The organism is Actinomadura rugatobispora, assembly GCF_055379765.1.
In genome coordinates this window covers 6530076-6760761 of sequence record NZ_AP029191.1, presented here as the reverse complement: position 1 = coordinate 6760761, position 230686 = coordinate 6530076, and the positions used below count along the sequence as shown (strand labels likewise).

The 230686-nt window shown below is 72.8% G+C and carries 189 protein-coding genes, 4 tRNA genes and 1 pseudogene (1 of these 194 running past the window's edge); 70 read left to right on the top strand and 124 right to left on the bottom strand.

Annotated elements, in window-relative coordinates:
* The 3 genes in view from ACZ466_RS30190 to ACZ466_RS30180 are tightly spaced (at most 38 nt apart) and all read left to right on the top strand, a layout consistent with a single transcriptional unit that may run on beyond the window.
* A protein-coding gene (locus ACZ466_RS30190) for a magnesium chelatase (protein ID WP_378287932.1) crosses the window boundary here: on the top strand, window positions 1-61 show its 3' portion. 1358 nt of this gene lie to the left of the window's left edge; 61 of the gene's 1419 nt are visible here — the last part of the coding sequence; the start codon falls outside the window, past its left edge; it ends in the stop codon at window positions 59-61.
* 37 nt (window positions 62-98) lie between these two features.
* Entirely contained in the window at window positions 99-2096 is a 1998-nt protein-coding gene (locus ACZ466_RS30185) for a vWA domain-containing protein (RefSeq protein ID WP_378287931.1), read from the top strand.
* 38 nt (window positions 2097-2134) lie between these two features.
* Window positions 2135-2629, top strand: coding sequence for a hypothetical protein (locus ACZ466_RS30180; protein ID WP_378287930.1), 495 nt, complete (start codon window positions 2135-2137; stop codon window positions 2627-2629).
* 92 nt (window positions 2630-2721) lie between these two features.
* Here the strand turns inward: ACZ466_RS30180 and ACZ466_RS30175 are convergent, their stop codons facing one another.
* Both ACZ466_RS30175 and ACZ466_RS30170 read right to left on the bottom strand, forming a co-directional pair.
* Window positions 2722-3828 carry an alpha/beta hydrolase gene (locus ACZ466_RS30175; RefSeq protein WP_378287929.1) on the bottom strand — a complete coding sequence of 369 codons (1107 nt, stop codon included), beginning with the start codon at window positions 3826-3828 and terminating at the stop codon, window positions 2722-2724.
* A gap of 338 nt (window positions 3829-4166) precedes the next feature.
* A complete protein-coding gene (locus ACZ466_RS30170) occupies window positions 4167-5321 on the bottom strand; it encodes a cystathionine gamma-synthase (protein ID WP_464041750.1) in 1155 nt (384 codons plus the stop codon).
* A 161-nt stretch (window positions 5322-5482) separates the two neighbouring features.
* On the opposite strand from ACZ466_RS30170, the gene ACZ466_RS30165 reads away from it, so the two are divergent.
* The gene (locus ACZ466_RS30165) at window positions 5483-7657 is read left to right on the top strand and encodes an MMPL family transporter (protein WP_378287927.1); all 2175 of its coding nucleotides are present in this window, start codon (window positions 5483-5485) and stop codon (window positions 7655-7657) included.
* A 216-nt stretch (window positions 7658-7873) separates the two neighbouring features.
* Here ACZ466_RS30165 and ACZ466_RS30160 read toward each other — a convergent pair whose 3' ends face one another.
* Window positions 7874-9265 carry a cystathionine beta-synthase gene (locus tag ACZ466_RS30160; protein ID WP_378287926.1) on the bottom strand — a complete coding sequence of 464 codons (1392 nt, stop codon included), beginning with the start codon at window positions 9263-9265 and terminating at the stop codon, window positions 7874-7876.
* A gap of 215 nt (window positions 9266-9480) precedes the next feature.
* Here ACZ466_RS30160 and ACZ466_RS30155 point away from each other — a divergent pair, with 215 nt between their 5' ends.
* The 4 genes from ACZ466_RS30155 (at window position 9481) to ACZ466_RS30140 (ending at window position 14043) form a co-directional block, all read left to right on the top strand.
* Entirely contained in the window at window positions 9481-10530 is a 1050-nt protein-coding gene (locus tag ACZ466_RS30155) for an SGNH/GDSL hydrolase family protein (protein WP_378287925.1), read from the top strand.
* A 144-nt stretch (window positions 10531-10674) separates the two neighbouring features.
* Window positions 10675-12036 carry an outer membrane protein assembly factor BamB family protein gene (locus ACZ466_RS30150; RefSeq protein ID WP_378287924.1) on the top strand — a complete coding sequence of 454 codons (1362 nt, stop codon included), beginning with the start codon at window positions 10675-10677 and terminating at the stop codon, window positions 12034-12036.
* Window positions 12037-12319: 283 nt separating this feature from the next.
* Window positions 12320-13540, top strand: coding sequence for an acetyl-CoA C-acetyltransferase (locus tag ACZ466_RS30145; protein ID WP_378287923.1), 1221 nt, complete (start codon window positions 12320-12322; stop codon window positions 13538-13540).
* Window positions 13541-13815: 275 nt separating this feature from the next.
* Window positions 13816-14043, top strand: coding sequence for a DUF4287 domain-containing protein (locus ACZ466_RS30140; RefSeq protein ID WP_378287922.1), 228 nt, complete (start codon window positions 13816-13818; stop codon window positions 14041-14043).
* Between the two features lie 274 nt (window positions 14044-14317).
* Here ACZ466_RS30140 and ACZ466_RS30135 read toward each other — a convergent pair whose 3' ends face one another.
* The 5 genes from ACZ466_RS30135 to ACZ466_RS30115 all read right to left on the bottom strand — a co-directional run bounded on the left by ACZ466_RS30135 (window position 14318) and on the right by ACZ466_RS30115 (window position 19411).
* Window positions 14318-15118 carry a Bax inhibitor-1/YccA family protein gene (locus ACZ466_RS30135; protein ID WP_378287921.1) on the bottom strand — a complete coding sequence of 267 codons (801 nt, stop codon included), beginning with the start codon at window positions 15116-15118 and terminating at the stop codon, window positions 14318-14320.
* A 172-nt stretch (window positions 15119-15290) separates the two neighbouring features.
* Window positions 15291-15366: transfer RNA gene (locus ACZ466_RS30130), tRNA-Leu, on the bottom strand.
* A gap of 214 nt (window positions 15367-15580) precedes the next feature.
* A complete protein-coding gene (locus ACZ466_RS30125) occupies window positions 15581-16858 on the bottom strand; it encodes a class I SAM-dependent methyltransferase (protein WP_378287920.1) in 1278 nt (425 codons plus the stop codon).
* A 38-nt stretch (window positions 16859-16896) separates the two neighbouring features.
* Entirely contained in the window at window positions 16897-18291 is a 1395-nt protein-coding gene (locus ACZ466_RS30120; RefSeq protein ID WP_378287919.1) for an NAD(P)/FAD-dependent oxidoreductase, read from the bottom strand.
* Window positions 18292-18565: 274 nt separating this feature from the next.
* On the bottom strand, window positions 18566-19411 hold the full coding sequence (locus tag ACZ466_RS30115) for a uracil-DNA glycosylase (protein WP_378287918.1): 846 nt from the start codon (window positions 19409-19411) through the stop codon (window positions 18566-18568).
* 137 nt (window positions 19412-19548) lie between these two features.
* Between ACZ466_RS30115 and ACZ466_RS30110 the strand changes: the two genes are divergently transcribed.
* A complete protein-coding gene (locus tag ACZ466_RS30110; RefSeq protein WP_378287917.1) occupies window positions 19549-20283 on the top strand; it encodes a DUF2510 domain-containing protein in 735 nt (244 codons plus the stop codon).
* A 3-nt stretch (window positions 20284-20286) separates the two neighbouring features.
* Here ACZ466_RS30110 and ACZ466_RS30105 read toward each other — a convergent pair whose 3' ends face one another.
* The 4 genes from ACZ466_RS30105 to eno form a co-directional block, all read right to left on the bottom strand.
* Window positions 20287-21219, bottom strand: coding sequence for a Ppx/GppA phosphatase family protein (locus ACZ466_RS30105; protein ID WP_378287916.1), 933 nt, complete (start codon window positions 21217-21219; stop codon window positions 20287-20289).
* The gene (locus ACZ466_RS30100; RefSeq protein WP_378287915.1) at window positions 21216-21752 is read right to left on the bottom strand and encodes a DUF501 domain-containing protein; all 537 of its coding nucleotides are present in this window, start codon (window positions 21750-21752) and stop codon (window positions 21216-21218) included. The genes ACZ466_RS30105 and ACZ466_RS30100 overlap by 4 nt, the downstream gene beginning before the upstream one ends.
* 67 nt (window positions 21753-21819) lie before the next feature.
* Window positions 21820-22263 carry an FtsB family cell division protein gene (locus ACZ466_RS30095; protein WP_378287914.1) on the bottom strand — a complete coding sequence of 148 codons (444 nt, stop codon included), beginning with the start codon at window positions 22261-22263 and terminating at the stop codon, window positions 21820-21822.
* A gap of 6 nt (window positions 22264-22269) precedes the next feature.
* On the bottom strand, window positions 22270-23553 hold the full coding sequence (gene eno, locus ACZ466_RS30090; protein WP_378287913.1) for a phosphopyruvate hydratase: 1284 nt from the start codon (window positions 23551-23553) through the stop codon (window positions 22270-22272).
* Window positions 23554-23885: 332 nt separating this feature from the next.
* On the opposite strand from eno, the gene ACZ466_RS30085 reads away from it, so the two are divergent.
* Both ACZ466_RS30085 and ACZ466_RS30080 read left to right on the top strand, forming a co-directional pair.
* The gene (locus ACZ466_RS30085; protein ID WP_378287912.1) at window positions 23886-24836 is read left to right on the top strand and encodes a sulfite exporter TauE/SafE family protein; all 951 of its coding nucleotides are present in this window, start codon (window positions 23886-23888) and stop codon (window positions 24834-24836) included.
* Between the two features lie 136 nt (window positions 24837-24972).
* Window positions 24973-26391: a sensor histidine kinase gene (locus ACZ466_RS30080; protein WP_378287911.1), complete on the top strand. Its 1419-nt coding sequence runs from the start codon at window positions 24973-24975 to the stop codon at window positions 26389-26391.
* Window positions 26392-26394: 3 nt separating this feature from the next.
* On the opposite strand, the gene ACZ466_RS30075 is transcribed toward ACZ466_RS30080, so the two are convergent.
* The 6 genes from ACZ466_RS30075 to mfd all read right to left on the bottom strand — a co-directional run bounded on the left by ACZ466_RS30075 (window position 26395) and on the right by mfd (window position 35454).
* Complete coding sequence (locus ACZ466_RS30075) at window positions 26395-26598, bottom strand: hypothetical protein (protein ID WP_378287910.1); 204 nt, start codon at window positions 26596-26598, stop codon at window positions 26395-26397.
* 15 nt (window positions 26599-26613) lie between these two features.
* Window positions 26614-27555 carry an NADP-dependent oxidoreductase gene (locus tag ACZ466_RS30070; RefSeq protein ID WP_378287909.1) on the bottom strand — a complete coding sequence of 314 codons (942 nt, stop codon included), beginning with the start codon at window positions 27553-27555 and terminating at the stop codon, window positions 26614-26616.
* 94 nt (window positions 27556-27649) lie between these two features.
* Window positions 27650-30091 (bottom strand): penicillin-binding protein, encoded by a 2442-nt coding sequence (locus ACZ466_RS30065; protein WP_378287908.1) that lies wholly within the window; start codon window positions 30089-30091, stop codon window positions 27650-27652.
* Between the two features lie 67 nt (window positions 30092-30158).
* On the bottom strand, window positions 30159-31142 hold the full coding sequence (locus ACZ466_RS30060; protein WP_378287907.1) for a nucleoside triphosphate pyrophosphohydrolase: 984 nt from the start codon (window positions 31140-31142) through the stop codon (window positions 30159-30161).
* Window positions 31143-31145: 3 nt separating this feature from the next.
* Entirely contained in the window at window positions 31146-31811 is a 666-nt protein-coding gene (locus tag ACZ466_RS30055) for a hypothetical protein (protein ID WP_464041749.1), read from the bottom strand.
* 64 nt (window positions 31812-31875) lie between these two features.
* Window positions 31876-35454, bottom strand: coding sequence for a transcription-repair coupling factor (mfd, locus tag ACZ466_RS30050; RefSeq protein ID WP_378287905.1), 3579 nt, complete (start codon window positions 35452-35454; stop codon window positions 31876-31878).
* A 217-nt stretch (window positions 35455-35671) separates the two neighbouring features.
* On the opposite strand from mfd, the gene ACZ466_RS30045 reads away from it, so the two are divergent.
* Complete coding sequence (locus ACZ466_RS30045; protein ID WP_378287904.1) at window positions 35672-36274, top strand: TetR/AcrR family transcriptional regulator; 603 nt, start codon at window positions 35672-35674, stop codon at window positions 36272-36274.
* On the top strand, window positions 36271-37884 hold the full coding sequence (locus tag ACZ466_RS30040; protein ID WP_378287903.1) for an MFS transporter: 1614 nt from the start codon (window positions 36271-36273) through the stop codon (window positions 37882-37884). The genes ACZ466_RS30045 and ACZ466_RS30040 overlap by 4 nt, the downstream gene beginning before the upstream one ends.
* Window positions 37885-37906: 22 nt before the next feature.
* Here ACZ466_RS30040 and ACZ466_RS30035 read toward each other — a convergent pair whose 3' ends face one another.
* From ACZ466_RS30035 to ACZ466_RS30025, 3 genes are read right to left on the bottom strand one after another with little or no spacing between them, the layout of a single operon-like run.
* Window positions 37907-38338, bottom strand: a complete 432-nt coding sequence (locus ACZ466_RS30035) for an FAD synthase family protein (RefSeq protein WP_378287902.1) — start codon at window positions 38336-38338, stop codon at window positions 37907-37909.
* Window positions 38335-39174, bottom strand: a complete 840-nt coding sequence (locus tag ACZ466_RS30030; RefSeq protein ID WP_378287901.1) for a CDP-alcohol phosphatidyltransferase family protein — start codon at window positions 39172-39174, stop codon at window positions 38335-38337. Before ACZ466_RS30030 ends, ACZ466_RS30035 begins: the two co-directional genes overlap by 4 nt.
* Window positions 39171-39614 carry an FAD synthase family protein gene (locus tag ACZ466_RS30025; RefSeq protein ID WP_378287900.1) on the bottom strand — a complete coding sequence of 148 codons (444 nt, stop codon included), beginning with the start codon at window positions 39612-39614 and terminating at the stop codon, window positions 39171-39173. The genes ACZ466_RS30030 and ACZ466_RS30025 overlap by 4 nt, the downstream gene beginning before the upstream one ends.
* Window positions 39615-39900: 286 nt before the next feature.
* Between ACZ466_RS30025 and ACZ466_RS30020 the strand changes: the two genes are divergently transcribed.
* From ACZ466_RS30020 to ACZ466_RS30010, 3 genes are all read left to right on the top strand, one after another.
* Window positions 39901-40725, top strand: coding sequence for a class I SAM-dependent methyltransferase (locus ACZ466_RS30020; protein ID WP_464041748.1), 825 nt, complete (start codon window positions 39901-39903; stop codon window positions 40723-40725).
* Between the two features lie 148 nt (window positions 40726-40873).
* The gene (gene cysC, locus ACZ466_RS30015) at window positions 40874-42358 is read left to right on the top strand and encodes an adenylyl-sulfate kinase (RefSeq protein WP_378293451.1); all 1485 of its coding nucleotides are present in this window, start codon (window positions 40874-40876) and stop codon (window positions 42356-42358) included.
* 99 nt (window positions 42359-42457) lie between these two features.
* Window positions 42458-43480, top strand: a complete 1023-nt coding sequence (locus ACZ466_RS30010) for a sulfite exporter TauE/SafE family protein (protein ID WP_378293453.1) — start codon at window positions 42458-42460, stop codon at window positions 43478-43480.
* Here ACZ466_RS30010 and ACZ466_RS30005 read toward each other — a convergent pair.
* The 3 genes from ACZ466_RS30005 to ACZ466_RS29995 are packed head-to-tail and all read right to left on the bottom strand — an operon-like array spanning window position 43366 to window position 47512.
* Window positions 43366-44739 (bottom strand): lipopolysaccharide biosynthesis protein, encoded by a 1374-nt coding sequence (locus ACZ466_RS30005; RefSeq protein ID WP_378293455.1) that lies wholly within the window; start codon window positions 44737-44739, stop codon window positions 43366-43368. The two genes, ACZ466_RS30010 and ACZ466_RS30005, sit on opposite strands and share 115 nt — an antisense overlap.
* A complete protein-coding gene (locus ACZ466_RS30000; protein ID WP_464041747.1) occupies window positions 44736-46346 on the bottom strand; it encodes a hypothetical protein in 1611 nt (536 codons plus the stop codon). Before ACZ466_RS30000 ends, ACZ466_RS30005 begins: the two co-directional genes overlap by 4 nt.
* Window positions 46343-47512 carry a glycosyltransferase family 4 protein gene (locus ACZ466_RS29995; protein ID WP_378278752.1) on the bottom strand — a complete coding sequence of 390 codons (1170 nt, stop codon included), beginning with the start codon at window positions 47510-47512 and terminating at the stop codon, window positions 46343-46345. Before ACZ466_RS29995 ends, ACZ466_RS30000 begins: the two co-directional genes overlap by 4 nt.
* 171 nt (window positions 47513-47683) lie before the next feature.
* On the opposite strand from ACZ466_RS29995, the gene ACZ466_RS29990 reads away from it, so the two are divergent.
* On the top strand, window positions 47684-48817 hold the full coding sequence (locus ACZ466_RS29990) for a DUF1972 domain-containing protein (protein ID WP_378278754.1): 1134 nt from the start codon (window positions 47684-47686) through the stop codon (window positions 48815-48817).
* 68 nt (window positions 48818-48885) lie between these two features.
* Here the strand turns inward: ACZ466_RS29990 and ACZ466_RS29985 are convergent, their stop codons facing one another.
* Window positions 48886-50514 (bottom strand): PQQ-binding-like beta-propeller repeat protein, encoded by a 1629-nt coding sequence (locus ACZ466_RS29985; RefSeq protein WP_378278756.1) that lies wholly within the window; start codon window positions 50512-50514, stop codon window positions 48886-48888.
* A gap of 216 nt (window positions 50515-50730) precedes the next feature.
* Window positions 50731-53991, bottom strand: coding sequence for a LamG-like jellyroll fold domain-containing protein (locus tag ACZ466_RS29980; RefSeq protein WP_378278758.1), 3261 nt, complete (start codon window positions 53989-53991; stop codon window positions 50731-50733).
* 168 nt (window positions 53992-54159) lie between these two features.
* On the opposite strand from ACZ466_RS29980, the gene ACZ466_RS29975 reads away from it, so the two are divergent.
* The 4 genes from ACZ466_RS29975 to ACZ466_RS29960 all read left to right on the top strand — a co-directional run bounded on the left by ACZ466_RS29975 (window position 54160) and on the right by ACZ466_RS29960 (window position 58692).
* Window positions 54160-54750, top strand: a complete 591-nt coding sequence (locus ACZ466_RS29975; RefSeq protein ID WP_378278760.1) for a hypothetical protein — start codon at window positions 54160-54162, stop codon at window positions 54748-54750.
* Between the two features lie 34 nt (window positions 54751-54784).
* Window positions 54785-56599, top strand: coding sequence for a right-handed parallel beta-helix repeat-containing protein (locus ACZ466_RS29970; RefSeq protein ID WP_378278762.1), 1815 nt, complete (start codon window positions 54785-54787; stop codon window positions 56597-56599).
* Between the two features lie 147 nt (window positions 56600-56746).
* On the top strand, window positions 56747-58099 hold the full coding sequence (locus ACZ466_RS29965) for an O-antigen ligase family protein (protein WP_378278764.1): 1353 nt from the start codon (window positions 56747-56749) through the stop codon (window positions 58097-58099).
* 5 nt (window positions 58100-58104) lie between these two features.
* The gene (locus tag ACZ466_RS29960) at window positions 58105-58692 is read left to right on the top strand and encodes a dTDP-4-dehydrorhamnose 3,5-epimerase family protein (RefSeq protein WP_378278765.1); all 588 of its coding nucleotides are present in this window, start codon (window positions 58105-58107) and stop codon (window positions 58690-58692) included.
* Here the strand turns inward: ACZ466_RS29960 and ACZ466_RS29955 are convergent.
* A complete protein-coding gene (locus ACZ466_RS29955; RefSeq protein WP_378278767.1) occupies window positions 58674-59303 on the bottom strand; it encodes a TetR/AcrR family transcriptional regulator in 630 nt (209 codons plus the stop codon). The genes ACZ466_RS29960 and ACZ466_RS29955 overlap by 19 nt on opposite strands.
* Window positions 59304-59381: 78 nt before the next feature.
* Here ACZ466_RS29955 and ACZ466_RS29950 point away from each other — a divergent pair, with 78 nt between their 5' ends.
* On the top strand, window positions 59382-60149 hold the full coding sequence (locus ACZ466_RS29950) for an SDR family oxidoreductase (protein ID WP_378278769.1): 768 nt from the start codon (window positions 59382-59384) through the stop codon (window positions 60147-60149).
* On the opposite strand, the gene rfbD is transcribed toward ACZ466_RS29950, so the two are convergent.
* From rfbD to ACZ466_RS29885, 13 genes and pseudogenes are all read right to left on the bottom strand, one after another.
* Window positions 60150-60992 (bottom strand): dTDP-4-dehydrorhamnose reductase, encoded by an 843-nt coding sequence (gene rfbD / locus ACZ466_RS29945; protein WP_378278771.1) that lies wholly within the window; start codon window positions 60990-60992, stop codon window positions 60150-60152.
* Window positions 60989-61969, bottom strand: a complete 981-nt coding sequence (gene rfbB / locus ACZ466_RS29940; protein ID WP_378278773.1) for a dTDP-glucose 4,6-dehydratase — start codon at window positions 61967-61969, stop codon at window positions 60989-60991. The genes rfbD and rfbB overlap by 4 nt, the downstream gene beginning before the upstream one ends.
* Window positions 61966-63033 carry a glucose-1-phosphate thymidylyltransferase gene (locus ACZ466_RS29935; protein WP_378278775.1) on the bottom strand — a complete coding sequence of 356 codons (1068 nt, stop codon included), beginning with the start codon at window positions 63031-63033 and terminating at the stop codon, window positions 61966-61968. The genes rfbB and ACZ466_RS29935 overlap by 4 nt, the downstream gene beginning before the upstream one ends.
* Before the next feature lie 241 nt (window positions 63034-63274).
* Window positions 63275-64537: a sulfate adenylyltransferase subunit 1 gene (locus tag ACZ466_RS29930; RefSeq protein ID WP_378279224.1), complete on the bottom strand. Its 1263-nt coding sequence runs from the start codon at window positions 64535-64537 to the stop codon at window positions 63275-63277.
* A 17-nt stretch (window positions 64538-64554) separates the two neighbouring features.
* Window positions 64555-65469 carry a sulfate adenylyltransferase subunit CysD gene (cysD, locus tag ACZ466_RS29925; RefSeq protein WP_378278777.1) on the bottom strand — a complete coding sequence of 305 codons (915 nt, stop codon included), beginning with the start codon at window positions 65467-65469 and terminating at the stop codon, window positions 64555-64557.
* Between the two features lie 135 nt (window positions 65470-65604).
* Entirely contained in the window at window positions 65605-65859 is a 255-nt protein-coding gene (locus ACZ466_RS29920) for an inositol monophosphatase family protein (RefSeq protein WP_464041746.1), read from the bottom strand.
* 262 nt (window positions 65860-66121) lie between these two features.
* A pseudogene (locus ACZ466_RS29915) lies at window positions 66122-66358 on the bottom strand (inositol monophosphatase family protein); the annotation flags it as partial.
* 298 nt (window positions 66359-66656) lie between these two features.
* Window positions 66657-68141, bottom strand: coding sequence for a sugar transferase (locus ACZ466_RS29910; protein ID WP_378278781.1), 1485 nt, complete (start codon window positions 68139-68141; stop codon window positions 66657-66659).
* A 236-nt stretch (window positions 68142-68377) separates the two neighbouring features.
* Entirely contained in the window at window positions 68378-68950 is a 573-nt protein-coding gene (gene pth, locus ACZ466_RS29905) for an aminoacyl-tRNA hydrolase (protein WP_378278783.1), read from the bottom strand.
* A 259-nt stretch (window positions 68951-69209) separates the two neighbouring features.
* A complete protein-coding gene (locus tag ACZ466_RS29900; RefSeq protein WP_378278785.1) occupies window positions 69210-69830 on the bottom strand; it encodes a 50S ribosomal protein L25/general stress protein Ctc in 621 nt (206 codons plus the stop codon).
* 318 nt (window positions 69831-70148) lie between these two features.
* On the bottom strand, window positions 70149-71129 hold the full coding sequence (locus ACZ466_RS29895; RefSeq protein WP_378278787.1) for a ribose-phosphate diphosphokinase: 981 nt from the start codon (window positions 71127-71129) through the stop codon (window positions 70149-70151).
* 61 nt (window positions 71130-71190) lie between these two features.
* Window positions 71191-72636 (bottom strand): bifunctional UDP-N-acetylglucosamine diphosphorylase/glucosamine-1-phosphate N-acetyltransferase GlmU, encoded by a 1446-nt coding sequence (gene glmU / locus ACZ466_RS29890; RefSeq protein WP_378278788.1) that lies wholly within the window; start codon window positions 72634-72636, stop codon window positions 71191-71193.
* A 178-nt stretch (window positions 72637-72814) separates the two neighbouring features.
* Window positions 72815-72885, bottom strand: a tRNA-Gln gene (locus ACZ466_RS29885).
* A gap of 557 nt (window positions 72886-73442) precedes the next feature.
* Here ACZ466_RS29885 and ACZ466_RS29880 point away from each other — a divergent pair.
* Together ACZ466_RS29880 and ACZ466_RS29875 are read left to right on the top strand one after the other, a co-directional pair.
* Window positions 73443-74396 carry an acyl-CoA desaturase gene (locus ACZ466_RS29880; RefSeq protein WP_378278790.1) on the top strand — a complete coding sequence of 318 codons (954 nt, stop codon included), beginning with the start codon at window positions 73443-73445 and terminating at the stop codon, window positions 74394-74396.
* A 16-nt stretch (window positions 74397-74412) separates the two neighbouring features.
* Entirely contained in the window at window positions 74413-75258 is an 846-nt protein-coding gene (locus ACZ466_RS29875; RefSeq protein ID WP_378278792.1) for a TetR/AcrR family transcriptional regulator, read from the top strand.
* A 229-nt stretch (window positions 75259-75487) separates the two neighbouring features.
* Here ACZ466_RS29875 and ACZ466_RS29870 read toward each other — a convergent pair whose 3' ends face one another.
* Entirely contained in the window at window positions 75488-76303 is an 816-nt protein-coding gene (locus ACZ466_RS29870) for a trans-aconitate 2-methyltransferase (protein WP_378278794.1), read from the bottom strand.
* 75 nt (window positions 76304-76378) lie between these two features.
* On the opposite strand from ACZ466_RS29870, the gene ACZ466_RS29865 reads away from it, so the two are divergent.
* Window positions 76379-76891: a MarR family winged helix-turn-helix transcriptional regulator gene (locus ACZ466_RS29865; RefSeq protein WP_378278796.1), complete on the top strand. Its 513-nt coding sequence runs from the start codon at window positions 76379-76381 to the stop codon at window positions 76889-76891.
* Window positions 76892-76933: 42 nt separating this feature from the next.
* Here ACZ466_RS29865 and ACZ466_RS29860 read toward each other — a convergent pair whose 3' ends face one another.
* The 9 genes from ACZ466_RS29860 to metG all read right to left on the bottom strand — a co-directional run bounded on the left by ACZ466_RS29860 (window position 76934) and on the right by metG (window position 86454).
* Window positions 76934-78763: an ABC-F family ATP-binding cassette domain-containing protein gene (locus ACZ466_RS29860; protein ID WP_378278798.1), complete on the bottom strand. Its 1830-nt coding sequence runs from the start codon at window positions 78761-78763 to the stop codon at window positions 76934-76936.
* Window positions 78764-78837: 74 nt separating this feature from the next.
* Window positions 78838-79086 carry a hypothetical protein gene (locus ACZ466_RS29855; RefSeq protein ID WP_378278800.1) on the bottom strand — a complete coding sequence of 83 codons (249 nt, stop codon included), beginning with the start codon at window positions 79084-79086 and terminating at the stop codon, window positions 78838-78840.
* A gap of 13 nt (window positions 79087-79099) precedes the next feature.
* On the bottom strand, window positions 79100-79531 hold the full coding sequence (locus tag ACZ466_RS29850) for a hypothetical protein (protein ID WP_378278802.1): 432 nt from the start codon (window positions 79529-79531) through the stop codon (window positions 79100-79102).
* 75 nt (window positions 79532-79606) lie between these two features.
* Window positions 79607-80527, bottom strand: coding sequence for a 4-(cytidine 5'-diphospho)-2-C-methyl-D-erythritol kinase (locus tag ACZ466_RS29845; protein WP_378279226.1), 921 nt, complete (start codon window positions 80525-80527; stop codon window positions 79607-79609).
* A 122-nt stretch (window positions 80528-80649) separates the two neighbouring features.
* A complete protein-coding gene (locus ACZ466_RS29840) occupies window positions 80650-81705 on the bottom strand; it encodes a glycoside hydrolase family 26 protein (RefSeq protein WP_378278804.1) in 1056 nt (351 codons plus the stop codon).
* Window positions 81662-82642, bottom strand: a complete 981-nt coding sequence (gene rsmA / locus ACZ466_RS29835) for a 16S rRNA (adenine(1518)-N(6)/adenine(1519)-N(6))-dimethyltransferase RsmA (RefSeq protein ID WP_378278806.1) — start codon at window positions 82640-82642, stop codon at window positions 81662-81664. Before rsmA ends, ACZ466_RS29840 begins: the two co-directional genes overlap by 44 nt.
* Window positions 82643-82698: 56 nt before the next feature.
* Window positions 82699-83448, bottom strand: a complete 750-nt coding sequence (locus tag ACZ466_RS29830) for a transglycosylase family protein (protein ID WP_378278807.1) — start codon at window positions 83446-83448, stop codon at window positions 82699-82701.
* A 302-nt stretch (window positions 83449-83750) separates the two neighbouring features.
* On the bottom strand, window positions 83751-84575 hold the full coding sequence (locus ACZ466_RS29825) for a TatD family hydrolase (RefSeq protein WP_378278810.1): 825 nt from the start codon (window positions 84573-84575) through the stop codon (window positions 83751-83753).
* A 37-nt stretch (window positions 84576-84612) separates the two neighbouring features.
* Entirely contained in the window at window positions 84613-86454 is a 1842-nt protein-coding gene (metG, locus tag ACZ466_RS29820) for a methionine--tRNA ligase (RefSeq protein ID WP_378278812.1), read from the bottom strand.
* 124 nt (window positions 86455-86578) lie between these two features.
* On the opposite strand from metG, the gene ACZ466_RS29815 reads away from it, so the two are divergent.
* Window positions 86579-88213 (top strand): ArnT family glycosyltransferase, encoded by a 1635-nt coding sequence (locus tag ACZ466_RS29815; protein WP_378278814.1) that lies wholly within the window; start codon window positions 86579-86581, stop codon window positions 88211-88213.
* 152 nt (window positions 88214-88365) lie between these two features.
* Here ACZ466_RS29815 and ACZ466_RS29810 read toward each other — a convergent pair whose 3' ends face one another.
* Window positions 88366-90219: a hypothetical protein gene (locus ACZ466_RS29810; RefSeq protein WP_378278816.1), complete on the bottom strand. Its 1854-nt coding sequence runs from the start codon at window positions 90217-90219 to the stop codon at window positions 88366-88368.
* 272 nt (window positions 90220-90491) lie between these two features.
* A complete protein-coding gene (locus tag ACZ466_RS29805; protein WP_378278818.1) occupies window positions 90492-91997 on the bottom strand; it encodes a glycosyltransferase family 2 protein in 1506 nt (501 codons plus the stop codon).
* A gap of 245 nt (window positions 91998-92242) precedes the next feature.
* Between ACZ466_RS29805 and ACZ466_RS29800 the strand changes: the two genes are divergently transcribed.
* A complete protein-coding gene (locus tag ACZ466_RS29800; protein ID WP_378278820.1) occupies window positions 92243-94252 on the top strand; it encodes a hypothetical protein in 2010 nt (669 codons plus the stop codon).
* A gap of 30 nt (window positions 94253-94282) precedes the next feature.
* On the opposite strand, the gene ACZ466_RS29795 is transcribed toward ACZ466_RS29800, so the two are convergent.
* Window positions 94283-94585 (bottom strand): hypothetical protein, encoded by a 303-nt coding sequence (locus tag ACZ466_RS29795; RefSeq protein ID WP_378278821.1) that lies wholly within the window; start codon window positions 94583-94585, stop codon window positions 94283-94285.
* A 173-nt stretch (window positions 94586-94758) separates the two neighbouring features.
* The gene (gene rsmI / locus ACZ466_RS29790; RefSeq protein ID WP_378278823.1) at window positions 94759-95634 is read right to left on the bottom strand and encodes a 16S rRNA (cytidine(1402)-2'-O)-methyltransferase; all 876 of its coding nucleotides are present in this window, start codon (window positions 95632-95634) and stop codon (window positions 94759-94761) included.
* A gap of 124 nt (window positions 95635-95758) precedes the next feature.
* On the opposite strand from rsmI, the gene ACZ466_RS29785 reads away from it, so the two are divergent.
* On the top strand, window positions 95759-97468 hold the full coding sequence (locus ACZ466_RS29785) for a dolichyl-phosphate-mannose--protein mannosyltransferase (RefSeq protein ID WP_378278825.1): 1710 nt from the start codon (window positions 95759-95761) through the stop codon (window positions 97466-97468).
* Between the two features lie 72 nt (window positions 97469-97540).
* On the opposite strand, the gene ACZ466_RS29780 is transcribed toward ACZ466_RS29785, so the two are convergent.
* The 3 genes from ACZ466_RS29780 to ACZ466_RS29770 form a co-directional block, all read right to left on the bottom strand.
* A complete protein-coding gene (locus ACZ466_RS29780; protein ID WP_378278827.1) occupies window positions 97541-98149 on the bottom strand; it encodes a DUF305 domain-containing protein in 609 nt (202 codons plus the stop codon).
* Between the two features lie 96 nt (window positions 98150-98245).
* Complete coding sequence (locus ACZ466_RS29775; RefSeq protein ID WP_378278828.1) at window positions 98246-98689, bottom strand: DUF6153 family protein; 444 nt, start codon at window positions 98687-98689, stop codon at window positions 98246-98248.
* 11 nt (window positions 98690-98700) lie between these two features.
* A complete protein-coding gene (locus ACZ466_RS29770) occupies window positions 98701-99930 on the bottom strand; it encodes an MFS transporter (RefSeq protein WP_378278830.1) in 1230 nt (409 codons plus the stop codon).
* A gap of 113 nt (window positions 99931-100043) precedes the next feature.
* Here ACZ466_RS29770 and ACZ466_RS29765 point away from each other — a divergent pair, with 113 nt between their 5' ends.
* Together ACZ466_RS29765 and ACZ466_RS29760 are read left to right on the top strand one after the other, a co-directional pair.
* Window positions 100044-101075 (top strand): LacI family DNA-binding transcriptional regulator, encoded by a 1032-nt coding sequence (locus ACZ466_RS29765; RefSeq protein WP_378278832.1) that lies wholly within the window; start codon window positions 100044-100046, stop codon window positions 101073-101075.
* A gap of 48 nt (window positions 101076-101123) precedes the next feature.
* Window positions 101124-102140 (top strand): magnesium transporter CorA family protein, encoded by a 1017-nt coding sequence (locus ACZ466_RS29760; RefSeq protein ID WP_378278834.1) that lies wholly within the window; start codon window positions 101124-101126, stop codon window positions 102138-102140.
* Here ACZ466_RS29760 and ACZ466_RS29755 read toward each other — a convergent pair.
* On the bottom strand, window positions 102124-105102 hold the full coding sequence (locus ACZ466_RS29755; RefSeq protein WP_464041745.1) for an AfsR/SARP family transcriptional regulator: 2979 nt from the start codon (window positions 105100-105102) through the stop codon (window positions 102124-102126). The two genes, ACZ466_RS29760 and ACZ466_RS29755, sit on opposite strands and share 17 nt — an antisense overlap.
* Window positions 105103-105216: 114 nt before the next feature.
* Here ACZ466_RS29755 and ACZ466_RS29750 point away from each other — a divergent pair, with 114 nt between their 5' ends.
* The 7 genes from ACZ466_RS29750 (at window position 105217) to ACZ466_RS29720 (ending at window position 115443) form a co-directional block, all read left to right on the top strand.
* Complete coding sequence (locus tag ACZ466_RS29750) at window positions 105217-108219, top strand: AfsR/SARP family transcriptional regulator (RefSeq protein WP_378278838.1); 3003 nt, start codon at window positions 105217-105219, stop codon at window positions 108217-108219.
* Window positions 108220-108350: 131 nt separating this feature from the next.
* Entirely contained in the window at window positions 108351-109616 is a 1266-nt protein-coding gene (locus ACZ466_RS29745; protein WP_378278840.1) for an MFS transporter, read from the top strand.
* Window positions 109613-110566, top strand: coding sequence for a LysR family transcriptional regulator (locus ACZ466_RS29740; RefSeq protein WP_378278842.1), 954 nt, complete (start codon window positions 109613-109615; stop codon window positions 110564-110566). Before ACZ466_RS29745 ends, ACZ466_RS29740 begins: the two co-directional genes overlap by 4 nt.
* Window positions 110563-111468 carry a serine hydrolase gene (locus ACZ466_RS29735; protein ID WP_378278844.1) on the top strand — a complete coding sequence of 302 codons (906 nt, stop codon included), beginning with the start codon at window positions 110563-110565 and terminating at the stop codon, window positions 111466-111468. Before ACZ466_RS29740 ends, ACZ466_RS29735 begins: the two co-directional genes overlap by 4 nt.
* Window positions 111469-111582: 114 nt before the next feature.
* On the top strand, window positions 111583-112386 hold the full coding sequence (locus tag ACZ466_RS29730; RefSeq protein ID WP_378278846.1) for a hypothetical protein: 804 nt from the start codon (window positions 111583-111585) through the stop codon (window positions 112384-112386).
* A 53-nt stretch (window positions 112387-112439) separates the two neighbouring features.
* Complete coding sequence (locus ACZ466_RS29725; protein WP_464041744.1) at window positions 112440-113972, top strand: serine/threonine-protein kinase; 1533 nt, start codon at window positions 112440-112442, stop codon at window positions 113970-113972.
* A gap of 1 nt (window position 113973) precedes the next feature.
* The gene (locus ACZ466_RS29720; RefSeq protein ID WP_378278850.1) at window positions 113974-115443 is read left to right on the top strand and encodes a serine/threonine-protein kinase; all 1470 of its coding nucleotides are present in this window, start codon (window positions 113974-113976) and stop codon (window positions 115441-115443) included.
* Window positions 115444-115625: 182 nt separating this feature from the next.
* Here ACZ466_RS29720 and ACZ466_RS29715 read toward each other — a convergent pair whose 3' ends face one another.
* Window positions 115626-115985, bottom strand: coding sequence for a hypothetical protein (locus ACZ466_RS29715; protein WP_378278852.1), 360 nt, complete (start codon window positions 115983-115985; stop codon window positions 115626-115628).
* Between the two features lie 909 nt (window positions 115986-116894).
* On the opposite strand from ACZ466_RS29715, the gene ACZ466_RS29710 reads away from it, so the two are divergent.
* Complete coding sequence (locus tag ACZ466_RS29710) at window positions 116895-119633, top strand: AAA family ATPase (protein WP_378278854.1); 2739 nt, start codon at window positions 116895-116897, stop codon at window positions 119631-119633.
* 58 nt (window positions 119634-119691) lie between these two features.
* The gene (locus tag ACZ466_RS29705) at window positions 119692-121404 is read left to right on the top strand and encodes a toprim domain-containing protein (protein ID WP_378278856.1); all 1713 of its coding nucleotides are present in this window, start codon (window positions 119692-119694) and stop codon (window positions 121402-121404) included.
* 278 nt (window positions 121405-121682) lie between these two features.
* Here ACZ466_RS29705 and ACZ466_RS29700 read toward each other — a convergent pair whose 3' ends face one another.
* Window positions 121683-123068, bottom strand: coding sequence for a sensor histidine kinase (locus ACZ466_RS29700; RefSeq protein ID WP_378278858.1), 1386 nt, complete (start codon window positions 123066-123068; stop codon window positions 121683-121685).
* 164 nt (window positions 123069-123232) lie between these two features.
* On the opposite strand from ACZ466_RS29700, the gene ACZ466_RS29695 reads away from it, so the two are divergent.
* A complete protein-coding gene (locus ACZ466_RS29695) occupies window positions 123233-124138 on the top strand; it encodes a hypothetical protein (RefSeq protein WP_378278860.1) in 906 nt (301 codons plus the stop codon).
* Between the two features lie 10 nt (window positions 124139-124148).
* On the opposite strand, the gene ACZ466_RS29690 is transcribed toward ACZ466_RS29695, so the two are convergent.
* Window positions 124149-131324, bottom strand: a complete 7176-nt coding sequence (locus tag ACZ466_RS29690) for a tetratricopeptide repeat protein (protein WP_464041743.1) — start codon at window positions 131322-131324, stop codon at window positions 124149-124151.
* Between the two features lie 167 nt (window positions 131325-131491).
* Between ACZ466_RS29690 and ACZ466_RS29685 the strand changes: the two genes are divergently transcribed.
* A complete protein-coding gene (locus ACZ466_RS29685) occupies window positions 131492-132403 on the top strand; it encodes an AraC family transcriptional regulator (RefSeq protein ID WP_378278864.1) in 912 nt (303 codons plus the stop codon).
* Here the strand turns inward: ACZ466_RS29685 and ACZ466_RS29680 are convergent.
* Window positions 132376-133953: an ABC-F family ATP-binding cassette domain-containing protein gene (locus tag ACZ466_RS29680; protein WP_378278867.1), complete on the bottom strand. Its 1578-nt coding sequence runs from the start codon at window positions 133951-133953 to the stop codon at window positions 132376-132378. The two genes, ACZ466_RS29685 and ACZ466_RS29680, sit on opposite strands and share 28 nt — an antisense overlap.
* 135 nt (window positions 133954-134088) lie before the next feature.
* Between ACZ466_RS29680 and ACZ466_RS29675 the strand changes: the two genes are divergently transcribed.
* Window positions 134089-135036, top strand: coding sequence for an ankyrin repeat domain-containing protein (locus ACZ466_RS29675; protein WP_378278869.1), 948 nt, complete (start codon window positions 134089-134091; stop codon window positions 135034-135036).
* Here the strand turns inward: ACZ466_RS29675 and ACZ466_RS29670 are convergent.
* The gene (locus tag ACZ466_RS29670; RefSeq protein ID WP_378279228.1) at window positions 135020-135583 is read right to left on the bottom strand and encodes an HD domain-containing protein; all 564 of its coding nucleotides are present in this window, start codon (window positions 135581-135583) and stop codon (window positions 135020-135022) included. The two genes, ACZ466_RS29675 and ACZ466_RS29670, sit on opposite strands and share 17 nt — an antisense overlap.
* Window positions 135584-135776: 193 nt before the next feature.
* Here ACZ466_RS29670 and ACZ466_RS29665 point away from each other — a divergent pair, with 193 nt between their 5' ends.
* A complete protein-coding gene (locus ACZ466_RS29665) occupies window positions 135777-137576 on the top strand; it encodes an FtsX-like permease family protein (RefSeq protein ID WP_378278872.1) in 1800 nt (599 codons plus the stop codon).
* Window positions 137577-137588: 12 nt separating this feature from the next.
* Here ACZ466_RS29665 and ACZ466_RS29660 read toward each other — a convergent pair whose 3' ends face one another.
* The 3 genes from ACZ466_RS29660 to ACZ466_RS29650 form a co-directional block, all read right to left on the bottom strand.
* Window positions 137589-138254 carry a response regulator gene (locus tag ACZ466_RS29660; RefSeq protein ID WP_378278874.1) on the bottom strand — a complete coding sequence of 222 codons (666 nt, stop codon included), beginning with the start codon at window positions 138252-138254 and terminating at the stop codon, window positions 137589-137591.
* The gene (locus ACZ466_RS29655; protein WP_378278876.1) at window positions 138251-139384 is read right to left on the bottom strand and encodes a sensor histidine kinase; all 1134 of its coding nucleotides are present in this window, start codon (window positions 139382-139384) and stop codon (window positions 138251-138253) included. The genes ACZ466_RS29660 and ACZ466_RS29655 overlap by 4 nt, the downstream gene beginning before the upstream one ends.
* An 88-nt stretch (window positions 139385-139472) precedes the next feature.
* Window positions 139473-139607 (bottom strand): hypothetical protein, encoded by a 135-nt coding sequence (locus tag ACZ466_RS29650; protein WP_378279240.1) that lies wholly within the window; start codon window positions 139605-139607, stop codon window positions 139473-139475.
* On the opposite strand from ACZ466_RS29650, the gene ACZ466_RS29645 reads away from it, so the two are divergent.
* Window positions 139549-140139 carry a multicopper oxidase domain-containing protein gene (locus ACZ466_RS29645; RefSeq protein WP_378278878.1) on the top strand — a complete coding sequence of 197 codons (591 nt, stop codon included), beginning with the start codon at window positions 139549-139551 and terminating at the stop codon, window positions 140137-140139. The two genes, ACZ466_RS29650 and ACZ466_RS29645, sit on opposite strands and share 59 nt — an antisense overlap.
* Here the strand turns inward: ACZ466_RS29645 and ACZ466_RS29640 are convergent.
* The 7 genes from ACZ466_RS29640 to ACZ466_RS29610 form a co-directional block, all read right to left on the bottom strand.
* Window positions 140121-140194 (bottom strand) — tRNA-Ala (locus ACZ466_RS29640). The genes ACZ466_RS29645 and ACZ466_RS29640 overlap by 19 nt on opposite strands.
* 47 nt (window positions 140195-140241) lie before the next feature.
* Window positions 140242-140763, bottom strand: coding sequence for a divisome protein SepX/GlpR (gene sepX, locus ACZ466_RS29635; protein ID WP_378278880.1), 522 nt, complete (start codon window positions 140761-140763; stop codon window positions 140242-140244).
* Window positions 140764-140967: 204 nt separating this feature from the next.
* Window positions 140968-141591, bottom strand: coding sequence for a GNAT family N-acetyltransferase (locus ACZ466_RS29630; RefSeq protein WP_378279229.1), 624 nt, complete (start codon window positions 141589-141591; stop codon window positions 140968-140970).
* Window positions 141592-141680: 89 nt separating this feature from the next.
* Complete coding sequence (locus tag ACZ466_RS29625) at window positions 141681-143423, bottom strand: DEAD/DEAH box helicase (protein WP_378279231.1); 1743 nt, start codon at window positions 143421-143423, stop codon at window positions 141681-141683.
* A gap of 36 nt (window positions 143424-143459) precedes the next feature.
* Window positions 143460-144419 (bottom strand): zinc metalloprotease, encoded by a 960-nt coding sequence (locus ACZ466_RS29620; RefSeq protein ID WP_378278882.1) that lies wholly within the window; start codon window positions 144417-144419, stop codon window positions 143460-143462.
* Window positions 144420-144685: 266 nt separating this feature from the next.
* The gene (locus ACZ466_RS29615; RefSeq protein ID WP_378278884.1) at window positions 144686-144934 is read right to left on the bottom strand and encodes a DUF3039 domain-containing protein; all 249 of its coding nucleotides are present in this window, start codon (window positions 144932-144934) and stop codon (window positions 144686-144688) included.
* 134 nt (window positions 144935-145068) lie between these two features.
* Entirely contained in the window at window positions 145069-145644 is a 576-nt protein-coding gene (locus ACZ466_RS29610) for a YqgE/AlgH family protein (protein ID WP_378278886.1), read from the bottom strand.
* A gap of 178 nt (window positions 145645-145822) precedes the next feature.
* On the opposite strand from ACZ466_RS29610, the gene ACZ466_RS29605 reads away from it, so the two are divergent.
* A complete protein-coding gene (locus ACZ466_RS29605; protein WP_378278888.1) occupies window positions 145823-146527 on the top strand; it encodes a hypothetical protein in 705 nt (234 codons plus the stop codon).
* Between the two features lie 54 nt (window positions 146528-146581).
* On the opposite strand, the gene ACZ466_RS29600 is transcribed toward ACZ466_RS29605, so the two are convergent.
* The 3 genes from ACZ466_RS29600 to ACZ466_RS29590 form a co-directional block, all read right to left on the bottom strand.
* Complete coding sequence (locus tag ACZ466_RS29600) at window positions 146582-147985, bottom strand: NAD-dependent malic enzyme (protein WP_378278890.1); 1404 nt, start codon at window positions 147983-147985, stop codon at window positions 146582-146584.
* A 96-nt stretch (window positions 147986-148081) separates the two neighbouring features.
* The gene (locus ACZ466_RS29595) at window positions 148082-148723 is read right to left on the bottom strand and encodes a cytidylate kinase-like family protein (protein ID WP_378278891.1); all 642 of its coding nucleotides are present in this window, start codon (window positions 148721-148723) and stop codon (window positions 148082-148084) included.
* A 127-nt stretch (window positions 148724-148850) separates the two neighbouring features.
* Window positions 148851-149783, bottom strand: a complete 933-nt coding sequence (locus ACZ466_RS29590; RefSeq protein WP_378278892.1) for a tetratricopeptide repeat protein — start codon at window positions 149781-149783, stop codon at window positions 148851-148853.
* Window positions 149784-150196: 413 nt separating this feature from the next.
* Here ACZ466_RS29590 and ACZ466_RS29585 point away from each other — a divergent pair, with 413 nt between their 5' ends.
* Both ACZ466_RS29585 and ACZ466_RS29580 read left to right on the top strand, forming a co-directional pair.
* Window positions 150197-151879 (top strand): ATP-binding cassette domain-containing protein, encoded by a 1683-nt coding sequence (locus ACZ466_RS29585; protein ID WP_464041740.1) that lies wholly within the window; start codon window positions 150197-150199, stop codon window positions 151877-151879.
* Window positions 151872-153257, top strand: a complete 1386-nt coding sequence (locus ACZ466_RS29580) for a hypothetical protein (protein ID WP_378278897.1) — start codon at window positions 151872-151874, stop codon at window positions 153255-153257. The genes ACZ466_RS29585 and ACZ466_RS29580 overlap by 8 nt, the downstream gene beginning before the upstream one ends.
* A 67-nt stretch (window positions 153258-153324) precedes the next feature.
* Here ACZ466_RS29580 and ACZ466_RS29575 read toward each other — a convergent pair whose 3' ends face one another.
* Window positions 153325-153633 carry a DUF3817 domain-containing protein gene (locus ACZ466_RS29575; RefSeq protein ID WP_378278899.1) on the bottom strand — a complete coding sequence of 103 codons (309 nt, stop codon included), beginning with the start codon at window positions 153631-153633 and terminating at the stop codon, window positions 153325-153327.
* A 193-nt stretch (window positions 153634-153826) separates the two neighbouring features.
* Between ACZ466_RS29575 and ACZ466_RS29570 the strand changes: the two genes are divergently transcribed.
* The gene (locus tag ACZ466_RS29570) at window positions 153827-154546 is read left to right on the top strand and encodes a DUF4230 domain-containing protein (protein WP_378278901.1); all 720 of its coding nucleotides are present in this window, start codon (window positions 153827-153829) and stop codon (window positions 154544-154546) included.
* Between the two features lie 224 nt (window positions 154547-154770).
* Here ACZ466_RS29570 and ACZ466_RS29565 read toward each other — a convergent pair whose 3' ends face one another.
* Entirely contained in the window at window positions 154771-155958 is a 1188-nt protein-coding gene (locus ACZ466_RS29565) for an acetyl-CoA C-acetyltransferase (protein WP_378278902.1), read from the bottom strand.
* 130 nt (window positions 155959-156088) lie between these two features.
* On the opposite strand from ACZ466_RS29565, the gene mce reads away from it, so the two are divergent.
* From mce to ACZ466_RS29550, 3 genes are all read left to right on the top strand, one after another.
* On the top strand, window positions 156089-156517 hold the full coding sequence (gene mce, locus ACZ466_RS29560; RefSeq protein ID WP_378278903.1) for a methylmalonyl-CoA epimerase: 429 nt from the start codon (window positions 156089-156091) through the stop codon (window positions 156515-156517).
* A 484-nt stretch (window positions 156518-157001) separates the two neighbouring features.
* Window positions 157002-158330, top strand: a complete 1329-nt coding sequence (locus ACZ466_RS29555; RefSeq protein ID WP_378278905.1) for a DivIVA domain-containing protein — start codon at window positions 157002-157004, stop codon at window positions 158328-158330.
* 141 nt (window positions 158331-158471) lie between these two features.
* A complete protein-coding gene (locus ACZ466_RS29550; RefSeq protein WP_378278907.1) occupies window positions 158472-159986 on the top strand; it encodes an AI-2E family transporter in 1515 nt (504 codons plus the stop codon).
* A gap of 15 nt (window positions 159987-160001) precedes the next feature.
* Here ACZ466_RS29550 and ACZ466_RS29545 read toward each other — a convergent pair whose 3' ends face one another.
* The 3 genes from ACZ466_RS29545 to ACZ466_RS29535 all read right to left on the bottom strand — a co-directional run bounded on the left by ACZ466_RS29545 (window position 160002) and on the right by ACZ466_RS29535 (window position 163764).
* The gene (locus ACZ466_RS29545) at window positions 160002-160790 is read right to left on the bottom strand and encodes an alpha/beta fold hydrolase (RefSeq protein ID WP_378278909.1); all 789 of its coding nucleotides are present in this window, start codon (window positions 160788-160790) and stop codon (window positions 160002-160004) included.
* A gap of 118 nt (window positions 160791-160908) precedes the next feature.
* Window positions 160909-161652, bottom strand: a complete 744-nt coding sequence (locus ACZ466_RS29540) for an alpha/beta hydrolase (protein WP_378278911.1) — start codon at window positions 161650-161652, stop codon at window positions 160909-160911.
* A gap of 456 nt (window positions 161653-162108) precedes the next feature.
* Window positions 162109-163764 (bottom strand): 3-hydroxybutyryl-CoA dehydrogenase, encoded by a 1656-nt coding sequence (locus ACZ466_RS29535; protein WP_378278915.1) that lies wholly within the window; start codon window positions 163762-163764, stop codon window positions 162109-162111.
* A 55-nt stretch (window positions 163765-163819) separates the two neighbouring features.
* Here ACZ466_RS29535 and ACZ466_RS29530 point away from each other — a divergent pair, with 55 nt between their 5' ends.
* On the top strand, window positions 163820-164812 hold the full coding sequence (locus ACZ466_RS29530) for an LLM class flavin-dependent oxidoreductase (RefSeq protein ID WP_378278917.1): 993 nt from the start codon (window positions 163820-163822) through the stop codon (window positions 164810-164812).
* 67 nt (window positions 164813-164879) lie between these two features.
* Here ACZ466_RS29530 and ACZ466_RS29525 read toward each other — a convergent pair whose 3' ends face one another.
* Both ACZ466_RS29525 and ACZ466_RS29520 read right to left on the bottom strand, forming a co-directional pair.
* Window positions 164880-165266 carry an SCO5389 family protein gene (locus ACZ466_RS29525; protein WP_378278919.1) on the bottom strand — a complete coding sequence of 129 codons (387 nt, stop codon included), beginning with the start codon at window positions 165264-165266 and terminating at the stop codon, window positions 164880-164882.
* 92 nt (window positions 165267-165358) lie between these two features.
* Window positions 165359-165559 (bottom strand): hypothetical protein, encoded by a 201-nt coding sequence (locus tag ACZ466_RS29520; RefSeq protein ID WP_378278921.1) that lies wholly within the window; start codon window positions 165557-165559, stop codon window positions 165359-165361.
* 218 nt (window positions 165560-165777) lie between these two features.
* Between ACZ466_RS29520 and nucS the strand changes: the two genes are divergently transcribed.
* The 6 genes from nucS to ACZ466_RS29490 all read left to right on the top strand — a co-directional run bounded on the left by nucS (window position 165778) and on the right by ACZ466_RS29490 (window position 172462).
* Window positions 165778-166458, top strand: coding sequence for an endonuclease NucS (gene nucS / locus ACZ466_RS29515; RefSeq protein ID WP_378278922.1), 681 nt, complete (start codon window positions 165778-165780; stop codon window positions 166456-166458).
* A gap of 93 nt (window positions 166459-166551) precedes the next feature.
* Window positions 166552-167760 carry an outer membrane protein assembly factor BamB family protein gene (locus tag ACZ466_RS29510; RefSeq protein ID WP_378278924.1) on the top strand — a complete coding sequence of 403 codons (1209 nt, stop codon included), beginning with the start codon at window positions 166552-166554 and terminating at the stop codon, window positions 167758-167760.
* 10 nt (window positions 167761-167770) lie between these two features.
* Complete coding sequence (locus ACZ466_RS29505; RefSeq protein WP_378278926.1) at window positions 167771-168355, top strand: TetR/AcrR family transcriptional regulator; 585 nt, start codon at window positions 167771-167773, stop codon at window positions 168353-168355.
* Window positions 168356-168479: 124 nt separating this feature from the next.
* Window positions 168480-169298, top strand: coding sequence for a site-2 protease family protein (locus tag ACZ466_RS29500; RefSeq protein ID WP_378278928.1), 819 nt, complete (start codon window positions 168480-168482; stop codon window positions 169296-169298).
* A gap of 163 nt (window positions 169299-169461) precedes the next feature.
* A complete protein-coding gene (locus ACZ466_RS29495) occupies window positions 169462-170820 on the top strand; it encodes a carotenoid oxygenase family protein (RefSeq protein ID WP_378278930.1) in 1359 nt (452 codons plus the stop codon).
* Window positions 170821-170959: 139 nt separating this feature from the next.
* On the top strand, window positions 170960-172462 hold the full coding sequence (locus ACZ466_RS29490; protein ID WP_378278932.1) for an aldehyde dehydrogenase family protein: 1503 nt from the start codon (window positions 170960-170962) through the stop codon (window positions 172460-172462).
* 27 nt (window positions 172463-172489) lie between these two features.
* Here ACZ466_RS29490 and ACZ466_RS29485 read toward each other — a convergent pair whose 3' ends face one another.
* From ACZ466_RS29485 to ACZ466_RS29475, 3 genes are all read right to left on the bottom strand, one after another.
* The gene (locus ACZ466_RS29485; protein ID WP_378278934.1) at window positions 172490-172804 is read right to left on the bottom strand and encodes a hypothetical protein; all 315 of its coding nucleotides are present in this window, start codon (window positions 172802-172804) and stop codon (window positions 172490-172492) included.
* Between the two features lie 83 nt (window positions 172805-172887).
* Window positions 172888-173682 carry a protein kinase gene (locus tag ACZ466_RS29480; protein ID WP_378278936.1) on the bottom strand — a complete coding sequence of 265 codons (795 nt, stop codon included), beginning with the start codon at window positions 173680-173682 and terminating at the stop codon, window positions 172888-172890.
* Window positions 173683-173689: 7 nt separating this feature from the next.
* Complete coding sequence (locus tag ACZ466_RS29475; RefSeq protein ID WP_378278938.1) at window positions 173690-174556, bottom strand: radical SAM/SPASM domain-containing protein; 867 nt, start codon at window positions 174554-174556, stop codon at window positions 173690-173692.
* On the opposite strand from ACZ466_RS29475, the gene ACZ466_RS29470 reads away from it, so the two are divergent.
* Window positions 174555-174728: a hypothetical protein gene (locus ACZ466_RS29470; RefSeq protein ID WP_378278940.1), complete on the top strand. Its 174-nt coding sequence runs from the start codon at window positions 174555-174557 to the stop codon at window positions 174726-174728. The two genes, ACZ466_RS29475 and ACZ466_RS29470, sit on opposite strands and share 2 nt — an antisense overlap.
* Window positions 174729-174875: 147 nt before the next feature.
* Here ACZ466_RS29470 and ACZ466_RS29465 read toward each other — a convergent pair whose 3' ends face one another.
* From ACZ466_RS29465 to ACZ466_RS29455, 3 genes are all read right to left on the bottom strand, one after another.
* On the bottom strand, window positions 174876-175064 hold the full coding sequence (locus ACZ466_RS29465) for a hypothetical protein (RefSeq protein WP_378278942.1): 189 nt from the start codon (window positions 175062-175064) through the stop codon (window positions 174876-174878).
* Complete coding sequence (locus ACZ466_RS29460) at window positions 175061-175531, bottom strand: hypothetical protein (RefSeq protein ID WP_378278944.1); 471 nt, start codon at window positions 175529-175531, stop codon at window positions 175061-175063. The genes ACZ466_RS29465 and ACZ466_RS29460 overlap by 4 nt, the downstream gene beginning before the upstream one ends.
* 78 nt (window positions 175532-175609) lie before the next feature.
* On the bottom strand, window positions 175610-176812 hold the full coding sequence (locus ACZ466_RS29455) for a helix-turn-helix domain-containing protein (RefSeq protein ID WP_378278945.1): 1203 nt from the start codon (window positions 176810-176812) through the stop codon (window positions 175610-175612).
* 974 nt (window positions 176813-177786) lie between these two features.
* On the opposite strand from ACZ466_RS29455, the gene ACZ466_RS29450 reads away from it, so the two are divergent.
* Window positions 177787-178452 carry a ComEA family DNA-binding protein gene (locus ACZ466_RS29450; protein ID WP_378278947.1) on the top strand — a complete coding sequence of 222 codons (666 nt, stop codon included), beginning with the start codon at window positions 177787-177789 and terminating at the stop codon, window positions 178450-178452.
* A 12-nt stretch (window positions 178453-178464) separates the two neighbouring features.
* Here the strand turns inward: ACZ466_RS29450 and ACZ466_RS29445 are convergent, their stop codons facing one another.
* The 5 genes from ACZ466_RS29445 to ACZ466_RS29425 form a co-directional block, all read right to left on the bottom strand.
* Entirely contained in the window at window positions 178465-180729 is a 2265-nt protein-coding gene (locus tag ACZ466_RS29445; RefSeq protein ID WP_378278949.1) for a cell envelope integrity TolA family protein, read from the bottom strand.
* The gene (locus ACZ466_RS29440; RefSeq protein ID WP_378278951.1) at window positions 180719-181114 is read right to left on the bottom strand and encodes a hypothetical protein; all 396 of its coding nucleotides are present in this window, start codon (window positions 181112-181114) and stop codon (window positions 180719-180721) included. Before ACZ466_RS29440 ends, ACZ466_RS29445 begins: the two co-directional genes overlap by 11 nt.
* Window positions 181111-182649: a PrsW family glutamic-type intramembrane protease gene (locus tag ACZ466_RS29435; RefSeq protein WP_378278953.1), complete on the bottom strand. Its 1539-nt coding sequence runs from the start codon at window positions 182647-182649 to the stop codon at window positions 181111-181113. Before ACZ466_RS29435 ends, ACZ466_RS29440 begins: the two co-directional genes overlap by 4 nt.
* Complete coding sequence (locus ACZ466_RS29430; RefSeq protein ID WP_378278954.1) at window positions 182646-183035, bottom strand: hypothetical protein; 390 nt, start codon at window positions 183033-183035, stop codon at window positions 182646-182648. Before ACZ466_RS29430 ends, ACZ466_RS29435 begins: the two co-directional genes overlap by 4 nt.
* Window positions 183036-183212: 177 nt before the next feature.
* On the bottom strand, window positions 183213-184814 hold the full coding sequence (locus tag ACZ466_RS29425; protein ID WP_378278956.1) for a GMC family oxidoreductase: 1602 nt from the start codon (window positions 184812-184814) through the stop codon (window positions 183213-183215).
* Between the two features lie 151 nt (window positions 184815-184965).
* Between ACZ466_RS29425 and ACZ466_RS29420 the strand changes: the two genes are divergently transcribed.
* Together ACZ466_RS29420 and ACZ466_RS29415 are read left to right on the top strand one after the other, a co-directional pair.
* Window positions 184966-185583 (top strand): cob(I)yrinic acid a,c-diamide adenosyltransferase, encoded by a 618-nt coding sequence (locus tag ACZ466_RS29420; protein WP_378278958.1) that lies wholly within the window; start codon window positions 184966-184968, stop codon window positions 185581-185583.
* Between the two features lie 126 nt (window positions 185584-185709).
* On the top strand, window positions 185710-186540 hold the full coding sequence (locus tag ACZ466_RS29415; protein WP_378278960.1) for a DUF4097 family beta strand repeat-containing protein: 831 nt from the start codon (window positions 185710-185712) through the stop codon (window positions 186538-186540).
* A 108-nt stretch (window positions 186541-186648) separates the two neighbouring features.
* Here ACZ466_RS29415 and ACZ466_RS29410 read toward each other — a convergent pair whose 3' ends face one another.
* The 14 genes from ACZ466_RS29410 to ACZ466_RS29345 all read right to left on the bottom strand — a co-directional run bounded on the left by ACZ466_RS29410 (window position 186649) and on the right by ACZ466_RS29345 (window position 200085).
* Window positions 186649-188184, bottom strand: a complete 1536-nt coding sequence (locus ACZ466_RS29410) for a M28 family peptidase (RefSeq protein ID WP_378278962.1) — start codon at window positions 188182-188184, stop codon at window positions 186649-186651.
* A gap of 132 nt (window positions 188185-188316) precedes the next feature.
* A complete protein-coding gene (locus ACZ466_RS29405; RefSeq protein ID WP_378278964.1) occupies window positions 188317-188778 on the bottom strand; it encodes a DUF2550 domain-containing protein in 462 nt (153 codons plus the stop codon).
* 487 nt (window positions 188779-189265) lie between these two features.
* Window positions 189266-189652, bottom strand: coding sequence for a F0F1 ATP synthase subunit epsilon (locus tag ACZ466_RS29400; RefSeq protein WP_378278966.1), 387 nt, complete (start codon window positions 189650-189652; stop codon window positions 189266-189268).
* A 72-nt stretch (window positions 189653-189724) separates the two neighbouring features.
* Window positions 189725-191155 (bottom strand): F0F1 ATP synthase subunit beta, encoded by a 1431-nt coding sequence (gene atpD / locus ACZ466_RS29395; protein WP_378278968.1) that lies wholly within the window; start codon window positions 191153-191155, stop codon window positions 189725-189727.
* 3 nt (window positions 191156-191158) lie between these two features.
* Window positions 191159-192064 (bottom strand): F0F1 ATP synthase subunit gamma, encoded by a 906-nt coding sequence (locus ACZ466_RS29390; RefSeq protein WP_378278970.1) that lies wholly within the window; start codon window positions 192062-192064, stop codon window positions 191159-191161.
* Between the two features lie 6 nt (window positions 192065-192070).
* Complete coding sequence (gene atpA, locus ACZ466_RS29385) at window positions 192071-193708, bottom strand: F0F1 ATP synthase subunit alpha (RefSeq protein WP_378278972.1); 1638 nt, start codon at window positions 193706-193708, stop codon at window positions 192071-192073.
* A 40-nt stretch (window positions 193709-193748) separates the two neighbouring features.
* Window positions 193749-194567, bottom strand: a complete 819-nt coding sequence (locus ACZ466_RS29380; RefSeq protein ID WP_378278974.1) for a F0F1 ATP synthase subunit delta — start codon at window positions 194565-194567, stop codon at window positions 193749-193751.
* A 64-nt stretch (window positions 194568-194631) separates the two neighbouring features.
* A complete protein-coding gene (locus ACZ466_RS29375) occupies window positions 194632-195204 on the bottom strand; it encodes a F0F1 ATP synthase subunit B (protein ID WP_378278976.1) in 573 nt (190 codons plus the stop codon).
* A gap of 37 nt (window positions 195205-195241) precedes the next feature.
* Window positions 195242-195466 (bottom strand): ATP synthase F0 subunit C, encoded by a 225-nt coding sequence (gene atpE / locus ACZ466_RS29370; protein WP_378278978.1) that lies wholly within the window; start codon window positions 195464-195466, stop codon window positions 195242-195244.
* Between the two features lie 74 nt (window positions 195467-195540).
* Entirely contained in the window at window positions 195541-196341 is an 801-nt protein-coding gene (atpB, locus tag ACZ466_RS29365) for a F0F1 ATP synthase subunit A (protein ID WP_378278979.1), read from the bottom strand.
* Window positions 196342-196457: 116 nt separating this feature from the next.
* A complete protein-coding gene (locus tag ACZ466_RS29360) occupies window positions 196458-196691 on the bottom strand; it encodes an AtpZ/AtpI family protein (protein ID WP_378278981.1) in 234 nt (77 codons plus the stop codon).
* Window positions 196692-196772: 81 nt separating this feature from the next.
* Entirely contained in the window at window positions 196773-197255 is a 483-nt protein-coding gene (locus ACZ466_RS29355; protein WP_378278983.1) for a hypothetical protein, read from the bottom strand.
* 447 nt (window positions 197256-197702) lie between these two features.
* Window positions 197703-198863, bottom strand: coding sequence for a glycosyltransferase family 4 protein (locus ACZ466_RS29350; protein WP_378278985.1), 1161 nt, complete (start codon window positions 198861-198863; stop codon window positions 197703-197705).
* Window positions 198864-199011: 148 nt separating this feature from the next.
* Window positions 199012-200085, bottom strand: coding sequence for a DUF2207 domain-containing protein (locus ACZ466_RS29345; protein WP_378278987.1), 1074 nt, complete (start codon window positions 200083-200085; stop codon window positions 199012-199014).
* An 88-nt stretch (window positions 200086-200173) separates the two neighbouring features.
* Between ACZ466_RS29345 and ACZ466_RS29340 the strand changes: the two genes are divergently transcribed.
* Window positions 200174-202132, top strand: a complete 1959-nt coding sequence (locus ACZ466_RS29340) for a sensor histidine kinase (RefSeq protein WP_378278989.1) — start codon at window positions 200174-200176, stop codon at window positions 202130-202132.
* 79 nt (window positions 202133-202211) lie between these two features.
* Here ACZ466_RS29340 and ACZ466_RS29335 read toward each other — a convergent pair whose 3' ends face one another.
* From ACZ466_RS29335 to ACZ466_RS29275, 13 genes are all read right to left on the bottom strand, one after another.
* The gene (locus tag ACZ466_RS29335) at window positions 202212-203039 is read right to left on the bottom strand and encodes an L-threonylcarbamoyladenylate synthase (protein WP_378278991.1); all 828 of its coding nucleotides are present in this window, start codon (window positions 203037-203039) and stop codon (window positions 202212-202214) included.
* 256 nt (window positions 203040-203295) lie between these two features.
* The gene (gene prmC / locus ACZ466_RS29330; protein ID WP_378278994.1) at window positions 203296-204156 is read right to left on the bottom strand and encodes a peptide chain release factor N(5)-glutamine methyltransferase; all 861 of its coding nucleotides are present in this window, start codon (window positions 204154-204156) and stop codon (window positions 203296-203298) included.
* Complete coding sequence (prfA, locus tag ACZ466_RS29325; RefSeq protein ID WP_378278996.1) at window positions 204153-205235, bottom strand: peptide chain release factor 1; 1083 nt, start codon at window positions 205233-205235, stop codon at window positions 204153-204155. Before prfA ends, prmC begins: the two co-directional genes overlap by 4 nt.
* Before the next feature lie 160 nt (window positions 205236-205395).
* On the bottom strand, window positions 205396-205617 hold the full coding sequence (rpmE, locus tag ACZ466_RS29320; RefSeq protein WP_378278998.1) for a 50S ribosomal protein L31: 222 nt from the start codon (window positions 205615-205617) through the stop codon (window positions 205396-205398).
* Between the two features lie 348 nt (window positions 205618-205965).
* A complete protein-coding gene (locus ACZ466_RS29315) occupies window positions 205966-206619 on the bottom strand; it encodes a response regulator transcription factor (protein WP_378278999.1) in 654 nt (217 codons plus the stop codon).
* 92 nt (window positions 206620-206711) lie between these two features.
* On the bottom strand, window positions 206712-208040 hold the full coding sequence (locus ACZ466_RS29310) for a sensor histidine kinase (protein ID WP_378279001.1): 1329 nt from the start codon (window positions 208038-208040) through the stop codon (window positions 206712-206714).
* 470 nt (window positions 208041-208510) lie between these two features.
* Window positions 208511-210562 carry a transcription termination factor Rho gene (gene rho / locus ACZ466_RS29305; RefSeq protein WP_378279002.1) on the bottom strand — a complete coding sequence of 684 codons (2052 nt, stop codon included), beginning with the start codon at window positions 210560-210562 and terminating at the stop codon, window positions 208511-208513.
* A 446-nt stretch (window positions 210563-211008) separates the two neighbouring features.
* Window positions 211009-211956, bottom strand: coding sequence for a homoserine kinase (gene thrB / locus ACZ466_RS29300; protein WP_378279004.1), 948 nt, complete (start codon window positions 211954-211956; stop codon window positions 211009-211011).
* Window positions 211953-213020 carry a threonine synthase gene (thrC, locus tag ACZ466_RS29295; RefSeq protein ID WP_378279006.1) on the bottom strand — a complete coding sequence of 356 codons (1068 nt, stop codon included), beginning with the start codon at window positions 213018-213020 and terminating at the stop codon, window positions 211953-211955. The genes thrB and thrC overlap by 4 nt, the downstream gene beginning before the upstream one ends.
* A 423-nt stretch (window positions 213021-213443) precedes the next feature.
* Window positions 213444-214733, bottom strand: coding sequence for a homoserine dehydrogenase (locus ACZ466_RS29290; protein ID WP_378279233.1), 1290 nt, complete (start codon window positions 214731-214733; stop codon window positions 213444-213446).
* A 23-nt stretch (window positions 214734-214756) separates the two neighbouring features.
* Complete coding sequence (gene lysA, locus ACZ466_RS29285; RefSeq protein WP_378279007.1) at window positions 214757-216148, bottom strand: diaminopimelate decarboxylase; 1392 nt, start codon at window positions 216146-216148, stop codon at window positions 214757-214759.
* Window positions 216145-216825 carry a DALR anticodon-binding domain-containing protein gene (locus ACZ466_RS29280; RefSeq protein WP_378279009.1) on the bottom strand — a complete coding sequence of 227 codons (681 nt, stop codon included), beginning with the start codon at window positions 216823-216825 and terminating at the stop codon, window positions 216145-216147. Before ACZ466_RS29280 ends, lysA begins: the two co-directional genes overlap by 4 nt.
* Window positions 216826-216846: 21 nt before the next feature.
* Window positions 216847-217209: a response regulator transcription factor gene (locus ACZ466_RS29275; RefSeq protein WP_378279235.1), complete on the bottom strand. Its 363-nt coding sequence runs from the start codon at window positions 217207-217209 to the stop codon at window positions 216847-216849.
* Between the two features lie 131 nt (window positions 217210-217340).
* On the opposite strand from ACZ466_RS29275, the gene ACZ466_RS29270 reads away from it, so the two are divergent.
* Window positions 217341-217412: transfer RNA gene (locus ACZ466_RS29270), tRNA-Arg, on the top strand.
* A 705-nt stretch (window positions 217413-218117) separates the two neighbouring features.
* On the opposite strand, the gene ACZ466_RS29265 is transcribed toward ACZ466_RS29270, so the two are convergent.
* Window positions 218118-218585, bottom strand: coding sequence for a DUF4265 domain-containing protein (locus tag ACZ466_RS29265; RefSeq protein ID WP_378279011.1), 468 nt, complete (start codon window positions 218583-218585; stop codon window positions 218118-218120).
* Between the two features lie 1220 nt (window positions 218586-219805).
* On the opposite strand from ACZ466_RS29265, the gene ACZ466_RS29260 reads away from it, so the two are divergent.
* The 6 genes from ACZ466_RS29260 (at window position 219806) to ACZ466_RS29235 (ending at window position 227297) form a co-directional block, all read left to right on the top strand.
* On the top strand, window positions 219806-221410 hold the full coding sequence (locus ACZ466_RS29260; RefSeq protein ID WP_378279013.1) for a protein kinase domain-containing protein: 1605 nt from the start codon (window positions 219806-219808) through the stop codon (window positions 221408-221410).
* Window positions 221411-222194: 784 nt separating this feature from the next.
* Window positions 222195-223136, top strand: a complete 942-nt coding sequence (locus ACZ466_RS29255) for a DUF4232 domain-containing protein (protein ID WP_464041738.1) — start codon at window positions 222195-222197, stop codon at window positions 223134-223136.
* 368 nt (window positions 223137-223504) lie between these two features.
* A complete protein-coding gene (locus ACZ466_RS29250; RefSeq protein WP_378279014.1) occupies window positions 223505-224269 on the top strand; it encodes a PIG-L deacetylase family protein in 765 nt (254 codons plus the stop codon).
* A gap of 4 nt (window positions 224270-224273) precedes the next feature.
* Window positions 224274-224687 (top strand): YchJ family protein, encoded by a 414-nt coding sequence (locus ACZ466_RS29245; protein ID WP_378279016.1) that lies wholly within the window; start codon window positions 224274-224276, stop codon window positions 224685-224687.
* Window positions 224688-224882: 195 nt separating this feature from the next.
* Window positions 224883-226313, top strand: coding sequence for a hypothetical protein (locus ACZ466_RS29240; RefSeq protein WP_378279018.1), 1431 nt, complete (start codon window positions 224883-224885; stop codon window positions 226311-226313).
* A 120-nt stretch (window positions 226314-226433) separates the two neighbouring features.
* Window positions 226434-227297 (top strand): class I SAM-dependent methyltransferase, encoded by an 864-nt coding sequence (locus ACZ466_RS29235; RefSeq protein ID WP_378279020.1) that lies wholly within the window; start codon window positions 226434-226436, stop codon window positions 227295-227297.
* A 575-nt stretch (window positions 227298-227872) separates the two neighbouring features.
* On the opposite strand, the gene ACZ466_RS29230 is transcribed toward ACZ466_RS29235, so the two are convergent.
* Window positions 227873-228802 carry an SRPBCC family protein gene (locus ACZ466_RS29230; RefSeq protein ID WP_378279022.1) on the bottom strand — a complete coding sequence of 310 codons (930 nt, stop codon included), beginning with the start codon at window positions 228800-228802 and terminating at the stop codon, window positions 227873-227875.
* Between the two features lie 34 nt (window positions 228803-228836).
* Window positions 228837-229616, bottom strand: coding sequence for an SRPBCC family protein (locus tag ACZ466_RS29225; RefSeq protein ID WP_464041737.1), 780 nt, complete (start codon window positions 229614-229616; stop codon window positions 228837-228839).
* Window positions 229617-230686: the final 1070 nt, after the last annotated feature.

The window sequence follows — 230686 nt, the reverse complement described above, 5'->3', positions numbered from 1 at the left end:
CCGCCGGCTGTCGAAGGACGTCGCGGGCGGGGGCGACGGCACCGCCACGTACCACACGTGAGCAGCAGCCATGTGAGCATGCGCGAGTTGGGAGTGCGATGAGCCGCTACCGGTACGGGGCGTACGAGGACGGCCCCGACCCGCTCGCCCCGCCGTACGACGTCCGCGACGCGCTGGACGCGATGGGCGACTCCGTCCTGGAGGGCACCCGTCCCGACGAGGCGCTGCGCGACCTGCTGCGCCGCGGCCTGCCGAACGCGGAGGGGCGGCGCGGCCTGGACGACCTGCTGCGGCAGGTGCGGGAGCGGCGCCGGGCGCTGCGCGATCGGGGCCGCCTGGACGGGACGCTGGAACAGGCCAGGGCGCTGCTCGACACCGCGATCGGGCAGGAGCGGGCGGAGCTGTTCCCCGATCCGGGTGATGACGCCCGGCTGCGCGAGGCCGAGCTCGACACGCTGCCGCAGGACACCTCGCAGGCGATCCGGCGGCTGTCGGACTACGACTGGAAGTCCGACGCGGCGCGGGCGACGTTCGAGCAGCTGAAGGACCTGCTGCGGCGGGACGTCCTGGACTCCCAGTTCCAGGGCATCAAGCAGGCCCTGGAAGGCCAGGACCCGCGGGCCATGGAGCGGGTCAAGGACATGATGTCCGCGCTCAACCAGATGCTGGAGAAGGACGCCCGCGGCGAGCACACGCAGGAGGACTTCGACCGGTTCATGGAGGAGTACGGGGACATGTTCCCCGACCGGCCGGGCAACCTGGAGGAGCTGGTCGACTCGCTGGCCCGCCGGGCCGCCGCGATGGACCGGCTGCTGGCCTCGCTCAGCCCCGAGCAGCGGGCCGAGCTGGCCGGGCTGATGGACCAGGTCATGCAGGACGCGGGCCTGGCGATGGAGATGGCCCGGCTGAACGACGCCCTCCGCGCCCGCCGTCCCGACCTGGGCTGGGGCACCCCGGAGCGGATGTCGGGCGACCAGCCGCTGGGCATGGCCGACGCCACCTCGGCGCTGGCCGAGCTGGCCGACCTCGCCGAGCTGGAGGCCGCCCTCGGGCAGGACTACCCCGGCGCCCGGCTCGACGACATCGACGAGGAGGCCGTGCGGCGCGCCCTGGGCCGCCGCGCGGTCGACGACCTGGACGCCCTCCGCCGGATCGAGGCCGAGCTCGAGCGGCAGGGCTACCTGCAGCGCAAGAAGGGCAAGCTCGAACTGACGCCCAAGGCCGTCCGACGCCTGGGCGACACCGCGCTCCGCCGGGTGTTCTCCCAGCTCACCGCGGGCCGGCAGGGCGACCACGACCAGCGCGACGCGGGCCAGGCGGGCGAGCTGACCGGGTCCAGCCGCGAGTGGCGGTTCGGCGACGAGCAGCCCCTGGACGTGGTCCGCACGGTGAGCAACGCGATCCGCCGCAACTCCATGGACGCGCCCGCCGCCGGTCTCACGACGGCCCCGTCCAACGGAACGTCCGGCGGCGTGCGGCTCAGCGTGGACGACTTCGAGGTCCAGGAGACCGAGCGGCGCAGCGCGGCCGCGGTGTGCCTGCTGGTCGACCTGTCCTACTCGATGGTGCTGCGCGGCACCTGGGCGGCCGCCAAGCAGACCACCCTGGCGCTGCACGCGCTGGTCACCAGCAAGTTCCCGCAGGACGCCATCCAGATCATCGGCTTCTCCAACTACGCCCGCACCCTGCATCCCACCGAGATGGCCGGGCTCGACTGGGACATGGTCCAGGGCACCAACCTGCACCACGCGCTGATGATCGCGGGCCGCCATCTGGACCGCCACCCCGACTTCGAGCCGATCGTGCTGGTGGTCACCGACGGCGAGCCCACGGCCCACCTGCGGCCCGACGGCCGTTCGCTGTTCGACTACCCGCCGTCCCCCGACACGCTGGTGCTGACCCTGGCCGAGGTCGACAAGATGACCCGGCGCGGGGCGTGCATGAACTTCTTCATGCTGGCCGAGGACCGGCGGCTGGTGTCGTTCGTGGAGGAGGTGGCGCGCCGCAACGGCGGCCGCGTCTTCGCGCCCGACGCCGAGCGGCTGGGCCAGTACGTGGTCAGCGACTACCTGCGGGTTCGCCGCGGCCGCCGCTGAGCGTACGGTTCCGGCCACGGAGCGCTAGGGTCGAAGGCATGGACCGCCTGCTGCTGTTCCTGCACATCGGCTTCGCGATCTTCACGCTGGGCCCGCTGACCGCCGCGACCATGGCCAGCCCGCGCTACATCCGGGCCGGGAACACGGTCGTGGTCGGCCACCTCAACCGGACCACCCGGATCTACGGCTTCGCGACGCTGGGGATCTTCCTGTTCGGCCTGCTCCTGGGCCGGGACCGCCTCGCCGAGATCTGGCTGGTGGTGTCGATGACGCTGTTCGTGGTCGCGCTCGCCCTGCTGTTCCTGGTCGAACGCGACCAGCGCAAGGCCGTCCACCTGCTGCGGCTGGCCGACGCCGAGCCCACCGCCGATTCCTCCGAGAACGGCGAAGAGGCGAAGAGGAAGAAGGCGCCTCCCAAGCCCGCCCGGGACGGCGCGATCGCCCAGGTCGAACGAGGCCGCATCGCCGCCGTCTCGGGCGTGGTCGCCATCCTCTGGCTGGTGATCCTCTTCCTGATGGTCTGGAAGGCCTGACAAGCCCCCTTGCGGTGATGGCGGGGGGTGCAGGGGGGCGGAGCCCTCCCTGCCGGGGGTGCAGGGGGCTCCGGGGGGTGGCCCCCCGGGTATTACCGCGTGCGGGCCTTGAGCCAGTTCAGGATGGCGGGGTAGACGGTGGGGTCGTTGAGGAGTTCGGAGGCGTGGCCGCTTCCCGGGACGACCTTGACGGTGGCCGCGACGCCCGCGCCGCGGAGGGCGGCGGCGAGGCCGTTGCTGTGGGCGGCCGGAACGAGTTCCTCGGCGGCGTGCATGGCCAGCATGGGGGCGTCCCCGGCGGAGACGTGGGTGGTGGAGTCGGAGTCCTCGACGCGCTGCCAGCAGAGGGGGTCGCTCTCGTTGGGGACGCACCCGACGAGCTGGGTGACGGCGCGGCGCAGTCCTCGCTGGCTGGCCGTGGCGGTGGCCTTGAGGCCGTCCTGGTAGGCGAGGTAGGGGGTGTTGACGGGTGAGAGGGCGAGGACGCCGCGGACCCGCTGGGCGCCTTCGCCGTAGGTGCCGAGCTGGCTGGCGAGGAGGCCGCCGGCGGAGGACCCGAACACCGCGACGCGGCCCGGGTCGATGTTCCAGCGGGCGGCGTTCTTCTTGACGAAGTCGAGGGCGGCGACGGCGTCGTCGCGCTGGGCGGGCCAGGCGGCCTGGGTGGCGAGCCGGTAGTTGGCGGCGAAGACGGTGTAGCCCTGGGCGGTGAGGCGGCGGGCGAAGTACTTCCAGGAGGACTTGTCGCCGGAGATCCAGGAGCCGCCGTGGAAGACGAGGACGGCGGGCCCGGGGGTGCGCGCGGGCTGGGCCTGCGCGGTCTCTCCCTGGCGGGCCGGCTGCTGCGCGGGGCGCCAGTAGGCGTCGAGGCGCTGGCGCGGGTGGACGCCGTAGGCGTAGGTGCGCGCGTTGGGCGGCTTGGGCGTCACCATGACGGCGCGGGCGGACACGACGGTGTCGGCGGCGGACGGCTGCCGCGGGGTCCGCGGGGCGGACGGGCTCGCCGAGCCCGGCGCGGAGGGGGTCTGCGAACCCGGGGAGCCGGTGGCGCCGGGCGTGCCGGGGAGGCCCGGCAGCGCGGGCGACGAGGGGGCGGGCGTCGGGGTGGGACCAGGCGTGGCCTGGGCACCACTGGACACGGCTACGGCGGCGATACACGTCGCGGCGAACGCCGCCCCGCACACGAGTACTTTGCGCACTCCGGGCCCTTTCTTGGCGGAACCTGGCGCGCACATCATAAAGCCTTGATCACCTCCAGGGCCCCAACGCCGCGGAAATCCCCCATGGGGCCCGGATCGCGCTGTTTTCGCGCAGGGGCCGCCACGGCGTCCGCACGGCCGGTCCACCTCGGTGGACGCCGTGCTCTCTCATCGCGTGCGCGAGCTGCGCTCCTCGCCTGGCGGCTCGTCGCTTGTCGCGCACGCGGCGATCGCTGCATCGCTCCGAACTCGCCTTGACGGCTCGCTCCGCGATCAGGTTCTCGCTCCGCTCGAACCTGCCTTCGGACGCGATCGCAGCGCTTGAGGTTGCCGCAGGGTCAGGCGGCGGCCAGGGCCCGTTCGAGGTCGCGGAGGAGGTCGTCGGCGTCCTCGATGCCGACCGACAGCCGGACCAGGTCGGCGGGGACCTCCAGCGGCGATCCGGCGGCCGAGGCGTGCGTCATCCGGCCCGGGTGCTCGATCAGCGACTCCACGCCGCCCAGGGACTCCCCGAGGATGAACAGCTTGGTGGCCTCGCAGACGCGGACCGCGGCGTCCTCGGAGCCCGTCCGGAACGACACCATGCCGCCGAAGCCGCGCATCTGCTTGGCGGCGACGCCGTGGCCGGGGTGCTCGGGCAGGCCCGGGTAGAGCACCTGCCGGACGGCCTGGTGCCGGGTGAGCATGTCGACGACGGCGGCGGCGTTGGAGCAGTGCCGGTCCATCCGGACGCCGAGGGTCTTGACGCCGCGGAGGGTGAGCCAGGCGTCGAACGGCCCGGCGACGGCCCCCATGGCGTTCTGGTGGAAGGCCAGCCGCTCCCCCACCTCGGCGTCGGCGGCGACCAGCGCGCCGCCGACGACGTCGGAGTGCCCGCCGATGTACTTGGTGGTGGAGTGCACCACGATGTCGGCGCCCAGCGCCAGGGGGCGCTGCAGGTAGGGGGAGGCGAAGGTGTTGTCGACGACCAGCAGCGCGCCCGCCTCGTGCGCGATCGTGGCGAGGACGGCGATGTCGGCGATGCCGAGCAGCGGGTTGGTGGGCGTCTCCACCCAGATGATCTTCGTGTTCGGGCGGACGGCGGCGCGGACCGCGTCGATCTCGCCCAGCGGCACCGGGTCGTAGGCCAGCCCCCAGGGCTCGGCGACCTTGGCGAACAGCCGGTAGGTGCCGCCGTACGCGTCGCCCGGGATGATCACGTGGTCGCCGGGACGGCACAGGGCGCGCAGCACGGCGTCCTCGGCCGCGAGCCCGGAGGCGAACGCGAGCCCGCGCACCCCGCCCTCGAGTTCGGCCAGGCATACCTCCAGTGAAGTACGCGTCGGATTGGCCGAACGGGAGTACTCGTAGCCCCCGCGGAGGCCGCCGATGCCGTCCTGTTTGTACGTGGAGACCTGGTATATCGGGGGGACGACCGCGCCCGTGGCCGGGTCCGGCTCCTGCCCCGCGTGGATGGCCAGGGTGTCGAACCCCTGGTGAGCGTCCTTGTACATACGCATGAGGCTATCCACCGCCCCGCCCTCCTGGAGGAGGAGGGAATCCCCCGGAGGTATCAGCCGTCATTTCGGCTCGCGGGTTGACCACAACCGGGGAACCGATCTCTACCGTTTTACAGGTATCCGAGTACCCCTGAACCCTTGCTGAAGGACGTCGCATGTTCGCACGGTTGGCGCGCATCGTCGTGGGGCATCCGTGGTGGACGATCGTGGCCTGGCTGGCCGCCGCGATCCTCATCATCGCCGCCGCACCCAAGCTCACCACCGAGTCCGACCAGGGCGACTTCCTGCCCTCGTCGTACGAGTCCGTCCAGGCGATGGAGATCGCCCAGGACGCTTTCCCGCAACAGGAGGACACCTCCTCCCTGATCGTGTTCAAGCGGACCGACGGGGCCGCGCTGTCGGCCCAGGACACCGCCAAGGTCGGGCAGATCGCCCAGAGCCTGAACGCCAAGAAGCCGCCGACGGTCCAGGACTTCATGGCCGGCCCGCAGACGGTGTCGCCGAACAAGCTGGTCCAGGTCGTGATGGTGCCGATGAAGGGCACCAGCATGGCCGACAGCGAGAAGCAGGGCGAGGCGGTCAAGGAGATCCGCAAGCAGCTCGCCGGCCAGCTGTCGGCCCCCGGGAACGCGGGCCTGGAGGCGAAGGTCGGCGGTGACGTCGCCACCTTCGTCGACAACGAGGAATCGTTCACCCAGTCGTTCGAGATCGTCGGCATCGCCACGTTCGTGCTGATCATCGGACTGATCCTGCTGATCTTCCGGGCGCCGATCGCCGCGCTGCTCCCGATCATCGTGATCACGGTGACGATGCAGGTGTCGATGGGGTTGATCGCCTTCGCGGCGGACCTCTTCGGCTTCACCGCCGACGACAGCCTGCAGACCATCATCCTGATCGTGCTGTTCGGCATCGGCGCCGACTACTACCTGTTCCTGATGTTCCGGTTCCGCGAACGGCTGCGGGCGGGCGACGACAAGAAGACCGCGATGATCACCGCGGTGGAGCGGGTGGGCGAGGTCATCTCCTCCGCGGCCGCCGCCATCGCGATCACGTTCCTGGTGCTGCTGCTGGCCACCTTCGGGGTGTTCAGCGCCTGGGGCCCGTCGCTGGCCATCGCGGTCGTGGTCATGGGCATCACGTCGCTGACCCTGTTCCCCGCGATCGTGACGCTGCTGGGCACGGCGGTGTTCTGGCCGTCCAAGGCGTGGAAGAAGCAGCCCAAGGCCACCGTGTCCGCCGGCCTGGGCCGGATGGTGGGCAAGCGTCCCGCGCTGGCCGCGCTGGTCTCCGGCGGCCTGCTGGTCCTGCTGGCGGCGGGCGCGCTCGGGTTCAAGGCCGACTACGACTTCGCGGCCGGCTTCCCGCAGGACACCGAGTCCGCCGAGGCCACCAAGGACATGCAGCGGGGCTTCCCGCCCGGCCTGACCACGCCCGTCCAGGTGTTCCTCAAGAGCGAGAACGGGCAGCCGCTGAACCCGCAGCAGCTGGCCCAGTTCGGCGAGGCGGTCAAGGGCGCGCCGGGCGTGGGCCAGGTGCAGCCGGCGGTGCCGGGCGCCGACAAGGCGATCGCGCGCGTCGACCTGCTCCTCAAGGAGAACCCGATGTCCAACGAGGCGATCAGCCTCGTGAAGGACGAGCTCGCGCCGGCGGTGCACAAGGCCGCGCCGGACGGGGTGCGCGCCTACGTCGGCGGCCAGACGGCGATCTTCGCCGACATCAACACCATCAACAACCGCGACCTGTCGGTGATCCTGCCGGTGGCGGCGGTGCTGATCGCGCTGATCCTGGCGCTGCTGCTGCGGTCGGTGGTCGCGCCGATCTACCTGGTCGTGGCGGTGCTGCTGGGCTTCGCCGCCACGCTCGGCTCCTCGGTGTACGTCTTCCAGGGCGCGATGGGCGAGGCCGGGGTGACGTTCCAGCTGCCGATCATCCTCTACCTGTTCGTGCTGGCCATCGGGACCGACTACAACATCCTGATGACCGCCCGGCTGCGCGAGGAGGCCAAGGAGGGCAACGAGCCGCGCAAGGCCGCCGCGCTGGCGGTGGAGCACGGCGGGCCGACGGTCGCCGCGGCCGGTCTGATCCTGGCCGGGACGTTCGCGGTGATGCTGCTGGCGCCGGTGGCGTTCCTCAAGCAGATGGGCTTCGCGGTCGCCGCCGGGATCAGCCTGTCGGCCTTCGTGATGTCGCTGTTCCTGGTGCCGGGCGTGACCGCCCTGCTGGGCCGCCGGGCCTGGTGGCCGGGGCACGGCGACGAGGCGAAGCCGCTCCCGGCCGGCGGCTCGGCCGACGACCGGGGCCGCAGGGAGCCGTCGGAGATCCGTTCCTGATCGCCTTCCGGGCCCGCCCGCGCGGGCGGGCCCGGGGCGACCGAAGACGTCGGGTTGCGGGGCCGCGGTCGGAAAAGCCGCCCACACGACCGGGAAACCGCAACCCGACTCCCGATAGACGAAGCGCCGGAGGCCCGACGGCCTCCGGCGCTTCGCCTTTCGCCCGGGCCGGATGGAATGCCCGGTGTTACAGCAGTGTCTTAAGGAGGGGAGGTGTCAGAATTGCGCGGCGTTGGCGAGGAAGGCGATGAGGTCCTGCCGGGTGATGAGGCCCTTGGGCTTGCCGTCCACCAGCACGACCGCGGCCCCGGACCGCTCGAGCACGGCCACCGCCTTGCTCACCGGCTCGCCCGACCCGATCATCGGCAGCGGCGCGGACATGTGCGCCTCGATCGGCTCGGACAGCCGTCCCCGGTCCTTCAGGAGCATGTCCAGCAGGTCGCTCTCGACGATGGACCCGACCACCTCGGCCGCCATGACCGGCGGCTCCTCCTTCATGACCGGCAGCTGCGAGACCTCGTACTCGCGCATGATCGAGATCGCGGTCTCCACGCTCTCGTTCGGGTGGACGTGCACGAACTCCGGCAGCGTGCCCCCCTTCCTGGTCAGCACCTCGCCCACCCGGGCCTCCTCGGTGGAGGGGGTGAGGAAGCCGTAGTCGGCCATCCAGTCATCGTTGAAGATCTTGGAGAGGTAGCCGCGGCCGCCGTCGGGCAGCAGCACCACGACCACCGCGTCCGGCGCGTCCGCGGCCGGGAGCCGGGCGGCCAGCCGCAGCGCCGCGACCACCGCCATCCCGCAGGAGCCGCCGACCAGCAGCGCCTCCTCCCGGGCCAGCCGCCGCGTCATCAGGAACGAGTCCTTGTCGGAGACCGCGATCACCTCGTCGCAGATCGTCCGGTCGTAGGTCTCGGGCCAGATGTCCTCGCCGACGCCCTCGGTGAGGTACGGGCGGCCGCTGCCGCCGGAGTACACCGAGCCCTCCGGGTCGGCGCCGACCACCTTGACCCGGCCGCCGGAGACCTCCTTGAGGTAGCGGCCGGCGCCGCTGATCGTGCCCCCGGTGCCGATGCCCGCGACGAAGTGGGTGATCCGGCCCTCGGTCTGCGCCCAGATCTCCGGGCCGGTGGTCTCGTAGTGCGAGCGCGGGTTGTTCTCGTTGCGGTACTGGTCGGGCTTCCACGCCCCCGGGATCTCGGCCGCCAGCCGGTCGGAGACCGAGTAGTAGGAGTCGGGGTGGTCGGGCGAGACCGCGGTCGGGCAGACGACCACCTCGGCGCCGTAGGCCCGCAGCACGTCGATCTTGTCCTTGGCGACCTTGTCGGGGCAGACGAACACGCACTTGTAGCCGCGTTCCTGGGCCACGATGGCCAGCCCCACCCCGGTGTTGCCGGAGGTCGGCTCGACGATCGTGCCGCCCGGGCGCAGCTCGCCCGCGGCCTCCGCGGCGTCGATCATGCGGACCGCGATGCGGTCCTTCACCGACCCCCCGGGGTTGAAGTACTCCACCTTGGCCAGTACGGCCGGGGCCAGGCCCTCGGTCACCTTGCGCAGTCGGACGAGAGGGGTGTCGCCCATCAGCTCGACCAGCGAATCGTGTACGCGCACGCAACGTCCTTGTCGGTTCCGGTGTGTCGGTTCACCGTGGTGCATCCCCGTCCAGCGCGTGTGACCGGCGTGGGACGCGGTGGCAGGTGTCCTGCGAGAACGGAGGATGCGGGTTCGGATGGATTCCCGTTCCCGACGGTAGCCGAGATCGGCGGCCGCGGGCATCCAACCCATGAGCGGGACGGTTCCCAGGTGGTGACGGAGGGTCGGCGGGGATGCTGAGAGCGTTGACCGCGCGGCGGATCGCGACGGCCGCGGCGTACGGGGGCGGCGGCCTCACCGCGGTGGGCGGCCTCACCTACGGGCTGATCAAGCTGGAGGCCTTCCTGGCCCGCAAGATCATCCTCGGTACCCCCAACGGCGATCCCCCCGTCGCGGACGGCCCGTACGGCGCCGCGCTGCCCGGCATGCCGCTCTCGTTCGTCGTGCTGGGCGACTCCACCGCCGCCGGGCTGGGCGTGCACACCGCCGGGGAGACCCCGGCGGCGCTGCTGGCCGCCGGGCTGTCGTCGATCGCCGGGCGGCCGGTGCTGCTGACCAACGTGGCGCGGTCGGGCTCGCAGTCCGGTGCGCTGGCCGGGCAGGTCACCCGGGCGCTGGAGGCCGGCCCGGACGTCGCCGTCATCATGATCGGCGCCAATGACGTGACCAACCGGGTGCCGGCCGCCGAGTCGGTCCGGCACCTGGGCTCGGCGGTCGAGCGGCTGCGCGCGGCCGGCTGCGAGGTGGTGGTCGGCACCTGCCCCGACCTGGGCTCGGTGGAGCCGCTGATGCAGCCGCTGCGGTGGTTCGCGCAGCGCGCCAGCCGCCAGCTCGCCGCGGCCCAGACCATCGCCGCGGTCGAGCGCGGCGCCCGGTCGGTGTCGCTGGGCGACCTGCTGGGCCGGGAGTTCGCCGCCGATCCCCGGGAGATGTTCAGCGCGGATCGTTACCATCCGTCCGCGCGCGGTTACGCCGCGGCGGCCGCGGCGGTGCTACCGTCGATGGCGGCCGCCCTGGAGCTGGAGCCGGAGCTCGACGCGCTCCCCGATCCCGGGCTCGGCACGGGCGTCCTGCCCGTCTACCTCGCGGCCGCCGAGGCCGCCGAGGAGCCCGGCACGGAGGTCGTCGGCGCCCGGCTGGCCGGGCGCGAGCGCGGCCCCCGGGGGCGCTGGGCCAGGCTGCTGCGGCGCCGGAGGGTCGGCGAACCGGCCGGTCCGGACGGGCCCGGCGGGCCCGGCGAACCCGGTGGCGGCCCCGCGGCGGTGGCACCGGGAGCCGCCTGACCGCGGCCCCGCGACACCCTCGTCCCGGCACGTCCACTCACGGATCACGGCGCCTGCCACGGCGCTCCCAGGGGGATACCAATGGCTCAGCCTACCCACAGGCAACTACCCTCCGTCGTCAATCGGACGCACAGCGTCAAAACCGTGCACGTCGCGACGCTCGGGGCGTTCTTCCTCGGATCGGCCGCCGCCGCGGGCTGCTCCGGCGGCCCCGACCCGTCGGCGCTGGCCGGGCAGGGCTGGACCGGCTCCGGGGTCAACTCGGTGAGCCGCCCGGTCGCCGGGGCGGGTGTGACCGCGGTGACCGGGCTGCGTCCCGACGGCTCGCTGGAGACCGCGGTGTTCGACCTGGCCGGGGGCAGGCGGCTGTGGACGCGTCCCGCGACGATGGTCGGGCGGCTGTCGGGCATGGGCGTCCAGTCCCCGGCCGTGACCGGGTCGCCGGGCAAGGGCCTGGTCACCGCGGTGGAGCCGCGCAAGACCGGCCGGTGGAACGCCGCGCTGGTGGCGCGCGACGCCCGTACCGGCGACGAGCGGTGGGCGCGGCCGGTCGACTCCACGTTCGGCCCGGTCCGCTGCGGCCCCAACGTCTGCCTGTCGGAGTTCACCGCCCGCGAGAACGCCCGGTTCGTCGCGCTCGACCCGGCCACCGGCCGGCCGCTGTGGCGGACGCCGGGCATCGCCGAGGTCGAGCATCAGGACGCGTCCAGGGCCGTGCTGTTCCGGATGGCGCGGCAGCCGTCGCTGGAGGCGCGCGACCTGAGGACCGGGCGGACGCTGTGGACGTTCCCGGTCGAGCGCGCCCTCGGCTCCGGCGTGAACCTCTCCGGCGGCTGGGCGTTCGGCGTGACCGCGCCCTCCGGCGGCGGCCCGGCGGGCGAGATGCTCGTCGGCTACATGGCCCCCTACCAGGCGCGCAAGGGCGGGTCGCTGTCGCCGTACGGGTTCTTCGGCCTGCGGCTGGCCGACGGCCGGCCGGTGTGGACGCGCAAGCGGCTGCTGCGCCTGTACCCCAGCGCCAACCCGGCGGTGGCGCTGTTCGCCCGGCAGGTCGGCCCGCGCGGCGGGTTCGGCGGGTTCGAGCGGCTCGATCCGCGCACCGGCCGCACGACCGCGACGCTCGCCGCGGACCGGGCGCCGCGCTCGCTGTGGTGGCTGTCGTTCCCGGCCGACCTGAGCAAGCTCGGGTTCGTGACGCAGGGGCGGCCCGGCGCCGCCTACCAGTTGCGCGACGGCGCCCGGGTCACCGACCGGGCGCTGCGCACCTGGTCGTTCTGCACGATGAACCCGCCCGAGCTGAAGATCACGGGCATGCGCGGGTTCTACCCGGTGGCGGCGCTGTGCGCCTACGACGTGGCCACCGGGCGGAAGGCGGCCTCGCCGGGGGCGCCGCCCGCCTGGTTCACCGGGTCGTCCGACGGCTGGCGGGTGTGGCGGGACGAGCGCGGCGCGGTGCACGGCGTGCGCGACGGCAGGGGCAGCGCACCGGGCATGTACGGGGCCTGACCCGGGTACGGATTCGGCGGGTACGGTTTCGGCGGGTACGGAGTGTGCGCGGCCACAGAGTTCGCGCCGGTGACATTACCGGATCACCAGCGGATACGCCGCGGCCAGCGTAAGGCCGCGCTTATCCCGCGGCCCCGCCGGCGATGCCCAGGCCCCGCGATGTACGCCTCCCGGAGCGGCGGCTACATTGCGATTGACCGGCGAGTAACCCAGCCAGGGCCGGGACGGCACCGGCCGCCGCCCGCACCCGCCGAGACAGGCCGCTGAGACAGGGAGATCCGCTATGCCCGAGGCAGTCATCGTCGCCACCGCCCGCTCGCCGATCGGCCGCGCTTTCAAGGGGTCGCTCAAGGAGATCCGCCCCGACGACATCGCCGTCCAGATGATCAAGGCCGCGACGGACCAGGTGCCGCAGCTGGACCCGTCCCAGATCGACGACCTGCTGCTGGGCTGCGGCCTGCCCGGCGGCGAGCAGGGCTACAACATGGCCCGGGTGGTGGCGGTGCTGCTCGGGTGGGACGGCGTGCCCGGCGCGACCGTCACCCGCTACTGCTCCTCCTCCCTGCAGACCACCCGGATGGCCTTCCACGCGATCAAGGCGGGCGAGGCCGACGTGATCGTCTCGGCCGGGGTGGAGACCGTCAGCCGGTTCCGCAAGGGCAGCGCCGACGGGCTGCCCGACACCCAGAACCCGCTGTTCGGCGAGGCCGAGGCCCGCTCGGCCAAGCGCGCCGAGGCCGGCTCCGACGCCTGGCGCGACCCGCGCGAGGACGGCGCCCTGCCCGACATCTACATCGCGATGGGCCAGACCGCCGAGAACATCGTGCAGCTGCGCGGCGTCTCCCGGCAGGCGCAGGACGAGTTCGGCGTGCGCTCGCAGAACCTGGCCGAGAAGGCGCTCGCCAACGGGTTCTGGGAGAAGGACATCACCCCGGTGACGCTGCCCGACGGCACCGTGGTCAGCAAGGACGACGGCCCGCGGCCCGGCACCACCTACGAGAAGGTGTCCCAGCTCCAGCCGTCGTTCCGTCCCGACGGCACGGTCACCGCGGGCAACTGCTGCCCGCTCAACGACGGCGCCGCCGCGGTCGTGATCATGAGCGACACCAAGGCCGCCGAGCTGGGCCTCACCCCGCTGGCCCGGATCGTGTCCACCGGTGTCACCGGGCTCTCGCCCGAGATCATGGGGCTGGGCCCGGTCGAGGCGTCCCGCCAGGCGCTGGCCAGGGCGGGCATGACCATCGACGACATCGACCTGGTCGAGATCAACGAGGCGTTCGCCGCGCAGGTGCTGCCCTCGGCCGAGGACCTGGGCATCGACCTCGACAAGCTCAACGTCAACGGCGGCGCCATCGCGGTCGGCCACCCGTTCGGCATGACGGGCGCCCGCATCACCTCCACGCTGATCAACAGCCTGCGCTTCCATGACAAGCAGTTCGGGCTGGAGACCATGTGCGTGGGCGGCGGCCAGGGCATGGCGATGGTCCTGGAGCGGCTCAGCTGAGTCGCGGAGCGGGCGTTCCGGACGTCGATCGAGGCGGGTACCGCCAGGTTTCGGACGGTCCCGTAAGGGCCGTTCAACGGGCGTACACCGTGCGTTCGCCGGACGCGTGAGGGGTGGCCCGGGCGCGTGCGCCCGGGCCACCTGCGCGTTCTCCGAAGATCGTCACGTTACGAATGATCTACGTAACGTCATGGATAGGTCCCCGTTAGGGGGTTGTCACATCGGAGGAGGTGTTGCAGAGTGCCAGGAAGAGCCCCGCGACCTGGAGGTGCCAATTGTCACTGAACCACTCGCCGGAGACGCACAACAAGCTCATCGCCCGCATTCCGCATGTCACAGGACGTGACATCCCCGAGTGGTTCACCACCATCGAGAACGGCCCGAGCTTCACCCGATGCGAGGAGCGCAGCAACTGGCTGGCCGACGAGCACGGCCTCTCGCACGGCTACGCTTCCGCCCTGGTGCGCGAGCACGAGCGCACCCGCCGGGCCCGCCACTACTGACGCACACGACACGACTGCACGGTTCCCAGAGCTTGTTCGAACGTGCACGCAGCCCCCGCGCACGCCCCGGCGCGAAACCTGCGTGTTGCGGTCCGGCCCGCCGTGGGATGATCCCCGCCGCCGTAGCCGCGTCGCGGTACGGCCCAGGCGCCGAGCCGGACCGCAACAGATCAGCCCCCTGCCGCTCGTACCGGCAGGGGGCTGATCGCTGTTGTCCGCGGGCGCTCGGCTGCGGGGCGCGGGCGCTTCGCTGCGAGACCGTCGTCGGCGTCGGCTAGTCGCGGCCGCCGCTGAAGTAGGACATGAAGCGCAGCATCTCCAGGTAGATCCAGACCAGGCTGAGCACCAGGCCGAACGCGCAGAACCAGGCGAACTTCTCGGGCGCGCCCTGCTTGACGCCGGTCTCGATCGCGTCGAAGTCGAGCAGCAGGAAGAAGCACCCGATCAGGATCGCCGCGACGCTGAACACGTAGGCGAGCGGGTTACCGGGGTCGCGAATGCCGATACCGGTGTCCGGGCCGAAGATCTGCACCACCAGGTTGACCAGCATCAGGCCGATCAGGGCCAGCCCGGCCGCCATCACGAACCGGGCGAATTTCGGCGTCACCCGAATGATCTTCAGCGCGTGCACGGCCAGCATGGCGCCGAACGCCAGAGCGGTGCCGATGATCGCCTGGAAGACCACGCCGTGGTAGAGATCGTTGTAGGCGTTGCTGATGATGCCGACCGCGACGCCGTACACCGCGGCGAACGCCAGCACCAGCGGCGCGTTGGCCTTGCGGCCGAAGGTGATGAACGCCCAGATGCCCAGCTCGGCGACCAGCGTGACCACCAGCACCGGCACGGCCAGCTCGGCGGGCACCAGCGCCCAGGCCAGCGCGGCGGTGATCACCAGCGTCACCAGCGTGAGGAAGCCGCGGACCACCACGTCGTCGATGGTCATCGGCCGCGTGGCCGGCGGGGCGTAGGAGGGCGCGTCGTACATGTCCTGCAACTGGTGGGCGGAGGGCGCGCCTTGCCCGCCCTGCTGCCCGAAGGCGTTACCACCCCGGAACGCGGGGTTCCTGCTCTCCATCCGGAGCCTCCACTCTGGGCGACCTTTCCTGATCAGTCTAGACGTCTGAGCAGGCGCGGATGTTCCCCGGAACGTGTCGGTGTGATATCGGAAACGCCGTCCGGCTCGCCGGCCGCGCGGCGCCCGAAGGCCGAAGACCGGCCGGCACCTCGGGGAGGCGCCGGCCGGGCGGTGGTGCCCCCGGTCGGATTCGAACCGACACATAAGCTCTTTTAGGGAGCCTGCCTCTGCCATTGGGCTACAGGGGCGGCGTAATCATACCGGTTCACATTGAAGGTGTTCGAAGCCTCAGACAAGCGATATTCGGTCGAGACCGCTTTTTCCGCGGTGCGGCGCCGCGCGCCCGCTCGCTCCCGCTCGATCCGCGGCGGCAACGGACGGTTCGGCGCGCTACGCGATATTTTCCCGTTCCAGCGCGGGCGTACCGTAAAAGAAACGGAGGGCGGCGCCGGGGGCGGCGCATCACGGCACCACGTATCCCGGGACGGCCCGTCCCTCGACCAGGGTGGTGCCCGCGCGGCCGTCGCGGTCGCGCCGGATCGCGCGGATCTCGTGCACGCCGATCCGGCCGTTCTCGCAGGCCAGCGCCGAGGCGGCGAGGTAGAGCAGCCAGACCCGGGCGCGGCCCGTGCCGGCCAGCTCGGCGCACTCGGCCCAGTGCCGCTCCAGGTTGGCGGCCCAGGCGCGCAGGGTGCGGGCGTGGTGCTCGCGCAGCGCGCCGACGCCGCGGACCTCCAGCCCGGCGTCCTCCAGCGCGCCGACCAGCTCACCGAGCGGGACCAGCTCGGCGTCCTCGGGGAACATGTAGCTGGTGGTGAACGTGCGCCGCACCCGGTGCGGACCCGGGCGCCGCACCGGCTGCTGGATGACCAGCCGCCCGCCCGGGGCGAGCAGCTCGTACAGGTGCGGGACGTCGCGCTCCAGCGGCTCGACCCCGGACAGGCCCACGATGGCGTCGTAAGGGCCGCCGCCCGCGGCGTCCAGTTCCCAGCCGGGCGCCGTCACCCGCTCCGCCACGCCGGCCTCGGCGGCGCGTTCCTCGAGGTGGGCGGCCTGCTCGGGGGTACGGGTCAGCGCCACGACCCGGGCGCCGTGGCAGGCGGCGACGTGGACGGCGAGCGCGCCCCACCCGGCGTTGAGGTCGAGCACCCGCGCGCCCTGGAACAGGCCGAGGCGTTCGGTGACCGACTCCACCGCGGTCCGCTGGGCGTCGTCGAGGTCGACGGCCTCGTCCCACAGGCCGCTGGCGTGCGCCATCTCGGGCCCGAGCATCCGGGCGAAGAACGCGGCCGACTCCTGGAGCGGCCCGGAGGAGCGGTCGCCGCGGCGGCCGGGCGGGAACTCCTCGGGCGGCGGCTTGGGCTCGGGCCCGACGGCGCCGAGCATCACCGCGGTACGGACGATCTCCCGCTTGTCGTCGCTGCTCAGCCGGATCGGCTCGTCGCCGCTGCGCATCACCCGCTGCACGGCGCCCAGCGCGGCGAACACGTCGCCCTCGATGTCCAGCTCGCCCGCCACGTACGCGCGGACCAGGCCCATCTCGCCGGGCTTCCACAGCAGCCGGCGCAGCGCCCGGCGGTGCCGGATGACGAACGCGGGCACGCCCGCGGGGCCGACGACGCTGCCGTCCCAGGCGCGGACCTGAATCGGCAGGTCGGCCGCGGCGGCGCCGTCCCGCTCGTCACCCAGCATGATCGTGGTGAGCAGCGGGGCCAGCCGGGAGGCCACACCCTCATGCATCGGCGGCCGTACCTCCCTTCCGGCCGCGGCGACGGGCGTCACCGGGCCACGGTGCCCCGCCGGCCGGCCGCGAGCTCGAACTCGTGGCGAGGCCGTTCCAGCTCGCCCAGCGAGACCACCTCGCGGTGGAAGAACAGCGCCAGCGTCCAGTCGGCGGTGATCCGCATCTTACGGTTGGTCGTCGGCATCCGGGACAGGTGGTAGGTCCTGTGCATCAACCAGGCGAGCAGGCCGCGCACCTTCAGCCCGTAGACGTTGGCCACCCCCTTGTGGAGACCGAGCCCCGCCACCGACCCGAGATAGGCGTGCACGTAGGGCTTGCGGGGCTTGCCGCGCAGATCGGCCACGATGTTGTCGCCGAGCCGCCTGGACTGCCGGACGGCGTGCTGCGCGTTGGGAGCACAGTACTCGCCCGTGTCGGTGAGGTCGGGCACCCTGGCGTTGTCGCCCGCCGCGTAGACGCCGTCCAGACCCTCGACGGTGAGCTCGGCGGTGCACTTGATCCGGCCCTTGTCGTCGATCGGCAGGTCCCCCTCGCCCACGACCGGGTGGGGTTTGACGCCGGCCGTCCACACCAGCGTCCCGGCGTCGAACTCCTCGCCGTCGCTGAGCACGATGTGCCGGTTCTCCGCCGACTTCAGCAGGGTCTCGAGCCGGACCTCGATGCCGCGGCGGCGCAGGGCCTCGGCCGTCCAGCGGCCCATCTCGGGGCCGACCTCGGGCAGGATCCGGTCGGTGGCCTCGACCATCATCCAGCGCATGTCGTCGGCGTCGATGTTCGGGTACCACTTGCACGCGTCCCGGGCCATGTCCTCCAGCTCGGCCAGCGCCTCCACCCCGGCGAACCCGGCGCCGACGAAGACGAACGTCAGCGCCCTGCGGCGGGCCCGCTCGTCGGCCTCCGACACCGGTGAGCCGTCCCGCACCGCGGTGAGGGACGCCGCGGTGTCGAGCTGCCGGATCACGTGGTTGCGCAGGTAGATGGCCTCCTCCACGGTCTTGAACCCGATGCCGCACTCGGCCAGGCCGGGGATCGGGAGGGTGCGGGAGACCGAGCCGGCCGCGACCACCAGGTGGTCGTAGCCCATCTCCTGGACGCCGCCGGCGGCCTCCGCGCCCGTGGGGCAGAACTCGATCCGGCGGCGGGCGGTCTCGATCCGGGTCACATGGCCGTTGATGATCGTGCAGCGGCGCAGCACCCGGCGCAGCGGCGCCACCACGTGCCGGGGCTCCAGGTTGCCCGCCGCCGCCTCGGGCAGGAAGGGCTGGTAGGTCATGTACGACTGGGGCTCGATGACGGTGACGACGACCTCGCCCCGGCGCAGCTCGCGGCGCAGCTTCCGCTGGAGCCGGAGCGCCGTGTACATGCCGACGTAGCCGCCGCCGACGATCACGACGTGCCTGGCGGATTCCGTTGGAGGTTCAGCAGCCATGCCCGTCCGGTACCCGTTCGGGGGCATCGCTCACCGTGACCCGGGGCACGGACGACATTCCCGGAAATCCCCCTGTTCGCCGCGAACCTCTGGGCTCCCGGCGGCATCTCACAGGATGTATCGGAGGAACGGCGGCGGGACAGGGCCCGACGGGGGCGCCAAGCGGCCGGGACGGCGATCGCTTCGCGGGGTTGCGATCGCCTCTCGTCCGCTTGGCCACGGCCCTGCCCCGCCGTTCGCCGTCCTCCGGGGGGAGTGACGGCTCCCACCGCTCTCAGGCGGGCGGCGGCAGGCCCGCGACGTCCCGGGCCCGCGCGAAGAGCTCGTCCAGCATCGCCTCGGTGACCCGGCCGGTGAAGGTGTTCTGCTGGCTCGGGTGGTAGCAGCCCAGCATCGCCACCGGCTCCCCCGCCGGGGACGTGATCTCGATCTGCACGCCGTGCCCGAACGCCGGCCGGGGACGCGGCAGCCCGTACCCCGCCTGCCTGAGCGCCGGCCAGGCCCCCTGCCAGGCGTAGCCGCCCAGCGCCACCACGCACCGCACCGACGGCGCCATCTGCGCCACCTCGCGGGCCAGCCAGGGCAGGCACGCCGCCCGCTCCGCCGGGGTCGGCTTGTTGTCGGGCGGCGCGCAGCGGACCGTCGCCGCCACCCGCGCCCCGAGCAGCCGCTGCCCGTCCCCCGCCCGGACGCTGGTGGGCAGCGCGGCCAGACCCACCCGGTGCAGCGAGGCGAACAGCCAGTCGCCGGAACGGTCCCCGGTGAAGATCCGCCCGGTGCGGTTGCCGCCGTGCGCCGCCGGGGCCAGCCCCACGATCAGGATCGCGGGCGCGTCGTCGCCCCAGCCCGGCACCGGACGCCCCCAGTACTCCTCCGCGGCGAACGCGCGGCGCCGCTCCACCGCGACCCGCTCCCGCCACTCCACCAGCCGGTCACACGCCCGGCAGACCGACTGCCGGGCGCACAGCTCCGCCGGCCCGGACGAGGAGGCCGCCAGCCCGGCCACCTCCGCCGCGTCGTGCGCGACGGGCGTGCCGGGCGCCGCGGGGTCCTCGGGCCAGCCCGTCCCGGGCGGCACGAACGGTCTCCTCCCGTCGTTTCGCTCCGTTCGCTCGGTCATGAGGCGATCCTTCCACGCGTCCGGAGTGCGGTGCGGCGAGCGTCACGCGGGCCGGTTCCGGTCGGACAACCGTCCATATTTCCCCAGGTCGTGTCGGTACGATGCGGATCGCCGGAGCGCCGAAGCGGAGGCATGCCTTGTCCCAACCGGGCTGGTACCCCGATCCCAAGGGGAGCGGCAGCCTGCGCTGGTGGAACGGGCAGCACTGGACCGAGAACCTCAACCCGGAGCCGCCCGCGGCGTCCCGGCGTCCGCCTGCCGAGGCCCCGCTGCACGCGCCCCCGTACGCGAGGGCGGTCGACGCCACCGTGCGCGGCGTCCTGCTGCACGCCGACGAGCGGGCGGTGACCTACGGCGGAGCCTCGCTCCCCTGGGGACACGTGGAATGGGTGGCCTACTGGGCGGCGACCCCGCCCGGCGAGCGCAAGCGGCCGCCCCCCGTCCAGTGGATCTTCCAGGCCGGGCGGCACCCCTTCCACGGCGGGCCCCGCGTCGAGGTCGTCCTCGACGACCTGACCGTGACCGCGAACGACCCGGCGGCCGCGGGCGGCCGGGCGGAGGCGGTCTGGCGGGAGCTGGTCGAGCTGTGCCGGGCGTGCGCCGAGCGGCGCCTGGTGGACGAACTGGTCCGCAGCGTGCGGGGCGGCGGCTCCGTCGACGTGGCGCAGGGCCTGACCGTGCACCCCGGCGGGGTGCGCGGCGAACGGGTGTCGCTGAGCTGGTCGGCGATCTCCGGCGCCGTGCTGGAGAACGGCCGGGTCTGGATCCGCCAGTCGAACGGCACCGCCCCGATCCTCTACGTCCCGCAGCAGAACCCGAACGCGGTCCTCATCCCCGCGCTGCTGGCCGGCCTCGGCGGTCCGCTCCGCTGAGGCTCAGGCCAGGGACCAGGCGATGCCGTCCAGGATGTCGTGCTCGCTGACCACCACCGCGCCGAACCCGTACTCGCGCATGATCCGGTCCAGGATGAGCGCGCCGGTGCCGATCACGTCGACCCGGCCGGGGTGCATGACGCCGATCGCGGCCCGCTCGGCGCGGGTCGCGTGCAGCAGGTCGCGGGTCACCTCGTGCACCTGGGCGGCGGTGATGCGGGACAGGTGGATGCGCTCCGAGTCGTACTCGGGCAGGCCGAGGGCGATCCCGGCGACCGTGGTCACCGAGCCGGCCAGGCCCACCAGGGTGCGGGCCTCGTCCACCGGGACGGCCTCGCGGACCCGCTCCAGCGCGCTCTCGATGTCGGCCACCGCGGAGGTGATCTGCTCCGGGGACGGCGGGTCGCCGTCCCGCAGGTGCCGCTCGGTCAGCCGGACGCACCCGATGTCCACCGACAGCGCGGCCTGCACCTCGGAGCTGCCCAGCACGAACTCGGTGGAGCCGCCCCCGATGTCGACGACCAGGTAGGGGCGGGCGGGACGCAGCGCGGCCAGCTCCCGGGTGGCGCCCGCGAACGACAGCGCGGCCTCCTCGGCACCGGTGATCACCTCGGGCACCACGCCGAAGATGTCCACCACGCCGGCCACGAAGTCGGCCCGGTTGGCGGCGTCCCGGGTCGCGCTGGTCGCCACCACCCGGGTCTTCTCGGCGCCGTGCCGGTCGATCAGGGCGGCGTAGCCGCGCATCGCGGCGAAGGTGCGCTCCAGCGCCGCGGGCGCCAGCCGTCCCGTCTCGTCGACGCCCTCGCCCAGCCGGACGATCTCCATCAGGCGTTCCACGTCGGTCAGCGTCCCGCCGTCGTCGGAGGTGACGACATCGGCGATCAGCAGGCGGACGGAGTTGGTCCCGCAGTCGACGGCGGCGACGCGCGTCATCGAGCCTCCTCGGTGGCGGCGTCGGTCGGATGCCGGTCGGGGCCGGCGCAGGGGCTCGAGCGCCACCACTCGGGCAGCGCGTCCAGGGCCTCGCGGCCGAACGGGTTGGCGCCCGGGACCGCGAGCTCGTGCGCGACCAGGGCGTGCAGGCACTTGACGCGCTCCGGCATGCCGCCCGCGCTCTGCGTGCCCGGCGGCAGCGGCTCCACGTCCTCCTCGCGCGCCGCCTCGTCGCGGCGGCGCAGGTAGTCCTCGTGCGCGGCGGTGTAGGCGGCGCGCAGCTTCGGGTCGGCGGCCAGCCGCTCCTGCATCTCCCGCATCGCGCCCGAGCCCTCCAGCGTGCCGATGGCCGAGTTGGCCCTGGGGCAGGTGAGGTAGAAGAGCGTGGGGAACGGCGTGCCGCCGGGCAGCCGCGGCGCCGTCTCGATCACGGCCGGCGCGCCGCACGGGCAGCGGTGCGCCACCCGCCGCAGCCCGCGCGGCGGACGGCCCAGCTGCGCCGCGACCGCGGCCTCGTCACGTTCGTCGATCATCTGAATCCGTTGGTCCCCACCCGTGCGTGATCGTGTGCTTGCCGGCCGCCCGCCGCCCGGTGCGGGGTCAGCGGGGCCGGTCCGCGGCCTCCACCGACCGCCAGAGCGTCTCGTACCAGGGCGGCTTCTCCCGCGGGCCGCCGCTGCGCGGCTGCTGCCCGTCGCCACCGCCGCCGTCCAGAACGATGTAGCACTTCACTCCCGGCTCGCAGTAGTGGAGCCTTCGTGTCGCCTCACGCTTAATGTACGACTCCTCCCCCAACCGCCGCTTGTGTTGGGCGAGTTCCTCCACCTGCCCGCGCGCCACGCGCTCCTTGTGCTTGAGCTCGGCGATCTGCTGGCGCTGCGCCACGTACTCGCGCACCGGGTAGGCCAGGCTCAGCGCGATCGCGCAGACCACCACGGCCAGGATCGCGGCGCGGCTGGTCAGCGCCGGGTTGGTCCGCGGTTGCCGGGAGCCCCGGGGGGTCGTCCCCCCGGAGCCGTCCCGCTCGTCGCCGCCCCGCGCCAAGGCGGATCAGCCCTGCCGGTCGAAGCGCGGGAACGCGCCGGCGCCGGCGTAGCGGGCCGCGTCGCCGAGCAGTTCCTCGATGCGCAGCAGCTGGTTGTACTTGGCGACCCGGTCGCTGCGGGCGGGGGCGCCGGTCTTGATCTGGCCGCAGTTGGTGGCGACGGCCAGGTCGGCGATGGTGGTGTCCTCGGTCTCGCCGGACCGGTGGCTCATCATGCAGCGGTAGCCGCTGGTCTGCGCCAGGGTGACCGCGTCCAGGGTCTCGGTGAGGGTGCCGATCTGGTTGACCTTGACCAGCAGCGCGTTGGCGGTGCCGGAGTCGATGCCGCGGGCCAGCCGCTCGGGGTTGGTGACGAACAGGTCGTCGCCGACCAGCTGGACGCGGGAGCCGACGGCGTCGGTCAGCGCCTTCCAGCCGTCCCAGTCCTCCTCGTCGAGCGGGTCCTCGATGGACACCAGCGGGTAGCCGTCCAGCAGCTCGGCGTAGTAGGTCGCCATCTCCTCGGCGGAGCGCTTGGCGCCCTCGAACTCGTAGGCGCCGCCGGAGTGGAACTCGGTGGCCGCCACGTCCAGGGCGAGCACGATGTCGCGGCCCGGGGTGAACCCGGCCTTGCGGACGGCCTCCAGGATGAGGTCGAGCGCCTCCCGGTTGCTGGGCAGGTCGGGGGCGAAGCCGCCCTCGTCGCCCAGGCCGGTGCTCAGCCCCTTGCCCTTCAGGACGGACTTGAGCGCGTGGTAGGTCTCGGCGCCCCAGCGGACCGCCTCGGAGAACGTCGGCGCCCCGATCGGGGCGATCATGAACTCCTGGATGTCGACGTTGCTGTCGGCGTGCGCCCCGCCGTTGAGGATGTTCATCATCGGGACCGGCAGCAGGTGGGCGTTGGGGCCGCCCACGTACCGGAACAGCGGCAGCCCGGCCGACTCGGCCGCGGCCTTGGCCACCGCCAGGCTGACGCCGAGGATGGCGTTGGCGCCCAGCTCGGACTTGCCGGGGGTGCCGTCGAGGTCGAGCAGCAGCTGGTCGATCAGGCGCTGCTCGTCGGCCGGGTAGCCGACCAGGCGCTCGTCGATGGTGTCGTTGACGGCCTTGACCGCCTTCCGCACGCCCTTGCCGCCGTAGCGCTCGTCGCCGTCGCGCAGCTCGACGGCCTCGAACTGGCCGGTGGAGGCGCCGCTGGGGACGGCGGCGTGCGCCTCGGTCCCGTCGGCGAGCAGCACCTCGACCTCGACGGTCGGGTTGCCGCGAGAGTCCAGGATCTCCCGGGCGAGGACGGCCTCGATCGACGACACGGGCATCTCCCTGTTGGTCCGTTCGGCTGGTGCGTTTCCGGCGGCACGCCGCCGCCGCCGACATGGGCGCCGGCCGCGGGCGTACGGCACACGAGCCTATCCGCGCCGCGCCCCGGTCACCCAACTGGCACGCCCGTTCCCCCGGAACCGCCCCATAAGGGGACCCCCCGGAACCGATGCGGAGGCCGAAGTCGGACGACCGCCCACTTGACGTGGCAATCCAGGGCTTGTCTACTATGAAAACCAACCAAACTAAAATAGTAGGAAATAGATCAAGACCGGCGTTCCCCTGACGCCGCCCTCCCCCCCTGCACCTCCCTGGTGGTGAACCTGTGCGCAAACTCGTCCTGCTAGCCCTGGTCGGCCTGGGCGCCCAACTCGTCGACGGCAGCCTCGGCATGGCCTACGGGGTCACGTCGACCACGCTGCTGCTGGCCATCGGCACCAACCCGGCCGCCGCCTCGGCCACCGTCCACCTGGCCGAGATCGGGACCACGCTGGTCTCGGGCGCCTCGCACTGGCGGTTCGGCAACGTCGACTGGAAGGTCGTCGCCAAGATCGGCATCCCCGGAGCCGTGGGCGCGTTCGCCGGCGCCACCTTCCTCTCCGGGCTCTCCACCGAGACCGCCGAACCGGTCATGGCGATCATCCTGCTGACCCTCGGCCTCTACGTCCTGGTCCGCTTCACCCTCCGGGGCCTGCGCCGCGACCAGCTCGGCAAGCCGCTGCGCAAGCGGTTCCTCGGCCCGCTCGGCCTGGTCGCCGGGTTCGTCGACTCCACCGGAGGCGGCGGCTGGGGCCCCGTCGGCACCCCCGCCATCCTGGCCAGCGGCCGCCTGGAGCCCCGCAAGACCATCGGCTCCATCGACACCAGCGAGTTCCTCATCGCCGTCGCCGCCAGCGTCGGGTTCATCATCGGCATCGGCTCCGAGGACATCGACTTCACCTGGGTCGCCGCCCTCCTCATCGGCGGCGTCATCGCCGCCCCCATCGCCGCCTGGCTGGTGCGGCACGTGCCCCCGCGCGTCCTGGGCAGCGCCGTCGGCGGCCTCATCATCCTCACCAACAGCCGCACCCTGCTGCGCAGCGACTGGATCGACGCGCCCGACGGCGTCCGGTACGCCTTCTACGTGGTCATCTACGCCGTCTGGGCCGCCGCGCTGGCCTACTCCATCCGCCAGCACCTGGCCGAGCGGGACCTGGAGCCGCCGGCCGGCGAGCCCGCCGTCACCGAAGGGCAGACCCCGCCCGACACCGACAAGGCCGCCGCCCCCTCCGCCTGAGGGCCCGCGCGGACGGGAGCACCGCCCGCACCACGCCCCTGACCGGGGCCGGCCACCGAGCCCGGCCGATCGCCGCAGACACCCTGTTGGCCATCGGCCGGGCTCACTTTTACCTTCTACGGGGAACCTCCTTCCGGTGAAGGCGCGCGACCCCGCATCGACCCGGATCCCGTGGACGCGCCGCGGGGTCCTGCTCGACCCGGCCATCCGGGTCCGCGTCACGGCCTGGGCCGCCCTCGTCACCGGCATCCTCGCCCTCGGCCTCTACATCGCCGCGCTCGCCCTGGTCCACCAGGCCCACATCAACGACCTGAAATCGGACCTGTCCAGATCCGCCCGCCAGATCGCCGCCCTCAGCCGCGCGAACCGGATCGTCCCCCGGCTGGTCTCCGAGGGCCTCATCCAGGTGGTCGACGGCAGAGGCGCCATCGTCGCGTCCACCCACGGCATCGCGGGCTACCCCCCGGTCAACTTCGCGCCGCCCCCGCCCATGCTCAACTACCGCGAAGGGCGCAGCTGCGAGATCGACGCCCCCGGAGGACGCTGCTTCGTCGTGGTCGTCTACCGCGTCGGAGAGGGCCCCGCCCAGCGGCTCGTCTACTCCCTGGCCCCCGAACCCGGCATCGTCCCGCGCGTCGACGTCGCACTGGCCGGACTGGTCATCGTCCCCGGCCTCGCCTCGGTCGTCGGCTACCTCACCTGGCACGCCGCGGGACGCGTGCTGCGCCCCGTCGAGGACATCCGCGCCGAACTCGACGAGATCACCGCCACCGACCTCGAACGCCGCGTCCCCGTCCCCGACCGCAGCGACGAGATCGCCCGGCTCGCCGAGAGCGTCAACGCCACCCTGGACCGGCTGGAAGGCGCCGTCGCCCGGCTGCGCGGCTTCGTCTCCGACGTCTCCCACGAGCTCCGCAGCCCCCTCACCGGGCTGCGGATGGAACTCGAACTGGCGCTGTCGGACCCGGAGGAGTCCGACGCGTACGAGACCCTGGAGGCCGTCCTGGTCAACGCCGAACGGCTGCACGCCGTCCTGGACGACCTGCTGGCCATCGCCCGGCTGGAGGCCGACCCCAACATCGCCAAGGAACGCGTCGACCTGCAGGCGCTGGCCGACCAGGAGGTGCTCAACCGGCCCCGGCGCTCCCGGTTCACGGTCAGCGGCGGCGACCCGGTGATCGTCCAGGGCGGCCGCTCCGAACTCGCCCGGCTGGTGACCAACCTGCTCGACAACGCCGACCGGCACGCCGCCTCCGAGGTGACCGTCACCCTCGGCGTCGAACCGCACGACGGCGCGGGCGCCCTCGGCTCCGCCCGCACCGCCGTCATCGAGGTCTACGACGACGGGCCCGGCGTCGCCCCCGCCGACCGCGAACGCGTCTTCGAACGCTTCACCCGCCTCGCCGAGGGCCGCCACCGCGACGCCGGCGGCACCGGCCTCGGCCTCGCCATCGCCCGCGACATCGCCGTCGCCCACGGCGGCACCCTCACCCTCACCGACCGCCCCGACGGCAGACCCGGCGCCCGCTTCGTGCTGAGACTCCCCGCTGTGTAGGGGTCAGTCGTTCAGTTCTTCGAGGAGGCGGTCGCGCTCGGTTTCGAGGGCTTCTATCTGGGCGGCGTGTTCTTCCCGCTGGACCAGGTCCTGGCCCGCGTCGCCGTAGTCCCTGGGGTCGTCGGAGGGCTCCCCCAGTTCGCCTCGGAGCGTGTTCAGGGTCTGCTCGATGTCGCGGACGCGCTTCCGCTTCTCGTCGTCGCTCATGGGGTCGCCTCCGCTCTAGGGACGGATCACCGTCTTGCCGCGGGCACCGCCGGCGCGGCTGCGCGCGATCGCGGCGGGTGCCTCCTCCAGGGGGATCTCCTCCTCCACGCCGATCTCCAGATCGCCCTCGGCGGCCAGCTCGACGACGCGGCGCAGGAGGTCCGGGGTGGGGGTGTAGTCGATGTTGACGCCGCGGATGTCCTGGGCCTCCAGGGCGTCGGGGTTCAGCGCCCACGTGGTGCTGGCGTACACGCCGCCGGGACGCAGCAGGGCGGCCAGGCGCTCGGCGGCCGCCCGGTCGCTGACCAGGTCGATGATCACGTCCACGCCGTCGGGGCGGTGCTCGCGGATCTGGTCGTTGAGCTCGTCCTCGCCGTGGTCGACGGTCTCGGCCGCGCCCAGCTCGCGCATCCGCCCGGCCATGTCGGGACGGGCGGTGGCGATCACCGTGGCGCCGCGCCGGGACGCCAGCCGCACCACCGGCTGGCCCACGCCGCCGGTGGCGCCGACGACCAGGACCGTCCGGCCGGCCTCCACCTCCGCGGCGTCGGCGATCGCCACGGCGGTCATCCCCGGGGTCGGGAGGGTGGCGGCCTGCGTGTAGAGCATGCCCTCGGGCATCGGCAGCACGGCGTCGTCGGGGGCGGCGATCGTGTACTCGGCGTAGGTGCCCAGGCCGCGCGGGACGCCGAAGAAGCGGCCGAAGACCTGCTCGCCCACCGGGAACGCGGCGTCCTCGCCGACGGCGTCGACGACGCCCGCGCCGTCCTGGCCCAGGATCAGCGGGAAGTGGTAGGGCACCGAGTCCTTGAGGAGCCCGTCGGCGATCTTCCAGTCCATCGGGTTGAGTCCGGCGGCGATCACCCTGACCAGCGCCTCCCCCGGCCCCGGTTCCGGCACCGGCAGGTTCGTCGGCACCGGTGTGGCGCCGAGTTCTGAAATGGCGACGGCACGCATGACGTTGTTCCCCGATCCCCCGGACGGGTCCCCCGACGGCCCGTACCGCCGGAGGATCTACCCTGCCGATGGACTTGTCACACAATCGCGCCGGTCATTCCCCGGGCCGCGGACCTGGGGTTATGGGCGGTACAGGCTGCGGCGTGACGGGCGGGGCCGCGGGGTCGTCGGGCCCGGCGGGCTCCTCGGGCTCCCCGCCGCCCTTGCTGGGACGCAGCGTGACGGTCCCGCCCGGCTCGACCTGGCCCGGCTCCGGGGACATCTCGGCGACGGTCCCCTCCGGGTACTCGTCGGACTCGACGCTTCCGCCGATCCGTGCCCGGAACCCGGCGGCGCGGAGCTTGGCGACGGCCTCGTCCACCTTCATGCCGCGGACGTCGGGCAGCTTGACGCGGTCCTCTCCGCTGCCCTTGCTGAAGTAGTGCGAGGGCGGCCGGTTGAAGGAGGACGCGGGGCGTCCGGCCAGCGCGCCCGTCATGCTGTCCTGCCAGATCGGCGCGGGGATGGTGGCGCCGAACACCGAGCCGTAGCAGCGGCCGTCCATGCACAGGCCGGTCATCGGGTACCGGTAGCCGCCGCGCGGGTCGCCGACCCACACGGCCGCGGCCAGGTCGGGCGTGTAGCCGGCGAACCAGGCGGCGGAGAAGTCGTCGACCGTGCCGGTCTTGCCGGCGGCGGGACGGCCCAGGCCCATCCCGCGGGCGGTGCCCTTGGTGAGGACGCCGCGCAGCACGTGGTTGACGGCGTCGGCCACGCCCCGGTCCATGACCTGCCGGCAGCGGGCGCCGGGTACCTTGAGGCGCTTCCCGGCGGCGTCGGTGATCTGCTTGATCGCGACCGGCTCGCAGTAGCGGCCGCGGGCGCCGAACGCGGCGTACGCGGCGGCCAGCCGCAGCGGCGACACCTGCGCGGCCCCGAGCGTGAACGACGGGTACTGCCCCATCCGCTTGCCGTCGGCCTGCCGCATGCCGAGCCGTTCGGCCATCTTGACGGTGTCGCAGAGGCCGACCTCGCGTTCCAGGGCGAGGAAGAAGGTGTTCACCGAGTGGTGGGTGCCGGTGACGAGGCTGAAGCTCTTGCCGCCCTCGCCGTCGGCGGAGTTGCGCAGCGCGCCGCTGCTGTTGACGGAACGGCCCGCGCAGTCCCGGAAGCCGGTCGGGGTGAAGGCGCGCGGCGCCATCAGCCGGGTGCCGAACGGCATGTCCTCCTCGAGCGCGGCGGCCAGCGTGAACGCCTTGAACGTCGACCCGGCCTGCATGCCGATGCTGGAGCCGTGGCTGGCGTCGGCGGCGAAGTTGATCCAGGTCTTGCCCCGCTCGGCGTCCGGGCCGAGCCTGCGGTCCACGACCAGGCCCTTGATCTCGCCGGTGCCGGGTTCGACCAGCGCCTCGGCGGCGGCCTTGCCGGCGGAGTTCTTGTGCGGCACGTGCCGGTCGACGGCGCGCTGCGCGGCCTTCTGGGTCTGCCGGTCGAGGGTGGTGCGGATGGTGAGGCCGCCGCGTTTCAGCAGCTTCTCGCGCTCCTTGGCGGTGGCGCCGAACGCGGGGTTGGTGAGGATCTCGCGCTGGACGTAGTCGCAGAAGAACGGCGCCGAGCTGGTGACGCAGCCGCTGCGGGTGGTGTGGATCCGCAGCCCCAGCGGGCGGCGGAGCGCGGCGTCGGCCTCGGGGCGGGTGATCCAGCCGAGCTCGGCCATCCGGTTGATCACCACGTCGCGGCGCTCCTTGGCCGCGCCGGGGCGGCGCACCGGGTCGTAGGCGTAGGGGTAGCGGATCACCCCGGCCAGCAGCGCCGCCTCGGGCAGCGTCAGCCGGGCGGCGGGTTTGGAGAAGAAGTGCCGGGAGGCGGACTCGATGCCGTACGCGCCGCCGCCGAAGTAGGCGATGTTGAGGTAGCGGGCGAAGATCTCGTCCTTGCTGAAGCGGCGCTCCATCGCGGCCGCGTACCGCAGCTCGCGCACCTTGCGGGCGGCCGAGACCTCCTTGGCCGCCAGCTGCTCCTCCTCGGACTCGGCCGTGGTGAACAGCAGGTTCTTGACGTACTGCTGGGTGAGGCCCGAGCCGCCCTGGGTGACCTCGCCGGAGCCGAGGTTGCTGACCAGGGCGCGCAGCGTGCCCTGGGAGTCGAGGGCGCCGTGCTCGTAGAACCGGCTGTCCTCGATCGCCAGGACGGCGCGGCGGAGCACCGGGGCGACCTGGTCCAGCCGCACGTCCACCCGGTTCTCGTAGAAGAACGTGGCGATGACCGTGCCGTCGGCGGCCAGGATCCGCGAGCGCTGCGGCACCCCGGCGGTGTCGAGGTCGTCGGGGTCGGTCTGGAACCAGTTGGCCGCGTCCCGGGCGCCGACGCCGGTCAGGCACGCGGTCGGCAGCGCGATCAGGGCGACCAGCACGCCGGCCAGGACGCCGAAGCCGCCCAGGCCGCGGATGGCGCGGGCCCGGTCGCCGCGGCCGGGCGGCCCGGACTCGGCCGGGCGCCACAGGCCCTTCTCGTGGACGTCTCCGTCCTCGGCGCGGTCGCGAGCCTCAGCCAGCACGCGCTCAGCGTAGACGGGCCTTACCCGACGGACCACCCATACGGCGATCTTTCGGATGCCTCCCGGCTTATCCGGCGTTCTGCTCCCTTTCCCAGGATTGAACACGATCACGGAATACCCGGGAGATCGCTCGCAATTCCGCCTCGGGGTCCAGACCCTGCTCCCGCGCTTCCTTGACCAGCGCGAAAAGCCTTTCCCCTACGGCGTTCCCGGCGGGTGCGAGATCGTCCGGAGCGCCCTCGCGGCCGGCCCGCCGCTGGAGCTGGGCGGCCAGCGACAGCGCGGGCTGCCCCATCGGCACGCCGTCCAGCGCCGAGGGCACCGCCTCGCCGCCGCCCGCCTCCGCCTTGGCCGCCCGCTCGGCCGCCTTGATCTCCTCCCAGTTGGCGTTGACCTCGTCGGCGCCGGAGACGGTCACGTCCGCGAACACGTGCGGATGCCGCCGGACCAGCTTGTCGACGATCCCGGCCGCCACGTCGTCGATGGTGAACGCGGTCTCGCCGGTCCGCTCGGAGGCCACCACCGCGTGGAAGGCCACCTGCATCAGCACGTCGCCGAGCTCCTCGCGCAGCGCGCCGTAGTCGCCCTCCTCGACGGTCTCGGCGACCTCGTAGGCCTCCTCCAGCAGGTAGCGGACGAGGGAGGCGTGGGTCTGCTCGCGGTCCCAGGGACACTCGCGGCGCAGCGTGTCCATCACCGACACCAGGTCGAGCAGCCGGGCCCCGGGCAGGTCGTAGGAGCCGTGCAGCACCTCGATCCCGAGCGGCTCGGCGACCGCGATCTCCCCGATCCGCCGCATCAGCGCCTCGTCGCCGTCGGGCGCGGCGAGCCACACGACCGGGGCGGCGCGTGCGGCGTCCACGAGCGCGCGGGCCTCGGGTTCGATCACCTCGACCGTGACACCGGCGTCCCGCGCGTAGGGCAGCAGCGGATGATCGGCGGACCCGGCCAGCACCCGGGACGCCGCGCGCAGCGTCTCCCACGCCTTCCAGGTCAGCAGGCCGGGCGCCACCCGGTGGGTGGTCGCCAGCAGGGTCAGCTCGGCGCCCATGGCTCAGCGGATGCCCGACTCGGGGGCCGACAGCCCGGTGGTCGCGGGGTTGATCACGACCCGGCGGGCGTCGAACGAGCCGAACCGCGGATTGATCGTGATCTTCATCCGCCCGGCGGTCTCGACGAGGACGCCCTCCAGCTGCTGCACCGCGGCGGCGGTCTGCGGGCTGCGCGGGTCGCCGGTGGCGCCGAAGCGCCTGGCCAGATCGTCCTCGACGGCCACCACCCGGGCCACGTCGCGGGTGTAGCGGGCGGGCAGCCCCTCGGCACGGGTCCGCGACGCGGCGCCGCCCAGCTGGTTCAGCCTGTTCACGACCTCGTCGACCCGGCCCTCGGAGACCGGGACGTTCTGCCGGCGGGAGACCTCGTCGGCGATCCGGAACCGGACCATCCAGTCGAGGGCCCGGCGCAGGTCGGTCTCCGACAGTGGCTCGGCGGCCGAGCCCTGGCCGAAGCTGCCCGGATCCGCCCGCATCCGGTTGGCGGTCGTGTCGGCGCGGAACTCGCGCTGCCAGTCGCGGACCGCCTCGTTGAGCGTGGAGACGGTGATGCGGTCGCCGTCGACGAGGGCGGCCGAGCCCACCTTCAGCGAACCCCCGCCGCAGCCCGTCAGCGCGGCGGCCGCGACCGCCGCGGCGGCCACGGCCTTCATCGTTCTACCGGACACGGTCGATCCCATCTCGTCGGCACGTCATCGATCATCAGCCCTTGATCGTCAAGGAGTCGCCAGCCTAGGCGGGCTTGGGTTCGAGGAACAGGGCCTCGACCAGGTCGGTGACCCATTTCAGCAGCTCCTGGTCGCGCAGCGGGCGGCCCCCCAGCGGCGCGGCCCCTCCCCCCTGCGAACGCCGCGGTACGGGCACCAACAGCGTCTTCACGTTCTGCTTCAGCACGCTCTTGGGGTAGAGCCGCTGCAGCCGGACCTGCCGCGAGTCGGGCAGGTCGACCGGGGCGAACTTGATGAAGTTGCCCTGGACGGTGACCTCGGTCAGCCCCGCCCGGCGCGCCTTGGCACGGAACCGGGCGACCTCCAGCAGGTTGAGCACGGGCACCGGGAGCTGGCCGAAGCGGTCCTTGAGCTCCTCGTGCACGCCGGCGATCTCGTCCTCGGCGGTGATCGCGGCGATCCTGCGGTAGGCGTCCAGGCGGAGGCGCTCCCCGGGGACGTACTCGTGCGGCAGGTGCGCGTCCACCGGCAGCTCGACCTTCGTCTCGGGCATCTCGGGGACGCCCTCGCCGCCCTCCTTGAGCTCCCGCACCGCCTCGCCGACCATCCGCACGTACAGGTCGAACCCGACCCCGGCGACGTGCCCGGACTGCTCGGCGCCCAGGATGTTCCCGGCGCCGCGGATCTCCAGGTCCTTCATCGCCACGTACATGCCCGCGCCCATCTCGGTGTGCTGGGCCAGCGTCGCGAGCCGCTCGTGCGCGGTCTCGGTCAGCGGCACCTCGGGCGGGTACAGGAAGTAGGCGTAGGCGCGCTCGCGGCCCCGGCCGACCCGGCCGCGCAGCTGGTGGAGCTGCGACAGGCCGTACATGTCGGCGCGGTCGACGATCAGCGTGTTGGCGTTGGGCACGTCCAGGCCCGACTCCACGATCGTGGTGGCGACCAGGACGTCGTAGTTCTTCTCCCAGAAGTCGACCATGACCTTCTCGAGCTCCTGCTCGTTCATCTGGCCGTGCGCGGTCGCGATCCGCGCCTCCGGGACGAGCTGCTTGAGGTTGGCGGCGACCTTGTTGATGGAGCGGACCCGGTTGTGGACGAAGAACACCTGGCCCTCGCGCAGCAGCTCGCGGCGGATGGCCGCGGCGATCTGCTTCTCCTCGTACGGCCCGACGAAGGTGAGGATCGGGTGCCGCTCCTCCGGCGGGGTGAGGATCGTGGACATCTCCCGGATGCCGGTCAGGCCCATCTCCAGCGTCCGCGGGATGGGGGTGGCCGACATCGCCAGCACGTCCACCTGCGTCCGCAGCCGCTTGAGCTCCTCCTTGTGCTCGACGCCGAAGCGCTGCTCCTCGTCGATCACCACCAGGCCGAGGTTCTTGAAGCGGGTCTGCGCGGACAGGATCCGGTGCGTGCCGACGACGACGTCGACGGCGCCGTCGGCCAGCCCGCGCACCGTCTCGTCGATCTCCCGGTCGGTCTGGAACCGGGAGATCGGCTTCACCACGACGGGGAAGGCGCCGAACCGCTCGGAGAAGGTCGACAGGTGCTGCTGGACCAGCAGGGTGGTCGGCACCAGCACCGCCACCTGCCGCCCGTCCTGGACGGCCTTGAACGCCGCCCGCACCGCGATCTCGGTCTTGCCGTAGCCGACGTCGCCGCAGATCAGCCGGTCCATCGGGACGGGCTTCTCCATGTCGCCCTTGACCTCGTCGATGGCGGCGAGCTGGTCGGGGGTCTCCACGTAGGGGAAGGCGTCCTCCAGCTCCCGCTGCCACGGCGTGTCGGGCGCGAACGGGTGGCCGGGACTGGCCATCCGGGCCGAGTAGAGCCGGATCAGCTCCCCGGCGATCTGCTTGACCGCCTTGCGCGCCCGGGACTTGGCCTTCTGCCAGTCGGCGCCGCCGAGCCGGTGCAGGCTGGGGGCCTCGCCGCCGACGTAGCGGGTGAGCTCCTCCAGCTGGTCGGTGGGCACGAACAGCCGGTCGCTCTTGGCGTACTCCAGGATCAGGTACTCGCGGGTGGCGCCCTGGACGGTGCGGCTGACCATCTCCACGTAGCGGCCCACGCCGTGCTGCTCGTGCACGACGTAGTCGCCCGCGCGCAGCCGCAGCGGGTCGACGCCGCCGCGCCGCCGGGACGGCATCCGCCGCATGTCCTTGGTGGAGGACTTCTGCCCGGACAGGTCGGCCTCGGTGAGCACGGCGAGCTTGACGCTCTCCCAGGTGAAGCCGTTCTCCAGCAGCCCGGTACTGACGTTGACCAGCGCCGGGCGGGGCGGCTGCGCCAGGTCGGTGAGGGCGGCGCCCAGGCCGCCCTCGCCGACGAGCTGGACGAGCCGTTCGGCGGGGCCGTGGCCGGGCGTGACCAGCGCGACCCGCCAGCCTTCGCCGATCCAGCGCTTGAGGTCGCCCATGACGCGGGCGGTGTCGCCCCGGTACGCCTCGGCGGGCTGCACGCCCAGGTTGAGCGCGTCCCCCTCCTGCGTCAGGGCGGTGACGGTCCAGCGGGGCAGGCCCAGCTCGGTGCTGTGCCGCCGGACGTCCTCCAGCGTGCGGAACGCGGCGGCGCCGAGGTCGATCGGGGCCTCGCCGCCCGCGGCGGCGTTCACCCAGCTGGCCTCCAGGAACTCCTGGCTGGTGCGGACCAGCTCGATCGCGCGGGTGCGGATGCGCTCGGGCTCGCACACCAGCAGCGCCGAGCCGTCCGGGAGCAGGTCGGTGAGCAGTTCCATGCTCTCGGCCAGGACGGGCGAGAACGCCTCCATGCCCTCGACGGTGTCGCCGTCGGCGATGCGGGTGAGGATCTCCTCCAGGGAGGGGTGCCGCTCGGCCAGCGCGCGGGCGCGCTCGCGCACCGCGGCGGTCAGCGGCAGCTCGCGGCACGGCGGCGCCCACAGCCCGTCCTGGGCGATCTCCAGCGACCGCTGGTCGGCGGCCTTGAAGTAGCGGATCTCCTCGACCGTGTCGCCCCAGAACTCCACCCGGAGCGGGTGCTCCTCGGTGGGCGGGAAGACGTCGAGGATGCCGCCGCGCACCGCGATCTCGCCGCGCTTCTCGACCAGGTCGACGCGGTGGTAGCCGGCCTCGACCAGGCGGTGGACGGTGTCGTCCAGGTCGGCGTCCTCGCCGCCGCGCAGCCGTACGGGCTCCAGGTCGGCCAGGCCGGACACGATCGGCTGCAGCACGGCCCGGATCGGGGTGACCACGACCTCCAGCCGCCCCGACTTGCCCGACCCCGCCTCGCCGTCGCCGCCGGAGGCGTCGGACGCGTCGGACGCCTCGGGGTGGACGAGGCGGCGCAGCACGGCCAGCCGCTGCCCGACGGTGTCGGAGCGCGGCGACAGCTTCTCGTGCGGCAGCGTCTCCCAGGCCGGGAAGTGCGCGACCCGGCCGGGGTCGAGCAGGCTGGTCAGGGCCGAGGTCAGGTCCTCGGCCTCGCGCCCGGTGGCGGTCACCGCCAGCACCGCGCCGCCGCCGTCGCGGCCGCCCTCGCCGCCGCGCTTCAGGGCGCGGCTCAGCGCGGCGGCCATGATCGGCCACACCGCCGGCGGCGCGACCACGTCGTGGTCGATCCGCCACTCCTTGAGCGCACGCTCCAGTTCAGGGCCGGAGCACGCCAGATCAACAAGTCCAGAAAGCGTCATCGTCGCCCGCAACCCATTCCCCGCCGGGCGGGCGCCGCGCCCGTCGCGCGGCATCCCGAATGACCGGTGATCTCGGCGGACCCCGGTGCCGGTACCAGACTACGCGCCCCGGACGGGCACCGGACGGCGGGTTCCGGGCGCCGTCCCGGGCGCCTCCGTGCGACAGTCATGTATCGTTTGAGACGAACTTGTCGCACAAGAAACATGGTTGATGCATATGGCCGACGAAGAGACGATCCTCGCCGCCGCGACCCGGCACCTGAACCGGGACCCGGGGGCCTCCATGGCCGACCTCGCCAAGGCGATCGGGATCAGCCGGGCGACCCTCCACCGCCATTTCGCCACCCGCGAGACGCTCCTGCACCACATCGCCGAGCGGGCCCTCGACCGCTGGGAACGGGTGCAGGACGAGGCGGAGATCGACGACGCCGCCGCGTCCGGCGACCCCGCACGGGTGGCCGCGTCCCTGCGCGCGCTGCTGCGCGGCTTCCTCCCCTTGATCGACGAGCACGGGTTCGCGCTGACCGTGCATCTGGTGGCCGCGTACCTGGCGGCCGACGTGTCCGCGCTGGAGGAGCGGAGCGAGCGGCTGGAGGAACGCGAGATCGCCCTCTACGCCGCCGCCCAGCGCGCCGGGGTCCTGCGCGCCGACCTGCCCGCCCGGTGGGTCAGCGACGCCCTGTTCGGGCTGCTGATCGGGCTGCGCGACGGCCTGGCCCGCGGGGACGTGGCGCCGCGCGACATCGAGCGCCTGCTGTTCACGACCTTCTTCGACGGCGTCGGCCCCCAGGCCGCCCCGGGATCGGAAGCGACCTCATGACCCGCCCCTCGGACCACGACCACGCCCCCGCCCCCGCCGCGCTCTCGGCGGACGGCGGGCGGGCCGATCCCGCGGCGCCGCCCGGCGCACCGCCCGGGCACCCCCGGCGGTGGGCCGGGCTGGCCGTGCTGTCGGCCAGCCTGCTGCTCATCGTGATGGACATCACGATCCTCAACGTGGCGCTGCCCGCGCTGTCGGCCGACCTGCGGCCGGACTCCGTCCAGCTGCTGTGGATCGTCGACGTGTACTCGCTGGTGGTCTCCGGGCTGCTGGTCACGGTGGCCGCGCTCGGCGACCGCTTCGGGCGGCGGCTCATGCTGGTCGCCGGATTCGCCGTGTTCGGGGTGGCCTCGGCCGCCGTCCTGCTGGCCGACGGGCCCGGCGACGTCATCGCGGTCCGGGCGCTGCTCGGCGTCGGCGGCGCGATGATCATGCCGTCCACGCTGTCGATGATCCGCCACCTGTTCACCGACCCCAGGGAGCGCGCCACCGCGCTCGGCGTCTGGGCGGCGACCGCGGCCGTCGGCTCCGCGATCGGCCCGATCGTCGGCGGCGCGCTGCTGGAGCACTTCAGCTGGCAGTCGGCGTTCCTGGTGAACGTTCCCGTCATGGTGGTCGCGATCGCCGCCGGGCTGTGGCTGCTGCCCGAGTCGCGCGCCGCCCGTCCCGGACGCTGGGACGCGGTCGGCACCGTCCTGTCGATCGCCGGCATGGTCGCGCTCGTCTACGCCATCAAGCACTTCGGCAAGGAGGGGTTCGACGACCCCGGAGCGCTGGTCGCGGCCCTGGTCGCCGCCGTGGCGCTGCCCGCCTTCGTGGTGTGGTGCCTGCGGATCCCGCACCCGATCCTGGAGATCCGGCTGTTCCGGCGGCGGGCCTTCTCCGCCGGCGCGGTCGCCGCGCTGTGCACCAGCCTGGCGGTGGCGGCCGTCCTGCTGCTGCTCGCCCAGTGGATGCAGCTGGTCGAGGGGTACGGGCCGCTGGAGGCGGGCGTCCGGCTGCTCCCCGCGGCGGTCGGCGCGGTGATCGCGTCCCCGGCCGCGCCCGCCCTGGCCGCCCGGATCGGCGCCCGCGCCGTGCTGTCCGGCGGGCTGGTGGTCAGCGCCGCCGGCTACCTGGTCATCGCGTTCGGGCCGCGGCCGCTGTCGTACGCGACGGTCGCGGTGGCGCTGCTGCTGGTCGGCGCCGGGATGGGCTCGCTCGCGATCGCCTCCGCGGTGATCATGGTGGGGGCGCCGCCGGAGAAGTCGGGCAGCGCCGCCGCCGTGGACGAGACCAGCTACGAACTGGGCGCCGCGCTCGGCGTCGCCGTCCTGGGCAGCGTCGCCGCCGCCGCCTACCGCGGCGACCTGCCGGCGTCCTGGCTGGCCGAACGCGGGGTGACCGGCGCCACCGCGGCGGAGGCCCGGGAGTCGATCGGCAACGCCATGGAGATCGCCGCGCACGCGGGCACGGCCGGGGCCGAGCTGGCCGCCCGCGCCCAGGCCGCGTTCACGACCTCGCTGGAGGGGGCGAGCCTGGCCGGCGGGGTGCTGCTGCTGGTGGCCGGGGTGCTGGTGTGGGTCCTGGCCCCGCGCGACCTGGACGTCTCCGGCTCCTCCCACCACTGAGCCCCCCGGACCGGGGGGCGGCTCAGGAGCCGGTGATGAGGCGGCGCAGGGCGGTGCTGGAGGTGTGCACCGTGTACGGGAAGTAGACCACCCGCACGCCGCGGGCACCGAGATCGGCCTCCAGCCGGTCGCCCTTCTCGGTGCCCTTCCAGTCGTCGCCCTTGAACAGCACGTCGAAGCCCAGCCGCTCCCACATGACGACCTTGTCGCTGGACACGTCGGTGACGACCTCGTCCACGCACGCCATGCTGCCGACGATCTCCAGCCGCTCGGCCAGCGGCACGATCGGCGGCCGTCCCTTGGCCTTCTCCAGCACCTCGTCGGTGACCACCCCGGCGATCAGGTGGTCGCACTCGGTCCGGGCCCGCCTCAGGATGTTGAGGTGGCCGATGTGGAACATGTCGTACGCCCCCGGCACGTACCCGACGACGGGGCGGTCGGCGGGGGCGCTCACCGCAGCACCGGCGAGCGGCCGGAGGCGGCCCGGGACCCGGCGGGCGCGGCGTCCAGCGCCCCGACCTCGCGGAACCACTTCACCGAGGCGGCCATCAGGAACAGCAGGTTGCCCAGGAAGATCAGCGCGTACAGCGGCCGGAACACCTCGGGGAACCCGAGCAGCAGGAACGCCACGCACAGCAGCCCGTAGTCGGTCGGGATCACCAGCAGCGAGCGCACCGTGGACGGGGCGGCGGCGGGCGGCGCGGGGGCGCCGGTCGCGGCGCGGTGCGCCCGCGCCAGCAGGTCCTTGAGGATCATCCCGAAGAACATCACCGCGGCCACCACGGTGAAGCCGACCGGGACCAGCAGGTAGGCGGCCCGGTCCTCCAGGCCGCCGAACCGGTACCAGGAGATCAGCACCGCCAGGTGCAGCGCGGAGATCTTGGCGCTGTCGACCATGTGGTCCAGGTACTCGCCGGACTTGGAGCCGCCGCCGCGCAGCCGGGCCAGCTGGCCGTCGGCGGCGTCGAAGGCGTACCCGACGACCAGCGCCAGGCAGACCGCGGCGCCCAGCCAGGGCGCGGGGTCGACCAGCGCGATCAGGGCGATGCCGGTGAAGGTGAACGCGGCGCTGATCGCGGTGACCAGGTTGGGCGTCAGCCCGGCGACGTACGACACCGCCGCCAGCAGCCGGCCCAGCTTCCGGTTGACGAAGCGGGAGTAGGCGGGGGCGCCCTTGGCGGTCTTCTGCGCGGACGCCAGCCGGGCCAGGGCCTCGCGGAAACCGCGGGGCGGGGCCGGGGCTGCGGCGGGCGTTTGCCCTGGGGCGGGCGCGGGGCCGGGGGCGCTCACGCGACCGACGTCCTCGGGCCCGAGCCCTGCCGGGCGCCGCCCAGCGCGCCGCGCAGCACCGGGCTGCCGGTCTCGGCCAGCCCCTCGTAGCGCACGACCCGCACGCCGGTCCCGGCCAGGCCGCGCTCGGCGACCTCGGCGGGGACGCCGTCCGGGCACCCGGTGAACACCCGGTCGAAGCCCAGCGACTCCCAGGCCGCGCGCAGGCCGGGCTCGGCCAGCACGACGACCTCGTCGACGTGCCGCACGTTCCGCACGATCTCCATCCGCTCGATCAGCGGGACGACCGGGCGCGCGCCGTGCAGCTCCTCGGCCAGCTCGTCGGTGAGCACCCCGGCCACCAGCCGGTCGCACTCCCCGCCGGCACGGCGCAGCAGGTCCAGGTGCCCGACATGGAAAAGGTCGAAGACGCCCGGCGAGTAACCGACCACGCCCTGCATGCGTTTCCCCCTGAAAGCACTGAAGGTCGACGAGCCACGTACAGCTACGGAGAAAGTAGGGATGACCTACTGAATCAGGCGTACGTTAGCAGCTCCCCCGTCACCCGACGGGCCACTTGCGGACCCCGCCCGGCCCCCGCCCGTTCCGCCGCGGTTTCCGGAAAGACCTGGCCGAGGGGCGACACGTCGCTAGCCAAGAATGGACAAATAGCGGACAGTCCGCAGTCGGACGATTACTCTGCGAGATGAGGACGCCGCAAGTACCACCCGGAAGGGAGCGGATCGAATGATCGGCTCGACCAGGGGAATCCCCCGCCGCGCGGTGGCGGCGCAGGCCAGCGAACTGCGACCGCCGCCGCTGGAGGTGGGCGACCTGTTCTCCGGGCGGGCCCGGCAGTACGCCTGCGAGCGGCCGCTGCAGCGGATCCACGTGCTGGAGGCCGGCTGCGGCTGGGGCCGCGGTCTCGACCTGGGCGGCCGCGAGCACCAGACCACCGGCGTCGACCTCGACGCCCCCGCGCTGCGCGCCCACACCCGCGCCCGCGGCGACCTGGACGGCTGGCACCTGGGCGACCTGCGCACCGTCCCGATGCCGCCGCGCGCCTACGACATCGTGCACGCCCCGTTCCTGATCGAGCGGGTGCCGCACGCCGAGCTGGTGCTCGACCGGTTCGTGGCCGCGCTCAAGCCCGGCGGGCTGCTGCTGGTGCGGCTGCGCGACCGCGACAGCGCCTTCGGGTTCCTGGAGCGCCGGCTGCCGCGCCGGATGCGCGAGCGGCTGTGGCGCGGCCTGGCCCGCCGCGAGGCCGCGCGGCCGGATCCGGCCGCGGGCCACGCCCCCGCCGGCGCCCCGGCGGCACCGCCCGCCGCGCTGTACGAGCGGGTGGCGTCCCGGGAGGGCATGCGGTGGTACTGCGTGATGCGCGGCCTGGTGATCTCCGAGGAGTACACCTCGCGCGACGGCCTGGACGCGATGGGCGCCACCGGCCGCTCCCTGGGGCCGCTGTGCCGGCTGGCGGCGCTGCTGAGCCGGGGCCGGCTGAGCGCCGGCCACACCGAGGTCACGCTGGTGATACGCAAGCCCGAGAACCGTTTCGCCCGGGTCATCTGAGCACCACCCCGAGACCGGCTCCGGCCCTGTTCTGAACCGTTCCGGCCCGTGCCGAGGTGCGAGCACCCGGCCGGGCTCGGTATTTTTCTGCGGAAACCCCTGTTGACCTGGACCAGCCCGGTTGCCCCGGGCAGGATCGGAGACCGCGGTGACCGCCGACGCCGGCCTACCCGACACGCTGCGCGACCTGCCCGCATGGAGCCCGGACGCGATCGAGCTCGCGGATCTGGAGCTGCTGCTGGCGGGCGTGTACCGCCCGCTGGCCGGGTTCCTCGGCTCGTTCGACACCGCGATGGTGATCGCGGGCGGGCGGCTTGCGGACGGCACGCCGTGGCCGGTCCCGGTCACGCTGTCGGTGCCCAAGGAGTTCACCGCGCACGAGCGGGTCGTCCTGCAGGACCCGGAGGGCGTGCCGCTGGCCGTCCTGGACGTCGCCGAGGCCTGGCAGGAGCCGACCTCCCAGGGCTGGCGGCTCGCGGGGACCCTCGAAGCCCTGCGCGCGCCCGCGCACGGACCGTTCCACCGGCTGCGCCGTCGTCCCGACGAGATCCGGCCGCACGAGGGCGCGGTGCTGGCCGTCGCGACCCGCGAGCCGCTGCACCGCAAGCAGCTGGGCCAGCTGCGGCAGGTCGCCGAGCGGCTCGACGCCCGGGTGCTGATCCTGCCGCTGCTGGGCGGCCGGCACGACGAGGCGCTGGTGCGGGCGCTGCTGGCGGTCCGCAAGGAGCTGCCGGAGGGCACCGAGGTGGTCCCCGTCCCGCTGCCGCCGCGCGGCGACGGCGCCGAGGACGCCGGCCGGCGCGACCTGCTGCTGCGCTCCCACGTCGCCGCCGCCTACGGCGCCACCCATCTGCTGGCCGAGGAGGCCGCCGAGGGCACGGCGATCCCCGTCGCGGTGCCCGAGCCGTGGGCCTACGACGCCGACGTGGAGGTGTGGCGCCCGGTCGCCCGGATCGAGCCCGACCACGTGCAGGCCGAGCTGACCGCCGACCGGCTCGGCGAGCTGCTGGACGCCGGCGAGCCGGTCCCCGACTGGTTCACCCCGCCCGCGGTGGCCGCCGAACTGGCGGTGGCCCGCCCGCCCAAGCACGAGCGCGGCCTCACGGTCTTCTTCACCGGCCTGTCCGGCTCCGGCAAGTCCACGGTGGCGCGGGGCCTGGCGGACGCGCTGATCGAGCGCGGCGGCCGCAGCGTGTCGCTGCTGGACGGCGATGTGGTGCGGCGGCTGCTGTCGGCCGGGCTGACCTTCTCCAAGGCCGACCGCGACCTCAACATCCGCCGGATCGGGTTCGTCGCCACCGAGGTCACCCGGCACGGCGGGGTGGCCATCTGCGCGCCGATCGCCCCGTACGCGGCGACCCGCGCCGAGGTGCGGCGGATGGTGTCGGCGGCGGGCGACTTCGTGCTGGTCCATGTCGCGACGCCGCTGGAGGAGTGCGAGCGGCGCGACCGCAAGGGCCTGTACGCCAAGGCGCGGGCGGGGATCATCCCGGAGTTCACCGGCATCTCCGACCCGTACGAGGAGCCCGGCGACGCCGATCTGGTGCTGGACACATCGCGGCTGGCGCCGGACGAGGCCGTGGCGCAGGTGCTGGACCTGCTGATCGCGGGCGGCTGGGTCCGCGGCGGCTGACGGCGCGCGCCGCCGGGCTTCGCCACCCCCCTCCCGTACGTCCCGTTCGTTCCACCGCGTACCCTGGCTACCGAATTTTTCCGAGTAACCCGGTAGGTCATGGCGTTGGACTTCGATTGGACGATGGCGCTCGGCTCGTTCCTGGTCGCGATCATCGTCGGGCTGACGGGCATGGGCGGCGGCGCGCTGATGACGCCGATGCTGGTGACGTTCTTCGGGGTCAGCCCGCTGGCCGCGGTCTCCAGCGACCTGGTCGCCGCCGCGGTGATGAAGCCCGTCGGCAGCGCCGTCCACTACCGCCAGGGCACCATCAACATGAAGCTGGTGGGCTGGCTGTGCGTGGGCTCGGTGCCCGCCGCGTTCTGCGGGGTGCTGCTGGCCCGGGCGCTGGGCGAGGGCGAGGACGTCCAGAACGTCATCGAGAAGGCCATGGGCGTGGCGCTGCTGCTGGCCGCCACGGGCCTGGTCGTCCGGGGCTACCAGGCGCTGAAGGACCACGCGGCGCGGCACACCGGGGACGACCGGCGGACGGTGGCGCGCGGCGAGCCGGCCGCCACCGACACCCCCGAGATCACCATCAGGCCGGTGCCGACCGTGCTGGTCGGGCTGGTCGGCGGGCTGGTGGTCGGGGTGACCTCGGTGGGCTCCGGCTCACTGATCATCGTGGCACTGCTGGCCCTGTACCCGGCGCTGAAGGCCAACCAGCTGGTCGGGACGGACCTGCTCCAGGCGGTGCCGCTGGTGTTCGCCGCCGCGCTCGGGCACCTGCTGTTCGGCGACTTCCGCATGGAGGTCACCGCGGCGCTGCTGGTCGGCTCGATCCCCGGGGTCTACATCGGGTCGAAGATCTCCTCGCGGGCGCCGGGCGGGCTGATCCGGCGGATCCTGGCGTTCGTGCTGGTGGCGACGGCGCTGAAGATGTTCGGGTTCGGCCCGGTGACGCTGGCGTGGACGCTGGTGGCCCTGGCCGTGGCCGCCGCCGTCGCCTGGATGCTGCTGCGGCGCCGTCACGGCCTCCCGGCCATACCGCTCTCCGAGACCCCGGCCGCGTCCGCGACCGGGCCATCCGGCGCGCTCGGCGGGGACGATCCCGCCCGCGAGTCGGCCCCGCACAACAACTGACCGGAACCGGAGCCGGGGCCGGGGTCGGGGGCGGGGTCGCCGCGGCGCAGCATCCGCCACAGCAGCGCCGCCGAGACCAGGCCGCCGATGCCCAGGCAGTACGGCGCCAGCGCCGCGTTGCCCTCGTCCAGCGCCAGCAGGACGGTCAGCACCGCCAGCCCGGTGAGGGCCTCGGCGCCGCGGATCGCGAAGACCGTCCGGGACCGCTTGCGGGCCGTGGCCAGGCTCGCCAGCGGCAGCGTGCAGGCGAAGCAGACCGCGTAGATGCCCCAGCCGAACAGCGCCGTCCCGTCCACCTCGAACGAGCCCCCGGTGACCACCGGGCCCAGCGGGGCGGCCAGCAGGATCCCCGCCGCGCTCATCACCAGCGCGACCCCCGCCATCAGCCCGCAGGCCCGCACCGCCTGGACGGCCCGCATCGGCCGGCCCTCGCGCTCGGCCTTGGCGAAGTCGCCCAGCAGGAACCAGCCCGCGCCGTTCACGAAGGTCAGCGCCGGGGCCAGCAGCAGCCGGGCCGCCTCGATCCCCGCCAGCGCGGCGGTGGAGGCGAAACCGGCGATCAGGATCCGGGCGGCCAGCAGCGCGCTCGGCCGGATCGCCGCCTGGATGGACCGCCACCAGGCGAACCCCAGGATCTCGCGCAGCGCGGTACCGCGCAGCGGGGCGGCCCCGAACTCCTCGCCCGGCAGCCGCAGCGCCGCCAGGATCACCGACGCGGCGCAGCCCACGCACATCGCGGCCAGCAGCAGCTCCAGCGAGGCGTCCGCGCCCAGCGCCAGCGCGCCGCCCAGCGTGCCGAGGGTCACCACCAGATAGGAGCAGTCGTTGGCGGCCAGCCGCCAGAACTCCATCCGCGCGGTGAAGATCCGGCGCAGCGTCTCGTTCAGCAGCCACGCCCCCACCAGCAGCGCGAACAGGGCGATCCCGGCGGGCCCGGCCAGCCCCATCGCGACCGCCACCACCGCACCCACCACGGCGCCCGCCGCGACCGTTCCGGCGACCGACAGCAGCAGCGCCCCGCGCACCCGCGGCTCGAACCGGTCGTAGACGGTGAGGGTGTCGCCGACGAAACTGGTCTGCACCGCCGTGATCATCACGAGCACGGCGACCAGCAGCGCGTACGCGCCGTAGCCGTGCGCGCCCAGGCTGCGCGCGGCCAGCGCCTGCACCACCAGGCTGCCGCCGGCGGTGACGAACTGCACGGTCACCGCGCCGCCCGCCGAGGACAGCAGCCTCTTCAGGGCGCCGCCGGGATTCACCTATCGAGGTCGTAGCGCATCAGGGAGGACGAGCCGTTCTTGCCGTTCTTGCCCTTCTCGGCCTCCTTGCTGACGTCCTTGAGGATGGACGCGGCGTCCTTGCCCTTGGAGATGACCCCGTCCTCGGCGGTACGGGTCGGGTCGCCGCCGAGGTCGAGGCCCTCGCCCCACAGCTCGACGGGCACGTCCTTGGACGGCCGCTCCTGGTCCTGCCCGGAGCCGGAGCCCTTGGCGTGGGAGCCGCCCTTGGCGCGCGTCCCCTTGGACCGCGGCGGGGCGCCGTTGCCCGCGACCGGGCGGCCGGTCGACGCCGGCGACGACCCGTTGGCGGCCGAGCGCCCCTGCGACCGGGACACCCCGCCGGGCCTGGAGCCGTTGGCCGGGCGCGTCCCGTTGGCCTCGGTGCGGTCGAGCAGCGACTCGGCCCGGTCCAGCAGCGACTCGGTGGAGGACTGCGACGACGGCGGCGACGACGGGGCCGCGGGCGGCACCGACGGCGGCGGAGGGGGCCCGGCGGTGCCGTGCGTGTCCTCGGCCGACCACACGTGCCCGGGGCGCTCCACGGCCGGATCGGGGGGCACGTCGCGGCCGGCCCGGCGCGCGCCGCGTCCACCGCCGCCGGACGGACGGCCCCGCTCGCCCGAGCGGTTGCGCCGCGGCGGGCTCGCCGGACGGGGCAGCTCGGCACGGGCGACCGGCGGCTCCACCTCCATCCGGAGGTCGCCGTCGCCCTGCGGCCCCGGCGGCAGCTCGCCGAGCCCGCCGCCACCGCCGCCCGGCGGCACGCCGGGACCGGCGGGCGCGGGCGCCGGGGCGAACCGGCGCCGGCCCGGCCCGGCGGCCCGCAGGAACGACACCACGCACGCCAGGATCACCCCGATCGCGGCGCCGATGGCGGCGTTGCGCGGCAGTTGGTTGGGCGAGGCGGCGGCCGGGTCGGCGGTGTCGACGAACTGCACGCCGTCGTTGGCGTTGGCGCGCGCCGACAGCACGCCGCTCTCCTGCGACTGGAGCTTGGCCAGGTTGGTGGTCATCAACCGGTAGGCGCGGCTGCCGGCCGTGGTCAGCTCCATCTGGTCGGTGATCTTCTTCATCGCGGCCTGCAGGTTGGCCAGCTGCTTGTCCAGGCGCTCGGTGTTGGTGCTGACCGTCACCTCCTGGTACGCCTGCACCACCGCGTTGGCGGCCATCGCCGCCTCCCGCATGTCGCCGCCGGTGGCCGTCACGATCACCACGCCGCCGTCGGGCTTGCTGGAGGTCTGCACGCGGCCGCGCAGCGCCTCCCCCGACATCGCCGGGCCGCCCTTCTCCTTGACGATCGCGGCGGCGCGGGCCAGCACCGGCGTCGACCCGGCGAACGCGGCCCGCTGCGCGGTGTAGGTGGCGTAGCCCTGCCCCGACACCACGCCCATGCGCAGCACGTTGTTGTTGTTGGTCGGGTCGGTGACCGCGAACCTGGCGGTGGCCTGCACGCTGCTGAACATCATCTGGGTGGCCCCGGCCGAGGCCACGACGGCCACCAGGACGATGAGGAGCGACATCAGCCGGAAGCGCCAGACGGCCTCGACGAGGCTGATCTCCGGCGTGGCGGGGGTCTGTGCTGTCATCGGGTGCTCGAAGTCCTCACGGGGGCGGCATCGGGGTCGGTGAGCGCGCGGACGGCCTCCCGCAGCTCCCGATGGTAACGGTCCTTTCCGAACCGCCGGGCGGCGTCCTCGCGGGCGCGCTCGGCCATCGCCAGGGCGCCGTCCCAGTCGTCCAGCAGACGGGCCAGGCCGTCGGCCAGCGCGGCCGGGTCGTCGGGGGTGACCAGCACGCCGTTCTCGCCGTCGGCGACGATCTCGGTCAGTCCCTGCGTGGCCGCGGCGACCACCGGCCGGCCGGCCAGCATCGCCTCGACCGCGACGTTACCGAACGGTTCGACCCGGGAGGGCACGATCGCCACGTCCGCCTCGGCGAAGGAGTCCCACACCGAGGACCGGAACCCGGCCAGCACCACGCCGCCGTCCCGCAGGGCGTCGCCGGCGAGCTCCCGCAGCTCCTCCTCGAACCACTCGTAGCCCGGGAAGACGCTGCCGACGAGCGTCAGCGTCGCATCGTACCCGCGCTCGCGCAGCAGCCCGGCCGCCTTCACGGCGACGTCGGAGCCCTTGCGCGGCGACAGCCGCCCGACCAGCGCGATCCGCACCGGCCCGGTCAGCTCCGAGCGCGGCTCGGTGACCGCGGGCGGCTCGTCGACCCCGTTGTAGACGATCTGCCCGCGCCGCCCGGCCCGGCCCAGCGCCGCGGCGCTGGCCCTGCTGTTGACCACGACGGTGCGGGCCAGCCGCAGCGGCGCGCTCAGCGCCGCCCGCACCGGCCCGGGCACGCCGTCCTCGGCCTCGTGCACGTGGCACAGCGCAGGGACGCGGGCGAGCCTGCCCGCGATCAGCCACACCGGAATCGTGACGGTGTTCACGTACAGCGCCTCGGCCCCGGTGCGGCGCAGCAGCCGCCGCATGGCCGGCAGGGCCCGCAGCGCCGCCGCCGCCAGCCGCACCAGGCCGAACGGCGACATGTACGCCTTCCGCAGCACCGGCACCGGAAGAATCTCGATCTCGGCCCCCGCGTCCCGCAGCGCCTGCGAGAGCGGGCCGTCGTCCGGCAGTGTCACCACCACCCTGCGGGCCGGCACCAGCGCCCGGACCGACTCCACCAGCATCCTGTCGGAGCCGTAGAGGTCGGGCGAAGGGTGCGCGAGCACCACCACCGGCCTCGGGTCTCGGTCGCCCAACTTCCCCCTCCTTCTGGCGATCCAGGCCCCCTGGATACCAGTTTCGCGCCATGCTCAGATTAACTCTGCTTTACCGTCAAGACGTCTGACACCGGCTTCGGTTAGCGGCGGCGACGAAAAAATACGGAATGGTATGCGAAGAGGAGGCGGAGGGTCACGGTGCGCATCGCCATGATTGGGACCCGGGGAGTGCCCGCGCGCTACGGCGGCTTCGAGACCGCGATCGACGAGATCGGCAGGCGGCTCGTGGAGGCCGGGCACGAGGTCACGGTGTACTGCCGCGGGGAACGGCATCCCGAGCGGGAGTATCTGGGGATGCGGCTGGTGCACCTGCCCGCGGTCCGGAGCAAGGTGGCCGAGACCCTGAGCCACACAGGTCTGTCGGTGACGCACGCCGCCTGGCGGCGCGTCACCCGCCGCGGCCCGGACGTGGCGCTGGTGTTCAACGCCGCGAACGCGCCGCTGCTGCCGGTGCTGCGGGCCATGCGCATCCCGGTGGCCACGCACGTCGACGGCCTGGAGTGGAAGCGCACCAAGTGGAGCGGGACGGGCCGCCGCTACTACCGCAGCGCCGAGAGCCTGGCGGTGCGCTGGTCGGACGCCCTGATCGCCGACGCCCGCGGCATCCAGGACTACTACACCGAGCGGTTCGGCGCCGACTCGGTCTTCATCGCCTACGGCGCCCCGATCCTGGCCGAGACCGACACCGCCAAGCTCGCCGAGGCCGGCTACAAGCCCGGCGAGTACCACCTGGTGGTGGCCCGGTTCGAGCCGGAGAACCACGTCCACCTGGCCGTCGAGGGCTACCGGCGCAGCGAGGCGACCCGCCCCCTGGTCGTGGTGGGCTCGGCGCCGTACGCCGACGAGTACACCAAGCAGGTGCAGGAGCTGGCGGGCGACGACCCGCGCATCCGCTTCCTGGGCGGCGTGTGGGACCAGGACCTCCTGGACGCCCTCTACGCGGGCGCGCTGACCTACCTGCACGGCCACTCGGTCGGCGGCACCAACCCCTCCCTGCTGCGCGCCATGGGCGCCGGGGCCTCGGTCGTCGCCTACGACGTCAACTTCAACCGCGAGGTCCTGGGCGAGGAGGCGGGCCGCTTCTTCGGCGACGCCGAGTCGCTGGCGTACCAGGTCGAGGTGGCCGAGGCCGACCCGGGCGCCGCCGCCGACCGCGGCACCGCCGCCCGCAAGCGGGCCGCCGAACGCTACGTGTGGGACGACGTCGCCACCGCCTACGAACGCCTCTGCGAGGACCTGAAGGCCCGCAGGCTCACCCGGAAGACCATCCGCCGGAAGACCTGACCACAACTGGACGGGAACGGGGAGGGCCCCGGTGATCGAGATCACCGGGGCCCTCGCGTCGTTCGGCATCACACGGAGTTGGAGGCGGCGCTGGTGATCGTCACGCCGAAGGGGTCCTTCACGCGGATGCGGTAGGTGTGCTTGCCCGCGGGGGCGGTGGTGTCGGTGAAGGTGGCGTTCGGCATGGTCCAGAAGTTGGAGTCGCGCTTGACCGTGCCGATCGGGGTGGTGCCGTTGTCCCGGAGGATCTCGTAGGTCAGGTTCTTGTTGTCCATGTCCCAGGTGGTCTTCCAGGAGATGGTCGTCTGCTTGGTGACGGCGTTCCTGGTGGCCTTGGGGGTGCCGAGGTCGGCCTTGATCGGGCCGGACTTGTTCGGCGCGACGTCCTTCACGCCGAACCGGACGAGGCCCTGCTGGTTGACGCCGTTGACGCGGGGGAACTCGCCGCCCATCGCGATGTACTGCGAGGTGCCGGTGACGGCCCAGGCGGCCTGGTACTGCTTGGTGAACGAGCCCATGGCCAGGGTCGGGTACCACTGCAGCAGCGACGGGATCGGCTGGTTGCGGTAGTTGCTGTTGGAGCCGGGGGCGGCCTTGTCCTTGCCGGTGGCGTAGCTGGTCTCGGCGAGGGCCCGGTGCCAGGTCTGCGGGGTGGTCTCGGGGAAGGCGCCCAGCGAGGAGCAGTCGTGGGCGTGCGAGACGCTGTAGATGGACTGGCCCTGGGCGAAGATGCCGTAGCTGGCGCCGTAGCAGTTGTCGAGCCAGACGAGCTCGCCGGTCTCGGCCTTGGCGGCGAAGCGGCCGTCGAACCAGTGGAAGCCCTCGCCGTTGGCGGTGCCGTACACGTTCTCGCCGGACACGGTCAGGTCGGTCACGTAGGAGAACTTGTCGCCCTGGCGGGTGGGGATCGGGCGGCTGCTCCAGGGGGCCAGCGCGCCGGTGGAGCCGTTGACGGCGCCGATGCCGACCTTGGCGGTGCCGTTCAGCTTCTGGAACTTGCCGCCGACCAGGACCCGGGAGCCGCTGATGGCCATCGCCATGACCTCGTCGTCGTCGGCGGTGGGCCGCCACTCGCTGAGCGCGCCGTCGGTCGCGCGGACGGAGGCCAGGCGGGTGCGGGACTTGCCGTTGACGTTGAAGAAGTTGCCGCCGATGAAGACCCAGTTGTTGGTGGCGGCGATGGCGCGGACCTTGTTGGACACCTTGGGAGCGAACCCGGCGACGAGCTTGCCGGTGGCGGTGTCGAACGCGGCGATGCGGCTGCGGGGCTGCCCGTCGACCTGGGTGAACTCGCCGCCGACGTACACCCGCTTGCCGTCGGGCGAGCGCACGATGCGCAGGCCCTGGCCGTTCAGCGAGTGGTTGAAGGTGGTGATGAGGTTCCCGGTCCTGATGTCGAAGGCCAGGATGTTGTTCCGGGTGACCTCCTTGGCGTTGCCGGCCGCGGTGCCCGGCGGGCGCGCCTTGGTGAAGTTCCCGGTCGCGTACACGGTGTTGCCCACCGTGGTCATGCTCCACACGACACCGTTGACCTGCCACGTCGGCAGCGCGTCGGCGCTGACGGTGGGCGGCGTCCCCTGCGGAGGCGCGGTGTCGGCGCCGGCGGGCACGACGGACGCGCCGATGAGTGCGGCGGACGCGGTCACGGCCAGCAGGCCGTTCCGTCCGGTCCGGCGCGGAAGCACTAGAGCTCTCACGAATCGGTTCCCCTGCTCATAAGCCTCCTGTGACCACAACGGCCACACTGGCCCGGAGATACTAATGCCTCGACCCATACCGCCCGCTGGCACCTTATGAAATCGTGACCGGTTCCGGAAACGTCCGGCGGTGTCGTTCTAGGTCAGCATGCTCTTTCCCGCAGGTGAAAAGAAAGCGCCCCGGGGATGACAACCCCGGGGCGCCTTCGCGCGTCGTCAATCGCCGGTTCGGGTCGCCAGGAAATCGTCGACCGAGATCACGAAGGGCGCGTTGGTGGCATTGCCCGCCAGGTAGGTGCGCAGGCCGACGCTGCCCGCGGCCTGCAGGCCCGCGGTGTCGTCGGTGCCGGTGAGCTGCCAGTCGGGTTCGGCGGCGCCGTCGGCCCACACCTTGGCCTTCAGGGTGGTGGGCGAGGTGCCGGTGACCTGCATGCGCAGCCGCAGCGCCTGGCCGGGCGCGTAGGTGAGCCCGGCGACGGTCTGCTCGGCGACGACGGCCGTCTCGACCTGGGCGGCGTCGGTGCGGCTGAGCTGGAGCGAGACCACGCCCGAGGGCCGGAACCGGATCCTGGCCCGGTACTCCCCCGCGCCGCTGACGCGCCGGCCGAGCGTCCAGAAGTAGACGCCGTTGCCGGTGCCCTCCTTGTCGCCGGCCACCTTGACGGTCACGTCGCTGCCGGTGGTGCTGACGTCGTTGAGGTACCCGCCGCCGCTGTTGGTGGTGGCGGGCAGCTGGACGCGGCCCGCGCCGCCGGAGACCGACAGGGCGCCGGCGTTGCCGAGGCCGGTCCAGGCGCCTCCGGTGTCGGCCGTGCCGAACCCGGACGCCACGGTGCGGCCGAACGCGTCGGACGCGAGGGTCTGCGAGGCGACCGTGACGGCATGGGTGACCTGGCCGGTCGCGCCGTCGTCGTCGGTGACGGTCAGCTTCACCGTGTACTCGCCGGCGGCGGCGTAGGTGTGCGAGGGGGTGGCGCCGGTGCCGGTCGAGCCGTCGCCGAAGTCCCAGGCGTGGCCCGCGACCGTCCCGTCGGCGTCGGACGACCCGGACGCGTCGAACGTGCACGCCAGCTGGTCGCACGCGGAGGTGAACGCGGCCGTGGGCGGCTGGTTGGGGGCGGTCGTGCCCGTTCCCACGCCGTGGTGCTCGGTGACCTCGGCGGCGCTGAGGGCGCGCGGGTAGACCGCGACCTCGTCCAGGGTGCCGTTGAGGTAGTCGCTGGTCGGCTTGTCCGGCCAGCCGCCGATGGCGTCGCCGCCGACGCGCCAGTAGCCGGTGTGGCCGCTGGCGCTCGTGGCGCTCGCGTCGGCCGCGACCTGCTGGCCGTCCACGTACAGCTTCAGGCCCGCGCCGGAGTCGAGGGTGCCGACGACGTGGTGCCACTGCCCGTCGTTGAGGCCGGTGCCGCTCCGGATCGTCTTGGCCGAGCCCGGGTAGACGCCGAAGACGACCCGGCCGTCGTTGGTCAGGTAGAGGTGGCGGTCGTAGGTGTTGCTGTTGCCGCTGTTGCGGTTGCCGTACCCGATGATCTTGCCGCCGGTGGTGCTGGTCGTCTTCACCCACGCCTCGACGCTGAGGTTCCCCGGGGTGGGCGCGGCGCCGCTGCTGGAGGTGCCGCTGGAGGTGCCGCTGAACCGCACCGCCTTGTCGGCGTCGCCGCTGATGGCGCCGGCCTGCCCGCGGGTGACGCCCGAGGCGAGGGTGAGGTCGTTGGCGCCGGCGTTGTCGTACGCGACGCCGCTGCTCTCACCGAGGCGCCAGTACGCGTCGGCGCCGTCCCCGGTGACGACCCCGCTGTACGGCCCGGACGTCCCGGCGCCGGGCGAGGCCGCGTTGGACGAGGCGCTGGTCACGGCGTTGCCGAAGGCGTCCTTCACCCGCACCTTGTAGGTGTGCGAGCTGCCGGGCTGCGCCGTGGTGTCGAACAGCGCGACCGTCGGCTGCCGCCAGAACGTGGACGCCTTCTGCGCGGTCCCGACGGGCTCGCCCGTGCCGTCGCGGAGCAGCTCGTAGGTGAGGTGCTCGTTGTCCTGGTCCCAGGTCGTCGTCAGCCGGACACGGACCTTGCCCCCGGGCACCGCCTGTGCCGTGGGCGTGCCCAGGTCGCCCTGCTCCGGACCCACCTGGTTGGGCGCCTTGTCCTTGACGGCGAACCGCACCAGGCCCTGCTGGTTGACGCCGTTGACCCGGGGGAACTCTCCGCCCATGGCGATGTAGTCGGCGTTGCCGGTGACGGCCCAGGCGGCCTGGTTCTGCCCGGTGAACGTGCCCATGGCCAGGGTCGGGAACCACTGCAGCAGGCTGGGGATGGGCTGGCCGTTGTAGTTGCTGCCCGCCCCCGGGGCCGCCTTGTCGGTCCCGGTCGGGTACGCGGTCTCCGCGAGCGCGCGGTGCCAGGTCTGCGGGCTGGTCTCGGGGAAGGCGCCCAGCGAGGAGCAGTCGTGCGCGTGCGAGACGCTGTAGACCGACTGCGCTTGGGCGAAGATGCCGTAGCTGGCGCCGTAGCAGTTGTCGAGCCACACCAGGTCGCCGGTCTCGGCCTTGGCGGCGAACCGGCCGTCGAACCAGTGCCACCCCTCGCCGTTGGCCGACGCGAACACGGTGTCGCCGGAGACGTGCAGGTCGGTGACGTAGGAGTAGTTGCTGCCCGACTTGGTCGGGATCGGGCGGCTGCTCCACGGCGCCAGCGCCCCCGACGAGGCGTCGATCGCGCCGATGCCGACCTTGGCGGTGGCGTTGAGCTGCTGGAACCGTCCGCCGACCAGCACCCGCGCGTTGCCGGGCGCCATCGCCATGGCGAAGACCTCGTCGTCGTCGGCGGTCGGCCGCCACGTGTTGATGTTGGCGCCGTCGGAGGCCCGCACCGCCGCCAGACGGGTGCGGGACGAGCCGTTGACGTTGAAGAAGTTCCCGCCGAAGTACACCGTCGAGTCGGTCGCGGCGATGCCCCGGACCTTGTTGGACACCGTCGGCTTGAAGTTCGGATCGAGCGCGCCGGTGGCGGTGGCGAACGCGGCGATCCGGCTGCGCGGCTGCCCGTCCACCTCGGTGAACTCGCCGCCCACGTACACCCGGTCACCGCTGGGGGACGCGACGACGCGCAGCCCCTGCCCGTTCAGCTCGTGGTCGAACGAGGTGACCAGGTCGCCGGTGGTGACGTCGAAGGCCAGGAGGTTCTTCCGGTCGACCTCCTGCGCGCTGCCGGCGGCGGTGCCCGGCGGGCGCGCCTTGGTGAAGTTGCCGGTCGCGTACACGGTGTTCCCGACCGTGGCCATGCTCCACACGACGCCGTTCACCTGCCAGGTCGGCAGCGGGTCGGCGCTCACGGTCGGCGGTGTGCCCGGCTGGGGCGCGGTGTCGGCCGCCGCCGGTCCGGCCGGTACCGCCGTCACTCCGAGCAGCGCCGTGCAGAGCGCGGTGACGGTCGCGGCGGCGGCCCGGCGAACGGGCGCGCGTGTGAAGGCGAGAACTCTCAACGTGCGATTCCCCCGACAAAAAGAGGCAACTGGTGAAACAAAACGCGATCAACGGGTTGAAGCGAAGATTAACCGACGCACTGTCTAAACTTGGTGGCCACTACCGGCGCGCGCGGTTCCCGCTGCCAGAGGCGCCGGCTCCCCCACCACGATCGAGGAGATATCCGCATGCCCCATCCGGGATCGCGCCCGTCCACGCTCACGCGTTCGGCGGGCCGCGGAACGGCGCTCGCGCTGGCGTTCGCGCTCGCGCTCACGGGCTGCTCGGGCGACGACAAGAAGGCGTCCGGGCCCAAGCCGCCGCCGCCCAGCGAGCAGCCGGAGGCGGAGGCGACCAGCGCGCCCGGGGCCCAGGCGTTCAGCGCCATGACGGGCCTGCGCAAGCCGGTGACCTACGACGACAAGGTGTCGGTCGCGATCACCGACATCAAGTACGTGAAGAACAAGAAGCTGGGGCCGGGCGAGATCACCGGCAAGACCCTCACCATCTTCACGCTGCGCTTCACCAACGGGTCCGGGCAGGCGCTCGACCTCAACAAGGTGCGGGTGGTGGCCCAGTACGGCAAGACCCGCGCCCAGGCGAGCCCGACATCTTACGCAAATCTCAACGACTTCTATGGCACGGTCGCGGCCGGCAGGCAGCGTTCGGCCTCCTACGCCTTCGACCTGCCCACCGCGGGGTACGGTTCGGTCGTGCTCAACGTCGCCTTCAGCGACAAGCACAAGACGGCGGTCTTCGCGGGTTCGCTCAAGCAATAGCGGTCCATGCAGCATCGGGGATAGGGAGCACCGCATGCCGTCACGAACGTCGCGCCGCACACTGGCCGCCGGCCTGGCGCTGCCGGCGGTCGCCGCCATGAGCCTGGTGGCCTGGCAACTGCCTCGGGGCGACGGGGAGGGGAAGCCCTCACCGGCGAGTGCGATGGGCCCGGCCGGGGCGGTCACCGTGGGCGCCGCCGCTTACAAGGTGCCCGGCGATGCCGTGGTCGTGTCCCCGTCCGGGGACGACGCGGCGCCCGGCACCGCCGCGCAGCCGCTGCGCACGGTCGCCAGGGCCATCGCCAAGTCGAGCAGCGGCAGCACGATCGTGCTGCGCGGGGGGACCTACCACGAGTCGGTGACCGTCCCGGCGAGCAAGCGGCTCACCCTCCAGGCGCACCCCGGCGAGGCCGTCTGGTTCGACGGGAGCGAGCCCGTCGAGGGGTGGCGGTCGCAGGGCGGCGCCTGGGTGAAGGACGGCTGGACGGCCAGGTTCGACTCCAGCCCCACCTACACCGCCGGGGCGCCCGCCAGCCGCGACCGGGACTTCCAGTTCGTCGACCCCGCGCACCCGATGGCCGCCCACCCCGACCAGGTCTGGATCGACGACGTCGCGCAGCGCCAGGTCGCCTCCCGTGCCCAGCTCCAGGCGAACACCTTCTATGTCGACGAGGCCGCCCGCAGGCTCTACCTCGGCTCCGACCCGAGCGGCCGGAAGGTGCGCGCCAGCACCCTGGACGAGGCCATCACGCTGCGCGGCGGCGGCTCGGCGCTGCGCGGCATCGGGGTGCGCCGCTACGCCACCTCGCTCCCCCAGCTCGGCAGCGTGAAGGTCGTCGGCGCGGACGTGACGCTGGAGAACGTGGCCGTCACCGACTCGGCCACCACCGGGCTCAGCGTGGTGGGGCCGCGCGCCACCGTCCGGCGCTTCACCGCGACCCGTAACGGCATGCTGGGCATCCACGGCAATCACGCCGACCGGCTGCGGATCGAGCTGGTCCGCGCCCACCGCAACAACCTCGAACGCTTCAAGCCGGCCCCGGTCTCCGGCGGCATCAAGATCACCCGGTCCCGGACGGTCGCGATCACCGGCAGCGTGCTGGCCGACAACCTCGGCAAGGGCGTGTGGCTGGACGAGTCCGTGCACGACGCGACCGTGACCGGCAACCGGATCGTCCAGAACACCAGCCACGGGATCGTGCTGGAGCTGAGCGCCAAGGCGGTCGTCGCGGGCAACCTGGTCCGCGGCAACGGCGGCGACGGCCTCCGGCTCAACGACACCTCGGACGTGGCGGTCTGGAACAACACGCTGACCGGAAACGGCCGCACCGTCCACCTCGTCCAGGACCTGCGCCGCCCCGACCAGCCCGGCACCCCCGGCCGCGACCCGCGCCGCCCCTTCCCCGACCCCGGCATGACGTGGCGGCTCGGCCAGATCACGCTCCGCAACAACGTCCTGGCCGACCCCCGCCCCGGCGCACCGTGCCTGCTGTGCGTCGAGGACCACTCGCACGAGCGCTCGGCCAGGGCGATGGACATCACCGCGAACGGCAACGTGTACGTTCGCTCCTCGCCCGGCTCGCCGCAGCGCCTGGTCCTGTGGTCACGTGGCGAGGGCGAGGCGGCCGCCTTCACCTCCCTCGCCGAGTTCCGGGCCGCGACCGGCCAGGAGCAGCGCGGCCTGGCCTATGACACCGACCACACGGTCGCCCCGGACGGCACCCTGGACCGCCCGACCGCCACGGCCGCCAACGCCAACGCCCTCCCCCTCCCCGCCGCAATCGCCACCAAGCTGGGCAAACCTTCAGGAACCCGCCACACAGGAGCCTGGCACCTCAAGACCGACTAATCTCTCCAGGGGTTCACCCCTTACCAGCCCCGCAACGACCGCAACGGCGACCGCGAAAAACTGTCCGGCCCGTAGCGGAGCGCCAGCGGAGTGGAGGGACGGGCGGGGGGCGTGGGGGGTCGCCCCCCACAATGAAAAGAGGTTTTCATGCTGCCGCGGCTGACGATCCTTCCGCGATGGCGTCCGCCTGTGGCGTCGGCCGGGTGGTGGGCCGTCGTGCTGCCGCTGGCGTTGATGCTGGCCAGCGACTACAAGCTGCGCAGCCGCGACGTCGACCAGGCCGTGGGCGGCAGCGCCGACCTCACCGTGCTGGTGGAGATCGCCGTGTACGGGTTCGCCGCGCTCTACCTCTACTACCGGTTCGGGCTGCGGCCCCCGACGCGGCCGACCACGGGGCTGCTGCTGGCGGCGTGGGCGTTCGCCGTGTACTGGGCGATGTCGGCGCTGTGGTCGCCGTTCATTTCGCTGGGGATCGTGCGCGGCGTGCAGTTGCTCATCACCATGTGCGTGGCGTACACGCTCGCGACGCGGGCCGAGCCGCGGGACCTGCACCGGCTGGCGCACGCCTTCATCGCGCTGGTGCTGGCGTCGGTGGCGATCGGCGTCGCGCATCCGTTCCCGCGCACCTCGCGCACCGAGGACCGCTTCAACTGGCTGTTCGTGCACCCGGTCACGGCGGGCGTCTATCTGGCGGTGGCGATCCTGCTGACCGTCAGCTACCTGATCCGCCGGGAGACGCCGCAGCACCGCCTGTGGCATCCGGTCGTGTACCTCGGGGCGCTGGCCGTCCTGTCCGGGGCGCTGATCGCCACCGGTACGCGCGGTGCCGCGGCCGGGTGCGCGGCGGGCATGCTGGCGCTGCTGGCCACGTCCCGCGGCCCCAAGGGGCGGGTGGACGTGGCCGTGCTGGGCATCGCCGTGGCGACGGTGGCGACGCTGGCGTTCTCCGACAAGATCCTCGCGTTCGTGGCGCGCGGTGAGACGGCCGAGAAGCTGGCCTCCCTGAACTCCCGCACGGAGCTGTGGACGCTGGCGATGCAGGCGTACCGGCAGGAGCCCATCTTCGGGCACGGGCTGGGGGCGTCCCGGGGCCTGTTCCTGGACGACATCGGCCTCGGCGGCGGGCACAACGCGTTCATCAACGCGATGGTCGACAACGGCGCGGTCGGCGCCGTGGTGTTCTGCTCGCTGCTGCTGACGCTCGGTTTCGTCGGGTTGCTGATGGCCCGGCACCGCTCGCTGCGCACGGACGCGGGCCTGCTGCTGGGCATCCTGGTGTTCTTCCTGGTGAACAGCATCACCACCGAGTATCTGGCGGCGCCCGCCAACGTCTCGGGGATCTGGCTGCTGCTCCTGGTCGCCTGGATGGAGGTGCTGCGCCGCCAGGGCGGCGATCCGGTGCCGTCGGACGCGCTCGGCGGCGGCGCGACCGCCGATGAGGACGGCGAGTTCCGGCCAGCCGGCGCCGGTCCCGAGCCCACGGATCGGGTCGTAGGCTAGCGCGCGTGGATCCCCTGACCATCGAAGGCGCCTACGCCTTCACACCCAGCGTGCACGGAGACGACCGAGGCTCGTTCCACGAGTGGTTCCGCCCGGACCTGCGGGACCTGACCGGCCATTCCTTCGGGGTGGCGCAGGCGAACTGCTCGGTGTCGGGCGCGGGGGCGCTGCGGGGCGTCCACTTCGCGGACGTGCCGCCGGGGCAGGCGAAGTACATCACGTGCGTGCGCGGCGCGATCCTGGACGTGGTGGTCGACATCCGCGTCGGGTCACCGACGTTCGGGCAGCACGAGGCGGTCCGGCTGGACGCGGGCAACCGCCGCTGCCTGTACATCGCCGAGGGCCTCGGGCACGCGTTCATGGCGCTGTCCGACGACACGATGGTCATCTACCTGTGCTCGACGCCGTACGCGCCCGAGCGCGAGCACGGGGTGCATCCGCTCGACCCGGACCTGGGGATCGTGTGGCCGGAGGGCGTCGAGCCCGTCCTGTCGGCCAAGGACGCGGCCGCGCCGTCGCTGGCGGAGGCGCAGAAGGCGGGCCTGCTGCCGGACTACCGCGAGTGCCTGGACTTCTACCGCCGCTCGTCCTGAGCCGGGGTGTTCTCCGGCGGCCAGACCCTGATGACGGCGGCGGCGACCGCCTCCAGTTCGGCCCGGGTGGCGCCGTCTCGGGCCTGCTGTGACAGGCCCTGGAGGACGGCCCCGCTGAGCTGGGCGAGCATGCGGGGGTCGGTGCCGGCGGGGAGGACGCCCGCGTCGACGTCGTCGGCGATCCTGCGTTCGAGGACGCGGACGTTGGCGTTGCGCAGGTCGCGCAGGTGCCGTTCGACCTCGGCGGACGCGGGTGTGCAGTTGGTGGCGGCGCTGATGATGAGGCAGCCGCGGGGGCGCGAGGGGTTGGTGTACTCGGCGGCGGCCGTCATCAGGATCCGCTCGACCGCGGCCCGCGCGGTGGGCTCGGCGGCGAGCGCGGGGGTCACGATGTCGCCGGGTCCGCCGCGGTAGGCGGTGACGACCTGCTCGAACAGCGCCCTCTTGTCGCCGAACGCGGCGTAGAGGCTGGGCGCGCCGATGCCCATGGCGCGGGTCAGGTCGGCGACCGAGGTCGCGTCGTAGCCGTGCTCCCAGAAGAGCCGGGTCGCCTGTTCCAGGGCCGCCTCCCGGTCGAAGGACCGGGGGCGGCCGCGCCTTTGCGATGCCATGCCCCGAATTTTATAACGCTCGCTAGTCAATGTGTTAGGGTCGATTTCTATAGCGAACACTAAAGAAAGGTGCGGCCGATGGGCGTGCTGGCGGGCAGGACGGCACTGGTGACCGGGGCGAGCCGCGGGATCGGGCGGGCGATCGCGCTGCGGCTGGCGGCCGACGGCGCCCGCGTGGGCGTGCACTACGGCACGAACCGGGACGCCGCCGTGCAGACCGTGGCGGCGATCGAGGAACGCGGCGGCGGGGCGTTCGCCCTCGGCACCGAGCTGGGCGTCCCCGGCGACGCACGGGCCCTGTGGGCCGCCTTCGACGAGCACGCCCCCGGCGGCCTGGACATCCTCGTCAACAACGCCGCGACGGGTCTCTACGGCCGCATAGGCGAGATCGGCGAGGACGACTTCGACCGCGCGTTCGCCGTCAACGCCAAGGCGCCGTTCTTCATCGTCCAGCAGGGCCTGGAACGGCTCCGCGACGGCGGCCGGATCATCAACGTCTCCTCCGGGGTGACCCGGATCGCCTCGCCCTCGACCATCGCCTACTCGATGACCAAGGGCGCCCTGGAGGTGCTGACCCACACCCTCGCGCAGGAGCTCGGCACGCGCGGGATCACCGTCAACACCGTCTCCCCCGGCATCGTCGACACCGAGATCAACACCTGGCTGGCCGACCCCGCCGCCCGGGCCGCCGCCGCCGGCTACTCCGCGTTCGACCGGCTCGGCGAGCCCGGCGACATCGCCGACGTGGTGGCGTTCCTGGCCGCCCCGGACGCCCGCTGGGTGACCGGGCAGAACATCGACGCCACCGGCGGCTCGTTCCTCGGGGCCGTCCTGCCCACCGGCTGATCAGGGGCGCAGCGACGGCCAGGCGGCGTGCAGGGCGTCCCGCCAGTCCCGCATCGGCTTCAGGCCGGCCTCGGCCCAGCGGTCGTGGCCCAGCACGCTGTAGGCGGGACGCGGCGCCGGACGCGTGAACTCGGCGCTGGTCACCGGCCGCACCCGGTCCGGGTCCAGGCCGAGCAGCGTGAAGATCTCGCGGGCCAGGCCGTACCAGGTGGTCCGGCCCGCGGCCGTGCCGTGGTAGACGCCGGGCGGGGCGCCGGAACCGGCCAGCGCGATGATCCGGTCGGCCAGGTCGCCGGTCCAGGTGGGCTGGCCGATCTGGTCGTCGACGACGCTCACCGTGTCGCGCTCGGCGGCCAGGCGCGTCATCGTCCGGACGAAGTTCGGGCCGTGCGCGCCGTACAACCACGCGGTCCGCACGATGAAGCAGGGGCCGCCCGCCCCGGCCGCGGCGCGCTCGCCCGCGAGCTTGGTACGGCCGTAGGCGTTGACCGGCGACGTCGGGGCGTCCTCGGGGTACGGGCGGTCGCCGCGCCCGTCGAAGACGTAGTCGGTGGAGATCTGGACGAGCGTCGCGCCCGCCTCGGCGCACGCCGCGGCCAGCGTCCCCACCGCCGTGCCGTTGACGGCCAGCGCGGCGCCCTCGTCGGTCTCGGCGGCGTCGACGGCCGTCCAGGCGGCGCAGTTGACGACCGTGGCGGGGCGATGGCGGCGCAGCGCGGCGCGCACCGCCGCCGGGTCGCACAGGTCCAGGCCGGCGCGGGTCAGGGCCACCGCGTCGCCGCCCAGGCGCGCCGCCAGGTCGGTGCCGAGCATCCCGCCGGCACCGGTGATCAGCCAGGTCACCGCGCGTCCTCGGCCCGCTTCTTGAGCGGCTCCCACCAGGCGCGGTTGTCCTCGTACCAGCGGACCGTCTCCGCCAGCCCCTCCTCGAACCCGATCAAGGGCGCGTAGCCGAGCGAGCGCAGCTTGGCGTCGTTGAGGGAGTAGCGGCGGTCGTGGCCCTTGCGGTCGGGCACCCGCTCCACCCTGTCCCAGCCGGCCCCGACCGCGTCCAGGAGACGCTCGGTGAGCTGCAGGTTCGTCAGCTCGGCGGTCCCGGCGATGTGGTAGATCCCGCCGGGCTCGCCGGACTCGGCGACCAGCTGGATACCGCGGCAGTGGTCGGCCACGTGGATCCAGTCGCGGATGTTGCCGCCGTCGCCGTACAGCGGCACGGGCCGCCCGTCCATCAGGTTGGTCGCGAACAGCGGGATGACCTTCTCCGGGTACTGGTACGGCCCGTAGTTGTTGCCGCAGCGGGTGATGCTGACCGGCAGGCCGTGCGTGCGCGCGTACGAGCGGGCGATCATGTCGCCGCCCGCCTTGGCCGCCGCGTAGGGCGAGTTGGGCGCCAGCGGCGACGACTCGTCCCAGGAGCCGACGTCGATGCTGCCGTACACCTCGTCGGTGGACACCTGGACGACGCGGGGCGTCCCGGCCTCCAGGCAGGCCCGCATCAGCGCCTGCACGCCCTGCACGTTGGTGCGGACGAACTCGCCGGCGCTGGCGATCGACCGGTCCACGTGCGACTCCGCCGCGAAGTTGATCACCACCTCGTGGCCGGGCACCACGTGCGCGAGCAGCTCGTCGTTGCAGATGTCGCCGTGCACGAAGGCGAAACCGCCCTCGACCGGCTCCAGATTGGCCAGGTTGCCCGCGTACGTCAGCCGGTCGAGCACCGTGACCTCGGCGCCCCGCCAGGCCGGGTACGCGCCCGCCAGCAGCTCCCGCACGTAGTGCGACCCGATGAAACCGGCACCGCCGGTGACCAGGACCCTCATTTGCTGATCTGCACTTTGCTGTGGTCCCCCAGAACGAGACGGTGGGCCTTGGGCACGCGGGGCGCCGGGGTCACCTCGGCCTCCCGGCCGATCAGCGAGCACTCGATCCGGCCGACCCCGTCGATGGAGGCGCCGCGCAGCACGATCGAGTACTCGATCTCGCTGTCGATCACCGAGCAGTCCCGGTCGATCGAGGTGAACGGGCCGACATAGGAGTCGCGGACCACCGAGCCCGCCCCGACGATCACCGGCCCGACGACCCGGGAGCCCGACACCGACGCGCCCGGCTCCACCACGACCCGGCCGATCAGCTCGCTGGCCCCGTCCACGCTCCCCTCCACAGAAGGTTCGACGCTTTCCAGGACGAGCCGGTTGACCTCCAGCATGTCGGTCACGTTCCCGGTGTCCTTCCAGTAGCCGGAGATCATGGTGGACTCCACCCGGCGACCGGAGTCGATCAGTCCCTGCACCGCGTCGGTGATCTCCAGCTCGTTCCGCCAGGACGGCTTGAGCCCGGCGACCACCTCGTGCACGTCCGGGCCGAACAGGTAGACCCCGACCAGCGCCAGATCGCTCTTGGGCTTCTCCGGCTTCTCCTCCAGGCCGATCACCCGGCCCGAGCCGTCCAGCTCGGCGACGCCGAACGCGCGCGGGTCCGACACCCGGGTCAGCATGATCTGCGCCGCGGGCCGCTCCCGCCGGAACCGCGCCACCAGGTCGTTGATGCCGCCGACGATGAAGTTGTCGCCCAGGTACATGACGAAGTCGTCGCCGCCGAGGAAGTCGCGGGCGATCAGGACCGCGTGCGCCAGCCCCAGCGGGGCCTCCTGCGGCAGGTAGGTCACCTCCAGCCCGAACCGCGAGCCGTCCCCGACCGCGCGCCGGATCTCCTTGGCGGTGTCGCCGACGACGATGCCGACCTCGCGGATCCCGGCGTCCCGGATCGCCTCCAGGCCGTAGAACAGCACCGGCTTGTTGGCCACCGGCACCAGCTGCTTGGCCGAGGTGTGGGTGATGGGACGCAGCCGCGACCCGGCCCCGCCCGCCAGCACGAGCGCCTTCACGCAGTGTCTCCGATACGGCCGTTGCGATACGGACGGGAGAAAACGGACAGGCTCAACGGCACTCCAGGAACTGGCGGGGAGAAGGGGGATGCCGGGAAGCGGCTCCTCATCGACATTACCGGCAGTCAAGGCCGGTACGACCACGAAAGCGCCTGGCCGGGACCGGCCCCGGACGCGCCGGGACCGCTTCCGGCCGGACGGGCCGGAAGCGGCCGGGGACCACCGTGCGGTCGGCGCCGCGTCAGCGGGCGCCGATGATCATTCCGGCGGCGACGGTGTTGTTGGTGGACTCGTCGATGAGGATGAACCCGCCCGTGAGCCGGTTGCGGGCGTAGTCGTCGACGAACAGCGGCTGGGTCACCCGCAGCGAGATCCGGCCGATCTCGTTGAGCCCCAGCCCCGTCGCGGACTCGTCCCGGTGCAGGGTGTTGACGTCCAGCCGGTACTGCAGGGCCTTGACCATCGTCTTCGCGGTCCGGGTGGTGTGCTTGATCACCAGCCTGGTGCGCGGCGTCAGCTGCCGGTCCGGCGTCATCCAGCACACCATCGCCTCCAGGTCCTGGGCGACCTCGGGACGGTTGTGCGGACGGGCGATCATGTCGCCCCGGGAGATGTCGATGTCGTCGGCCAGCCGCAGCGTGACCGACATCGGCTGGAACGCCTCCTGGACCGGGCCGTTCGGCCCGTCGATCGCGGTGATCGTGGTGGACAGGCCCGAGGGCAGGTGCACCACCTCGTCCCCCGGCTTGAGCACCCCGCCCGCCACCTGCCCCGCGTACCCCCGGTAGTCGTGCAGGTCGGGGTCGGTGGAGGCGTGCGGCCGGATCACGTACTGCACCGGGAACCGCACGTCGATCAGGTTCCGGTCCGAGGCGATGTGCACGTGCTCCAGGTGGTGCAGCAGCGAGGACCCCTGGTACCAGGGCATGTTCCCGCTGCGCTCCACCACGTTGTCGCCGTGCAGCGCCGACAGCGGGATGAAGGTCAGGTCGGAGACCTCCAGCTTGGCCGCGAACGCGGTGAACTCGTCCACGATCCGCTCGAAGACGTCCTTGTCGTAGTCGACCAGGTCCATCTTGTTCACCGCCACCACCAGGTGCGGCACCTTCAGCAGCGTGGTCAGGAACGCGTGCCGGCGCGACTGCTCCAGGATGCCCTTGCGCGCGTCCACCAGGATGATCGCCAGATCGGCGGTGGAGGCGCCGGTCACCATGTTGCGGGTGTACTGGATGTGCCCCGGCGTGTCGGCGATGATGAACTTGCGGCGCGGCGTCGCGAAGTACCGGTAGGCCACGTCGATGGTGATGCCCTGCTCCCGCTCGGCCCGCAGGCCGTCGGTCAGCAGCGCCAGGTTGGTGTACTCCTCGCCCCGGTCGGCGCTGGTGCGCTCCACCGACTCCAGCTGGTCCTCGAAGATCGACTTGGAGTCGAACAGCAACCGCCCGATCAGCGTCGACTTGCCGTCGTCGACCGACCCGGCGGTGGCGAACCGCAGGATGTCCATCGTCTTGCCCTCGGACATTAGAAGTAGCCCTCTTTCTTGCGGTCCTCCATCGCGGCCTCGCTGGAGCGGTCGTCGGCGCGGGTCTGGCCGCGCTCGGTCACCCGCGTCGCCGCGATCTCTCCGATCACCTCGTCCAGCGTGGCCGCCGCCGACTTCACCGCCCCGGTGCACGAGGCGTCCCCCACCGTCCGGTACCGCACCAGCGCCTCGAACGGCGGCTCGTCGTCGCCCCGGTTCGCGTACGGCAGGTCGGCCAGCAGCATCCCGTCGCGCTCGAACACCATCCGGGTGTGCGCGAAGTAGATCGGGGGCAGCTCCAGGCCCTCACGCCGGATGTAGTCCCAGATGTCCAGCTCGGTCCAGTTCGACAGGGGGAACACGCGCACGTGCTCGCCCTGCCGGATCCGCGTGTTGAACAGGTTCCACAGCTCGGGCCGCTGGTTCTTGGGGTCCCACTGCCCGAACTCGTCCCGGAACGACACCACGCGCTCCTTGGCGCGCGCCTTCTCCTCGTCGCGCCGCGCCCCGCCGAACGCCGCGTCGAAACGGTGCTCCTCGATCGCGTCCAGCAGCGTGGTGGTCTGCAGCCGGTTGCGCGACGCGCGCCGCCCGGTCTCCTCCACCACCCGGCCCTGGTCGATGGAGTCCTGGACGGAGGCCACCACCAGCCGCACCCCGACCTCCTCCACCAGCCAGTCCCTGAACCGGATCACCTCGGGGAAGTTGTGGCCGGTGTCCACGTGCATCACCGGGAACGGGACCGGCGCGGGCGCGAACGCCTTCTGCGCCAGCCGCAGCATGACGATGCTGTCCTTACCGCCCGAGAACAGCAACACCGGCCGCTCGAACTCGGCGGCCACCTCCCGGATGATCTGAATCGACTCGGCCTCGAGCACGTCCAACTGGGACAGCAGGTAGTCGCAACGCTGCATGGTCTGGGGCTCTCTCCACGCTCGTCTGGCTGGGCGCCGGTGGGGTCAGGGGATATCGGGGATGTCGGGCGCGCGGCCCGTGCGGGTCGGGGACGGCGTACCCCGGGATCGGCCCGGAATGCGCTTCGTCCCCCCCTACTTCGGGGGGTGCGGGGGGTCGTCCCCCCACGATGACACGTCCCGGATGCCGGTCAGCAGCGTCGATGCCGACACGGGATGACACACCAGGATATCCGGGAGCCGGGGGTCCTTCTGGTTGTACTCGGGTGCGGCGCCCGAGATCCGCGACACGTGGGCGCCCGCGGCCAGCGCCACCGCGACCGGGGCCGCCGAGTCCCACTCGTACTGGCCGCCCGCGTGCACGTACGCGTCGACCTCGCCCAGCAGCACCGCCGCGATCTTCGCCCCGGCCGAGCCGATCGGGACCTGCTCCAGTTCGACGCCGGACTCCCGCAGCCGCTCGGTCAGGGGCTCCAGGAGCTTGGGGGGGGCGGGTGCGGCTCACCGCGACCCGCAGCCGTCCCGGCTCGGGAGGCGACACCCTCAGCCCGGCCGCCGAGCCGCCGTCCGCCGGCTCGTCCACGGCCCCTCCGGGCGCGGTGCGCAGCGTCCGGCCCTGGGCCGGGAGCGCCACGGCGCCGGCGGCCAGCCGCCCCTTCTCCCACAGCGCCACGTGGACGGCCCAGTCGGCACGGCCCTCCTCGGCGAACTCGCGGGTGCCGTCCAGCGGATCGATGATCCACACCCGGTCGGCGGACAGCCGCACCTCGTCGGCGGTGTTGCCGGTCGGGGAGCGGTCGTCGCCCGCGGCCCGCTTGCCGGACACCGACGCGCGCCCCTCCTCCGACAGGATCGCGTCGCCGGGACGGCGCGCGGCCAGCTCCCCCATGAGGTACTCGTGCGCGCGCAGGTCGCCGGTGTCCTTCAGCACCCGGGGGTCGGCGAACCCCAGCTCGGCGCGGACGCCCAGCAGCAGGCGCCCCGCCGTGCCGGCCAGCTCGCCGGCCAGGTCATGATCCCCAGCGGGGGCGGCCTCCGCCGCCGGATGTTCCGTCATCGACCCCATCACATTTCCCGGCTCGTCACATCGGTCCGGCCCTCATTGTCGTGCACACCGGAAACCCGCCACGCGCCGGGGCCGGTCACAACCGGCGAACGCCCAGGTCCGCCGGCCGGCCGCCGTCCCGTCAGTACGCCCCGGAGCCCTTGAAAACGGCCGACCAGGTCTTCCACATGATCTGCAGGTCGAGGGCGAGCGTCCAGTTGTCGACGTAACGCAGATCGAGCCGGACCGATTCCTCCCAGGTCAGGTCGGAGCGGCCGCTCACCTGCCACAGCCCCGTCATCCCGGGCTTGACCGCCAGCCGCCGGTACACGTCGCCGCCGTACTGCGCGACCTCATCCGGCAGCGGCGGCCGCGGCCCCACCAGCGACATCTCGCCGCGCACCACGTTGAACAGCTGGGGCAGCTCGTCCAGCGAGTAGCGGCGCAGGCGGCGGCCGACCGCGGTGATCCGGGGGTCGGACTTCATCTTGAACAGCACCCCGCCCGGGTGCTCGTTGTACTCCTTGAGCTCGCGCTTGCGGGCCTCGGCGTCCTGCACCATCGTGCGGAACTTCAGCACGGTGAACTCGCGGCCGTCCCGGCCCACCCGGGTCTGCCGGAACATCACCGGGCCCGAGCTGGTCACCTTGATCAGGAACGCCACCGTCAGCAGCAGCGGGCTCAGCGCCGCCAGGCCGCCCAGCGCCGCCGCCCGGTCGAACAGCCCCTTGAGGACCTTCCGGGAGCCGTCCAGCTCCGGGTGCTCCACGTTCAGCAGCGGCAGCCCCGCCACCGGGCGGATCGAGATCCGCGGGCCGGTCACGTCCATCAGCGCGGGCGCCACGACGAGCTCCACGTCGTCCCGCTCGATCTGCCAGGCCAGCCGGCGCAGCGCCACCCCGTCCATCTCCGGGCAGGCCAGCACCGCCACCGAGTCGGCCCCGCTGCGCTGCACCACGCTCGCGGCCTCGCCGAAGTCGCCCAGCACCGGCACGCCCTCGACCTCGCTGACCGCGTCCTCGCCGGACGCCAGCGCGGGCGGCAGGCACACGCCGACGATGTCCATGCCGTGGTAGCGCTTCTCGCGGAGCAGGCGGATCAGGTCGGCCACCGAGGTCCGGTGCCCCACCGCGACCACCCGCCGCATGCACTCGCCCTTCCAGCGCTTCTTGTGCAGCCACTTGCGCAGCCGGTAGCGGGCCACCAGGGCCAGGAAGGTGCCCAGCGGCAGCGCCATCACCACGTAGCCGCGGGCCACCTCGGTCTTGGTGGCGTACGCGGCGATCGCCACCGTCGCGGTGAGCACGAACCCGGCCCGCAGCACCCGGTGGAACTCCTCCCACCCGACCCCGACGAACCGCGGCTGGTAGGCCCGGCACAGCAGCAGGGTCACCACGAAGCACACCGGCAGCGAGCCGGTCAGCACCGCGTACGGGAACGTGGGATCGCTGGGGAAGCCGGGGAACCGCAGCACGAACGCGATCACGCCCGCGGACAGCATGCTCAGGAAGTCCAGCCCGGCGGCCATGCCGCGATAACGCCCGGTCCAGCCCGTTCCCGCGGTACGCCGGGGACGGGTCTGCTCGACCGGGGGATCCTCGAGCCTGATCTTGTCCACGACCGCCATCGGAACTCTCACCACCCCTGCCGCATGCGCCCCATAACGCACGGTCCACCACGGAGACGGCCGAGCGGCAGGGAAGGTTCACACGTCACGTGAAGCCCGTTTGTGATGCATCTTACGATCGGCCCGCGAATACCGCGTCCGAAACGCGAGTTCAGCCAGGCTTCTTGCTGTCTACCGGAGTGATAGGGAATTGCCGCTGTTCGGCAAGGTACGGCGGACTTCCGGCGGGCAGCCGATCAGGACGCGTGGAAGGTGTTCTGCGCCGCTTCCAGGCCCTCGGTCATGAGCGCCTCCACCGCGTCCGCGGCGCGCTCCACGTTGAGCTCCAGCTCCTTGCGCTCGGCCGCGGAGAAGTCCTTCAGCACGAACGCGGCCGCGTCCATCCGCCCCGGCGGGCGGCCCACCCCGAACCGGACGCGCGGGTAATTCTTGTCGCCCAGCGCCCGCGTGATCGAGCGCAGCCCGTTGTGCCCGTTGTCGCCGCCGCCGCGCTTCAGGCGGACCGCACCGTACGGGATGTCCAATTCATCGTGGACGACGATCAAGCGCTCCACCGGCGCCTTATAGAAATCGCGCAGCGCCTTCACCGGGCCGCCCGACTCGTTCATATATCCGCGCGGCTTCGCCAGCACGGCGCGGGCGCCCGCCAGGCGCCCCTCCAGCACGTCGCACCGCGACCGGTGCGCCTTGAACCGCCCGCCCGCCCGCGCGGCCAGCACGTCCAGCACCATGAACCCGGCATTGTGCCGGTTCCCCGCATACGCCGGCCCAGGATTCCCGAGCCCCACCACCAGGAAGTGCTCATTCATGCGCGAGCTGCGCTCCTCGCCTGGCGGCTCGTCGCTGGTCGCGCCTGCGGCGAGCGCTGCATCGCTTCGCGATCAGCCGGATCTCGCCTCCGGCTTCGATCCTGCTGGCCTTCGGACGCGCTCGCAACGCCCGACGGCCGCGCGGAGCGGGTGAGGTGGTCAGGCACTGGTCTCCCTCCAAGGCCGACGGCCCCCGGCGGCGCTGGGCGCCGCGGGGGCCGCATGACGATCGCCGCCGCGGGCTCCGCGGCGGCGTCGCTCACTCGGCCTGCTCGCCGCCCTCGGCGCCCGCCTCCGCGGGCTCGCCCTCGGCCGCCTCGGCCTCGGCCGGCTCGGTCGAGATCGAGGCGTCCACGATCTGCACGATCAGCAGCTCCTCGTCGGCCACCAGCGAGGTGCCCGTCGGCAGCTTCAGGTCACGGGCCAGCACCTGCGCCTCGATCTCCAGGTCGGAGATGTCCAGGACGACCGACTCGGGGATGCGGGTGGCCTCGGCCAGCACGGCGATCTCCACCTCGGGCTGCACCAGCCGGCCGCCCGCGGCCACGTCGCCCTCGATCTGCACCGGGATGGAGACCTCGACCTTCTCGCCCCGCTTGACCAGCAGCAGGTCGACATGCTCCAGGAAGCCCTTGATCGGGTCGCGCTGCACGTCCTTCGGCAGCGCCAGCTCCGAACCGTCGCCCACGCCCTCCACGCGCAGCAGCACGTTCGGGGTCTTCAGGGCGAGCATCAGGTCATGGCCCGGAAGCGAGATGTGCTGCGGGTCGGTGCCGTGACCGTAGAGAACGGCGGGAACCTTGCCGGCCCGGCGGGTGCGCCGCGCGGCACCCTTACCGAACTCGGTGCGCGGCTCGGCGGCGATACGTACCTCGGACACGGCGAAAACTCCTCGTTGTTGCGATCCACGGCCGTCCTGCGCTGGACGTCCGCTACGGACAGAGCGAATCAGGCGTTGCTCGATGCGTCAGGCGCCTCGAAGATTCTTTGCGTTGCCCGGGGAGTGTGAGTCCTCGTACGGAGCCGCACTGAACGACCCGGGCCCTACGCGGATTCAGCAAGTCTAGCCGATCGTCCCAACGCGCAAAGCCAGTGGGGCCGCGGGAACCGCCGAAGTTGATCTTTGACCGGACGCGCGCGGGCCCGCGGCGGCCGATGCCGCCCCGGGCCCGCGTCCTTGACCGTGTCTTGACCCGGCCTAGCTGTGTCCGCCGAACAGGCTGGTCACCGAGCCGTCGCTGAACACCTCGTTGATCGCCCGCGCCACCAGCGGCGCGATCGACAGCACCGTCAGCTTGTCGAACTGCTTCTCCTGCGGAATCGGCAGCGTGTTGGTCAGCACGACCTCCGAGATCCGCGAATTCTTCAGCCGGTCCACCGCCGGGCCCGACAGCACGCCGTGCGTGGCCGCGACCACGACCTTGGTCGCGCCGTTGTCGAACAGCGCGTCCGCCGCCTTCACGATCGTGCCACCGGTGTCGATCATGTCGTCGACCACCACGCAGGTGCGGCCCTCGACCTCGCCGACCACGTCGAACACCTTGACCTCGTTGGCCACGTCCGGGTCGCGCTTCTTGTGGATGATCGCCATCGGCACGCCGCCCAGCCGGTCCGACCAGCGCTCGGTGACCCGCACCCGCCCGGCGTCCGGCGCCACCACCGTCACCTGCGACAGGTCCAGCCGGCTCTCGAAGTGCGAGGCCAGCAGGTCCAGCGCGAACAGGTGGTCGACGGGCCCGTCGAAGAAGCCCTGGATCTGCGCCGTGTGCAGGTCGACGGTGATCAGCCGGTCGGTGCCCGCGGTCTTGAACAGGTCCGCCATCAGCCGCGCCGAGATCGGCTCCCGGCCGCGGTGCTTCTTGTCCTGCCGCGCGTACCCGAAGAACGGCGCCACCACGGTGATCCGCTTGGCGGACGCGCGCTTGAGCGCGTCCACCATGATCAGCTGCTCCATGATCCACTGGTTGATCGGCGCGGTGTGGCTCTGCACCACGAACGCGTCGGAGCCGCGCACCGACTCCAGGAACCGCACGAAGGTCTCGCCGTTGGCGAAGTCGTACGCCGAGGTCGGCGTGAGCTCGACGTGGAGGTTGTCGGCTACTTCCTTGGCCAGGTCCGGGTGGGCACGGCCGGTGAAGAGCATCAGCTTCTTCTGGCCGCTCGCCTTGATCCCACTCACCTTGGACAACTCCCCCTCAATGGAACTGTACTTCCCGTGGGTGTCGTGCCCACGTCCCGCGTCATTCCCCGCGGTCCCGCCCGGACGCCCGGCGAGCGGCCTCGGCCGCCGGGGTACCCGCACGCTTTCGCTCCACCCAGCCCTCGATGTTGCGCTGCCGCCCGCGCGCCACCGCCATCGCACCGGGCGGAACATCCTGAACGATCACCGACCCGGCCGCCGTGTAGGCGCCGTCGCCGATGGTCACCGGCGCGACGATCATGTTGTCGCTGCCGACCTTCACGTGGTCGCCGACCACGCTCCGGTGCTTGTCCACGCCGTCGTAGTTCACGAAAACGCAGGCCGCGCCGATGTTGCTGCCCGTGCCGATCTCCGCGTCGCCGACATAGGTGAGGTGCGGAACCTTGCTGCCCTCGCCCACCTCGGCGTTCTTGGTCTCGACATAGGCACCGATCTTGGCCTTCCGCGCCAGGCGGGTGCCCGGCCGCAGGTAGGCGAACGGGCCGACCGACACCTCGGGGCCGATCTCCGCCCCGGTGGAGACGGAGTTCACCACCCGCGCGTCCGCGCCGACCGAGGTGTCGGTCAGCGTGCAGCCGGGGCCGACCTCGGCCCCCTCCGCCAGGTGGGTGCGGCCGTGCAGCTGCGTCCCCGGGTGGACGACGGCGTCCGGCTCGGCCGTGACCTCCACGTCGATCCACGTCGTGGCCGGGTCGACGATCGTGACCCCGGCCCGCATGTGGGCCTCCAGGATCCGGTCGTTCAGCTGCCGCCGGGCCTGGGCCAGCTGCACCTTGTCGTTGACGCCCTGGGTCTCCACCCAGTCGGGGGTCAGGTACGCGCCCGCCCGGTGACCGTCGTGGCGCAGAATGCCCACCACGTCGGTGAGGTACTCCTCGCCCTTGGCGTTGTCGGTGGTCACCCGCTTGAGCGCGTCCGCCAGCAGGGCGCCGTCGAAGGCGTACATGCCGACGTTGATCTCGCGGACGGACCGCTGCGCCTCGGTCGCGTCCTTGTGCTCGACGATCGCCGAGACCGAGCCGTCCTCCTCGCGCAGGATGCGGCCGTACCCGGTCGCGTCGGGCATCTCCGTGGTGAGGACGGTCACGGCGTTGCCGTCGCCCTCGTGCACGCGGACCAGCTCGGCCAGCGTCTCGCCGCGCAGCAGCGGATGGTCGCCGTTGGTGACCACCACCGTGCCGCGCAGCTCGCCCACGCTCTCCAGGGCCATCCGGACGGCGTGCCCGGTGCCTCCCTGCCGCTCCTGCACGACGGGCTCGGGACGGGGGGACGCCCCGGCCCGTTCGAGATGGGCGATCACCTGCTCCCGGCGGTGGCCGACGACCACCACCAGCCGTTCGGGTTCCAGCGCGCGGGCGGCGGCCAGCACATGCCCGAGCATGCTGCGGCCGCACAACTCGTGCAGGACCTTGGAAGTGCGGGACTTCATACGTGTGCCCTCGCCCGCGGCGAGGACGATGACGGCAGCCGGGCGCTCTGCGCTCACGTGGAGGCTCCTCGGCATCGCGGACTGGATCGGTTGGCTCGGACGCCGATCAGGGGGCCTCGCCCACCAGATCTACCTGCTCAAACAGGCTCGTAACGCGCCCGACACCCGAAGGATACCGCCCAGCCCGGCCCTGTCACCCAGCCGCCCGTCCTGACGGCTGGAACGAGCCCGCAAGCTCCCGGGGGAGGAATCGAACCTCCGTTATCTGAACCAAAATCAGACGTCCTGCCCCTAGACGACCCGGGACCGGCACATCGCCCTGAGGCGAACGCCGATCCAACCATACCGACTACCGCCCCACCCGCCGACCCCATTTCGCCCCGCGAGCCCACACACCCCGGCCACAAGGCGACCAAGGGACCGCTCCCCGCAAGGACCGCAAGGCGACCGCCGAAAACTGTCCGGCCCGTAGCGGAGCGCCAGCGGAGTGGAGGGACGGGCAGGCGGCGGGGAGCGGGTCCGCAGCGAGCCCCCAGGCGAGCGAAGGAGGCGTTCACCGCCGTCCCGGGTGGTGTGGAGGGTCGCCCCTCCACAATGAAACGCGCAACTCTTCGTGCGTCTGGTTCGTTGCGGTTTAGTGCGGTTTTTTGCGAGCACCTCTTAGGGAGTGAAGACCGTCCGGCCCGGGTGAGGGCCGTCACCCGGCCGTCCACTATGACCCGCTGACCTGGCCATACAGTGCTCATGGGATGGCGCCGGCGACAGTTCGCGGCGATTTTACGAACCGGACCTGTCCAACTTACGGAACCGTAGGTTACGTTGGCGTAGGTAAGGCTGCCCAGAGAAGCAGGAAGTGGTGACACATGACTACAGCCCCCGTCCTTGATCCGCCCCGCCCGCAACCCCGACCCGAGATCGAGCCGGAACCGACGGGCATGCTCGAAAGGATCCTCGTCGGGGTCTTCACCGGTGTTCCGTTCCTCGCGCTCCTCGCCGCGATCCCCCTGGCCTGGGGCACCTTTCTCGGCTGGACCGACGTGGCGCTCATGGCGGTCTTCTACGTCCTCTCGGCGGGCGGGATCACCGTCGGCTACCACCGCTACTTCACGCACGGCTCCTTCAAGGCCCGCCGCCCGCTCAAGATCGCGATGGCGGTGGCCGGCAGCCTGGCCATGGAAGGGCCGGTCATCACCTGGGTCGCCGACCACCGGCGGCACCACAAGCACTCCGACAAGGAGGCCGACCCGCACTCGCCGTGGCGGTTCGGCAGCGACTGGAAGGCCCTGGCCAAGGGCCTGGGCTGGGCGCACTACGGCTGGCTCTTCGACGGCGGCCGCACCTCCAAGCAGCGCTTCGCCAAGGACCTGCTGAACGACCGCGACATCGTCCGCGTCCACCGGGCCTTCCCCGCGCTGGTCGCCGTGACGCTGCTGCTGCCGGGCGTGCTCGGCGGGCTGCTGACCATGTCGTGGACGGGCGCGCTGACCGCCTTCTTCTGGGCCGGGCTGGTACGGCTCACGCTGGTCCACCACGTGACCTGGTCGATCAACTCGATCTGCCACACCTTCGGCAAGGAGCACTTCGAGGTCCGCGACAAGTCCCGCAACGTGTGGTGGCTGGCGATCCCCTCGCTCGGCGAGTCGTGGCACAACCTGCACCACTCCGACCCCACCTGCGCGCGGCACGGCGTGCTCAAGGGGCAGATCGACATCAGCGCCCGGGCCATCTGGGCCTTCGAGAAGGCCGGGTGGGCGTACGACGTCCGCTGGCCCGACACCGAACGGCTCGAGGCCAGGCGGACGAACCGTCCGGGCTGAGCGTCACAATTGTCCCGTGACTGAACCTGCCCCCCGGTCCCGCAGGAAGCGGATGACCGGCAAGGAACGACGCGAGCAACTCCTCACCATCGGCCGGTCCCTGTTCGCCGAGCGCGGCCTGGACGGCACGTCGGTGGAGGAGATCGCCGCGGCGGCGGGCGTCTCCAAACCGGTGGTGTACGAGCACTTCGGCGGCAAGGAGGGGCTGTACGCGGTGGTGGTCGACCGGGAGTTCGAGAGGCTGCTCGCCCTGGTGACCGAGGCGCTGAACTCGGCGATCCACTACCGGGGCAAGCTGGAGAAGGCGGCGCTGGCGCTGCTGGAGTACATCGAGTCCAATCCCGACGGGTTCCGCATCCTGGTGCGCGACTCGCACGGCGGCACCGGCACCGGCAGCTTCGCCAGCCTGCTGAGCGAGATCGCCGGCGAGGTCGAGCACGTGATGGCCAAGGAGCTCGACCGGCACGAGTACGACGAGAAGTTCGCGCCGATGTACGCGCAGATGCTGGTCGGGATGGTGGCGCTGACGGGCCAGTGGTGGCTGGACGCGCGGCGGCCCAAGCGCGAGGAGGTCGCCGCGCACCTGGTGAACCTGGCGTGGAACGGGCTGTCGGGGCTGGAGCCGCGGCCGTCGCTGGACCCCAGGCGGCGCCGCAAGGAGGCCGAGCGGCGCGAGAAGCGGGCCGAGCGGGCGGCGGCGAAGGCCGAGAAGGCCGAGGAGAAGGCGGCCGCGAAGGCGGAGCGGGCGCGGAGCAAGGGCCGGCATCCGGAGGACGATCCATCGGACGAGGTGCCGGAGGAGCTGGAGGAGGCCGCTCCGTCCGAGGCGCTCCCGGAGCCGGCGTCGCGTCCGTCCCGGTGACGTGGACCGGTGGCCTCCGGAGTTCGTCCGGACGGCCACCGGCCGGGGTCACCGTGTTACCGGTTGGCCCTGCCTCGGTTCGCGAGGCCGGGGTCTTGGGGGGCGCGCCTTTCTGCGATCATGTGATCGCCGACGTGCCCGTGGTGCGCGGCGTCTGGGCTGCCGCCCACCGTGCGAGCTGGCACACCGCAGGGGAACGAGTCGCTTCCCTCGCGCGGTGGGCGGCAGTTCACGGTCCGGCGCGGCCCGCGATGACGAACACGCGCCGGAACGGGTAGACGGTGCCGTACGGCGCGGCCGGGTAGGCGTCGCGCAGCAGGGCCCCGTATTCGGTCAGGAAGTCGTCGGTCTCGGTCGGGTCGAGTGCGGTCAGGACGGGTCGCAGCGTGGTGCCCTTGACCCATTCCAGGACGGGGTCGTCCCCCTGGAGGATCTGGGCGTAGGCGGTCTCCCACGCGTCGACCCGGCAGCCGTGGCGGCTGAGCAGGTCGAGGTAGCCGGCGGGGTCGAGGATGGGGCGCGCGGCGAACAGGCCGCCGAGGCGGTCGCGCCAGCGCGGGTTCCGGCAGACCTGGCGGAGCAGGGTGTGGCTGGGGGCGCCCCAGTTGCCGGGGACCTGGAACGCCAGCCGCCCGCCCGGGGTGAGGGCGTCGATCCAGCGCGGGAGCAGATCGGTGTGCCCGGGGACCCAGTGCAGGACGGCGTTGGAGACGATCAGGTCGAAGGGGCCGCCGGGACGCCAGGTGGTGACGTCGCCGACGCCGAAGCGGAGGCGTCCGGGGATCTCGTGGACCCGGGCGGCCTCGATCATCTCGGGCGAGGAGTCGATCGCGTCGATGTCCGCGTCCGGCCAGCGGCGGGCCAGTTCGGCGGTGAGCCCGCCGGAGCCGCAGCCGAGGTCGGCGATGCGGGCCGGCTCGGGGACCGCCTGGGCGGCACGGGCCAGCAGCTCGGCGAACGGGCGTGCGCGCTCGTCGCCGAAGGCCCCGTACTGGACGGGGTCCCAGAGGGCGGCGGGCGCTCCGCTCGCTGCTTGTCTCGACATCAAGAGACATCATGCCGTCGCACAATCTTGATGTCAAGAAAGTCTTCTCGATATCGAGACAGGTAAGCTGTCGGAATGCAGGACGAGGTGGACCGCCTGGTCGAGGCCTGGCACAAGGAACGGCCGGACCTCGACGTCCGGCCGCTGCAGGTCCTGAGCCGGGTGTCCCGGCTGGCCCGGCATCTCGACCGCGCCCGCCGCGCCGTGTTCGCCGCCCACGAGCTGGAGGGCTGGGAGTTCGACGTGCTCACCGCGCTGCGCCGGGCGGGCACCCCCTACCAGCTCAGCCCGGGCGCGCTGCTGCGGGCCACGCTGGTCACCTCCGGCACCATGACCAACCGGATCGACCGGCTGGCGGCCGCCGGGCTGGTGGAGCGCCACCCCGACCCGCAGGACAAGCGGGGCGTGCAGGTGCGCCTCACCGCGGCCGGGATGACCCGGGTGGACGCCGCGTTCGCCGATCTCCTCGACCGCGAGCACGCGATCCTCGACAGCCTGGCCCCCGGCGACCGCGAGACGCTGTCGGGGCTGCTGCGAACGCTGCTGATCCCCTTCGACAGCGCCGACGGGCCCCCGGACCACCCCTGACCCCGCGGGCGCGGGGCTGCGGGGCCGGTCGGCGCAGGGCGGTCAGCCGACGTCCTCGGCCAGCATCAGCCACTCCTCCTCGACCTGGGCGGCCTCGGCCTGGATCTCCTTCAGCCTGCCGTCGAGCTCCTGGAGCCGCGCGTAGTCGGTGGCCGCCGCCGCGAGCTTCTCGTGCAGCTCGGCCTCCTGCTTCGCCAGCTTGTCGAGGCGCCGTTCGAGCCGGTCGAGCTCCTTGCGGGCCTTCCACTCCTGCCCGCCGCCCTTCGCCGCCGCCCCGGCGGGCGCCTTCGCCCCTGCCTTCGCCCCGGACTTCGTCTCGGACTTGGGCGCGGTGACGGTGGCCGCGGTCGCCGTCCCCTCGGACGCCGCCGCACGGGTCGGGGCGGTGCCCTCCGCGCGGCGCCGCAGGTACTGCTCCACGCCGCCGGGCAGCATCGACACCCGGCCGTCGCCCAGCAGCGCCACGACGTGGTCGGTGACCCGCTCCAGGAAGTACCGGTCGTGGCTGACGACCACGAGCGTGCCCGGCCAGCCGTCGAGCAGGTCCTCGACCTCGGTCAGCGTCTCGATGTCGAGGTCGTTGGTGGGCTCGTCCAGCAGCAGCACGTTCGGCTCGGCCATGAGCAGCCGCAGCAGCTGCAGGCGGCGCCGCTCGCCGCCGGACAGGTCGCCGATCGGGGTCCACTGCCGGTCGCCGCGGAACCCCAGCCGCTCCAGCAGCTGGCTCGCGGTCCACTCCCGCTTGCCGACGGTGATGCGGTGCTTGATCTCCTCGACCGACTCCAGCACGCGCCGGGACGGGTCGAGCTCCTCCAGGTTCTGCGACAGGTGGGCGAGCTGGACGGTGCGACCGCGGACGACCCGGCCCTCCTCGGCGTCCACCGAGCCGTCCAGCAGCCGCAGCAGGGTGCTCTTGCCGCTGCCGTTGACGCCGACCAGCCCGATCCGGTCGCCGGGGCCGAGCCGCCAGGTCAGGCGCTCGAACAGGCGCCGGTCGCCGAGCCGGACGGCGGCGTCCTCGATGTCGAACACGGTCTTGCCGAGCCGCGCGGTGGCGAACCGGGTCAGCTCGACCGAGTCGCGCAGCGGCGGCTCGTCGGCGATCAGGGCCTGCGCGGCGTCCACCCGGAACTTGGGCTTGGACGTGCGGGCCTGCGGGCCGCGCCGCAGCCAGGCCAGCTCCTTGCGGAGCAGGTTCTGCCGCTTGGCCTCGGTCGCCGCGGCGATCCGGTCGCGTTCGGCCTTGGCCAGCACGTACGCGGAGTAGCCGCCCTCGTAGCGCTCGACCCGGCCGTCGACGACCTCCCAGGTGCGCTCGGTGACCTCGTCCAGGAACCAGCGGTCGTGGGTGACGACCAGCAGCGCGCCGCGGCGGGCGCGCAGATGCCGGGCCAGCCAGTCGATGGCCTCCAGGTCGAGGTGGTTGGTGGGCTCGTCCAGGACGATCAGGTCGGACTCGGGGACCAGCAGCCGGGCCAGCGCGGTCCGGCGCCGCTCGCCGCCCGACATCCCGGCGAGCGGAGCGTCCAGGGGCAGGTCGGCCAGCAGCCCGGCGAGGATGTCGCGGACCCGGGTGTCGCCCGCCCACTCGTGCTCGGGGCGGTCGCCCAGCACCACGTCCCGCACCGTGGCGCCCTCGGCGAACGCGTCGCGCTGGGTCAGGTAGCCCAGGCGGAGCCCGCGGGCGTGGGTGACCCGGCCCTCGTCGGGCTCGGTGGCGCGGGCGAGGATCTCGACGAGCGTGCTCTTGCCGCCGCCGTTGCGGCCGACGACGCCGACGCGGTCTCCCTCGTCGAGCCCGAGGGAGACGGCGTCGAGCAGCGGCCGGGGGCCGTAGGCCTTGGTGACGTTCTCAGCGTTGATCAGATTCACGACGCCTTCAAGGCTAATGGCAGTCGCGGGGGCGCGGGTCAACCGCGAGGGTGCGGCGGCCGGTCCCGGAGGGGTCAGCTGCCTCCGCCGCCTCCCCCGCCGCAGCCGCCGCCACCGCCGCCGCAGGAAGAGCCGCCGCCGCTGCAGGAGGAACCCCCGCTGCACCCGCCGCCTCCACCGGTGCCACCGCCGAAGAAGCCACCGCCGCCGCCGGCCCTGCGGCGGCCCTTCTTACCGCTCTTACCGCCGCCCCCGGCGGCCGCGATGACCATGACGAGAACGACCACACCGCCGATGATGACCACGGGAATCAGGACGTCCATGATCTTCCCCCGTTCAGAAGCTGGAGCTGGACGAGCTGGAGCCGCCGTCGGAGCCGGACGAGCCGCCGGACGACCCGCTGCTCCCGGACGAGCCGCTGTCGTAGCCCGAGGAGCCGCCGTACGACCCGCCCGAGTCGTAGGAGGGACCGGGGCCGGAACTGGAGTACGGATCGGGCGCCGGAGAGCCCGAGTAGGGATCACCACCGGGCGCGTAGCCGCCGGAGTGATGGTGGTGGTGCGCGCCCGGCCCGTACGGGCCGGGGGACGCCCCGGGAGCGCCCGGAGGATAGGGGCCGGGCGGATACGCGCCGGGCTGGTACGGGCCCGGCCCGGGCCCGCCGCGCCCGGACGACGACGCGCGGACCGCCACGACGATCACGACGACCACGACCGCGACGATGCCGAAGAGGAGCGTCAGCGCGACCAGGAGACCAAGAATGCTCATGCCCACCGCTCGTTCCTTCTGGGGGGTAGGGAAGGCGATTTGAGTATGAGACGCACCCGGTGGCCGAAGAGTTCGTCAGATGATTGTGGCCCCGGGGACAGGTCCGTGCGCGCGGACGACGCTCTGCGCCACCCCGGAGCCGTCCAGCGCCGCCGCCAGCTCGCCCGCGTGCTCCTCCGACTCGGCCAGGAACGCGCAGGTCGGACCCGATCCCGACACCAGCGCCCCGATCGCGCCGTGATCGCGTCCGGTGGCGAGGGTACGGCGCAGCGCGGGCCGCAGCGCCAGCGCCGGGGCCTGCAGATCGTTGTCCAGCGCGGCGCCCAGGGCCTTGACGTCCCCGGTGGCCAGCGCGGTCATGAGGGCCTGGGAGACCTCGGGCCAGGGCGCCCGCTCGCCCCGGGCGTCGCGGAGCCGGTCGCATTCGGCGTACACCTCGGGCGTCGACAGCCCGCCGTCGGCGGTGGCGAACACCCAGTGGAAGGTGCCGCGGGTCAGCGCCGGGGTCAGCCGCTCGCCGCGTCCGACGCCGACGGCCGTGCCGCCCACCAGCGCGAACGGCACGTCGCTGCCCAGCACGGCGCCGAGCTCCAGCAGGTCGTCACGGGTGAGCAGGGGGTCCTCGCGGTCGTCCCACAGCCGGGCGCAGGCGACCAGCGCGGCGGCGGCGTCGGCGCTGCCGCCCGCCATCCCGCCCGCGACCGGGATGGCCTTGCGGATGCGCAGCGCCGCCTGCGGCTCGACGCCGAGCCGCTCGGCCACCAGCAGGGCCGCCCGGACGGCGAGGTTGCCGCCGTCGACCGGGACGCCCTCGATCGCCACCCGGGCGGTCGGGGCGGCCTCGACGGTCACCTCCAGCCGGTCGGCGGGGACGGCCGTCACCTCGTCGACGAGGGAGACGGCGTGGAAGACGTTGACGAGGTCGTGATACCCGTCGTCGCGAAGCGGCCCCACAGCGAGCTGGAGGTTGACCTTCGCGGGCGCGCGTACGGTCACTGCTGTCACGTCACGGAAGCGTAGAGGACCGCGGCGCCGCCCACGGCAGGCGGGGCATACCGGTCACCCGCAGGCCACCCCCACCCGACCGTCGCGACCGTGCCGCCCGCCCCGGCCGGGACTCAGTCGCCGCTGGTCACCGGCAGGTTGCGCGGGTTGAAGTAGGGCAGGGTGGCCAGCTCGCGCAGCGCGGAGGCGGCCTGCTTGTCGCCGCTGACCGAGTAGCGGCGGCGCTCGTCCCTGGCCTCCTGCGCCTGCTCGTCGGAGTTGAAGTAGACCACGGCCTTGACCTGCGGATTCTGCAGCGTCTCGGCGGCCTTGCGGAGCCACTCGGCACGCCGCGCGCCGTAGCTCTTCGGCACCCCGAACTCGGCCACCATGATCGGCTTGGGCCGGTCGTCGGCCCACTCCAGGAACAGCTTGAGCGTCTCCGACAGGTCCCGGTAGTCGAACTCGCCGCCCGGCTGGGCGTCCACGCAGATCCAGTCGACCTGGTCGTCGCCCGGGTAGAAGGACGGCGCGTTGCGGGTGCCGAAGCCGCCCGCGGTGGGGCACCACACCCACGCGACGTTGTCGACCCGCTCCCGCTCGAAGATCCGGCGGATGTGCTTCCAGGCGGCGATGAAGTCGGCCGGGCTGTGGACGCGGCTGTCGCGCACGCTCTCCCTGTCCATGTCGCGCTGCCAGCGCAGGAAGATCGGCTTGCCGGTGGCCTTGATCGCGCGGGCCCGCTCCCGGATCAGCCGGTCGTGCTTGCCCGAGACGACCTCGCGGGTGTCGGCGCCCGCCCACGTCAGCAGCAGGTAGCGGTCGCCGGCGGCGAGCAGCGCGGCGTCGTCGCGGCCCGGGAAGGCCGACTTCCAGCCCCGGTAGCTCTGCACGATGTCCAGCGGCCGGCCGAGATCGCGCTCGAACGCGCCCACCGCCCCGGGGGCCGGGCGCGGCGACGGCACCCCGGATGCCCCGCTCTCCGACGGTGACGCGGACGGAGAGCCCGACGGGGAGCCGGACGGGGACGCCCCGGACCCCGGCGACGGCGGCACCCAGGCGCCGAAGTAGGCGCCCTGCTTGGGCGGCACGGGGGCGACCCCCGCCCGGGCGGTCGTCGTGATCGTCGGCGTCGCGCCCGCGCCGTCACTGCAGCCGGCGGCGAGCACCAGCATCGCCAGCGCGGCCACGGGCCCCGTCGCCCGAGTCCTCCGCGAACGCCCCATCGCCCGCCCCTTCAGCATGGTCCTCCGCCTCGTTGAGATCCAGCACGCCCCCAGGACCATACTGGGCGATCCGGGCGAAGGCGGCCACGTCCAGCGCTTCTCCCCGAGCCCGTGGATCGACGCCCGCCGCGCGCAGCGCCCGCTCGGCCTCCGCGGCCGATCCGGCCCAGCCCGCCAGCGCCGCGCGCAGCGTCTTGCGGCGCTGCGCGAACGCCGCGTCCACCACGGCGAACACCGCTTCGCGGGACGCCAGGGTCGGCGGCGGCGCGGTGCGGGTGAAGGCGACCAGGCCCGAGTCGACGTTGGGCGCGGGCCAGAACACCGCCCGGCCCACCGGCCCCGCCCGGCGCGCCTCCCCGTACCAGGCCAGCTTCACCGACGGCACCCCGTAGATCTTGCCCCCCGGCGCGGCGACCATCCGGTCGGCCACCTCCGACTGCACCATCACCAGCGCGCGCCGCAGCGACGGCAGCGTGGCGAGCAGGTGCAGCACCACCGGGACGGCCACGTTGTAGGGCAGGTTGGCGACCAGCGCGGTCGGCTCGGGCCCCGGCACGCCGGTGAGGCGCAGCGCGTCGCCCCGGACGACCTCCAGCCGCCCGGCCAGCTCGGGGGCGCGGGCGGCCACCGTCTCCGGCAGCGCCCCGGCCAAGACCGGGTCGATCTCCACGGCCACCACCCGGCGCACCTCCGGCAGCAGCGCCAGGGTGAGCGAGCCCAGCCCGGGACCGACCTCGATCACCACGTCGCCGGGGGCGGGCTCGGCGGTCCGCACGATCCGCCGGACGGTGTTGGCGTCGATCACGAAGTTCTGGCCGAGCGTCTTGGTCGGCCGGACCCCCAGCCGCGCGGCCAGTTCCCGCACGTCCGCCGGTCCGAGAAGTGCCTGTACGTCCCCCACGGGTCCAGTGTGGCAGGTCCGCCGGGCACCGGCCGCCGAGTGGGCCGGAGAGGCGGCTAGCCGAACAGGCGGCCGCCGCAGTTGGGCCACTGCCCCTGCCAGCGCCCGTTGACCTTGTTGTAGAGCATCTGGGCCCGGTAGGTCTGCTCCTCGGGACTGGCGTCGGACGGCCTGCCCGAACCGCCGACCGAGCCCCACGTCTGCATCGAGAACTGGTAGAGCCCGTAGTAGCCCGCAGGGTTCACGGCCTTGGGGTTGCCGCCGGACTCGCACTGGGCCAGGCCCGGCCAGTTCAGCCGGGCCGCGGCGCCGGTCGAGCCGCCCTTGGGGCCGACCGCCACGATCGCCGCGACCGGCTTGCGCTTGACCTGCTCGGAGATCACGGCCTTGACCTTCTTGCCGCGCCGCTTCACGTAGGCGATCTGCACCACCTTCAGGCCCGGCTTGCCCTTCCGGAGCACCTTCTCGCTGAACGGCGCCACCTTGGAGCTCTTCTTGCGGATCGGCGGCGCGGTGGTCTTCACGGTCCGGGTCACCGGCTTGGACAGCAGCCGCATCACCTTGATCGTCGTCCCGGGCGGGGACTGCCGCGGCGGGGCCACCAGATCGTAGGGGCCCAGCGCGATCCTGGCCTCGGTGAGCACCTGCTCCACCGTGGACCCGGCGCTCATGACCTCGGACCTCTTCTTGTCCACCACGATCACGATCTTCTGCGGGGTGGCGCTGGGCTTCGGCGCGTCGGCGACCGGGGTCGTCGGGGACGGGGCCTTCTCGCCGCCGCATCCGGCGGCCAGAACCGCCGTCATGAGCAGCGGCAAAACCAAGCGCGTGGGGGGTCGGCGCAGTTTTTCAAAGCCCCGGCCCACGGCGCTCGCCTGGCGGCTCGCCCCTAACCGGGTCTTGGCGAGCGCGGCATCGCTTCGCGATCTGGCCGGTGTTGCTCGCCTCCGGCATCGCACCACCGCCCAGCCAACGCGCTCGCGCGGTACCTGAGGGGACATGGAGAGAGACCCTAGAGGCCCGCGAGCGCCTCCCGCCACCCGAACAGCGATGTTTCGCCCGTCACGCCCGGCTCGCCCGGCTCGCCCCGAGACACCCCGCGCGGCCTTTACCAGGCGCCGAAGACGCGTTCGCCGTTGGCCGCGATCGCCGAGCACAGCTCGGCGAGGTCCACGCCCTTCACCTCGGCCATGAACCTGACCGTGTGCGGGATCAGGTACGAGGCGTTGGGCTTGCCCCGGTGCGGGAGCGGCGTGAGGAACGGCGCGTCGGTCTCCACCAGCACCAGCTCCAGCGGCGCCGCGCGCAGCGCCTCCCGCAGCGGCTCGGCGTTCTTGAACGTCACGTTGCCCGCGAAGCTCATCACGTAGCCGCGGTCGGCGCAGACCTTCGCCATCTCGGCGTCGCCGGAGAAGCAGTGGAACACCACCCGCTCCGGGGCGCCCTCCTCCTGAAGGATGCGCAGGACGTCGTCGTGGGCCTCCCGGTCGTGGATGACCAGGGCCTTGCCCGTGCGCTTGGCGATCTCGATGTGGGCCCGGAACGAGCGCTGCTGGTCGTCCACGGGGGCCCAGTCGCGGTAGTGGTCGAGGCCCGTCTCGCCGATCGCCCGCACCTTCGGGTGCGCGGCCATCGCCTCGATGTCGTGCAGCACCGCGTCCTCGACGCCGGTCGTCTCGTTGGGGTGGATCGCCACGGCCGCGTAGACGTCCTGGTACTCGCCCGCGGCGTCCACCGCGAACCGGGAGGACGGCAGGTCGCAGCCGATCGTGACGATCCGGGCGATTCCGGCCGCGCGGGCGGAGGCCAGCGCCTCGGTCACCGGCGTGTCGGCCATGTCGAGATGGCAGTGGCTGTCGAACACGTCGACCGGCAGGCGCTCGGGCAGTGGCGGGAAGGACCGCGAGGCCTCCCCGCCGGGACCCCTGCTCACCGCGACTCCCTCTCGGTCCGGACGGGACCCTCGCTCATCACGATTCTCCCTTGCCCTCTTCCAGGCGGGCCAACTCCTCGTCGACCACCGAAGAGTCCAGCTTCTTGAACAGCGGCGTCGGCTTGGCCAGCGGCACGCCCGGCTTGATCGGCCGCGACTCCCAGACCGCCTCGGTGGTGTAGTCGCCGGTCAGCACCGGGTAGTCGGGGCCGCCCTCCTCGGACACCATCTCGAGCCGCGGCATGCCGCTCCAGGTGCCCGCGCCGCCGAGCATCTCGTACACCTTCTGCGAGGAGTTCGGCAGGAACGGGGTCAGCAGCGACTTGGCGTCGTCGACCACCTGCAGCGCCACGTGCAGGATCGACTTGACCCGCTCGGGGTCGTCCTTGAGCTTCCACGGCGCCTGGTCGGACAGGTAGCGGTTGGCGTCGCGGACGACGTCCAGCGCCTCGGTGATCGCGTTCTTGAACCGGGACCGGCCCAGCTCCCCGCCCACGGCCCCGAACGCGGACCGGCTGCGCTCCAGCAGCGCCCGGTCGGCGCCGGTCAGCTCGCCCGCCTCCGGGACCGCCCCGAAGTTCTTGGCGGCCATGTTGATCGAGCGGTTGACCAGGTTGCCCCAGGCGGCGACCAGCTCGTCGTTGTTGCGGCGGACGAACTCCGACCAGGTGAAGTCGGTGTCCTGGTTCTCCGGGCCCGCCACCGCCACGTAGTAGCGCAGCGCGTCGACGTCGTACCGCTCGAGGAAGTCCTTGACGTAGATGACCACCTGGCGGGACGAGGAGAACTTGCGGCCCTCCATCGTCAGGAACTCCGACGACACCACCTCGGTGGGCACGTTCAGCCGGCCCAGCGAGCCGGGCGTGCCGCCCTTGTCGCCCTCGCCGCCGTAGCCGAGCAGCATCGCCGGCCAGATCTCGGAGTGGAAGACGATGTTGTCCTTGCCCATGAAGTAGTACGACAGGGCCTCGGGGTCCTGCCACCAGGCCCGCCACGCCTCCGGGTCGCCCTGCCGGCGCGCCCACTCCACCGAGGCGGAGAAGTAGCCGATCACGGCGTCGAACCACACGTACAGCTTCTTGGCCGGGTTGTCGCGCCAGCCGTCCAGCGGGATCGGCACGCCCCAGTCGAGGTCGCGGCTGATCGCCCGCGGCTGCAGGTCGTCCAGCAGGTTCAGCGAGAACTTCAGCACGTTCGGCCGCCACTGTGTTTCGCCCCCATGGCTACGCCCCGCCACCCCCCCTCCCTGCTTGCTACGCAGGTAGCGGCCCAGCACGTCGGTGAACGCGGGCAGGTCGAGCATGAAGTGCTCGGTCTCGACGAACGAGGGCTTCTCGCCGTTGATCCGGCTCACCGGGTTGATCAGGTCGATCGGGTCGAGCTGGTTGCCGCAGTTGTCGCACTGGTCGCCGCGCGCGCCGTCGTACCCGCAGATCGGGCAGGTGCCCTCGATGTAGCGGTCGGGCAGCGTGCGGCCGGTGGACGGCGAGATCGCCCCCATCGTGGTCTTGGGGAAGATGTAGCCGTTGTCGTACAGGCCCTTGAAGATCTCCTGGACGACGGCGTAGTGGTTGCGCGTGCTGGTGCGGGTGAACAGGTCGTAGGACATCCCGAGGCCGTACAGGTCCTCGGCGATCACCCGGTTGTAGCGGTCGGCCAGCTCGCGCGCGGTCACGCCCTCCTTGTCGGCCTGCACCTGGATCGGCGTGCCGTGCTCGTCGGTGCCGCTGACCATCAGGACCCGGTTGCCCGCCATCCGCTGGTAGCGGCTGAACATGTCGGCGGGCAGCGCGAAACCGGAGACGTGCCCGATGTGACGGGGCCCGTTGGCGTACGGCCAGGCGGGCGCGGTCAGGATGTGTCGGCTCGACGAGGACATGCACCCAGAGTAGAGGGCGGATCGGGCCCGCTCGAACCGTTAGCCGAACCCGGGCGGGCCGTGCGGCCGATACCCTGCGAGGCGGACGGCATCCACCCCACACAGGCAGAGGTTGATCTCAGGCATGGGCCAGACCACGGTGCGCGAGCCGGCCGGCCAGGACGACGCCGGGACCCGCACCGGTCCCCCCGCCGAAGCGCCCGGCGGCGCGGCCTCCCGGGGCCTGCCCGCCCGGCTCGGGAACGGCCTGCGACGGCCGCGCCGCCGCGTGGCGCTGCTGTCGGCGCTGGTGGCGGCGTGCACCGTGCTCGCCCAGTGGATCAACAACACGCCGCCGCTGTACTTCGACCCCTACTACGTGTGGCTGGGCGCCCGCGACTGGCCGGACGTCCCGCTGGACCGGTGGCCGTTCAACGAGGTCCCGCACCAGGTGACCCGGCTGGGGCTGGTGCTGCCCGCGCGCCTCGCGCAGGAGCTGCTGGGCGACGGCCAGGCCGCCTACTTCACCGTCGCCGCGCTCGGCGGCTGCCTGTTCTTCGTGGGCTGCTACCTGGCCGTGCGGTCGCTGTTCGGCGACGTGGCGGGCGTCGCGGCGGCGCTGCTGCTGATCGTCCACCCGTTCTTCACCATGACGAACCCCTACGGGGTGGAGGTCACCTGGTCGGCCGGGGTGGTGCTGCCGGACATGCCGGGCGCGGGGCTGTTCGCCTTCGGGATGGCGGCGCTGGTGGCCGCGAGCCGCCGCACCGGCCGCGCCCAGACCCGGCTGCTGGTGGCGGCCGGAGTCTGCTTCGGCGCGTCCTTCCTGGTCCGGGAGTTCCTGGCGTTCCTGTTCCTGGCCATCCCGATCTACCTGGCGCTGCTGCGGATCCCGTGGCGGCGCAACGTCACGGTCGGGCTGCCGATGGTCGCGATCCTGGCCGCCAACCTGACCCACAACACCGTCGTGTGGGGCGACCCGCTGGCCGGGCTGATGTCGGCCGCGACCCACGGCGGCGAGTCCCGCGACCACGTCACCCGGTGGCTGGCGCTCCAGTCGTTCGTGCGGGCGATGGACGACTGGCACCCGATGGGCATGATCTTCGTCGCGGCGCTGGTCCTCACCCTCGCCGGCTGGGCCGTGACCCGCGACCGGCGGCTCGCCTTCGTCCTGGTCTGGTTCTTCACCCTGGCCGTCCCGCTGACCCTGCTGGCGGGCGTCCTGGACCCGCACGACATCTCGCTGCGCGCCTGGCTGCTGCGGTACTGGTTCGCCGTCCTCCCGGCGCTGCTGGCGGGCGCCGCCGGATCGGCCGTCCTGCTGGCGCGGCGGATCCCCGACGGCTTCGCCGCCCGCTTCCGGCTCCGCACGGTGGTGGCGCCCGCGCTGGCGGTCGTGCTCGCGGGCACGTACGCCGTGTCGGCGGTGCGCGCCGTCCCCTACCTCCCCCGCGACACGGCCTGGAACGAGCTGAGGAACCACCTCGCCGCCCACGACCGCGACATGCCCGTCCTGTGGGCGGACCGGCGGCTCGCGCAGACGCTGACGTTCTACACCCGCTCCATGTGGGGCGACACCCTGTGGCACGGCCGCATCCGCGACTTCGAGCACTCCTCCACGAAACTGCCGGAGGAGTCGTACGGGCAGCCGATGCTGTTCACCCGGTGGCGCGGCCAGGAGTCACAGATCCTCGCCGGCTGGAGGCCCAGCCAGGAGGGCGGATGGCGCCTGATGTGGCAGTCCTCCGACGGCCTACTGGAAATCTGGGGCCCGGCCTAACCCAGCGAAGGGCACGTTCGGCACCCCGCAACCACCGCAACGGCGACCGCCGAACACTGTCCGGCCCGGAGCGGAGCGCCAGCGGAGTGGAGGGACGGGCAGGCGGCGGGGAGCGGTTCCGCAGCGAGCCCCCAGGCGAGCGGAGGAGGCGTTCACCGCCGTCCCGGGTGGCGTGGAGGGTCGCCCCTCCACAATGAAAAAGTGTGTTCCGGGTCCTGTTGCGGGGCGGACGGGCTGCGCCAGGCCACCCAGTCGCCCTCGGGGGTACGGCGGCTGTCCACGATCCGCCAGCCGTCCGGGGCGTCCCGCCACGTCTGCTCGGCCGGCACGCCCTTCGGCCACGCCAGCACGACCAGGTCCACGTTGCGCGGCGCCGGGGTCCAGCGGGCGTCGAACAGCGTGCCCTTGCTGTCCCAGGCCCAGTAGAACTGGGCGAGCCGCACCGTCCACGGGACGTTCCAGTCCAGCGCGATCGAGCGCTGCGCCTCCAGGTCGGTCTTGTCGCGCAGGTCGGTGTACGACGTCAGCCCCTGCACCAGCGGCCGCGAGATCTGCGTCGTGGCCGTCGTCACCGCGGCCAGGTTGACCGTCACCAGCATCACCACCAGGGCGGCCCGGCTATGCCCGGGCAGCCGGGCCGTGAACACCGCCAGGCCCAGCAGCACCAGCCCGGCCAGCGTGGCCCGCCACAGGTGGAACTCCGTCCAGTTCCAGGTCAGGAAGGACGTCTCGGGAAAGTCGAACCGCGTGTAGGTGTAGCGGCTGAGCAGATCGCCCGCGTACCACTGCACGACGCTCGCGGTCAGCACGGCCAGCGTCACCGTCGCCGCCGCCGCCCACAGCACGGTGCGCAGCGTGGCGCGCAGCAGCACGGCGGCGCCCACCGCGAACAGCACCGGCGTCACGCACGCCAGGTAGCGGCCGTACACGTAGTTGCCGATCCGCCACTCCACGGGCAGCGCGGCCGAGGTCGCGAACGCGATCCCCGCGATGGTCGCCAGCACCGCCAGGGCCAGCGCGCGCAGCCGCGGCGCCGTGCCGCGCCGCACCGCCAGCACCGCGACGGTGATCAGCCCGATCCCGGCGATGCCGCCGGTCGCCACGATCTGGTACCAGACCTGCCCGGTGCCCAGCGACAGCACCCAGCCGTAGCCGTCCAGGCTGGTCAGGCGGCGCTCCAGGTTGCCGCCCAGGTTGTTGTCGCCGCCCGGGTACAGCCGGGGCAGCAGGTGCGCGTTCAGGAGCGCGCCCGCGCCCGCGACGGCCGCGAGGGCGGCGGCGGCGATGCCGGTGGTGCGCCGGTCGCGCCACCGGAACAGCACGGCGGCGGCCATCAGCCCCGCCTGCACGACGATGAGGATCACGCCGCGGGTGTGGGAGGCGTACACGTACGCCACGACCATCGCGGCGGACGCCCCGTACAGCGTCACCCGCGCCCGGGAGGTCTCCGGCGGCGCGGTCAGCCACGCGTGGGTCAGCAGCAGCCAGCCGAACACCGCGACCGGCAGCACCGCGTCGGTGAGCACGAACTCGGCGTAGAAGACCACCGAGGGCAGCAGCGCGGTGACGTGCCCGACCGCGTACGACCAGCCGTGCGGCAGCCGCATCCGGCGCAGCATGAGGTAGGCCAGCGGCAGCAGGGCGGCGCTGATCAGCGCGTTGATGACCAGGCAGATCCGGTAGACGGTGATCGGCTCGTCGGCGATCCAGAACGCCGGGAGCAGCAGCAGCGCGTACCCGCCCCGGTACACCGTGCCGTACGACATGTCGGCCTCGGGGCCGCCGGTCAGCACCCGGGCCGCGAACAGGTAGCCCGCCTCGTCCGGGGTGGCCACCGGCATCGTCTGCCCGGCCGCCAGCCACAGCCGCACGGCCACCTGGGCCGCCCAGCCGATCAGCAGCAGCAGGCCCCAGTGCCGGAAGCGCGGCGGGACGCCGGCGGGGCGCTCGCCCGTGGAACGGGCCGGAGGTCGTGCGACCGTGCGGGTCGCGGCCTGGGTGGTCATCAGTGGCCGGGGTCCGGGAGCAGGACGATGACGGCCGGCACGGGCGAGAGATCCATCAGCGAGTCAGCCTGGCACAGTCCGGTGAGCGCGATTCGGCTTGCTCACGAAACACTCAGCAAGTTGTCGGCTTCCGTTCCGGACGGTGACGACCTCGTTCCCTTCCGTGAGAGGCGGAGCGCGAGCACGGGCGCCGTTCCGTCCCTGAAGGGAAATGCGCGGGAACGGCGCACGGGAAGTGCGCCGACGCCGGTGACCTACCCCGCCGTGATGATTTATTCGTCCTCGGCGGAGCCGGTCTCGCCCGCGGCGCGGCCCTTGGCCCGGGGCTTGCCCGCGGCCTTGCCGTCGCTCTTGCCGGTGGACGTGCCGGTGCTCGTGCCCGCGCTCTTGCCGGTGGTCTTGCCCGTGGTCCTGCCGGTCGACCCGGCCGTGGACTTGCCGGTGGTCTTGCCGGTGGTCTTGGGCTTGGCGGCGGCGACGGCCGGAGCCTTCTCCCGCTCCGGGTCCGTGGCCACCTCGCCGTCGCCGGTCTTGGCACCGACGGCCCGCTCCTTCTGCGCCTCGGCGGCGACCTTCAGCACGGCGGCGTCCACCACGCCCGCGGCCTCGTCGGCGGGGTCGATCGCCGGCGGGTGCTGGCGGCGCCGGATGCCCAGGATGCTGATGAACAGCGAGCCGAAGATGGCCTGCAGGCTCATCACCAGCGCGGTGGCGGCCGGGACGACCAGGCGCAGCGACTGCCGCGGGTCCAGCTCGCCGAAGTTGTTGACGCGCCAGTGCAGCAGGGAGGCGGCCAGGCCCGCCAGACCGGCCACGGCGAGCAGCCCGCCGAGCACCAGTCCGCGTTCCAGGCTCCACCAGTCGATGATCTTCTGTACTCTCCGATCATGCGGCAGGAAGCCTTCCTGCATCGCGTAAACCTTGGTTAGCAGCGCGAACCACACCGCCTGGAACCCGATCACCAGCGCCGCGCCCGCGCCGACCAGCGTGTCGACGTCGAAGGCGACCTCTCCGACCCGTACCGGACCGAACGACAGCGCGATCCCGGCGACCAGTCCGAGCGTCATGAAGACCAGACCGGGAATCAGGAACAGCCAACGGGGACTGTAGAGGAGGAGGAAGCGCAGATGGCGCCATCCGTCCCGCCAGGTGTTGAGATGCGGCGCTCGCGTCCGCCCGTCCGGGGACAGCGTGGTGGGCACCTCGCGGATGTCGTACTTGGCGAGGGTGGCCTTCACCACCATCTCGCTGGCGAACTCCATGCCGCCCGTCTGCAGGCCGAGCCGCATGATCGACTCCTTGTTGAAGGCCCGCAGCCCGCAGTGGAAGTCACCGATCTTGCTGCTGAAGAACAGCCGGCCGGCGAAGCTCAGCACCGGGTTGCCCAGGTAGCGGTGCAGCGGCGGCATGGCGCCGGGGGCGATGCCGCCCTTGAACCGGTTGCCCATGACCAGGTCGGCGCCGTCGCGGAGCTCGTCGAGGAACGGTCCGAGGGTGGTGAAGTCGTAGGAGTCGTCGGCGTCGCCCATCGCGACGTACCGTCCGCGGGCGGCGCGGATGCCGCCCATCAGCGCGTTGCCGTAGCCCTTGTCGATCACGGGCACCACCCGGGCGCCGGCGTCCCGGGCCAGCTGCTGGCTGCCGTCGGTACTGCCGTTGTCGGCGATGACGACCTCGCCGTCGATACCGTTGTCCTCGAAAAAGCCGATCGTCTTGCGGACGCAGGTCTCGACCGTTTCGGCCTCGTTCAGACACGGCATCACTACGGAGAGTTCCACGCGATCTCCTTCGTTACCCCTGGTGACCGTCTGCGGTATTTTCCACTAATCTCGTCATGTTCCGCCGGGCGGCCGGCCGTCGTTCATCATGCCTGCCCGGAGCGAGCGATGCGCACCTCTTCGATCAAGAGCGCCCGTATCGTGTTGCGTACTTGCAACCTGAAGACCCGCTCAGTCACGGCCGTAGGCGGCAGGCTAGGGGAACAAGCATACGGGCACCGCGGCCCGGAAAGGTTGGGTCGGCTTTGACGCGCGCCGGAGAACGCAGTGCCACCGAGCTGGGGGCCGGAGAGCACACCGCAGGTCAGCACCGCGATGGCGGCGGCCTGCCGGGAACCGACGCGACGGCGTCCGGACGCGCGGGCGCGAACGGCGCGACGGGCGCGAGCGGGAAGCCACTGAACGGCGGCCCGGCCGGGGGTGATGCCCCGTCCGGTCCAGACGCGGTGGCCGGGGTGGCGACCGCCGTCGCCGACCCCCCGGTCACCGCCACCGAGGACACCGCCGAAGCCATCGCCGAGGCCATCTCCGGGGCCACCGCCGCCATGCCGGAGACCGCGCCGGGCAAGCGCCCCGGCACGTCGCCCGGCGAATCGGACGAGCCCGGCGAACCGGACGACACGCCGAAGCGCCGCCGCAGGGGAAAGAATTGGGCCGGGCGCACCGCGGGCCGCCTCCGCGGGGCCGCCTCCGCCCGCGCGATCTCGCTCCGCGACCGCGCCCGCGACGTCGCCGCCGACCCCGGCGGCCACCTGCGCGACCGGGCCGCGCGACTGTGGGCGCTGGCGCGCCGTCACCCGATCTTTACTGTGATCCTCGCCATAGCGGCGCTGCTGCGGGTCATCACGATGATCGGCTACCAGCCCGCGATGTTCTTCAACGACAGCTTCGACTACCTGCACGTGGCGATGAAGCCGTACCCGCACCCGCTGCGGCCCGACGGCTACTCGTTCCTGCTGCTGGTCCTCAAGCCGTTCCACAGCTTCGGGCTGGTCGTCCTGCTGCAGCACGCCATGGGCCTGGCCATGGGCGTGATGGTGTACGCGCTGCTGCGCCGCAAGTTCCGGCTGCCCGGCTGGGGCGCGGCGCTGGCCACCACCCCGTTCCTGCTGGACGCCTACCAGATCCAGCTGGAGCACCTGATCCTGTCCGACACCCTGTTCACCTTCCTGGTGGTGAGCACGGTCACGCTGCTGCTCTGGCACGACCGCACCACCTGGAAGATCGCCGCCTCGCTCGGCCTGATCATCGGGATGGCCTGGCTGACCCGCTCGGTCGGGCTGCCGGTGCTGATCGGCGTGCTGACCTACATGGTGATCCGGCGGACCGGCTGGCGGATGCTGGCGGTCACCCTGGCCGCCTGCGCGCTGCCGGTGGCGGCCTACGCGGGCTGGTACAAGGCGGAGAACGGCAAGTTCACCATCACCGAGAGCAACGGGATCTTCCTGTACGCCCGGGTCTATAAGTTCGCCGACTGCCACAAGATCGACTCGCTGCCGGTGGAGGAGATCCCGCTGTGCACCGAGCCGGAGAACCGGCTCCCCAACTCCCAGGACGGCATCTGGAACGCCGCGTCCCCGCTCAACCGGTACACGGGCAAGCGGTTCAGCGCCGACCAGAACCAGGTCGCCAACAGCTTCTCCCGCCGCGCGATCCTGTCCCAGCCGGTCGACTACCTGAAGGTGGTCGGGTACGACTTCCTGCGCGTCTTCCGCTGGGAGCGCACGGTGTTCCCGGACCGGGCCACCTACCAGCAGTACGAGTTCGGCCGCACCACCAGCGCCCTGCCCAACTGGCGGATGGACAACGACAACACCGCCGCCGACGAGGCCGTCAAGTACGAGCAGGGCCGGGCGCGCACCCGGGTGGTGGAGCCGTTCGCCGGGACGATCCGCTTCTACCAGGACCACTTCTACCTGCGCGGCACCGGCGTCGGAGTGCTCCTCCTGGTCGGGCTCGGCGGCATGGTCGTGATGTGGCGGCGGCTGGGCGGGATGGCCTTCCTGCCGTGGACGCTGGGGACGGGCCTGCTACTGGCCCCGGCCGCGACGGCCGAGTTCGACTACCGGTACGTGCTGCCCGCCGTGCCGCTGGCCTGCCTGGCGGCCGGCATGGCGTTCTCGCCCGAGGCGCGCGGCCGGGTCTCCGGGCTGCTGCGCGCGGGACGGCGCCGCCAGGAGGCCGAGGAGCCCGGGACCGGCGGGCCCGCCGCCGGCCCCGTCGAGGAGAAGGTCCCCGAGCCCGCCGCCAACTGAGCGCCGCCCGCCGCGGCGGGACGGTCAGGGTCAGTAGGCGTGCAGGCGGCGGAGCCGGAACACCAGCTCCAGGTCATCGCGGGCCGGCGCCCGCACCGCGGTCGTCCGCCGCCGCCAGGACGCCGGGCGCGCCTTGACGTTCTGGCCCGCGCAGCCGGGGCAGACGTGGTCGATCCATGGTGTGGTGCAGCGCTGCCCGTCGTGCTCGAACAGCTCCACCTCGCCGCCGTGGCCGTCGGCGCAGTGCCGGACGTCGAATTCCTCCTCCCAGGTCGTGGCGCAGTTCACGCACTCGAAGACCCAGGTCTCGTGGCTCGACCATGCGTCGCGCACGGCCCACCCCCTTGGTGACCGCCACCTCGCGCTCGGGGCACCGCTCGGAGTGCATCACCGGCCCCGGCGTGCTGCTCGACTCCTCTATTCCCCGAACGCCGCTTCCGGACCCGTCCGGGAACGCACGGATTTGACCGTCTCTAGGGCGGGGATCTACCGGGTTCTACCGGGATCTACCGGCGGGCGGCCACCACCGCGTCGTACACCACCCGCTTGGGCACGCCGTTCTCCTTGGCGATCTCGGCGATGGCCTGCTTGCGGGGCGTGCCGGCGTCCTCCCGGCCGGCGACCGCGGCGGCGAGGTCGGCCGGGTCGGACAGGCCCGCGGGCTCGGGCGCGCCGCCGACCACGACGGTGATCTCGCCGCGCACGTCCGGGCCGGCCCAGGCGGCCAGCTCGCCCAGCGGGCCGCGGCGGATCTCCTCGTAGGTCTTGGTCAGCTCGCGGCACACCGCGGCCGGGCGGTCCGCGCCGAACGCCGCCGCCATCGCCTCCAGGGTGGCCTCCAGCCGCCGCGGCGACTCGAAGAACACCATCGTGCGGCGCTCGCCGGCCAGGTCCGCCAGGCGCCGGGACCGCTCGCCCTGCTTGCGCGGCGGGAACCCCTCGAAGCAGAACCGGTCGGTGGGCAGCCCGGACACCACCAGCGCCGTGGTGACGGCGGACGGGCCGGGCAGCGCGACCACCGGCACCCCCTCGGCCACCGCCGCGCGGACCAGCCGGTACCCGGGATCGGAGACGCCCGGCATCCCGGCGTCGGTGATCACCAGGACGTCCCGGCCGGCCAGCAGGTCGGCCAGCAGCCCCTCGGTGCGGGTCCGCTCGTTGTGGTCGTGGTAGGCCACGACCCGGCCGCCCACCTCGACGCCCAGGTCGGCGGCCAGCCGGCGGAGCCGCCGGGTGTCCTCGGCAGCGACGATCTCCGCCTCGGCCAGCGCCGCGCGCAGCCGGGCCGAGGCGTCCTCGGCGCGTCCGATCGGCGCGGCCGCCAGCAGCAGGCGGCCCGTCGCCGCGGCGCCGGCCCCGTTCTCGTTCCCCGTGCCCGTCACCCGACCATTCTCGCCGCTCGCCGCACCCGCCCGAGCCGCCGCACGGCCTCCTGACGGGGTTGCCGGGAGCGTCCGGTTTCGCCGCGGGCCCGGGGTTCGCCGCGGGCGGCTCTACGATGGCGGAATGGCGATGACGGATTTCGCGCCGGCACGGGCCACCGGAGGGCGGTCGGAGCCGCCCTCCCTGCGCGAGTGGCTCGCCCCGCCGATCCCGGGCAACGTGCTGCTGAGCTGGCTGGGCCCGCTGCTGGTGACGGTCTTCGCCGGATTCCTGCGGTTCGACCGGCTGGACAAGCCCAAGGCGGTGGTCTTCGACGAGACCTACTACGCCAAGGACGCGCTGGCCCTGCTGAAGTTCGGCTGGGAGCACAACACGGTCAAGGACGCCGACAAGCTCCTCATCGCCGATCCCGACGCGAACATCTGGGCGTCGGGCGCCTCCTTCGTGGCCCATCCCCCGGCCGGGAAATGGATGATCGCGGTCGGCGAGTGGCTGTTCGGCGCCACCCCGTTCGGCTGGCGGTTCGCGGCGGCGCTGTGCGGGACGCTGTCGGTGCTGATCCTGTGCCGGGTGGCCCGGCGGATGACCGGTTCCACCCTGCTCGGCTGCATGGCCGGGCTGCTGCTGGCGCTGGACGGCCTCCAGTTCGTCACCAGCCGGGCCGCGCTGCTGGACATCTTCGTGATGTTCTGGATCCTGGCCGGGTTCGCGTGCCTGGTCGCCGACCGCGACCGGTCCCGCCGCCGGCTCGCGGAGAAGGTCGAGGCCGGGGCCGTCTCGGAGTACGGGCCGTTCGTGCTGCACGGCTGGCGCATCGCCGCGGGCGTCTGCCTGGGCCTGGCGGTCGCCACCAAGTGGACCGGGATCTTCTACGTCGCCGCGTTCGGGATCATGGTGGTGTTCTGGGACTTCGGGGCGCGCCGCGCCGCCGGGGTGCGGCGGCCGTTCGCCGGGGCGGTCGCGCTGGACGCGGTCCCCGCGTTCGTCCAGCTGGTCGTGGTGGGGCTGATCACCTACCTGGCCACCTGGTGGGGGTGGATCTTCCGGCCCGGCGGCTGGGGGCGCGGCGAGGTGGCGGGCTTCGTGCCCGCGCGGCCGTTCGAGGCCCTGCCCGACCTGTGGAAATACCACGCCGAGATGCTCAACTTCCATACCGGCCTCGACTCCGAGCACCCCTACCAGTCGTGGCCGTGGGACTGGCCGATCCTGCGCCGTCCGGTGGCGTTCTTCTACACCGAGCCCAAGAACGCGTGCGACGCCGAGCGCTGCTCGCGCGAGATCCTCGGGATCGGCACCCCGGCCCTGTGGTGGGGGGCGCTGATCGCCCTGGTGCTGGTCGCGGGCATCTGGCTGATGCTGCGCGACTGGCGGGCGGGCGCGATCCTGCTGGGCTTCCTGGCCGGCTGGCTGACCTGGTTCCCCTCGGCCATGGCCGACCGCACGATGTTCCTGTTCTACGCGACGCCGATGCTGCCGTTCATGGTGCTGGCGATCGTGCTGGTCTTCGGCTATCTGATGGGCCCGGCGCGGGGCAGACCGGGCGCGGTGCCCGCGGCGCGTCCGGACGTCCCCGAGCAGGAGACGGTCGGGGCCGGCTACGGGATCTACGGGCAGCCGCCCGAGGCTCCGCCGGGGGCCGGGTCCGGGGCCACGGCCGCGCTGCCGGCCGGGCACGCGCCGGTCAGCGGGCGGCGGGTGGCCGGGGCCGCGGCGGCGGGCGCCTACGTGCTGGTGGTGCTGGCCAACTTCGCCTACTTCTACCCGGTGCTGGCGGCCAAGATCATGCCGTACGACGACTGGCACGCCCGGATCTGGTTCGGCACCTGGATCTGACCCCGCGGCGCGGCGGCCCGCCGCTCTCGCGTGCGGGCCGCCGCGCGTCGGTTCCTTTTCTCCCGTGTGTCGTTACCGCTTGAGCAGGGCGCGCATGGCGGCGATCTCCGCCTGCTGGGCGGTGATGATCGTCCCCGCCAGGCGCCTGGCGTCGGGGTGGGCGCCCTTGGCCTGCTCGTCCCGGGCCATCGCGATCGCGCCCTCGTGGTGCTCGATCATCATGGTGAGGAACATCCGGTCCCGGGCGGCGCCGGCGGCCTTCTCCAGGTCGGCCATCTGCCGTTCGGTCATCATCCCGGGCATCTCACCGCCCCCGCCGTGACCGCCGTGACCGCCTACGTGGCCGCTGCCGTTCTCGGACGGGACGGTCGCGCCCCACGTCCGCAGCCAGCCGGTCATCGTCGCGATCTCGGGCCCCTGCGCCTTCTCGATCTGCTGCGCGAGCCGTCTGACCTCGGCGTCGGTGGACTTCGCCGCGACCGCCTCGGACATCTCCAGGGCCTGCCGGTGGTGCGGGATCATCATCTGGGCGAACGTCACGTCCTGCTGGTTGTGCTGCGCCGTCCGCGCACCGGCGGAGGGGGACACGGGGCCGGAGGCCGTCCCGTCGTCGCCGCCGCACGCCGCGGCGGTCGCGCCGATCAGCAGCGTCGCGCCGATCGCCAGAATCCGCGTCTTCATCGCGTTCTCTCCTTGGTGTGAAGGCTTGCGGGCATGCCGGAGGAACCGGTGGCGCAGGAACCGCGGGGACGCGGCGCGCACCGGTTCGGCGGCCTGTCACAGCCTCAGGACGGAGAGCCGGTAGATGCTGGGAGGCCGGGGACGCGGCTTCCTCGACGGTGAACGCGTCGCCGGGACGGCCCGGAACGCCCAGGCCATCAGGGCGTTGAACGCGCGTCCCCTGGCCAGGGCCAGAGCCAGCCCGACCAGGAGGGCGAAGCACATCACCCCGGCGCCGCAGCCCGCGTCGTGGGCGCCCGAGTGCCCGGAATGCCCGGACGACTGCTCGGACGACTGCTCGGACGACCCCTCCGACGCCCCCTCGTGGGGCGCGGGCGTCCCGGCGGTATGAGGGCCGGGGACGTGCGAGGCGATGACCGGGGCGGAGATGTGGATCGGCGTCGGAGTGGCCGTGACCCCGTGCATCAGGAACAGACCGGCGAGGAGACCGAGCCCGAGCAGCAGCGGCCACAGGCCGCGCGATACTCCCCTCCGGTACATGGTCCCCGAGTCTAGTGACCGTCCAGGGCGGGTGCGTCGCCGACGCCCGGGCGTCCGGCGGGCGCGGGCGCCGGGCTGGGCCGGTAGGTGCGATGGCCGAGCAGGCAGACGGTGAGGGCGAGCAGCCCGCCCGCCCCGGCGGCGGCGAATGCGCCGGGCACGCCCGCCAGGTCCTGGCCGATCCCCGCGGCGGCGGAGCCGACGGCGCCGCCCACCGCGAACGCGGCGACCACCCACGCGAACGCCTCGGTCACCGTCCCGCTGGGCGCAAGCCGGTCGACCAGCGTGAAGCTGCAGGCCAGCATGGGGGCCAGGAACAGGCCGCTGGCGAAGGCCAGCACCGACATGACCGGCAGCGCGGGGGCCCAGATGAGCGGCAGGTAGCCGGCGGCGAGCGCGGCCATCAGCCAGGGGAAGCGGCGGTGCTCCTCGCCGGGCCAGGGCCGCGCGCCGTACACCAGCCCGCCGACCAGGGCGCCGCCGGACATGGCGGCGAGCAGGAGGCCGGAGGCCAGGTCGTGGTGGGCGCGCTCGGCGTAGGCGACGACGGCGATCGCGTACACGCCGAGGGCGGTGCCCGCGCAGGTCAGCGCGGCGAACAGCACGCGCAGGCCGGGCGCCCGCAGCGGTCCCGCCCAGTCGGAGGCGCGCGGCTCGCCCCGCCAGGCGCGGGACGGCGCCGAGGTGGTGATGACCAGGGTCCCGGCCACGCCGAGGGCGCCGGTGAGCAGCAGGGCCGTCTCGGTGTTGACGGCGGCGGCCACGACCACGAGCAGCGGGCCGGCGGTGAAGAGGATCTCCTGCGCGGCGGCGTCCAGCGCGTAGGCGGCCTTGACCTCGGCGGGGCCGGGCAGCACCAGGTTCCACAGCGCCCGCAGGCCCGCCTCCAGCGGCGGGGTGGCGAACCCGGCGAGGATCACCGCGCCGATGGTGACGGGCAGCGGGTCGGCGCCGGTCAGGGCGAGCAGGCCGAATCCGGCGGCGGACAGCCAGGCGGCGGGCAGCAGCACGCGGAGCTGGCCGAAGCGGTCCATGGCGCGGCCGAGGACGGGCTGGCCCGCGGCCATGGCCAGGCTGAACACGGCGGCGAGCGTCCCGGCCAGCGGGTAGCCGCCACCCTCCGCGCGCACGTGCAGGACGACCGCGAGCATGCCCATGCCGTTGGGCAGCCGGCCCAGGAGGGTTCCGCCGAGCAGCCGGGCGGCGTGGGACACCCGCAGGAAGTCGACATAGGTGCGCATCCGGCCTCCGATTCGGCGGCGTCATACGTATTACTTGTTCCGTCATACGTACCACCTCGGGGCCCTTCCGCTCTACCCTGTTTCGACATGCGAGATCGGCGCGAGGAGGCCGCGTGAGCGAGGCCGGGGCCGGGACCGGGGCCCGTTCCGCCCGTCCCACCAGCAGGGACGTGGCGCAGGCGGCCGGCGTCTCGCAGTCCACCGTCTCGCTCGTGCTCGGCGGGAAGTGGACGGGCCGGGTCTCCCCCGCCACCGCCCGCGCCGTGGAGGAGACCGCCGAGCGGCTCGGCTACCGGCCCAACGCCGCCGCCCGCAACCTGCGGCTGGGCACCACCCGCACCGTCCTGCTGGTGATCCCGACGATCACCTCGCCGTTCTTCGGCCCGGTCTACATCGGCGCCGCGCGGGTCGCCGCCCGCCACGGGTTCGGCGTCGTGGTCTACCCGCCCGACGACGCCCGGCCCGCCACCCCCGGCGCCAGCCCGTTCGCCGTGCCCCGGGAGGCGATCGACGGGATCATGGCCTCGTCGATGACCCTGGACGCGCTGCGCGGGTTCGGGCGGGCCCCGGTGGTCATGCTCGACAGCGGCCCGGCCGCCGCGGGCACCGCGCCCACCGTCGACTTCGCCGTCGAGGACGGCATGCGCGCGGTCGTGGCGCACCTGGCAGGGCTCGGCCACCGGCGGTTCGGGCACCTCGCGGCGGCGGTGGACGAGTGGACGTTCCGGGCGCGCGGCGGCGCCGTCGCCCGCGCCGTCCACGACGTGCCCGGCGGGACGCTCACCCGGGCCGCGGGCGCCATCGACGTGCGCTCGGCCAAGGAGGCCGCCGAGCGGCTGCTCGGCCTTCCCGACCGTCCCACCGCGCTGGTCTGCGACGACGACCTGATGGCGGCGGGGGTGTACAAGGCCGCCCGGGCGCGCGGGCTGGAGATCCCCGGCGACCTGTCGGTCACCGGGTTCGACGACGTCGAGATCGCGCGGGCGCTGGAGCCGGAGCTGACCACCGTCCGGCTGCCCGCGCAGGAACTGGGCGAGCAGGGCATGCTCGCGCTGCTGGAGCTCCTGGGCGGCGGGCGCCCCGAGCCGCGCGCGCTCCCGGTCGAGCTGGTCGTGCGCGCCTCCACCGCGCCGCCGCCCGCCTGACCCCGCCCGTACCGGATCTCCGCACCGGCATCCGGGTATGGGCCCCGCATGGAAACGGCGCACGCCGGGCAGACGACCGGGAACGGGCCCGTACGGACCCGCATGTGGCGGAACGGAGACCTGGAGGCCGAGAACTTCCCGATCGCGGAGCTGGGCCCGCGCCTGCGCGAGACCGGCACCGTCGTCTGGCTGGACCTCCTCGCCCCGGCCGATACCGATCTCCGCCTGGTCACCGACGAACTGGGGCTGTCCCCGGTCGCCGTCGAGGACTCGGTCACCGCCAGGGAACGGGTCAAGCTCGACCGCTACCGCGGCTACGTCTTCCTCAACCTCTACGCCCCCGAGACCACCCGCGACGGGCTCGTCCTGCACGAGATCTCCGCGTTCGTCACCGAGCGGGCGCTGGTGACGGTGCGGGAGAGGCCCGGGTTCGACGTGGACGCGCTCGTCCGGCGCTGGGACGAGGGCCCGCGGCCCCTGCCGGAGGGCGCGGCGCCCGACACCGCCCCGCTGGTGCACGGCCTGCTCGACCTGGTGGTGGACCTCCAGCTCGACACCGTCCAGGCCCTGGACGGCGACGCCGACACGCTCGAAGAGCTGATCTTCGACGACGCGTTCCCGGTCAAGGAGATCCAGCGGCGCAGCTTCCGGCTCCGCAAGGACCTGATCGCGCTGCGCCGGGTCGCGCTGCCCATGCGCGAGATCGTCGACGAGCTGCTGCGCCGCCCGTCCCGGCTGGTGCCCGACGCGCTGGTGCCCGACTTCCAGGACGTGTACGACCACACGCTGCGCGTCGCCGAGTGGACCGACGAGCTGCGCGACCTGGTCGCCAACCTGCTGGACAGCCGGATCGCGCTCCAGGGCAACCGCATGAACGAGGTGATGAAGAAGGTCACCAGCTGGGCCGCCATCATCGCGGTGCCGACCGCGATCACCGGCTTCTACGGGCAGAACCTGCCCGTCCCCGGGTTCGAGCGGCTCTCGGGCCTGCTGGTCAGCACCGGCCTGATCGTCGGCAGCGGAGTGGCGCTGTACGCGGTCTTCAAGGTCAGGGACTGGCTGTGAGCCCGCCGGAGGCGGCCGCGGCGTCGTCCAGCAGCCGCCGCACCCCGCCCGCCTCGGCGACCTCCAGCGCGGTGAACAGCTCCAGCGCCTCCTCCCAGCGGCGCCGCGCGCCGCCGGGGTCGCCGAGCTCGGCCAGGATCCGGCCGATCGCGGTGAGGACGCGGCCCTGCTGGTACTCCTCACCGATCTCGCGGCCGATGGCCAGCGAACGTTCGGCGCTGTCCAGGGCCTCCCGGGCCCGGCCGCGGAGCAGCTGCGTCTCGGCGATCCGCAGCAGGATGTACGACTCGCGCGCCCGCAGCCCCTGGGACCAGCAGATCGCCAGGCCGTCGTCGAAGCGCGCCACCGCCTCGTCCAGGCGGCCCAGCTCGCGCAGCGCGATGCCGAGGATGTAGAGGGCGTACGCCTCGGCCGCGCCGTGCCCGGCCGCCCGCGCCAGGTCGCGGCTGCGCTCGGCCGCCGGGACGGCCTCGGCCGCCTCCCCCACCTCCACGCGGGCGTAGGCGAGGTTGGCGGTGCGCTCGGCCTCCCCGGCGCGGTCGCCGAACTCGCGGCCCAGCTCCAGCGCCTGCTCGATGCGGCCGATGGCCGCGCGCAGGTCGTGCTCGTAGAAGTCGATGTGGGACAGCAGGTCCAGGGCCGACATCAGCATCAGGCGGTCGCCGGTCTCCCGGCTGAGCGCGGTGGCGCGCTCGGCGTGGCCGCGGGCCCCGGCCAGGCGGCTGGTGTGGACGAGGGCGCGGCCGAGGACGTACCGGGCCCGCGCCTCGGCACGGCGGTCGCCCTGCCGCAGCGCCTCGTCCAGGACGGCGCGCGCCGCCGGGCGGGCCTCCTCCCAGCGGTAGCCGTCCTCCAGGAGGGGATCGAGGGCGAGCAGGACGTCGGCGGCCTCGGCGAGGGGCGTTCCCTCGGCGCCCTCGCCGTCGGCGCCGGCCGCGGCGGCCTGGCGGACGATGACCAGCAGGTCGGTGAGCTGGTAGAAGATCCATTCGCGGGCCTCGCCCGCGCCGCCGAACTCCAGCTCCCCGGACGGGCCCGGGTCGGCCACCGAGATCGGCGCGCCCGGCCGGACCAGCCGGTGCACCCCGCGCTGGGTCGCCAGCACGAACCGCACCAGCCGGCGCAGCGCGGCCCGGCGCTCGCCGCGCTCGCCGTCCGGTGCGGGGAGCTGGCGGGCGAACAGCCACAGCAGGTCGTGGTAGCGGTAGCAGCCGGGGGCCGGGGAGTCCATGAGGCCCAGGTCGACCAGCGCCTCCAGGACCCGCTCGCCCTCGGCGTGCGTGGTGCCGAGCATCGCGGCGGCGCCCGGCGGGCACACCCCGGAGGTCTCGGGCACCGACAGCAGCCGGAACGCGCGGGCCAGGTACGGGTCGAGCTGGTCGTACCCCAGCCGGAAGGTGGCCTCGACGGCGAGGTCGCCGATCCGCAGCTCGGCCAGCCGGCGGCGGCCGTCGGCCAGCCGGGCCGCCAGCGACCGCACCGACCAGCCGGGCCGGGCGGCCAGCCGGGACGCGGCGATCCGCACGGCCAGCGGCAGGAACCCGCACAGCCCGACGGCGTCGACGACGGCGCCGCGCTCGGCGGCGGCCCGCGATCCGACGATCGCGGTGAACAGCGCGATCGCCTCGACCGGGTCGAGGACGTCCAGGTCGACGGCGCGGGCGCCGGGCAGTCCGGAGAGCCGGGGCCGCGAGGTCACCAGCGCGGCGCAGCCGGTCGTGCCGGGCAGCAGCGGCCTGACCTGCTCGGCGTCGCGCGCGTTGTCGAGCAGGACCAGCACGCGCCGGTCGGCGAGCATCGACCTGAAGAGGGCGGAGCGCTCGTGCTCGCCCTCCGGGACGGACTGGTCGGGCACGCCGAGCGCGCGCAGGAACTCCCCCAGGACGACGGCGGGCGGCAGCGGGTGCTTGGCCGTGCCCAGGAGATCGACGTAGAGCTGCCCGTCGGGGTAGGCGTCCCGTACGGCGTGGGCGACGTGCACGGCCAGGGCGGTCTTGCCGACGCCGCCGACGCCGGAGACCGCGATGACGGCGGGCGCCGTGCCCTCGCGGCGGGCCAGCCAGCCGGTCATGCGGTCGGCCAGTGCCGCGCGCCCGGTGAAGTCGGGGAGGTCGGCGGGCAGCGAGGCGGGCCGCTGGAAGGGGCGACCCTGGGAGGGGGCGGGGGCGGGGTCGTCCTTCTCTCGCCGGGCGGGCGCGGTCAGCGACGGGTCGTTCCGCAGGATCCTCTCCTGCAGATCGCGCAGTCCGGGGCCGGGGTCGATGCCCAGCTCGCCCGCCAGCGTCCGGCGGGCGGAGGTGTAGGCGGCCAGCGCCTCGGCCTGCCGCCCGCACCGGTAGAGCGCGAGCATCAGCAGCCCGCGCAGCGGCTCCCGCAGCGGGTGCTCCCCGCTCAGCAGCGCCAGCTCGCCGACGATCTCCGCGTGCCGGCCCAGCTCCAGATCGGCCTCCAGCCGCGCCTGCAGGACGGCCAGCCGCCGCTCGGCCAGCCGCGTCCGGCGGGCCTGGAGGTACGGGCCGGGCAGTCCGGGCAGCGGCGCGCCGTCCCAGAGGTCGAGGGCCTGGCCGTAGAGCTCGCGCGCCCGGACCGGATCGCCCGCCGCCTGGGCCCGGCCCGCCTCGGCCGTGCGGGCCTCGAACACTTCGGCGTCGAGCGTGCCGGGCTCCGCGCGGAGGGCGTACCCTTTCCCGGTCGAGACCAGGATCTCGGGGTTCGCCCGATCGTTCTCGAGGACTCGGCGCAACCGGGAGGCGTAGGTGCGCACCGTTCCGACGGCCCGGGCGGGCGGCAGGTCGCCCCACAGCGCGTCCAGCAGGCCGTCGATCGGCATGGTCCGGCCGCGGTTCAGCAGCAGCACGGCCAGGACGGCCCGCTGCTGCGGGCCGCCGAGGTCCAGTTCGGCGGGGCCCCGCCAGGCGCGGACGGGCCCCAGCACGGCGAAGCGCAACCCGGGAGTGTCCACGGTAGTGGAGTCTCTCATCCCGTTCCGGCGATCTTCGAGGCGACGGTAAGCCGGCGCTCAGCTGCCGGCCGTCGCCTTGGCCGCCGTTTAAATCGGCTCATATGGTGCTTTGCAATGGAAATGCCCTCCCTGCGCTTCACCGTCCTCGGCCCCCCGCGGGCCCGGCGCGGCACCGCCGAGCTGCCCCTGGGCCCGCCGCAGCAGCGGGCCGTGCTCGTCGCGCTGCTGCTCCGGGACGGGCGGCCCGCCACCGCGCAGGAGCTGGTCGACGCCGTCTGGGGCGACCAGCCGCCGCGGCGCGCGCTCGGCGCGCTGCGCACGTACGCCTCGGGGCTGCGCCGCGTCCTGGAACCCGGCCGGGGCGGCGGCCCGCGGGGCGGCCACCGGATCCTCGTCTCGGTCGGCGACGGCTACGCCCTCCGCCTGCCGCCGGACGCGCTGGACGCCGCCCTCTTCGAACGCGAGGCGGCCGCCGCCGGACTGGCCCGTTCGCAGGGCCGCGCCGCCGAGGCCCGCGACCTGCTGCGCACCGCACTGGGCCGGTGGCGCGGCGAGCCGCTGTCGGGCGTGCCCGGGCCGTACGCGCGGGCGCAGCGGATCCGGCTGGCCGAGCGCCGGCTGGCCGCCCTGGAAACCCGCCTCGAACTGGACCTGGAACTGGGCGCCCACGCCGAGCTCGTGCCCGAGCTGACCGCGCTGGTCGCCGAGCATCCGCTGCGCGAACGACTGCGCGGCCTGCTCATGCTCGCCCTGCACCGCACCGGCCGCCACGCCGACGCCCTTGCCGTGTACGCCGAGACCCGCCGCACCCTCGTGGAGGACCTCGGCATCGAGCCCGGCCAGGACCTGTCCGCGCTCCACCGGCGGCTGCTGGCCGAGACCGGCCCGGCCCCTCCCGAGACGTCCGAGAGCGAAGGGCCTCCGGACGGGCCCGTCCCGCCGGCGCGGTCGCCCGCCCAGCTGCCGGGCGACGTCCCCGACTTCACCGGCCGCGCACGGCTCGTCGAGGAACTGCGGGAGACGCTGCTGGCCGAGCCCCGCCGCGCGGTGGCCATGGTGACGGTGGCCGGGGCCGCCGGCGTGGGCAAGACCGCGCTGGCCCTGCACGTCGCCCACCGCGTGCGGTCCGGCTTCCCCGGCGGTCAGCTCTACGCCGACCTGCGCGGTGCGGGCTCCGACCCGGCCGACCCGCACAATGTGCTGGGCGCGTTCCTGCAGGCCCTCGGCGTCGAACGGGACGCGATCCCGGCCGGGCTGAGCGAGCGCGCCGCCCTCTACCGCACCCGGCTCGCCGAACGCCGCGTCCTGGTGCTGCTCGACGACGCCCGCGACGCCCGCCAGATCAGGCCGCTGCTGCCCGGCTCCCCCGGCTGCGCCGTCCTGGTCACCAGCCGGTCCAAGCCCGCCGGGCCGGGCGCCGGACGCCAGGTCGACCTGGACGTGATGGAGCCCGGCGAGGCGCGGGCCCTGGCCGCCCGGATCGTCGGGGAGGAGCGCCTGGACGCCGAGCCCGCCGCCGTCCGGGACCTGCTCGCGGCGTGCGGGCACCTGCCGCTGGCGGTGCGGATCGTGGCCTCCCGGCTGGCGGCCCGCCCGTCCTGGACCGTCGCGTCCCTGGTGGAGCGGCTCGCCGACCGGCGCCGCCGGCTGGCCGAGCTGCGCGTCGCCGACCTGGCCGTCGAGGCGGTCTTCCAGCTGGGCTACAACCAGCTGGACGCGGCGCAGCGGCGCGCGTTCCGGCTGCTGGCGCTGGCCGAGGGCCCGACCCTCTCGCGGGAGGCCGCCGCGGCGCTGCTCGGCGTGCCCGAGTACGACGCCGACGAGCTGTGCGAGTCGCTGGTGGACGCCAGCCTGCTGCGCTCCCCGACCGCCGGCCGCTACCGCTACCACGAGCTGCTCAAGCTGTACGCCCGGCAGCGCGCCGAGGCCGACGAGCCCCCGGCCGAGCGGGCCGCGGCGCTGCACCGGCTGTTCCACTTCTACCTGGCCACCGCCCGCGCCGCGCACCTGATGGTCAGCCCGGGAGACGGCCGGGCCGGCGACGCGCTGCTTCCGGCCGCCGTGCGGGGCCTGCCGTTCGACGGCACCGACGCGGCCCGCGACTGGTTCTTCGCCGAGGCCCCGAGCCTGTTCGCCGCGATCGTCCAGGCCGCCCGCGCGCCCGGGGCCGACGGCGCGGCGCCCGCGGAGCGGCTGCCGCTGGCCGCCGAGCTGCTGCTGATGACCGACGCCCTGGTCAGCTCCGGGGTGCACGCCCGCGAGTGCGAGCAGGCCGCCTACGCGGTGCTCGACGCGGCCTGGGAGCACCGCGACCAGCGCAGCGAGGGCCGCGCCCACCTCCACCTGGGCTGGGTCTGCTACTACGCCGACCGGCTCGACGACAGCGCCGCGGTGACCCGGGTCGCGGTGCGCCGCGGCCGGGAGAGCGGCGACCTGTGGACGGTCGCCGACGCGCTGCTGCTGAACGGCCGCGGCGCGATCGCGCTGCACCGGCACGAGGAGGCGCTGCGCCACTGCATCGAGGCGCTCGACGCGTTCCGGCGGCTGGGCGACCGGTACGGGGAGGCCAACACGCTGGGCGCCCTCGCGCGGGCGCTGCTGGGGATGGACCGCGCGGAGGAAGCGCTCACCGCCGCCGAGCACGGCCTGGCCCTGCACCGCGAGCTGGGCGGCGTGGACCGTACCGGGGACGGCCTCTACCAGCTCGGCGTGGTGCTGCGCGGGGTGGGCCGCCCGGACGAGGCGATCGAGCGCCAGCGGGACGCCCAGAAGATCTTCCGGAGCCGCCGCAACCGGCGGTGGGAGGGGCTGGCGATGTTCCGCGTCGCGGAGGCGCAGGCCGACCTCGGCCGGGCGCGGGAGGCGGCGGCCGAGGCCCGCGAGGCGCTGCGGATTCTGCGCGACACCGGCCACGACTGGGGGCAGGGCCATGCCCTGCGGGTGCTCGCGGACGCGCTGGGCGCGCTCGGCCGTCCCACCGAGGCCCGCGCCCTCCGCCGCCAGGCGCTGCGGCACTTCGAGCACATCCGCATCCCCGAGGCCGGCCGCATGCGCGCGCTGCTCGACGACGACGCGTCCGACGATGCGCTACCGCAGATGACCCAGTGTGACGGATGACTCTCCGGTAGCGCCCTGAGCTGCATCGATATCGATTCGCTCATCGGATCCCGACCGATAGCGGTATTGGACCGTCCGGTATCGCTTCTGGTCTGCTCTCCTCGTCCACCCACACGACCGAGGGGAGCCGCATGCCGCAGAGCAAGCCCATGACGCTCCCCGCGCCCCCGCTCGGGCTGGTGCCGTCCGGCGGCCGGGCGGCGGACCGGCGGGTGGTCATGGTGATGGTGGCGGTGCAGTGCACCGCCGCGCTCGGCTTCTGGGCGGTGATGACGCACCTCGTCGCCCACCTGCGGCACGACGTGGGCCTGCTCGCCGGGACGGCCGGGACGATCCTCGCGGTCCGGGTCGGCGTGCAGTACGCGCTGCTGCTCCCCGTCGGGACCGTCACCGACATGCTCGGCCCCGCCCGCGCCGGGGCGATCGCGTGCGGGGTGCGCGCCGCCGGGTTCACGCTGCTCGGGTTCGCGGACGGCCCCGCCGAGTTGGTCGCCGCGGCGGTGCTGCTGGGCGCGGGCGGCGCGCTGTTCCATCCGGCCGCGCAGAGCCTGCTGGCCGGGCTCGCTCCGGGGCGGCGCGCCCGCGGGTTCGCCGCGTACGTGATCACGGGCCAGGCGGCGGCGGTGGCCGGCCCGCCGCTCGGGCTCCTGGTGCTCTCCCTCGGCTCCGGGGCGCCCGCCGGGTTCACGCTGCTGGCGACGCTGGCGGGCGGCGCGTGGGCCGTCGCCTCCGTCCTGTTCCTCCTCCTGCTGGGCCACCGCCCGCCCCGCTCGAACGGCGGCGGCGCCGGTGCCCGGCTGCGGGAGCTGGCCGCGAACGTGCGCGCCGTGGTCGCCGACCGGGCGTTCCTGGCGTTCGCGCTGGCCACGGCCCCCACCACGCTGCTGGCCGACCACACCACCGTGGTGCCGCTGAAGGGGTTCACCTCCGGCGCGGCCACGCTGTTCTTCTGCGTCCTGGCGGCGACGGCGGCGGCCGTCCAGCCGTGGGTGGCCGCCCGCGGCCGGGGCGAGCGGCCCTGGACGCTGCGCTGCGGCCTGCTCCTGGCGGGTGCCGCGTACCTCACCCTGGCGCTGCTCGACGGCGCCCGCTCCCCGCTCGGCTGGCTGCTGGCCGCCGCCGTGCTCGCGGGCGCCGGGAACGGCCTCCTCCAGGCGTCGGTGTTCCAGCGGGTCGCGCGGCTGGCCGCGCCGGAACGGTTCGGGTCCTACTTCGGCGTGCTGAGCTTCGTCTCCGGGATGTTCGCCGCCGCCGGCGGCATGGCCGTGGGGCGGCTGTTCGACTTCGGCGGGACGGGCGCGACCGCCGCGCTCCTCGGGCTGGCGGCGCTCGGCGCGGCGACCGCGGCCCTGTGCGGCGGCCGCCGATATCCGTATTGGTATGATCCCCGGTCGTGAACCTGGTGGGGCACCTGCGGTGCTTCGTCGTCGTGGCCGAGGAACTGCACTTCGGCCACGCCGCCGAACGCCTCGGCATGGCGCAGCCGCCGCTCAGCCAGCGGATCCAGCGGTTGGAGAGGGAACTGGGCGTACGGCTGTTCGACCGGTCGAGCCGCCGGGTGGAGCTGACCGGCCCCGGCCGGCTGCTGCTCGACGAGGCCCGCGAGTTCCTGGCCCGCGCCGACCGGATCTACTCGCTGGCCGAGCGGGCCCGCCAGGGCGGCGCCGGGACGCTGCGCGCCGGGCTGCCCTCGGGCCTCGGCGGGGACGTGGTCGCGGCGATCATCGCCGCGTTCCGTGAGCGCCGTCCCGAGCTGCGGCTCGACCTGCGCGAGCTGCCCACCGACGAGCAGGCCCGGGCGCTCGCCGACGGCGTCCTGGACGTGGGCGTGCTGCGCCATCCCTGCGACACCCGCGATCTCGCCCTTGGGCCCATGCTCGGGCAGCCGGTGGGCGTCCTGCTGCCCGGGCCGGGCGAGGACGAGGCGGACGAGGTGCATCTGGCCGATCTCGCCGGGCGGGAACTGGTGATCTTCCCCCGGGACGAGGCGCCCGGCTCCTACGACGAGCTGCTGGTCACCTGCCGCCGGCACGGCTACTCCCCGCCGGCCGTGCACGAGACGGCCAATCCCCAGTTCGCGCTCGGCCTCGTCCTGTCGGGGACCGCCGTCGCGCTCACGCCCCGCACGGCCGACACCCCGGGGGTCGTGTGGCGGCCGCTGGCCGGAGAGCCGCTGGTCCTGCGGACGTCCTGCGCCTGGCGGCAGGCGGCCGAGCCCGACCCGGCCATCGCCGGGTTCACCGCCGCCGCGACCGCCGTGCTGCGCCGCGAGGCGGGCATGGTGCCGCTCGACCGGGCCCCGGTGCGCCGCGTCACGCCCCGTCCCGCCTCGGGGTTCCTGGCATGAGCGACCGGAACGGGGACGCCGCGCCGCTCGCCCGGATCGAGGCGGTGTTCCGGGACGCGGGCGTCACCGGTTTCCTGCACGCGGCCGACGTGGACGGCGGCCGGGAGCTCGGGCTGCGCGCCGACGAACCGGTGGTGCTCGCCTCGGTGTTCAAGGTGCCGCTGCTGGTGGCGTTCTTCCGGCAGGCCGCGGCCGGGCTGCTCGACCCCGCCGAGCCGGTGACGCTGCCGCCCGGCGGCCGCACCGACGGCCCCACCGGCCTGTCGGTGATGCGCGACGAGGTGCGGATGTCGCTGCGCGACCTGTGCTACACGATGATCGCGGTGAGCGACAACGCCGCCGCCGACGTGCTGTACGCCCGGGTCGGGCCGGAGGCGATCGGGGCGACGATCGAGGCGCTGGGCCTGCGCCGCACCCGCGTCGTCGCCGACGCCCGCGGGCTGCACGACCACATGCTGCGCGACGCCGGGGTCGGCAGCCTCGCCGAGCTGTGGCCCCGGCTGGACGAGCCGGGCCTGCTGCCCGCGCTGGGCGTGCTCGACCCCGCCCACACCAACAGCAGCACGCCCCGGGAGATGACCCGTCTCCTCTCGCTCATCTGGCGGGACGAGGTGTGCCCGCCCGACGAGTGCGAGCAGATGCGCAGGCTCCTGTCGCTGCAGGTGTGGCCGCACCGCCTGTCGTCGGGGTTCCCGTACGACGACGTCCGGGTGAGCGGCAAGACCGGCACCCTGCCCACGCTGCGGAACGAGGTCGGCGTGGTCGAGTACCCGGACGGGGGGCGCTACGCGGTCGCCGTCTTCACGCGCTCGCTCGTCCCGGTGGCCGTGCAGCCGGAGGCCGACGCCGCCATCGGCATCGCCGCCCGGCTGGCCGTGGAGGCGCTGCGCCGCCCCGCCTAGGTTCAGCGCGAGGCGTCGCAGGTGATGGTGCCCGGACGGAAAACGGCTCGCGGAAAGGGCTCCGCGTTCCTACCTTAAGGAGCGCGGCGCGCGCGCCGCGGGGAGGAGGTCCCGATGGGCCTGGACGCCTATGTGCGGTGCCGCTGCCTGCAGGACGGCCTGACCACCGAGCCGCCCGTGCCCGCGGACCTCATCGTCGAGGACGAGGACGGCTACCTCGACCTCTCGGTGCCCTACGAGGGCAACGAGGAGTTGTTCCATGCCTTCGGCGAGTGGCAGCAGTACCACGCCTGCGCGCACGAGGACATGGAGATCGTCAGCGTCCGCGTCTCCAACTGGTACGGGTACCGGCTTTTCCAGGAGGCGCTCCACGGCGCGGGCCGCGAGCGTTTCCCGGTGCTGTGCACCGAACTGCCCAAGGCGAACGGCGGGCACATGTCGCCGGAGTCGGCGCGGCGGGCGCTGGCCGAACTCGACCGTTTCACTGCCGCCCATCTCGCCGCCGTCACCTGGCTGGTAGACGACGAGACGGGCGAGCGGCTGATCGAGAGCATCGAGTCGTACGACGGCGTGTTCGTCCTGGACGGCACCACCGGGCGGCGGGCGGGCGTCGACCCGCGGGGGTTCTTCGTGCGCGACGTCACGGCCGAACCGCACCGCGAGGAGTTCCGCGCCGTCCGCTTCACGCAGGAGCCGGTCGATGCGGGCCACGTCCGGTTCCGGGACCTGGACTCCGGCACGGAGGCGGCCGTACCCCTCGCCGGGCCCGTCCGCGCCGACGGGCAGGGGCGTTACCCGCGGCGCATGCGCGTCGACACCGTCCAGGCGCGGGCCGACGACTTCACCTACATCCTGGAGCCTCTGCGCCAGGTGTTCCGCGCGTCCGTCGAAACGGGGAACCCGGTTTCCTGGTGCTGATCAATGGACCGCCGGCCCGTCGGTAGGGTGTGGGCGCTGGAAAGGACGCGCCTATGCCCGATCGTGTGCTGGCCGGCCGCTACCGGTTGCGGGAGCGGCTCGGCAGCGGCGGCATGGGCACGGTCTGGTCCGCCGTGGACGAGACGCTGCGCCGGGACGTCGCCGTCAAGGAGATCGTGTTCCCCGACGGGCTCACCTCCGAGGAGCGCCGGGTGGCGACCGGGCGGGCGCAGCGTGAGGCCCGTGCCGCCGCGCTCGTCGACCATCCCGGGGTCATCACCGTCCACGACGTCGTCGTCGAGGACGACCGCCCGTGGATCGTCATGGAGCTGCTGAGCGGGCCGTCCCTCGAACAGACGGTGCGCCGGGACGGCCCGCGCCCGCCCGCCGCGGTCGCGCACATCGGCCTGCAGCTGCTCGACGCGCTGTGCGCCGCCCACGCCAAGGGGATCGTGCACCGGGACGTCAAGCCGGCCAATGTGCTGTTCGCCCGGGACGGCCATGTCGTCCTGACCGACTTCGGCATCGCGAGCATCGAGGCCGACCCCGCCCTCACCCGTACCGGCGCCTTCGTCGGCTCCCCCGGGTACGCCGCCCCGGAACGGCTGCGGGAACAGCCGGCCGGCCCTGAGTCCGACTTCTGGTCGCTGGGCGCGACCCTCTACATGGCCGTGGAGGGCAGGTCGCCGTTTGAACGCGACAGCCCCATGGCCGTCCTGGGCGCCGTACTGAGGGAGCAGCCCGCGCCGCCGCGCCAGGCGGGTTCCCTCTCGCCACTGCTGTGGCACCTGCTGCAGAAGGATCCGTCCGCGCGGCCAGGCGTCGACGTCATCCGCCAGGTACTCCACAACGTGGCCGCCGGAAGGCCGTCGGGCCTACCCGACCCCATGCCGCCGCCTCCACCCCGGCGCCCAGGAGCGTTGGTGCCCGTCCTGGCGGGGGCGGCGATGCTCACGGTCATCGTCCTCGCCGTCGTCTTCGTGGCGGTGTTCGCCTTTTCCGGGGACGACCAGACGACCGCGGCGACGCCCACGGCGGCCCCAACGAGTCCCCCGGCCACGACGCCGTCGGCCTCACCCACGTCCGGACTCGACCCGTGCAGCCTCCTCACGGCCGAGCAGGTCCGCAGGCTGCTCGCCGACCGGAAGTCCCAGCAGGAGAAGGACTCCGACAAATCCTGCGGATGGGCGGCGAAGAAGCGCGGGGTGAGCCTCACCAACCTCACCCTCGGAACGGGAGGGCCGCCTCCCGAGACGTCCGTGGAGGCCCACAACAAGTTCGTCAGCTGGCGCAACGCAAGGTCGAAGGCCTCCGACAGCGTGTACTGGGGATGGCCCGAGATAGACGTCAAGCACGTGCGCGGAAGTCAGAGCGCCGCCCGCACGGTCTCCGGCATAGGCGACGAGGCCTTCGCCTATACGACGACCGGGCTGACCCAGCCGATGGACAAGGCCTTCGTCGTCGTCGTCCGGGTGAAACACGTCGTCATCGAGGTCGAGCACATCTACGAACGCGGCACCGCCACCACCGACGACGCGGCCCAGGCCGCCCGCTGGGTCGCGCAGAGCCTCGCCTCGAAGACCTGACATGGACACCGCACGCCTGCTCGCCGGCCGCTACCGGCTCGTCCAACGCCTCGGCAAGGGGGGCATGGGCGTCGTGTGGCGCGCCCACGACGAGGCCCTCGGACGGGACGTCGCCGTCAAGGAACTGCTCCTCCCCGACCACCTGTCCCCCGAGCAGCAGGAGCAGGCCGCGCAGCGCGCCATGCGCGAGGCCCGCGCCGCGGCGCTCGTCCGCCACACGTCCATCGTCACGGTGCACGACGTCGTCATGGACGAGGGCAGGCCGTGCATCGTCATGGACCTGCTGCCAGGACGTTCTCTGGACGCGGTCGTCGCCGCCGACGGACCACTGCCCTGGGACCGCGCGGCCCGCGTCGGCCTGGAAATCCTCGGAGCCCTGCGCGCGGCCCACGCCCAGGGCATCCTGCACCGCGACGTGAAGCCCGCCAACATCTTCCTCCGGGACGACGGCCGCGCCGTACTGACCGACTTCGGCATCGCCTCACTCGAAGGGGACGCCACCCTCACCCAGGAGGGGTCCCTCATGGGGTCCCCCTCCTACATGGCGCCCGAACGCGTGGGGCACGAGCCCACCGGGCCCGCGTCCGACCTGTGGTCCCTGGGCGCGACCCTCTACACCCTGGTCGAGGGGCGTCCGCCGTTCGTCGCGGCCACGATCATGGGCACGCTGAGCGCCGTCCTGACCGACGAGCCCGAACGCCCCCAGAAGGCAGGCCCCCTCGGCCCGCTCATCATGGCGTCGCTCGTCAAGGACCCGTCCCTCCGGCTGAGCGCGGACAGGGCCGGGCAAGCCCTGCACGCCCTGGCGTCCGGCGAGCCGACCTCGCCCGCGATCCCGCTCCCCGCGGCCCCGCACACCGCCCCCTCGGGCCCGCCCCAGAAGGGCACGACGCTTCCCTGGGTCATCGCGGTGCTGGCGTGCGCCGTCCTGCTCGTCGCCGTCGTCGTCGCCGTCGCGCTCCTGCACTCACCCGACCGCCGGACACCGCCACGCGCCGCGCCGACGACCTCCGCCCCCGCGCCCCCCGGCCGCTTCGCCTCGCCCCCGGCCCCGTGCGCCCTGATCAACGCGGAGCAGGCGACACGGCTCGTCCCCTCGTTCTTCACCACGAACGACGCCGGAACCGACCCGTCCACCAACCTGCCCCGCAAGAGCTGCACGTGGATGACGAACGCGACCGCCGACGGCCAGGACGACGACCTGACCCTCACCCTCCGCACCGCCCCGACGGCCGCCGGCGCGCAGAGCCACCACGCCAAGGAGCGCGGCGACGCGACCGCCCCCGTGACCGACCTCCGCGACCTGGGCGACGGCGGCTACTCCTCCACCAGGGGCACCCACGTCATCGTCGGCTTCCGCCTGGACAACCTCCTGGTCGAGGTCGACTACGCGACCAGCCGCCCCAACGCCGCCCAGGAAGCCCTCAGAGCCGCCCGCTGGACCGAAACCTCCCTCACCCGCCCCCGCTGACCCGGCCGGGCCCGTCGGACGCAATTCCCGGGGAGGGCACCTTTCGACAATTACCGAGCCCGCTGACTTACCACGAGCCTCGTCAACAACGACGCTGACAGATCGACCGAACCAGGGTCACCATCGCCGCCGCGACGCGGTCATGCCGGGTCCTCGGCCCACGATCGCCGCCGGTTCCGTCGTCACGGCCCAGCGCCGCCATCCCAGACCATTCCGCCGAGCCGCTGGACCAGGGCCTCCGCGAAACGCCGGGCGATCTCGTCGGCGCCGTCGCGTTCCGCCGCGCGGACCTCGACCCTCCACAGCGGCGGCTCCAGCCCGGCGGACCGTTCCCCCAGCAGGCGCTCGGCCTCGTCCGGCACCTGGATGAGGATCGGCGCCTCGACCGAGAGCAGTGTCCCGCCGGTGTCGTCGCACAACTGAATGACCCCGTCGTGATCAGGGAGGTCCACCCGCAACTCGTCCCCGGCCGCGCCGAGGCCGTCCAGCACGGCCACGGTATCCGGCATTTTCTGAGTCAGGACGATGACATCGAACGTCATCTCCCGGCCACCTCCGATGATCGTGACAGAACGGTCACATGCAGCGTACATCTAGAAGTTGAATACCGGCGGCGTGATCACGATCGCATTTTTTCCGGCCAAGTCGGAACCAGCCTCCTTGCGATGCGTCGACCCCTTATGCCACGCCATGGAGGGCTCCGGCGTCACCGATTACGCCATCGCCCCAGGTGGTGGAGAGAGACGCCGAGCGCCAGCGGATAAACAAACGTGCTGCGTGCGCTTCTCCGCGCTCCAGGCCCCCGGTCGCGGGGCGGCGCGGCCGCGCCGTCCCTCGGCAACACGGTCGTCCACCTGATCGCGGACCGAACACACGAGCCCAGCAGGGTCGGGCGCCGCCATATGTCGAGCCGCCGCCATGGGTCGCGTTGCGCAACCAGCCGTTGGCGCCCTTGCCTTCTGGGGCTCGGGGAGACGCGGGCGGTCCCGCGCGCCGGCGGCCACTTCCGGCCGGGCGGGAGTCGCGTCCGATCGATGATGAGAAGAGGACCGATCGGCGCGAGCTCACCGTCGGCTTTCGGGCCGCCCAGACGGCGGACGCGAATCGCTGAGAATGTTGATGAGGCTCCCAGGCACGGGGTGGGCCGGGTGCGGGGTCGTTACATCGTGTTCGCGTTCGTCACGCGGTTCGACGGGACCGCCGCGCACCGGGCCATGGGGCGCTTGCCGAGGTGGGAGGGGGTTTCGCCGGTCACGGGGAGCGGCGGATCGGGGGCTGAGAGTGACCGGGGGGTCACGGCGGGGTTGTACGTCCTCAGTGAACGCGGGGGTGCCCGTCGGCGGGGGACAGTTGAATGGAGCTTGCGGGTGAGGCGGGCTCCGGTGGGGATTCGATGCGTTCCGGAACCATAGGCTGTTACCCCGATTTGAGTCACTCTTGGGGAGAATGCGTTGCGGCTGCCGGATCATCTGGGGCTACTGCTCACCGACGAGCCGGTCCTCGACGTCTACTCGTACGGGCCCTGGCGGGTGCCGGACGGGCTGTTCGAGGAGATCGGCGCGCGGATCGACGCGCTGGCGCGCGATCCGCGCTGCGCGGGGCTGACCACCGACGAGCACAAGCTGCTGACGCTGCCGGCCTCGCTGGTGACGGCGGAGATCTTCGGGATCCTGGCGTTCCTGCCGGGCGGCGGGGCGATCAAGGCGGGGTCGTGCTCGCAGCTGCCGGAGCGGCTGCTGCACCGGCACCTGGTCAATCCGGGGCCGCTCAGCTCCCGGATGACCCGGTGGGACGCGCCGGGCGGCCGGTGGCGGCCGCCGGTGGACTGGCTGGTGGAGGCGCCCGACCGCGAGCTGGCGATCTCGCTGGCCCGGGACTGCCTGGCGGTCCTGGAGGGCATCGAGCCGCTGGAGCGGCGGCGCAAGGCGCTGCTGCGGCTGTACGACGACCCGCCGCGCTGCGACGTGAACCTGCCCAAGATGGAGCTTCGCGAGCACTGGCACGCGCACGCCGACGACGAGATCCTCTCGGCGGTGCCCGAGCTGATGGGCCCGGTCGGCTACCTGGAGTGGGTGACGGCGGGGCTGCTGGCCGCCTACGGGAATCTGGCGAGCGTGGCGCCGCGGGACGAGACGGTGGAGACGCACCTGATCCAGCTGCTGCTCCAGGGGAACATGGAGCAGGTCCCGGCCGAGCTGGTGGCCGCGCTGGGCGAGGACCGGTACCGGGAGCTGCAGGCGCGGTTCCCGTCCGAGCGCGGCGGGTTCAAGCCGGCCGCGTGGCAGGAGCGGACGCGGGCCTGGCTGGTGCGGGCGCTGGTGTCGGGCGCGGCGGACGCCTGCCGGGCCTGGCTGGACATGGCGATGCGCTGGGTGGCGACCGTCCAGGGGCTGCCGGGCGATCCGTGGTTCCCCAAGCCGGAGTGGATCCCGGTCGGGCAGTTCCAGACCGATCTGCGGCGGCTGTACGCGCCGCGGCGCCGGGTGGTCAACCCGCTGGTGGAGGAGCTGCGGCCGGTGCCGCCGGAGGCGGGCGGCGTCTCCTCGGGGGCGGCCGCGGCCGTCCCGGAGCTGGCGAGCGGGCTGGTGGGGCAGCCGGAGGTGAGCCGGGCGCTGGCGGAGCTGAGCGCGGGCCGCGAGCCGGTGCGGCTGCTGCTGGTGGGCCCGGACGGCACCGGCAAGCGGGACGCGGCGCAGGAGCTGGGCCGGGCCCTCAACCTGGGGCGTGACCCGGTCTGGCTGACCGACAACCTGTTCGTGGGGCAGCGCCTGTCGGACGCCGTGGCCAAGCTGCACGCCGACGTCCGCGACTGCGCGGGCGAGCGGCTGCTGATCATCGAGGGCCTGGACGGGATCGTGACCGATCCGGGCAACGGCGAGGCGATCGCGGGCGAGCTGCACCGGCTGCTGGCGGTGCACGAGGACCTGCATCTGGTGGCGCTGTGCGACGCGGGCGGGGACGAGCGGATCCGGGAGATCAACCCGGTGCTGCCGCACCGCTTCCGCGTCGCCCGTACCGTCCCGTTCGACGCCGGCGGCCATGCCGAGCTGTTCCGGCGGGCGCTGCGCGAGCGCGGGGCGCGGGGCACCCGGCACGCGGTCGCGGCGGCGGGCGAGCTGCTGGCGGCCACGCCGCCGGTGCAGACGCTGCGGAACGCGCGGCTCGCGCCGTACCTGGCCGATGTGGTGGTGGAGGCGGTGCGGGCCCGTGCGGCCGAGGGCGAGGAGCTCGTGGTCGGGAAGCGGGACGTCCCGGCGGCGCTGGACACCACGCAGAGCCCCGGCAACCCGATGACGGAGCTGCGCGAGCTCACCGGGCTGGAGACGATCAAGCAGGAGATCGCGCTGCTGATCGCGGGGACGCACGCGGCGCGGCTGCGCGGCGAGAGCGGGCTGAAGATCAGCCCGCCGACCCGGCACATGGTGTTCACCGGCAATCCGGGGACGGGCAAGACGATGGTGGCGCGGCTGCTGGGCCGGATCTACAAGCGGCTGGGGGTGCTGTCGTCGGGGCACGTGGTGGAGGCGTCCCGGGCCCATCTGGTCGGCGAGTACATCGGGCAGACGGCACCGCGCACCCGGCGGCTGGTGGAGCGGGCGATCGGCGGGGTGCTGTTCATCGACGAGGCGTACACGCTGACCCAGTCGCCGCACAAGAGCGACTACGGGCACGAGGCGATCGCCGAGCTGGTGAAGCTGATGGAGGACCACCGCGACGACCTGGTGGTGATCGTGGCCGGGTACGAGCGGGAGATGGCGGAGTTCCTGGCGGCCAACCCGGGGCTCGACTCGCGCTTCCCCAAGCAGCTGCACTTCCCCGACTACACCGACGACGAGCTGGTGGCGGTGTTCGAGGCGCTGGCGACGGCGGACGGGTTCCGGCTGGCGCCGGGCACGACGGATCTGCTGCGGTCGTCGCTGCGGCGGGTGCAGCGCGGGGAGTCGTTCGGGAACGGGCGGCTGATGCGGAACCTGCTGGACATCGCGGTGGCCAACCAGGCGCAGCGGGTGGCGTCGGCGGCGCGGGACGCCCGGCTGGCCGAGCGCGCCGCGTTCAACGGCGAGGCGGCCGGCGAGGCGGCCAAGAACGGTGTGCGGGCGCCGAGCAAGAAGGACCTGATCACGCTGCGGGCGGACGATCTGCCGCCGATGCTCGACCATCCCGAGGAGCTGTTCGGCCTCTACCTCTAGCTCTAGCTCTAGCCTCTAGCGAGGAGAGCTGAGGCATTTATCCGGGTATGACCGCTATATGGCGATGCCCGGTGACGAGCTGCTCCCCGCCGTGCTGCGCGGCGTCGCCGCGCGGGAGGCCGCCCGGCTGCGCGACGGCACGCTGCCGTGGACGTGGTGGCTGGAGCTGGCGGCCAGGTTCGGGCTGCGGTACGGGTTCACCGACACGCTGCTGATCGCGGCGCAGTGGCGGGCGGCCACCGACGTCCGGTCGTACGGGGCGTGGCGCTCGGCCGGCCGCCAGGTCCGCAGGGGCGAGACCGGGATCCGGATCCTGGCCGACGTGCTGGACGCCTCCACCGCGAACGGGACGGGCCCGCGGGCCGTGTTCGACATCAGCCAGACCGACGGCCTGCCGCCCGAGACGCCCGCCTTCCCCGGACCGCGCGAGGCCAGGAGGCGGCTCGCGGCGCTCGGGGCCCGGTACGGCATCCCGCCCGCCGCGGAACGGGGCGACGACCTCGACGCCTGCGTCCGGCTCGCCCACCAGCTGGCGCACGCGCTGCGTCCCGGCGACCGGATCGACCGGCCGGGGGCGCAGGGCTGCCGCGGGGCGCGCCGGTTCGAGGCCGACTCGGTGGCGTTCCTCGTCCTGGCGCGGTACGGGCTCCCGGCGGACCGGCCGGCCTTCCCGGACGGGCCGGTGCCGTACGCGGTGCCCGACGTGGGCGACCGGATCCTGCGGGTGAGCCGGCGGATCAGCGCGGCCGGCGGGCACGGGAGCGGCCCGCTGCGGGACGCCCACCGCTTCTTCCAGGCCCGGCTGGACGACGGCTGGGTGCCCGCCTACCTGGCCGGACGGGGGTTCGACCGCGGAGTGCAGCGGCGCTGGGGGCTCGGGTACGCGCCGCCCGGCCCGCGCGCGCTCACCGACCACCTCCGCTCGCGCGGCCACTCCGACGAGGCGCTCGTCGCCGCCGGGCTGGCCCGCCGCACGCGGTCGGGGCGGCTGCGCGACACCTTCCGCGACCGGGCGATGTTCGCGGTCCGCGACGCCGCCGACGGGACGGTCGCCGGGTTCGTCGGGAGGCTGCCCGAAGGCGCGCCCGGCCCCAAGTACCTCAACGGCCCGGACACCGCCGCGTACCGCAAGGGCGAGCTGCTGTACGGCCTGCACGAGGTGCGCGAGCGGCTGGCCGCCGGGACGGCCCGCCCGGTGGTGGTCGAGGGGCCGCTGGACGCCATCGCGGTCAACCTGGCCTCCGGCGCGTACGCCGCCGTCGCCACCTGCGGGCTGGCGCCGACGGCGGGGCAGCTCGGCGCGCTCGCCCGGGTCGCCGATCTCGACCGGACCGGGCTGGTCGTGGCGCTGGACGGGGACCGGGCCGGGCGGGCGGCGGCGCGGCGCCTCTGGACGCGGCTGGACGGCGTCCGCGGCCCCGTGGAGGCGGTGCCCCTCGGCCCCGGCGAGGACCCCGCCGGGGTGCTGCGGGAGCGGGGCCGCGCGGGCGTGCGGGCGGCGCTGCGCTCCCGGGCGAGCCTGATGGACGTGCTGGTCGACGACGCGATCGCGCGGTGCGGCGGGACGCTGGCGGCACCGGAGGAGCGGCTGGCCGCGATCCGGGCCGCGGTGGCGGTCATCGCGCGGGGGCGCCCGGCGGAGGCCGCCCGCCAGGTCGCCCGGGTGGCGGAGCGGACGGGGGTCGGCTGCCCGCTGGTAACCGCCGAACTGGTCGAAACGGTCAGTCCGGATTCCGGTCCCGCACCTACCGCTCATACCAACAGGCGGTAATCGGTTCACCACTCAACGCCCCCCTTCGACCGCTCGTCGACAGGGTCCCCGTAGGGCCGAACCTACGGCCCAGTACGGAATAGCTTCATCGCACCCTGTGGGAGTGAGGCTCGCATCGGTTCCTGGTGGGGGGCGGGCGGCGCCCGGTGAGACGGACGGCCGCCGCCCTGGAGCCGCGACCGCCTCCCCACCGGGTGGGGGGACGGGGTCACGGCGACCGGTTGAGGCGCGCACCGGTCGCCGTGACCTCCTTCGCGGGCCGCGCGAGCCGCCGGCTCCTAGTGGACGCCCGGCAGCCGCAGCACGAAGCGGGCGCCGCGCGGGCCGTCCTCGATCGTGAGGGTCCCGCCGTGCGAGGCCGCGATCTCCCGGGACAGCGGCAGCCCCAGGCCGCTGCCGCCCTTGTCGAGCCGGCGCCCCTCGCGCAGGCGGGTGAACCGCTCGAAGACCCGCTCCCGGTCCTCCGGCGCGATGCCGGTGCCGTCGTCGTCCACCGTCACGACCACCTCGTCGTCCCTGACCGCGACGCTGAGGTCGACCCGCGCGCGGGCGTGCCGGACGGCGTTGTCGAGCAGGTTGGTCAGCAGCCGGTCCAGCTGGACGGGCGAGCCGAGCACCCGCGCGGGGCCGTCCAGGTCCGCGTGCACCGGCACCCGGGCGCGGGCGAGCCGCCTGATCTGCTCGGCGGCCAGCCGGCTCAGGTCCACCACGCGCCGCTCGGCGGTCGCGCCCGCGTCCAGCCGGGCCAGCATCAGCAGCTCGTCCACGATCCCCGAGAGCCGCTCGGTCGCCGCCAGGGCCTGCGCGTTCGCGGCGGGCCAGTCGGCGCCCTCGGGGTAGGCGGAGTTCGCCTCCAACTGGAGGCGGAGCGAGGTGATCGGGCTGCGCAGCTCGTGGGAGGCGTCGGCGACGAACCGCCGCTGCGCCTCGGCCGACCGCTCCAGCCGCTCCAGCGTGGCGTTGGTGGTGGACGCCAGGCGGGCGATCTCGTCCCCGGAGCCGGGCACGGGCACGCGGCGGCTGAGGTCCTGGCCGCTGATCTCCTCCAGCTGCGCCCGGATCCGCCCCACCGGGCGCAGCGACAGCCCCACCGCGCCCCACGCGACCGAGGCCACCAGCAGGACCGCGAACGGCGTGACGATGAAGATCAGCAGGTTGAGCAGGGTGAGGGCGCGCTGCACCTCGACCAGGTCGACGGCCGCGTACACGGTCACGGGACCGTACGGCGAGCGCACCCGCAGCGCGGCGACCAGGTGCTCCTCGGGCTTCTCCGAGCGCCCGCCCGGCGGCCGCATCGGGACCTGCTGGGTGGCGACGGCCTCGTACCCCTCGGGCTCGAAGGAGGCCATCCGGCCCCGGCCGCGCAGCCCGGCGCTGGAGGCCAGCACCCGGCCGTCGCTCGCGACGACCTGCACCTCGTAGCCGGGGCCCAGGCCGCCGTGGGGCACGCTCAGCGTCCCGGGCAGATTCCCGGTGCGGGCCGGGCCGGCCGCCCGCCGCGCCGCCAGCTCGACCCGGCTCTCCAGCCCCTCCCGCAGGTCGCCGGGCACCAGTGCCAGGATCAGGCTGGAGGTGATCGAGAAGACCACCATGGAGATCAGCGCGGCCACCACCGTCAGCCTGGCGCGCAGGGAACGCGGCACCAGGCGTCGCAGGCCGGTCATCGCCCCCCTTCCCCTGGCGTCCCGAGGCCGCCACCGCACGTGACGAGAAGATCGTTCCCTTTCGCGGCGACATCACCCCTGCAGGTCAGGGCCCTGCGCGACACGCGCGGCGGCGCGACCGGAACCTACAAGACCGGACGGCCCGGCCCGCCCACGATGGACGCATGACGATCGACATCCACGCCGCCGGGTCCTTCATGGCCGGCCACGCCCGCGTCCTCGACCGCCGCCGCTTCGCGCTGCTCACGGGCGGCGGCGACACCGCCGGTCTGCTCGCCGCCCTGGACGGCTACCGCAACCCCGACGGCGGCTACGGCTGGGGCCTGGAGCCCGACCTGCGCTCCCCCGAGAGCCAGCCCGGGACCGCGCTGCACGCCTTCGAGGTCTTCGAGGAGGCCGCCCGGGCCGCCGCGCCCGCGACCGGCCTCCCGGAGGCGGCCGCGCTCTGCGACTGGCTGGGCTCTGTCACGCTGCCGGACGGCGGCCTGCCGATGGCGCTGCCGCTGACCACCGAGGCCGCGACCGCCCCGTGGTGGCGGGCCGCCGACCCGGCGGTGTCCTCCCTCCAGATCACCGCGGTGTCGGCGGCCGCCGCGCTCCGGGTGGCCGCGCACGACCCGGCCGTCGCCGCCCATCCCTGGCTGGACCGGGCGGTCGGCTACTGCTTCGAGGCCGTGGAGGCGCTCGACGAGAGGCCGCACGCGTACGTGCTGTCGTTCGCGCTGCACTTCCTGGACGCGGCGCACGACACCCGGCCCGAGGAGGCCGGCGCCCTGCTCCGGCGGCTGGCGGCGTTCGTCCCGCCCGAGGGCGAGCTGCCGGTCGAGGGCGGCACCGCGGACGAGAGGCTCCGTCCCCTGGACATCGCCCCCCGCCCCGGGCGCCCCGTCCGGGACCTGCTCGCCCCCGAGGTGATCGAGGCCGACCTGGACCGGCTCGCCGCCGGGCAGCAGGACGACGGCGGCTGGAAGGTCGACTACGCCGAGATCTCCCCGGCGGGCGCCCTGGAATGGCGCGGCGCCATCACCGTGCACGCCGTGGCGGTCCTGCGCGCCAACGCGCGGATCTGAGTCCCGCGCCTCACCCTTCGGGGTCGAGCTTGCCCAGCAGGGCGCGGGCCTGCTCGGCGAAGGACTCCTCGCCGGACCCGGCCGCCCGCCGCAGATGCTCCCGGGCCAGGTCGAGGTCGCCGTCGCCGTGCCGGATCTCGCCGAGCCGGTACGCGGCCTCGCCCACCAGGTCGGCCTTGGTCGTCCCGGTTGCCAGGGTCAGCTCGTAGTACCGCACCGCAGAGTCGCGGTCGCCCAGCCAGTACGCCAGCTCGCCCAGGTGGGCCGCGGCCAGCGGCGCCTGGCCCTCCACTCCGGCGTCGATCACCTGCCGGTACCAGCGCAGCGCCTCCGGCCAGTCCCGGTCCCGCTTGCCGAGCGCGCCCAGGTACATCTTGGCGAGCGCCTCCGCGTGCGCGTCGGCGTCGCCGGGCCCCTGGACGGCCTGGAGGTAGAGCTCCCGCGCCCGGTCGGGCCGCTGCTCGTGGTGGGCGCGGGCGAGCAGGACGGCGATGTGCCGCGTGTAGCGCGTCTCCGTCTCCGGGATGCGGGCCAGCACCTCGCCGCCCTCCGCGAACTCGCCCGCGTCCACCAGCGCCTGCCCGAGCGAGAACAGCGCGGTGGGCTCGCCGCTCTCGGCGGCGGCGCGGAGGGTGCGCAGCGCGCCCTCGTGGTCGCCCTGCTCGCGCTGCAGCAGCCCGAGCAGGCTGCCCAGGAACGCCTGGTCGCCCTCGTCGAGGCCGGTCTCGGCGGAGTCGCCGGTGATCGCCCGGGTGACGCCCTCCAGGCCCGCGGCGTCGCCGGCCCGGCGCAGCAGCGGGACGAGCCGCCCGTTGGCGACCAGCCGCACCTCGGCGTCGGAGTGCCCGGCCAGCCGCTCGTAGATCGCGCGCGCCCGTTCCGGGTCGCCCGCCGAGACGTACAGGTCGGCCAGGCCGATCTCCAGGTCGGGCGAGGGGTCGGACAGCATCCCGGCGAGGCACTCCACGTACAGCATGGCGGCGGCGCGGTCACCGGCCTCGGCCAGCCCGGTGGCGTACCGCCGGGCGGTTTCGACCGCGTCCTGCTCGCCCGTGGAGCGGAGCAGCGCCAGCGCCCGGCCCGCGACCTCGTGGACGCCCTCGCGGTGCGCCCGCTCGGCCACGACCGCCAGGTTCTGGGCGGCCGTCTCCGCCAGCGACGACAGCGGCTCCGGGTCGGCCGGGTCGATCTCCGCGCGGGCGACCAGGCCGAGGGCCTCGGCCGCCGCCGCGAGATCGCCGTCCTCGAAGGCCCACTGGCCGCGCAGCGTGCCGGCGCGCGCCCGCACCTCCGGGTCGGCGGCCTCGGCGGCACGGGAGATCTCCGCCGCCGCCTCCCCCGGCTCGCCGCGTTCGCGCAGCGTCCGGGCCAGGTCGGTGCGGATCCGCGGGGTGACCTCCGGATGCCCGGCCGCGATGCCCCGCCGGTACAGCCGGACCGCCGCGTCGCCGTCGCCGCGGTGCCCGCGCGAGTCGCCCCACAGCCAGTAGCCGACCGCGACCGTCTCGGGGTCGCCGCTGGTCACCGCGCGCTGGGCGGTCTCGGCGACGGCGTCGTGGTCCTCCTGGTCCGCCAGCGCCAGCAGCAGACTGCGCAGCGGGACCAGCGCGGCCGGGTGGTCGACGTCCGCGCCCTTGCGGTACGCGGCGACGGCGGCCTCCATGTCGTCCTCGACGAAGCCGTGGATGTCGCCGATGTCGTCGTAGGCGACGGCGATCTCCTCGGGGTCGCCGTACGCCACGACCGTCTCCAGGATCCGGCGGGCCTGCGCCGGGTCGTCGTCCATGATCTCGCGGGCGGCGCGGATCAGCTGCCGGCCCGCGGCGCCGGCGGTGGCCTTGCCCGACTGGTTGCGCATCAGCCACAGCAGGGAGTCGGCGCCGTCCGGGCCGTTCTCCTCCTCGGCCTCGGGTTCGTCGGATTCGGTGGAGGTGAGCGTGGCCAGGGCGGCGTGGAGGGCGCCGTCGTAGGCGGCGTCCACGCCGACGACCGCTTCGAGGAACGACCGTATCCCCGCGGGGTCGTTCCCGGTGACCTGGGCCGCCACCGTGAGGGCCACGTCGGCGCCGCTGTCGCGGAACCCGGCCCGCGTCCCCAGGACCATGCCGCGCAGGGCGAGCGCGTGCTCGCCCTTGGTCCCCGACTCGATCGCGATGGCCATCACGTTGTTGGCGGCCGTGGAGATCATGTCGGCGAACTGGCAGGGCTCGCCGGGGCCGGTGAGCACGGCCACCCGCCCGAACGCCTCCAGCGCCCCCGGCATGTCGCCGCCGAGGTACATGATGTTGCCCAGGTAGCTGTCGGCCTTGGCGGTGAGGACGACGTCCCCGGCGCCCGCCGCCCGCTCCCGGACGCGCGCGGCCTCGGTCTTGGCCGCGCCGTCGTCGCCCTTGCGCTGGAGCACGTGGGCCAGTTCGAGGCGCGTCTGGAGGGCGTCGGCGAGGTCGGCGTCGTCCGGTTCGATCCGCGCGGCGGCCTCCAGCGCCTGGCGGTACGCGTGTTCGGCGCCGTCCAGGTCGTCCCGGCCGCTGAGTATCTTCGCCAGCACCTGGTGGCCCGACGCCACTGTCGTGGGGTCGCCGGTTCCGGTGGAGCGGCGCGCGAGTGCCTCGGCCTCGTCCAGGTCGCCGTCCTCGTAGTGCTTCCAGGTCCGTTCTCGCAGCGCGCTCAGGAGGTCGGCGGGCTCGCCGGTCTCAGGGCTCTCGGGCTCGGGCTCGGGCGCGGGGTCGCCGGCGGAAACAGGGTCGGGAACCGGAACCGGATGGCCCGCGGCGCGGGCGGCGACCTCCAGGGCCGCGCCGTCGTCGCCCGCCTCCTTGAGCAGGGGCACGAGCAGGGCGGTGGCCGCCATCCGCACGGCGACGTCGTCGGACGACGCGAGCGGCTCCAGGAGCGTCCGGGCCTCCTCCGGCTCGCCGCGCTCGGCGAGGAGTTCGGCCAGGGCCAGCAGGGCGGTCCGGTCGCCGGCGGGCGGGAAGGCGGCGGCGCCCTTGTAGTAGGCGCGCGCGGCGTCCAGGTCGCCGCGGTCGGCGGCCGCCGCCGCGTACCGCCGCGCGATCTCGACGGCGTCGTCGGGCGCGCCGCCCGCGGCCGCGAGCCGGAGGGCGCGCACGGCGATGGCCGCGTCCCCGGCCTCGTCGGCCATGCCGGCGACGGCGCCCAGGTTGTTCAGCGCCATCCGGTGCAGCTCGCGCACCTGGTCGTCCGGCTCCGGGACGCGCAGCGCCGCCGCCGCGGCCGCGCCCATGGCCTCGGCGGCGCCCGCGTGCCGCCCGTCCTGGCCCAGCCAGACCCCGAGCAGGTTGCCCGCGCGCACCGCCGGGACGGGATCGTCGCAGGTCAGCAGCGACTCCATGGTGCGGTGCGCGGCCTCGGTGTCGCCGTGCTCATGCAACGCCTCGCCGAGCTCCACCTGGATGTACGGCACGTACACGGCGTCGGCCTGCTCGGACGCGGCGCGCAGCTCCGCCACGGCGCCCGCCAGATCGCCCCGGTCCTTGAGCACCCCGCCCAGTGCCCAGTGCCCCTGGACGGCGGTCTCCGGGTCGGCGGTGGCGACGGCCCGCCGGGCGGCGGTCACCAGGGCATCGAGGTCACCGCGCACCGACAGCACCGGGAGGAGATGCTGCAGGCACTGCAACGCCGCGGGATCGTCGATCGCCGCGCCGCGTTCGAGGGTCTCGACCGCGGCGTCCAGGTCCCCGGCCAGCCAGTGGGCGTGCCCGAAGGCAGCGCAGATCTCGGCGACCTGCCGGGGCGTGCCGTGGTCGAGGACGAGCCCGTACAGGTCGCCGGACCCGTCCGCGCCCGCGGCGAGCCGCTCCTGAGCGACGAGGGAGACCAGGTCGGCGGCGCGCTCGGCGTGCCCGGCGCCGGCCGCCCGCGCGAGCAGTCCGCGGACGTCCGGGAGCCGCCAGTGGTACAGCGCGACGTGCAGTTCGGCGATGAGGGGCGTGCCGTACTCGCGGGCGAGGAGTTCCAGGGCGCCTGCGTCGTCGCCGTCGCGGAGCCGCAGCACCGCCCGCTCGACGAGGCTCGCCGTGCCGAGCCGTTCCATGGCGGGCAGCGCGATGTCGGGGTCGGAGGAGGCCGCGGCCCGTTCGTAGGCGTGGCGGGCGCCGTCATCGTCGCCGGTCGCGGTCAGGTAGCCGCCCAGCTCGTAGGCGGCGACGGCCAGGCTCTCGGCCGCGTCCTCGGCGCCGTCCCTGCCGGGCTCGGCGAGGCGCTCGTAGCGGGTGACGGCCCGCCGGGCGTGCTCGGCGGCCCGCGCGGGTTCGCCCCGCTGGTCGCACAGCCGGGCCAGCAGCACGCCCGCCATCGCGGCGGCCCGGAGCTCCATGCTGTCGTCGGACGGGGCGGCGGCGAGCACGGTCTCGAACTCGGCCGCGGCGGCGTCCGGGTCGCCGCTGTCGCGGAGCGCGGCGCCGAGCGTCAGGGCGACGTGCGGGCCGTCGCCGGTCTGGTCCACCTGGACGGCGCGGGCCTCCTCCACCCGACCCGCCGCGACCAGCACCCGTACGACGGTGTCCAGGAGCCGGGTGTGCTCCTCGTCCCCCGGATCGGCGGCGTCGAGCGCCCGCCGATACGCGTCGGCCGACCCGTCCAGGTCGCCGAGGTGGAACAGCGCCTCGCCGAGCCCGCCGGCCGCGCGGCGCGCTTGGCCTTCGTCCTCGCCTTCGGCGGCGCGGGCCCACGCCTCGGCGGCGCCCGCGTGATCGCCCGCGTCCCCGCGCAGCGCGCCCAGGTACAGCGCGGCCTCCTGCGCCTGGACGGCCGGTCCGTGCTCGATCGCCAGGGACAGCGCGGCGTCGGTGGACGCGTGCTCGCCCGCGCGCTGCCACGCGTGCGCGGCCTCCAGCGCCAGCCAGGCGGTCATGGCCCCGCGATGGTCCTCGCCGCGCTCCCGGGCGCCGGCCAGCACCGCCGCGGCCCCCGCGAAGTCCCGGTCGAGGAGGCGGCGCGCGAACACCCCGTCCACCGCCAGCTCCGGATGGTCCTCGGGCACCAGCGCGAACGCCGCCCGCGCCGCGTCGAAGTCGTCCAGCCGGACCCGGGTGAAGCCCAGCAGCCAGGCGCTGCGCGGCGCCCGCAGCCGGTCGCCGCGCGCCACGATCCGCTCGTGCACGGCGGCCGCCCCGGCCAGATCGCCCCGCGCCTCCAGGATCTGGAGCGCGCCCGCCTCGGCTTCCGCGGCCAGCCCCGGATGCCCGGAACGGGAGACCGCCTCGAACGCGTCGAGGGCCTCGCCGGCGTCGCCGTCCGCGTCCCGGCCCTGGAGGGCGGTGCCCAGCGCGTACGCCACCCACGGCGCCAGCACCGGATGCCCGCCGTCGCGTGCCCGCCGCAGCGCGCCGATGACCTCGTCGGCCTCGGACGCGCCAGAGGCGTCGCGGAGGATCCAGGACAGCACGGCGGCGTGCGAGAGCGCCAGCGGGTCACCGGACGCGGCGGCCTCGTCCAGCAGTCGCACGCCCTGCGAACGGGGCGCGGCGCCCAGCGAGACGTACACCTGCCCCAGCATGCTCTTGGCCAGCGCCGCCACGGCCGGGTCGGCGTGCCCCTCGCACTCCCGGTAGCGGGCGACGCCGATCTCCCGGCCGAGCCGCTGGTAGTCGACCAGTGCGGCGAGCACCGGATGCGGCGCCCCGGCCCCGCTCGCCGCGATCAGCAGGCGGTGCACGGCCGCGCCGAACCCGCCCGCGAAGTCCTCGCCGTCGGCGACGGGTTCCAGCAGCTCGTCCGCCTGCTCGGGGTCGCCCTCGCCGAACTCCAGGGTCGCCAGCATCGACGCGGCCCGGTCGGACGGCCCGGTGATCTCCGCGTCCACCACCCGGCGCAGCAGCGCGCGGGCTTCGTCCACCGCGCCCTCGCGCAGCCGCTCCAACGCGGCGTCGCAGTCGTCGACCGCCCGTTCGTACTCCTCGTCGGGGCCGCGCACGGCCAGCTGCGCCTGGGTCAGCACCAGCCGGGCCTGGAACGCCAGGTCGGGCTCGTCGTCGATCTCCCCGGCCCGCTCCAGCAGCTCCACCACACTCAGGCGGCGCGGATCGTCCGCCGGCAGCCCGGCCAGCAGCGTGCCGAGGAAGTGCACCGCGCCCCAGCGGTACTCGGAGACGCCGTCCAGCACCGCCCGCCAGTTGGCGACGGCGTCCTCGACCTCACCGGCCTCGGAGTACACCTGCCCCAGGCAGGCCCGCGCCTCCACGGCGAACTCGGGATGGCCCGACTCGACGACCCGCCACAGGATCCCCCGGGCCTCCCGCTCGCCCTCCTCGCCGTCCATGTCCCGGGTGAACTTCGACTCCTGGATCAGCGCGTCCAGCCGGATCTCCGGGCGGTGGTCCTCGGCGGCGCGCCGGTACGCCTCCCGCGCCTCGGCGTTCTCACCGAGGTCGAACAGCGCGGCGCCGAGCAGCTTCTCGGCCCGGCCGCGCTCGGCCGGGTCCCCGACCGCGATCGCGTGCTCCATGACCCGGCGGCAGTCGGCGAACTCGCCGCGCCCGGCGTAGATCGGGTACAGCCGGAACGCCGCCGCGGTGCACAGGGCGGGCATGCCGTGCGCCAGCATCCTGTTCAGCGCGGTCAGCACGACCTCGTCGGCGGCCTCGGCCTCTTCCGCGTGCTCGTCCAGCAGCGCGCCGATCGACTCGAACGCCTCCCATGCCTCGCGCTCGCGCTCGCCGCCGTCCTCAGGCCAGCGCGGGACGTCCAGGTCCGCGGCGAGCCGGGCCACCTCGGGGTCCGCCGCGCGCCGGACGCGCTCCAGGACGGCCGCCGCGCCGTCCAGGTCGCCCAGGCGGCGCAGCACGGTCACCAGCGTCAGCTCGGCCATCGCCGCGATCTCGGTGTCGGCGCCGCCGGCCGCGGCCCGCAGCGGGCGGTGGGCCTCCGCCCACTCCTCCGCGTCCACCAGCATCAGGCCGAGCGCCACGGCCGAGCGCTGCGCGAAGACCGGATGGCTCCCGGCGGCGACCGAGCGGTGCGCGGCCCGCGCCCCGTCCAGGTCGCCGCTCTCCTGCAGCAGGCGGCCGAGGAGATGGGACGCCTCGGCCACGGCCTCGGCCCCGCCGCCGGAGTCGTCACGGGCGGAGACGACGATCGCGCGCAGGGCCCCCGCCGCGCCGTCCAGGTCGCCGTCCCGCCACTGGTCGATCGCCGTCTGGAGCCGTGCGGCCCACGAAGACATGCTCGCTTCCCCCTCGTACCCCGGCCCCGTATCCGGTTCCTCGAGTGATCATTCACCGTGCGGACGGCGAACGTACTGGAATGAACCCCGGTTTTTCCGGACTTTCACTGATTCGCCGTGTCACACGGGGGCCGAGCGGAGGTCAGGACCGGCTATATCGTGACGGCGTGGACCCCTTCGACGATCTGCTGAAAGGCGTGCGCGGCGAAGGCGCCGCGTTCGGCACCTCCGCGCTCACGCCCCCGTGGGGGCTGCGCTTCACCGACGGCGCGCCGCTGACACTGTGCGTGCCCATGCGCGGCGAGGGCCTGCTCACCCAGGGCGACCTGACCCTCCCGATCCGGGTCGGCGAGGCCGCCATCGTGCGCGGCCCCGAGCCGTTCGTGTTCGCCGACACCGACGCGCCCCGCACCGTGCGCGACGTCGGCCCCGGCGACTCCGCCGCTGGCACGGGCGACACCGTCCTCCTCGCCGCGTCCTACCGGCTGAACGGCGAGATCGCGCGCCGCCTGGTCGGCGTGCTGCCCCCGATGATCGTCGTCCCGGACGAGCACGACTGCGCCGCCATGCGCGGCTACCTGGAGGCCCAGCTGGACGCCTGCCGCCCGGGCCGCCAGATCGTCCTGGACCGCCTGCTCGACTGGCTGCTGGTGTGCACGCTGCGCGACTGGTTCGACCGTCCCGAGGCGGTGCGGCCCGGCTGGTACCAGGCCCTGGGCGACCCGGTGGTCGGCCCGGCCCTGCGCGCCGTCCACGCCGACCCCGGCCGCCCCTGGACGCTGGCCTCCCTCGCCGCCGCCGCGCACGCCTCCCGCACCACCCTCGCCCGGCGGTTCACCGAACTGGTCGGCGAACCCCCGCTGGCCTACCTCACCGGATGGCGGATGGCGCTGGCCGCCGAACGGCTGGCCGACCCGTCGGCGACGGTCGCCGCCGTGGCCCGCGAGGTCGGCTACACGGACGCGTTCGCGTTCAGCTCGGCGTTCAAGCGGACCCTCGGCAAGAGCCCGACCGCCTACCGGAAGGACGCCGAAGGCTCAGGCCCGTCCGGTCAGGCGAGGGCGACCAACTCCATGTAGTCCTCGCTCCAGAGGTCCTCGTCGGCGTCCGGCAGCAGCAGCACCCGTTCCGGACGGAGAGCCTCGATCGCGGCCTGGTCATGGGTGACCATCACCACCGCGCCCTTGTACGCGCCGAGAGCCCCCAGAACCTCCTCCCGGGACACCGGATCCAGGTTGTTGGTGGGCTCGTCCAGCAGCAGCACGTTCGCCCCCGAACTCACCAGCCCCGCCAAGGCCAGCCGCGTCTTCTCCCCGCCTGACAGGACCCCGGCGGGCTTGTCCGCGTCGTCCCCAGAGAAAAGGAACGAGCCCAGGATGCGGCGCGCCTGCCCAGGCTCCAGGTGGGGCGCGGCGTCCGCGAGGTTCTGCGCGACGGTACGGGCCGGATCGAGCGTGTCGTGCTCCTGGGCGAAGTACCCCAGCCGCAGCCCGTGCCCGTGCACCACCCGCCCCGAGTCGGGCCCCAGCCGCCCGGCGAGAACCTTCAGCAGCGTGGTCTTGCCCGCGCCGTTCAGCCCGAGCACCACCAGCCGCCCGCCCCGGTCGACGGCCAGGTCCACGCCCGACAGCACCCGCAGGTCACCGTACGACTTGGACAGGCCCACGGCGCCCAGCGGCATCCGCCCGGACGGCGCCGGATCGGGCAGCCGGATCCTGGCGGCCTTCTCCGCCCGCCGCACCGGCTCGGACTCCGCCAGCATCCGGTCGGCCCGCCGCGCCATGTCCCTGGCCCGCACGGCGGTCGCGCTCCTCGCGCGCATCCTGTCGGCCTGCGCGTGCAGCGCCGCCGCCTTGCGCTCGGCCGCCGCCCGCTGCCGCGCCCGGCGCCGCTCGGCGGAGTCCCGGTCGGCCAGGTAGGTGCGCCAGCCGGTGTTGTGCACCTCCATCGCGCCGTGCTCCAGGTGCCAGATCCGGTTGGCGACCGCGTCCAGCAGCCCGGTGTCGTGGCTGATCAGCACCAGCCCGCCGGGATACCCGCCCAGGAAGCCGCGGAGCCAGCCGATCGAGTCGGCGTCCAGGTGGTTGGTGGGCTCGTCCAGGAGCAGCGTGCCCCGTTCGGCGAACAGGACCCGGGCCAACTCGACCCGCCGCCGCTGCCCACCCGACAACTCGCCGATCGGACGCTCCAAGACCCGGTCGGGCAGACCCAACCCCGCAGCGATCCGCGCGGCCTCGGACTCGGCGCCGTACCCGCCACGCGCCTGGAACTCGGCCTCGGCACGGACGTACCGGGCCATCGCCCGTTCGTCCTGAACCAAGGCGGCCTCGGCCACGCGCAGGGCCCGCACCGCCTCGTCCAGGCCGCGGGCAGACAGGATGCGCCCGGTCACGGTCACCGCCGGATCGGCCGCCGCCGGATCCTGCGGCAGGTAGCCGACGGGCCCGGTACGGACGACCTGCCCCGCCGCGGCCGGCGACGCCCCGGCCAGGATCCTCATCAGGGTGGTCTTGCCCGCCCCGTTACGTCCGACCAGCCCGACGCGGTCGCCGGGGGCGACATGGGCGGTGGCACCGGACAGCAGCAGGCGGGAGCCGGCACGCACGCCGACATCACGGAAGGAAAGCATGGAATGACGCTCCGGAAAGGCTCATGGGCACACGGGTGGCGAGGAACGTGTGTCCTGAGCTAGGAGATCCGGGGCGCCGACATGGATCCGAGCGTACCCCAGCCTGTCAGAGGCGGCCCGTACCATCCGGATCCCATGGACTCCGACTGGACGGGCATGCCCCGGCGCAACTGGGAGAACCTCGCCCTCGTCCGCGCCCGCCTAGACGCCGGCGCCGACCCCAACGCACCCGTGTGGCACGGCGAACTCCCCCTCCACGTGGCGGCACGGGACGGCTCCCCCGAAGTGGTCGCCGAGCTGGCCCGGCGCGTCGACGACATCGACGCCGACCACGAAGGCCGTACGGCATTGTGGCTGGCCGTCTACGCCCGCCGTCCCGAGAACGCCCGCGTGCTCGCCGCCGCCGGCGCCGACCCGTGGCGCCCCATGATGGGCGGCTGGTCCCCGGGCCAGCTCAGCCTGGCGGGCCCGACACCTTTCCCCGTCCCGCCCGGCGAACCCGGCCTCTCCGACGCCGAGGCCGCCATGGTGGCGGAGAGCGCCCAGCTGATCGCGGCGCTCGACGTCCCCCACTACCACGGCACGGGCCTGGCCTGCGTCGCCGACATCGACGCGGCCGAGGCCGCACGGCGCCTGGAGGCGACCCCGATCGTCCCCGACGAGGAGTACGCCGACGAACCCTGGCCCTTCCACGAGGAACTGGACGACGACGAGCTCGACTTCATCGTCGGCGCCACCGACGTGCCGGGCGGATGCGTCATCACCCAGCCCTGGGGCTACCTGCCCCGCACCCGGGAGGTCACGACCCGCCTGTCCGCCGGCACCCTCTGCTACGGCATGTACGCCAACCCCAAGAGCGGGAACCAGGGCAGCGTGCTGATCGACGGCGTCACCGAAAGCTGGGACGTCACCCCCGGCGGCGAGCCGATCGCCGACGACGACTCAGACGAGATCCTTCTCGCCTACCTCTACCGGCACCGGGCCATCGCCTACGCCTGCGCCTACGCGGGCCTCAAACCGTCCGACGCCCGCGCCGTCACGGGCCCGCCCGACGTCTGGCTCGAACTCACGCGCCGTCCATAGCCCGCTTGTACCACTCCATCGACCCCGTGCGGAGGGCCTCCTCAGCGAGCCTCCGGGCCGTCTCCGTCCGAAGCTGGGCCAGGGAACTGTCGATCCACGGCTGCGTGTTCGCGTTCCCGTGCTCGCGGTATTCGACGGCCTGCAGGAGGCATTCGAGCTTGTCGGCGTCCCGGGCGCAGACCGCCTCCGCGCTCGCCCTGCCCTCGTACTCGTCCACCACGCCCGTGATCATCCGCGCCACCGCCTCCGGAAGCCCGGCCGTCTGGTCCGCCGTCACCCTCTCGTTGGACGCCTTCGTGACGTACGGCCGCGCCAGATACGGGATGTCCGTGAGCCGGGTCTCCTGGCTGTCATGGAAGAGACTGAGCAAGGCCGCCCTCTCCGGATCGGCCCCCTCCATCGCCGCCAGCACACTGGCGATGATCGCCGTCCGCAACGAGTGATCGGCGATGCTCTCCGGATCCCGGACCCCCGCGACGAGCCAGCCCGTCCGCTTGTACCGCTTGAGCAGCCCGACCTCGTACAGCAACCCCACCAGCCGCTCCATGCCCGGCAGCCTACTGCGGGCGGCGAAGCCGTCGACCGGGATACCTGAGAAGGCGACCGCCAGAGACATTCACTCCTCCGCTCGGCTTGACGTTCTTGATAGCTAACGGCTATCTATGGCTAACCGTCAGCGGCGGCGCGTACCTGACCGGCAGGGCGCGGCACCCGGGAGATCGGACTGGAGGACTGAACGCATGGGCCGCATCCTGCTGGTGTTCCGCCTTGTCGTGGCCGACGTGCGCCGGCATCCCGCCCAGGCCGCGATGCTCCTGGTCGCGATCACCGCCGCCACCACCACGCTGGCCCTCGGTCTGTCCTTGTCCGGGGCGACCGAAACGCTCTACCGGCAGACCCGGGAAGCCACGGCCGGGCCGGACGTGGTCGCGTTCTCCCCCGGCACCGGCCGGACCACGATCAGGGCCCTGAAGTCGTTGGAGCACGCGCCCGGGGTGGTCGCGTACAGCGGACCGTACCGCCAGTACTACACACCGCTGACGGTGCGCGGCTCCACCGGAGCGGCGGTGGTGCAGGTCGCCGATCTGACACCGGGCCCGGTCGACCGTCCGCTGGTGACCTCGGGCAGTTGGGTCCGCCCCGGAGGCGCCGTGGTCGAACGCGGCTTCGCCACCGCACTGGGCGCCGAGGTCGGCGACCGCGTCACGGTCGCCGGCCGCTCGCTGCCGGTCGTCGGCATCGCCGTGACCGCGGCCCGCTCGGTCTACCCTTGGGCGCCGGGGATCGGCCCGGGCGGCGGGCCGGACGACGGCGGCGGTCTGGTCTGGCTGGCCGAACCGGATACCCGGGTACTGGAATCGGCCGATCTCCCGGTGACCTCCTTCATCAACCTGAAGCTGCGGGATCCCGACACGGCCCTGGTGTCGTTGCGTGAGCGTCACCCCTCCGTGGCCGACGCGTTCGCGGACACCTGGGTGAACTTCCGGGCCTGGCAGCAGGTGGCCGAGCAGGACTTCGTCATGCTCCGGGGCAGCCAGCCGATCATGGTCATCGGCGGCTGGCTGCTCGGCTTCCTGTCCATCGGCGGCGTGGCCACACTGGCGGCGGGACGTGCCGCCAAGCAGACCCGCCGGGTCGGGCTGCTCAAGGCCGTCGGCGCCACACCCGGCCTCATCGCCGCCGTCCTGCTCGCCGAGTACCTGACCCTGGCGCTCCTCGCCGACGCACTGGGCCTGACGATCGCACGGCTGGTCGCGCCCGCCATCGTCAATCCCAGCGCGAGCCTGCTCAGCACCGCCACCGGTCCCAGCGGCGGCACCATCGCCGTCACGACCACCGTCGCCTTGGCGGTGGCGGCCCTCAGCACCTTCGGCCCGACGCTGCGGGCACTGCGCACCGGAACCATCTCCGCCCTGGCCGACACCGCCCATGGGCCCAAGCACCGGGCCTGGCTGAACGGTTTGTCGGCGTTGCTGCCGACCCCGCTCCTGCTCGGGGTGCGCCTGATCGCCCGCCGCCCCGGCCGCGCCGTCCTGCACGGGTGCAACATCGCGACCACGCTGATCGTGGTCACCGCACTGCTGATGGTGCACGCCCAGCCTGTGAGGGGCTACCCGGGCTCTCCCATGGCGACCCTCGCGCAGGACGGTCAAGAACGCCACCTGCTTCTGGCCGTCACCGCCGCGGTGATCGTGCTCGCCATCGTGAACACCATCACGATCACCTGGAGCACCGCACTGGAAGCCCGCCCCACCATGGCCATCGCGCGCACCCTCGGCGCCACCCCCGGGCAGATCACGGCCGGACTGTCCATCGCACAACTGCTGCCGACCCTGCCCGGCGCCATCGCAGGCATCCCCCTGGGCATCCTCCTGTGCCTACCCTTCAGCCCCGGAAACGCGACCATCCTGCCCCCCGCGGGGTGGCTGCTCACCGCCGCGCTCGCGTCCGTGCTCACAACGGCGGCACTCACCGCCTTGCCTGCCCGTATCGCAGCCCGCCGATCCGTGGCACGAACCCTCAGCGCCGAAACACGCTGAGCGCGTACTCGCTCAGGAGCCGCCCCCCGGGGTGGCCAGACCGGATTCGTAGGCGAAGACGACCAGTTGGGCGCGGTCGCGGGCGCCGAGCTTGGTGATCGACCGGCTGACGTGCGTCTTCACGGTGGCGTGGCTGATGACCAGGTGCGCGGCGATCTCCTCGTTGGACATCCCGGTGGCGACGAGCGCCACGATCTCGCGCTCGCGCGCGGTCAGCCGCTCCAGTTCCGCGCCGCCGGCCGGGCGCGGGACGGTGGCGACGTACTCCTCGATCAGCCGCCGCGTGATCGACGGCGACAGCAGCGCGTCGCCGCGGGTGGCGACCCGTACCGACTGCAGCAGGTCGGCGGGCTCGATGTCCTTGAGCAGGAAGCCGCAGGCCCCCGCGCGCAGGGCCGCGAAGACGTACTCGTCGATGGCGTGGTTGGTCAGGATCACGACCCGGACGCCCGCGAGGTCGGGCGCGGCCCCGATCCGGCGGGTGGCCTGGATGCCGTCCAGCAGCGGCATCCGCACGTCCAGCAGGGTCACGTCGGGCAGCAGGGCCCGGCACAGCTCCACGGCCTCGACACCGTTGGCCGCCTCGCCGACGACCTCGATGTCCTCGGCCATCTCCAGCAGCGCGCGGAAGCCCGCGCGGATCAGCGGCTGGTCGTCGGCCAGCAGCACCCGGATCACGCGGGGGCCGTCACGGGCAGCTCGGCCCGGACGGCGAAGCCGCCGCCGGCGCGGGGCCCGGCGACCAGCGTGCCGCCGACGGCGACCGCCCGCTCGCGCATCCCGATCAGCCCCATCCCGTGCCCCGCGGGCGGATCGGCGCGGGAGTCCCCGTCGTCCTCCACCCGTACCACCACCGAGTGCCGACGGTACTCGGTGATCAGCGTGATCGACGCGGCGCCGGCGTGGCGCAGCGTGTTGGTGAACGCCTCCTGCACGATGCGGTACGCGGCGCGGTCGACCTCGACCGGCAGATCGCGGCGCTCGCCGACGACGCTCGCGGCCACGGGCAGGCCGGCGGCCTCGACCCTGTCGACGAGACGGGACAGGCAGGCCAGCCCGATATCGGGGCCGGCCGTGTCGGTGCGCAGCACCCGGAGCGTGGACCGGAGCTCGTTCATCGCCTCCGCCCCCGACTCCCTCACCGCCGCCATGGCCTGCCGTGCCCGCGTGGGGTCCCGGTCAAGGTACTGCTGGGCGACGGCCGTCTGAACGTTCATGATCGAGATGGTGTGCGTGAGGGTGTCGTGCAGTTCCTGGGCGATCCACAGCCGTTCCTCGCCGACCCGCCGCAGCGCGGCCTCCTCCTTGGTGCGCTCGGCCTCGACCGCGCGGTTCTCCACCTCGCGCAGGTAGGCACGGCGGCCGCGCACCACTTCCCCGGCCACGACCATCGCGACCAGCCAGCCGCTGAGCAGGGTGAAGCCGTCGCCCGGCCGGGGATTGACGTCCGACAGCGCGACCAGCGTGTACGCGATCACGCAGAATCCGGCGGCCAGCGCGATCGCCGGCCGCCGCCGCCCCTGCGCCGCCGCGGTGTAGATGGCCGCCAGCGCGGGCGCCGCGGCGAAGACGCCCGGATAGCGGCCCGCGTAGTAGACGATGGCCGCCGCCAGCGTGACCGCGCCGACGCTCACGGGAGCGGCCCGGCGGAACACCAGGGCCAGTGACGCCACAGTGATCAGGCACAGGCCCAGGGCGTCGAGGTCCCGCTCCCAGGGGCCCGAGGAGGAGAGGCCGGCGTAGGTTCCCGAGACGATCCCCGCCAGCGCGCCGCCCGCGACCAGGACGTCGCCTTTACTGATCCGCACGCCCTCACCGTAGATCGGCCGCGGGCCCGGATCCTCCTGCGCGCGGCGCAGTTCCGCCGTACATCCCGTGGCGTGCCGCCGGGGCCGCCTACATCCGCCGGGGTACGGAAGACGCCATCCCCGTCACGACGCCCGCGACGTGCGGCTCCAGCACGATGGCGCGCATGATCTTCTGGTCGCTGCGGCTGACCGCCACCGCGCACCTGGCCGGCTGGCCTGGCATCGCAACAACGCCGGGATCACCCACACCCTCCTCTAGCTGGCCGCCGCGGTCCTGCTGTGGCGACCGGGGCGAGCGCCGCGCTCGTCGCCGCGGAAACGGTCCAGGTCGCCGTGGGGCAGTCCCGGGCGTCCTGGCCGGCCGCGTCCTGTCGGCCCCCGAGTCCACGACCGAACTCCTCACCAGCAGGCTGCCCCTGCCCGAGCCGTTCACGCTGCCGCTTCCCGTGCCGCCGGTCGCGCGCCCCACGCGTCCCGGCCTGTACGAGGTGGTTCAGCGAGCGGCGAAAGCAGAGATCATCCCCGGGACGACGACCGAGATCTGGGGGTACGACGGGCGCTTCCCGGGACCCACGTTCAGCGCCCGGAGGGCGGAAGGCCTCACCCTGCGCGTGCGCAACGAACTACCAGCCCCAGCCCCGCACACGGGGGGTTCGGGGGGTCGCCCCCCGATAAAAACGACGAAGGACCAGCGGGAAGCGGCAAAGCCGCGACCACACTGGTCCCAGGTCCGAAGTGGAGCTGAGGGGATTTGAACCCCTGACCCCCTCGATGCGAACGAGGTGCGCTACCGGACTGCGCCACAGCCCCAAGGACTCCGTTAGGTTAGCAAACTCCAGGGGGTGCTCGCGCACGGGTTATTCGCCGACGGCTCGGCGGTCGTCGGCGTACTGGTCGAAGACCTCGTCCTGGGCGGGGGCGGCGAGCTCGATGACCTCCGCCTCCTGCTGCGCGGCGGCGGCGCGGCGGGCCTCCTGGGCGGCGGCACGGGCGCGGGCGGCCTGTTCGCGGCGGTGGGCGGCGTCCATGCCCACGGCGACGCGCAGGAGGGCCATGTGGCCCGCCAGGAGCAGCACCGGGGGCAGCGTGACCCACCAGGGGGCGTAGCCGGCGGCGCCGACGCCGATGGAGGTGGCGAGCAGGAGCGTCAGGCCCGACGTGCGGCGGCGGCGCCGGGCGATGACGGCGGCGCGGCCGGAGCGGCGGCGGGCGGGGGTGGCGGGTTCGTCCTGCTCGTCGGCGGGCTCCTCCTCTTCTTCCGCGCGCTTGTGGAGGAGGCGGGAGATGCCGGTGGACTCGCCGTCGCGGCGCAACCACATGGGCACCAGGACGACGGCCCATACCGCGACGATGGCCAGGTAAAGGACGGCACTGCTCACCGGCCCACCGCCGGGGCCAAGGGCGGGCCGACTTTCGGCGCGCGCACGTGCAATGGGAGCAGGGTCACGCCCCGCACGGTACGAGCCGGTGTCAGAGCTTGACGAGCATAAGGGGCGGTGTGTCGCGAGATCGATCCCAGCGTTACTCTCTGTTTGCCCGCTCTTCTCGTCCGCAGGATTCTTACGAGGGAAAAGCCGGGGGCGTCAGGAAGAGGATCGGGGAAATGCCTGGCGGCGGGATGCCAGCCAGCGGGAACGCAGGCCACCTGGGACGTCCTCCACGGTGAGGGCATAGCAGATGTGGTCGCGCCAGGCACCGTCGATGTGCAGATGGCGGCGCCGAATTCCTTCTTCCCGGAATCCGAGTTTTTCCACCACGCGGCGGCTCGCGGTGTTCTCCGGACGAATATTGGCCTCCACGCGGTGCAGCCCGACGGTGAAGAAACAGTGGTCCACCGCCATCGCCACGGCGGTGGGGATGACGCCGCGCCCGGCGACCTGCCGGTCGACCCAGTAACCGATCTGCGCGGAACGGGCCGACCCCCACACGATGGCGCCGATCGTCAACTGGCCGACGAAGTCGCCCTCGTGCGTCACCACCCAGGGCAGCGCCAGCCCCTGCCGCGCCTCGTGCCGCATCGTGTAGACCATGCTGAGGTACGGGCCGAGGCCGCTGCGGAAAAGGGGCGTCTCGGGATTGGTGGGCTCCCACGGGCGCAGCCAGTCGGCGTTGCGGACCCGCAGATCGCGCCAGGTCGCAGCGTCGCGGTGCCGCAGCGGGCGCAGACCCACCGGGCCTTCGGTCAAGGTGACCGGCCAACCCCGCATCCGTTCCACGGCTCCAATGATTCCCTGATCCTGCGTGCGAACGCCATCAATTGTCGCCGACAATCGCACGGACGGGCAGGTCGGGGTGGTCAGGAACCGCGCCGGGCCGCCCATTCCCTGATCTTGGCGATGCGCTTGCGGATGTCCTCGGCGGACGCCTGCGCGATCGCGGGCCCCCCGCAGCTGCGGCGGAGCTCGCTGTGGATCACGCCGTGCGGCTGGCCGGTGCGGTGGTTCCACGCCCCGACCAGGCCGTTCAGCTCCTTGCGGAGGGTGTGCAGGCTCTCGGCGGCGGTACGGTCGTCGCGCGGGTCGCCGGTCTTGCGCGCGCGCTCGTTCTTGACCTGCTCCGCCTGGCGCTTGCGGAGGAGGGCGGACACCTGCTCGGGCTCCAGCAGCCCGGGGATGCCGAGGTACTCCTCCTCCTCTGCGGAGCCCGGCTCGGCCTGCATGCCGAACTCGCCGCCGTCGTACAGGACCCGGTCGAAGGTGGCGGACGCCTCGACGGTCTCGAACGGCAGCTCCTCGCCCACGTCGGGGGTGTCGCGCTGCCGGTTGGCCTCGGCCAGCAGGTCGTCGTCGAGGCCGTCCTCGCGGACGGGCCGGTCGAGGACGTGGTCGCGCTCGGTCTCCATCTCGGCGGCGTGGCCCATCAGCGTCGGCACCGACGGCAGGAACACCGAGGCGGTCTCGCCGCGCCGGCGGGCCCGGACGAAACGTCCGATGGCCTGGGCGAAGAACAGCGGGGTGCTGGTGGAGGTGGCGTACACGCCCACGCACAGCCGCGGGATGTCGACGCCCTCGGACACCATCCGGACCGCGACCATCCAGCGGTCGTCGGACTCCCCGAACTGCTTGATCTTCTTGGACGCGGCGGGGTCGTCCGACAGCACCACGGTGGCGCCCTGGCCGGAGACGGCGCGCAGCATCTTGGCGTACGCGCGGGCCGTCTCGTGGTCGGTGGCGATCACCAGCCCGCCGGCGTCGGGGATGGCGCGGCGCAGCTCGGTCAGCCGGCGGTCGCCGGCGGCCAGCACCTGCTTGATCCAGTTGCCCTTGGGGTCGAGCGCGGCCCGCCACGCCTGGGAGGTCTGGTCCTGGGTGAGCGGCTCGCCGAGGGTCGCGGTGATCTCGTCGCCGGCCCGGGTGCGCCAGCGCATCTCGCCCGCGTACGCCAGGAAGATCACCGGCCGGACGACGCCGTCGGACAGCGCCGGGCCGTACCCGTAGGTGTAGTCGGCGCGGCTGCGGCGGATGCCGTCGGAGCCCTCGTCGTACTGGACGAACGGGATCGGGTTGATGTCGGTGCGGAACGGCGTGCCCGACAGCGACAGGCGGCGGGTGGCGGGCTCGAACGCCTCCCGCACCGCGTCGCCCCACGACAGCCCGTCGCCCGCGTGGTGCACCTCGTCGAAGACGACCAGGGTCTTGCGGGCCTCGGTGCGGTTGCGGTGCAGGGCGGGACGGGCGGCGACCGTGGCGTAGGTGACCGCGATGCCGTGGAAGTCGGCCCCGACCTTGCCCTGGGCGTTCTGGAACTCGGGGTCGATCCTGATCCCGACGCGGGACGCCGATTCCGCCCACTGCCGTTTGAGGTGCTCGGTGGGGCAGATCACAGTGATCGCGGCGACGATCCGGCGGTCGAGCAGCTCCTTGGCGAGACGCAGCGCGAACGTCGTCTTGCCGGCGCCGGGCGTCGCGACCGTGAGGAAGTCGCGCGGGCCGGGCTGCGTGCCGTCGCTGCCGAAGTACGCCTCCAGCGCCTGCTGCTGCCAGGCGCGCAGGGACGACGCGGTTCCCCAGGCGGCCCTCTCGGGGAACGCGGGGGGCATGTCCGATGCGGCGAAAGTGCTCACGGTCATCGAAGGCTACCGAGCCCCACCGACAGATCGTGCCCCGCCGCCCCCATCCGGCCCGTTCGCCGTCCGCCGCCCCGGTGCTCGGTAGGCGGCCCACGAGGCACGAATCCGCAGGCCCTGGCCCTGGGTGAACTCGCGCATGCACTCGTCCCAGGCGTAGTTCATGAAGTTCCGCACAGGGTCGCGCCCCCGCTGCCTGCACGTGTTGCGGCGCCGCGGGCAGCCGTCGGCCGGACGCGCCTCGTACGGCGTGTCGCCGACCCCGTCGCCGGGCGGCGTGCAGCCGTTCTCGAAGGTGTGGAACAGCCCGAGCCAGTGCCCGATCTCGTGCGCCGCGGTGAACCCCCGGTCGAAGTGCCGGAACGACCCGCCCGGCAGCGTGCGGTAGTCGATCACGACCCCGTCGCCCACCGGGTCGTCCCGGTACCACTGCGGGAACGCGGAGAACCCGAGCAGGTCGGAACCGACCGCCGCCGTGTACAGGTTGAGCGTCGCGGGCCCTCCCTTGCGCAGCGCCGCCTTCATGGTCCGCTCGTACCGTTCGGGCGCCCTGAACCAGGCCCGCCTCGATCGCGTGTCGAGACCGGCCAGCCTGAAGGTGACCCCCGTGTCGGCCCCTCCCTTCCCGCCGCCGTACGCGCGGTTGAGCGTGCGGATCTGCTTGCGCACCCTCGCCCGCGACACCCGTCCCGTGGCCCCGTCCGTGATGGCATGGAACCAGACGGCTACGACAACGCGGCGCGGCCGCCGCTCCCCCGGGCCGGCGGACGCCCGGTCGACCGCCGTCTGTTCGTCGGCGGTCCCGTACCGGCCGGTCAGCGTCCTGCGGAGGTCGTCCAGCATCGCCACGACCTGCTCCCGGCCCAGCCCGTGCGCGTCGCGTCCGCCCCTGCTCCTGGCCGCCGTCCCGTGGACGCACGACGGTTCCGCGGCGGCGGTGCTCCGCGCCCGCACGGGGACATCACGCACCGAACCCGGAATACAGCAAAGAGTGACCGACAATGCGCAGACTGAGACCGCAAGGGTCCGGCCCATGAGACTCCCCCGAGTGCAGAACGTCGCGAACCTGCCGTCGATCGTCCCGGACGACCCGCGGGATCCGGCGTCAGCGCGCCCGCGTCGGCGTGCCGTCGAACGTCGGACAAGAAACACGAAGGCGGCCCCGCCAACGGGACCGCCGGAGCGTCAGGACGGCGGCGGGGCCGCGCGCGGCGGCGCGGCCCCCGCCCAGGTCGTCACTCCTTGTCGCCGCCGCCGGACTGCATCGACTCGTAGATCTCCTTGCACTCCGGGCATACCGGGTACTTCTTGGGGTCGCGGTTGGGCACCCACACCTTGCCGCACAGCGCGATCACGGGCGTGCCGGTCACGGCGCTCTCAGTGATCTTGGCCTTCTTGACGTAGTGGGCGAACCGCTCGTGGTCGCCGTCGCCGTGCGAGAGATCCGGCCGGGTATCGCTCTCGGGAAGGATCTTGGTGCTCATCTGCTCTCCTCACCCCGGCGGCTCCACGGCCGTGTTCGCCTGGTAGCCGTCCTCATCGACATGCTGATCAAGACCGCCGTCGCCGGCGGCGCGCTTCACACCTTAGTTCAGCCTCGGAACGGCTTCGCCCGCCACTAGTTCAGGGTCGGGTCATCGGGGAAGGTGGAGACGAACGCCAGGTCGCCGCCCTGCCGGCGCAGGACCTCCTGCCAGAGCCGGTCCGGGTCGCCCGCGAAGACGTCCCCGGCCTCGGCGGGCACCAGGTACCAGGCGCCCTCCTCGATCTCGGAGTGCAGCTGGCCCGCCGACCAGCCCGCGTACCCGGCGAACACCCGCAGTTGCAGCAGCTCGGGGGCCAGCAGCGCGGGCGGGGCGTCCAGGTCGACCAGGCCGACGCGGGCCACCTCGGAACCGCCGTCCAGCGCCCGCCAGCCCAGCGGCTCGTCCTCGCCCGGCAGCCTGGCCAGCGCGAGCGCGTTGTCGAGGGCCACCGGCCCGCCCTGGAAGACGACGGACGGCCCGGTCACCAGCTCCGCCCACGGGGGCAGTACACGATCGACGGGAACTTCGGTCGGCCGGTTGAGGACAACCCCCAGCGTTCCGCCCTCGGCATCGTGCTCGACCAGCAGGACCACGCTGCGCTTGAAGTTGGGATCCTCCAGTTGAGGGGTCGCGACCAGCAGAAGCCCCACCCTGATGCCGTCTTCCATGGATTCCATGATGCGTTGCCGAAGGCTTCGGCGGCACGTCCCCCCACTCGTTAGCCTGTTGTGCGTTCCCATTCTTCGGGGTACAGAGCACAATACGGGCCTGGGTCAATAATGATCTAGGAACAGCGACCGCGCGCGGGTGCGGACACCGGCGGGCGGCCAGCCGGGAGGAACCGCGATGCAGTTGCCCAGGGTCGTCATCGCAGCCGTGTTCTTCGTCATCGGGGCACTGATCGCCGTCCCCGCCCTGGCGAGCACGCTGTCATCGGACGGCGAAGGCACCCCTCAATCCGCCACCACATCGCCGAGCCCGTCGGACAGCCCCACCCGGACCAGCGGGAGCCCGTCGCCGACCCGCACCACCACGTCCCCGACCCGTTCGCCCTCGCCGACCCCGACCCGCACCCGCACCACCTCGCCACCGCCGCCGCCCGCGCAGGCGCCGCTGCGCGTGACGATCGGCTCGGTCCGCTGCTCGGACCGTTCCGCGGAGGTCACCGTCCGCAACACCGGAACGCGGACCGAGGACTACGCGATCGAGAAGAACGACAACACCGAGGCCCGCCCGGGCCGGATCGCGCCCGGCGCGACCCGTACCAGCTCGATCGCGCTGCGCGAGGACCGCCGCACCCGCGTCCAGGTCACCTGGCGGAACGAGCCCGTGCAGTCCAGGACCCTCACCGCCAACTGCCGCGGCGCGACGCCCGCCCCCAACGACTCCCCCGACGACGAGCTGCCCCGCACCGGATCCGACAGCGCCGTCCTGTGGGCCCGCGCCGTCACCGGCGGCGCCGCCATGATCACCGGCGTCATCATCTTCTGGTACGGCGGCATCTGGCCCCGCCGCCGCGAGCACATGTTCGCGGGCAAGAAGGCCGACTGACCCCCGCCCGCCCCCACCCCACCGTCGTGCCGGGGTGGGGGTCGTCCCGCGAGGTCACACTTCGGTGCGGGGGCGGCCGCCGGCGGCCTCCCGGACGGCGCCCGCCACGCGCGGCGCGACGTCCGGGTGGAAGACGCTGGGGACGATGTAGTTGGGGCCCAGCTCGTCGTCCGTCACGACCTCGGCGAGGGCGGTGGCGGCGGCCAGCAGCATGTTCTGGGTGACGCCGTCGGCCTGGGCGTCCAGGAGGCCGCGGAAGACGCCGGGGAAGGCCAGCACGTTGTTGATCTGGTTGGGGTAGTCGCTGCGGCCGGTGGCGACGACGGCGGCGTGCTCGCGGGCCTCGTCCGGGGAGACCTCGGGTTCGGGGTTGGCCAGCGCGAACACGATCGCGTCGTCGTTCATGGCGGCGATGTCGTCGCCGGTGAGGATGCCGGGGGCGGAGACGCCGACGAACACGTCGGCGTCCTTGACGGCGCCGCGCAGGTCTCCGGCGTACCCCGCGGAGTTGGTGTTCTCGGCGATCCAGCGGAGCGAGTCGTCGAGGTCGTCGCGGCCCTTGTGGACCGCTCCCTTGTAGTCGCAGACGACGACGTCGCGGGCGCCGGCGTGCATCAGCAGCCGCAGGATGGCGCTGCCGGCCGCGCCCGCGCCGGCCATCGTGATGCGCACGGCGCCGATGTCCTTGCCGACGACGCGCAGCGCGTTGGTCAGCGCGGCCAGCACGCAGATCGCGGTGCCGTGCTGGTCGTCGTGGAAGACCGGGATGTCGAGCAGGTCGCGCAGCCGGGCCTCGACCTCGAAGCAGCGCGGCGCGGAGATGTCCTCGAGGTTGATGCCGCCGAACGCGGGGGCCAGGATCTGGACGGTGCGGACGATCTCGTCGGTGTCCTGGGTGTCCAGGCAGATCGGCCAGGCGTCGATGCCGGCGAACCGTTTGAACAGCGCGGCCTTGCCCTCCATGACCGGCAGCGCGGCCTCCGGGCCGATGTTGCCCAGGCCCAGCACGGCCGACCCGTCGGTGACGACCGCGACGCTGTTGCGCTTGACGGTGAGGCGGCGGACGTCCTCGGGGTTGCGGGCGATGGCGAGGGAGACCCGGGCGACGCCGGGGGTGTAGGCCATCGACAGCTCGTCACGGGTGCGCAGCGGCACCTTCGACTGCATCTCGATCTTGCCGCCGAGGTGCATCAGGAAGGTCCGGTCGCTGACCTTGTGGATCCGGATCGCGTCGATCTTCTCGAGGGCGGCGGCGATGGCCTCGGCGTGCTGGGTGTCGCGGGTGGCGATGGTGACGTCGATGCGCAGCGTCTCGTGCCCGGCGGTGTTGACGTCGAGCGCGGTGACGATGCCTCCGGCGTTCTCGACGACGTGGGTGATCTGGCTGACGGCCTTGCCGCCGGCGGGGACCTCCAGCCGGACGGTGATGGAGTACGACACGCTGGGCACGCTGGCCACGACTTGCTCCCTCTGCTACCGGGTACGTCCTTGTCCCGCCTGCGTCGTCCCGCGTGGGACGGGCGGCCGGGGGCCTGCGCCCGGCTCCTCCCCGGCTCAGACCGCCCGGGCCGCGGCGGCGATCAGGTCGACGGCGGCGGCCTCGGGGAGCCTCGTGGTGTCGATCACGAGGTGGTAGAGCCTTGGATCGGCGGGATCGGCCCCGTAAAAGTGCTTCACGTAGGCCGCTCGGGCGCGGTCATTGTCATCGAGCATACGCTCAACCTCCCGCTGGGGCGTCCCGCTCGCCGCGACGGCCGCGGCGGCCGCGGCGAGGCGGCGGTCGCGGGGGCCGTCCAGGCGTACGTGCAGGACTCCGGGACGCTCGGCGAGCAGCACGGCGCCGGCCCGGCCGAGGATCACGCCGCCGTCGCCGTCGGCGCAGCGGCCGATGATCCGTTCGGTGCGGGTGACGAACTCCTCCTCCGGGACGATCGCGCGCTCGGGGAGGTAGACGTCGATGCCGCCGAGGGTGACGTTCGGCAGCCGGGCGGCGCCGGCGAGGATCCGGCCGAGCCCGCTGGCGGCCCGGCCGTCGTGCGCGAGGGCCTCGTCCAGGGTGCAGCCGATCTCGGCGGCGACGGCGGCGGGGATGGCGCGGTCGACGAAGGGCAGCCCGAGGCGGGCGGCGACGGCGGGCCCGACGGTGCTTCCGCCCGCGCCGAACGTGGCCGAGATCGTCACCACGCGCGCACTCACACCGCCATCATGCCTCGTCTCCAGGGCGCGCAGGGGCGTTACCCGCGCGTATCAACGGGACGCGCAGCGGATCCGGCGGCCGGCGGAGCCGTCCGGGCGCCCGCACGCGGCGGGCGCCGGGCCGGACTCAGAACAGCGCGGACTGCAGGGCGCGGCGCGCCTTGCCGACCCTCGGGTCCTCGGCCGGCAGGACCTCGAACAGCGAGAGCAGGTGCTTGCGGGCCGCGTCGCGGTCGTCGCCGGCGGTGCGCCGCACGGTCGCCACGAGCCGGTCGAAGGCCTCCTCGATCCGGCCGGAGACCAGTTCGAGGTCGGCCGCCTGGATCTGCGCCTGCGCGTCGCCGGGCTGCTCCTCGGCCTTCCGCAGGACGGCCTGGGCGTCCAGCGAACCAACGCGCCCGCTCAGCTCCACCAGTGCCAGACCCCGCCGGGCCTCGGTGTCCTGCGGCGTCTTGGCGAGGATCTTCTCGAACGCGGCCTTGGCGGCGTCGAGGTCGCCGCTCTGCAGGGCCTGCTCGGCCTCGGCGTACACCGGGTCGACCACGGGCTGCGCGCCCTGCGCCTCCTCGGCGTCGGGCCCGCCGTCCTCCGGGAGGATGCCCTCCTTGCGCAGCGCCTCGAAGAGCTGGTCGATGGCCTGCCGGACCTGCGGCTCGGGGGCGGCGCCGTTCAGGAACGGCAGCAGCTGGCCGCCGACGACCGCCGCGACGAACGGGATCCCGCGGACGCCCATCTGCTGCATGTACTGGGCGAGCGCCGGGTTGGCGTCGATGTCGACCTTGGCGAGGATCCACTTGCCCGCGGCCTCGCCGGCGAGCTTCTCCAGGATCGGGCCGAGTTGCTTGCACGGCCCGCACCATTCGGCCCAGAAGTCGACCAGTACGGGAACGGTCCGCGACCGCTCCACCACCTCGGTGTTGAAGGTCTGGTCGGTGACGTCCACGACGTAAGCGCCGCCGCCGTCGCCGCCCGCGCCCGCACCCGCGCCGCCGTCGGCCTGGCGGTCCTGCCGCTTCTTGGCGGCCGCCTGTCGGGCCCCAAGATCAATGGCCCCGTGCAACGAAAAGTCCCGAGAAGGCATGGGTCCATCCTGCCCCATGAACGCCCTCGTCCGTACGGCAGTCCGCTCCCAGCGGAGCGCGCCGCCGGACGAGGCGCTCCGCGAGGCCGGTCCGGGCGCCCGCCGCGGCGGGCCGGACGATCAAGGAACGGCTTTCCGGCCTGTCCGGACACAAGCGGCCAATTCATGGAAATTCTAGCCTTCGCTGTGCGGGCAAAGAATCACGGCCCTTCGCCGCGAGAGCAGAAAGAAGGCTGACAGCAATCGCCAAGCCTGGTTATAGTCACGATGTCGATGCATGGTGCGACGGCAAAAGAGGCCCGCCGCCGCGATCTTCTAAAGATCACGGCCAGAGCGGAGACGCGCCGCTGCGGAATAGGCCGCCGGTGTTCCTCCGGGTCGCCCGCAAGCGCATGACGAAACAACGGGGGGTAAGAGTGATCGCGGAGCATTCCGCGATCGTTGCCCGAGGGATGGGTGTCCGCCGCGGGGGGCGGTGGCTCCTGCGCCCGGTGGCCTTCGGCGTCGCCGAGGGCGTGATCGGCCTGGCCGGTCCACCTGGTGTCGGTAAATCCACTCTCTTGGCTACGTTCGCGACATTGCGCCGGCCACATGCCGGCGTACTGAAGATTCTCGGCCATGACATCGGCAAGGGCTCCGATTTGCGCGCCGTACGAGCGCGGATCGGATTCCTGCCGGGCCGATTCCACTGGGCCAAGAACATGACCGCCGAGGAACTGGTGGACTATGCGGCCTATTACAAGAAGGTGCGGGCGCCCGCGGCCCGCGACATCATGAAAAGGCTCGACGTCGCCGAGGCCGGGCGGACGGAGCTGGCGCTGCTCCCGCCGGAGGTGCGGCTGCGCGCCGGGCTGGCGGCGGCCTGCGTCCACGAGCCCGAACTGGTCGTGCTCGACGATCCGCTGGAGGAGCTGTACGCCGGCCGCGGCGTCGCCGACCAGACCGCGATCGCCGAGCTGATCCCGGTCATCCGCGGGCTCGCCCCCACCGTGGTGGTCTCGGCGGCGCGGCCCGAGCATCTGGCCGGCTGGTGCCGCGAGGTCCTCACCCTCGCCCGGGGCCGGCTGACCGAGCACCCGGCCGAACGCCCGGCCGCCGCGTGCGCGGCCGTCCAGCCCGCTTTCCGCTTCGCGGGAGCCGGGGGCCGGGAGACCGCCGGACCGGAGGGCCATGAAGAGCCTCCCTCCCCGCTGCGGCGGAACGGTTCGCCCGGACGCGCGCCCCGCACGCCCGGTCCCGACCCGTACCGCCCGCCCCCCGGCTCGTCCCGCCGGAGGCCCCCGGGCGCCCGGAGGCCGTTCCGGGGCCCCAGCGACCCGCCCGGCATGCCCCCGGACCCGTCCGTCCCCAGCCCCACACCCCACCTGCCCGTCATCGCGGCCGGCACATGGCTCCCCTGCGAACCCGCCCCGCCGACCGCCACCACCCCACTCCACCGTCCCCCCGCACTCAACGGAGCTGCCGCACCAAGCCACACCGCCACGCTCCCCGGAGCCACCGCACCCAACGAACCCGCTCCACTCCACGGAATGACCGCAGCCCACAGGGCCAGCGCACTGGACGAGGCGGCCGCACCCGATGGGCCCACCGCATTCAGCGGGGCCGTCCCGCTGAACGAGGCGGCCCCGCTGAACCGCGCCGCATTCCACGGCACGACCGCACCCAGCGAGCCCGGACTCAGTGACGTGTCCGCTCCCAACGAACCCGCCGCACTCCACGGAGTGAACGCAGCCCATGGGGCCAGCACAGTGGACGAGGCAGTCGCACACGGGACCGCCGTACTGAACCGCGCCGCCGCACTCCACGGCGCGGCCGCACCCAGCGGGGTCGGACTCAGTGACGCGGCCGCACCCGGCGGGGCCGGCGCGCTGAACGAGGCGATCGCGCCCGACGGGGACGGCGCTGCCGGGCCGAGCCGTGAGGCTGGTGCGTTTGGTGGGGTGGCCGTGGTGAACGGGGCCGCTCTGGCGGGTTGGGTGGTGCCGGACGCGGAGGGTGTGGTTCCTGGACGGGCGTGCCGGTCTTCGCGGGAGCGTGTGGGGCGGCAGCCCGCCGGGAGCGGCGCCGGTGTCTGAACTGGGGCGGGTGCTCCGGCTCGACGCCCGGCGGGCGGCACTGCTCATCGCGGTGCCGCTGCTGACGGGCATCGGGATCGTCACCGTCTGGCTGTCCCTGGTCCCGGGTGTCGCGTACTGGGACAACTCCGTCGTCGCCCTCATCAACGCCGTACGGCTGCTCGGTCCCGTCGCCGCGGGGCTGGCGGCCTGGGCCGCGGTGCGCGAGCGCGGCCTGAACTACCTCCGCGACCTCTCCCCTCGTTCCCCCGCGACGGGCGCCCTGGTCGACCTGCTGCTCTTGGCGGCGGCCGCGGTGCTCGCGTACGCGACGATCACGGCCGTCTTGATCGTCGAGACGATGCTGCGGCAGGAGGCGGGCCACCCCGATCCGCTGGGCGTCCTGGCGGGCGCGTCCGGGCTCGTCCTGCACGTGGTCGCCGGATATCTGGCGGCACGGGTGGCGCCGCGTCCGGCGACCGCCGCGGCCGTCATGGCGGTGACCTGGTCGTGGGCGGCGGCGCGCACGCCGGGCGCGTCGTGGTGGAGCCTGCTGCCCCCGGCGGCGCTCGATCACGTGGAGCCGTTCACCGGGCTGCGGTCGCGGGTGCTGGCCGACCAGACCGTGTGGGCGCTGGCGGTGACGGCCACGCTCGTCCTGGCGTACGTGGGGTGGGTGACGCGGCGGGCCGCGGTGGCCGTGCCGCTGGTGGCCGCGCTGGCCCTGGCGGGGTTCGCCACCGCGCGGCTGCAGTCGTCGGACGGCAGCGCGGTCGGGGCGGCGCCGGTGGGGCTGGCATGCCGCGAGTGGCCGCTGCGGGTCTGCGTCCATCCGGCGCTGCGGTCGGCGCTGCCCGCGCTGACCGCGGCGGCGACGCCGCTGGCGACCCGGCTGAGCGGCACCCCGGGAGAGTTCACGCAGGTGGTGCAGCGTCCCCGGACGGAGCCGGTCGCGGTGGTACGGGGCACGGCGACCGTTCACCTCGACAGCGAGCTGTCGCCGGGGTACGAGACGCGGGTCGTGCGGCAGATCAAGAACGCGCTGGCCGACCCGGAGGCGTGCCAGGCGTCCAGGGCGCCGGGCGGCGGCGAGGACCCGGCGGCGGCGCGGGCGGCCGGCGGGACGCCGCCGGCGCGGAGCGCGGAGTACGGGGCGCTCGTCGACGCGTGGCTGCTCGGGGCGCAGGCGCCGCCGATCTCCGACCAGCGGACGGCGTACAGGTTCGGAGGGTGGAGCGAGGAGCAGAAGCGGGAGTGGCTCCGCACGAACTATCCGCGCTACCGGAGCTGCGCCCTGGCCGCGGGCGATTTCCGCCTGGTGGTCACGCCGCCTCCGGCGCAGGCGCCACGGCCTTCGCCCCGGCCGCTGGGGCCGGGGCTGGCCCACGATCCCGCGTGAACCGCGGAGTAGTCCCCTGCATGGCCACGACGGGACCCCCCAGACCCGCCGCGGCCATGCAGAGTCATCAGGCCGGGACGCGTTCGGCGGTCCCGGCCGGCTTGACCCAGTGGCGCTCCACGAAGAACGGCGCCACCGGAAGCACACCGGCGATCAGCGCGAGCACCGTCCGCTTGCCCTTCCAGCCCAGCGCCCCCTGCGCGACCAGCACCAGCCCCACGTAGCCCAGGAACAGGACGCCGTGAACGGGCCCCATCACCTGGACACCCTGCGGGGTGTCCGCCATGTACTTCAACGGCATGGCGACCAGCAGCAGCAGAAGGAAGGAGACCGCCTCGGCGATCGAGACGATCCGGAGAGCACGAACGATGTCCACAGCAGGCCAACGTACCGGCACCCCGGCATGGTTTCGTCCATCCGTATGGCGCTTCTCACATCGCCCTCGTCCCATGTTCGCCCAGGTCATGGTACTTTCGGCGCTCCCCGGAGCGAGTTCGGCGTCCCGCGGTGTCCGCTTCGCAGCCGCCGGGTAAGGTGACCCGGCCCGATCACCGGGAATGCCCCTACGCATGGCACGTTCTGAGCAAAAGAACGACGAATCGCCCGAGGCCGTGCGGGAGCCCGCCGCGTCGCCGGGACGGCGCGGGCCCGGCCGCGGCCGGGTCACGCTCCTCCTGGTGGTCGTGCTGACCGCGGCGGTGGTGCTGGCGGGGCTGCAGGTGCTCCGCTCGCTCCCGGACTGGATCAACCCGTTCGCGGAGGAGACCAAGGACCGCAGCGGCCCGGTCGTGCTGCAGTCCATCCGCGACCTGGCGCGGTTCGAGTCGGCGTCCGGCAACTTCCAGGTGATCGTGGACCTGGAGAAGGACGCCAAGTTCCTGCCGGGCTCGGTGCGCGGATCGCGGACGCTGTTCGTCGGGCACGGCTCGGTGGACGCCTACGTCGACTTCGCGAAGCTCGGCTCGGGGGCGGTCACCGTGAACGCCGACCGTACGGCCGCGACCGTGCGGCTGCCCCGCGCGCAACTGGAGGCCACCAACCTCGACCCCAAGCGCAGCTACGTGTTCGAGCAGCAGCGCGGCCTGGTCAACCGGCTGGGCGACTTCTTCAGCGGCAACCCGAACGACCAGCAGCAGTTGCACGTGCTGGCGAGCCAGAAGATCCAGGCCGCGGCGGCGGAGAGCGGCCTGCGCGAGCGCGCCGACCAGAACGCCAGGCTGATGCTCCAGAACCTGCTCAAGGCGCTCGGCTTCACGACGGTGACCGTCCAGACCACCGCCTCCCAGTGAGCAACCCCAGCCACCGCGACCGAAGCGTGCAACAGCGAGCCGACCCCTTGGCGCACCAACCGCAACCGGCTGCTCAGCCCGCGGCGACCTCAACCATGGCGATCGCGTCCGAAGGCAGTTCCGAGCCTGCGAGGAACTGATCGCGGAGCGAGCCGCCAGGCGAGTTCGAAGCGATGCAGCGATCGCATGCGGCGGGGGGTGAAGCCGAGCCGCCAGGCGAGGCTTTACCCCCCGACGCGAATAAGCAGAGCGTCGCCCTGGCCGCCGCCGCCGCACAGGCCCGCGGCGCCGATGCCGCCGCCGCGCCGCTTCAGCTCGTGCGCCAGGTGCAGGACGATCCGGGCGCCGGACATGCCCACGGGGTGGCCGAGCGCGATCGCGCCGCCGTTGACGTTGACCTTCTCGGGGCCGATGCCCAGGTCGCGCATCGACTGGATGCCGACCGAGGCGAACGCCTCGTTGATCTCGACGAGGTCGAGGTCGTCGACGCCGAGGCCCTCCTTGGACAGGGCGTGCTTGATGGCGTTGGACGGCTGCGAGTGCAGCGAGTTGTCCGGGCCCGCGACGTTGCCGTGCGCGCCGATCTCGGCCAGCCAGGTCAGGCCGAGTTCCTCGGCCTTGGCCTTGGACATCACCACGACCGCGGCGGCGCCGTCGGAGATCTGCGAGGCGGACCCGGCGGTGATGGTGCCGTCCTTGGTGAAGGAGGGGCGCAGCCGGCCCAGCGTCTCGACGGTGGTGTCGCCGCGCACGCCCTCGTCGGTGGCGAACACGACCGGCTCGCCGCGCCGCTGCGGGATCTCGACCGGGGCGATCTCCTCGTCGAAGAGGCCGTTCTTGATGGCCTCGGCGGCGCGCTGGTGGGAGCGGGCGGAGAACTCGTCCTGCTCGGCCCGGGTGATGCCGAGCTTGGCGTTGAACTGGTCGGTGGACTCGCCCATGGACACGTCGTCGAACGCGTCGGTGAGCGCGTCGTGGGCCATGTGGTCGAGGACCTCGATGGAGCCGTACTTGTAACCGGCCCGCGACTTGGGCATCAGGTGCGGGGCGCCTGTCATGGACTCCATGCCGCCCGCCACCACGATGTCGAACTCGCCCGCCCGGATGAGCTGGTCGGCGAGCGCGATGGCGTCCAGCCCGGACAGGCAGACCTTGTTGATGGTGATCGAGGGGACGCCCATGGGGATGCCCGCCTTGACGGCGGCCTGCCGGGACGGGATCTGCCCGGCCCCGGCCTGCAGCACCTGGCCCAGGATGACGTACTGCACCTGGTCGCCGGTGACGCCGGCGCGCTCCAGCGCCGCCCTGATGGCGTGCGCGCCCAGGTCTGCGGCGGAGTGGTCCTTCAGCGAGCCGAGCAGGCGGCCGATGGGCGTACGAGCACCGGCGACGATCACCGATTGTGCGGTCATGACGGGGGCCTCCACAAAGGTCCGGCGGCGACGTTTGCCACGATACCCAGGACGACCCAGCCCGATTCCGACCGCCCCGTCCCGTTGGGGCGCACCGACCCGTGACCCGCACCTTGAGGAGCGCACCGCCATGCTGACCCGCATCGACCACATCGGGATCGCCTGCCACGACCTTGAGGCGACCGTGGAGTTCTACCGGGAGACCTACGGCTTCACCGACGTGCACTTCGAGGTGAACGAGGAGCAGGGCGTCCGGGAGGCGATGCTGAAGATCAACGAGACCGGGGACGGCGCGGCCGCCTACATCCAGCTGGTCCAGCCGATCCGGGACGACTCGCCGGTGGGCAAGTGGCTGGCCAAGAACGGCGAGGGGGTGCACCACATCGCCTTCGGCACCGACGGGGACGTCCAGGAGGAGGCGGACGGGATCTCGGGCAAGGGCGTCCGGGTGCTGTACGAGAGCCCGCGGCGCGGCTCGTTCGGGTCGCGGATCACGTTCCTGCACCCGAAGGACTGCCACGGGGTGCTGACGGAGCTCGTCCAGAAGGCGACGTCCTGATCCCGGGGGGCGCCTCGTCGGCGGACGGCCGGAGGCGCCCCTGCCGGACGCGGGACGGCGGCGCCCCTGGCCGGGACGGCCGGCGCCCTGACTCGTGCGCTGACTCCTGGGACGATCACGACGTGTCCGGTTTCGGGTGATTCAACGCGGGAATCGATCTTGATTCGGCCGGTAAGCCCGGTCGGCCCTGGATCGTGACGTGTTCGATATCACACGGCTAACCGCCGGGTTTGGGCGTGTCGGTGTGTAGCGATTCGGGCACGTCTGGTGCATTTGCACGTGGGGCCTCGCGGCCCCCGCGAGGTCAGCGGCGACTTTACAAACACGACAAAATGCGCAGCGCGTCAAGATGAGCCCCCAACACGGCAGCTCGCGGAGTACGCTTCTGTCGCCGGAAGAGGTCTGGGGCCGTGCGCCGACAAAGCCAGGCGATCAACCGGTCCCCGGAACCACCCGTAGCCCCGTCACATCAGGATTGAGCCACATGCAGTCCGACATCGACGCCCAGCTCAGCAACTTCTTCGAAGACACGCCCCCACGCGAGTTCGACGTGGTGCTCCGCGGCTACGACCGGCACCAGGTCGACGAGCACATCAAACAGCTCGACAACGAGGTCCGGCAGGCGCGTGAATCGACCCAGGCCCTGCAGCGGGAGCTGTCGGACGCGCATCGCCAGCTGCAGGAGCAGGAACGCCCGACCTATTCCGGTCTCGGCGCCCGCATCGAGCAGTTGCTCCGGCTCGCCGAGGAGCAGGCCACCGAGCTCGTCCAGGCCGCCCGGTCGGAGGCCAACGAGATCAAGGCCGCCGCCAAGGTGGACGCGGCCGAACTCCGCGCCACCACCGAGAACGAGGCGTCCGAGATGCGCGCCACCGCCCAGCGCGAGGGCGATGAGATGCGCAACGCGGCCGAGCGCGAGGCCGAGGACGTCCGCACCTCGGCGCGGCGCGAGGCCGACGAGCTGACCTCGACCACCGAGCGCGAGGTCGCCAAGCTGCGCGCCACCGCCGACCACGAGGTCGCCGAGAAGCGCGCCAGCGCCGAGCGTGAGATCGCCAAGCTGCGCACCACGACCGAGCGCGAGGTCGCCCAGCTGCGCGCCTCGACCAAGCGCGAGCGCGACGAGATCCTCACCACGGCCAAGCGGCAGGCCGACGAGATGCGGGCCCAGGCCCAGCGCATCCTCGAGGAGAGCGAGGCCCAGCGCGCCCAGGCCGAGGCCGAGTTCGAGATCCAGCTGGCCGCCCGCCGCGAGGAGGCCGACCGGCAGGACGCCGAGCGGCACTCCGCCGCGCAGGCCGCCACGCAGAAGCTGGTCGCCGAGGCCGAGCAGCGCGCCGCCTCCGCCGAGCAGCGCGCCGCCAAGGCCACCCAGCAGGCCGAGCAGACGCGGCGCGAGGCCGACTCGCACGCCAAGCAGCTCATGGCGAACGCGCGCAAGAACTCCGACCAGGTCATCGCCGAGGCCAAGTCGCAGGCCGAGCAGCTGCTCGCCGAGACCAAGGCCGAGGCCGACCGGGTCCGCACCGCCGCGCAGCGCCAGGTGGACGAGCTCACCCGCCAGCGCGACAGCATCACCAGCCACCTCAACCAGCTGCGCCAGCTGATCGGCGGCGTCGCGCCGTCGATGGGCGGCGCCGAGGAGCTGACCGCGCCGCCGGAGAAGCCCGCGCTGTCCTCGCCCGAGCCGAAGCCGGCCCCCGCGGCCGCTCCGGCGCAGGCCAAGCAGCCCGCGGCCAAGGCCGCCGGGCCCGCCAAGGGCGCCCAGGCCAAGAAGTCCGAGGACGACGACGAGGACTGGTGGCAGGAGTGAGCCGCCCGTGCCCGGCCCGCGCGGCCGGGCACGACCGCCGCTGAACGACGGGAAAGCCTAGAGGTGCTCACTGCCTCTAGGCTTTTCTGTGTCCCGGGTCCGCGTCCCGGATGGAGATAGACGGAGAACGAGGAGAGTGGCGTGCCCGACGAGCCCCCCAGCAAGGACCGGCCTGCCGCTCCCGAAGGCGCGGGAGACGAACCGCGCCCACCCGTGCCCGCCCCGTCCCCTCCGGCCGACGACCAGGCCGGCGACCTCGACCGGGCCGAGCAGGCCGAGCCACCCGGGCAGGCCGGGCAGGCCGGGCAACCCGAGCAGGTCACGCAGGACGACGCGGTCGAGCAGGCGGCGTTGCAGGCCGTGCCCTCCGGCGGTTCGGTGCGTCTGGGGGACGTGCCGCCCCCCGACGACATCCCCGACCCTCCCCGCAAGACAGAGGACAAGGGCGACGACGAGAGCGAGGACGACCGTCCCCTGCCCGTCGCGATCGGGAAGGGGAAGATCGCACAGGGGGCCGTCACGGAGGACACCGTCTCCGGCACCGCGCCCGACCCCGCGCACGACATCGAGCAGCGCAAGCGCGAGGCCGGGGTCGACCACCGCTTCCCGTTCGGACGGCCCGGCCAGCCGCTGGGCAACGCGCACCCGTTCGTGTTCGGCTTCACCGGCGCGCTCGGCGTCATCACCGCGTGGCTGCTGGTCCGCGCCGCGGCCAGCGCCCAGTCGGTGATCATCACGATCGTGGTGGCGATGTTCCTGGCGGTCGGGCTGAACCCGGCCGTGGAGCGGCTGAAGCGGATCGGGCTGTCGCGCGGCTGGGCGGTCGCCGTGGTGTTCCTGATGGTGGTGCTGTTCTTCGCCGGGTTCGTGGCCTCGCTCGTCCCGCCGCTGACCGAGCAGATCACGGCGCTGACCAGGAGCGTTCCCGAGTACATCGAGCAGCTGCAGAACAACCAGAAGATCGCCGAGTGGGACCGGCGGTACAAGCTGCTGGAGCAGGTCCAGGCCAAGATCAACGATTCGGACTTCCAGCAGACCCTCGCCGAGCGCGCCCTGGAGGTCGGCCGGCAGGCGCTGTCGGGCACCGTGCAGACGCTGACGATCCTGATCCTGTCGCTGTACTTCCTGGGCTCGCTGCCGCAGATCAAGACGTTCTTCTACCAGCTCGCGCCGCGCTCCCGGCGGGCCCGGGTGGCGCTGTTGGGCGACGAGATCCTGGACCGGATCGGCGGGTACGTGGCCGGCCAGTTCACGATCGCGTTCATCGCCGGGGTCACCAGTTACATCTTCCTGGAGATCCTCGGGGTGCCGTACGCGCTGGCGCTGGCGCTGATCGTGGCGGTGACCGACCTGATCCCGCTGATCGGCGCGACCATCGGGGCGGTGATCGTCACGCTGGTGGCCTTCCTCACCGGGCTGCCGGAGGGGATCATCTGCCTGATCTTCTACGTGATCTACCAGCAGGTGGAGAACTACCTGGTGTATCCGCGGGTGATGAAACGGACGGTGGACGTCCAGCCCGCGGTGACGGTGGTGGCGGCGCTGATCGGGGCGGCGCTGCTGGGCGTGATCGGGGCGCTGCTGGCGATCCCGACCGCGGCGGCGATCTCGCTGGTGATCCGCGAGGTGTGGATGCCGCGCCAGGAATCGATCTAGCGCGCCGAAATCGAGCTAGCGCGCGCGGGCCAGGGCGGCGGCGAACTCGGCGGCGGCCTGGTTGAACAGGTCGGGCTGCTCGACCGCGCACAGGTGCCCGGCGCGCGGGACGACCGTCAGCTCGGCGTTGGGCAGGGCCTCGGCCACCGCCCGCGCGTCGGCCTCGGTGGCGAGGGCGTCCTCGTCGCCGACCATGACCAGGGCGGGGACGTTCAGCTCGCGCAGCGTCCCGGACGCGTCGCCGCGCGCCGCCATGGCCCGCTGCGCCCACGCGGCGGCGGCCGCCGGGGTGGACTGGACGAGCCCGCGCACCCGCCCGTACACCAGGGCCCGCTGCTGGAAGGTGGTGGGCCCGACCAGGTCGGGCAGGACCTCGTCGAGGAGGACGGTCACGTCGCCGTCGCGTTCGAGCCGCTCGGCCTGCCGGAGCCGGGTCCCGCGGACGTCGTCGGTGTCGGCGCCGGCCCTGGTGCCGGCCAGCAGCAGGCCGTGGACGAGGTCGGGGTGGCGGCGGCACAGGGCCATCGCGACGTAGCCGCCCAGGGACAGCCCGCCGACGACCGCGCGGGACAGTCCCGTCCGCGCGAACAGCCGGGCGACGTCGTCGGCCATGGCGTCGACCGAGGGTTCGCCGTCGCCCAGCCGTGAGCCGCCGAAGCCGCGCAGATCCGGGGTGATCACGCGGAACCGGCCGGCCAGGCCCTCGCGCTGGGCGAGCCACATGGACGAGGACAGGGGGAAGGCGTGCAGCAGCACCAGCGGCGTTCCGGCCCCGATGTCCCTCGCGTAGAGCTGCACGGTCATGGCGGCGTGGTCCTCCCCTCGTGCGGCCGCGGAAGGCGGCCGTCCACGTGACGGCTACGCAATCGTCACCCGTGATCGGGGTCGGGCGGGGAGTGTGGCCGTGATCGGTCGCCCGGGTTTATTGCCCCTTTTGCTCCTTTTGGACGGTGGGGCCGTCCCATTCGGCGGGCAGCGGCCAGGCGTCCGGCGCGACCCGCTTCACGATCTCGCCGAGCACGATCCGGACGTACGGCTCGCCCACCCACAGGTGCTTGGCGCCGTCCACCGCGACCACCTCGGCCTGCGGGATCCGCTTGAACCGCTCCCTGGCCTCGGCCGGGCGCAGGTAGTCGTCGAACTCGGGCACCAGCGCCACCACCGGCCGCCCGTCCTCGCCCCAGGCGTCGAGGTCGGCGTCACCGGCGCGGTGCAGCGGCGGCGACAGCAGGATCGCGCCCTCCACCAGCGGGTCGCGGCCCCACTTCAGGGCCAGCTCGGTGCCGAACGACCAGCCCAGCAGCCACGGATGCGGCAGATCGTTGAACTCGGCGTACTCCAGCGCCGCCGCCACGTCGAACCGCTCGGTCTCGCCGCCGCCGAACTCGCCCTGGCTGGTGCCGTGCACGGACGTCGTCCCGCGCGTGTTGAAGCGCAGCACCGCGATCCCGGCGAGCGCGGGCAGCCGGTACGAGGCCTTGCGCAGGACGTGGCTGTCCATCATGCCCTCGGCCGTCGGCAGCGGGTGCAGGCAGACCAGCGTGGCCACCGGCGGCCGGTCGGCGGGCAGCGCCAGCTCGCCGACCAGTTCCAGCCCGTCGCCGGTGTGCAGCGTGATCGCCTCACGCCGGGCCGGAAGCACGGTGCTCGCCCGGATCTCCCCCATCGCTCTCCTTCGTCCTGCGTCGCTCGGTCGGGTCGGAACCGCACGGCGGGCCGCGCGGGACGGCTCAGTGGCGGGGGGGCGTCGCGGGAGCGCCGCGTGCGCGGCCGCCTGCGGTCGCGGGCCTGCCAGCAGGGGCGGTGCCAGTGCCGCCGGTCGTCGGCGTCGCCCCGCCCGTCGGCCGGCCAGGCCACCACGTGCCCCACGCCCGGCGGGATCTCCTGGTCGCAGCCGGGGCAGCGGTACGCCTTGGTGGCGTTGGCCCCGGCGATCGTGCGGACATTCCAGTCGCCGTCGGCGCCCTCCTCCGTCCGCTGGGACCAGAGCGCGGAACCGCCGCCGCCGGAGGGTCGGGGATCCGGCGTTTCACGGCGATTCTTGCGCGGGCTCATGGCCACCAGGATAGGAGGGCGGGCGGCCGGGATCGGCCACGCCCGCCCGTCTCCTCAGCCCACCGGCTCAGCCCACCGGAAGCCCTGCCGCGGCGTGCTCCCGCAGGATCCGCGCGGGCGCCAGCGCGGGCTCGTGGCGCTCCTCGTGCAGCGCCCGCAGCACGGTCACCGCGCGGTCCGCGCCGAGCCGTCCCAGGTCCGCGACGGGCCCGGACGGGTAGCCGCAGCCCAGCGTCATGGCCGCGTCGATCGAGGCGCCGTCGGCGTAGCCGGTCTCCAGCATCGTCGCGGCGTCGTTCAGGTACGGGAAGCGCAGCGCGTCCACGATGAACCCGGCCCGGCCGCGGCACCGCACCGGGACCAGCCCGAGCGCGGCCACCAGCTCCGCGGCCCGGTCGGCGACGCCGTCGCCGCAGGCCGCCGTGGTCGCGATCTCGGCCAGCCCGCTCCCGGCCTCGGGCAGGTGCAGCCCGACCACGTCGGCGGGACGGCCGGTGGCGAGCGCCTGCGGCAGCACCGGCACGAGCGGGTCGGTGACGGCGAGGACCGCGCCAGGCTTGGCCGCGCCCGCGACCGCCTCCTGGAACCCGGTGCCGGCCCCGGCCTCGATGATGATCAGGTCGCAGCCCGCCAGGTCGGCCGGGTCGGTGCCGATGCCGGCCACGCCCGCGCCCCCGCTCTCCTGCAGGGCCTTCTCCACCTCGGCGCGGGCGTCGTCGCCCGCGGCGACCAGGTGGACGCGCCCGCCCGCGGCGCGCTCGGCGACGGCCGCGGCGAACCCGGCCGCGCCCGCGCCGGCGGCCACGATCCCGACGACCGGCGGCTCCGCGGCCTCCGCCGCCGCCTCGGGCTCGGCGTCCTTCTTGCCGTAGGAGTAGAAGCCGCGGCCGGTCTTGCGTCCCAGCAGGCCCGCCCGCACCAGTTCCGAAAGGACGGGCGAGGGCGCGTGCCGCTGGTCGCGCGTCTCGTCGTAGACCGCGTCCAGCACGCCGAGGCAGGTGTCCAGGCCGATCAGGTCCATCAGCGTGAACGGCCCCATCGGCAGCCCGGCGCCGGCCGTCATCGCCGTGTCGATGTCGTCGCGGGTGGCGTGCCCGGACTCCAGCATGTTCGCCGCCTGGTTCAGGTAGCCGAACAGCAGCCGGTTGGCGACGAACCCGGCCCGGTCGCCGATCGTCACCGGGGTCTTGCCGAGGCCCTTCACCAGGTCGGCGACCCGCTCCACCGCGCCCGGCTCGGTGAGCACGGTCCCGATCACCTCGACCAGCCGCATCACCGGCGCGGGGTTGAAGAAGTGCACGCCCACGACCTTGGCGGGCCGCCCGGTGGTGGCCGCGATCTGGGTGACCGACAGCGAGGAGGTGTTGGTCGCCAGCACCGCGTCGTCCCGGCACACCCGGTCGAGCTCGGCGAACACCTTCCGCTTGAGGTCCAGCCGCTCCGGGACCGCCTCGATCACCAGGTCGCAGTCGCCCAGGTCGGCGAAGTCGGTGGAGAAGCGCACCCGGCCGATGATCTCGGCGCGGGCCTCCTCGGTCAGCCGGCCGCGCTTGACGGCGCGTCCGGTCGACCCCTCCAGGTGGCCGCGGCCGCGTTCGAGCGCGCCCGCGTCCACCTCGATTCCCACGACCGCCAGGCCACCGCGGGCCAGCACCTCGGCGATGCCCGCGCCCATCGTGCCCAGCCCGACGACCCCGACCCTGCTGAACGAACCACCAGTCATGCCCCGCAGTCTCGCAGAGCGCCGCGGGCCCCCCGAGGCCGGGTAGGACCGGGGCGTGCGCTTTGGAATCTTCCTTCTCGCGGCCCGCTTCCCGGGCCAGGACGACGCCGCCGCCCTCGCCCGCACGGTCGAGGCGGCCCTCACCGCGGAACGCGCCGGCTTCGACGACGTGTGGCTGGCCGAGCACCACTTCATGGCGTACGGCGTCGTGCCGTCCGCCGCCACGCTGGCCGGGCACCTGCTCGGCCTCACCCGCCGCGTGCACGTCGGCACGGCCGTCAGCGTCCTGTCGAGCCAGCATCCGGTGGCCCTCGCCGAGCAGGCCGCGCTGCTCTCCCTCGTCTCCGGCGGACGGTTCCGCCTCGGCGTGGGACGCGGCGGGCCGTGGCGGGATTTGGAGGTGTTCGGCACCGGGCTGTCCCGCTACGAGGACGGGTTCGCCGAGTCCCTTGACCTGCTGACCGCCTGGCTGAGCGGCACCGAACGCCTCGGCTGGACGGGCGGGCACTTCACCTTCCGCGAGGTGCCCGTCGTGCCGAGGCTCCAGGCGCCGCCGCCGATCGCGGTCGCGGCCACCTCGCCGGAGACCGAGCGGCTCGCGGCCGAGCGCGGGCTGCCGATGCTGCTGGGCATGCACGTCGGCGACGAGGAGAAGGCCGCGGCGCTCGCACGGCACGGCCGGCCGGGGCTGCCGCACGTCTCCACCCATCTCGCGCAGGTGGCCGGCAGCCGCGGGGAGGCGGTGGCGACGCTGCTGCGCGAGATGCCGCGCTGGCTGGGCCCCGGCCTGGACGGCTACGTGCCGGTGGACGACCGTCCCCGGACCCGGCAGGACCCGCTCGACTACACCCGGAAACTCTGCGACCTGCATCCGGTCGGGTCGCCGCGGGACTGCGCCGACGCGATGATCGGCACCGTGCGGCGCACCGGGATCAGGCACCTCGTCCTCATGGTGGAAGGGGCCGGATCCGACGGCGCCACGCTGGAGAACATCGCCCGCCTGGGCGAGGAGGTCCTCCCCCTCGTGCGGGCCGGCATCGCCCCCTGAGAACGCGGCCGGGCCGTCACCGGCCGGAGGCTCTTCCGGCGGTGACGGCCCGTACGACAGGTCCCGCTCAGCAGTCGCGGAGCTCGGGAGACTGGTTGAGGATCTGCTCCCGCGCCGTCACGAACGTCCGGTACGACGCCGAATCGCCCGTGGGGAAGACCGCGACGCGGTGGCAGTTCTGGAAGGCCAGCTTCACGCCGAAGTACCGCTCCAGCGTGCCGCGCATGGCGTCGCTGGCCAGCACCCGCAGCAGCTGGCCGCGCGCCTGCTCGTCCGGCGGCGGCGTCAGGTTGTCGGCGAACTCGCCGCCGTCGACCTGCAGCCGCGCCACCAGACCGCTGATCATCTCCCAGGCGTAGGGCAGGGAGGACCGGATGCACTCGACGAACGCGGCGTCGTCGACCTCGCCCTGCTGCGCCGTCTCGAGGAGTTCGGGGGTCACGTCAAGGGACATCGGGGTTCCTTTCACCGACTGTGATGAGCACCCACCACCCGTGACGCTAACCACGCCTCCGTGAGAATTCCAGGGCTTGACAGCCGTCCGGTTCAGCGACCGGCGGCCGGCGCCGCGCCCCGGGCACGCGCGCCCCGGCGGGGTCCGCGCTGCTCGGGGAGCTGCGCGGCCTCCTCCGCCCAGAACTTCCGGGCCCTGCGGAACACGTTGATGTCGCGAGCGTTCTTCGCCTCGGCCCGCTTGTCACGGGCACGCTCCTGCATCACCGAGTACATGATGTCGTTGTGGAACATCGCCCCTCCTTGGCTGCGGGCCACTCACTCGGCCCGACATCATCAAGGTTCGTTCTAAGGCGGGTGCCCCCACATCGGGACTAAGCCCTATCTAGGCGGCCTAGAGCGCCTTAGATGCCTCAGGCCCGGTGTGGAACGTCCTAGGCGATGCCTGGGAACGGCTTAGACGAGCGGAAGCTCCGCACGAGCAGGCCCGGGAGTCAATAGGGTGGGGCCTCGTGCGTCTCGTAATCGCCCGCTGCAGCGTGGACTATGCCGGCAAGCTCACCGCCCATCTGCCGATGGCCCTCAGACTGGTGCTCATCAAGGCCGACGGCAGCGTGAGCGTGCATGCCGACGACCGCGCGTACAAGCCGCTGAACTGGATGAACCCGCCGTGCACGCTCCGCGAGGAGCCGTACGAGGAGAACGGCGCCATCGCCCGGTGGACGGTCACGCACGGCAAGTCCGGCGAGCGGCTGATCCTGACCGTCAACGAGATCGTGCACGACTCCAGCCACGAGCTCGGCCTGGACCCCGGCCTGGTCAAGGACGGCGTGGAGGCGCACCTGCAGGAGCTGCTCGCCGAGCACATCACCACGCTGGGCGACGGCTGGTCGCTGATCCGCCGCGAGTACCCGACCGCGATCGGCCCGGTGGACATCCTGTGCCGGGACTCCGACCAGGCCACGGTCGCGGTCGAGATCAAGCGGCGCGGCGAGATCGACGGGGTGGAGCAGCTGACCCGCTACCTGGAGCTGCTCAACCGCGACCCGCATCTGGCGCCGGTCCGCGGAATCTTCGCGGCGCAGGAGATCCGGCCGCAGGCGCGCGTGCTGGCCACCGACCGGGGCATCGGGTGCGTGACGCTCGACTACGACGCCCTGCGCGGCATCGAGCACGAGGGCACGCTCTTCTAGTCCACGGGTCGTTTAGTCCACGGGTCGTTTAGTCTGCCCGGGATGAATCCACGCGGGCGGGGCACTTCCGGACGGAACCGGATACTCGCCGTCGTGCTGGTCCTCCTGCTGCTGCCCGCCGGATTCGGCCTGGTCCACGCGCTCGTCCGCGACGATTCGCTGCTGTGGAGCCTCGACGGCCGGACGATCGGCCAGGGCGGTTCGGTGCGGCCGACGACCTGGGCGACCGGGCCGACGCTGGCGATCACCCGGGCCCGGGACGTGACCGGCCACGACGCCGCGACCGGCGACCCGCGCTGGACGGTGCCGCTGTCCGGCACGGTGTGCGCGGCCTCGGCCCGGCCCGCCGGAGACAGGGTCGCGGTCCAGTTCGGCCAGAAGGGGCGCTGCGAGCAGGTCGCCGTGATCGACCTGAGGGCCGGGACGAAGGTGTGGGAACGGCCGATCGGCGCCGGCCGCTCCGGCTCGGGCCAGGTCGTCATCGGTGAGGGCACCGTGGTCGTGGACCGGCTCTACGGCGTCTCCGCGTTCCGCCTGGACGACGGCCGTCCGCTGTGGAGCAGTGAGGGCGCGGACTGCGCGTTCAAGGGTCTTGTGGGCGGTCCGGTGCTGTTGGCCGGACGGTCCTGCGACCGGGGGCGGGCCCGGCGCGTGCACCGGCTCGATCCGGGCAGCGGCCGTCTCCTCTGGAGCTACGACGTTCCCCCGGGCTACGCGGTGGGGGCGATGCTGTCGAGCCGTCCCGCCGTCATCGGGCTCCGCTCCGGCGACGGCGCGAGCGAGCGGCCGTGGCGGTTCGTGGTCCTCGACGCGTCCGGGAGGCAGGTCACGAGCCTGGACGCCGGCAGGTTCGCGGTGGACTGCACGATCGTCGTGCAGGACCCCACCCGCTGCACCAACGTCGTGGTCACCGGCGACACCCTCTACGTCCGGCGGGACGGCCGCCCGCCGGCCAAGGGGTTCCGCGCGGCGCCGGTCGTCGCCTTCGACCTGGCCACCGGCCGTATCCGGTGGAGCACCCGGAATCCCGACGGCAACCACCTGTTCCCTATCGCGATGGACGGCGCCCGGCTCGTCGCCGCCCAGCCCAGGACGGCCGGGGAGGGCGGCGACCCGCCCCGGCTCGTGGCGGTCGACACCGCCACCGGCGCGACCTCGATCATGGGGAAGCTCACCGGCGAGGCCGACTTCCGGCTGCGCACCGCGACCGACCGGCAGTACGCCACGGGCCGCTTCTTCCTCACCAAGGCGCTGGTGACGGCCGGGGACGAGGTCGCGCTCCGCGCCTACGGCGCCCGGTAATCTGCAAGGCATGCCCCCGGCGACCACCGACACCACGCGCGAGCGCATCATCGACGCGGCCGAGGAGTGCTTCGCCCGGTTCGGCGTGGCCAAGACGACGGTCGAGGACATCGCCGCCGCCGCGAAGCTGTCGCGGGCGACGGTGTACCGCAGCGTCACCGGGGGCCGGGACGAACTGATCATGGCGGTGGTGCTGCGCGACCTGCGGCGCTTCCTCGACCGGCTGGCCGAGCGGCTGCGCGGCGAGCGCTCGGTGCCGGAGGCGGTGGTGGAGGGCACCATGGACGCGATCGCCTACGTCCGGGAGCGCCCGGCGACCGCCGCGTTCCTGGTGCCGGAGACCGCCGGGCACATGCAGGCGGCGGTGGCGCGGGCGGCCGAGCACGTGCTGGCGGTGTGCTGCGACTACGTCCGGCCGCACTTCGAGACGGCGCAGCGACGCCGGATGCTGCGGGCCGACATCGACGTGGAGGGCACGGTGGAGTTCCTGTTCCGGATCATCACCTCGCTGATCGTGATGGACCGGGACCGGGAGCCGGCGGCGCAGCGCCGGTTCCTGCACACCTACGTGGTCCCGGTGATCGCGGGCCCGTGAGCCGCCGGGAGCGGCTCCGGCGCTCGGCGGAGGCGGTAGCGTCGAAGATCAGGCAGGACGAGGGGACGCGCGACGGCGCCCGGAGCAGGCGGGAAGAGGAACCGGAATGGGGACGGTACACCACATGCGGGATCGGTCCTCGATCCGGCCGAGCCCGGTGTTCCTCGCGATCGTGGGGATCACCGTGCTGTGCGGCCTGGTCGCCTGGCGGTACGGGGCGATGGCCTCCACCCCGGCCCGGGTCGCGGTGTTCGGCTTCGTGCTGGCCGCGTGGGTGCTGTCGCTGTGCCTGCACGAGTTCGGGCACGCCTACCTGGCGTACCGGTCGGGCGACCACAGCGTGGCGACCCGCGGCTACCTCACCCTCAACCCGGCCAGGTACACCGATCCGCTGCTGAGCTTCGGCATCCCGGTGCTGTTCATCCTGCTGGGCGGGATCGGGCTGCCGGGCGGGGCGGTGTGGATCGACCGGGGCGCGATCGCCGGGCGGATCCGGCACAGCCTGGTGTCGGCGGCGGGGCCGCTGACGAACGTGCTGTTCGCGATCATGTTGGCGGTCATCTTCAAGAACTTCGCGGACCGGCCGCACGGGGTGTTCTGGGCGGCGCTGGCGTTCCTGGCGTTCCTGCAGGTCACGGCGGCCGTTCTCAACCTGTTGCCGATTCCGGGCCTGGACGGCTTCGGGATCGTGGAGCCGTACCTGCCGAAGCGGTGGGTGGTGAAGGCGAACGAGTACGGCGGCTACGTGTTCCTGGCGCTGCTGACGATGCTGTGGCTGGTGCCGCCGGTGAACGAGGCGTTCTTCGACGTCACCTACGGGATCGCGGGCGCGATCGGCCTGGACGAGTTCCCGTTCGGGCTCTCCCTGAACGCCGGCAGCGTCTCCCTGGACGTCTCCCCGATCGGCACCGGCTTCGCCCTCTTCCAGTTCTGGAACGACTAAGACCAGTTCTGGAACGACTGACGCTCCTTCGCTCCCCCGCGCACGCCCGGCCGCGCACGTTGGACGGCCGGGCGTTCTCGTGCCTCCACTTGTCAGTATTGACATGTCACTTCGGAAGAATTTACTTTTGACCTGTCGATAGTGACATGTCGAGGAGGTAGCAATGAACGGTCCGACCGCGTCCCGCCCCCTCTGGATGGACGGGCACATGGCCCCCGTCCCCGACGAGATCGACGCCGTCGACCTCCCCGTCACCGGCGCCCTCCCGGCCGAGCTGGCGGGACGCTACTTCCGCAACGGCCCCAACCCCCGTCCCGGCGAGGAGACCCGGCACTGGTTCTCCGGGCACGGCATGGTGCACGGGATCAGGCTCCGCGGCGGCCGCGCCGAGTGGTACCGCAACCGCTGGGTCCGCACCAGGCAGTTCACCCACGGCGCGCAGCTGGTCGGCGCCGGCTTCGAGGTGGACCGGGCCGCGGTCACCGCCAACACGCACGTGATCCCGTTCAACGAGAAGATCTACGCGCTGATCGAGGTGGGCTTCCCCTACGAGCTGACGCCCGAGCTCGACACCGTCGGGCCGTGCGACTTCGGCGGGCGGCTGACCAGCGCGATGACCGCGCATCCCAAGGAGGACCCGCGGACCGGCGAGCTGCTGTTCTTCGGGTACGGCTTCGTCCCGCCCTACCTCACCTACCACCGGCTGAGCGCGGACGGCGAGCTGGTGGAGAGCCGGGAGATCGACGTCCCGGGCGGCACGATGATGCACGACTTCGCGATCACCGAGAACCACGTGGTGTGGCTGGACCTGCCACTGGTGTTCGACCTGGAGCTGGTCGAGCGGGGCCTCATGCCGTACCGCTGGGACGACGGCTACGGCGCCCGGCTCGGCGTGATGCCGCGCGATCCGGAGCGGGCGGGCGAGGTCCGCTGGTTCGACATCGACCCGTGCTACGTCTTCCACGTCGGCAACGCCCACGAGGACGAGGCCGGACGGGTGGTGCTCGACGCGGCGCGCTACACCCCGGGCGACTTCGACAAGGTGTGGGCGACGACCGGCGGCCTGCCCGCGCACGAGACGGTGACCGTGGCCTCGGTCCAGGGCGTGGCGCGGCTGCACCGGTGGACGCTCGACCCGTCCGGCGGGAAGGTCGCCGAGGAGGCGCTCGACGACCGGGGCGTGGAGTTCCCCAGGCACGACGACGCCCGCACGGGGCTGGAGCACCGCTACCTCTACACGGTGACCGGCGACTCGATCGTCAAGTACGACCTGCGGAGCGGGTCGTCGGCGGAGCACGCGCCGGGGCCGGGGCTGATCCCGGGCGAGGCGGCGTTCGTCCCGGCGGAGGGCGCGCGGGGCGAGGACGAGGGCTGGCTGATGTCGATCGTGACCGACACGTCCGGCGACGGCTCGGAGCTGCTGGTGCTGGACGCTTCGGACCTGTCGCGGGTGGCGTCGGTGCGGCTGCCGCGCCGCGTCCCGGCCGGCTTCCACGGGAGCTGGATCCCCGACGCCCGGTGAGACCGGGGGGGGCCGCCCGGGGCGCCGCGACTGCCACGTTCCATCGGCAGCGCGTCCAATAAGGTGATGTACTAGCCGGTAAGCTGTGCAAGTATCCGCTTACTGAGCTCTCGCCGAAGCGCATCCCGGGAGGTCCCACATGTCCGTGGCCACGGAGAGCCCCGCGACGTTCGCCTCGCTGAACCCGGCCACCGGCGAGGTCGTCGCCGAGCACCCGGTACACGACGCCGCCGCGGTGGACGAGACGATCGAGCGCGCCCGCGCCGCCGCCGCCTGGTGGAGCGCGCTGGGCTGGAAGGAGCGCCGGCTCCGGCTGCTCAACATCAAGGGCGCGCTGACCCGCAACCTCAACCGGATGGCCGAGCTCATCCACCAGGAGACCGGCAAGCCGGTCCAGGACGCCCAGCTCGAGACCATCATGGCGATCCTGCACCTGGACTGGGCCGCCCGCAACGCCCGCAAGGTGCTCGGCCCGCGCGGCGTCCACCCCGGGGTGGCCTCGCTCAACCAGAAGGCCGTGCTGGAGTACCAGCCGCTCGGCGTGGTCGGCGTGATCGGCCCGTGGAACTACCCGATCTTCACCCCGATGGGCTCCATCGCCTACGCGCTCGCCGCCGGCAACGCGGTGGTGTTCAAGCCGTCGGAGTTCACCCCGGGCGTCGGGGTGCTGCTGGCCGAACTGGTCGCCGGGGTCGTCCCCGAACAGCCCGTCCTGCAGACCGTCACCGGCCTCGGCGACACCGGCGCGGCGCTGGCCGCCTCCCCCGGCATCGACAAGATCGCCTTCACCGGGTCGGCGCGCACCGCCAAGAAGGTCATGGCCGCGTGCGCGGCCAACCTCACCCCGATCGTGGCCGAGTGCGGCGGCAAGGACGCCTGCATCGTCGACGCCGACGCCGACCTGGACGCGGCCGCCGACGCCGCGCTGTGGGGCGCGATGTCCAACGCCGGGCAGACCTGCATCGGCGTCGAGCGCATCTACGTCGTCGACCGGGCCTACGACCGCTTCCTCGACGCCCTCACCCGGCGCGCCCGCGACCTGCGCCCCGGCTTCGACCGGGAGGCCGCCTACGGCCCGATCACCATGCCGGGCCAGCTCGACATCATCGAGCGGCACATCAAGGACGCCCTCGACAAGGGCGGCCGGGCGGTCGTGGGCGGCGCCGAGTCGGTCCGCAAGCCGTACGTGGAGCCGGTGGTCCTGGCCGACGTGCCCGACGACTCCGCCGCCGTGTGCGAGGAGACCTTCGGCCCGACGATCACCGTGCACCGGGTGAAGGACCTGGAGGAGGCGCTGGAGAAGACCAACCGCACCGGCTACGGCCTGGCCGGGACGATCTTCTCCGGCGACAAGGCCCGCGCGATGGACGCCGCCCGGCGGATGCGCTCCGGCATGACCTCCATCAACGCCTTCGCCGCCTTCGCGATGGTGGCGGCGCTGCCGTTCGGCGGCGTGGGCGAGTCGGGCTTCGGCCGCATCCACGGCGCGGACGGGCTGCGCGAGTTCGCCCGCACCAAGGCCATCACGCGGACCCGGTTCAACCTGCCCATGAACCTGACCTCCTTCGACCGGACGGAGAAGGAGATGGCCCGCATCCTGCAGATGATCAACATGATGCACGGCAAGCGCTACAAGCGCTGAGGTTCGCCTCTGACCTGCGTCGGGGCATTATCGGGTACCGCCAGGGGTCACATCCAGGGCACTCCGCACGCGGCTTGTGTCCTCGGCGGGCTCGAGGAAATCCTCCGGCGTCTCCTCGGCGCCGGCCGCGCGGCGGGCCTTGTGCCAGGAGAAGGTGTAGGTCTGGCGGTGCCAGGGGCGGCCGTCCTCGCGCACGAACAGAAGGCGGGCCGTGATGCGCCTGCCGCCTTCGGGATTGCGCCACGGCAGAGTGACGTCGACGGGAGGGTGCGCCTTGATGTGCTCGGCCAGGCGCCGCCCGAGCGAAGTCGAGGCGCACACCCCCGACAAGGCGGACCGCACGTCCGAGTAGCCCCCTGCAGGAATGGCGACACCCCCGCACTCCTCCACTTCGTCGGCAGGGGGCGGGGGCGTTTCGCGTTGTGCTATTCGACCACGATGCCTCGGTGATCCACCCATTCCTGAGTTGCCACCAGCATCGCCTTCAGCCACGTCGTGTCAGGAAAGCGCTCCACACGCTCACGCCACATCCGCAGCGTGGCCGCAGCGAACGCGTTGACCGCGGACGAGTCGGCGGTCTTCCACGCCTGGCACCCGCTCGCCCACTCCTCGGCGGCCTCGGCGTCGTGCCCCGCGGCGATCAGCTGCACCACCAGGATCGCCGGGTCGATGAACGCCGCACCCCGGGTGGGCCACGCCCAGTCCACCGCCCAGGTGTCACGGTCGCCGATCAGCAGGTTGCTCTCGTGGATGTCGGTGTAGAGCAGCGCGCCACCGCGGAACAGGCCGGCGTCTCCGCCGGCGTACCGGCCCCAGCGGGTCTCCACCCAGTCGTGCGCGATGTCCGGCAGCGCCACCGCCGCGATCCTGTTGAGGGTGTCGACGATGGCGGGCAGATCCGGCGACCCTGGGGTGAAGTCCGAGGGGCGGCCATTGACGACCTCGAAGCCCAGCGCCAGCCATGCCTCGTCCTCGGCGCGCCACCGCAGAGCGGGTGAGATGGGCTGTACGAACGGGTTGACCAGTCCTTCCCGGACCAGAGAGTCGCGGCGTCCGCCCGGCCGGTTGGGCACGGCCTTGATGAAGAACGGCCCCAGGGCGCACTCGACGAGGCCCGTGAACGCGGAACCGTTCCCGCGCGCAGTGGGGGCGATCTCGGCGAGGTCACCGGTGTGGGGACGGATCAGCGCCTCGAATCCTGGTCCGGGAAGGCTGGTCATTCTCGCCTCAGTTCCTGGGGTTGCACTCACTGCCCGGGAAGCCCGGGTTGCACTCGTCGTCGGAGTCGTCGGGGTCGCACCCGTCTGAATGCGCGACGGCCCCGATGGCGGCGGTGGCCTCTGCCATGGCGGCGCCGCCGAGGATATCGGGCAACGCCTGGTCCTGGACGTTCCCGACGCGCATCCATGTGGACATCGTGCACGGCGACACCGACCCGTCCGGGCCGACAGCGGCCTTCCCGTTTCCGCACCGGCCGCACAGCCCGGCCGGGTCCGGATCCTGTCCGCCGCTGGCACGGCCGAAGGGCCTGGCCATGTCGACCCTGATCGAGCGCACCCCGATGGCCTCCAGATCGCGCCGGGCCTCGTCCACGCGCTGGCCGTCGCCGGTGTCGACGATCCCGACGCGGATCGAGATGCCACGGGTGACCGCCCGCACGATGTTGGCGCGGGTGCGGGCGTGGGTCGGCCGACCGGTGAGCACGTTGTGCTGCCCGGCGTGGTCGGAGTAGTACGAGGTGGCCAGCGACACGCCCTCGCGCTGGAACACCCGCCACCAGGACGCGGAGATCGACACCAGGTTGGAGTAGATCTCGACCTGCAGGCCGAGGCCGAGGGCGTGCTCGACCAGCTGCATCGCGGCGGGGTGGAGGGTCGGCTCGCCGCCGATGAGCTGGATGCGCTCGACGCCGTAGACGGCGGCCTGGTCCAGGACGCGCGTCCAGTCCTCGGCGGTCATGGTGCCGTGGTCGCCGCCGGGCCCCGACTCGTTGTAGCAGTGTGAGCAGGACAGCTGGCACTTGCGGGTCAGGTCCAGCCAGAGCATCCGGGGCACGGTCGCTTCGGCCTGGACCTGTTCTGCGGTGATGGTCATGTGCACCTTCCGTCGGGCGCGCTCCATCGACTGGAACCTCGCCCCCGGCCGCGCGCCGCAAGCCGGGGTGAGGAGCTGGTGCGGGGCGGCCCGGCTGCCGCACCGTTCCGGCCAGGCCGCCCCGCGCTCGGGGTGGGGCGACCAGCCGCTCCCCGACCGGCCGCCCCTGTGAGCCCCGGCCGTCCCCCCTCCGCGTAGGGTTCGGCCGGCCGGGGCCCACGTCGTGCCGTACGGCCGCGTGACGATCGGGAGGGCCGCACGGCCGTACGACGTTGGAACCGCGGCCCCAGGCGCGCGCCTCGGCCTGGGGCCGCGGGGTCTATGTGCCGTCCGGCTTGGTCGGCTTGGCGCGGCGGGTCTTCTTCGGCTCCTCAGCGAGGACGTCCAGGGCTTTCTCGAAGACGTTCTTGTCGCCGCCCTTGGGGTTCCGCTCGGTGGGCATGTGGTCCAGGAACGCGTCGAACGCCACTGCCTTTCGGCCGATACGTGCCCGCTCCTGGTCGCTCACGGCGCCCCCTTGAGGAGCCACTCGCGCTCGATGTAGTCGACGGCACCCTGCAGGTCGTCGCAGCGGGCCATGTGCGCGCCCGTGGACGAGCGGAACCACGGCTCGTCCGATGCCACCCTCACCGTGTCGCCGACCTCCGGCAGCGACGGGTGGACGACGCGCAGCCGCACGGGCAGCTCGTGCGTGCGGACCTCGACACGCCATCCCGCGTCGGCCAGCGCCTGGCCGAGCTCCCGTAGGATCTCGGCGTCGGTCATCGCCAGCCGGTTCAACCGGTTGCGCAGCTCGTCCGGGGTGTCGGCCTCGACCTCGGACACCGGGTGCTGTTCGGGCCAGCCAGTTGCCCGGTCGACCACGGGCAGGCGGATTGCCCACCAGTTGCCCTGGTTGGTATGGATGATCGACCAGCCCGGGAACGCACGACGAAGTCCGGCCTTGGCCTCCTCAGTGGCTGTTGTCTGCGTCACAGGGCACACGTTGCCGGACATGAAACGAGGGACCGGGTACACCGTGTACCCGATCCCTCACACGTTCAACGGGTCCGGTCAGATCGGGATGCCGAGCGTCTCGGCCGCCGCGGCGATCGGCTCCTTCACCACCCTGGACCGCTGCGCGGCAGTCGCGACCAGCTCATGCGTGATCGGATGGTTCCGCACGCACTCGGGTGCGACCTTGTCGGCCTTCATCAGCTCCTCCATGGCCGCCTCGTCGTCGCCGTCCCGGCTCCGTGCGAGCGCCCGGTCCACGCCGTGCCGCGCCCTGCGCTCCTTCGGCAGGCTCGACATGTCCACGCCCGCGATCCGCTGCAGCGCCTCCCCGCCCTCGCCGAGCTCGAGCGCGACGTGCACGGCGTGGATCGCCTTGTTCCCCGGCCCGAACTCGGTTTGGTACTCGCTCACGCCGGCGCCCACTCGGTCGGCGGCGTCGGCCGCCTCCACCAGGTGCGCGGCCGCTTCCTCCCGCCGGCGCCACTGCGCTTGGATTACCGACTCGACCAGATGCAGCGTCCCCCACAGCGACCAGGTACCGGGGTCCGCATCGGCGAGCAGCGGGTCAAGCTGGTCGATCTGCTGCGTGGTGATCTCATGTGCCTCGTCGACCGCGCCGGCGGACATGTAGACCTCGGCCTGCGTCCAGACCATCGCCGTGACGAGCATCGGGTCACCCGACGCGCTGGCCGCGCGCACGGCCTGCGTCGCCGCGATGCCGGCCAGGTCGACGTACCCGAGCTTCTTTGTCGCCATGGCCGCATCGTGGCGGGCCTCGGCCAGCATGCCGAACGCGCGTTCCCGGTCGCTCCCGTCGAGCGCTACGGCCGTGGCCGCAGCGTCGTCGAGCAACTGCGGAAGGTCGGTGGCAAGGTCGCCATAGCGGGCGTGCCTGCGCTGCCGGTGGGCCCGGCTCACCCGGTTGCGCAGGTCCTCAAGTGGAAGCGGTGCGCCACCCGGGCGGGGCGGCATCTCGGCGCGCAGCAGCACCCGCCGCAGGCGCGGGATGGCGATGTGCGCGCGCTGCTGCTCGGCCGTCCCGCCCTGGTGCGGCACGCCCAGCAGGGAGACGACGTGGACGTCGAGCGCATCGGAGAGTGCCGTGATGACGGAGTACCGGTCGAGGGCCCGTCGGCCGATCTCGACGGACTTGAGCCACTCGACGGAGTATCCGACGGCGTCGGCCAACTCGGCGCGGGACATGCCGCGGGCCTCGCGGAACTCGTACACGCGCCTGCCGATGGTGCTGATCTCATCCAAGGGTGACCCCCCGAGCAGGTGGATGGTTTGCTCACACGGTCGCCTCTCCACATTGCCCGACCGTGTACGCCATGTACCCGTCCAGATCGTGCCACCGTCCGCGGACCTGCGGGAGCCAACTCGTACCGGAGCAAGGCGCAGGACCGAACCGCGTCATGGGGCTGACAGCATCCGCTTCACCTCGGCGGCCATCTTGTCCCGTGCCTCCTGTGAGGTCATCGCCTGCTCGGCGCCGGGCGAACGACAGGATGTAAGGCCGACGCGCTCGGCGTTCTTCCCGGCCGAGGTAGCCCAGCGCTTTGCGGACGTCTCCTCGCGCCAGTCGTAGACGCTGACGGCGTCGGTCGTGATCAGTCCGCGGCATGCGGGCGCGCACGAATGCGTGTTGTCCCGCGGCTCCGGCAGCGGGTAGAGCGTCTCGAGCCGGGCGACGATCTGTTGGGCCGTGGGTCGCGGTGCGGCGGCCGGCGTACTGGGTGGGGGAGCTGCTGGTGGCGCGGGCGATGGACCGGGCGGGGGTCCGTACACGGGGGCCTCCAGGGGGTTGGGGACGCTCGTGTGACGTGCGGCCTCGTCGGCGAGTTCACCGGGTGCGGGCGCTGTCACCATCCGGCCATGGCGCGGCGCCACGCGAGGCGGGCCATGCGGGGCGCGACGCGACGGCCGTAGGTCTTGGCAATGGCTCGTGCGAGGCGCGCGTCCTGGGCGCGGCGGGTAGGGCACATCCAGGGCACATCACACTCCCCCAATGTCAAACATTGCCCATTATGCGCAAACACAGTTTCCGCAGGTAGCAGGCCACTAGGGGCATCGTTGCTTGTGACCGCCGGGCCCCTAGCAGAAGCGCTACAAGCGCTGAGGCCCGGACCGGCGAGCGCCGGGTCGCGAGCAGCGGCACCGCGCCCGCCGTCCGGCGTCGTGAACCGCCGGGCCCCGCGCCACGTCCCAGAGACAGCGACCGAGGGGACGGGGCCATGACACAGATGGAGCCGAGGCCGCAGCCGGGGCCGGCACGGAAGATCGTCAGCTACGTGTGGGCGCTCAGCCCGATCTACACCCTGGGGCTCGCGACCCCTCTCACCATGGGAATCGCCGCCGCCCGCCTGAAATCGGCGTGGCACTGGCTGGCGCTGATCCCCTACTTCGCCTTCGCGTGGATCATGCTCGCCACGTCCGACAGCGCCGAGGGCACCGCCGAGGACGCCGTCTTCGTCGTGACCTGGCTGCTGTCGTCCTTGGCCGGAACGTGCCACGCCCTGGCCGTCCGCCGCCGCGTCTTCGAGGGTTCGGCGCCCCGCAACGCCCTCGAACGGGCGCGGATGGAGGCCGAGCACCGCCGCGCGCTGCGGGTCCACGCGGCCGGCATCGCCCGCGACTCCCCCCAGATGGCGCTGGAGATGCGCATCGGCCGTCCCGACCTGCCGCGCACCTACGACGACGGCGGGCTCGTCGACATCAACCACGCCCCCGCGTCCGCCCTCATGACCATCCCCGGCATGACCCCCGAGCACGCCGAACGCATCGTCGCGCTCCGCCACGACCTGGGCGGCTTCTCCTCCGCCGAAGAGGTGGCGGCCATGGCCGAACTGCCTCCCGGCCTCACCCCGCACCTGGCCGAACTCGGCGTCTTCCCGCGCTGACCACCGAGGCGCTCATGGCGACGCCTGGCGCTTGCGGCCGGGAAGGCGGAAGCCGAACATGACGATGACCAGGCCGACGGCGATGATGATCAGGATGCCGTTGCGCCCGGTGGTGAACGAGCGCAGCGTCCCGACCGTCCGGTCCAGCAGGCCGTTGTCGGCGGCCTCGGCCGTCTCGCCCAGCCAGATCGTCCCGTCGGAGGCGGCCGTGGGGTCGTTCTGCGACGCCTGCACGGTCTGCGCGAGACGCGGGCTCCGCTGGTCCATCTGCGCGGCGCTGAGCCGGGCCGGGTCCAGCTTGCTGAAGTCGACGCCGCCGAAGGTCATCTTGAGGATCGACCGGCCGTCCGGGCTCGGCTGCTCGTAGGTGAACTCCCCGCTCCGGATCGACTTGACGTAGTCGTCGAAGACCTGCCGCGGCTTCCAGGTGCCCTGCAGCTTCGCCGGGCCGAGGTCGCCGGTGTCGAGGAGGCCGTCGAACGAGGTGCGGTGCCCCTCCTGGTTCCGCTTGCGGATCCACTGGGCGATGACGCGGGCCAGGAAGGCGCGGCGCAGCGGGGCGTACTCCGGATCCTTGTTGACCGCCTCGATGACCTTCGGCACGATCATCTTCTGCTCGAGCTGCTCGTTGCGCGTGTTGGCGGCCGGGTCCGGGGTGCACGACATGCCCGCGACCCGCTCCGCCTTGGCCTTGACCGACAGGTCCGCCCTGATGATGTAGAGCGCGTCGCCGTCCTCGCGGACCTGCACGTCACCGGGAATGATCCACATCCGGGACGAGTAGCACGCCGTGCTCGAGATGGCCAGGAGCTCCCGCCAGTAACGCGCACCGAACTCGGTCTTCGGGTCGATCATCTTGCCCTGGGTGCGCTTCATCGCGAAGTCGGCCTCCAGCAGCGCCCGGCCCGCGTTGGTCTGCCCGAGCTGCTCGTCCACGATCCGGTCGGGCTCGGACGGGTTGAGGTTCACCCAGAACTTGCTCGGGTCCAGCACCAGCCAGGTCCGCAGGTCGGCGGTGCTGGTGGTGATCGCGCCCAGTCCGGTCTCCGGATCCTGGGCGCCTCCCGAGGCGGACGGCTTTCCGGAGAACGAGTACTTCACACCGGACGAGCCGTCCGACATGTACCGCATCTCCAGCGTCGAGAAGTCGACGCCGCCGAGGTTCTTGCCGTCGAGCATCTTGTCGATCGCGCTGGGCCCGCACGGCGCCTTCAGCCGCACCACCGCCATCGCCTGCCCGCCGTGCCCGCTTCCGCCCAACCCCCCGGTCGAGCACACCGGCCCGGGCTTCAGCCCGAGATTGACCCGCGCCTGCGCCTTCTTCTTCTCCTTGGCCTGCTTCACCTCCTTCTTCACCTCGGCCACCGCTCTGTCCAGCTCGGTCTTGGTCGAGACGATCCTGACGCCGGCGTTCTGCAACTTCTGGCGCACCTGATCACTCTTGATGCCTTTGACCGCGAAAAGGACGACCCGCTTGCCGGAGGGATTCACCGTCCTGTTCTTCAGCAGCCCGGGGCGGGGTTGCTTGGCCTTGGGATCGTCCAGGCTGCCGACGATCTGCGTCAGTTTCCCGCCGCCGTCTCCGGCGGTCACCTCGACGATGAAGTCCTTGGCCTCGACGTCGACCTCGGAATCGAAGTTCCTGGTGTCACCGGCCGCCGCTCGCCGCTGCTTGTCCAACTGGGGTTCGGTGTACGACCTGTTGAAGTCGACGACCTCCGGACGGATCCAGTTGGCGACCACGGCCTCCCAGTAGTGGTTGTTCCTCTTCTCGGCCTCCGCGGCTTCCCTGTTGGCCTGCCGGTATACCTCCCTGGCCTTCTCCACCTCCCGCGCCCAGTAATTCTTGGCCCTTTCGCTCGTCGCCTCCTTCATCGCCTTCTCGGCCGCGTCCAGCGCCGTCTTCGCCTGGCTCTTGGCCTGCTCGGCGGCCGTGGCCTCATCACCGCTGCGGCGCCGGCTCAGCGCGTGGTCGACCTCGGCGTCCAAGATCCGGCGGGCCTGCGCCTCCGCCTGGTTCTGCAGGGAGGTCGCGGCGCCGTGGTCGGCTTCGGCGCGCGCGTCCTTGACCAGTTGCCGCAACTTGGTGAGTTCGGCTTTGGCGGCGGCGAAGTCGGCGTTCCGGAGGGCGGCGTCGATCCGTCCGATGATCTCGGCGGACTCGCCGGGGGCCGGTGCCAGCGCGGCGGGGGGCGCGGCGAGGGCGGGGGTGGTGGTGACGGCGAGGAGGAGGGCGGCCGGGGCGGCGAGGAGACGCGTCCAGCGGTTAGGGCGCACCCGGGCCTCCCATGAGGGGAGGGCCGGGTTGGGACGTGCCGGTGGCGTGGATGTAGGAGTCGAGGACCTGCGCCGACTGCTGGCTCCCGCCGGCCGCGATCTCGCCCTTCCGGAGGACGCGGGCACCGAGCACGCCCATCACGCCCAGCACCGCGACGGCGACGACGGCGGCACCGGCCAGGGAGTGGCGGGTCGTGCAGGCCTCGCCGTCACCGAAGAGGGATCCGCCACTCCTGATCTTGTTGAGGTCGATCTCGATGTTGGGGCGGTAGCCGACGCCGACGTGGCAGGCCGAGGCCGGCTGCGCGGTCAGCGGCATCACGAGGCAGGTCATGAGAGCGGTCAGCACGAGGGTCGCCATGACGGCGCGGGCCGCGCGGCTCATCGGGTCACCACCGGCTCGGCGTGGGACTTCAACCGCATCACCTTGGCTCGCAACAGCGGGCCCTCCTCGTGTGTCTCCAGGTCGTCTCCGGCCTCCTGCTGCCGCAGCCGCCAGGCCGCCAGTTCCAGCTGGGCGGACTGCAGGCGCAGCAGCTTGCGCGCGGGGTCCTGGCCGTACCGCCGCAGCGTGGTCACCAGCGCCCAGAAGCGCAGCGACGGGTCGACCAGGAACGGCGCCTCCGCACGGGTGATCGCCGGGCCGCCCGCCATCACCTCGGCCGACACCGCCGTCCGCGCGGCGGCGGCGCGGGCGCGGCGCCCCGACCTCAGCACCAGGACGGCCAGCACGATGAACGGCGACTGCGGCAGAAGCCAGATGAAGGGCGTGACCACCAGGGTGTCGAACGCGGTCCCGGTGTCCATGTGGCCGTGGAGCTGCTGCGAGAACCAGCCCGAGAGGATCTCGGACGCGGTGGACCCGCCGATCGAGATCGCGAAGGCCGCCGCGACCGTCGTCCACCGCTCCTTGCGGCTGCGGGCCCGGGCGGCCAGGGCGAGCCCGGCGCCGAGCAGCGCCCCGAAGGTGACCTGCCCGCCGAGCAGGCCGATCGACTGCCTGATCCAGTACTCGAGCCCGGCCGAGGTCTGGAGGATCCCGCCCACCAGGCCGTAGATCTTCATGATCAGGGCGCTCTCGACGAGGTTGTAGCCGAGCCCCATCGCCGCCCCCAGGGCGAAGCCGGTCATCACGTCGGTGACGTGCCGCCGGAACAGCAGCATCAGCAGGACGATCCCGCCCGCGGTGCCCAGCGCGTTCACGGCGCCGAGGTGGAGCACCACGAAGTCCATGATCCGGAACTGGAGGCCCGTCACCTTGGTGGCGTCGCTCACGTTGTCGAAGTCGATCCCCGCGGCCTTGATCACGTAGTTGAAGAGCGACCCGAACATCAGGTTGGTGTAGGCCCGGCCCAGCCCGAACACGATCAGCGCGCCCCAGCCGAACGCGATCAGCAGCATCGACGGCGGAACCCGTGCGAACCGCTGCGCGTTGTGCAGGAGCAGCAGCACGAACGCGGTCCCGGGGAGGCAGGCGAGCGCGTGCAGCGGGTACAGGACCACGACCGACAGCCCGAGCAGCCCGAAGGGCCCCATCATGGCCCCGATGGTCGCCCAGGTCAGCCGGGCCGCGCGGGCGCCCCGCGGGCGGGTGATCGCCACGTACACCTGGATCAGCACGCCGACGACGATGCCGGCCAGGACGGCGTAGAAGACGACCGCGGGCATGGCCAGCAGCCGCTCGAGTGAGGCGAACGGGGAGTCCTTGAGCTTGCTGAGCTCCGACTTCTGGAACAGCGACAGCGTCGGCTCGTTCGGCAGGATCTTCGGCCGGGCCAGGTTGAGCAGCAGGAGCAGCAGGTAGATCCCGATCGAGGCGCGGGCGACCAGCAGCGCCCGGCGGCGCAGATCGTCGTCGTCGCGCAGGCGCGCGGGCGCGCGGTCGGGGAGCTGCGGCGGGACGCCGGCGGCGTGGTTCACGGTGCACCACCCGGGTTCGAGGGGGGCTGCGGGATGCCGGTCGGGAAATTCGTCGGGAACCCGGACGGCAATCCGGTCGGCAATTCGGTCGGGAAGTTCCTCGGCAGGCCGGTGGGATAGTTCGACGGCAGCTCGGTCGGGAAATTGCTGGGGAGGTTCGTCGGAAGGCCGGTCGGCATTCCGGTCGGGAATCCGGACGGCATTCCGGACGGCACCCCGGACGGTCTCCCCGGCATGTTCGGTATCTTCGGGGTCTCGGGCGCGTTCGCCCCGGTCAACGTGACCACGAGCGACACCCCGAGCAGCACCGTTCCGACGGTCCCGCCGATCGTCAGCAGGCGCGACTGCCCGCGCCGCGCGTCCCCGTCCACATCCGTCGAGTTCACGGGTCACCCGCCTAGTCGATGGCTCCTGGGTCGCGGAGAGTCTCTGATAGACAGGGTTGTCTGTCAATGAGATGTGACGCACTCGGACGAACCCGAACCAGAGCGGGATTCGCGGCGTCCCAGGCCGGGCTCGACGGTTCGCCGGAGGGGCCCTGAAGAAGGGTGCGGCGGCCCTCTTCAGGCGGCCGGGGAAAGGGGACGGCGGCCGCGGATCAGGTCGGCGGCGCGCTCGGCGATGGCGATCGTGGGAGCGTTGGTGTTGCCCCGCGGAACCGCCGGCATGACCGAGGCGTCCACGACCCGCAGGCCCTCCACGCCCCGGACGCGCAGATCGGGGTCGCAGACCGCGTCCTCCGAGCCGCCCATGGCGCAGGTGCTCGTCGGGTGGAACAGCGTCGCGCACTCGCGGCGGGCGAAACCGGCCAGCGCGTCGTCGCCGTCCACCTGCTCGCCGGGCGCCCACTCGCCGCCGACCATGGCGGCCAGGCGCCCGGTGGCCGCGATGCGGCGGGCCTGCCGGATCCCCGCGACCAGGATGTCCAGGTCGGCCCTGTCCGCCAGGTACGCGGGATCGATCAGCGGCTTGGCGTACGGGCTGGCGGAGCGGAGCGTGAGTGCGCCCCGGCTCGCGACCGCGACGGCCGTGACCATGACCGACAGCAGCCGCTGCGACGGCTCGACCAGGCCCTGCTCGATGAACGGGGTCGGCAGGACGTGGTACTGCAGGTCGGGGGCGGGCAGCCCGTCGGCGGTGCGGGCGAAGCCGCCCGCCTCGGCGATGTTGGAGGCGAACGGGCCGCGCGTCACCGCCCTGTAGAGCGCGAGGTTGCGGGCGTTGGCCAGCTCCCAGAGGCCCTTGACCCGCGGCGTCGCGAACATCACGTTCACGAACGGGTGGTCCTGGAGGCCCCGGCCCACGGGCGCGTCGACGAGGACGTCGATGCCGTGCTCGCGCAGGTGGGCGGCGGGGCCGATGCCCGACAGCATGAGCAGCTGCGGGCTGTTGACGGCGCCGCCGGACAGGATCACCTCGCCCTCGGCGCGGACCTCGTGCCGGATGCCGCGCCGCTCGTACCGGACGCCGGTCGCCCGGCCACGCTCGACCAGCACGCCGGTGACCAGGGCGTCGGTGACGACGGTGAGGTTGGGACGGCCCAGCGCCGGCCGCAGGTACCCGTCGGCCGTGGACCAGCGCCGGCCGCTGCGCTGCGTGACCTGGTAGAAGCCGACGCCGTCCTGCTCGGCGCCGTTGAAGTCGCTGTTGGGCGCCAGCCCGTACCGCACGGCGGACTGCACCCAGGCGCGGGTGAGCGGGTGCTTGTACCGCGGGTCCTCCACGCGCAGCGGGCCGCCGGCGCCGTGGTACTCCGACGCGCCGCGCTGCTGGTCCTCGGCCCTCAGGAAGTACGGCATCAGGTCGGCGTGGCCCCAGCCCGCGCAGCCGTGGGCGTCGCGCCAGGTGTCGTAGTCGTGCCGGTGCCCGCGAATGTAGATCATCGCGTTGGTGGACGAGCTGCCGCCCAGCGTGCGGCCCCGCGGCCAGTAGACGCTCCGGCCCCCGGCGTGCTCCTGCGGGACGGTGCCGTAGTCCCAGTCGTACGGGCCCTTGCCCAGCGACGCCACCGCGGCCGGGACGCGGATCTCCGGGGCGTCGTCGGGCGGGCCGGCCTCCAGCAGCAGGACGCGGACGCCCGGGTCCTCGCTCAGCCGGGCGGCCAGGACGCAGCCCGCGCTGCCGGCGCCCACGATGACGTGGTCGTACCCGGGGTCGTCGGTCATATCGGCCGCCTCCGCAGTCTTCCGTGGCCGGACAGAGCGCTCAGAGTCCCTGAAACCCTACCGAATCCCATTTCAGCGGCCGGGCCGAGCGGCCGCGGCACCGGCCACCGCGCCGATCGCCGCCCGGGGCCCGCGGAATAGGGTGGCGGGCATGGCGAAGAACAGGGACACCCCGGTCGTGCTGTCGCAGATCTACACCCGTGCCGGCGACGGCGGGAGCACCCATCTCGGCGACATGTCGCGTACCGCCAAGACCGATCTGCGCCTGGCCGCCTACGCCGACGCCGAGGAGGCCAACGCCGCCATCGGCGCCGCCATCGCCCTGGGCTCCCTGGCCGAGCCACTGGTCACGCTGCTGACCCGCGTCCAGAACGAGATCTTCGACGTCGGCGCCGACCTGGCCCGTCCCGTCATGGCCGAGGCCGACGGCTCGGCGCTGCGCGTGACCGAGGAGTACGTCGAACGCCTGGAGGCCGCCTGCGACGAGCACAACGCCGGCCTTCCGCCGCTGCGCAGCTTCATCCTCCCCGGCGGCACGCCCGGCGCCGCCCTGCTGCACGTCGCCCGCACGGTGACCCGGCGGGCCGAGCGGACGGCGTGGGCCGCGATCGAGCAGTACGGCGCCAGCCCGGTCGGCGAGGGCGACGGCGGCGTCAACCCGCTCACCGCCCGCTACCTCAACCGGCTCTCCGACCTGCTGTTCATCCTCTGCCGGGTCGCCAACGCCGAGCGCGGCGACCTGCTCTGGAAGCCGGGCGGCGAGCGGTGAGGTGGGGTTAGCCCCACCATCGGGACGCAGGCTCTCCACCTGGCCCGTCCCCGCCCGCCGATGTGAAGCTTGGAGCGTACGGGGGAACCGGCGAGAGCGGGAGTGAACGTGAAGACGCTGAGGGGCGTGGCAGTGGCGACCGTGGCGGCGGCGCTCGCGGCGGCGGTGACGGGCGGGTGCAGTGTCAGCTTCAACACCAAGACCCACCGCGAGACGCGGTCGCACACCCTCACCGGCACCTTCCCGGAGCTGCGGGTGCACGGTGACAGCGGGAGGCTGGAGGTCGTCGGCACCGACTCCCCGCGTGTGAAGGTCGTGGAGTATCTGAGCTGGTCGAACCCGAACAACAAGCCCAGGACCGTGCGGGCCGTCCGGGACGGCACGCTCACCCTCGAGACCAAGTGCAGCCGCACCGTCATCGGCTACAACGCGTGCGGCGCCGGGTACCGCGTCGAGGTCCCGCGCTCCACCACGGTCGACCTGCGGACCGACAGCGGCAGCCTGCGGGTGGACGGCCTGACCGGCAGCGTCATGAAGCTGCACAGCGACTCCGGCTCGGTCAACGCCGAGAACGTGCGCGCCGACAGCCTGTCCGCGACCGCCAACTCCGGCAAGGTCAAGGTGTCGGGCCGCGCCGACTCGGCCGAGCTGCGCTCTGACAGCGGGGCGATCGAGGCCGACGGCCTCCAGGCCAAGCGCGTCACCGCGCGGGCCAACTCCGGCGGGGTGCGGCTGCACCTGGCCTCCGTGCCCGACAGCGTCGACATCGACAACGACTCGGGCTCCGTCAAGGTCCTGCTGCCCACGGTCGACAAGGGGTACGCCTTCATCCTGCGGACCGACTCCGGCGCCCGGAACATCTCACCGGCGCTGCGGCAGGACAGCTCCTCCCCGCACCGCGTCCGGATCAGCAACGACTCGGGCGCGATCAACATCTCCCCGGCCCCGGAGGCCTAGCCCCTCGCGAAGCGACCTCGGGTACCGCGCGAGCGCGTTACCCGGCCGGTGAGGCGACGCCGGAGGCGGGCCTCACCGGCCAGACCGCGAAGCGATGCCGCGCTCGGATCAGCGGACGAGGTGGTCGCCGCGCCAGTCGAAGCCGGCTCCGGCGGACTGCCCGGAGAGCTGAGCGGAGGAGGCCGGGCGGCGCGTCTCCCCGTTCACCGGCAGCGTGCTGGCGGCCAGCCGCTGGGTGGCGAACGCGACCCCGTCGACGTGCGCGTCCAGCAGCTTCCAGTCGATGTTCGCGAGCGTGTCGCACGCGGTGTGGTAGCACGGGTCGTACGGCTTGCCCGCCTCCCCGCCGAACAGCGCCGCCTGCTCCGCCGTCTTGACCACCTCGGCGCCGCTGAACAGCCCCCCGGCCGGGATCCCGGCCTGGATGAACGGGCCGTAGTCGGACCGCCCGGTGAACTCGCTCTCCAGCGTCGGCAGCCCGCGCCCGGCGTAGTAGTCCTTGAAGATCTTCTCGATGGCGCCCGACCCGGGCGGCGGGGCCGTGCCGCCGCCGAGGGAGCCGTCGCCGTCGTAGACGCCGCGAACGCCGTTCACCGAGCCGAGCATGTCGAAGTTGAGATTCAGGGCGATCTTGGCGCGGTCGTTGTCGCTCAGCTTCCCGACGTAGTACTCGGAGCCGAGCAGCCCCTCCTCCTCGGCGCCCCACCAGGCGAACCGCACCTTGTTGCGCAGCCCCGCGGCGCCCAGCCTCGAGATCTTCTCCGCGACCGCCAGCAGCGCGGCCGAACCGCTGCCGTTGTCGTTGATGCCCGGGCCCTCCGGGACGCTGTCGAGATGGGCGCCGACCACCACCACGTTGTCGTCGCGGCCGCGCCCCGTCTCGGCGATCACGTTGGACGAGGTGCGCGTGCCGGTGACGGTGTCGGTCCTGACCCGCAGCTTCAGCCCGCCCGCCTGCGCCGCCCTGGTCAGCTCGGCGCCCAGCGCGTGCGGGGTCTCCACGACGGGCAGCGGGAACGCCTTGCCGAGCGTCCCGTTCACCAGGCCCTGCTCCGCCGGCAGGTTGAAGACGACCAAGGCGCCGGCACCGGCCGCCCGCGCGTTGGCGGCCTTGGCCTCGAAGCTGCAGCCGCCGCGCTGGATCAGCGCGACCGAACCGGAGGCGAAGCCCTGGAAGTCGGCCGCCTCGCAGCCCGCGGTGCCCGCCTGGCCGGACGCGGGGACGTCCACGGCCGCCGCGGAGGCGGTCACGTCGCCCGCCCCCGAGTACTGCATCGTCTGGAACTGCTCCTCCGGCTTGTAGGTCGCCTGGCCGGGGGCGGTCTGGGCGAACACCGCCGGGGTGCGCTGCTCCCAGTATTCGTACTCGAACGGCTGCACCCGCGGCGTGAACCCGGCCTTCTTCAGCCGCGCGACCACGTACTTCACCGACACGTCGTACCCCGGCCGGGACACGGCGCGGTTGCCGCCGTTGTAGTCGGAGATCTCCTGGAGCGCCTCCAGGTGCCGGCGGACGTCCGCGATCCGGACCAGCCCGGCCAGATCGGGAGCGGCCGTCGCGGGCGCACGCGGGACGGCGACGAGGGCGGCGCTCAGCGCGGACCCGGTGAGCAGGGCGGCGGCACCGGTGGCGAGTCTTCGCACATGCACTCCTGAGGTGAGGGAGCGGAGTCGGCTCGATCATTCCCCCGCGTCCCGCACGCCACAACGCACCCAAACGTCACAACACCGATACGCCTGCTCACCCGGAGTAGCGAACCGGCGGGCGTGCGCCGGCTACTCCGGCGGGTGCAGATCGACGGGGAACCCCGGCGGGGCCGCCTCCAGCCACGCCAGGAAGCCGGTCAGCGCCGCGGCGCTCATCGCCAGCTCCACCCGCAGGCCGCCGTCCCGGACCTCGATGATCGACGCCTCCGGCAGCAGCCCCTCGGCCTCCTCGCCCTCCGGACGGCGCCGGTTGGACACGACAAGGCCCCGGCGGTGAATCACCTGCCGGGGCCTCCTGCGGAATCCGAACGCGCGGTGCCAGTGCAGCACGTCGCCCTTGTAGCGGCCGATGCCCAGCCGCCAGGGGCCGGGCACTCCGTCCGCGGGCATCACGCGCAGGCTGCACTCCACCGCGCCGCCGCCGCGGACGAACAGCCAGCGTCTCAGCGCCATCAGGGCGAACGCCAGCACGACCAGCAGGACCACCACGGCGAGCACCCCGCCCGCGTCCCATGCCAGGTGCTCGCCCAAGTCCCCCCGCCGTTTCCTCGTGACGCCGTTCGCCGCGGCAGAGCCTCACCGGCCGGGCCTCACCGGCCCCGGCCGCAAGGCCTGGCCTACCGGGCCGGGCCGCGGACCGGCCGCGCCCGCCGGGCTTTGGAGGAGCCTACAGCCCGCGTGCGGGTGCCGCGCACGGCGCCCCATGCTCTGCGCGTCGACTCTTCCGTCCGCCAGGTAAAAGCGACCGAAACGCCCCAGGATCGCCGAAGGCCACGGCCGGTCCGTGTCACGAACCGGCCGTGGCCTCGGTGTTCATTGCATGCGCGAGCTGCGCTCCTCGCCTGGCGGCTCGTCGCTTGTCGCGCCTGCGGCGATCGCCGCATCGCTCCGAACTCGCCTTGACGGCTCGCTTCGCGATCAGTTCCTCGCAAGCTCGGAACTGGCTTCGCACGCGATCGCAGCGCCTGAGCGACCGTACGGGGCTGAGCCGACGGGCTTAGCCCCTCTTGGTTTTCGGTCAGCCTTCGGCGCCCGCCGCGCGCAGGCGGGCGCGGGCCCGCCGCTCGTGGGTGGAGTCCTGGTCACCGGCGGTCAGGGCCGCCTGCAGCGCCTGCCGCGCCGACGCCACGTCCACCTCGGCGCCCAGCTCGGCCTGCTCGGCCAGGATCGACACCTCGTCGTCGGCGATGGAGAAGAACCCGCTGCCGACCATCGCGCTGACCCACTCGCCGCCGTCGGCCGGCTCGACCTTCACCACGCTGCCGTCCAGCAGCACGCCCAGCACCGGGGCGTGGCCCGGCAGGATGCCGAGCTGGCCCTCGATGGTCTGCGCGACCACCATCTTGGCCTCCCCGGCCCAGATCTCGCGCTCCGGCGAGACCAGGCCGACCTTCAGAGTTGCCACAGTCCGTCCTCCGACTCCCGAAACCGGCGAAGCGGCCCCGGCGGGGCGGCCGGACCGCCCCGCCGGAACGGCTTACTTCGCCAGCTCCTTGGCCTTCTTCTCGGCGTCCTCGATGCCGCCGCACATGAAGAACGCCTGCTCGGGCAGGTGGTCGTACTTGCCCTCGGCGATCCCCTTGAACGAGGCGATGGTCTCGTCCAGCGGCACCGTGACACCGGGCTGGCCGGTGAACTGCTCGGCCGTGTACATCGGGTGCGACAGGAAACGCTCGATCCGCCGCGCCCGGTTGACGGTGACCTTGTCCTCTTCCGACAGCTCGTCGATACCGAGGATGGCGATGATGTCCTGCAGCTCCTTGTACTTCTGCAGGATCCGCTTCACCTCCTGGGCCACCTCGTAGTGCTCCCGCCCGAGGATCTGCGGGTCCATGATCCGCGAGGTCGAGTCGAGCGGGTCCACCGCCGGGTAGATGCCCTTCTCGGTGATGGCCCGGGAGAGCACCGTGGTGGCGTCCAGGTGCGCGAACGTGGTGTGCGGCGCCGGGTCGGTGATGTCGTCCGCGGGCACGTAGATCGCCTGCATCGAGGTGATCGAGTGACCGCGGGTCGAGGTGATCCGCTCCTGCAGCACGCCCATCTCGTCGGCCAGCGTCGGCTGGTAGCCCACCGCCGACGGCATGCGGCCGAGCAGGGTCGACACCTCCGAGCCCGCCTGGGTGAACCGGAAGATGTTGTCGATGAACAGCAGCACGTCCTGCTTCTGGACGTCCCGGAAGTACTCGGCCATGGTCAGCGCCGACAGCGCCACCCGCAGCCGGGTGCCCGGCGGCTCGTCCATCTGGCCGAACACCAGCGCGGTGTCCTTGAGGACGTTGGCCTCTTCCATCTCGACCCAGAGGTCGTTGCCCTCACGGGTCCGCTCGCCGACGCCGGCGAACACCGAGGTGCCGCCGAAGTTCCGCGCGACACGGGTGATCATCTCCTGGATGAGCACCGTCTTGCCCACGCCCGCGCCGCCGAACAGGCCGATCTTCCCGCCCGACACGTACGGGGTCAGCAGGTCGATGACCTTGATGCCGGTCTCGAGGATCTCGGTCTTGGACTCCAGCGTGTCGAACGCCGGGGCCTTGCGGTGGATCCCCCAGTGCTCGGTGATCTCCAGGGACGCCTTGGGCACGTCCAGGGAGTTGCCCAGCGCGTTCCACACGTGGCCCTTGGTGACGTCGCCGACCGGCACCTCGATCGAGTTGCCGGTGTCGAGCACCGGGGCGCCGCGGACCATGCCGTCGGTGGGCTGCATGGAGATGGCGCGGACCAGGTTGTCGCCCAGGTGCTGGGCGACCTCGAGGGTCAGCGTCTTGGTCTCGTCGCCCAGCGTCACCTCGACGTGCAGGGCGTTGTAGATCTCCGGGATGGCGTCGGCGGGGAATTCCACGTCGACGACCGGGCCGATGACCCGGGCGACGCGCCCCGTCGCCGTCGCCGTTTCTACCTGTGCGGTCACTTCTCACTCCCCGCCAGAATCGGCCAGCGCGTCAGCGCCACCGACGATCTCGCTGATTTCCTGGGTGATCGCGGCCTGCCGCGCCTGGTTCATCTGGCGCGTGTAGACCTCGATCAGCTCGTTGGCATTGTCGGTCGCCGACTTCATCGCCCGGCGGACCGCCGCGTGGAACGCCGCCGCCGACTGGAGCTGCATGTGGAAGATGCGGCTCTCGATGTAGTTGGGCAGCAGCAGGTCCAGCGCGGCTTCCGCGGTCGGCTCGAACTCGTAGGCCGGCGGCGCGGCGCCCCCCGCGGAGTCCGCGTCCCGCTCCTCGACCTCCAGCGGCAGCAGCCGGCGCACCTGCACCTGCTGGGTCAGCATCGAGACGAACTCGGTGTAGACCACGTGGATCTCCCCGACCCCGCCCTCGGCGTCGGTCTTGAGGAAGTCCTCCACCAGACGGCGGCCGATCCGCTCGGCGGTCGCGAAGTCGGGACGGGAACTGACCCCGCGCCACTCCGCGGCCAGCTCGCGCTCGCGGAACCGGTACCAGGTGATGCCCTTGTTGCCCACGACGTACGGGACCGGCTCGCGGCCCTGCTCGCGCAGCGCGGCCATCAGCGACTCGGCCTCGCGGATCAGGTTGGCGTTGTAGGCCCCGCAGAACCCGCCGTCGCTGCTGATGACCAGCACCGCGGACCGCTTGTCCTCCGGCTGCTCGCGCAGCAGCGGATGATCGATGCCCACGTGATGGCTGACCAGCGCCGACAGCGCCCGGGTGATCTGGTCGGAGTACGGCTTGGAGGCCGTCACCGCCTGCTGCGCCTTCACGATCCGCGAGGTCGCGATCATCTCCTGGGCGCGCGTGATCTTGGCGGTCGAGCCGACCGACCTGATCCGCTGCCGCAGTTGACGAATCTGAGCCATCTCGCGTCAGTCCTTCTTGACGCGGGTGATGGTCTCCTGCTCGACGGCCTCGTCCGCGATCGGCTCGACCGGCTCCTCCTCGCCCAGCAGGCGGCCCTCGCTGGTCTCGAAGCCCTTCTTGAACTCCGTGATGGCGTCCTTGAGGGTGGTGAGGCCGTCGTCGTCGAGCTGTCCGGTCTCGCGGATGGAGGTGAGCAGGCCCGCCTCGTTGCGGTCCAGGTGGTCGAGGAACTCGGTCTCGAACCGGCGGATGTCCTCCACCGGCACGTCGTCGAGCTCGCCGGAGGTGCCGGCCCACACCGACACGACCTGCTTCTCCACCGGGAACGGGCTGAACTGCGGCTGCTTGAGCAGCTCCACCAGGCGGGCGCCGCGGTCGAGCTGCGCGCGGGAGGCGGCGTCCAGGTCGGAGGCGAACGCGGCGAACGCCTCCAGGTCGCGGTACTGCGACAGCGACAGCCGCAGCGTGCCGGCGACCTTGCGCATCGCCTTCACCTGCGCCGAGCCGCCGACCCGGGACACCGAGATACCGACGTTGATCGCCGGCCGGACGCCCTGGAGGAACAGGTCGGTCTCCAGGAAGCACTGGCCGTCGGTGATGGAGATGACGTTCGTCGGGATGTACGCCGACACGTCGTTGCCCTTGGTCTCGATGATCGGCAGACCGGTCATCGAGCCGCCGCCCAGCTCGTCCGACAGCTTCGCGCAGCGCTCCAGCAGCCGCGAGTGCAGGTAGAACACGTCGCCCGGGTAGGCCTCACGGCCCGGCGGGCGGCGCAGCAGCAGCGACACGGCGCGGTACGCCTCGGCCTGCTTCGACAGGTCGTCGAAGATGATCAGGACGTGCTTGCCCTGGTACATCCAGTGCTGGCCGATCGCCGACCCGGTGTAGGGGGCGATGTACTTGTACCCGGCCGGCTCCGAGGCGGGGGCGGCGACGATGGTGGTGTAGGCCATCGCGCCCGCCTCCTCCAGGGTGCGGCGCACGTTGGCGATCGTGGAGCCCTTCTGCCCGACCGCGACGTAGATGCAGCGGACCTGCCTGCTCTCGTCGCCGGACTCCCAGGCTTCCTTCTGGTTCAGGATGGTGTCCACGCAGACCGTGGTCTTGCCGGTCTGCCGGTCACCGATGATCAGCTGCCGCTGGCCCCGGCCGATCGGGGTGATCGAGTCGATCGCCTTGATGCCGGTCTGCAGCGGCTCCTTCACCGACTGCCGCTGCACGACCGAGGGGGCCTGCAGTTCCAGCGCACGGCGCTCGTCGGTCTCGATCGGGCCCTTGCCGTCGATCGGGGTGCCCAGCGCGTCGACGACACGGCCCAGGAAGCCGTCGCCGACCGGGACCGAGAGAACCTCGCCGGTACGGCGGACCTTCTGGCCCTCCTCGATCTTGCTGAAGTCACCCAGGACGACGGCGCCGATCTCGCGCACGTCCAGGTTCAGAGCCAGGCCACGGGTCCCGTCCTCGAACTCGAGGAGCTCGTTCGCCATGGTCGAGGGCAGGCCCTCGACGTGGGCGATACCGTCGCCGGAATCGACGACGGTGCCGACCTCTTCGCGCGCGGCTGCCTCAGGCTCGTACGACTGGACGAAGCGCTCCAGCGCGTCCCGGATCTCATCCGGACGGATCGTCAGCTCCGCCATGATTCCTCTCTTGCTCCCTTAGGGTCGCTTGCCGGCCGCGTCAGCCGGCGAGCCGGCGTCGGACGTCGTCCAGCCGCCCGGCGATGGTGCCGTCGATGACCTCGTCCCCGATCTGGATGGACAACCCGCCGATCGTGCTGGGGTCGAGCTCGATGTTCAGGTGTACGTCGTGGCCGTAGGCCGTCGCCAGCACCGCGGCCAGCCGGGTCCGCTGGGCCTCGGTCAGCTCCACCCGGGTGCGCACGAGCGCCACCAGGCGCTGCCTGCGCTGGGCGACGAGCTTGCCGAACTCGGCGAGCCCGCCTTCCAGGCTACGGCCTCGCGGGCGAAGTACCAGCTCGGTGACCAGCGTCTTGGTGGCCGCGGTGGTCTTGCCGTCCAGCAGCGCGTCCAGCAGACCGGCCTTGCGGTCCACCGGCAGGCCCGACCAGGTCAGGGCGGCGCGCAGCTGCGGCTCGCCCTCGACGACCCTGGAGAACCGGAAGAGCTCGTCCTCCAGGTCGTCGAGCCGGCCTTCGGACTCGGCGCGGGCGGCCTCGGCGGTGACCGCGAGGGTCTCCAGCCCGTCCGCCAGCTCCGAGGGCTTGGACCAGCGCAGCCGCACCACGTCGGCGACCAGGCCGAGAGCGGCCGGTGAGACCTTGCCCTCCAGCAGGACCTGGACGAGCCGCGCCTTGTCGGCGCCGTCCCGCGCCGGGTCCGACACCGCCCGCCGCAGCCCGTGCTCGCGGTCGATCAGGCGCAGCACCGCGAACAGGTCCTCGCCGAGCCCGGCCGGGTCGGTGGAGGCGAGGACCGCCTCCAGCCGCTCCCTGGCCTCGGCCAGCGACGCCCTGCTCACCGCTCCCGTGATGGTCATGGGGCCTCCTGCGTCGGCCCCATGACCAGTGGTGCTGTGCTTACCCATTCCCTCGCAAGCTCGGTCATGAGGTGATCTGCTCCTGGGTACGGGCCCGGTCCTCGAGCTCCTCGAGGAACCGGTCGACCACGCGGCTCTGCCGGGCGGCGTCGTCGAGCGACTCGCCCACCACGCGGCCGGCCAGCTCGACCGACAGCGTCCCGATCTCGCCCCGCAGCGACTGCAGCGCGGCCTGCCGCTCGGCCTCGATCTGGGCCTGCGCGGCCTCGGTGATCCGGCGCGCCTCGGCCTGGGCCTGCTCGCGCATCTCGGCGATGATCTGCGCGCCCTGCTCGCGGGCCTCTTCACGCAGCCGGGACGCCTCGTGCCGGGCCTCGGCCAGCTTGGCCTGGTATTCCTTCAGCGTGGCCTGGGCCTCGGACTGGGCGTCCTCGGCCCGCTTGAGCCCGCCCTCGATCGCGTCGGTCCGCTCCTCCAGGGTCTTCTGGATCTGGGGAACGAGCTTCCAGCCGACCAGGAGGAGCACGATGATGAACGAGATCGTGCCGAAGACCAGTTCGGAGGTGTGCGGAAGGAGCGGATTGCTGTGTCCGCCCTCCTCCGCGGCCACCGTGGCGGCGGCCAGCAAATTGGTCATGAGGGTTCCGCCTTCCTGTCAGTGCGTGCCAGGAGGGTCAGCTGTGCACGAACGGCACAACGAAACCGATGAGCGCCAGCGCCTCGGTCAGCGCGAAGCCCAGCAGCATGTTCTGCCGGATCACGTTGGTCAGCTCCGGCTGGCGGGCGATGGCCTGCACGCCCTGGCCGAAGATGATGCCCACGCCGATACCGGGGCCGATGGCGGCGAGACCATACGCGACAGAACCGATGTTCCCGGAGACTTCGGCGAGAATGCCCATGGACTTTCCTTCTCGTTCGGCGGTGGGGAGCCGCCCCACCGGAGGTTGCTTACTAGTGACGGGTACTGGGTCGGTCAGTGGTCAGGGTGCAGGGCGCCACCGATGTAGGAGGCGGCGAGCAGGGTGAAGATGAACGCCTGCAGCGCCTGCACGAAGATCTCGAAGGCCGTCATGACGATGGTCATGAGGAAGCCGATCAGGCCGACACCCGCCCCGAGGACGGTGAGCTTCTCGGCGAGGAACCACCAGGCGACCGACGCGAAGAACGCGATCAGCAGGTGGCCGGCGAACATGTTGGCGAAGAGCCGGACCGCGTGCGTGAACGGGCGCAGGATGATGTTCGAGAGGAACTCGATCGGCGCGAGGATCACGTACAGCGGCTTGGGCAGGCCGGGCGGGAACATCATGTTCTTGAACCACCCGATGAAGCCCTGGTGCTTGATGCTCAGGAACCACATGATCGCGTAGACGAACAGCGCCAGCACGATCGGGAAGGCGATGTGGGAGGGCGCCGGCAGCTGCATGACCGGGACGACGCCCATCCAGTTCATGATCAGGATGAAGAAGAACGTCGAGATCAGGAACGGCATCCACTTGTCGCCCTCTTTGCCGATCATCGGCCGGGCGATCTGGTCGCGGACGAACAGGTAGCCGACCTCGCCGACGTTCTGCACGCCGCGCGGCACCAGCTTGGGCTTGTTGAAGGCGGCCCAGAAGAAGCCGACCACGATGATGACCGAGAGCGTGACGATGAGGGTCGGCTTGGTCACCCAGGCGGGCGCGCCGTGCCAGAGCGGCCCCCAGTCGAAGATCTCGGTCCCCGGGGCTTGGAACTCGTCTCCGCTCGGGGCGGCGAGGAGGTGTCGCGCACTCACGCGGCAGTCCCTTCGTCAGTGACTCTGCAGGTCGGTCGGTTCGTCAGGTGCGGCCCCGAGGGCCGCGCGGCGTCAGTCCCGGTCGGCGGCGGCCTGTGCCCCCGCCTCCGGCGCCGTCAGCGGCCGTAGCGGTGGTAGACCAGGTAGAGCGCGAGACCGAGGCCCACCAGGATCCCGATGGGGAACATCGCCGAGGTGCCCCACCAGCGGTCCAGCAGCCAGCCGAGTCCGCCGTAGACGGCCATCCCGCTCAGCACGTAGCTGGGAATCGACCAGGCGGCGTTGGCGAAGCTTCGCTGTCCGGAGTCCTCGTCGGACTTCGGATCGGGCGGGTGCCCCTCCTCGCTCATCGCAGGACGGACCATAGCAGGCCACCCCCCTGATGGTCATATTGGAGTAGTCCATCCGCTCCGGCGCCGCCCACGGGGTCATCACGGTCCCCGGTCGGCGGCCGAACCGGCCGTGGACACGGACCCGGCCGTGGCCTGGGAGGAGTCGTGCGGGAGGTCGGCGGCGGCGGGCTCGTGGTCCACGTACAGGGTCTTGGCCCTGGTGGAGGTGAGGATCTCCGCGCCGATCCAGACCAGGGTCAGCGCGATCACCGACCAGCCGAACGCCTTGGAGTCCCACACCGTGACGCCGTCGAGGCCGGCGACGAGGGCGAACATCACGAAGATCTTGGTGATGTAGCTGAAGACCGCCGCGGTGAACATCATCTGCGGCGAGATCCGGGAGGCGTAGCTGACCGCGATCACGCTGATCGAGAAGAAGGCGATCACGACGAACGTACCGATGGCGGCACCCAGCGCTCCCTTGGACCCGGCCAGCGCCAGGCTCGCCGCGATGGCGGCGATGCCGGCGATGCCGGTCGGGATCGCGGCGCCGCGGAGGATCCGGGCGTCGGAAGAGTGCATGTTGGCTCCGGCTGGTCACGTTTCGTGTTCGTCCCTTGCTCGTGAAAGGTATCACAAGCGTCCGGAACGTCCGCAATTACCCTAGATGTAACGACTTCGGACGGCCGTCACCGGCGCGAACACCACGGACTGTAGCCCAGGTCGACCGATGGTCACGCCGGAACGACCCGAGCACGCCGCGTATCCCGCACCCCGGAGCCTGCCAGAAACCGAGCGCCGTTCAAACCCCTGGGGGGTCGTGAACCGGACCGTAACAGATCAAACCGTGGCGGATCAGACCGTGGCGGACAGACTGCGGCCCCAGGAGGGGCAGGTCAGAAGGCCGGCTCAGCGAAACGGGCTCACGGGGAAAACTCAACGGAAGGAACTCGACGGAGCGGGCTCAGACGGGCGGCTCAGACGGGCGGCTCGGCGCGGCGGCTCGGCGCGGCGGCTCGGCGCGGCGGATCAGACCGGCTCGCGGGTGCGGGGCGGGGCGGCCGGCTCGAGCGCGCGGGCCTCCGCGCGGCGGGCCGCCATCCGCGGCACCGCGATCATCGCGGCCAGCCCGGCGACCCCCACCACCCCGGTGACCGAGGCCACCAGCACCACCGAGTTGGTGAACGACAGCCCGACCAGGCTGGAGGCCAGCAGCGACACCCAGAAGTACATGATCAGCACCGCCCGGCGGTGCGAGTGGCCCAGCTCCAGCAGCCGGTGGTGCAGGTGCTGCTTGTCCGGCGCGAACGGGGAGCGGCCCTGGTTGGTGCGGCGCCACACCGCCAGCAGCATGTCCACGAACGGCACCGCCGCCACCGCCGGGACCAGCAGCAGCGGGACGTAGAAGGGGAACAGTCCGTAAACACCGATGAACTGGGGGTCGAACTGCCCGGTCAGCATGATCGTGGAGGCGCTGAGCAGCAGCCCGATCAGCATCGAGCCGGTGTCGCCCATGAAGATCCGGGCCGGGTTGAAGTTGTGCGGCAGGAACCCGGCGCACATCCCGACCAGCACCGCGGCGGTCAGCGTCGCGCCGGTCAGCGTGGTCAGCTTGTTGGTGTACGAGAGCAGATAGGCGTAGGAGAACAGGGCCAGCGCGGCGATCCCGACGACGCCCGCGGCCAGGCCGTCCAGGCCGTCGATGAAGTTCACCGCGTTGATGGTGGCGACCACGACGAAGACGGTCAGCGGCACCCCGTAGGCCGGGGGCAGCGACAGCGGCTCGCCGGTCGGCATCGGGAGCACGTAGAGCTGGATGCCCTGCATGATGAAGATCCCGGCCGCGGCGACCTGCCCGGCGAACTTGGTCAGGGCGTCCACGCCCCAGCGGTCGTCGGCGATCCCGACCAGGACGATCAGCCCGCCCGACAGCAGCAGCGCGTTGGTGATGCTGACGTCGCCGTTGGCCAGCACCTTGCGCATCTCCGGGAGGCCGGTGGCGACCACCAGCGCGGCGACCATGCCGCCGAACATCGCCAGCCCGCCCAGCCGCGGCGTCGGGATCACGTGCACGTCCCGGTCGCGGACCGCGGCCTGCGCGCCGAACCACACGGCGAACCTGCGCACGGCGGGGGTGAGCAGATAGGCGACGAGGGCGGCGATGAGAATGGTGAGCAGATATTCCCGCACGCCCCACGCCTCCTTTCACCGGTGCTCGCGCCGTCCCGGCGCCGCCTCGCGTGCCGTCACACGGGCGGCGGGCGGCCCTTTCCAGGGACCGCCCCGTCGGGGTAGGACGCGCGCCGCGGGCGATCGGTTCGCGGCCGCGGCGTATCGATCAACTGTAGTCCTCCCGCGGCGCGGTCGGCGCGGGTTCGGGACGGCGGGCGCGATGCGCCCCGGCGATCCCGGCCCCGACCAAGATCACGCCGAGGCCGGCGACGGAGAGGTCGCCCAGCGAGAACGCCCAGGGGCCGCGGGGCACCACGTCGTCGGCGACGTCGGCCAGGACGGCCAGCGCCCCGCCCGCGGCCAGCAGCCGGCCGGACCGCCGCCGCGGGAGCGGCCTCGGGAGCGGCCGCCCGCCCGCCGCGCGCGCGGCGACCAGCATGCCCGCGGCCAGCGCGACGCCGAGCACGGCGGTGCCCGCCCACGTCCCGTCCCAGCGGGGCGGGGCGTACTGGGGCGGTGGCGCGTTCACCGCCCCCTTGGGCAGCCGAACCCGGACCAGGACGCCCTCACGCGGGCGCAGGCCGCGCTGGGTGAAGCCGATCGCGTACGGGCCGTCGCGGTCGCGCAGGCAGCGGGTGCCCGCCGCGAGGGTGCCCGCGTGGCAGGACACCTTGCGCAGTGGAACCGGCGCCTGCACGCGCACCGCGACCTCGTCGATGGGCACGTCCCAGGAGCGGCCGATCGCGTCCCAGGCCAGCTCGGCGCGGCCCGCGCGCGGGGTGAACAGCCCGGCCATCTCGTACTCGATCACGTACGCCTGGCGTCCGGTGACCCGGTGGCCCTGGCCGCCCACGGTGATCCGCACGTCGTTCAGCAGCCGCAGCGTGCGCGCCCGGGCGGGGGCCCCGGTGGACGAGCTGGTCCGGATGTTGCGGACCTCGTAGAGCCGGTCGCCGCGGCGGTACGGGACGGGCCGCTCGATGCCGTGCTCGCCGCCCCGGTCGAAGTCGTAGGTGATCGTCTCGCGGACGTGCAGCACGCCCTGGCGGTCGATGGTCAGCACCACGTCGTAGGCCGGGATGCTCTCCACCGGACCGGGCTCGGGCCGCGCCGCCGCGGGCCCGGGCGGGGCCTCCGCCGGCGCCGATCCGGCCGCGGGCAGCGCCGGTCCGGCGGTCACCAGCGACCACAGGCCGACCGCGACCGCCAGCCCCCGGATCCGGCCACGCACGTCAGGCATGGTGTCACCGTTTCCGCACCGGACGCGCCGTAACGAGCCGTTTACTTCGGCGCGGGGCACCGCGCGGCGCCCTTTAAGGTCACTAAGTGTGCGGCAATGGGGGCGGATCGGGGTCACGGACGGGCGATGGCCCACCATCGCGGACTTCGCCGTGCCCGCCATCCTCGCCTTCGCCCAGATCGGCGGGACGTGGCTGCTCACGGCCGGCGTCGACCGGCCGGTGGAGCGCGAGCGGTGGATGGCGGCCGTCGCCGCCGTCCTGATCGGCAACTTCGCGCTGATCTGGCGCCGGGTCGCGCCCGTGACCGTGCTGGCGGTCACCGTCGTCGCCGGCGGCGCCGGGGCGCTGGCGATCGACTCCGAGGACGCCGTCGTCGGCGGGATCATCGACACCGTCGCGCTGTTCTCGGTGGCGGTGCACCGCGGCCGCCGCCACGCCATGCTCGGCTGCCTGGCCGCGCTGGCCGTCCTGACGCTGGTCATGGCCCCGGTGCGGCCCGGCGCGGCGCTGCTGACCAACGGGGTCCTGGACGTCGCGTCCTACGTGGCCGTCACCGCGCTCGGCCAGATCCGGCGGCAGCGCAAGGCCCGCCGCCGGGAGCTCACCGAACGGCTCGCCGCGGCCGAGCACGAGCGCCGCGACGCCGCCGCCGCCGAACGCGAGCGCCTGGCCCGCGACCTGCACGACGTGGCGGGCCACCACCTGAGCGCCGTGGTCGTCCACAGCACCGCCGCGTCCCGCCTGGACGACCCCGACCTGGCCGTGCGCGCGCTCACCGCCGCGGCCGACACCGGCCGCGACGTGCTCAAGGCGCTGAGCCGTCTGGTGGACGTCGTCGGCCCCGATTCCGGGGACGGCCGGCTGGAGACGCTTCTGCCTCCCCTCTGCCGCGGCCTGGTGCGCCTGGGCGTCCCTGTGACGCTCACAGTCGAGGCTCCGCGGCGGCTCCGACCCCAGGTGACCAACGCCGCGTACCGGATCGTCCAGGAGGCGCTCACGAACGCGATGCGGTACGCCCAGGGCGCCGCCGTGACCGTCGACATCGGCGGCGGCCCGGACGGGCTGGAGGTGGAGATCCGCAACGCCGCGCCGCCCGAGGAGATCCCCGCCCCGGCCCTGGGCGGCGGCCGCGGGATCGCCGGGATGCGGGAGCGGGCCGAGTCGCTCGGCGGCACCCTCACCGCCGGTCCGGACGGCTCCGGCGGCTGGACGGTCCGCGCCGTGCTGCCCACCTCGGCGCCCGCCGGGCGGCGCCGGATCGGCTGGCCGGAGGTGCTGGACCTGTCCACCATCGCGCTGTGCGCGGCGCTGCCCGTGCTGGTGGCCTTCGCACCGGCCGAAGGGATGCTGCTCGACTGGTCCCTGGGCGGGAGCGTGCTGGCCGTCGCGGCCGTCCTCGGCCGTTCGCTGCCGCTGTTGTGGCGGCGGCGCGCCCCCTACACGGTGCTGGCCGCGCTGACGGTGATCGACACGGTGTGGGCGGTGCTGGCCGGGCTCAGCGCCTCCGGCGAGATGCTGGGCATGCTGGCGCTCGCCTGCCCCACCACCATGGTCGCGGTGTCCTCGGTGGGCTGCTACGCCCGGCGCGGCACCGTGACCTGGCCCGCGCCCCTGGTCGCCGCACTGCCCTGGGGCGTCCTGTTCGGGATGCTGGGCGGGCTGGAGAACACGTCCGCGAGCGACGCCGACGCCATCCTGTTCGGGCTGGTCACGGGAGCGCTCTTCGCGACGCTGGTGCTGCTGCCGTTCTGGGCCTGGGGGCGGACGATCGCGGGACGCGGCGTGCAGTGGGAGGCCGACGCCCTGGAGACCGTGGCGGCGCGCACGGGCGAGGCCGTGCTCGCCGAACGGCACCGCGTGGCGATGGGGCTGCGCGGGACCGTCCTGGAGCACACGGCGCGGGTGGTGCACACCGCCGAGGCGGGACTGGCGGAGGCCGAGGCGGACGTACGGCAGGCGCTGGCGGACGTGGCCGAGCACGCGCGCGCGGCGCTCACCGACATGCGCGCCCTGCTGGACGCGATGCAGGATGACACCGCCACCTGAAAAGCGGAAATGTCATTTCCGGCGGAGACTGAGGCGTTCTGACCCGGTTTTCTGACTCGCGGGTAAAGGCCGGCCGGGGTCAGTCCTCTTTGCGGAGCGAAGGGCCGGGCTCGTCCTTTGTGAGCGACGTCTTACCGTTCACGTCCGCGGAAATCGCGTCCTTGTCCAGGCTCACGGCGCCGTCCTTGTCCAGGTCCACGGGGCCGTCCTTGTCCAGGCTCACGGGGCCGTCCTCGGCCGGGTCCGCGGCGCGCTCCTCGTCCTCGTCGGTCAGCAGCACGCCCACCACGGAACGGATCTTCTCCTCGGAGACCGCGCCCGCGCGCAGCAGCCGCGGGATCGACCCGGTCAGGTCGACGATCGTCGACGCCTCGGCATGCCCCGTCGGCCCGCCGTCCAGATACACCGACACCGCGTCGCCCAGCATCTTCTCCGCCTCGGCGAGGGTGCGCGCCGCCGGCTGCCCGCTGAGGTTGGCGCTGCTCACGGCCAGCGGACCCGTCTCCTTCAGCAGCTCCACCGCCAGCTCGTGCATCGGCATCCGCACCGCGACCGTGCCCTTGGTCTCGCCCAGGTCCCACAGGAGGTTCTGGTTGGCCCTGCAGACGAGCGTCAGAGCGCCGGGCCAGAACTCGTCGATGAGGTCCTGCCCGTAGGTGCCCAGGTCCTCCACGAGGGCCGTGGCGGCCCGTACGGAGCCCACCAGCACCGGCGGGGGCATCTCCCTGCCCCGGCCCTTGGCGTCCAGCAGCGCCGTCACCGCGGGCGGGGTGAACGCGTCGGCGCCGACGCCGTACACCGTGTCGGTCGGCAGCACGATCAACTCGCCCCGCCGCGCGGCCGAAACCGCCTCGGCGATGCCGCGGGTGCGCTCCATCGGCTCGGAGCAGTCATAACGTCGGCTCACGGTCGCTCCTTCTTATTGCAGGCGCGAGCTGCGCTCCTCGCCTGGCGGCTCGTCGCTTGTCGCGCCCGCGGCGATCGCTGCATCGCTCCGAACTCGCCTTGACGGCTCGCTTCGCGATCAGTTCCTCGCAGGCTCGGAACTGGCTTCGCACGCGATCGCAACGGTTGGGGTTGTTGCGGGTCTGGCAGGCCGCTTGCGGTTGGTGCACAACGGGTTCCATGCAGAGTCTAGGGCGGCATGGTCTCGGGCATGGTCTCTAGGGGACGCCCAGGCGGGCGGTGACGAAACGATCGCGGTTGGTCAGGTCCCGGCGGTTGCGCACATCGCGCCAGCCGTTCTCCTCCGCGAACACCCAGTAGACCGCGTTGCCCTGCAGATCGCTGTGCTCGACCGCCACGTACCCGCCCGGCCGCAGCAGCCGCCGCGCGGCGCGCTCCACCACGCGGATCGCGTCCAGGCCGTCGTCGCCGCCGCCCCACAGCGCGTCGGCCGGGTCGTGGTCGCGTACGTCGCGCGGCACGTACTCCCACTCGCTCATCGGGATGTACGGCGGATTGCTGATCACGAAGTCGACGGTGCCGTCCAGCTCGCCCAGCGCGGAGCCGAAGTCGCCCAGGTGCAGCCGCACCCGGCCGCGCTCGTCCAGCTCGTCGACGTTACGGGTGGCGTGCACGAACGCCGTCGGGTCCTTCTCCACCGCGTGCACCCGCGCCCGCGGCGCCTCCAGCGCGATCGACAGCGCGATCGCCGCCGACCCGGTGCCCAGGTCGACCACCAGCGGGTCCTGGACGTCCATGTCGCGCAGCGTCTCCAGCGTCCAGCCGACCATCACCTCGGTCTCCGGTCGCGGGACGAACACCCCCGGCCCCACCTTCAGCTCCAGGTAGCGGAAGAACGCCCGGCCCGTGATGTGCTGCAGCGGCTCCCCGGCCTCGCGGCGCGCCACGAACTCCCAGAACAGCGCGTCGAACGCGGCGTCGGGCACCTTGTGCAGCTCGGAGCGGTTCACCCCGTGCACCGCCGCGGCCAGCTCCTCGGCGTCGGCGCGGGGCGAGGCGGCCCCGGCGTCGGCCAGCCGCGCGGTGGCCCTGGCGACCTCGTCGAGCAGCAGGTTCATGGCGTCGGCTGCGCCTCCGACTGCTGCGCCTCCGCCAGCCGGCGCTCCATGTCGGCGTCCACCAGCGCCTGCGTCACGTTGTGCAGGTCGCCGTCGAGGACCTGGTCGAGGTTGTAGGCCTTGTAGCCCACCCGGTGGTCGGAGATGCGGTTCTCCGGATAGTTGTAGGTGCGCACCCGTTCGGAGCGGTCGACCGTGCGGACCTGGCTCTTGCGCTCGGCCGCCGCGGCGGCGTCGGCCTCCTCCTGCGCCATCGCCAGCAGCCGCGACCGCAGCACCCGCAGCGCCTGCTCCTTGTTCTGGAGCTGGCTCTTCTCGTTCTGGCACGACACCACCACACCGGACGGCTTGTGCGTGATCCGCACCGCCGAGTCGGTCGTGTTGACGCTCTGCCCGCCCGGCCCGGACGACCGGAAGACGTCGATCTCCAGGTCGTTCTGGTCGATGTGGACGTCGACCTCCTCGGCCTCCGGGGTGACCAGGACGCCCGCCGCGCTGGTGTGGATGCGGCCCTGCGACTCCGTCACCGGGACCCGCTGGACGCGGTGCACGCCGCCCTCGTACTTCAGGCGCGTCCACACGCCCTCCTCGGGCGTCCCCTTGGTCTTCACCGCGACCGTCACGTCCTTGTACCCGCCCAGGTCGGACGGGTGGGAGTCGAGGACCTCGGTCTTCCAGCCGGCGCGCTCGGCGTACCGCAGGTACATCCGCAGCAGGTCGCCGGCGAACAGCGCCGACTCCTCGCCGCCCTCACCGGCCTTGATCTCCAGGATGACGTCCTTGGAGTCGTTGGGGTCGCGCGGCACCAGCAGGTGCCGCAGCCGCTCCTCCAGCTCCTCCCGGCGCTTGTCCAGCTCGGTGGCCTCGGCGGCGAACGTCTCGTCCTCGGCGGCCAGCTCGCGGGCCGCCGCGAGGTCGTCCTCGGTGGCGGCCAGCTCCCGGCGGGTCTCGACGATCGGCCGCAGTTCGGCGTAGCGCTTGCCCAGCCGCCGCGCCAGGTTCTGGTCGGCGTGCACGGACGGGTCGGCGAGCCGGCCCTCGATGTCGGCGTATTCGCTGATCAGATCGTCGAGATTCACGGTGTGCCTTGTTCTGGCCGCCGGTCACGGCCGGTCCTGACCCGCTCCGGCCGGACGGCGCGGCGCACGGGTGACGTTCCAACGGCCCGGCACCCGTCGGCGCCGGGCCGGTGCTGCAACGCGGCCGGGCTCGCGCAGAGCCCGGCAGGCCCCGGAGGGCCTACTTGCCGCGGCCGCCCTTCTTGCCGAAGCGCTGCTCGAAGCGCGCCACCCGGCCGCCGGTGTCCAGGATCTTCTGCTTGCCCGTGTAGAACGGGTGGCAGTTGGAGCACACGTCGGCGTGGATCACGCCGTTCTCCGCGGTGCTGCGGGTCTCGAAGGTGTTGCCGCACGTACACGTCACGGTCGTGACGACGTAGTTCGGGTGGATGTCAGGCTTCACGGATTCTCCTCGCTTCTGGCGGTCGCCGGGCACTTCCCGGGCTCGCGCGGGGCGCGCGTGAAATGGGGGAAGCGTGAACCGGTACCGCAGCGGTTGCACTCCAAGTGTGCCAGATACACGAACGTGCCGAGGTCACCGGGCATTCCCAATCTCCCTCGCCCGCGCACCGCACCGAGGCCTGACCGCCCCGAACGCTGCGATCGCGTCCGAAGGCAGGTTCGAGCGGAGCGAGAAACTGATCGCGGAGCGAGCCGCCAGGCGAGTTCGGAGCGATGCAGCGATCGCCGCGTGCGCGACAAGCGACGAGCCGCCAGGCGAGGAGCGCAGCTCGCGAACGCAATGAACACGTCAGGCCTCGGCGCGGCCCAGGTAGGCCAGGACGGCCATCACCCTGCGGTGCCCGCCCTGCGCGGGCTGCAGGTTCAGCTTCATGAAGATGTTGGAGATGTGCTTCTCCACGGCGCCCTCGGTGACCACCAGGTCCGCCGCGATCGCCCCGTTCGACCGGCCCTGCGCCATCAGCCCCAGCACCTCGTGCTCGCGCGGCGTGAGCGCCTCCAGGGGGTCGCCGGTACGGCGCCGTCCCAGCAGCTGCCCGATCACCTCCGGGTCGATCACCGTGCCCCCGGCCGCGATCCGCCGGACCGCGTCGATGAACTCGGCGACCTCGGCCACCCGCTCCTTCAGCAGGTAGCCCACGCCCCTGGCGCCGCCGCCGATCAGATCGGTGGCGTACCGCTCCTCCACGTACTGGGACAGCACCAGGATCGGCGTCTCCGGCAGCCGCTCGCGCACCGCCAGCGCGGCCCGCAGCCCCTCGTCGGTGAACGACGGCGGCATCCGCACGTCCACGATCGCCAGATCGGGCCGGTGCTCGACCACGATGCCGAGCAGGCCCGGCCCGTCCCCCACCGTCGCCACGGTCTCGATCCCGGCGTCGGCCAGCAGCCGCACCAGCCCTTCCCGCAGCAGCACCGAATCCTCGGCGATCACGACGCGCATCCCCCCATTATCGGGCGCCGCGCCCACCGCCGCGCCCGCTCGGGGAGACCCGCGAGATCCCGGCCACCGGGATCTCGCGGACGGGCGTCCCGCTACCAGGTGCAGGGCAGGTCGGCGCGCAGCACGGTCGGACCGCCGGGCGGGCTGTCGACCACCAGCATCCCGTCGATCGTCGCGGCCCGGTCCGCCAGCCCCGCCAGCCCCCCGTTCGGACGGGCGACCGCGCCGCCCACCCCGTTGTCGGCCACCTCGACCACCACCCAGGAGTCCTCACGGGCCACCCGCACGGTGGCACGGGTGGCACGCGCGTACTTGGCGATGTTGGCCAGCGCCTCCGCCACGATGAAGTACGCGATGCTCTCCACCGCGGCCGGCGGACGCTCCGGCAGATCCACCTCCACCTCGACCGGCACCGCCGCCCGCCCCGCCAGCCCCGACAGCGCCGGGTCGAGCCCGCGGTCGGTCAGGATCGCCGGGTAAATGCCCCGGGCCAGGTCGCGCAGCTCGGAGATCGCCTCCTTGGTGCCCGCGTGCGCCTGCTCGATCAGCGCGCGGGCGCCCTCCGGGTCCTCGTCCAGCTTCGCCCGCGCCCGGCCGATGTCCATCGCGACCGCCAGCAGCCGCTGCTGCGCCCCGTCATGCAGGTCGCGCTCGATCCGGCGCCGCTCGAACTCGGCCGCGTCCACCCCGCGGGCCCGGCTCGCCCGCAGGTACGCCGTCCGCTCCCGCAGCTCCAGGTTCTCCTCCTGCGAACGGCTCGGACCGAGCAGCGCCCGCGCCACCAGCGCGTGCCCGACCGCCAGCGTCCGCGTCACGTACAGCGCGATCACCAGCAGGAAGACCCCGACCACCGTGCCGGGCAGCGCGGCCACCGCGTTGCCCGCCCAGAACGACACGAACCCCAGGCCGACCTCGACCCCGTCCGACTCCTGCGCGATCAGCGGCAGCGCCAGGAACGTCCCGGCCGCCGTCCAGATCATCACCGACACCGCGAACTCCACCAGCGCCAGCGGAAACCGCAGGAAGAGGTAGACCAGGTCCTTCCACGTCGCCGGGTCCTGGGCCATCGCCTTCAGCTTCGACAGCGGGTTGCGGCCCTCCGGCAGCTCCCGGTACGGGCTCCGGATCCGCACCCCGAACGCCCGCTCCGCCAGCACCCGCTCCACAACCGCCGCGAACCGCCACCCGATCATCATCAGCACCAGCATCGGGATGCCGACCCAGATGAGCGACAGCGCGGCCGACAGCGTCAGCCCCACCGTCAGGAAGATGAACCAGCCCAGCCCGAAGGCCAGGCTCGTCACCATGTAGAGGGCCGATGACCAGATCGTCCACGACCTGGCCATCGCCATCGGGCGCCATGACCCGCTCACGATCGTCGCCCGGCCCCGCGCGGCGGCGGTGCTGCTCAGCTCGCCCACATCGTCCCTCCATGCCCGGTCCACCGTACGACCCCAGCCTGCCGGTCGAACCCGCCCCCGACCATGGTGCCCTCCAGCCGCTCCCTGGTAGGGCTAGCCCTACCTGTTGCATGCGCGAGCTGCGCTCCTCGCCTGGCGGCTCGTCGCTTGTCGCGCCTGCGGCGATCGCTGCATCGCTCCGAACTCGCCTTGACGGCTCGCTCCGCGATCAGGTTCTCGCTCCGCTCGAACCTGCCTCCGGACGCGATCGCAACGCTTGAGGCCACCACGGGGCCAGGGCAACGAGCCAAGGTCGTCCCCACCGCTCGAAACTGCCTTTGGGCGCGGTGGCGACGCTTGTGGCAGGCGTGGTCGGGCACGGAAAAGCCCGGCCCCGTGCTGGTGGCGTGGGGCCGGGCTCATCTCAAGCGCCGCTTACGGCCTCGCTCCTCGTTCGGTGGCGCGTTCCCGGACGCGCCGCCTCCGGGGGCTCAGCGGTCGTCGGACACCGTGGTCTTCTGGACCTGGAGGAGGAACTCGGCGTTGGACTTGGTCTCCTTCATCTTCTCGATGAGCAGCTCCAGCGCCTGCTGCGTGTCGAGCGCGTGCAGCACCCGGCGCAGCTGCCAGACGACGCGCAGCTCCTCCGGCGCCATCAGGATCTCCTCCTTGCGGGTGCTGGACTGGTCGACGTCCACCGCCGGGAAGATCCGCTTGTCGGCCAGGCTCCGGTTGAGCTTGAGCTCCATGTTGCCGGTGCCCTTGAACTCCTCGAAGATGACCTCGTCCATCCGGGACCCGGTCTCCACCAGCGCGGTGGCGAGGATGGTCAGCGAGCCGCCGTTCTCGATGTTGCGGGCCGCGCCGAAGAACCGCTTGGGCGGGTACAGCGCGGTCGAGTCGACACCACCGGACAGGATCCGCCCGGACGCCGGGGCGGCCAGGTTGTACGCCCGGCCCAGGCGGGTGATCGAGTCGAGCAGCACGACCACGTCGTGGCCCAGCTCCACCAGCCGCTTGGCCCGCTCGATCGCCAGCTCGGCGACCGTGGTGTGGTCCTCGGCGGGACGGTCGAAGGTCGAGTGGATGACCTCGCCCTTCACCGTCCGCTGCATGTCGGTGACCTCTTCGGGACGCTCGTCCACCAGGACGACCATCAGGTGGCACTCGGGGTTGTTCTTGGTGATCGCGTTGGCGATCGCCTGCAGCACCATCGTCTTGCCGGCCTTGGGCGGCGACACGATCAGGCCGCGCTGCCCCTTGCCGATCGGCGACACCAGGTCGATGATCCGCGTGGTGAGGATCCCCGGGTCCGACTCCAGCCGCAGCCGCTCCTGCGGGTACAGCGGGGTCAGCTTGCTGAAGTCGACGCGGCCCTTGGCCTGCTCGGGCTCCATCCCGTTGACGGTGTCGAGCCGCACCAGCGCGTTGAACTTCTCCCGCCGCTCGCCCTCCCGGGCCTGGCGGACCGCACCGGTGATGACGTCGCCCTTGCGCAGGCCGTTCTTGCGGACCTGCGCCAGCGAGACGTACACGTCGTTGGGCCCGGGCAGGTAGCCGGTGGTGCGCACGAACGCGTAGTTGTCGAGGATGTCGAGGATGCCCGCGACCGGGATCAGGACGTCGTCCTCGGAGATCACCGGCTCCTCGTAGCGCTCGCGGCCGCCGCGGCCCCGGTTGCGCTCACGGAACCGGCGCCCGCGCCGGCCCCTGCCGCCGCCGTCCTCGTCGTCGGCCTGGCCGCCGCCGCCCTGGCCCTGACCCTGGCCCTGGCCGCCGCGCTGCCGGCCACCGTCCCGGCCGCCATCGCGGTCGCGGTCCCGGCCGCCGTCGCGACCGCCCTGGTCACGGCCCTCGCCACGCTCCCGGCCCTCGCCGCGCTCCCGGCCACGGCCGCGCTGCCGGCCCTCGCGGCCGCCGTCACGGCCGTCGCGGCCGCCCTGGGCCTCGCCGTCGTCGCCGTCCCGGCCGCCCTGCTGCCGTTCGCCCCGCTCCCCGCGCTCACCCCGGTCGCCGCGCCGCTCCTGGCGGTCGGTGCCCTTGTCGGTCTTCTCCGCCTTGCCGTCGGCCTGGCCGTCTCCCTGGGACTCGCCCTTGGCCTCGCCGCGCCCCTGGTCGGCGGCCTTCTCCGCGGTCTTGGCGGCCGGCGCCTTCTCGGCGGCCGGCTGCTCGGCCGCGGCCTCGGCGATCGTCACCTGGCCCTCGGCCTGCTCCGCGCGCTTGGCGGCGGTCGTACGGGTACGGCGCGGGCGCTCGGCCTTCACCGCGCCAGCGGCTCCCTGCTCGCTCCCCGCCGAGCCCTGGCCCTCGCCACCGCCCTGCTTCTCCTGAATGGCGGCGATGAGCTGGCTCTTGCGCATCCCGGTCACACCGGTGATGCCGAGCTGGGACGCGAGCGCCTTGAGCTCGGGCAGCACCATGGCCGAAAGGCCGGTGCCCGTCCGGCGGCGCCGGGGGGTGGCACGCGGGGCACCGTCGGCCGCGGCCTCGGCGGCGGGTGCCGTGCTGGAGGCGTCCGTAAGGAGTTCGCTGGATTCGCTCACTAAGGGTCCTTCCCAGGGAGCGGGCGTAGGCCGGCGATCGGCCAGGCAACCCGGTAGTGCGGCCCGGCGGGGGCGCCGAGTCGGGCTCCGCGGCCCGCGGTGGTACCGCGTGCCGCGATTTCTGGGCACAGCCAGATGGTGGTCGGGACGATTCGCTCGTGCGGGTTCCCCGTACCGCCACGTCCGAAGTTGGTTCGCTGGAACGCCTGACATCGGGATGTCACGGTGTCGGGAAGCCTAGTACGCGGGACCGACACGGCCGGAGGGCCGGACAGGCGACGCGCGGCTGACGAGCACACGGCCCCGAACGGGGCATCTGGTGCGGCAATCAGCCTAACATCACCAGGGCGCACTGCTATTCCCCAGAGGTCGATGTCTTCGCATTTTACTAGCCGGATCATTGCACCCGGCCGGTCCTGCGGCCCCCGGCCCACCCCGCGCGAAGGTCAAGGCCGGACGCTGGAACCGCCGTGCCGAACGCAGGCACCTTGGGGGGCGACGTTCAGCGGGTGTATGTGCCAGCCATTACCCACTTCCGCGCACATCGAATCAACTTGTGCGGCGGTTGTGAAGACCAGGACAGTAGGACCTGCCCCGGAAATGACCGCCGGGACGCCCTTCGCGCGCAGCCGCGCGACGAGCTCGGCGGATTCGGGCATCGCCGGGGCGCGGTGGTCCTGGTGAAGCCGGTCCTCGGTGGCCTCCAGCAGCACGTCCTGCCCGAGCCCCTGCGAGAGCGCCGCGATCAGCAGCGCCGCACGTCCGGCGTTGGCGGCCGCGTCCCCGTGCGGGACGGTCTCGGGCAGCAGCCCGCGGGCCCGCTCCGTCGCCAGCCGCTGCTCGGGCACCAGCGCCGTGACCTCGCCCAACTTGGGGTCCAGCCGTACCGAACGGGGGCCCTGGGCGCCCGTCCAGGCGATCGTGAGCCCGCCCGCCAGGCACGGCGCCACGTTGTCGGGATGGCCCTCGATCTCGGTGGCCAGCCGCAGCGCCGCCGCGTCGTCCAGCCGGTGCCCCTCGGGATGCAGATGCCGCGCCGCGACGATCCCCGCCACGATCGCGGCCGAGGACGACCCGAGCCCCCGGCTGTGCGGGATCCGGTTGACACACCGCAGCCGCAACCCCGGCGGCCGGCCGAGATCGGCCCCGCCCAGGCCGTTGAGCATGTCGAACGCGCGCCCCAGCACGCTCACGATCAGATGCCGCTCGCCCCGGTCGGCGACCTCGGCGCCCTCGCCCTCCACCTCGATGGCCAGCCCGCCGCCGGTCACCGCGACCTCGACCTCGTCGTACAGCGTCAGCGCCAGCCCGAGCGAGTCGAAACCGGGCCCCAGGTTGGCGCTGGTGGCCGGAGCCCGCACCAGGACGGGCGCGGACGCCCAGGATGCCGTCACGCCAGGCCCAGGGCGGACGCCGCGGCGTGCGCGTCGACCTTGACGGTGGTGGGCGCGGGCGCGCCGGAGATCGCCCAGTCGGGGTCCTTGAGGCCGTTGCCGGTCACCGTGCAGACAACCTTTGAACCCCGCTCGACCACGCCCTGCTCGGACGCCTGCAGCAGCCCGGCCACACTCGCGGCCGACGCGGGCTCGACGAACACGCCCTCCTCGGCCGCCAGCAGCCGGTACGCGCGCAGGATCTGCCGGTCGGTCACCGAGTCGATCGCGCCGCCGGACTCGTCCCGCGCCGCGATCGCCAGATCCCAGGAGGCCGGGTTGCCGATCCGGATCGCGGTGGCGATCGTCTGCGGCTTCAGCACCGGCTCGCCCTTGACGAACGGCGCCGCCCCGCTGGCCTGGAAACCCAGCATCCGCGGCGTCGCGGACGAGACCTTGTCGGCCGCGTACTCCTTGTAGCCCATCCAGTAGGCCGAGATGTTGCCGGCGTTGCCGACCGGCAGGCAGTGCACGTCGGGGGCGTCGCCGAGCGCGTCCACGATCTCGAACGCGGCCGTCTTCTGCCCCTGCAGCCGGTACTTGTTGACCGAGTTGACCAGGGCCACCGGGTAGTCCACCGACAGCTTGCGGGCCAGTTCCAGGCAGTCGTCGAAGTTGCCGTCCACCTGGAGCAGCCGGGCGCCGTGCACCAGCGCCTGCGCCAGCTTGCCCATCGCGATCTTGCCCTGCGGCACCAGCACGGCGCAGGTCATCCCGGCCCGTACCGCGTAGGCGGCGGCCGAGGCCGAGGTGTTGCCGGTGGAGGCGCAGATCACCGCCTTGGCGCCGTCCTCGGCGGCCTTGCTGATCGCCATCGTCATCCCGCGGTCCTTGAACGACCCCGTCGGGTTGGCGCCCTCGACCTTGAGGTACACCTCGCAGCCGGTGAGCTCGGACACCCTGAGCGCCGGCACCAGCGGCGTCCCGCCCTCCAGCAGGGTGACGACCGGAGTCCCGTCCGTCACCGGAAGGCGGTCGCGGTACTCCTCGATGAGGCCGCGCCAGGCGCGGGCGGTCGCGTTCACGTCGATCTCCTCAGATGACCTGCGGTGTTGCGCAAAGTCTAGGGCCCCCGCCCCACCCCCCGCGGCACACCGCACCCCCTGTGGGCCCTCCCACACTCCCCCCGAGCAACATCTCGCACGCCACTACGGAAGCCACATCCCGCACGGGGACCGCTGAGGCCACATCCCACACGGAGCCGAAGGCCGCAGGTTTCACACCCTGCGCAGGTTGCAGGCACCACAGCCCTCCAGCACCGCGCAGGCCGCGTCCCACACGGTGGCAACGGGAGTCAGGCCCCGCGCGGAGCCGGAGGCCGCGGATTTCGCATCCTGCCTAGGTTGCGGACGCCACATCCCTGCCGGCCCCCGGACACCACGTCCCACGCGGGGCAAGGGGACATCACGCCCCGCGGTGGGTTTCATATGCTGCGTGGATCCCTGGGGTCACTCCTCGCCTTCGACGCGCATGACGCTCGCCACCTCGCGGACGATGTCGAGCTTGCGCAGCCGCTCGACGGTGGCCGACAGGGCGGCGTCGGGGGCTCGGTGGGTCACCACGACCAGCTGGGCGTCGTCGCCCAGGCCCTCCTGCCGGACGGCCTGGATCGACACCTCGTGGCGGGCGAACTCCTCGGCGACGGTGGCGAGCACGCCGGACCGGTCGGCCACGTCCAGCTGCACGTAGTAGCGGGTGATCGTCTCGCCCATCGGCAGGACGGGCAGCTTGGCGTAGGTGACCTCGACCGGGCCGCGGCTGCCGCCGGCCAGGTTGCGGGCCACCGCGACCAGGTCGCCGAGGATCGCCGAGGCGGTCGGGGCGCCGCCCGCGCCCGCCCCGTAGAACATCAGCGGGCCCGCCGATTCGGCCTCGACGAAAACCGCGTTGTACGCGCCGCGCACGCTGGCCAGCGGGTGCGAGCGCGGGATCATCGCCGGGTAGACCCGGACCGACACCCCGCGGCCGCCGTTGCGGCCGTCCTCGGCCGGGACGCGCTCGCAGATGGCCAGCAGCTTGACCACGCTGTCCATCTCCTTGGCCCCCGCCACGTCCGCCGCGGTGACCTCGGTGATCCCCTCGCGGTGCACGTCGGCGGCGGTGACCGGGGTGTGGAACGCCAGCTGCGCCAGGATCGCCGCCTTGGCCGCCGCGTCGAAACCCTCCACGTCCGCGGTCGGGTCGGCCTCCGCGTAGCCGAGCGCCTGCGCCTCCCCCAGCGCGTCGTTGAAACCCGCGCCGTGGGTGTCCATCTGGTCGAGGATGTAGTTGGTGGTGCCGTTCACGATGCCCAGCACCCGGTGCACGTGATCGCCGACCAGCGACTCGCGCAGCGGGCGCAGCAGCGGGATCGCCCCGGCCACCGACGCCTCGTAGTACAGGTCGGCGCCGTACTCGCGGGCCGCGGCGAACAGCGTCTCGCCGTCCTCGGCCAGCAGCGCCTTGTTGGCGGTGATCACCGACTTGCCGGTCTTCATCGCCTCCAGCATCAGCGACCGGGCGGGCTCGATCCCGCCGATCACCTCCACCACCAGGTCCACGTCGTCCCGCGTGACCAGGGACTGGGCGTCGGTGGTCAGCAGCGCCGGGTCGACGCCCGCGCGGACCCGGTCAGGCCGCCGCACCGCGATCCCGGCCACCTCCAGCGGGACCCCGACGCGCGCGGTCAGATCGGCCGCCTGCTCCCGCAGCAGCCGTACGACCTCCGAGCCGACGACGCCGCATCCCAGCAGCGCCACCCGCAGCGGGCCCCGTTCGGGTTTCACGCTCCAACCTCCGCATCGAGCCGCAACAGGTCGTCCTGGGTCTCCCGGCGGACGATGACCCGCGACGCACCGTTCCGCACCGCCACCACCGCCGGCTTCGGAACGAAGTTGTAGTTACTGGCCATTGATCGACAGTACGCACCGGTCGCCGCGACCGCCACCAGGTCTCCCGCCGAAAGATCTTCGGGCAGCCACACGTCTCGCACGACGATATCTCCGCTCTCGCAGTGCTTGCCGACAAGTCTGCCGAGCATCGGATCCGCGGCGGAGGCCCGGCTGGCCAGTACGCAGGTGTAGTCGGCGCCGTACAGGGCGGTTCTGAGGTTGTCGCTCATGCCGCCGTCGACGGAGACGTAGGTGCGCAGGCCCTCCACGTCCTTGACCGTGCCGACCTCGTACAGCGTGACCCCGCCCGGGCCGATGATCGCGCGGCCCGGTTCCACGGTCAGCCGCGGCATCGCCAGCTCGTACGCCTTGCACTCCCGGCTCACGATCGCGCGCAGGCCGTCGGCCAGGTCCTTCGGGTCGTGCGGCTCGTCCCCCGGCACGTAGGCGATCCCGTAGCCGCCGCCGAGGTCGAGCTCGGGAAGCTCGATCCCGTGCTCGTCCCGGATGGCCACCAGGAGCTGCGCCAGGCGGTGCGCGGCAACTTCGAAACCGTCGGTTTCAAAGATCTGCGAGCCGATGTGGGAGTGCAGCCCCACCAGCTCCAGCTGCGGGAGCTGCAGCACCCTCCGCACGGCCTCCAGGGCCGCCCCGGACTGCCGCGAGAACCCGAACTTCTGGTCGTCGTGAGCCGTGGCGATGAACTCGTGCGTGTGCGCCTCGACACCCGTGGTGACCCGCACCATCACCTTCGGCCGCACGCCCTTCGCCTGGGCCAGATACCCCAGGCGGGCGATCTCCTGGAACGAGTCGAGCACGATGCGCCCGACCCCCGCCTCCAGGCCCTGCTCCAACTCCGCGACCGACTTGTTGCTCCCGTGCATGGTGATGCGCTCCGCCGGGAAGTCCGCGGCCAGCGCCACCGCGAGCTCTCCGCCGCTGCACACGTCCAGCCCGAGGCGCTCCTCCTTGAGCCACCGGGCGACCGCCGTACACAAGAAGGCCTTGCCCGCGTAGTGGACGTCGCCGTCGTGGAACGCGGCCACGTACTCCCGGGCCCGCGACCGCACGTCGTCCTCGTCATAGACGAACAGCGGCGTCCCGTACTCCCTGGCCAGGTCGCGCACGTCGATCCCGCCGATCGTGACCACGCCGTCCTCGCGCTTGGCACCGCGGGGCCAGATCTGCGGCTCCAGCGCGTTGAGGTCCTCCGCCGGAGGCAGCGGGTGGTCTTCGGGCAGGACGTCGGCATGCCGCGGTCCGGCCGGGTGCACTCTGCTCATAGTCGCTCTCTAGGGGTTTCACCGATCATCTTCAGGCCGTTGCTCAGGGCGATGCGCGCGGCCTCCGCCAGCGTGGCCCTGGCCGCATGCACCGCCCCGGGTTTCTCCTCGCCCTGGGGCAGCGCGGGACACCGCTCGTAAACGTCGTGGAAGCCGTCCGCCAGGCGCAGCAGAAAACCCGGAAACTCCTCCCGGCGGGCCCACCCCGGCATCTCCCCCAACAACCCGAGGAGCGCGAGCTCTTCCCGCCTCTCCAGCCCCACAGGCCGCCCGGGTCTCACTCCAAGATCGCGGGCGCGTCGTCCCACGGCCGCGGCCCGCGCGTACGCGTACCGCACTCGAAACCCGGGGTTGTCAAAGGTTCGGGGCCGGTCCGGCCACGAGTGCGGGCGGACCATCTCCCACCCGTACCGCTCGCCCTCGGCGACGATGTCCGCCGCCAGCTCCCCCGGACACGCCACCGTGATCCGCAGGAACCCCCCGTGAACGTCCACCCGTGCGATCCCGGGGACCCCTTCAAGCGCCCCCGCGAGCACCTGGGCGTCCAAGCCGATCCGCAGCGCGACGGGACTCCCGTAAACCCCGGCCTCCAGGCACCGAAGCCCCACGTCAGGCACGCTCCGCCCCGCGTCCCTCAGCGCGCCCATGAGGGCAGCGCTCACCTCGGCCGGAGTCACTCTGGTGAGACTATCCGACCACTATGTGGACGCCGCGGCCAGCTTCCGGACCGTCTGGATCAGCTGGTTGGGGTCGAAGGGCTTGGTCACGTACGCGTCGACGCCGATCTCGTGCCCTCTCCTGACGTCGTGCTCCTGCGCCCTGGCCGTGATCATCACGACCTTGATGTGCCGGGTGTCGTCGTCCTCCCGCAACCGCATCGCGGTCACCCACCCGTCCAGCCGAGGCATCATCACGTCCAGCGTGATCACATTCGGCCGGACCTCCCGAACCCTCTCCAGGCAGTCCTGGCCGTCCACCGCGGTCGACACATCGAACCCCTCAAGCTGCAGGTTCACGGCGATGAGCTGGCGTATCACCTCATCGTCATCGACGACCAGCACGCGTCCCAGTGGCTCGGTCACGGCCACGAAGTTAGTCGACTCCGCAGAGCAACGCACGGCGAACCGTCCAGGTGCACGCGGACTCCCCAACCCTGGTAGCCTTCTTCTCGCGCCGAACGACCAGGGCGCGGGCCCCCTTAGCTCAGGGGATAGAGCAACGGCCTCCGGAGCCGTGTGCGCAGGTTCGAATCCTGCAGGGGGCACCCCAGATGATCAGCCAGAACCCCGGTTGACCTAGCCGGTCACCGGGGTTTGTTGTCTATGCAACCGGCCTCAGCGACCAAGAGCCGCATCCATCCGTGCGAACCAGTGTCCGTCATCACCGTCGATGCAGTGGGCGTAGATCCGTTGCAGGACCTCCACACTGTGGCCGCCCCACTCGGCGACGTTGACGGCCGGGACGCCCGCATTCAGCCGCCACGAGGCCCCGCGTGCCGGAAGTCGTACGGCTTGCGCGCCGGGGGTGTCCCTGCCTGACTCTCCGTGAGCGCCTTGTCGAGCACCTGCCACAGCGTCAAGGGGCGGCGGCGCTCAGGCCGCTGCGCGCCGTGCCACGCGCGCTGGCTCCTGTCTCGACCGCTCACCGCGGGGGCGCGCCGCCGCCCTGACGTTTCGATGCTGGAGCCTCTACGCCCGTTCGGCGATGAGCACCAGGGCGTGCCTGTGGTCGAGCACTGTTGGAGTCGTCAGGGAAGATTGCCGGAAGACCGGTTGCGCGTGCGCTATTGGGGAACCCCGTGGTTCCCCAGACCCCTCCTGGAGCCGGAAGGCACTCCCGCGCGAATCTGTCTGTCAAGGGTTGCGCGCCGTTCGCGCGGGAGCACCCTCCGGACAGGTCCGTCCGTCCCTGTGCGGAGCACGGGATCGACGACAGACGAAAGACCAGGCGGTGAGAGGCGTGCGGGCCCTTACCACCAGTTCAGCGGGGCACCCTCATCATCCGTGACATTGCCGTACCACCATTGGGCGTTCGCGGTAGTGGCCCACTCGTCCATGATCGATTCGATGCGGGGAAAACTCACCGCCGCAGGGACGGTCACAACCACGAACCGCAGATCAGCAGGAGCTTCGACCAGTCCCCTCAGCGAAATCATCGTCTCGCGCAACCGATCGATGTCCGAGACATCGAAGTCCGCGGCAGGAGCCGCTTGCACCGCCACGTTGCCGCCCCGCTGGAGCACCTGAACCCGCATCGACTCGTCTAGGGACACAGTGTCGCCGGCAGCACATCCGAGCACGAGCGCAGGTGTTCCGACGAGCTTGTATCGATCCTCAAGCAGTCGTTCCGCGGGTACCAACTCATAGACCGGTTCCCCGTTTGACTTGGTCCCGGCCCAGACTTTGACGTGGTCATGAACGGTTTGGTCACTGGTCACACGCCATGCTCCCATGCAAGAGGGCCGTGCCCGTTGCGCACCCGTCTGAGGGAGCGACCACGATCAGGAACGGTCGCCAACGGGAGGACGTTGCTCATTACAGGTTAGAGGCATGCCGATGATCGTTGATCTAGGGAAGTGACTTTCCCAAGCAGACATTACCGACCCGAGGAACCATGATCCGGAACGGAACGGTGGACCGGGCAATGACGGCGAGGGAGCGCCCGCACGCAGGTCAGAGGGGCTCTCCGGGTTGATAAGGTACGCGCCCTCCGAAGCCGTGTGCGCAGGTTCAAATCCTGCAGGGGCACCCCACAACGATCAGCCGGTTTTTGGGCTTGAGCTGCGGAAACCGGCTGATTTCGTTCTCGGGTCGGGTGACGTCGCGGGACGTCGTGTGCCGAGGTGCGCGTTCCGTTGTTCCAGGGACTAGCGGCCTGGGGCGTCCTCTATGAGCCCCTCCCGCACGCGGTCTGGCCGGCGATGACCTTGGCGTAGATCTTCAGAAACACCGCGACGCTGTGGCCGCCCCAATCGGCGGTCTGGGTTGGCGGAACGCCGGGGTTGAGCCGTAGTGAGACGCCGGCGTGCCCGCAGGTCGTACGGTCAGGTCCGATGCCTTCTCGGCGGGTGTGAGCGCCAGCGGGCGTGCCTTGTGCCAGGTGCACCCGTAGCCGAAGGGGGAAACACTCCTCCGCGCGCAGCAGTCGGCCGGCTAGTGGCAACGCCGTACTGGTTGACGTGGTCTCGCAGGATCCGGACGAGTTCCGGCGGGATCGGTACGGGGTACTTGGCTTTGCGGTTCCGCCCTTTGGGTCCGAGACCATCGTGGTACTCCCCCGAATCCGTTCGCTCGGTTCTGGCTGAGGGCTTGGAACCGACGAACATTAGTCGCCCCCATCCCGCTACAGGAAGCTCACAGTCGGCTTTGCACAGATAGGCCAACTCCTGGCTGCAGCGTCGTAAAAATGGACGTGCGCGAAGAACGCCATCATTCGAGGGCAGCGCCGCAGCCGAATCTGCCTACTTCCACGCTTCATCATCTTCGGTTGACTTCCGACTGGGAGGCGTTTTTGCTGAGCGGCGCATTTGAGCACGTTGCCGCTTCTAGGTGGGGTCACTCTCCTCGGGTTGAGGCACGGCATGAGGTGGGAGAGATGGCCGAAAGGGGCTACTGGTGTCAGCCCGAAAGAAGTAGTGCCGCGGGTTAGGCTCGCCGCATGACGCATCCGGCGAATATCGGCCGTTATGAGATCCTGCGCCCGCTCGGGGCAGGCGGGATGGGCAAGGTGTACCTCGCCCGAGACGGCAACGGGCGGATGGCCGCAGTTAAGATCATGCATGAGCACATCGCTCAGCACTCGGACGGGCTCCCCCGCCTGCGCCGGGAGGTCGAAGCACTGCGCCGGGTCAAGAGCCCCCACGTGGCCCAGATCCTCGACTACGACGTCGATGGTGCCGTCGCCCACGTCGCGACCCGGTACGTCGAGGGCCTCACCCTCCAGGAGATCGTCACACGGCGGGGGCCTCTCTCCCGGGCGGAGCTGAGGCGTCTGGGGATCGGTCTGGGCCGCGCCCTGGAGGTCCTTCACCGGGCCGAGATCGTCCACCGCGACCTCAAGCCGAGCAATGTCATGATGGTCAACGGCGATCCCGTGGTCATCGACCTCGGCATCGCGCTCGTCGTCGGGATGACGCGCATGACGCACGGCATCGTCGGGACGCCCGCCTACCTTGCTCCCGAGGTCAGGGCGGGACGCACAGCGGAACCGGCCGCCGATGTCTATGGCTGGGGCGTGGTCATGGCCTTCGCGGCTACCGGAGGCGACGGTTCTTCCCTTCCTCGGGACCTGGCCCCTGTGGTCGAAGCCGCGCTCGCCGCCGATCCGGCGCGGCGCCCTCAGGCGAACGAGCTCGTCGACGCGGTCGAGCAGGCACTGGGACTGGAATCCGCCCGTTCGTCCTATCAACTGGCTCTGCAGAACGATGAGAGCGCTCAGGCAGAAGTGATCGCGGCACAGATCGATGCGCTCCTGCCGGAAATCTCCGACCTCGGTCAAGCCGTGCAGGTGTTGCTCGACGTGGCGCGTGACGCGCGCAACCACGAAGCCCTGGATCGCTCTGCGGACTGGTACGCGCGCGCACGGGCGCTTTCGATCGAGGACGGCGCCCGGGCGTCCGAAGGATGGGCTCTCGATGGCCTGGCGTTCTGCGCCCGGGCACGCGGCGATCACGATCGAGCCGCCCGGTACTCCGCCGAGGCGCTCGGCATCGCCGTGCAGATCGGCGAGCCCGCCATGCAGGCATGGAGCCTCTCCCACCTCGGCCATTGGGCCAGGCACACCGGCAAGGCCCAACGGGCGGTCGAGTTGTACGAGCAGGCCCGCGAGTTCGCCGGTCGGCACGGCCTCCGAGACGTCGAAGGCTGGGCCGGCGATGGCCTCGGCGGCACGCTCTTGGATATGGGCTCGCTGGAACGCGCGGCCACCGTTTTTGCAGAGACCCGGGATATTGCCCTGGAACACGGCGACCTCGCCCTGGCCGCGTGGAGCATGGACAATCTGGGTAACTGCTCGCGCCGCAATAACGCCCCAGCCACGGCCGAGACGGCCTACCAAGGAGCGCTCGAACTCGCGCGCCGCATCGGACACCGCGAAATCGAAGGCTGGGCCCTGGTGAACCTCGCCCGCTGCCGTGAATCCCTGGGCGACCCGCGCGCCGCCAGTGAACTATTCGACCGAGCCGAACCGATCGCCCGCGCTCTTGACAACGCGACGATGCAGGCGGAAGTGGCCGAAGGCTTCGACCGACTCCGACTCACCTGACACGACCCGGCGCCTGCAGCGTGGGCGGGTGGTGATGTGCGTCAGAAATGTTTCAGGCAGCTCGGCCGGCGGGCAGGCAGGCGGACCTGGGCCAGGTTCTCGGCGTCGTCCGCGAGGTAGCGAACCAGGTGACGCTGTAGGTCATCAAGTGGTGAGCCCGAACCGGCGCCGTACTTCAGCCTGCGGGATCGCGGTCACCTGCTGCATCTTGCTGGGCTCGGTACTCAGTTAGGGCTTGTTCCTCTTCCGCGTCGGTTTGCTCGGGGTTTCGAGTTCACGCAGCCGCCGGTACTCGTCTAGGTGGATGACCTGGTGGCTGTCGACTTCCGGAGGGTCGGTCATGGCCGGCATGATAAATGAGGGGCCTGACCAAGCAGAGGTGACTTGATCGTCGTCTACTATTCACTGGGCGAATTGTGAGGTGGCGGTTGGCGGTGACGGTATTGAGTGAGGTTAGTAGGTGATCGATTGGGGGCGTTTGTTTGGGGGATGAGTGGTCACCGTGGTTTTCACGGCAGCGTCCATAAGGGCGGTGCTGATCTCCGGCAAACTTCTGGCCGCCTTTGAGTCGGGTGTGTGTGGCGCCGTCAGCGAATCAGTAGACGGTCCGCCGCCCATCTCTGGGGATGGGACCAATGTGCTCGTCCTCGCTGATCTCCTAAGCGGCTCTATGCGTGGGTCGGCATCGGGGCGACGTCTTTGTTGTGACGGAGCGGAGCTGGATTGTTACCGGTGGCGGAGGGGCGCGCTGGACGGGCCATGATCGGCCACTTTCTTAGGCCGGATGGCTGGTTCCATATCGGACATGAGAAACCATCGTGCCGTTGCCGCCCTGACGGTGGTCCTTGCGGTGTCGGGTTGCGGGGACATGCTTGCGGAGGAGCCCTCCGGGCGGTCGGGCCCTGCGGCGGCGGGCACTGGTCGTCCGGCCCCATGCCCTGAGTCGGGGATTGCGATGTGGGTTCGCGAACCGGACGCGGCGATGGGGCTCAGGTCGATGAGCGTCGAGCTTTACAACTGCGGCGCCAAGGTCCGCGTGCTCGAGGGCTACCCCAAGGTCAAACTGCTGGACGCCCACCTGAAGTCGATCAAGGTGAAGGTGGGGCACGGGTCCTCCTCTGTGGCCATGGTGGAGTCCTACGATCGGCCGCCGGGGAAGGTGACGCTGAAACCCGGCGAGGTGGCCACCGCCGGGATCCTGTGGCGCAACCTGGTGACGGGCGATCCAGACGGCGCCGTTCTTGCGGAGACCTTGGAGGTCACGCCGGGACCGGGGCACCGGGCCGAGCGGGTACCGGCCGTCGGGATCGACCTCGGGACGACGCGCAAACTCGGTCTGAGTCCATGGGCGAGGGCCCGTCAGGTCAACGGGGGCAGGTCCAGTAATGCCCCTCATTACGGCGCGAAGCGTGTCTGGAAGCAGCGCTTGGAGCTGAGTCCGGCTGACCGGTGGACGGGTGAGCTGGCAGCCAGGAGGATCCGTCCCGCGCTGGAACAGCTCCGAGCCAAGGGCGGCTTCACCGCGGCTTCGGTTCGGACCACACTGCTGGGCCTGGGGTTCCCGGGGAACACCACTACCGCCTACCCGCTCAAGACGTCGCCGGGTATCGGGTTCGAGGTCTATCCCGGGGGCGCCTCGTGCGTCCACGGCTCGCTCCAAGCCGACCGGCGGGTGACGGCGAAGGTGGACGGTGTCCGCGAGGAAGGCGGTTGCGCCAACTTCTGACCGATGTCACGCTCGGCGGTCCACACGCGGATGGCGCGGCAAGCCGTCGGCGGTCCTGCTGCCCTCGGGGACGATGCCCCGACACGGTCAACGGCTTGGGCGCCTCGCTGGACCAAGTGCAACGCCTGCACTCTGGCCCCTTGGTCACAGGCGCCGGCTCGGTGGCGTCGGCCTTCGCTGCCGAGGTCCGTAGTCGGCAAGGGCACGACGGTCTATGTGACCGGGCCGCGGACGTTTTCGCCCTCCACCCGTCCGGGTGGTCATGCGGCTCGCCTGGGATCGGTCCGAGATTGTCCTGTCGCACCTCGGAGCGGTGTGGGCTCGGTGAGTTGACGGATCTTGCTTCCGGGCTGGGCCATGATGGGGGGATGGCGACGGTCGTGGCTCTGCATGCGCATCCGGACGACGAGGTGATCACGACCGGAGGGACCCTGGCCCAGGCCGCCGCCTCCGGCCATCGAGTGGTGATCGTGGTGGCCTCCGACGGGATCATGGGGGCCGCGTACGATGCCGAGCCGACGCGGATCAACGAGCTTCGGGCGAGCGCGGCGATCCTCGGCGCGGAGCGCGTCGTCCACCTGGGGTATGCCGACAGTGGGCACGGTCCCATCTTCTATCCCGATCCCCCGGACCGGGTGCGCTTCGCCAGGGCGGACACCGAGGAGGCGGCCGGGCGGCTCGCGGCGATCCTGCGTGAGGAGAACGCGGCCCTCCTGCTCAGCTACGACGCCAATGGCGGCTACGGGCACCGCGACCACGTGAAGGTGCACGAGGTGGGCCGGCGCGCCGCCGAACTGGCCGGGGTGCCGCGTGTCCTGGAGGCGACGATGCCGCGGGACTTCGCCGAGCGCATGCTGGCGCTGGCCCGGTTCCTGCGCATTCCCGTCCGGTACGACCCGGCGGACCTCCGCAACACGTTCAGCCCGAGCTCCGCCATCACGCACCGCATCGATGTGCGGCGGTTCGCGCGGCAGAAGCAGGCCGCCCTGGCCGCGCATCGTTCACAGGTGAACGGGTCGGGACGGCTTTCGCCCGCCATGAGGTTCCTGATCCGGGTTCCGGCGCCGGTTTTCGGGGTGTTGCTGGGCCGCGAGTGGTTCGTCGAGGCCAGACGCAAACGGCCGTCACAATAGACGCATGGCCAAGCGTCGCACTCCAAGCCGTTCCGGTGGTCCATGTCCCTGCGGGCTGCCCGCGACGTACGACGAATGCTGCGGGCGGCTGCACCGCGGCGAGGCCCAGGCGAAGACCGCCGAGGAGCTCATGCGCTCCCGCTACAGCGCCTTCGTGGTCCAGGACGGTGCCTACCTGCTGAAGAGCTGGCATCCCGCGACCCGGCCGCAGTCTGTTGATGTGGAGAACGACCTGCGCTGGGATCGCCTGGAAATCCTTGGCGCGTCCGAAGGCAGCCCGTTCCACACCAAGGGCACGGTGGAGTTCCGGGCCCACTACACCCAGGGTGGCCGGAAAGGGCTGCTTCATGAGCGCAGCGACTTCGTCCGGCACGAGGGCGCCTGGGTGTACGTGAAAGGCACGCATCCCTCTCCGTGAACGTTCTGTCGGAGGCATTCCCTATGCTTCTCGTGCGCCTGCGGGCGGGGCCCGGTGCGATGGCCGCGGTTCGCGACAGGAGGGATGGAGCGGCCGCACCCCTGGGTGTGACGGCTCACCCCTCGCCGGTTACCAGCCTGCCGCCTGACTGATCTCGGGTCGCCCGCCCGCAGGCGCGCACCCTGGAAGGAGGCGGTGATCGAGAAGCCGGAAGAGCTGTTCCTTGCTGCGCTGACCCGGCTCGGGCACGCTGACGGCTTCTTCCTGTGGAAGCCTGCGGCCCGCGACCGTTTCAGAGCGCTCGTCCGCGACGCCACCCGGCAGGACCCCGAGTGGACGGCGCGGTTCCTGAGCTGGCTGCGCACCGCGACGCCGATGCGGTACGTGGCGCTCGTCGGCGCGGCGGCGTTCGCGCACGAGCGCTTGGCGGCGGGACAGCCGGGCATGTCCCGTCAGGTGGTCGACTCGGTGCTGCGGCGTGCCGACGATCCGGGCCTGTTCCTCGCGTACTGGAGATGCGCCCACGGCCGCGCCCTGCCCAAGCCGGTCAAGCGAGGCATCTCCGACGCCGTCACCCGCCTGTACGACGAGCGTGCGCTCCTCGCCCACGACACCGGCCACGCCGACCTGTCGGTACCCCGGTCGCTCCTCACGGTCAGGACGTTCCGCCACTCCCACGAGGCGGAGCCGACGCCCGCGCCGTACCGGTTCGGCGACGTGATCGAGCTGGTCCATCCGCGCGCCCGCGACCCGCGCCAGGCCGACCTCTACCGCCACGCCCTCGACCGGCGGCGCCGCTCGCGCCCGGAGATCCCCGCGTCCCTGCCGCTCGTCGGCCGGCACCGGCGGTTCCTGGACGGCGGTCTGCTTCCGGTGGCGGGCGACGATCTCGGGCTGACCTGGCAGCGTGCGAGCGGCGTGCTGCGCCGCCCGCTCGGCGCCGATGATTGGGAGCGGCTCATCCCGTCGATGTCCCTGGGCGATCTCGTGCGCTGCCTGACCCACTTCGACGCGGCGGGCATCTCGTTCGAGGCGGCGATGGCGGTCGCGTCCCGGCTCGCCGACCCCGCCGCGATCCGCGCCGCCGGGCTGCTCCCACTACGGCTCGCCGCCGCCCGCAAGGCCCTGACCCACCAGCGCTGGGCGCCCCTTCTCGAACGCGCCGCCGCCCACGGCCTCGCGACGCTCCCGCGCATCCCCGGCCGCACGCTCATCGTCTTCGACGACACCGTTGACGACGCCGCCGTTCTCGGCCTGACCCTCGCGCAGTGCTGCGACACCGCCGACATCGTGACGGCCGAGGGCAAGCCGTTCAGCGTCGTGCCCGGAGAGTCGCCCCTGCACGGCCTGCACCGCTGGCGCTCGGGCGACCTTCCCGGGGTGCCGCTGCCGTTCGAGCCCGCGGTGCGGAACGCCTTCGCGGGCCACGACCGGGTCGTGATCGCCGACGGGTACCGCGAGAAACTGGACGATCTGGACGTCCCCGCGCCCGTCTACCTCTGGACGCTGAACGGCGAACCGGCCGCCCCGTCCCGCGACCGGCTGGTCCTCGCCGGTATGACGGACGCCGCCTATCCCGCCATTCCGTGGGCCGAGGCCGCCGCCCAAGGAATCTGGCCTTTCTGAAGAAACAGAACCTCACCCGGCCCGTTATCGAGAATTTATTTGTTTCTGCCATGCTTGAAACATAAGCCTTTTCTCTTGGCTAGCATCGCCATTCCTGACGGCGCTGAAGGGAAACGGCTCATGGAGAACGGGCGGCTCAGCCAGACCGCGGTGTCGGCCGCCGCGGCACGGGCGGCGCACCTCCTCGTGGACGGCGAACCGCACATCTTCCGCGACACCCTCGCCGCGACGCTCCTGGACGGCCTCGCGGACGAGATGATCGGCTACCACCGCACCCACGGCGACCACATCATCCTGGCGGGAACCCGGGCGATCACCACCGCACGCGGCCGCTACACCGAAGACCGCGTGGCCCGGCTCGGCTCCCCCGCCCGGTACGTGATCCTCGGAGCCGGCCTCGACACCTTCGCGTACCGTACGCCCCGCGAAGCCGGCGTCCAGGTCGTCGAGATCGACCATCCCGCGACCCAGAAGGGAAAACTCGCCCTCCTTGAATCCGCCGGAATCCCGGTACCCGAGAACGTCACCTTCGTTCCGGCCGATTTCGAGTCGGCGCCTTTCACCGGCCTCTCCCCCTCGCCGCTCCCGACCCTGGTGAGCTGGCTGGGCGTCAGCGTCTATCTCACGCGCGAAGCCATCGAGGCCACGCTCGCCGCGGTCGCCGCCCTGGGACCCGGCACGCAATTCATCATGGAATACATGCTCCCGGCCGGCCTCCGCGACTCCACGGGGAACAGCTACGCCGACATCGCCACGCAGGCGGTCTCCGACCGCGGCGAGCCGTACGCGACCTTCCTGACCCCGGAAGAAGTAGCGGACCTCCTCACCGGCCAAGGTTTCGAGGTCCTCGAACAGACCTCCATGCGGGAGGCCGTCCCCGCGGCCCTCTGGACACGCGACGACGCCCTCCGGCCCTTCGCCTTCACCCACCTCGTCCACGCCACCACGACCCCCTCCAGTCGTTCGCGTACAGGACGGCGTTGAGCGGCCACGGAACGCCCCGACGGAGCCGCGGCCTTGAAACCCGGAGATCGGAGAGCAGCGCTTTGGTCCCGGCGGTCTCGTCCCGGGTCGCGCCCGGCAGGCGGCGCTCGCCGATCGAGATGACCTGCGCCGCCACCGGAGAGCGTCCCCATCCACTCCCCCTCGCACGGAGAGGGATCAGCCGGATGGGACTGCGGGCGGGTGCCGTCGCGGTGGAGCGTTCCGTACGCTCCGGCGCGGAGTCGCACACCGGCCGAGATACGCCCTTCCGCCATGGACGGGGCGAGCGTTCCCGGCGTTGAAGTCGACGATCCCCCTGTCCCGAACCGCACTCGGGCGGCATCGGCGATGCGCTCGACGCAGTCCCGCATCGGCGGGAACTCGTCTGCTGCGGGCGCGGGCCGGTGCTCGTCCACGCCACGCAGACCGGCAGGGGAACACGCCATCCAGGTTGACGCCGTGCCGGTGCAGGCAGGCGTCGTCCGCGTCAGCGGGCAGGTCGCCCGGCGCGGGCGGCGACGGTCTCCACGCCCCTGGCCGGTGTCGAGGACCGTCCGCCGCCCGGCGCGCCTGACTCAGCCGGCCTCCTGGTACTCCTTGTCCGAGCCCTCCTTCTCCTCTTCGGCGACGGTGTCATCGTGCGACTTGACGACCTCGCTGTCGTGGATCTCGCCACGCCAGCCCTCGACCCGGTCGGGGTCGAGGAGCGCCTGCGTCATCACGTGGCGGCGGAAGTGCTTGAGCTCCAGCCGGACACGGCGGCCCTGCGCGCGCCACAGGTTGCCGGTGCGCTCGAACAGGCCCTGCGGGTGGTACTCCAGGACGAGCAGCACCCGGGTCAGGTTGGGGGCGATCTTGTGGAAGCTGACGGCGCCGTCCACATGGCCCTTGTCACCCGTGGACCGCCAGATGATGTGGCGGTCCGGGACCTGCTCGACGATCGTGGACTCCCACTTGCGGCTCGACCAGAAGATCTTCGCCTTCCAGTTGAGCTTCTCGTCGGCGGCCTGGTCGACACTCACGACCTTCTTCATGAACTGCGGGTAGTCCTGGAACCGCGTCCACTGGTCGTACACCAGCCGACGGGAGGCACCGATGTCGATGTGCTCCTCGATGTTGGTGACCTTGACCTTCTTGGCGCCGCCGGAGCCCTGCCCGCGGCTCATCTTCTCCTTGAGCCGTCCGAAGAGGTTGGCGTTGTCGGCGTCCTCGTACTGGTCGTCGGAGTCGGACTCGCGCTCGCCGGCCCGGGGTTCGTCGGCCGTCCCCTCTTCGTCCTGGTTTCGCCGGCCGCGGCGCTGCACGGCCTGGCCCGCCGCCAGCGCGGCACCCGCGCCGAGCAGCAGACCGCCCGCGGCGCCCGCCGTCCGGCCGCCGGGAATGCGGGACTTGGAGCCGCCGCCGGGCAGCTTGTCGAGGCCGAACGGCTTCTTGCGGCCTCCGGTGGGGAGCCGCTTGGTGATCTGGTCGGAGGGCAGCTTGGCCGCCCAGTTGCCTCGTTTCATGGTGATTCCTCCGTCCTGTCGGGGGGTGGGGCTGTCATGACGTGCGAGCCGGCGCTCGGACGACCTCGCCGTCACGGATCTCGCCGCGCCAGCCGCCCACGCTCTCGGGTTCGAGGAGTGAACGGGTCATCATGTGGCGGCGAAAATGCTTGAGTTCCAGCCGGGTCCGGCGGCCTTGCGCGCGCCATAGGTTCCCGGTGCGTTCGAAAAGTCCGCGCGGCCGGTATTCGATGTTCACCAGCACGCGGGTGAGGTCCGGTGCGATGGCGTGAAAACTGACCGTTCCCTCGACGCGTCCTCCGGACCGCCAGGTGATGTGGTCGTCGGGAATCTGCTCGACGATCGTGGTCTCCCAGCGCCGGCTCGACCAGAAGATCTTCGCCTTCCAGTTGAGCTTCTCGTCGGCCACCTGGTCGACGCTCACGACCTTCTTCATGAATCGCGGGAAGTCCTGGAACCGCGTCCACTGGTCGTACACCAGCCGACGCGAGGCACCGATGTCGATCTGTTCCACGATATTGACGGGACGGCGCTTTCCACGGGATCCGAAGATCCGCGCGAGTGTCTCTCTCAGAGCGGTCCATCCCGCGCTCAGCAACGCCCGTACGGGCGATCTCCCCTCGCTCAACGCCCGGACGCCCGCCAGCGCCGCCTGCGTGAGGGGGCCGCCGCGCTCGGCCTTGGCCGTGAGGTCGCGAACGGCCTGTTCGAGCCTGGCCTCGGCGTACGCGCGCAGCCTCCGGACCGGTCGCAGCCGGCGCAGGCCGACACGCGCCGCCCGCGCGCCCAGGTAGCCCGTGGCTCCGATCACCACGCCAGCCCGGAAGTTCATGTGTGCGTCACCTCGCCGTTCGCCGGGGTCCTGCGCGAGTTACCCGAACAAAACCCGGCAAAACAAACCCCGGTGCGTCCTCGGCCTCATCCCCGCAAAGCGGATCCGCTTCTGTAGGTGCCCGGTAACAAGGCGTGCTCGCGGCCGGGAGACCACAAAGCCCGAAGGGAAGGGAGTTCCCGACGCCCGCGATCGCAATACGTCAAGGCGGCGTGGCAGCGAGTCATTGACCTCACGGCTTTCGGTCAACACTTTTCTCGGCCGACAACACCCACGTTGCCATCTTCCCGACCGTGAGCGTCCTCACTTCGCAGAGACGGAATCACGCCCCGATAATCACTCGCTACTCAACGCATCGACTTTCGCGCAAGTTCACCCATGAATCCGCCCACGCGCAAGCCCGCGCTCTTGCGGCCCTCGTCCAACCCGATCCCAGCGTTCAAGACCACCCGGCACGGAGCGCCGCAAGCCGAACCAGCGCCCGCCAGCAGACGCCGCTGCCCCGTTGAGACCATGTCGCTGTGAATGGCCGCGATGGTGCCTGTCGAGGCCGTGGACGGTCGATCGCCGGGGCGCCTCGCACACCAACGCCATGACCGAAAGATCGTCCAACCGGTGGTGCACGAGGGTCGCGCCCGTGCGAAGCATGTCCCAGGCGTGCCTGGTCGTGAGTGCCACGCCGAGAAGACGAGCTAACACTCACCCCGCCAAACCACAAAAGCCAGACCACGCTCAAGTGAGAGCCCACGCACAGCGCAGGCGCGCTATGCGCGGGTGCCACACAAAGCAGACAAGCCGGTCTCGGCCAGCACCCCGCGCGCTGGTCGGCCCGGCTACCGCTGGCACGCTGGCCGTGTGCCCCCGCTTGAGCGCCGCCACCGCAACCACGCCTGGACGCAAGCATGCTGCGCGGCGTGAACGCGCCCACAACCACCGGCACCACGCCCGTGAGAGCGCGCATGCAGCGCAGGCGCGGCCATGGGCGGGTGCCGCGCGCAGCCGCCGAACTGGTCTCGGCCAGCACCGCACGCGCTGGTCGGGCCCGGCTACCG

What these genes read in the sequence shown, in the direction of transcription:
- ACZ466_RS29700 (WP_378278858.1), bottom strand. Translation starts at nt 123,068, where the DNA reads ATGACCGGCCTGCGACGCCTGGTGCCGCGTTCCCTGCGCGCCAGGCTG.
- ACZ466_RS29535 (WP_378278915.1), bottom strand. Translation starts at nt 163,764, where the DNA reads ATGACTGGTGGTTCGTTCAGCAGGGTCGGGGTCGTCGGGCTGGGCACG.
- ACZ466_RS29605 (WP_378278888.1), top strand. Translation starts at nt 145,823, where the DNA reads ATGCAGTTGCCCAGGGTCGTCATCGCAGCCGTGTTCTTCGTCATCGGG.
- cysD (WP_378278777.1), bottom strand. Translation starts at nt 65,469, where the DNA reads ATGCAGCGTTGCGACTACCTGCTGTCCCAGTTGGACGTGCTCGAGGCC.
- ACZ466_RS29360 (WP_378278981.1), bottom strand. Translation starts at nt 196,691, where the DNA reads ATGAGCGAGGAGGGGCACCCGCCCGATCCGAAGTCCGACGAGGACTCC.
- metG (WP_378278812.1), bottom strand. Translation starts at nt 86,454, where the DNA reads ATGTCCTCGTCGAGCCGACACATCCTGACCGCGCCCGCCTGGCCGTAC.
- ACZ466_RS30135 (WP_378287921.1), bottom strand. Translation starts at nt 15,118, where the DNA reads ATGGAGAGCAGGAACCCCGCGTTCCGGGGTGGTAACGCCTTCGGGCAG.
- ACZ466_RS29555 (WP_378278905.1), top strand. Translation starts at nt 157,002, where the DNA reads ATGCAGTCCGACATCGACGCCCAGCTCAGCAACTTCTTCGAAGACACG.
- ACZ466_RS30060 (WP_378287907.1), bottom strand. Translation starts at nt 31,142, where the DNA reads ATGGGCGCCGAGCTGACCCTGCTGGCGACCACCCACCGGGTGGCGCCC.
- ACZ466_RS29585 (WP_464041740.1), top strand. Translation starts at nt 150,197, where the DNA reads ATGACGAAACAACGGGGGGTAAGAGTGATCGCGGAGCATTCCGCGATC.
- ACZ466_RS30045 (WP_378287904.1), top strand. Translation starts at nt 35,672, where the DNA reads ATGGCCGACGAAGAGACGATCCTCGCCGCCGCGACCCGGCACCTGAAC.
- ACZ466_RS29690 (WP_464041743.1), bottom strand. Translation starts at nt 131,324, where the DNA reads ATGTCTTCGTGGGCCGCACGGCTCCAGACGGCGATCGACCAGTGGCGG.
- ACZ466_RS29955 (WP_378278767.1), bottom strand. Translation starts at nt 59,303, where the DNA reads ATGGCATCGCAAAGGCGCGGCCGCCCCCGGTCCTTCGACCGGGAGGCG.
- ACZ466_RS29735 (WP_378278844.1), top strand. Translation starts at nt 110,563, where the DNA reads ATGAGCGACCGGAACGGGGACGCCGCGCCGCTCGCCCGGATCGAGGCG.
- mce (WP_378278903.1), top strand. Translation starts at nt 156,089, where the DNA reads ATGCTGACCCGCATCGACCACATCGGGATCGCCTGCCACGACCTTGAG.
- atpE (WP_378278978.1), bottom strand. Translation starts at nt 195,466, where the DNA reads ATGGGCATTCTCGCCGAAGTCTCCGGGAACATCGGTTCTGTCGCGTAT.
- ACZ466_RS29480 (WP_378278936.1), bottom strand. Translation starts at nt 173,682, where the DNA reads ATGACCAGCCTTCCCGGACCAGGATTCGAGGCGCTGATCCGTCCCCAC.
- ACZ466_RS30185 (WP_378287931.1), top strand. Translation starts at nt 99, where the DNA reads ATGAGCCGCTACCGGTACGGGGCGTACGAGGACGGCCCCGACCCGCTC.
- ACZ466_RS29675 (WP_378278869.1), top strand. Translation starts at nt 134,089, where the DNA reads ATGGACTCCGACTGGACGGGCATGCCCCGGCGCAACTGGGAGAACCTC.
- ACZ466_RS29730 (WP_378278846.1), top strand. Translation starts at nt 111,583, where the DNA reads ATGGGCCTGGACGCCTATGTGCGGTGCCGCTGCCTGCAGGACGGCCTG.
- ACZ466_RS29680 (WP_378278867.1), bottom strand. Translation starts at nt 133,953, where the DNA reads ATGCTTTCCTTCCGTGATGTCGGCGTGCGTGCCGGCTCCCGCCTGCTG.
- ACZ466_RS29380 (WP_378278974.1), bottom strand. Translation starts at nt 194,567, where the DNA reads ATGACCATCACGGGAGCGGTGAGCAGGGCGTCGCTGGCCGAGGCCAGG.
- ACZ466_RS29345 (WP_378278987.1), bottom strand. Translation starts at nt 200,085, where the DNA reads ATGCCTGACGTGCGTGGCCGGATCCGGGGGCTGGCGGTCGCGGTCGGC.
- ACZ466_RS29520 (WP_378278921.1), bottom strand. Translation starts at nt 165,559, where the DNA reads ATGTTCCACAACGACATCATGTACTCGGTGATGCAGGAGCGTGCCCGT.
- mfd (WP_378287905.1), bottom strand. Translation starts at nt 35,454, where the DNA reads ATGACGCTTTCTGGACTTGTTGATCTGGCGTGCTCCGGCCCTGAACTG.
- ACZ466_RS29570 (WP_378278901.1), top strand. Translation starts at nt 153,827, where the DNA reads ATGGCACGTTCTGAGCAAAAGAACGACGAATCGCCCGAGGCCGTGCGG.
- ACZ466_RS29725 (WP_464041744.1), top strand. Translation starts at nt 112,440, where the DNA reads ATGCCCGATCGTGTGCTGGCCGGCCGCTACCGGTTGCGGGAGCGGCTC.
- rfbB (WP_378278773.1), bottom strand. Translation starts at nt 61,969, where the DNA reads ATGAGGGTCCTGGTCACCGGCGGTGCCGGTTTCATCGGGTCGCACTAC.
- ACZ466_RS30020 (WP_464041748.1), top strand. Translation starts at nt 39,901, where the DNA reads ATGATCGGCTCGACCAGGGGAATCCCCCGCCGCGCGGTGGCGGCGCAG.
- ACZ466_RS29705 (WP_378278856.1), top strand. Translation starts at nt 119,692, where the DNA reads ATGGCGATGCCCGGTGACGAGCTGCTCCCCGCCGTGCTGCGCGGCGTC.
- ACZ466_RS29390 (WP_378278970.1), bottom strand. Translation starts at nt 192,064, where the DNA reads ATGGCTCAGATTCGTCAACTGCGGCAGCGGATCAGGTCGGTCGGCTCG.
- ACZ466_RS29610 (WP_378278886.1), bottom strand. Translation starts at nt 145,644, where the DNA reads ATGGAAGACGGCATCAGGGTGGGGCTTCTGCTGGTCGCGACCCCTCAA.
- ACZ466_RS29420 (WP_378278958.1), top strand. Translation starts at nt 184,966, where the DNA reads ATGGCGAAGAACAGGGACACCCCGGTCGTGCTGTCGCAGATCTACACC.
- ACZ466_RS30075 (WP_378287910.1), bottom strand. Translation starts at nt 26,598, where the DNA reads ATGAGCGACGACGAGAAGCGGAAGCGCGTCCGCGACATCGAGCAGACC.
- ACZ466_RS29615 (WP_378278884.1), bottom strand. Translation starts at nt 144,934, where the DNA reads ATGAGCACCAAGATCCTTCCCGAGAGCGATACCCGGCCGGATCTCTCG.
- lysA (WP_378279007.1), bottom strand. Translation starts at nt 216,148, where the DNA reads ATGAGCAGAGTGCACCCGGCCGGACCGCGGCATGCCGACGTCCTGCCC.
- ACZ466_RS29645 (WP_378278878.1), top strand. Translation starts at nt 139,549, where the DNA reads ATGATCTTCTGGTCGCTGCGGCTGACCGCCACCGCGCACCTGGCCGGC.
- ACZ466_RS29425 (WP_378278956.1), bottom strand. Translation starts at nt 184,814, where the DNA reads ATGACCGACGACCCCGGGTACGACCACGTCATCGTGGGCGCCGGCAGC.
- ACZ466_RS29495 (WP_378278930.1), top strand. Translation starts at nt 169,462, where the DNA reads ATGAACGGTCCGACCGCGTCCCGCCCCCTCTGGATGGACGGGCACATG.
- ACZ466_RS29650 (WP_378279240.1), bottom strand. Translation starts at nt 139,607, where the DNA reads ATGCCAGGCCAGCCGGCCAGGTGCGCGGTGGCGGTCAGCCGCAGCGAC.
- ACZ466_RS30025 (WP_378287900.1), bottom strand. Translation starts at nt 39,614, where the DNA reads ATGCAGGGCGTGGTCGGTTACTCGCCGGGCGTCTTCGACCTTTTCCAT.
- ACZ466_RS30170 (WP_464041750.1), bottom strand. Translation starts at nt 5,321, where the DNA reads ATGTACAAGGACGCTCACCAGGGGTTCGACACCCTGGCCATCCACGCG.
- ACZ466_RS29990 (WP_378278754.1), top strand. Translation starts at nt 47,684, where the DNA reads ATGATTGGGACCCGGGGAGTGCCCGCGCGCTACGGCGGCTTCGAGACC.
- ACZ466_RS30120 (WP_378287919.1), bottom strand. Translation starts at nt 18,291, where the DNA reads ATGGCTGCTGAACCTCCAACGGAATCCGCCAGGCACGTCGTGATCGTC.
- ACZ466_RS29525 (WP_378278919.1), bottom strand. Translation starts at nt 165,266, where the DNA reads ATGTCCCTTGACGTGACCCCCGAACTCCTCGAGACGGCGCAGCAGGGC.
- ACZ466_RS29355 (WP_378278983.1), bottom strand. Translation starts at nt 197,255, where the DNA reads ATGCACTCTTCCGACGCCCGGATCCTCCGCGGCGCCGCGATCCCGACC.
- ACZ466_RS30010 (WP_378293453.1), top strand. Translation starts at nt 42,458, where the DNA reads ATGGCGTTGGACTTCGATTGGACGATGGCGCTCGGCTCGTTCCTGGTC.
- ACZ466_RS29245 (WP_378279016.1), top strand. Translation starts at nt 224,274, where the DNA reads ATGGCCAAGCGTCGCACTCCAAGCCGTTCCGGTGGTCCATGTCCCTGC.
- ACZ466_RS29475 (WP_378278938.1), bottom strand. Translation starts at nt 174,556, where the DNA reads ATGACCATCACCGCAGAACAGGTCCAGGCCGAAGCGACCGTGCCCCGG.
- ACZ466_RS29745 (WP_378278840.1), top strand. Translation starts at nt 108,351, where the DNA reads ATGCCGCAGAGCAAGCCCATGACGCTCCCCGCGCCCCCGCTCGGGCTG.
- ACZ466_RS29910 (WP_378278781.1), bottom strand. Translation starts at nt 68,141, where the DNA reads ATGGCGGTCGTGGACAAGATCAGGCTCGAGGATCCCCCGGTCGAGCAG.
- ACZ466_RS29785 (WP_378278825.1), top strand. Translation starts at nt 95,759, where the DNA reads ATGGCGATGACGGATTTCGCGCCGGCACGGGCCACCGGAGGGCGGTCG.
- ACZ466_RS30155 (WP_378287925.1), top strand. Translation starts at nt 9,481, where the DNA reads ATGCTGAGAGCGTTGACCGCGCGGCGGATCGCGACGGCCGCGGCGTAC.
- ACZ466_RS29375 (WP_378278976.1), bottom strand. Translation starts at nt 195,204, where the DNA reads ATGACCAATTTGCTGGCCGCCGCCACGGTGGCCGCGGAGGAGGGCGGA.
- ACZ466_RS29970 (WP_378278762.1), top strand. Translation starts at nt 54,785, where the DNA reads ATGCCGTCACGAACGTCGCGCCGCACACTGGCCGCCGGCCTGGCGCTG.
- ACZ466_RS30100 (WP_378287915.1), bottom strand. Translation starts at nt 21,752, where the DNA reads ATGATCGACGAACGTGACGAGGCCGCGGTCGCGGCGCAGCTGGGCCGT.
- ACZ466_RS29720 (WP_378278850.1), top strand. Translation starts at nt 113,974, where the DNA reads ATGGACACCGCACGCCTGCTCGCCGGCCGCTACCGGCTCGTCCAACGC.
- ACZ466_RS29715 (WP_378278852.1), bottom strand. Translation starts at nt 115,985, where the DNA reads ATGACGTTCGATGTCATCGTCCTGACTCAGAAAATGCCGGATACCGTG.
- ACZ466_RS29880 (WP_378278790.1), top strand. Translation starts at nt 73,443, where the DNA reads ATGACTACAGCCCCCGTCCTTGATCCGCCCCGCCCGCAACCCCGACCC.
- ACZ466_RS29450 (WP_378278947.1), top strand. Translation starts at nt 177,787, where the DNA reads ATGACACAGATGGAGCCGAGGCCGCAGCCGGGGCCGGCACGGAAGATC.
- prmC (WP_378278994.1), bottom strand. Translation starts at nt 204,156, where the DNA reads ATGAACCTGCTGCTCGACGAGGTCGCCAGGGCCACCGCGCGGCTGGCC.
- ACZ466_RS30115 (WP_378287918.1), bottom strand. Translation starts at nt 19,411, where the DNA reads ATGACCGAGCGAACGGAGCGAAACGACGGGAGGAGACCGTTCGTGCCG.
- ACZ466_RS30105 (WP_378287916.1), bottom strand. Translation starts at nt 21,219, where the DNA reads ATGACGCGCGTCGCCGCCGTCGACTGCGGGACCAACTCCGTCCGCCTG.
- ACZ466_RS29470 (WP_378278940.1), top strand. Translation starts at nt 174,555, where the DNA reads ATGTGCACCTTCCGTCGGGCGCGCTCCATCGACTGGAACCTCGCCCCC.
- ACZ466_RS29810 (WP_378278816.1), bottom strand. Translation starts at nt 90,219, where the DNA reads ATGACCACCCAGGCCGCGACCCGCACGGTCGCACGACCTCCGGCCCGT.
- ACZ466_RS29255 (WP_464041738.1), top strand. Translation starts at nt 222,195, where the DNA reads ATGGCTGGTTCCATATCGGACATGAGAAACCATCGTGCCGTTGCCGCC.
- ACZ466_RS30180 (WP_378287930.1), top strand. Translation starts at nt 2,135, where the DNA reads ATGGACCGCCTGCTGCTGTTCCTGCACATCGGCTTCGCGATCTTCACG.
- ACZ466_RS29780 (WP_378278827.1), bottom strand. Translation starts at nt 98,149, where the DNA reads ATGAAGACGCGGATTCTGGCGATCGGCGCGACGCTGCTGATCGGCGCG.
- atpA (WP_378278972.1), bottom strand. Translation starts at nt 193,708, where the DNA reads ATGGCGGAGCTGACGATCCGTCCGGATGAGATCCGGGACGCGCTGGAG.
- ACZ466_RS30000 (WP_464041747.1), bottom strand. Translation starts at nt 46,346, where the DNA reads ATGACAGCACAGACCCCCGCCACGCCGGAGATCAGCCTCGTCGAGGCC.
- ACZ466_RS29490 (WP_378278932.1), top strand. Translation starts at nt 170,960, where the DNA reads ATGTCCGTGGCCACGGAGAGCCCCGCGACGTTCGCCTCGCTGAACCCG.
- ACZ466_RS29695 (WP_378278860.1), top strand. Translation starts at nt 123,233, where the DNA reads ATGACGATCGACATCCACGCCGCCGGGTCCTTCATGGCCGGCCACGCC.
- ACZ466_RS29260 (WP_378279013.1), top strand. Translation starts at nt 219,806, where the DNA reads ATGACGCATCCGGCGAATATCGGCCGTTATGAGATCCTGCGCCCGCTC.
- ACZ466_RS29855 (WP_378278800.1), bottom strand. Translation starts at nt 79,086, where the DNA reads ATGGACGTCCTGATTCCCGTGGTCATCATCGGCGGTGTGGTCGTTCTC.
- ACZ466_RS29815 (WP_378278814.1), top strand. Translation starts at nt 86,579, where the DNA reads ATGGGCCAGACCACGGTGCGCGAGCCGGCCGGCCAGGACGACGCCGGG.
- ACZ466_RS29750 (WP_378278838.1), top strand. Translation starts at nt 105,217, where the DNA reads ATGGAAATGCCCTCCCTGCGCTTCACCGTCCTCGGCCCCCCGCGGGCC.
- ACZ466_RS29625 (WP_378279231.1), bottom strand. Translation starts at nt 143,423, where the DNA reads ATGCCCCCCGCGTTCCCCGAGAGGGCCGCCTGGGGAACCGCGTCGTCC.
- ACZ466_RS30070 (WP_378287909.1), bottom strand. Translation starts at nt 27,555, where the DNA reads ATGCGTGCCGTCGCCATTTCAGAACTCGGCGCCACACCGGTGCCGACG.
- ACZ466_RS29670 (WP_378279228.1), bottom strand. Translation starts at nt 135,583, where the DNA reads ATGGAGCGGCTGGTGGGGTTGCTGTACGAGGTCGGGCTGCTCAAGCGG.
- ACZ466_RS29975 (WP_378278760.1), top strand. Translation starts at nt 54,160, where the DNA reads ATGCCCCATCCGGGATCGCGCCCGTCCACGCTCACGCGTTCGGCGGGC.
- ACZ466_RS29865 (WP_378278796.1), top strand. Translation starts at nt 76,379, where the DNA reads ATGCAGGACGAGGTGGACCGCCTGGTCGAGGCCTGGCACAAGGAACGG.
- ACZ466_RS29870 (WP_378278794.1), bottom strand. Translation starts at nt 76,303, where the DNA reads ATGTCGAGACAAGCAGCGAGCGGAGCGCCCGCCGCCCTCTGGGACCCC.
- ACZ466_RS29565 (WP_378278902.1), bottom strand. Translation starts at nt 155,958, where the DNA reads ATGACCGCACAATCGGTGATCGTCGCCGGTGCTCGTACGCCCATCGGC.
- pth (WP_378278783.1), bottom strand. Translation starts at nt 68,950, where the DNA reads ATGAATGAGCACTTCCTGGTGGTGGGGCTCGGGAATCCTGGGCCGGCG.
- ACZ466_RS30145 (WP_378287923.1), top strand. Translation starts at nt 12,320, where the DNA reads ATGCCCGAGGCAGTCATCGTCGCCACCGCCCGCTCGCCGATCGGCCGC.
- ACZ466_RS29250 (WP_378279014.1), top strand. Translation starts at nt 223,505, where the DNA reads ATGGCGACGGTCGTGGCTCTGCATGCGCATCCGGACGACGAGGTGATC.
- ACZ466_RS29830 (WP_378278807.1), bottom strand. Translation starts at nt 83,448, where the DNA reads ATGACGGCGGTTCTGGCCGCCGGATGCGGCGGCGAGAAGGCCCCGTCC.
- ACZ466_RS30165 (WP_378287927.1), top strand. Translation starts at nt 5,483, where the DNA reads ATGTTCGCACGGTTGGCGCGCATCGTCGTGGGGCATCCGTGGTGGACG.
- ACZ466_RS29545 (WP_378278909.1), bottom strand. Translation starts at nt 160,790, where the DNA reads ATGACCGTGCAGCTCTACGCGAGGGACATCGGGGCCGGAACGCCGCTG.
- ACZ466_RS29235 (WP_378279020.1), top strand. Translation starts at nt 226,434, where the DNA reads ATGGAGAACGGGCGGCTCAGCCAGACCGCGGTGTCGGCCGCCGCGGCA.
- ACZ466_RS29930 (WP_378279224.1), bottom strand. Translation starts at nt 64,537, where the DNA reads ATGGACATCCTGCGGTTCGCCACCGCCGGGTCGGTCGACGACGGCAAG.
- ACZ466_RS30040 (WP_378287903.1), top strand. Translation starts at nt 36,271, where the DNA reads ATGACCCGCCCCTCGGACCACGACCACGCCCCCGCCCCCGCCGCGCTC.
- ACZ466_RS29440 (WP_378278951.1), bottom strand. Translation starts at nt 181,114, where the DNA reads ATGAGCCGCGCGGCCCGCGCCGTCATGGCGACCCTCGTGCTGACCGCT.
- ACZ466_RS30125 (WP_378287920.1), bottom strand. Translation starts at nt 16,858, where the DNA reads ATGCATGAGGGTGTGGCCTCCCGGCTGGCCCCGCTGCTCACCACGATC.
- ACZ466_RS29850 (WP_378278802.1), bottom strand. Translation starts at nt 79,531, where the DNA reads ATGAGCATTCTTGGTCTCCTGGTCGCGCTGACGCTCCTCTTCGGCATC.
- ACZ466_RS29230 (WP_378279022.1), bottom strand. Translation starts at nt 228,802, where the DNA reads ATGAAACGAGGCAACTGGGCGGCCAAGCTGCCCTCCGACCAGATCACC.
- ACZ466_RS29950 (WP_378278769.1), top strand. Translation starts at nt 59,382, where the DNA reads ATGGGCGTGCTGGCGGGCAGGACGGCACTGGTGACCGGGGCGAGCCGC.
- ACZ466_RS29760 (WP_378278834.1), top strand. Translation starts at nt 101,124, where the DNA reads ATGGAAACGGCGCACGCCGGGCAGACGACCGGGAACGGGCCCGTACGG.
- ACZ466_RS29630 (WP_378279229.1), bottom strand. Translation starts at nt 141,591, where the DNA reads ATGCGGGGTTGGCCGGTCACCTTGACCGAAGGCCCGGTGGGTCTGCGC.
- ACZ466_RS29505 (WP_378278926.1), top strand. Translation starts at nt 167,771, where the DNA reads ATGCCCCCGGCGACCACCGACACCACGCGCGAGCGCATCATCGACGCG.
- ACZ466_RS29770 (WP_378278830.1), bottom strand. Translation starts at nt 99,930, where the DNA reads ATGCGCACCTATGTCGACTTCCTGCGGGTGTCCCACGCCGCCCGGCTG.
- ACZ466_RS29540 (WP_378278911.1), bottom strand. Translation starts at nt 161,652, where the DNA reads ATGGGGGAGATCCGGGCGAGCACCGTGCTTCCGGCCCGGCGTGAGGCG.
- ACZ466_RS29315 (WP_378278999.1), bottom strand. Translation starts at nt 206,619, where the DNA reads ATGCGCGTCGTGATCGCCGAGGATTCGGTGCTGCTGCGGGAAGGGCTG.
- ACZ466_RS29775 (WP_378278828.1), bottom strand. Translation starts at nt 98,689, where the DNA reads ATGTACCGGAGGGGAGTATCGCGCGGCCTGTGGCCGCTGCTGCTCGGG.
- ACZ466_RS29665 (WP_378278872.1), top strand. Translation starts at nt 135,777, where the DNA reads ATGGGCCGCATCCTGCTGGTGTTCCGCCTTGTCGTGGCCGACGTGCGC.
- ACZ466_RS29965 (WP_378278764.1), top strand. Translation starts at nt 56,747, where the DNA reads ATGCTGCCGCGGCTGACGATCCTTCCGCGATGGCGTCCGCCTGTGGCG.
- ACZ466_RS29500 (WP_378278928.1), top strand. Translation starts at nt 168,480, where the DNA reads ATGCGGGATCGGTCCTCGATCCGGCCGAGCCCGGTGTTCCTCGCGATC.